This is a genomic window from Pseudalkalibacillus berkeleyi, assembly GCF_021608225.1.
GTDB lineage: Bacteria > Bacillota > Bacilli > Bacillales > Fictibacillaceae > Pseudalkalibacillus > Pseudalkalibacillus berkeleyi.
In genome coordinates, this window is sequence record NZ_JAKIJS010000001.1 from 2,191,517 (window position 1) to 2,422,202 (window position 230,686).

Annotated in this window: 248 protein-coding genes, 1 tRNA gene, 3 pseudogenes, 5 riboswitches and 1 other annotated feature (1 of these 258 only partly in view); of the genes and pseudogenes, 63 read left to right on the top strand and 189 right to left on the bottom strand. The window is 39.2% G+C overall.

What is annotated here, in order from left to right:
- Positions 1-39: 39 nt before the first annotated feature.
- Positions 40-272: a binding site (T-box leader), on the bottom strand.
- Positions 273-373: 101 nt separating this feature from the next.
- Both L2716_RS11495 and L2716_RS11500 read right to left on the bottom strand, forming a co-directional pair.
- Positions 374-925, bottom strand: coding sequence for an HD domain-containing protein (locus tag L2716_RS11495; protein WP_236334735.1), 552 nt, complete (start codon positions 923-925; stop codon positions 374-376).
- The gene (locus tag L2716_RS11500) at positions 925-1,560 is read right to left on the bottom strand and encodes a phosphatase PAP2 family protein (protein WP_236334737.1); all 636 of its coding nucleotides are present in this window, start codon (positions 1,558-1,560) and stop codon (positions 925-927) included. Before L2716_RS11500 ends, L2716_RS11495 begins: the two co-directional genes overlap by 1 nt.
- Before the next feature lie 191 nt (positions 1,561-1,751).
- On the opposite strand from L2716_RS11500, the gene mnmL reads away from it, so the two are divergent.
- Positions 1,752-2,705, top strand: coding sequence for a tRNA modification radical SAM protein MnmL/YtqA (gene mnmL, locus L2716_RS11505; protein ID WP_236334739.1), 954 nt, complete (start codon positions 1,752-1,754; stop codon positions 2,703-2,705).
- Positions 2,702-3,274 carry a tRNA 5-(aminomethyl)-2-thiouridylate-methyltransferase MnmM gene (gene mnmM, locus L2716_RS11510; protein WP_236334741.1) on the top strand — a complete coding sequence of 191 codons (573 nt, stop codon included), beginning with the start codon at positions 2,702-2,704 and terminating at the stop codon, positions 3,272-3,274. The genes mnmL and mnmM overlap by 4 nt, the downstream gene beginning before the upstream one ends.
- A gap of 71 nt (positions 3,275-3,345) precedes the next feature.
- Here the strand turns inward: mnmM and msrA are convergent, their stop codons facing one another.
- The 3 genes from msrA to L2716_RS11525 all read right to left on the bottom strand — a co-directional run bounded on the left by msrA (position 3,346) and on the right by L2716_RS11525 (position 6,102).
- Entirely contained in the window at positions 3,346-3,816 is a 471-nt protein-coding gene (gene msrA / locus L2716_RS11515) for a peptide-methionine (S)-S-oxide reductase MsrA (protein WP_236334743.1), read from the bottom strand.
- Positions 3,817-3,935: 119 nt separating this feature from the next.
- Positions 3,936-4,055: riboswitch (SAM riboswitch) on the bottom strand.
- A gap of 171 nt (positions 4,056-4,226) precedes the next feature.
- A complete protein-coding gene (locus L2716_RS11520; protein WP_236334744.1) occupies positions 4,227-5,294 on the bottom strand; it encodes a tetraprenyl-beta-curcumene synthase family protein in 1,068 nt (355 codons plus the stop codon).
- A gap of 4 nt (positions 5,295-5,298) precedes the next feature.
- Positions 5,299-6,102 (bottom strand): alpha/beta hydrolase, encoded by an 804-nt coding sequence (locus L2716_RS11525; RefSeq protein ID WP_236334745.1) that lies wholly within the window; start codon positions 6,100-6,102, stop codon positions 5,299-5,301.
- 92 nt (positions 6,103-6,194) lie between these two features.
- On the opposite strand from L2716_RS11525, the gene L2716_RS11530 reads away from it, so the two are divergent.
- Complete coding sequence (locus tag L2716_RS11530; protein ID WP_236334747.1) at positions 6,195-6,707, top strand: gamma carbonic anhydrase; 513 nt, start codon at positions 6,195-6,197, stop codon at positions 6,705-6,707.
- On the opposite strand, the gene L2716_RS11535 is transcribed toward L2716_RS11530, so the two are convergent.
- From L2716_RS11535 to metK, 4 genes are all read right to left on the bottom strand, one after another.
- Positions 6,697-7,065: a VOC family protein gene (locus L2716_RS11535; RefSeq protein WP_236334749.1), complete on the bottom strand. Its 369-nt coding sequence runs from the start codon at positions 7,063-7,065 to the stop codon at positions 6,697-6,699. The two genes, L2716_RS11530 and L2716_RS11535, sit on opposite strands and share 11 nt — an antisense overlap.
- A 304-nt stretch (positions 7,066-7,369) precedes the next feature.
- On the bottom strand, positions 7,370-7,990 hold the full coding sequence (locus L2716_RS11540; RefSeq protein ID WP_236334751.1) for a sterol desaturase family protein: 621 nt from the start codon (positions 7,988-7,990) through the stop codon (positions 7,370-7,372).
- Between the two features lie 16 nt (positions 7,991-8,006).
- Positions 8,007-8,678: a GntR family transcriptional regulator gene (locus L2716_RS11545; protein ID WP_236334753.1), complete on the bottom strand. Its 672-nt coding sequence runs from the start codon at positions 8,676-8,678 to the stop codon at positions 8,007-8,009.
- Positions 8,679-8,850: 172 nt separating this feature from the next.
- Entirely contained in the window at positions 8,851-10,044 is a 1,194-nt protein-coding gene (metK, locus tag L2716_RS11550) for a methionine adenosyltransferase (protein WP_236334755.1), read from the bottom strand.
- Positions 10,045-10,255: 211 nt separating this feature from the next.
- Positions 10,256-10,344: riboswitch (SAM riboswitch) on the bottom strand.
- A 325-nt stretch (positions 10,345-10,669) separates the two neighbouring features.
- On the opposite strand from metK, the gene pckA reads away from it, so the two are divergent.
- The gene (pckA, locus tag L2716_RS11555) at positions 10,670-12,253 is read left to right on the top strand and encodes a phosphoenolpyruvate carboxykinase (ATP) (protein ID WP_236334757.1); all 1,584 of its coding nucleotides are present in this window, start codon (positions 10,670-10,672) and stop codon (positions 12,251-12,253) included.
- A 93-nt stretch (positions 12,254-12,346) separates the two neighbouring features.
- Here the strand turns inward: pckA and L2716_RS11560 are convergent, their stop codons facing one another.
- The gene (locus L2716_RS11560; RefSeq protein WP_236334759.1) at positions 12,347-13,138 is read right to left on the bottom strand and encodes an alpha/beta hydrolase family protein; all 792 of its coding nucleotides are present in this window, start codon (positions 13,136-13,138) and stop codon (positions 12,347-12,349) included.
- An 89-nt stretch (positions 13,139-13,227) separates the two neighbouring features.
- Between L2716_RS11560 and L2716_RS11565 the strand changes: the two genes are divergently transcribed.
- Genes L2716_RS11565 through L2716_RS11575 form a run of 3 tightly spaced genes read left to right on the top strand, consistent with a single transcriptional unit; the run spans position 13,228 to position 15,802 of the window.
- The gene (locus L2716_RS11565) at positions 13,228-14,232 is read left to right on the top strand and encodes an ABC transporter substrate-binding protein (RefSeq protein WP_236334762.1); all 1,005 of its coding nucleotides are present in this window, start codon (positions 13,228-13,230) and stop codon (positions 14,230-14,232) included.
- A gap of 15 nt (positions 14,233-14,247) precedes the next feature.
- On the top strand, positions 14,248-15,021 hold the full coding sequence (locus L2716_RS11570; protein WP_236334766.1) for an ABC transporter ATP-binding protein: 774 nt from the start codon (positions 14,248-14,250) through the stop codon (positions 15,019-15,021).
- Positions 14,999-15,802 (top strand): ABC transporter permease, encoded by an 804-nt coding sequence (locus tag L2716_RS11575; RefSeq protein WP_236334769.1) that lies wholly within the window; start codon positions 14,999-15,001, stop codon positions 15,800-15,802. The genes L2716_RS11570 and L2716_RS11575 overlap by 23 nt, the downstream gene beginning before the upstream one ends.
- On the opposite strand, the gene ytkD is transcribed toward L2716_RS11575, so the two are convergent.
- The 5 genes from ytkD to L2716_RS11600 all read right to left on the bottom strand — a co-directional run bounded on the left by ytkD (position 15,799) and on the right by L2716_RS11600 (position 18,446).
- Complete coding sequence (ytkD, locus tag L2716_RS11580; protein ID WP_236334771.1) at positions 15,799-16,284, bottom strand: RNA deprotection pyrophosphohydrolase; 486 nt, start codon at positions 16,282-16,284, stop codon at positions 15,799-15,801. The two genes, L2716_RS11575 and ytkD, sit on opposite strands and share 4 nt — an antisense overlap.
- Before the next feature lie 365 nt (positions 16,285-16,649).
- The gene (locus L2716_RS11585; protein ID WP_236334773.1) at positions 16,650-17,264 is read right to left on the bottom strand and encodes a hypothetical protein; all 615 of its coding nucleotides are present in this window, start codon (positions 17,262-17,264) and stop codon (positions 16,650-16,652) included.
- A 161-nt stretch (positions 17,265-17,425) separates the two neighbouring features.
- Complete coding sequence (locus L2716_RS11590) at positions 17,426-17,590, bottom strand: hypothetical protein (protein ID WP_236334775.1); 165 nt, start codon at positions 17,588-17,590, stop codon at positions 17,426-17,428.
- On the bottom strand, positions 17,583-18,071 hold the full coding sequence (locus L2716_RS11595; protein WP_236334777.1) for a hypothetical protein: 489 nt from the start codon (positions 18,069-18,071) through the stop codon (positions 17,583-17,585). Before L2716_RS11595 ends, L2716_RS11590 begins: the two co-directional genes overlap by 8 nt.
- Before the next feature lie 111 nt (positions 18,072-18,182).
- Positions 18,183-18,446 carry a holin gene (locus L2716_RS11600; RefSeq protein WP_329610116.1) on the bottom strand — a complete coding sequence of 88 codons (264 nt, stop codon included), beginning with the start codon at positions 18,444-18,446 and terminating at the stop codon, positions 18,183-18,185.
- 240 nt (positions 18,447-18,686) lie between these two features.
- Between L2716_RS11600 and L2716_RS11605 the strand changes: the two genes are divergently transcribed.
- Positions 18,687-18,899 (top strand): hypothetical protein, encoded by a 213-nt coding sequence (locus L2716_RS11605; RefSeq protein WP_236334779.1) that lies wholly within the window; start codon positions 18,687-18,689, stop codon positions 18,897-18,899.
- 68 nt (positions 18,900-18,967) lie between these two features.
- Here the strand turns inward: L2716_RS11605 and abbA are convergent, their stop codons facing one another.
- From abbA to L2716_RS11640, 7 genes are all read right to left on the bottom strand, one after another.
- Positions 18,968-19,165, bottom strand: a complete 198-nt coding sequence (gene abbA, locus L2716_RS11610; RefSeq protein WP_408005305.1) for an antirepressor AbbA — start codon at positions 19,163-19,165, stop codon at positions 18,968-18,970.
- Positions 19,166-19,437: 272 nt separating this feature from the next.
- Positions 19,438-20,274, bottom strand: coding sequence for an SDR family NAD(P)-dependent oxidoreductase (locus L2716_RS11615; protein ID WP_236334783.1), 837 nt, complete (start codon positions 20,272-20,274; stop codon positions 19,438-19,440).
- A 10-nt stretch (positions 20,275-20,284) separates the two neighbouring features.
- Positions 20,285-20,644, bottom strand: a complete 360-nt coding sequence (locus L2716_RS11620) for a MaoC family dehydratase (protein ID WP_236334785.1) — start codon at positions 20,642-20,644, stop codon at positions 20,285-20,287.
- Complete coding sequence (locus L2716_RS11625; RefSeq protein ID WP_236334787.1) at positions 20,641-21,078, bottom strand: FAS1-like dehydratase domain-containing protein; 438 nt, start codon at positions 21,076-21,078, stop codon at positions 20,641-20,643. The genes L2716_RS11620 and L2716_RS11625 overlap by 4 nt, the downstream gene beginning before the upstream one ends.
- Before the next feature lie 10 nt (positions 21,079-21,088).
- A complete protein-coding gene (locus L2716_RS11630; RefSeq protein WP_236334789.1) occupies positions 21,089-22,234 on the bottom strand; it encodes a thiolase family protein in 1,146 nt (381 codons plus the stop codon).
- Complete coding sequence (locus L2716_RS11635) at positions 22,227-23,696, bottom strand: AMP-binding protein (protein WP_236334791.1); 1,470 nt, start codon at positions 23,694-23,696, stop codon at positions 22,227-22,229. Before L2716_RS11635 ends, L2716_RS11630 begins: the two co-directional genes overlap by 8 nt.
- A gap of 81 nt (positions 23,697-23,777) precedes the next feature.
- Positions 23,778-24,344, bottom strand: a complete 567-nt coding sequence (locus L2716_RS11640) for a biotin transporter BioY (RefSeq protein WP_236334793.1) — start codon at positions 24,342-24,344, stop codon at positions 23,778-23,780.
- A gap of 117 nt (positions 24,345-24,461) precedes the next feature.
- On the opposite strand from L2716_RS11640, the gene L2716_RS11645 reads away from it, so the two are divergent.
- Complete coding sequence (locus L2716_RS11645) at positions 24,462-25,073, top strand: DNA-3-methyladenine glycosylase (RefSeq protein WP_236334795.1); 612 nt, start codon at positions 24,462-24,464, stop codon at positions 25,071-25,073.
- A gap of 90 nt (positions 25,074-25,163) precedes the next feature.
- Here L2716_RS11645 and L2716_RS11650 read toward each other — a convergent pair whose 3' ends face one another.
- Positions 25,164-25,838: a hypothetical protein gene (locus L2716_RS11650; RefSeq protein ID WP_236334797.1), complete on the bottom strand. Its 675-nt coding sequence runs from the start codon at positions 25,836-25,838 to the stop codon at positions 25,164-25,166.
- A 181-nt stretch (positions 25,839-26,019) separates the two neighbouring features.
- Between L2716_RS11650 and L2716_RS11655 the strand changes: the two genes are divergently transcribed.
- On the top strand, positions 26,020-26,217 hold the full coding sequence (locus L2716_RS11655) for a hypothetical protein (protein WP_236334799.1): 198 nt from the start codon (positions 26,020-26,022) through the stop codon (positions 26,215-26,217).
- A gap of 502 nt (positions 26,218-26,719) precedes the next feature.
- Here L2716_RS11655 and L2716_RS11660 read toward each other — a convergent pair.
- The 3 genes from L2716_RS11660 to L2716_RS11670 form a co-directional block, all read right to left on the bottom strand.
- Positions 26,720-27,442: a GDSL-type esterase/lipase family protein gene (locus L2716_RS11660; RefSeq protein WP_236334801.1), complete on the bottom strand. Its 723-nt coding sequence runs from the start codon at positions 27,440-27,442 to the stop codon at positions 26,720-26,722.
- 57 nt (positions 27,443-27,499) lie between these two features.
- A complete protein-coding gene (locus tag L2716_RS11665) occupies positions 27,500-27,655 on the bottom strand; it encodes a hypothetical protein (protein ID WP_236334803.1) in 156 nt (51 codons plus the stop codon).
- A gap of 84 nt (positions 27,656-27,739) precedes the next feature.
- Entirely contained in the window at positions 27,740-30,676 is a 2,937-nt protein-coding gene (locus tag L2716_RS11670; RefSeq protein ID WP_236334805.1) for an EAL domain-containing protein, read from the bottom strand.
- A 177-nt stretch (positions 30,677-30,853) separates the two neighbouring features.
- Here L2716_RS11670 and L2716_RS11675 point away from each other — a divergent pair, with 177 nt between their 5' ends.
- Positions 30,854-31,435 carry a superoxide dismutase family protein gene (locus tag L2716_RS11675; RefSeq protein ID WP_408005306.1) on the top strand — a complete coding sequence of 194 codons (582 nt, stop codon included), beginning with the start codon at positions 30,854-30,856 and terminating at the stop codon, positions 31,433-31,435.
- Positions 31,436-31,562: 127 nt separating this feature from the next.
- Here L2716_RS11675 and menC read toward each other — a convergent pair whose 3' ends face one another.
- From menC to L2716_RS11705, 6 genes are all read right to left on the bottom strand, one after another.
- Positions 31,563-32,669 (bottom strand): o-succinylbenzoate synthase, encoded by a 1,107-nt coding sequence (menC, locus tag L2716_RS11680; protein ID WP_236334808.1) that lies wholly within the window; start codon positions 32,667-32,669, stop codon positions 31,563-31,565.
- Positions 32,666-34,144 carry an o-succinylbenzoate--CoA ligase gene (locus L2716_RS11685; protein ID WP_236334810.1) on the bottom strand — a complete coding sequence of 493 codons (1,479 nt, stop codon included), beginning with the start codon at positions 34,142-34,144 and terminating at the stop codon, positions 32,666-32,668. Before L2716_RS11685 ends, menC begins: the two co-directional genes overlap by 4 nt.
- 235 nt (positions 34,145-34,379) lie before the next feature.
- The gene (gene menB / locus L2716_RS11690) at positions 34,380-35,201 is read right to left on the bottom strand and encodes a 1,4-dihydroxy-2-naphthoyl-CoA synthase (protein ID WP_236334812.1); all 822 of its coding nucleotides are present in this window, start codon (positions 35,199-35,201) and stop codon (positions 34,380-34,382) included.
- A 1-nt stretch (position 35,202) separates the two neighbouring features.
- Positions 35,203-36,021: a 2-succinyl-6-hydroxy-2,4-cyclohexadiene-1-carboxylate synthase gene (gene menH, locus L2716_RS11695; protein ID WP_236334814.1), complete on the bottom strand. Its 819-nt coding sequence runs from the start codon at positions 36,019-36,021 to the stop codon at positions 35,203-35,205.
- Positions 36,014-37,774, bottom strand: a complete 1,761-nt coding sequence (menD, locus tag L2716_RS11700; protein ID WP_236334816.1) for a 2-succinyl-5-enolpyruvyl-6-hydroxy-3-cyclohexene-1-carboxylic-acid synthase — start codon at positions 37,772-37,774, stop codon at positions 36,014-36,016. The genes menH and menD overlap by 8 nt, the downstream gene beginning before the upstream one ends.
- Positions 37,771-39,174, bottom strand: a complete 1,404-nt coding sequence (locus L2716_RS11705; RefSeq protein WP_236334818.1) for an isochorismate synthase — start codon at positions 39,172-39,174, stop codon at positions 37,771-37,773. The genes menD and L2716_RS11705 overlap by 4 nt, the downstream gene beginning before the upstream one ends.
- Before the next feature lie 374 nt (positions 39,175-39,548).
- On the opposite strand from L2716_RS11705, the gene L2716_RS11710 reads away from it, so the two are divergent.
- Both L2716_RS11710 and L2716_RS11715 read left to right on the top strand, forming a co-directional pair.
- Complete coding sequence (locus L2716_RS11710; protein WP_236334820.1) at positions 39,549-40,499, top strand: 1,4-dihydroxy-2-naphthoate polyprenyltransferase; 951 nt, start codon at positions 39,549-39,551, stop codon at positions 40,497-40,499.
- A 23-nt stretch (positions 40,500-40,522) separates the two neighbouring features.
- Complete coding sequence (locus L2716_RS11715) at positions 40,523-40,921, top strand: hotdog fold thioesterase (protein ID WP_236334822.1); 399 nt, start codon at positions 40,523-40,525, stop codon at positions 40,919-40,921.
- Between the two features lie 44 nt (positions 40,922-40,965).
- Here the strand turns inward: L2716_RS11715 and L2716_RS11720 are convergent, their stop codons facing one another.
- Positions 40,966-42,312: an ABC transporter permease gene (locus L2716_RS11720; RefSeq protein WP_236334825.1), complete on the bottom strand. Its 1,347-nt coding sequence runs from the start codon at positions 42,310-42,312 to the stop codon at positions 40,966-40,968.
- Positions 42,309-43,001 carry an ABC transporter ATP-binding protein gene (locus L2716_RS11725; protein WP_236334827.1) on the bottom strand — a complete coding sequence of 231 codons (693 nt, stop codon included), beginning with the start codon at positions 42,999-43,001 and terminating at the stop codon, positions 42,309-42,311. Before L2716_RS11725 ends, L2716_RS11720 begins: the two co-directional genes overlap by 4 nt.
- A gap of 189 nt (positions 43,002-43,190) precedes the next feature.
- Here L2716_RS11725 and L2716_RS11730 point away from each other — a divergent pair, with 189 nt between their 5' ends.
- Positions 43,191-43,370 carry an H-type small acid-soluble spore protein gene (locus L2716_RS11730; protein ID WP_236334829.1) on the top strand — a complete coding sequence of 60 codons (180 nt, stop codon included), beginning with the start codon at positions 43,191-43,193 and terminating at the stop codon, positions 43,368-43,370.
- 62 nt (positions 43,371-43,432) lie between these two features.
- Here the strand turns inward: L2716_RS11730 and L2716_RS11735 are convergent, their stop codons facing one another.
- The 5 genes from L2716_RS11735 to L2716_RS11755 form a co-directional block, all read right to left on the bottom strand.
- Positions 43,433-44,071 (bottom strand): response regulator transcription factor, encoded by a 639-nt coding sequence (locus tag L2716_RS11735; RefSeq protein WP_329610117.1) that lies wholly within the window; start codon positions 44,069-44,071, stop codon positions 43,433-43,435.
- Positions 44,064-45,116, bottom strand: coding sequence for a sensor histidine kinase (locus L2716_RS11740; RefSeq protein ID WP_236334831.1), 1,053 nt, complete (start codon positions 45,114-45,116; stop codon positions 44,064-44,066). The genes L2716_RS11735 and L2716_RS11740 overlap by 8 nt, the downstream gene beginning before the upstream one ends.
- 13 nt (positions 45,117-45,129) lie before the next feature.
- Positions 45,130-45,867, bottom strand: a complete 738-nt coding sequence (gene liaF, locus L2716_RS11745) for a cell wall-active antibiotics response protein LiaF (protein WP_236334833.1) — start codon at positions 45,865-45,867, stop codon at positions 45,130-45,132.
- 257 nt (positions 45,868-46,124) lie between these two features.
- Positions 46,125-46,574 carry a TraR/DksA family transcriptional regulator gene (locus tag L2716_RS11750; RefSeq protein WP_236334835.1) on the bottom strand — a complete coding sequence of 150 codons (450 nt, stop codon included), beginning with the start codon at positions 46,572-46,574 and terminating at the stop codon, positions 46,125-46,127.
- Between the two features lie 57 nt (positions 46,575-46,631).
- Positions 46,632-46,994 (bottom strand): hypothetical protein, encoded by a 363-nt coding sequence (locus L2716_RS11755; RefSeq protein WP_236334837.1) that lies wholly within the window; start codon positions 46,992-46,994, stop codon positions 46,632-46,634.
- An 89-nt stretch (positions 46,995-47,083) separates the two neighbouring features.
- Between L2716_RS11755 and L2716_RS11760 the strand changes: the two genes are divergently transcribed.
- Together L2716_RS11760 and L2716_RS11765 are read left to right on the top strand one after the other, a co-directional pair.
- A complete protein-coding gene (locus tag L2716_RS11760) occupies positions 47,084-47,269 on the top strand; it encodes a cold-shock protein (protein ID WP_236334839.1) in 186 nt (61 codons plus the stop codon).
- A 169-nt stretch (positions 47,270-47,438) separates the two neighbouring features.
- Positions 47,439-47,714: an HU family DNA-binding protein gene (locus tag L2716_RS11765; RefSeq protein ID WP_236334842.1), complete on the top strand. Its 276-nt coding sequence runs from the start codon at positions 47,439-47,441 to the stop codon at positions 47,712-47,714.
- Between the two features lie 124 nt (positions 47,715-47,838).
- Here L2716_RS11765 and L2716_RS11770 read toward each other — a convergent pair whose 3' ends face one another.
- Together L2716_RS11770 and L2716_RS11775 are read right to left on the bottom strand one after the other, a co-directional pair.
- A complete protein-coding gene (locus tag L2716_RS11770) occupies positions 47,839-48,639 on the bottom strand; it encodes an SDR family NAD(P)-dependent oxidoreductase (protein WP_236334844.1) in 801 nt (266 codons plus the stop codon).
- 202 nt (positions 48,640-48,841) lie between these two features.
- Positions 48,842-49,909: an NAD(P)H-dependent flavin oxidoreductase gene (locus L2716_RS11775; RefSeq protein WP_236334846.1), complete on the bottom strand. Its 1,068-nt coding sequence runs from the start codon at positions 49,907-49,909 to the stop codon at positions 48,842-48,844.
- Positions 49,910-50,513: 604 nt separating this feature from the next.
- Here L2716_RS11775 and fdhD point away from each other — a divergent pair.
- Both fdhD and moaA read left to right on the top strand, forming a co-directional pair.
- Complete coding sequence (gene fdhD, locus L2716_RS11780) at positions 50,514-51,308, top strand: formate dehydrogenase accessory sulfurtransferase FdhD (RefSeq protein ID WP_236334848.1); 795 nt, start codon at positions 50,514-50,516, stop codon at positions 51,306-51,308.
- A 33-nt stretch (positions 51,309-51,341) separates the two neighbouring features.
- The gene (gene moaA, locus L2716_RS11785) at positions 51,342-52,349 is read left to right on the top strand and encodes a GTP 3',8-cyclase MoaA (RefSeq protein ID WP_236334850.1); all 1,008 of its coding nucleotides are present in this window, start codon (positions 51,342-51,344) and stop codon (positions 52,347-52,349) included.
- 88 nt (positions 52,350-52,437) lie between these two features.
- On the opposite strand, the gene L2716_RS11790 is transcribed toward moaA, so the two are convergent.
- Positions 52,438-52,800: a DUF4383 domain-containing protein gene (locus L2716_RS11790; protein WP_236334853.1), complete on the bottom strand. Its 363-nt coding sequence runs from the start codon at positions 52,798-52,800 to the stop codon at positions 52,438-52,440.
- Between the two features lie 222 nt (positions 52,801-53,022).
- Between L2716_RS11790 and L2716_RS11795 the strand changes: the two genes are divergently transcribed.
- Together L2716_RS11795 and L2716_RS11800 are read left to right on the top strand one after the other, a co-directional pair.
- Complete coding sequence (locus L2716_RS11795) at positions 53,023-53,226, top strand: hypothetical protein (protein WP_236334857.1); 204 nt, start codon at positions 53,023-53,025, stop codon at positions 53,224-53,226.
- Between the two features lie 33 nt (positions 53,227-53,259).
- Positions 53,260-53,865, top strand: a complete 606-nt coding sequence (locus L2716_RS11800) for an STAS domain-containing protein (RefSeq protein WP_329610134.1) — start codon at positions 53,260-53,262, stop codon at positions 53,863-53,865.
- A gap of 38 nt (positions 53,866-53,903) precedes the next feature.
- Here the strand turns inward: L2716_RS11800 and L2716_RS11805 are convergent, their stop codons facing one another.
- The 12 genes from L2716_RS11805 to L2716_RS11860 all read right to left on the bottom strand — a co-directional run bounded on the left by L2716_RS11805 (position 53,904) and on the right by L2716_RS11860 (position 65,279).
- On the bottom strand, positions 53,904-55,220 hold the full coding sequence (locus tag L2716_RS11805; RefSeq protein ID WP_236334863.1) for a DUF4179 domain-containing protein: 1,317 nt from the start codon (positions 55,218-55,220) through the stop codon (positions 53,904-53,906).
- Positions 55,210-55,734: a sigma-70 family RNA polymerase sigma factor gene (locus L2716_RS11810; protein WP_236334865.1), complete on the bottom strand. Its 525-nt coding sequence runs from the start codon at positions 55,732-55,734 to the stop codon at positions 55,210-55,212. The genes L2716_RS11805 and L2716_RS11810 overlap by 11 nt, the downstream gene beginning before the upstream one ends.
- 102 nt (positions 55,735-55,836) lie before the next feature.
- Positions 55,837-56,310, bottom strand: a complete 474-nt coding sequence (locus tag L2716_RS11815) for a DUF3830 family protein (RefSeq protein ID WP_236334867.1) — start codon at positions 56,308-56,310, stop codon at positions 55,837-55,839.
- A gap of 13 nt (positions 56,311-56,323) precedes the next feature.
- Positions 56,324-57,463: an NAD(P)/FAD-dependent oxidoreductase gene (locus L2716_RS11820; RefSeq protein WP_236334870.1), complete on the bottom strand. Its 1,140-nt coding sequence runs from the start codon at positions 57,461-57,463 to the stop codon at positions 56,324-56,326.
- Complete coding sequence (locus L2716_RS11825; RefSeq protein ID WP_236334873.1) at positions 57,460-57,930, bottom strand: aminopeptidase P family N-terminal domain-containing protein; 471 nt, start codon at positions 57,928-57,930, stop codon at positions 57,460-57,462. Before L2716_RS11825 ends, L2716_RS11820 begins: the two co-directional genes overlap by 4 nt.
- On the bottom strand, positions 57,927-59,087 hold the full coding sequence (locus L2716_RS11830; protein WP_236334890.1) for a M24 family metallopeptidase: 1,161 nt from the start codon (positions 59,085-59,087) through the stop codon (positions 57,927-57,929). The genes L2716_RS11825 and L2716_RS11830 overlap by 4 nt, the downstream gene beginning before the upstream one ends.
- Before the next feature lie 173 nt (positions 59,088-59,260).
- Positions 59,261-59,602: a VOC family protein gene (locus L2716_RS11835; protein ID WP_236334892.1), complete on the bottom strand. Its 342-nt coding sequence runs from the start codon at positions 59,600-59,602 to the stop codon at positions 59,261-59,263.
- Entirely contained in the window at positions 59,577-60,662 is a 1,086-nt protein-coding gene (locus tag L2716_RS11840) for an S-adenosylmethionine:tRNA ribosyltransferase-isomerase (RefSeq protein WP_236334895.1), read from the bottom strand. The genes L2716_RS11835 and L2716_RS11840 overlap by 26 nt, the downstream gene beginning before the upstream one ends.
- A 5-nt stretch (positions 60,663-60,667) precedes the next feature.
- The gene (locus L2716_RS11845) at positions 60,668-61,390 is read right to left on the bottom strand and encodes an SDR family NAD(P)-dependent oxidoreductase (protein ID WP_236334901.1); all 723 of its coding nucleotides are present in this window, start codon (positions 61,388-61,390) and stop codon (positions 60,668-60,670) included.
- 196 nt (positions 61,391-61,586) lie between these two features.
- Positions 61,587-62,720, bottom strand: a complete 1,134-nt coding sequence (locus tag L2716_RS11850; RefSeq protein ID WP_236334903.1) for an NAD(P)/FAD-dependent oxidoreductase — start codon at positions 62,718-62,720, stop codon at positions 61,587-61,589.
- Positions 62,721-62,925: 205 nt separating this feature from the next.
- A complete protein-coding gene (locus tag L2716_RS11855; RefSeq protein ID WP_236334913.1) occupies positions 62,926-63,888 on the bottom strand; it encodes a bile acid:sodium symporter family protein in 963 nt (320 codons plus the stop codon).
- Positions 63,885-65,279, bottom strand: a complete 1,395-nt coding sequence (locus tag L2716_RS11860) for an FAD-binding oxidoreductase (protein WP_236334922.1) — start codon at positions 65,277-65,279, stop codon at positions 63,885-63,887. Before L2716_RS11860 ends, L2716_RS11855 begins: the two co-directional genes overlap by 4 nt.
- Positions 65,280-65,489: 210 nt before the next feature.
- Here L2716_RS11860 and fni point away from each other — a divergent pair, with 210 nt between their 5' ends.
- On the top strand, positions 65,490-66,533 hold the full coding sequence (fni, locus tag L2716_RS11865) for a type 2 isopentenyl-diphosphate Delta-isomerase (protein WP_236334951.1): 1,044 nt from the start codon (positions 65,490-65,492) through the stop codon (positions 66,531-66,533).
- A gap of 191 nt (positions 66,534-66,724) precedes the next feature.
- Here fni and L2716_RS11870 read toward each other — a convergent pair whose 3' ends face one another.
- The 8 genes from L2716_RS11870 to L2716_RS11900 form a co-directional block, all read right to left on the bottom strand.
- A complete protein-coding gene (locus L2716_RS11870) occupies positions 66,725-67,075 on the bottom strand; it encodes a DUF2200 domain-containing protein (protein WP_236334954.1) in 351 nt (116 codons plus the stop codon).
- A gap of 190 nt (positions 67,076-67,265) precedes the next feature.
- The gene (locus L2716_RS11875) at positions 67,266-68,330 is read right to left on the bottom strand and encodes a sensor histidine kinase (protein WP_236334969.1); all 1,065 of its coding nucleotides are present in this window, start codon (positions 68,328-68,330) and stop codon (positions 67,266-67,268) included.
- Between the two features lie 13 nt (positions 68,331-68,343).
- Positions 68,344-69,027, bottom strand: coding sequence for a response regulator transcription factor (locus L2716_RS11880; protein ID WP_236334978.1), 684 nt, complete (start codon positions 69,025-69,027; stop codon positions 68,344-68,346).
- 37 nt (positions 69,028-69,064) lie between these two features.
- Positions 69,065-69,658 carry a peroxiredoxin family protein gene (locus L2716_RS11885; protein WP_236334981.1) on the bottom strand — a complete coding sequence of 198 codons (594 nt, stop codon included), beginning with the start codon at positions 69,656-69,658 and terminating at the stop codon, positions 69,065-69,067.
- A gap of 15 nt (positions 69,659-69,673) precedes the next feature.
- The gene (locus tag L2716_RS11890; protein ID WP_236334987.1) at positions 69,674-70,432 is read right to left on the bottom strand and encodes a cytochrome c biogenesis CcdA family protein; all 759 of its coding nucleotides are present in this window, start codon (positions 70,430-70,432) and stop codon (positions 69,674-69,676) included.
- Positions 70,419-71,078: a hypothetical protein gene (locus L2716_RS11895; RefSeq protein ID WP_236334989.1), complete on the bottom strand. Its 660-nt coding sequence runs from the start codon at positions 71,076-71,078 to the stop codon at positions 70,419-70,421. The genes L2716_RS11890 and L2716_RS11895 overlap by 14 nt, the downstream gene beginning before the upstream one ends.
- Before the next feature lie 341 nt (positions 71,079-71,419).
- Entirely contained in the window at positions 71,420-71,575 is a 156-nt protein-coding gene (locus tag L2716_RS18445) for a histidine phosphatase family protein (protein WP_408005324.1), read from the bottom strand.
- A 334-nt stretch (positions 71,576-71,909) separates the two neighbouring features.
- Positions 71,910-72,293 (bottom strand): VOC family protein, encoded by a 384-nt coding sequence (locus L2716_RS11900; protein WP_236334991.1) that lies wholly within the window; start codon positions 72,291-72,293, stop codon positions 71,910-71,912.
- A 328-nt stretch (positions 72,294-72,621) separates the two neighbouring features.
- Between L2716_RS11900 and mraY the strand changes: the two genes are divergently transcribed.
- The gene (mraY, locus tag L2716_RS11905; protein ID WP_236334993.1) at positions 72,622-73,578 is read left to right on the top strand and encodes a phospho-N-acetylmuramoyl-pentapeptide-transferase; all 957 of its coding nucleotides are present in this window, start codon (positions 72,622-72,624) and stop codon (positions 73,576-73,578) included.
- A 55-nt stretch (positions 73,579-73,633) separates the two neighbouring features.
- On the opposite strand, the gene L2716_RS11910 is transcribed toward mraY, so the two are convergent.
- The 10 genes from L2716_RS11910 to L2716_RS11955 all read right to left on the bottom strand — a co-directional run bounded on the left by L2716_RS11910 (position 73,634) and on the right by L2716_RS11955 (position 80,208).
- Positions 73,634-74,098 carry a GNAT family N-acetyltransferase gene (locus L2716_RS11910; protein ID WP_236334995.1) on the bottom strand — a complete coding sequence of 155 codons (465 nt, stop codon included), beginning with the start codon at positions 74,096-74,098 and terminating at the stop codon, positions 73,634-73,636.
- 451 nt (positions 74,099-74,549) lie between these two features.
- Positions 74,550-75,008 (bottom strand): GNAT family N-acetyltransferase, encoded by a 459-nt coding sequence (locus L2716_RS11915; RefSeq protein ID WP_236334996.1) that lies wholly within the window; start codon positions 75,006-75,008, stop codon positions 74,550-74,552.
- A 48-nt stretch (positions 75,009-75,056) separates the two neighbouring features.
- Positions 75,057-75,476: a hypothetical protein gene (locus tag L2716_RS11920; protein WP_236334998.1), complete on the bottom strand. Its 420-nt coding sequence runs from the start codon at positions 75,474-75,476 to the stop codon at positions 75,057-75,059.
- A 181-nt stretch (positions 75,477-75,657) separates the two neighbouring features.
- Positions 75,658-76,467 (bottom strand): DUF817 domain-containing protein, encoded by an 810-nt coding sequence (locus tag L2716_RS11925; RefSeq protein WP_236335000.1) that lies wholly within the window; start codon positions 76,465-76,467, stop codon positions 75,658-75,660.
- 28 nt (positions 76,468-76,495) lie between these two features.
- A complete protein-coding gene (locus L2716_RS11930; RefSeq protein ID WP_236335002.1) occupies positions 76,496-76,711 on the bottom strand; it encodes a helix-turn-helix domain-containing protein in 216 nt (71 codons plus the stop codon).
- 10 nt (positions 76,712-76,721) lie between these two features.
- Complete coding sequence (locus tag L2716_RS11935; RefSeq protein WP_236335004.1) at positions 76,722-77,204, bottom strand: DUF2975 domain-containing protein; 483 nt, start codon at positions 77,202-77,204, stop codon at positions 76,722-76,724.
- A 169-nt stretch (positions 77,205-77,373) separates the two neighbouring features.
- Positions 77,374-77,682: a hypothetical protein gene (locus L2716_RS11940; RefSeq protein WP_236335006.1), complete on the bottom strand. Its 309-nt coding sequence runs from the start codon at positions 77,680-77,682 to the stop codon at positions 77,374-77,376.
- 188 nt (positions 77,683-77,870) lie between these two features.
- A complete protein-coding gene (locus tag L2716_RS11945; RefSeq protein WP_236335013.1) occupies positions 77,871-78,338 on the bottom strand; it encodes a thioesterase family protein in 468 nt (155 codons plus the stop codon).
- An 11-nt stretch (positions 78,339-78,349) separates the two neighbouring features.
- Positions 78,350-79,315 carry a 3-hydroxyacyl-CoA dehydrogenase NAD-binding domain-containing protein gene (locus tag L2716_RS11950; RefSeq protein ID WP_236335029.1) on the bottom strand — a complete coding sequence of 322 codons (966 nt, stop codon included), beginning with the start codon at positions 79,313-79,315 and terminating at the stop codon, positions 78,350-78,352.
- Positions 79,315-80,208 carry a beta-keto acid cleavage family enzyme gene (locus L2716_RS11955; RefSeq protein ID WP_236335030.1) on the bottom strand — a complete coding sequence of 298 codons (894 nt, stop codon included), beginning with the start codon at positions 80,206-80,208 and terminating at the stop codon, positions 79,315-79,317. Before L2716_RS11955 ends, L2716_RS11950 begins: the two co-directional genes overlap by 1 nt.
- Positions 80,209-80,404: 196 nt before the next feature.
- Here L2716_RS11955 and L2716_RS11960 point away from each other — a divergent pair, with 196 nt between their 5' ends.
- Positions 80,405-80,953: a TetR/AcrR family transcriptional regulator gene (locus L2716_RS11960; RefSeq protein WP_236335032.1), complete on the top strand. Its 549-nt coding sequence runs from the start codon at positions 80,405-80,407 to the stop codon at positions 80,951-80,953.
- A gap of 241 nt (positions 80,954-81,194) precedes the next feature.
- Here the strand turns inward: L2716_RS11960 and L2716_RS11965 are convergent, their stop codons facing one another.
- Together L2716_RS11965 and L2716_RS11970 are read right to left on the bottom strand one after the other, a co-directional pair.
- A complete protein-coding gene (locus L2716_RS11965; RefSeq protein ID WP_236335035.1) occupies positions 81,195-82,127 on the bottom strand; it encodes a hypothetical protein in 933 nt (310 codons plus the stop codon).
- 236 nt (positions 82,128-82,363) lie between these two features.
- A complete protein-coding gene (locus L2716_RS11970) occupies positions 82,364-84,013 on the bottom strand; it encodes a M14 family metallopeptidase (RefSeq protein ID WP_236335043.1) in 1,650 nt (549 codons plus the stop codon).
- A 190-nt stretch (positions 84,014-84,203) separates the two neighbouring features.
- Here L2716_RS11970 and safA point away from each other — a divergent pair, with 190 nt between their 5' ends.
- On the top strand, positions 84,204-84,824 hold the full coding sequence (safA, locus tag L2716_RS11975; RefSeq protein ID WP_236335064.1) for a SafA/ExsA family spore coat assembly protein: 621 nt from the start codon (positions 84,204-84,206) through the stop codon (positions 84,822-84,824).
- Positions 84,825-85,126: 302 nt separating this feature from the next.
- Here the strand turns inward: safA and L2716_RS11980 are convergent, their stop codons facing one another.
- From L2716_RS11980 to L2716_RS11990, 3 genes are all read right to left on the bottom strand, one after another.
- Positions 85,127-85,471 (bottom strand): hypothetical protein, encoded by a 345-nt coding sequence (locus L2716_RS11980; protein WP_236335067.1) that lies wholly within the window; start codon positions 85,469-85,471, stop codon positions 85,127-85,129.
- A 130-nt stretch (positions 85,472-85,601) separates the two neighbouring features.
- The gene (locus tag L2716_RS11985) at positions 85,602-87,044 is read right to left on the bottom strand and encodes an alanine/glycine:cation symporter family protein (RefSeq protein ID WP_268963982.1); all 1,443 of its coding nucleotides are present in this window, start codon (positions 87,042-87,044) and stop codon (positions 85,602-85,604) included.
- A gap of 194 nt (positions 87,045-87,238) precedes the next feature.
- Positions 87,239-88,396, bottom strand: coding sequence for an MFS transporter (locus L2716_RS11990; RefSeq protein WP_236335078.1), 1,158 nt, complete (start codon positions 88,394-88,396; stop codon positions 87,239-87,241).
- 155 nt (positions 88,397-88,551) lie between these two features.
- A riboswitch (guanidine-I (ykkC/yxkD leader) is annotated at positions 88,552-88,653 on the top strand.
- Positions 88,654-88,717: 64 nt separating this feature from the next.
- On the opposite strand from L2716_RS11990, the gene L2716_RS11995 reads away from it, so the two are divergent.
- Positions 88,718-89,059: a DMT family transporter gene (locus L2716_RS11995; protein ID WP_236335080.1), complete on the top strand. Its 342-nt coding sequence runs from the start codon at positions 88,718-88,720 to the stop codon at positions 89,057-89,059.
- Complete coding sequence (locus L2716_RS12000; RefSeq protein ID WP_236335081.1) at positions 89,059-89,373, top strand: DMT family transporter; 315 nt, start codon at positions 89,059-89,061, stop codon at positions 89,371-89,373. Before L2716_RS11995 ends, L2716_RS12000 begins: the two co-directional genes overlap by 1 nt.
- 40 nt (positions 89,374-89,413) lie before the next feature.
- Here L2716_RS12000 and L2716_RS12005 read toward each other — a convergent pair whose 3' ends face one another.
- The 6 genes from L2716_RS12005 to L2716_RS12030 all read right to left on the bottom strand — a co-directional run bounded on the left by L2716_RS12005 (position 89,414) and on the right by L2716_RS12030 (position 95,712).
- Positions 89,414-89,947, bottom strand: coding sequence for a cupin domain-containing protein (locus tag L2716_RS12005; RefSeq protein ID WP_408005307.1), 534 nt, complete (start codon positions 89,945-89,947; stop codon positions 89,414-89,416).
- A 138-nt stretch (positions 89,948-90,085) separates the two neighbouring features.
- Positions 90,086-90,856 (bottom strand): enoyl-CoA hydratase-related protein, encoded by a 771-nt coding sequence (locus tag L2716_RS12010; protein ID WP_236335085.1) that lies wholly within the window; start codon positions 90,854-90,856, stop codon positions 90,086-90,088.
- Positions 90,857-90,868: 12 nt separating this feature from the next.
- Positions 90,869-92,020 (bottom strand): thiolase family protein, encoded by a 1,152-nt coding sequence (locus tag L2716_RS12015; RefSeq protein ID WP_236335087.1) that lies wholly within the window; start codon positions 92,018-92,020, stop codon positions 90,869-90,871.
- A 26-nt stretch (positions 92,021-92,046) separates the two neighbouring features.
- Positions 92,047-92,892 carry a 3-hydroxyacyl-CoA dehydrogenase family protein gene (locus L2716_RS12020; RefSeq protein WP_236335089.1) on the bottom strand — a complete coding sequence of 282 codons (846 nt, stop codon included), beginning with the start codon at positions 92,890-92,892 and terminating at the stop codon, positions 92,047-92,049.
- A gap of 82 nt (positions 92,893-92,974) precedes the next feature.
- Positions 92,975-94,120, bottom strand: coding sequence for an acyl-CoA dehydrogenase family protein (locus tag L2716_RS12025; RefSeq protein ID WP_236335098.1), 1,146 nt, complete (start codon positions 94,118-94,120; stop codon positions 92,975-92,977).
- A 23-nt stretch (positions 94,121-94,143) separates the two neighbouring features.
- The gene (locus L2716_RS12030; RefSeq protein WP_236335100.1) at positions 94,144-95,712 is read right to left on the bottom strand and encodes a fatty acid--CoA ligase; all 1,569 of its coding nucleotides are present in this window, start codon (positions 95,710-95,712) and stop codon (positions 94,144-94,146) included.
- A gap of 334 nt (positions 95,713-96,046) precedes the next feature.
- Between L2716_RS12030 and L2716_RS12035 the strand changes: the two genes are divergently transcribed.
- Positions 96,047-96,388 carry a hypothetical protein gene (locus tag L2716_RS12035; RefSeq protein ID WP_236335102.1) on the top strand — a complete coding sequence of 114 codons (342 nt, stop codon included), beginning with the start codon at positions 96,047-96,049 and terminating at the stop codon, positions 96,386-96,388.
- Between the two features lie 247 nt (positions 96,389-96,635).
- On the opposite strand, the gene L2716_RS12040 is transcribed toward L2716_RS12035, so the two are convergent.
- Genes L2716_RS12040 through L2716_RS12050 form a run of 3 tightly spaced genes read right to left on the bottom strand, consistent with a single transcriptional unit; the run spans position 96,636 to position 97,833 of the window.
- Positions 96,636-97,178 (bottom strand): small multi-drug export protein, encoded by a 543-nt coding sequence (locus L2716_RS12040; protein WP_236335119.1) that lies wholly within the window; start codon positions 97,176-97,178, stop codon positions 96,636-96,638.
- Between the two features lie 17 nt (positions 97,179-97,195).
- Positions 97,196-97,627: a hypothetical protein gene (locus tag L2716_RS12045; protein WP_236335122.1), complete on the bottom strand. Its 432-nt coding sequence runs from the start codon at positions 97,625-97,627 to the stop codon at positions 97,196-97,198.
- A complete protein-coding gene (locus tag L2716_RS12050; protein WP_236335124.1) occupies positions 97,627-97,833 on the bottom strand; it encodes a helix-turn-helix transcriptional regulator in 207 nt (68 codons plus the stop codon). Before L2716_RS12050 ends, L2716_RS12045 begins: the two co-directional genes overlap by 1 nt.
- Before the next feature lie 100 nt (positions 97,834-97,933).
- On the opposite strand from L2716_RS12050, the pseudogene L2716_RS12055 reads away from it, so the two are divergent.
- Positions 97,934-98,113 (top strand): annotated as a pseudogene (locus L2716_RS12055) (IS3 family transposase); the annotation flags it as partial.
- Positions 98,114-98,315: 202 nt separating this feature from the next.
- Here the strand turns inward: L2716_RS12055 and L2716_RS12060 are convergent.
- The 3 genes from L2716_RS12060 to L2716_RS12070 all read right to left on the bottom strand — a co-directional run bounded on the left by L2716_RS12060 (position 98,316) and on the right by L2716_RS12070 (position 101,321).
- Positions 98,316-100,004: an acyl-CoA dehydrogenase family protein gene (locus tag L2716_RS12060; protein ID WP_236335130.1), complete on the bottom strand. Its 1,689-nt coding sequence runs from the start codon at positions 100,002-100,004 to the stop codon at positions 98,316-98,318.
- A 35-nt stretch (positions 100,005-100,039) separates the two neighbouring features.
- Positions 100,040-100,426, bottom strand: coding sequence for a VOC family protein (locus L2716_RS12065; protein WP_236335132.1), 387 nt, complete (start codon positions 100,424-100,426; stop codon positions 100,040-100,042).
- 124 nt (positions 100,427-100,550) lie between these two features.
- A complete protein-coding gene (locus tag L2716_RS12070) occupies positions 100,551-101,321 on the bottom strand; it encodes a zinc-dependent metalloprotease (protein WP_236337864.1) in 771 nt (256 codons plus the stop codon).
- A 590-nt stretch (positions 101,322-101,911) separates the two neighbouring features.
- On the opposite strand from L2716_RS12070, the gene L2716_RS12075 reads away from it, so the two are divergent.
- Positions 101,912-103,465, top strand: coding sequence for a BCCT family transporter (locus L2716_RS12075; protein WP_236335139.1), 1,554 nt, complete (start codon positions 101,912-101,914; stop codon positions 103,463-103,465).
- Between the two features lie 126 nt (positions 103,466-103,591).
- Positions 103,592-104,164 carry a GNAT family N-acetyltransferase gene (locus tag L2716_RS12080; protein WP_236335142.1) on the top strand — a complete coding sequence of 191 codons (573 nt, stop codon included), beginning with the start codon at positions 103,592-103,594 and terminating at the stop codon, positions 104,162-104,164.
- Here L2716_RS12080 and L2716_RS12085 read toward each other — a convergent pair whose 3' ends face one another.
- Complete coding sequence (locus tag L2716_RS12085; RefSeq protein WP_236335144.1) at positions 104,165-104,407, bottom strand: hypothetical protein; 243 nt, start codon at positions 104,405-104,407, stop codon at positions 104,165-104,167.
- 133 nt (positions 104,408-104,540) lie between these two features.
- Between L2716_RS12085 and L2716_RS12090 the strand changes: the two genes are divergently transcribed.
- The gene (locus tag L2716_RS12090) at positions 104,541-105,338 is read left to right on the top strand and encodes a VLRF1 family aeRF1-type release factor (protein WP_236335149.1); all 798 of its coding nucleotides are present in this window, start codon (positions 104,541-104,543) and stop codon (positions 105,336-105,338) included.
- 106 nt (positions 105,339-105,444) lie between these two features.
- Here L2716_RS12090 and L2716_RS12095 read toward each other — a convergent pair whose 3' ends face one another.
- The 3 genes from L2716_RS12095 to kynU all read right to left on the bottom strand — a co-directional run bounded on the left by L2716_RS12095 (position 105,445) and on the right by kynU (position 108,299).
- Positions 105,445-105,780 carry a L,D-transpeptidase gene (locus tag L2716_RS12095; protein WP_236335151.1) on the bottom strand — a complete coding sequence of 112 codons (336 nt, stop codon included), beginning with the start codon at positions 105,778-105,780 and terminating at the stop codon, positions 105,445-105,447.
- A gap of 356 nt (positions 105,781-106,136) precedes the next feature.
- The gene (gene kynA, locus L2716_RS12100) at positions 106,137-106,991 is read right to left on the bottom strand and encodes a tryptophan 2,3-dioxygenase (protein ID WP_236335178.1); all 855 of its coding nucleotides are present in this window, start codon (positions 106,989-106,991) and stop codon (positions 106,137-106,139) included.
- A gap of 21 nt (positions 106,992-107,012) precedes the next feature.
- On the bottom strand, positions 107,013-108,299 hold the full coding sequence (gene kynU / locus L2716_RS12105) for a kynureninase (RefSeq protein WP_236335182.1): 1,287 nt from the start codon (positions 108,297-108,299) through the stop codon (positions 107,013-107,015).
- Positions 108,300-108,438: 139 nt separating this feature from the next.
- On the opposite strand from kynU, the gene L2716_RS12110 reads away from it, so the two are divergent.
- Positions 108,439-109,056 (top strand): TetR/AcrR family transcriptional regulator, encoded by a 618-nt coding sequence (locus tag L2716_RS12110; protein WP_236335185.1) that lies wholly within the window; start codon positions 108,439-108,441, stop codon positions 109,054-109,056.
- A gap of 140 nt (positions 109,057-109,196) precedes the next feature.
- Positions 109,197-110,564, top strand: coding sequence for a DUF2254 domain-containing protein (locus L2716_RS12115; RefSeq protein ID WP_236335187.1), 1,368 nt, complete (start codon positions 109,197-109,199; stop codon positions 110,562-110,564).
- 186 nt (positions 110,565-110,750) lie between these two features.
- Here the strand turns inward: L2716_RS12115 and L2716_RS12120 are convergent.
- From L2716_RS12120 to L2716_RS12165, 10 genes and pseudogenes are all read right to left on the bottom strand, one after another.
- Positions 110,751-112,109, bottom strand: a pseudogene (locus L2716_RS12120) (aminotransferase).
- A gap of 21 nt (positions 112,110-112,130) precedes the next feature.
- Entirely contained in the window at positions 112,131-113,591 is a 1,461-nt protein-coding gene (locus L2716_RS12125; protein WP_236335189.1) for a CoA-acylating methylmalonate-semialdehyde dehydrogenase, read from the bottom strand.
- A gap of 121 nt (positions 113,592-113,712) precedes the next feature.
- Positions 113,713-115,332 (bottom strand): PucR family transcriptional regulator, encoded by a 1,620-nt coding sequence (locus tag L2716_RS12130; protein ID WP_236335191.1) that lies wholly within the window; start codon positions 115,330-115,332, stop codon positions 113,713-113,715.
- Positions 115,333-115,395: 63 nt separating this feature from the next.
- Positions 115,396-115,632, bottom strand: a complete 237-nt coding sequence (locus L2716_RS12135; protein ID WP_236335194.1) for a hypothetical protein — start codon at positions 115,630-115,632, stop codon at positions 115,396-115,398.
- Positions 115,633-115,703: 71 nt separating this feature from the next.
- Positions 115,704-115,913, bottom strand: a complete 210-nt coding sequence (locus tag L2716_RS12140; RefSeq protein ID WP_236335197.1) for a hypothetical protein — start codon at positions 115,911-115,913, stop codon at positions 115,704-115,706.
- Positions 115,914-115,991: 78 nt separating this feature from the next.
- Entirely contained in the window at positions 115,992-117,452 is a 1,461-nt protein-coding gene (locus L2716_RS12145) for an NCS1 family transporter (RefSeq protein WP_236335200.1), read from the bottom strand.
- A 112-nt stretch (positions 117,453-117,564) separates the two neighbouring features.
- Entirely contained in the window at positions 117,565-118,980 is a 1,416-nt protein-coding gene (hydA, locus tag L2716_RS12150) for a dihydropyrimidinase (RefSeq protein WP_236335202.1), read from the bottom strand.
- A gap of 28 nt (positions 118,981-119,008) precedes the next feature.
- Complete coding sequence (preA, locus tag L2716_RS12155; RefSeq protein ID WP_236335205.1) at positions 119,009-120,292, bottom strand: NAD-dependent dihydropyrimidine dehydrogenase subunit PreA; 1,284 nt, start codon at positions 120,290-120,292, stop codon at positions 119,009-119,011.
- A 30-nt stretch (positions 120,293-120,322) separates the two neighbouring features.
- Positions 120,323-121,690: an NAD(P)-dependent oxidoreductase gene (locus L2716_RS12160; RefSeq protein WP_268963984.1), complete on the bottom strand. Its 1,368-nt coding sequence runs from the start codon at positions 121,688-121,690 to the stop codon at positions 120,323-120,325.
- Positions 121,691-121,910: 220 nt separating this feature from the next.
- Complete coding sequence (locus L2716_RS12165; RefSeq protein ID WP_236335206.1) at positions 121,911-122,801, bottom strand: nitrilase-related carbon-nitrogen hydrolase; 891 nt, start codon at positions 122,799-122,801, stop codon at positions 121,911-121,913.
- Positions 122,802-123,281: 480 nt separating this feature from the next.
- Between L2716_RS12165 and L2716_RS12170 the strand changes: the two genes are divergently transcribed.
- The 6 genes from L2716_RS12170 to L2716_RS12195 all read left to right on the top strand — a co-directional run bounded on the left by L2716_RS12170 (position 123,282) and on the right by L2716_RS12195 (position 128,390).
- Positions 123,282-123,716: a DMT family transporter gene (locus tag L2716_RS12170; RefSeq protein WP_236335209.1), complete on the top strand. Its 435-nt coding sequence runs from the start codon at positions 123,282-123,284 to the stop codon at positions 123,714-123,716.
- Positions 123,717-123,844: 128 nt separating this feature from the next.
- Positions 123,845-125,392, top strand: a complete 1,548-nt coding sequence (locus L2716_RS12175) for a spore germination protein (RefSeq protein WP_236335212.1) — start codon at positions 123,845-123,847, stop codon at positions 125,390-125,392.
- A gap of 12 nt (positions 125,393-125,404) precedes the next feature.
- The gene (locus tag L2716_RS12180; RefSeq protein ID WP_236335215.1) at positions 125,405-126,562 is read left to right on the top strand and encodes a Ger(x)C family spore germination protein; all 1,158 of its coding nucleotides are present in this window, start codon (positions 125,405-125,407) and stop codon (positions 126,560-126,562) included.
- Positions 126,563-126,573: 11 nt separating this feature from the next.
- Positions 126,574-126,810: a hypothetical protein gene (locus L2716_RS12185; RefSeq protein WP_236335217.1), complete on the top strand. Its 237-nt coding sequence runs from the start codon at positions 126,574-126,576 to the stop codon at positions 126,808-126,810.
- 18 nt (positions 126,811-126,828) lie between these two features.
- Entirely contained in the window at positions 126,829-127,923 is a 1,095-nt protein-coding gene (locus L2716_RS12190; protein WP_236335219.1) for a GerAB/ArcD/ProY family transporter, read from the top strand.
- A 68-nt stretch (positions 127,924-127,991) separates the two neighbouring features.
- Positions 127,992-128,390 (top strand): VOC family protein, encoded by a 399-nt coding sequence (locus L2716_RS12195; protein WP_236335222.1) that lies wholly within the window; start codon positions 127,992-127,994, stop codon positions 128,388-128,390.
- Positions 128,391-128,533: 143 nt separating this feature from the next.
- Here the strand turns inward: L2716_RS12195 and L2716_RS12200 are convergent, their stop codons facing one another.
- Positions 128,534-129,664, bottom strand: coding sequence for a mechanosensitive ion channel family protein (locus tag L2716_RS12200; RefSeq protein WP_236335225.1), 1,131 nt, complete (start codon positions 129,662-129,664; stop codon positions 128,534-128,536).
- Between the two features lie 174 nt (positions 129,665-129,838).
- On the opposite strand from L2716_RS12200, the gene L2716_RS12205 reads away from it, so the two are divergent.
- The 3 genes from L2716_RS12205 (at position 129,839) to L2716_RS12215 (ending at position 133,514) form a co-directional block, all read left to right on the top strand.
- Complete coding sequence (locus L2716_RS12205) at positions 129,839-130,372, top strand: RNA polymerase sigma factor (RefSeq protein ID WP_236335229.1); 534 nt, start codon at positions 129,839-129,841, stop codon at positions 130,370-130,372.
- Positions 130,353-131,072, top strand: coding sequence for a hypothetical protein (locus L2716_RS12210; RefSeq protein ID WP_236335230.1), 720 nt, complete (start codon positions 130,353-130,355; stop codon positions 131,070-131,072). Before L2716_RS12205 ends, L2716_RS12210 begins: the two co-directional genes overlap by 20 nt.
- A 291-nt stretch (positions 131,073-131,363) precedes the next feature.
- Complete coding sequence (locus L2716_RS12215; RefSeq protein ID WP_236335234.1) at positions 131,364-133,514, top strand: YhgE/Pip domain-containing protein; 2,151 nt, start codon at positions 131,364-131,366, stop codon at positions 133,512-133,514.
- A gap of 45 nt (positions 133,515-133,559) precedes the next feature.
- Here L2716_RS12215 and L2716_RS12220 read toward each other — a convergent pair whose 3' ends face one another.
- The 7 genes and pseudogenes from L2716_RS12220 to L2716_RS12250 all read right to left on the bottom strand — a co-directional run bounded on the left by L2716_RS12220 (position 133,560) and on the right by L2716_RS12250 (position 137,227).
- A complete protein-coding gene (locus tag L2716_RS12220; RefSeq protein WP_236335236.1) occupies positions 133,560-134,396 on the bottom strand; it encodes an alpha/beta fold hydrolase in 837 nt (278 codons plus the stop codon).
- 11 nt (positions 134,397-134,407) lie between these two features.
- A pseudogene (locus L2716_RS12225) lies at positions 134,408-134,801 on the bottom strand (NUDIX hydrolase).
- A 36-nt stretch (positions 134,802-134,837) separates the two neighbouring features.
- Positions 134,838-135,398, bottom strand: coding sequence for an AAA family ATPase (locus tag L2716_RS12230; protein WP_236335238.1), 561 nt, complete (start codon positions 135,396-135,398; stop codon positions 134,838-134,840).
- Positions 135,399-135,622: 224 nt separating this feature from the next.
- Positions 135,623-135,865: a YfhE family protein gene (locus tag L2716_RS12235; RefSeq protein WP_236335248.1), complete on the bottom strand. Its 243-nt coding sequence runs from the start codon at positions 135,863-135,865 to the stop codon at positions 135,623-135,625.
- Positions 135,866-136,000: 135 nt separating this feature from the next.
- Positions 136,001-136,076: transfer RNA gene (locus tag L2716_RS12240), tRNA-Ala, on the bottom strand.
- Between the two features lie 64 nt (positions 136,077-136,140).
- Positions 136,141-136,869: a chitin disaccharide deacetylase gene (chbG, locus tag L2716_RS12245; RefSeq protein ID WP_236335250.1), complete on the bottom strand. Its 729-nt coding sequence runs from the start codon at positions 136,867-136,869 to the stop codon at positions 136,141-136,143.
- A gap of 46 nt (positions 136,870-136,915) precedes the next feature.
- Positions 136,916-137,227, bottom strand: coding sequence for a YggT family protein (locus L2716_RS12250; RefSeq protein WP_236335251.1), 312 nt, complete (start codon positions 137,225-137,227; stop codon positions 136,916-136,918).
- An 86-nt stretch (positions 137,228-137,313) separates the two neighbouring features.
- Here L2716_RS12250 and L2716_RS12255 point away from each other — a divergent pair, with 86 nt between their 5' ends.
- On the top strand, positions 137,314-138,069 hold the full coding sequence (locus tag L2716_RS12255; RefSeq protein ID WP_236335255.1) for a potassium channel family protein: 756 nt from the start codon (positions 137,314-137,316) through the stop codon (positions 138,067-138,069).
- Here L2716_RS12255 and L2716_RS12260 read toward each other — a convergent pair.
- The 5 genes from L2716_RS12260 to L2716_RS12280 all read right to left on the bottom strand — a co-directional run bounded on the left by L2716_RS12260 (position 138,066) and on the right by L2716_RS12280 (position 144,411).
- Complete coding sequence (locus L2716_RS12260; RefSeq protein WP_236335265.1) at positions 138,066-138,470, bottom strand: YugN-like family protein; 405 nt, start codon at positions 138,468-138,470, stop codon at positions 138,066-138,068. The two genes, L2716_RS12255 and L2716_RS12260, sit on opposite strands and share 4 nt — an antisense overlap.
- A 245-nt stretch (positions 138,471-138,715) precedes the next feature.
- A complete protein-coding gene (locus L2716_RS12265; RefSeq protein ID WP_236335274.1) occupies positions 138,716-140,065 on the bottom strand; it encodes a glucose-6-phosphate isomerase in 1,350 nt (449 codons plus the stop codon).
- A 72-nt stretch (positions 140,066-140,137) separates the two neighbouring features.
- A complete protein-coding gene (locus tag L2716_RS12270) occupies positions 140,138-141,322 on the bottom strand; it encodes an MFS transporter (RefSeq protein WP_236335276.1) in 1,185 nt (394 codons plus the stop codon).
- 64 nt (positions 141,323-141,386) lie between these two features.
- Positions 141,387-143,033 (bottom strand): SLC13 family permease, encoded by a 1,647-nt coding sequence (locus L2716_RS12275; protein ID WP_236335288.1) that lies wholly within the window; start codon positions 143,031-143,033, stop codon positions 141,387-141,389.
- A 214-nt stretch (positions 143,034-143,247) separates the two neighbouring features.
- Positions 143,248-144,411: an iron-containing alcohol dehydrogenase gene (locus L2716_RS12280; protein WP_236335291.1), complete on the bottom strand. Its 1,164-nt coding sequence runs from the start codon at positions 144,409-144,411 to the stop codon at positions 143,248-143,250.
- 379 nt (positions 144,412-144,790) lie between these two features.
- Between L2716_RS12280 and L2716_RS12285 the strand changes: the two genes are divergently transcribed.
- Positions 144,791-145,021 (top strand): DUF378 domain-containing protein, encoded by a 231-nt coding sequence (locus L2716_RS12285; RefSeq protein ID WP_236335293.1) that lies wholly within the window; start codon positions 144,791-144,793, stop codon positions 145,019-145,021.
- Positions 145,022-145,091: 70 nt separating this feature from the next.
- On the opposite strand, the gene yugI is transcribed toward L2716_RS12285, so the two are convergent.
- The 5 genes from yugI to L2716_RS18410 all read right to left on the bottom strand — a co-directional run bounded on the left by yugI (position 145,092) and on the right by L2716_RS18410 (position 150,148).
- The gene (gene yugI, locus L2716_RS12290; RefSeq protein WP_236335298.1) at positions 145,092-145,487 is read right to left on the bottom strand and encodes a S1 domain-containing post-transcriptional regulator GSP13; all 396 of its coding nucleotides are present in this window, start codon (positions 145,485-145,487) and stop codon (positions 145,092-145,094) included.
- 149 nt (positions 145,488-145,636) lie between these two features.
- A complete protein-coding gene (gene asnB / locus L2716_RS12295) occupies positions 145,637-147,559 on the bottom strand; it encodes an asparagine synthase (glutamine-hydrolyzing) (RefSeq protein ID WP_236335308.1) in 1,923 nt (640 codons plus the stop codon).
- Between the two features lie 249 nt (positions 147,560-147,808).
- Complete coding sequence (locus tag L2716_RS12300; protein ID WP_236335310.1) at positions 147,809-149,191, bottom strand: class II fumarate hydratase; 1,383 nt, start codon at positions 149,189-149,191, stop codon at positions 147,809-147,811.
- A gap of 94 nt (positions 149,192-149,285) precedes the next feature.
- Positions 149,286-149,567: a hypothetical protein gene (locus tag L2716_RS12305; RefSeq protein WP_236335312.1), complete on the bottom strand. Its 282-nt coding sequence runs from the start codon at positions 149,565-149,567 to the stop codon at positions 149,286-149,288.
- Between the two features lie 167 nt (positions 149,568-149,734).
- A complete protein-coding gene (locus L2716_RS18410) occupies positions 149,735-150,148 on the bottom strand; it encodes a hypothetical protein (protein ID WP_236337900.1) in 414 nt (137 codons plus the stop codon).
- Between the two features lie 204 nt (positions 150,149-150,352).
- Here L2716_RS18410 and L2716_RS12315 point away from each other — a divergent pair, with 204 nt between their 5' ends.
- The 3 genes from L2716_RS12315 (at position 150,353) to L2716_RS12325 (ending at position 153,098) form a co-directional block, all read left to right on the top strand.
- Positions 150,353-151,204 carry an alpha/beta fold hydrolase gene (locus tag L2716_RS12315; protein WP_236335322.1) on the top strand — a complete coding sequence of 284 codons (852 nt, stop codon included), beginning with the start codon at positions 150,353-150,355 and terminating at the stop codon, positions 151,202-151,204.
- Positions 151,205-151,479: 275 nt separating this feature from the next.
- A complete protein-coding gene (locus tag L2716_RS12320) occupies positions 151,480-151,635 on the top strand; it encodes a hypothetical protein (RefSeq protein ID WP_236335349.1) in 156 nt (51 codons plus the stop codon).
- A gap of 293 nt (positions 151,636-151,928) precedes the next feature.
- A complete protein-coding gene (locus tag L2716_RS12325) occupies positions 151,929-153,098 on the top strand; it encodes a CapA family protein (RefSeq protein ID WP_236335367.1) in 1,170 nt (389 codons plus the stop codon).
- A 64-nt stretch (positions 153,099-153,162) separates the two neighbouring features.
- Here the strand turns inward: L2716_RS12325 and L2716_RS12330 are convergent, their stop codons facing one another.
- The 5 genes from L2716_RS12330 to L2716_RS12350 form a co-directional block, all read right to left on the bottom strand.
- Positions 153,163-153,972 carry an SRPBCC domain-containing protein gene (locus L2716_RS12330; protein WP_236335379.1) on the bottom strand — a complete coding sequence of 270 codons (810 nt, stop codon included), beginning with the start codon at positions 153,970-153,972 and terminating at the stop codon, positions 153,163-153,165.
- 96 nt (positions 153,973-154,068) lie between these two features.
- A complete protein-coding gene (locus tag L2716_RS12335) occupies positions 154,069-154,536 on the bottom strand; it encodes a hypothetical protein (RefSeq protein WP_236335382.1) in 468 nt (155 codons plus the stop codon).
- Between the two features lie 125 nt (positions 154,537-154,661).
- Positions 154,662-155,984, bottom strand: coding sequence for a Na+/H+ antiporter family protein (locus L2716_RS12340; protein ID WP_236335384.1), 1,323 nt, complete (start codon positions 155,982-155,984; stop codon positions 154,662-154,664).
- Positions 155,985-156,218: 234 nt separating this feature from the next.
- Positions 156,219-157,718 (bottom strand): leucyl aminopeptidase, encoded by a 1,500-nt coding sequence (locus tag L2716_RS12345; protein WP_236335387.1) that lies wholly within the window; start codon positions 157,716-157,718, stop codon positions 156,219-156,221.
- A gap of 49 nt (positions 157,719-157,767) precedes the next feature.
- Complete coding sequence (locus L2716_RS12350) at positions 157,768-158,154, bottom strand: DUF309 domain-containing protein (protein ID WP_236335391.1); 387 nt, start codon at positions 158,152-158,154, stop codon at positions 157,768-157,770.
- 118 nt (positions 158,155-158,272) lie between these two features.
- Here L2716_RS12350 and L2716_RS12355 point away from each other — a divergent pair, with 118 nt between their 5' ends.
- Together L2716_RS12355 and L2716_RS12360 are read left to right on the top strand one after the other, a co-directional pair.
- Positions 158,273-158,755: a divergent PAP2 family protein gene (locus tag L2716_RS12355; RefSeq protein ID WP_236335393.1), complete on the top strand. Its 483-nt coding sequence runs from the start codon at positions 158,273-158,275 to the stop codon at positions 158,753-158,755.
- Between the two features lie 12 nt (positions 158,756-158,767).
- A complete protein-coding gene (locus L2716_RS12360) occupies positions 158,768-159,595 on the top strand; it encodes a cobalamin-binding protein (protein WP_236337866.1) in 828 nt (275 codons plus the stop codon).
- Positions 159,596-159,620: 25 nt separating this feature from the next.
- Here L2716_RS12360 and L2716_RS12365 read toward each other — a convergent pair whose 3' ends face one another.
- The 5 genes from L2716_RS12365 to L2716_RS12385 form a co-directional block, all read right to left on the bottom strand.
- The gene (locus tag L2716_RS12365) at positions 159,621-160,319 is read right to left on the bottom strand and encodes a 3D domain-containing protein (RefSeq protein WP_236335395.1); all 699 of its coding nucleotides are present in this window, start codon (positions 160,317-160,319) and stop codon (positions 159,621-159,623) included.
- Positions 160,320-160,638: 319 nt separating this feature from the next.
- Positions 160,639-160,962: a YuiB family protein gene (locus tag L2716_RS12370; protein WP_236335398.1), complete on the bottom strand. Its 324-nt coding sequence runs from the start codon at positions 160,960-160,962 to the stop codon at positions 160,639-160,641.
- 116 nt (positions 160,963-161,078) lie between these two features.
- Positions 161,079-161,216, bottom strand: coding sequence for a YuiA family protein (locus tag L2716_RS12375; RefSeq protein WP_236335407.1), 138 nt, complete (start codon positions 161,214-161,216; stop codon positions 161,079-161,081).
- Positions 161,217-161,366: 150 nt separating this feature from the next.
- Positions 161,367-161,852, bottom strand: coding sequence for an NUDIX domain-containing protein (locus tag L2716_RS12380; RefSeq protein ID WP_236335411.1), 486 nt, complete (start codon positions 161,850-161,852; stop codon positions 161,367-161,369).
- Between the two features lie 271 nt (positions 161,853-162,123).
- Positions 162,124-163,323, bottom strand: a complete 1,200-nt coding sequence (locus L2716_RS12385; protein ID WP_236335413.1) for an NAD(P)/FAD-dependent oxidoreductase — start codon at positions 163,321-163,323, stop codon at positions 162,124-162,126.
- Between the two features lie 282 nt (positions 163,324-163,605).
- On the opposite strand from L2716_RS12385, the gene L2716_RS12390 reads away from it, so the two are divergent.
- Positions 163,606-164,598, top strand: coding sequence for an NAD(P)/FAD-dependent oxidoreductase (locus L2716_RS12390; RefSeq protein ID WP_236335417.1), 993 nt, complete (start codon positions 163,606-163,608; stop codon positions 164,596-164,598).
- 342 nt (positions 164,599-164,940) lie between these two features.
- Here L2716_RS12390 and erpA read toward each other — a convergent pair whose 3' ends face one another.
- The 6 genes from erpA to L2716_RS12420 all read right to left on the bottom strand — a co-directional run bounded on the left by erpA (position 164,941) and on the right by L2716_RS12420 (position 169,230).
- A complete protein-coding gene (erpA, locus tag L2716_RS12395) occupies positions 164,941-165,294 on the bottom strand; it encodes an iron-sulfur cluster insertion protein ErpA (RefSeq protein WP_408005308.1) in 354 nt (117 codons plus the stop codon).
- 86 nt (positions 165,295-165,380) lie between these two features.
- Positions 165,381-165,572, bottom strand: a complete 192-nt coding sequence (locus L2716_RS12400; protein WP_329610118.1) for an aspartyl-phosphate phosphatase Spo0E family protein — start codon at positions 165,570-165,572, stop codon at positions 165,381-165,383.
- A 63-nt stretch (positions 165,573-165,635) separates the two neighbouring features.
- Positions 165,636-166,517: a diaminopimelate epimerase gene (gene dapF, locus L2716_RS12405; protein ID WP_236335440.1), complete on the bottom strand. Its 882-nt coding sequence runs from the start codon at positions 166,515-166,517 to the stop codon at positions 165,636-165,638.
- 13 nt (positions 166,518-166,530) lie between these two features.
- On the bottom strand, positions 166,531-166,761 hold the full coding sequence (locus L2716_RS12410) for a hypothetical protein (RefSeq protein ID WP_236335442.1): 231 nt from the start codon (positions 166,759-166,761) through the stop codon (positions 166,531-166,533).
- A 162-nt stretch (positions 166,762-166,923) separates the two neighbouring features.
- The gene (locus tag L2716_RS12415) at positions 166,924-168,144 is read right to left on the bottom strand and encodes a NupC/NupG family nucleoside CNT transporter (protein WP_236335444.1); all 1,221 of its coding nucleotides are present in this window, start codon (positions 168,142-168,144) and stop codon (positions 166,924-166,926) included.
- Between the two features lie 849 nt (positions 168,145-168,993).
- On the bottom strand, positions 168,994-169,230 hold the full coding sequence (locus L2716_RS12420; protein ID WP_236335447.1) for a YuzB family protein: 237 nt from the start codon (positions 169,228-169,230) through the stop codon (positions 168,994-168,996).
- 152 nt (positions 169,231-169,382) lie between these two features.
- Here L2716_RS12420 and L2716_RS12425 point away from each other — a divergent pair, with 152 nt between their 5' ends.
- Together L2716_RS12425 and L2716_RS12430 are read left to right on the top strand one after the other, a co-directional pair.
- Positions 169,383-171,023 (top strand): FAD-dependent oxidoreductase, encoded by a 1,641-nt coding sequence (locus tag L2716_RS12425; RefSeq protein ID WP_236335450.1) that lies wholly within the window; start codon positions 169,383-169,385, stop codon positions 171,021-171,023.
- A 316-nt stretch (positions 171,024-171,339) separates the two neighbouring features.
- Positions 171,340-171,561 (top strand): NifU family protein, encoded by a 222-nt coding sequence (locus L2716_RS12430; RefSeq protein WP_221566648.1) that lies wholly within the window; start codon positions 171,340-171,342, stop codon positions 171,559-171,561.
- 100 nt (positions 171,562-171,661) lie between these two features.
- On the opposite strand, the gene L2716_RS12435 is transcribed toward L2716_RS12430, so the two are convergent.
- On the bottom strand, positions 171,662-172,633 hold the full coding sequence (locus tag L2716_RS12435) for a 2-hydroxyacid dehydrogenase (protein ID WP_236335456.1): 972 nt from the start codon (positions 172,631-172,633) through the stop codon (positions 171,662-171,664).
- 164 nt (positions 172,634-172,797) lie between these two features.
- A complete protein-coding gene (gene yutH, locus L2716_RS12440) occupies positions 172,798-173,817 on the bottom strand; it encodes a spore coat putative kinase YutH (RefSeq protein ID WP_236335469.1) in 1,020 nt (339 codons plus the stop codon).
- A 183-nt stretch (positions 173,818-174,000) separates the two neighbouring features.
- Between yutH and L2716_RS12445 the strand changes: the two genes are divergently transcribed.
- On the top strand, positions 174,001-174,510 hold the full coding sequence (locus tag L2716_RS12445) for a phosphatidylglycerophosphatase A family protein (protein WP_236335472.1): 510 nt from the start codon (positions 174,001-174,003) through the stop codon (positions 174,508-174,510).
- A 264-nt stretch (positions 174,511-174,774) separates the two neighbouring features.
- Here the strand turns inward: L2716_RS12445 and L2716_RS12450 are convergent, their stop codons facing one another.
- From L2716_RS12450 to L2716_RS12460, 3 genes are all read right to left on the bottom strand, one after another.
- Positions 174,775-175,545, bottom strand: a complete 771-nt coding sequence (locus L2716_RS12450; RefSeq protein WP_236335474.1) for a TIGR01457 family HAD-type hydrolase — start codon at positions 175,543-175,545, stop codon at positions 174,775-174,777.
- 194 nt (positions 175,546-175,739) lie between these two features.
- Positions 175,740-176,186, bottom strand: coding sequence for a DUF86 domain-containing protein (locus tag L2716_RS12455; RefSeq protein WP_236335485.1), 447 nt, complete (start codon positions 176,184-176,186; stop codon positions 175,740-175,742).
- A gap of 22 nt (positions 176,187-176,208) precedes the next feature.
- On the bottom strand, positions 176,209-177,489 hold the full coding sequence (locus L2716_RS12460) for an EAL domain-containing protein (protein ID WP_236335487.1): 1,281 nt from the start codon (positions 177,487-177,489) through the stop codon (positions 176,209-176,211).
- 198 nt (positions 177,490-177,687) lie between these two features.
- On the opposite strand from L2716_RS12460, the gene glpX reads away from it, so the two are divergent.
- The 3 genes from glpX to L2716_RS12475 all read left to right on the top strand — a co-directional run bounded on the left by glpX (position 177,688) and on the right by L2716_RS12475 (position 179,574).
- Positions 177,688-178,656, top strand: a complete 969-nt coding sequence (glpX, locus tag L2716_RS12465; RefSeq protein ID WP_236335505.1) for a class II fructose-bisphosphatase — start codon at positions 177,688-177,690, stop codon at positions 178,654-178,656.
- 11 nt (positions 178,657-178,667) lie between these two features.
- The gene (locus L2716_RS12470) at positions 178,668-178,940 is read left to right on the top strand and encodes a DUF3055 domain-containing protein (RefSeq protein ID WP_236335518.1); all 273 of its coding nucleotides are present in this window, start codon (positions 178,668-178,670) and stop codon (positions 178,938-178,940) included.
- A gap of 412 nt (positions 178,941-179,352) precedes the next feature.
- Positions 179,353-179,574 carry a hypothetical protein gene (locus tag L2716_RS12475; RefSeq protein ID WP_236337868.1) on the top strand — a complete coding sequence of 74 codons (222 nt, stop codon included), beginning with the start codon at positions 179,353-179,355 and terminating at the stop codon, positions 179,572-179,574.
- A 51-nt stretch (positions 179,575-179,625) separates the two neighbouring features.
- Here the strand turns inward: L2716_RS12475 and L2716_RS12480 are convergent, their stop codons facing one another.
- The gene (locus L2716_RS12480) at positions 179,626-179,979 is read right to left on the bottom strand and encodes a YutD family protein (RefSeq protein ID WP_408005309.1); all 354 of its coding nucleotides are present in this window, start codon (positions 179,977-179,979) and stop codon (positions 179,626-179,628) included.
- Between the two features lie 110 nt (positions 179,980-180,089).
- Here L2716_RS12480 and L2716_RS12485 point away from each other — a divergent pair, with 110 nt between their 5' ends.
- Positions 180,090-180,725 (top strand): YhcN/YlaJ family sporulation lipoprotein, encoded by a 636-nt coding sequence (locus L2716_RS12485; RefSeq protein WP_236335523.1) that lies wholly within the window; start codon positions 180,090-180,092, stop codon positions 180,723-180,725.
- Between the two features lie 120 nt (positions 180,726-180,845).
- Here L2716_RS12485 and lipA read toward each other — a convergent pair whose 3' ends face one another.
- Entirely contained in the window at positions 180,846-181,745 is a 900-nt protein-coding gene (gene lipA, locus L2716_RS12490; protein ID WP_236335555.1) for a lipoyl synthase, read from the bottom strand.
- Between the two features lie 219 nt (positions 181,746-181,964).
- Here lipA and L2716_RS12495 point away from each other — a divergent pair, with 219 nt between their 5' ends.
- Entirely contained in the window at positions 181,965-182,945 is a 981-nt protein-coding gene (locus L2716_RS12495; RefSeq protein ID WP_236335557.1) for a M23 family metallopeptidase, read from the top strand.
- An 87-nt stretch (positions 182,946-183,032) separates the two neighbouring features.
- Here L2716_RS12495 and L2716_RS12500 read toward each other — a convergent pair whose 3' ends face one another.
- The 23 genes from L2716_RS12500 to L2716_RS12610 all read right to left on the bottom strand — a co-directional run bounded on the left by L2716_RS12500 (position 183,033) and on the right by L2716_RS12610 (position 208,089).
- A complete protein-coding gene (locus L2716_RS12500) occupies positions 183,033-183,143 on the bottom strand; it encodes a MetS family NSS transporter small subunit (RefSeq protein ID WP_236335559.1) in 111 nt (36 codons plus the stop codon).
- A 1-nt stretch (position 183,144) separates the two neighbouring features.
- A complete protein-coding gene (locus tag L2716_RS12505) occupies positions 183,145-184,653 on the bottom strand; it encodes a sodium-dependent transporter (protein WP_236335562.1) in 1,509 nt (502 codons plus the stop codon).
- A gap of 336 nt (positions 184,654-184,989) precedes the next feature.
- On the bottom strand, positions 184,990-186,552 hold the full coding sequence (locus L2716_RS12510) for a Na+/H+ antiporter NhaC family protein (protein ID WP_236335565.1): 1,563 nt from the start codon (positions 186,550-186,552) through the stop codon (positions 184,990-184,992).
- A 208-nt stretch (positions 186,553-186,760) separates the two neighbouring features.
- A riboswitch (Lysine riboswitch) is annotated at positions 186,761-186,946 on the bottom strand.
- A gap of 88 nt (positions 186,947-187,034) precedes the next feature.
- Positions 187,035-187,826 carry a sporulation protein YunB gene (yunB, locus tag L2716_RS12515; protein WP_236335578.1) on the bottom strand — a complete coding sequence of 264 codons (792 nt, stop codon included), beginning with the start codon at positions 187,824-187,826 and terminating at the stop codon, positions 187,035-187,037.
- Between the two features lie 77 nt (positions 187,827-187,903).
- Positions 187,904-188,209, bottom strand: coding sequence for a YunC family protein (locus L2716_RS12520; protein WP_236335580.1), 306 nt, complete (start codon positions 188,207-188,209; stop codon positions 187,904-187,906).
- A gap of 66 nt (positions 188,210-188,275) precedes the next feature.
- On the bottom strand, positions 188,276-189,673 hold the full coding sequence (locus L2716_RS12525) for a bifunctional metallophosphatase/5'-nucleotidase (protein ID WP_236335582.1): 1,398 nt from the start codon (positions 189,671-189,673) through the stop codon (positions 188,276-188,278).
- Between the two features lie 19 nt (positions 189,674-189,692).
- Entirely contained in the window at positions 189,693-190,538 is an 846-nt protein-coding gene (locus tag L2716_RS12530) for a DUF72 domain-containing protein (RefSeq protein ID WP_236335589.1), read from the bottom strand.
- Between the two features lie 456 nt (positions 190,539-190,994).
- Positions 190,995-192,479, bottom strand: a complete 1,485-nt coding sequence (locus L2716_RS12535; RefSeq protein ID WP_236335590.1) for a tripartite tricarboxylate transporter permease — start codon at positions 192,477-192,479, stop codon at positions 190,995-190,997.
- A 16-nt stretch (positions 192,480-192,495) separates the two neighbouring features.
- A complete protein-coding gene (locus L2716_RS12540) occupies positions 192,496-192,942 on the bottom strand; it encodes a tripartite tricarboxylate transporter TctB family protein (RefSeq protein WP_329610119.1) in 447 nt (148 codons plus the stop codon).
- 79 nt (positions 192,943-193,021) lie between these two features.
- Complete coding sequence (locus L2716_RS12545) at positions 193,022-194,026, bottom strand: tripartite tricarboxylate transporter substrate binding protein (protein WP_236335594.1); 1,005 nt, start codon at positions 194,024-194,026, stop codon at positions 193,022-193,024.
- Between the two features lie 542 nt (positions 194,027-194,568).
- The gene (locus tag L2716_RS12550) at positions 194,569-195,246 is read right to left on the bottom strand and encodes a response regulator (protein WP_236335596.1); all 678 of its coding nucleotides are present in this window, start codon (positions 195,244-195,246) and stop codon (positions 194,569-194,571) included.
- Positions 195,224-196,840: an ATP-binding protein gene (locus tag L2716_RS12555; RefSeq protein WP_236335598.1), complete on the bottom strand. Its 1,617-nt coding sequence runs from the start codon at positions 196,838-196,840 to the stop codon at positions 195,224-195,226. Before L2716_RS12555 ends, L2716_RS12550 begins: the two co-directional genes overlap by 23 nt.
- Before the next feature lie 352 nt (positions 196,841-197,192).
- Positions 197,193-198,428 (bottom strand): SGNH/GDSL hydrolase family protein, encoded by a 1,236-nt coding sequence (locus L2716_RS12560; protein WP_236335600.1) that lies wholly within the window; start codon positions 198,426-198,428, stop codon positions 197,193-197,195.
- A gap of 202 nt (positions 198,429-198,630) precedes the next feature.
- Positions 198,631-200,028 carry a Fe-S cluster assembly protein SufB gene (gene sufB / locus L2716_RS12565; RefSeq protein ID WP_236335602.1) on the bottom strand — a complete coding sequence of 466 codons (1,398 nt, stop codon included), beginning with the start codon at positions 200,026-200,028 and terminating at the stop codon, positions 198,631-198,633.
- 106 nt (positions 200,029-200,134) lie between these two features.
- A complete protein-coding gene (gene sufU, locus L2716_RS12570) occupies positions 200,135-200,578 on the bottom strand; it encodes a Fe-S cluster assembly sulfur transfer protein SufU (protein ID WP_236335604.1) in 444 nt (147 codons plus the stop codon).
- Complete coding sequence (locus L2716_RS12575) at positions 200,568-201,788, bottom strand: cysteine desulfurase (protein ID WP_236335606.1); 1,221 nt, start codon at positions 201,786-201,788, stop codon at positions 200,568-200,570. The genes sufU and L2716_RS12575 overlap by 11 nt, the downstream gene beginning before the upstream one ends.
- The gene (gene sufD, locus L2716_RS12580) at positions 201,788-203,104 is read right to left on the bottom strand and encodes a Fe-S cluster assembly protein SufD (RefSeq protein ID WP_236335615.1); all 1,317 of its coding nucleotides are present in this window, start codon (positions 203,102-203,104) and stop codon (positions 201,788-201,790) included. The genes L2716_RS12575 and sufD overlap by 1 nt, the downstream gene beginning before the upstream one ends.
- A gap of 19 nt (positions 203,105-203,123) precedes the next feature.
- Complete coding sequence (sufC, locus tag L2716_RS12585; RefSeq protein WP_236335617.1) at positions 203,124-203,912, bottom strand: Fe-S cluster assembly ATPase SufC; 789 nt, start codon at positions 203,910-203,912, stop codon at positions 203,124-203,126.
- 412 nt (positions 203,913-204,324) lie between these two features.
- Complete coding sequence (locus L2716_RS12590; protein WP_236335619.1) at positions 204,325-204,480, bottom strand: YuzK family famiily protein; 156 nt, start codon at positions 204,478-204,480, stop codon at positions 204,325-204,327.
- Positions 204,481-204,711: 231 nt separating this feature from the next.
- Positions 204,712-205,092, bottom strand: a complete 381-nt coding sequence (locus L2716_RS12595; protein ID WP_236335621.1) for a carboxymuconolactone decarboxylase family protein — start codon at positions 205,090-205,092, stop codon at positions 204,712-204,714.
- A 479-nt stretch (positions 205,093-205,571) separates the two neighbouring features.
- Positions 205,572-206,387, bottom strand: coding sequence for a MetQ/NlpA family ABC transporter substrate-binding protein (locus L2716_RS12600; RefSeq protein WP_236335639.1), 816 nt, complete (start codon positions 206,385-206,387; stop codon positions 205,572-205,574).
- A gap of 18 nt (positions 206,388-206,405) precedes the next feature.
- Positions 206,406-207,071: a methionine ABC transporter permease gene (locus L2716_RS12605; protein WP_236335648.1), complete on the bottom strand. Its 666-nt coding sequence runs from the start codon at positions 207,069-207,071 to the stop codon at positions 206,406-206,408.
- The gene (locus L2716_RS12610) at positions 207,064-208,089 is read right to left on the bottom strand and encodes a methionine ABC transporter ATP-binding protein (RefSeq protein WP_236335650.1); all 1,026 of its coding nucleotides are present in this window, start codon (positions 208,087-208,089) and stop codon (positions 207,064-207,066) included. The genes L2716_RS12605 and L2716_RS12610 overlap by 8 nt, the downstream gene beginning before the upstream one ends.
- A gap of 101 nt (positions 208,090-208,190) precedes the next feature.
- A riboswitch (SAM riboswitch) is annotated at positions 208,191-208,303 on the bottom strand.
- A 160-nt stretch (positions 208,304-208,463) separates the two neighbouring features.
- Between L2716_RS12610 and L2716_RS12615 the strand changes: the two genes are divergently transcribed.
- On the top strand, positions 208,464-208,889 hold the full coding sequence (locus L2716_RS12615; protein WP_236335652.1) for a TlpA disulfide reductase family protein: 426 nt from the start codon (positions 208,464-208,466) through the stop codon (positions 208,887-208,889).
- On the opposite strand, the gene L2716_RS12620 is transcribed toward L2716_RS12615, so the two are convergent.
- The 9 genes from L2716_RS12620 to L2716_RS12660 form a co-directional block, all read right to left on the bottom strand.
- Positions 208,857-209,204, bottom strand: coding sequence for an SCP2 sterol-binding domain-containing protein (locus L2716_RS12620; RefSeq protein ID WP_236335662.1), 348 nt, complete (start codon positions 209,202-209,204; stop codon positions 208,857-208,859). The genes L2716_RS12615 and L2716_RS12620 overlap by 33 nt on opposite strands.
- Positions 209,205-209,430: 226 nt before the next feature.
- Positions 209,431-210,786, bottom strand: a complete 1,356-nt coding sequence (locus L2716_RS12625; protein ID WP_236335670.1) for an anti-sigma factor domain-containing protein — start codon at positions 210,784-210,786, stop codon at positions 209,431-209,433.
- Between the two features lie 27 nt (positions 210,787-210,813).
- Positions 210,814-211,581, bottom strand: a complete 768-nt coding sequence (gene sigI / locus L2716_RS12630) for an RNA polymerase sigma-I factor (protein ID WP_329610120.1) — start codon at positions 211,579-211,581, stop codon at positions 210,814-210,816.
- Positions 211,582-211,938: 357 nt separating this feature from the next.
- Positions 211,939-212,283: a thioredoxin family protein gene (locus L2716_RS12635; RefSeq protein WP_236335678.1), complete on the bottom strand. Its 345-nt coding sequence runs from the start codon at positions 212,281-212,283 to the stop codon at positions 211,939-211,941.
- 35 nt (positions 212,284-212,318) lie between these two features.
- Positions 212,319-213,374: a PQQ-dependent sugar dehydrogenase gene (locus tag L2716_RS12640; RefSeq protein WP_236335680.1), complete on the bottom strand. Its 1,056-nt coding sequence runs from the start codon at positions 213,372-213,374 to the stop codon at positions 212,319-212,321.
- Between the two features lie 20 nt (positions 213,375-213,394).
- A complete protein-coding gene (locus tag L2716_RS12645; protein ID WP_236335682.1) occupies positions 213,395-213,754 on the bottom strand; it encodes a toprim domain-containing protein in 360 nt (119 codons plus the stop codon).
- A gap of 79 nt (positions 213,755-213,833) precedes the next feature.
- A complete protein-coding gene (locus L2716_RS12650; RefSeq protein ID WP_236335684.1) occupies positions 213,834-214,079 on the bottom strand; it encodes a DUF2553 family protein in 246 nt (81 codons plus the stop codon).
- Between the two features lie 90 nt (positions 214,080-214,169).
- Positions 214,170-214,553 (bottom strand): glycine cleavage system protein GcvH, encoded by a 384-nt coding sequence (gene gcvH / locus L2716_RS12655; protein ID WP_236335694.1) that lies wholly within the window; start codon positions 214,551-214,553, stop codon positions 214,170-214,172.
- 88 nt (positions 214,554-214,641) lie between these two features.
- Positions 214,642-214,995 (bottom strand): arsenate reductase family protein, encoded by a 354-nt coding sequence (locus L2716_RS12660; RefSeq protein WP_236335698.1) that lies wholly within the window; start codon positions 214,993-214,995, stop codon positions 214,642-214,644.
- 182 nt (positions 214,996-215,177) lie between these two features.
- Here L2716_RS12660 and L2716_RS12665 point away from each other — a divergent pair, with 182 nt between their 5' ends.
- Positions 215,178-215,831, top strand: a complete 654-nt coding sequence (locus L2716_RS12665; RefSeq protein WP_236335708.1) for a LysE family translocator — start codon at positions 215,178-215,180, stop codon at positions 215,829-215,831.
- A gap of 143 nt (positions 215,832-215,974) precedes the next feature.
- Here L2716_RS12665 and L2716_RS12670 read toward each other — a convergent pair whose 3' ends face one another.
- From L2716_RS12670 to L2716_RS12695, 6 genes are all read right to left on the bottom strand, one after another.
- Entirely contained in the window at positions 215,975-217,759 is a 1,785-nt protein-coding gene (locus L2716_RS12670) for an acyl-CoA dehydrogenase family protein (protein ID WP_236335715.1), read from the bottom strand.
- A 14-nt stretch (positions 217,760-217,773) separates the two neighbouring features.
- The gene (locus tag L2716_RS12675) at positions 217,774-218,952 is read right to left on the bottom strand and encodes an acetyl-CoA C-acetyltransferase (RefSeq protein WP_236335722.1); all 1,179 of its coding nucleotides are present in this window, start codon (positions 218,950-218,952) and stop codon (positions 217,774-217,776) included.
- Between the two features lie 12 nt (positions 218,953-218,964).
- A complete protein-coding gene (locus tag L2716_RS12680; RefSeq protein WP_236335724.1) occupies positions 218,965-221,361 on the bottom strand; it encodes a 3-hydroxyacyl-CoA dehydrogenase/enoyl-CoA hydratase family protein in 2,397 nt (798 codons plus the stop codon).
- A 184-nt stretch (positions 221,362-221,545) separates the two neighbouring features.
- The gene (locus L2716_RS12685; RefSeq protein WP_236335731.1) at positions 221,546-222,070 is read right to left on the bottom strand and encodes a DinB family protein; all 525 of its coding nucleotides are present in this window, start codon (positions 222,068-222,070) and stop codon (positions 221,546-221,548) included.
- A gap of 165 nt (positions 222,071-222,235) precedes the next feature.
- A complete protein-coding gene (locus L2716_RS12690; protein ID WP_236335732.1) occupies positions 222,236-222,577 on the bottom strand; it encodes a hypothetical protein in 342 nt (113 codons plus the stop codon).
- 207 nt (positions 222,578-222,784) lie between these two features.
- Positions 222,785-223,702 carry a proline dehydrogenase family protein gene (locus L2716_RS12695; RefSeq protein ID WP_236335734.1) on the bottom strand — a complete coding sequence of 306 codons (918 nt, stop codon included), beginning with the start codon at positions 223,700-223,702 and terminating at the stop codon, positions 222,785-222,787.
- A gap of 234 nt (positions 223,703-223,936) precedes the next feature.
- On the opposite strand from L2716_RS12695, the gene L2716_RS12700 reads away from it, so the two are divergent.
- The 3 genes from L2716_RS12700 to L2716_RS12710 all read left to right on the top strand — a co-directional run bounded on the left by L2716_RS12700 (position 223,937) and on the right by L2716_RS12710 (position 225,089).
- Entirely contained in the window at positions 223,937-224,389 is a 453-nt protein-coding gene (locus L2716_RS12700) for a helix-turn-helix transcriptional regulator (RefSeq protein ID WP_236335736.1), read from the top strand.
- A gap of 84 nt (positions 224,390-224,473) precedes the next feature.
- Complete coding sequence (locus L2716_RS12705) at positions 224,474-224,752, top strand: hypothetical protein (RefSeq protein WP_236335738.1); 279 nt, start codon at positions 224,474-224,476, stop codon at positions 224,750-224,752.
- Positions 224,753-224,810: 58 nt separating this feature from the next.
- The gene (locus L2716_RS12710) at positions 224,811-225,089 is read left to right on the top strand and encodes a spore coat protein (RefSeq protein ID WP_236337870.1); all 279 of its coding nucleotides are present in this window, start codon (positions 224,811-224,813) and stop codon (positions 225,087-225,089) included.
- 102 nt (positions 225,090-225,191) lie between these two features.
- On the opposite strand, the gene L2716_RS12715 is transcribed toward L2716_RS12710, so the two are convergent.
- The 7 genes from L2716_RS12715 to L2716_RS12745 all read right to left on the bottom strand — a co-directional run.
- On the bottom strand, positions 225,192-225,440 hold the full coding sequence (locus tag L2716_RS12715) for a YusU family protein (RefSeq protein WP_236335745.1): 249 nt from the start codon (positions 225,438-225,440) through the stop codon (positions 225,192-225,194).
- A 65-nt stretch (positions 225,441-225,505) separates the two neighbouring features.
- A complete protein-coding gene (locus tag L2716_RS12720; protein WP_236335750.1) occupies positions 225,506-226,156 on the bottom strand; it encodes a response regulator in 651 nt (216 codons plus the stop codon).
- Entirely contained in the window at positions 226,146-227,756 is a 1,611-nt protein-coding gene (locus L2716_RS12725; RefSeq protein WP_408005310.1) for a GAF domain-containing sensor histidine kinase, read from the bottom strand. Before L2716_RS12725 ends, L2716_RS12720 begins: the two co-directional genes overlap by 11 nt.
- 82 nt (positions 227,757-227,838) lie before the next feature.
- A complete protein-coding gene (locus L2716_RS12730) occupies positions 227,839-228,393 on the bottom strand; it encodes an NADPH-dependent FMN reductase (RefSeq protein WP_236335762.1) in 555 nt (184 codons plus the stop codon).
- Between the two features lie 106 nt (positions 228,394-228,499).
- Positions 228,500-229,582: a copper resistance D family protein gene (locus L2716_RS12735; protein ID WP_236335765.1), complete on the bottom strand. Its 1,083-nt coding sequence runs from the start codon at positions 229,580-229,582 to the stop codon at positions 228,500-228,502.
- Complete coding sequence (locus tag L2716_RS12740) at positions 229,579-230,151, bottom strand: copper resistance CopC family protein (protein ID WP_236335767.1); 573 nt, start codon at positions 230,149-230,151, stop codon at positions 229,579-229,581. Before L2716_RS12740 ends, L2716_RS12735 begins: the two co-directional genes overlap by 4 nt.
- 217 nt (positions 230,152-230,368) lie before the next feature.
- A protein-coding gene (locus L2716_RS12745; RefSeq protein ID WP_236335769.1) for an alpha/beta fold hydrolase crosses the window boundary here: on the bottom strand, positions 230,369-230,686 show its end. The gene runs 525 nt beyond the window's last position; only the last 318 of its 843 coding nucleotides appear in the window; its start codon lies beyond the right edge, outside the window — the gene reads right to left on this strand; it ends in the stop codon at positions 230,369-230,371.

A 230,686-nucleotide genomic window follows, 5' to 3' on the forward strand; every position in this document is an offset into this window, starting at 1 on the left:
GCCAGAAAATAGTAAAAACCTCCCGCCACTGATCAACATATCAGGGACGAGAGGTTGAATAAACAAAGCCTTCCCGCGGTACCACCCGCATTAGTGCAAAATCTCTTGCACTCACTCTAGCTCCTTATCGCGGAGGGACGATAAACGCTACATGAAACTCGTTCACGTTTATAGCTCGGAGGCGAGTTCAAATAGTGTTCGGGTTGGCTTTCAGCAGCCGCCAACTCTCTAAGACCGTTTACTATTTTACTAATCCTCTTCAATGCATTCATTTTTATGAATAATGTAATTTGTATTGTATGCACGTTCTCAGAAAATGTCAAGGTTTTTTCCAAAAATGGATCCTTATCATGATAGGCTTTTTGGACAATGATTATACCTTCCCGAAAAAGTCATTGGCGAGCTTTTTGTATGTGTGAAAGTACTCCGGGACTGCTACGTCCTCCAATCCGATCAAAGCATTTTCAGCAACACTTCTATAATACCAGCTTTGCTTTTCTTTGTTCCCTTTAAATTGTTCCCATATTTGATCGCCATCGGACTCATAGTATTCGATCAAGCTTTTCAAATTATCCAGTTTATCTGCGACAATGAGTGCCTTCACATCGAAAGTGGCATTCTTTATGTATTCAACCGTATTTTGCTTCCGTTCGTCCCATGACTTTGTTTTATCTTCTGTATTTCCTTTTACAATTCGTACAACTTCTAATCCAAATGCTTGTTCAATATCCTCATACTCAAGTGCTGTATCTTCAACGGTATCATGCAGGAAGCCAGCGATTACTATGTCTTCTGGTAATCCAGCTTCGTGTAAAATTTTTGCTACCGCAATCGGATGAACGACATAAGATTCCCCAGACAACTTACGAAATTGACCTTCATGAGCCTTTATCGCTATCTCCTCTGCAGCTTTCAACTTACTCATCAAATATCTCCTTTGTCGCCATTATTGCTTAGTCCTTTGAACAGAAGAATGGTAAGAATCAACCAAATACCTCCTGCTGTAAATCCTGCAAGTACATCACTTGGGAAGTGGACGCCTAAGTATACTCTGCTTAATCCGATCAATAAAATCAAGCCTCCGGTGACCCATAAAACATAGCCTGCCTCGCGTCCTTTTTTCCGTAAAACAACCCAAATTAAATAACCTAAAAACCCAAAGAACGCTGTCGAGTTCATTGAGTGTCCACTCGGAAAGCTTAACCCACCTACTTCAATTAATGGGTTTTCGTCTGGTCTTGTACGATTAAATCCTGCTTTCAACCATCGATTCATTGTCCTTACACCAATCAGATTAAACATTAATATCAATGCAAGCTTACTATTTTTATTTACTGAAAAATAGATAACTAAGAGGATCATTAAAGGAATGGAGATTTTTGCAGAGCCAATTTCCGTTATGAAAACAAATACAGTTGACAGCCAGTCTGAACGTATGTCCCATATAAGATGCATGATCACCAAATCAAATTGCGTCAACGTATTGTGAAAAACACCAAACAAGACAAATAGGATGACCAATGTCAATCCTATTAATAGTAAAGGATGCTTTCGTATCATTTTGCAACTCCTCCCATTTCTATTCTATTACACAAACCTGTTGAAATTATGCTTATTAAAGACAAATTCTTTCCGCATGATGATCCGGTTTGGCGCGATTACATTCCCATGCTAAAATATGCCTAGAAGTGCGTGTTCAAATTTTGAACATCCTCTAGCAAGAAAATAACCATGAAAAGAAAGGGAAGCTTATGTCTGTACCTTCTCACTTTGGAGATAAACGTTACTATACATGGAACAAGCATTTAAAAGAACACTTTGGCTCAAAAATCATTAAAGTACCGATCGATGGTGGTTTTGATTGTCCGAATCGAGATGGAACCGTTGCATCAGGTGGTTGTACGTTTTGTTCACAAAGTGGTTCGGGCGATTTTGCCGGAGACCGCAAAGATGACCTTGTGAAACAGTTCCATACGATTAAAGACCGCATGCATCGTAAATGGAAGTCGGGTAAGTATATCGGATACTTTCAGGCCTTTTCAAATACACATGCACCGGTAGAAGAACTTCGCGAGAAATTTGAAGTGATTTTAGAACAAGAAGGTGTTGTTGGACTTGCGATCGCGACAAGACCAGACTGCCTTCCAGATGATGTCGTCGAATATCTCTCAGAACTTAATGAGCGAACATACTTATGGATAGAGCTTGGCCTTCAAACCGTTCATGAAGAAACGGCTGATCTCATTAACCGTGCACATGACTACCAATGTTATGTCGATGGCGTCAATAAGCTTAGAAAACATGGCATCCGAGTGTGCGCACATATTATCAATGGTCTCCCACAAGAAACACCTGAAATGATGATGGAAACTGCACGAGAAGTAGCAAAGCTCGATGTGCAAGGGATCAAAATTCACCTTCTCCATTTGTTGAAAAAGACACCTATGGTGAAACAATACGAAAAGGGATTAGTGGAATTCTTGGATTTCGATACGTATATTCAGCTTGTCTGTGATCAGCTAGAAATAATCCCGCCTGACATGATGATTCACCGTTTAACAGGTGACGGTCCTGCTGATCTATTAATTGGTCCGATGTGGAGTTTGAACAAATGGAATGTTCTCAATTCCATTGAGGCAGAGCTAGAGCGACGAGACAGCTATCAAGGAAAGTATTATGAGCCTGTTGGGGTGACTACCAAATGAACTTAAGTCGAGTGCTCCCTTTTGCGAAAGAGTTACTTCAGAAGGTGGTTGAACCTGGTGGCATCGTCGTTGACGCAACGATGGGAAACGGGCATGACACAGTTTACCTCGCTGAACTAGTCGGTGAAACCGGTCAGGTATATGGATTCGATGTCCAAGAAAAAGCCGTTACGAATACGAAAGAACGGTTACAAGAAAGAGGATTAGAAAACAGAGCGCAAATCCTTCTAAAAGGTCATGAAAGTGTTAAAGAAGTAATTCCAAGTGATCAACATGGCCAAGTGCAAGCTGCCATTTTCAACTTAGGTTATTTGCCAGGCAGCGATAAACAGATTATTACTAAGCCTGATTCTACTTTAAAAGCCGTTCAATCTCTACTAGACATTTTGAGACCAGGTGGCTTGATTATCCTCGTAGTCTATTACGGACACGAAGGTGGATCAGAAGAAAAAGAACAACTCATGAGCTACTTGAAAGAACTAGATCAACCAACCGCTCACGTTATGCAATATCAGTTCATTAATCAGAAAAACAACCCACCCTTTTTAATTGCGGTTGAAAAAAGATGAATACTTTAAAATGCTACAAAAGCCGAACTTACTCGAATGAGGGTTCGGCTTTTGTTTTGTTTATTTTAAAATTAAATTCCGCAAGCGACAGATCCGTTCTTTTGTAAATACTTTTGATGATATTCTTCTGCTTCATAAAAGAATGTAGCTGGTTCGATTTCTGTAACGATTGGCAGCTTAAAGGTACCTTTCTCAGTCCATTCCTTTATTTTTCTTTCTGCAACGTTTTGTTGATTCACATCAGAATAAAAAATGACTGAACGATATTGGTGTCCTATATCTAACCCTTGTTTATTTCTTGAAGTAGGATCGTGTACACCAAAGAATATATCTACTAATTCAGAATATGTGATTACGTTGGGGTCATATTGAATCTTTATTGCTTCTGCATGACCAGTTGTTCCTGTTTTCACTTGCTCATACGTCGGATTTTCGACGAAACCACCTGTATAACCGACACGAGTTTCAGTAATGCCTTCCAATTTCTCAAAGAATGCTTCAACTCCCCAGAAGCACCCAGCACCAAAGATCGCTAATTCCATTTCTCATCTTTCCTTTCTGAATAACGAAACTTCTATCGAGAGTTTTTGATCTAATCTAACGAAAAAAAAACCCGTTTCTCATCTAGCAAGAAAAGGGGTTCGTAGTAGTCCGTACGATCCTCTCATCTTCTAGGATAAATCCATCCTACAGGAATTGGCACCGTTCTCGTCAATCAAATAATTGATTCGATGGTTGCCGGGCATCAAAGGGCCAGTCCCTCCGCCTCTCTAGATAAGAAGTTTCTATTATTAAATTAATTATCATCTTACAATGTTTTGGTAATGTTGTAAAGGATTAAATTTGTTTAGATTTCCACTATTATATGACTACCTTATTAAATATGTGTAATTACAAATTAAAAAAGTTACATAACTTTACTACCAAGTCATGTAACTCCTTACTCATCGTATCAAGATGTTTTCACTTTCCGGTAAACGAAGCTGTTCCAATAAAAGTAGTAAGCAGGCAAACCACCGGCTCGCATCAGCTTCTTAAAGACACTCTGTACTTCCGGCTGGTTTTTCACTTTTGTATCGGTAGAGTATATGCCAAGTAATCCACGTGTAATCAATGAGTGAAATCTAGAGTGTGGAAGGGCTCTTGCTGCTTCATCAGCCTTGTTAAAGAAATGCATTAATCTATCCATCATCTGTTCCTTGTTCTCATAATAGAAACAAAAATTCAGATCTCCGCCTTCCTGATCCTCTTCCTGATCAATTAAATAGTCCATCATAATGTGTAACCCTTGAATCCACGGGAAATATCCTTCTTTAATTTTATCGACAAGGTCCGGACTCAAGTCTTTGTTCGTCGCATAAGAAACTAGACAGAAAATCCCGATTGTCGACCCTGCGCATGCCGAAAATTCATACCAACTCATAGCTGGTAGGTCTCGTTCATTTTCGGTAAACCATTGTTGTAAACGAGGAACCCGCTCTTCATGAATGACATGCTTATGTATTTGCAGGTTACTATAATGCCGCTCTAGCTCAATTAGGGATTTTGCGATTTGTTCAAAACTCGGTAATTTTGCTAAAATCGTCTGGCACGTACTGACGAGGTCGTGTAAGTAGCCACCGTCATTTTGGTCTTCACGTAGCGCATAATAATTTTCTAGTTCAGTACCTGGCGATAAGGCATGTTCCATTGATTGATGTAATAGCGCAAAATCCTCAGGATCCAGTGATGTACTTCGGTCACAGAGGTTATCCAAATAATCGCTAATCGTTTGGTAGGCGATGATAAACCGGATGACTTCACTTCGCCACTTATCATCAGCACTCAATAAAGCATAAATCCCTCCACCCTCACAATGAAAGGTTTTTGTATCTATGCTCTCTAGCGCTTGTGTCCTAAGTTCGCTATTCGGAATTTGTTCCGCCCGTTGTTTCCATACCGCTAGTTCTTTATGAACCGAGGGGAGGACTTGTCTATATATTTTGTTCATTAATGACCATGGTTGTGACGGTACATTCATGCCATCACTCCTTATGACTTTTTTCTCTTACAATTAAATTTAATTCAACATACTGGTGTATATATTGGAAGACGAGACCACGTTCTGGATCATTCAATACTTCATGGTAAAGTGCAGGCCATTCTTTATAGGCTTTTTCCGCCATATTCAACTGGTTGAACCATTCCCTTACCTTTTCTTTATCGACAATCAAGTCATCTCCGCCTTGAACAACTAATAAAGGCAGATCCGGAAACCGATGAACAGAGGCAAATGCAGCTTTCATCGCATCCATTAGCTCCCTGTACCAACGGATGGATACTTTTTTGACAAGTAGGAAATCCTCAGAGTCTCGTTTCAAAACCTCTTCTGATCGCGTCCCTCTTGGGCGACCCTTACTCGATCTTAATCGTAAACTCGGATACACTTTATTTAAAACTTTCGATACAGCATCTATCGCTTTTGGAGGTTTCTCGACGATTCCAAGAGCAGGAGATGACAAAAGCACAGCGGCTAATGGGAGATTCTTCTCTGTAACCGTTCGAATTACAGCAAGCCCGCCCATACTATGCCCAAATAAATATATGGGTAGATCAAAATGCTTCGCTTCATCTACCCATGATTCTATCGTTTCGATGTATTCATCAAAGGAATGGATATGACCGCGGTTTCTACGCGTTAATCCTTGCCCAGGTAGGTCGCCCATAACTACATGATAGCCCTTTGACACCCATTTTGAACAGAGCCATTCATATCTGCCATGATGCTCACCTGCGCCATGCACCATTACGATGACTGCCTTTGCTTCAGGTGCTTCCCATATCCACATGATGCTCCCCCTTTTCTTCTCGCCAATAATTTGCTAAACTGCTTATGATTTATACAACTATATGTATTCCCATAGGAAAGAGGATGATACTTTTGATTTATCCTTATCAAGGTTCAGAACCTAAGATTGATTCAAGTGTTTACATTGCTGATGGTGTAATAATCTCAGGCGATGTGACGATTCAAGAGAAATCTTCCATCTGGTTTAATACGGTCATCCGTGGAGATGTAGCCCCTACTTATATTGGTAAGCGGGTAAACATTCAAGACCTCTCCATGCTGCACCAGAGCCCTAATACACCTCTTGTCATTGAAGACGATGTTACAGTCGGTCACCAAGTTACCTTACATAGCTGTACCATACGGAAAAATGCACTTATTGGAATGGGCTCACTCATATTAGACGGTGCTGAAATTGGTGAAGGTGCATTTATCGGAGCAGGTAGTCTCGTTCCACCTGGCAAAAAAATTCCCCCGAACACCTTAGCGTTTGGACGTCCCGCAAAGGTCGTTAGAAACATCAATGAAAATGATCTACAAGAGATGGAACGCGTCCGAACTGAATATGTTGAGCGCGGTCAATATTACAAAACGCTTAAGCGTTAAATTCAATAATATTTCCATCAGGATCTTGTACGAACACTTGATGCCAGCCGGTTTTACTGGCTGGTTTATCTAAATAGGTGCACCCAGCTTTTTCGAGGCGATCGATTAATTCCTGAACGGAATCCACTCGAATCGCAAAATGAGCACTTCTACTATTTAAAGTAGGCATTGCATCTTCATTGAGAGATGAATTTACAATTAAGTGTAGCTGAGTACCCCCAAGGTTGTACCAAATACCCTCAAAGTCAAAGTCAGGTCTTTCTTCACTAACTTCAAACCTCAACACCTTTTCATAAAAAGACCTAGCCCGCTTCAGCTTCTTCACTTCTAATGAAACATGATGGATCTGTTTATACATGACTCATCCCTCCTTATCTACTATTCTTTTATACCCACTTTCACCATTTTATCATCCTATCATTTTTTATGATAATAATTAAGGATAGAGAGAGCCCGTCTGTATATGAGGGATGGACTGATTTTTCCACTTATCGTGCAAAACTCGGAATTTATCGTGCAAAACTCCAATTTTATCGTGCAAAACTCCAATTTTATCGATCAAAACTCCAACTTTATCGATCAAAACTCTATTTTTATCGAACATCCCATCATTTTCTCGCTCTACACAAAAAAACAGCTGACTATACGAGCCAGCCTGTTATTTACATATCAAATGTTCGTTTCTCTAAATCTCTTGCCGTCTTACTCGTCTCGACGGTCTTTTCCTCCTTCATCGTTCCGAATAGGTAATCGCCAACTGGATTTGAGACGCCATACCAATAATTTTCATTTTTATAATGGTGGAGGATGTGAATCTTTTTCATCCAAACTCCGAATTTCGTTCTCGGTTTAATCGGTCTATGCGCAACGTAATGCTTCCATTCGTAAAAGAAAAGCATCACTTTCAAACCGCACATGAAAGCTAATGTGTAAAATAAATTTCCTGAAATGATATAAAAAAGTGCTGACCAAACGATCATGTTCGGGATACTGTACCACAAAGGAAGAAAGAGTAGATGTAAGTCATCTGGATCTGAATGATGATCATAATGTAGTCGTTTCAACATCTTGAGAAGGAATGGATTCTGAGGTGTTTTTAAATGGAAGAGAAATCGATGTGTCATATATTCACTTAAAGAAAACGCGATTAATCCAATTGCGAAAGATATGGCGATCCATCCTCCTTTACCAAATAGGATAATTACAGTCATGTTAGCAGCAATTAGACACGACAAAATGAAAATATCAGGAAAGAGGAAGAAATCTCGATACACTTTGCTCATGTGAACCTCCTATTTTTTAATGATTCCTTTGTTTCCACATCTCGATACTTTGATCCATCATCCGTTCAGCGAGTTGCTTAGCTTGATCTGGATTGTTTGCAACTGCTGCTCCAATTAAGTCTCGGTAATAGCTCATGGAAACTTCTCGGTACGGTTGCTCTTCAAAATATAATGTTGCCATTTTAATATATAACCTTTGGAAGCTGTTTAGGATCAATAAGTATATCGGATTGGAGGAGGCTGCGGCTAATCCTCGTTGGAGCTTCCAATCAAATTCAGCAAAAGCTGACGCTTCATCTGCTAACTGATCCATTTCCGTCAACAGAGAAACCACTTGCATCGAATTTGTTTCTACTGCCCCGTGCACATATGCTGGTAGTAATGCCCTTCTCAATTCTAAAAGATGAACAATAAAAGCATCTGGCATATCTGCCTCTTGCTCTAAATAATGGACAAGTGTCATTAAATTTCCTTGTCTCCAGTAATCATTGACGACCGCCCTTTGTCCTTTACGAATCGTTATCCAACCATCGCGTTCTAGTCGTTGTAGTACTTCTCGGATCACAGGTCTTCCAACTTCAAAATGAGCAGCTAATTCTCGTTCTGAAGGTACTAATGTATTGCAGGCATATCCTCCGTTCATCACTCTTTCGATGATAATTTTTTCAATTCGGTCAGTTGTTCTCATTGTTCACACCTACTTTATGGTAATACCACTTTTTATTCTGGTAATACCAGTCTATTCTATCTAACGTCACAAATGCAACAATTTTCTGATAATTAAATACTCAAACTTTTTCCAACAACAAAAAACCCTAAACGACCACAATCGTTTAGGGTTCATTTCACACATCATGTTACTATGCGTTGTTTTTCAAAATTTCTGCTTTATCTGTTCGCTCCCATGGGAGTTCAATGTCCGTACGTCCGAAGTGACCGTATGCTGCAGTTTGCTTATAAATTGGACGGCGAAGATCAAGCATATTAATAATACCAGCTGGACGAAGATCGAAATTCGCACGAACCAGCTCAACAAGCTTTTCTTCAGAAACTGTTCCCGTCTCAAATGTATCAATTGAGATCGATACAGGTTGCGCTACACCTATTGCATAAGCGAGTTGAACTTCACATTTGTCAGCAAGTCCAGCAGCAACAATGTTCTTCGCAACGTAACGTGCAGCATATGCAGCAGAGCGGTCTACTTTTGTAGGATCCTTACCAGAAAACGCTCCCCCACCATGACGTGCATATCCACCGTAAGTATCTACGATAATCTTACGTCCTGTTAAACCAGCGTCACCTTGTGGTCCACCGATTACAAAGCGACCAGTTGGGTTAATGAAATATTTTGTATCTTCATCAATCAATTCAGTAGGTACAACTGGATTGATGACATGCTCCTTCAAGTCACGCTTGATCTGCTCAAGTGTAACCTCTGGATGATGTTGTGTTGAGATGACAACCGTATCAACTCGAACAGGTTGATTGTTTTCGTCATATTCTACGGTTACTTGCGTTTTTCCATCTGGACGGAGGTAAGGGACGACTTCATTCTTTCTTACATCTGCCAAACGGCGGCTTAACTTATGAGAAAGTGAAATAGGCAATGGCATCAGTTCTGATGTTTCATTACAAGCGTAACCAAACATTAAACCTTGATCTCCTGCCCCAATTGCATCAATTTCCTCATCAGACATCGTGCCTTCTCTAGCTTCAAGAGCTTTGTCGACACCTTGAGCAATGTCTGCCGACTGCTCATCAATAGATGTAAGAACTGCACATGTCTCATAATCAAATCCATATTTTGCTCGTGTATAGCCAATACCTTTAACTGTTTCACGAACAATTTTAGGAATGTCTACATAAGTAGAAGTAGTAATTTCACCTGCAACAAGTACAAGACCAGTATTAACAGATGTTTCACACGCAACCCGAGCGTTCGGATCACTTGATAGAATTTCGTCTAGAATTGCATCTGAGATTTGATCACAAATTTTGTCTGGATGACCTTCTGTGACCGATTCAGAAGTAAAAAGACGTCTGCTAGTTGACATTACGGAACCTCCTCGGCGATAACCAATATCGCTGATAATTGATACGGTACTCATTCCGTACGAAAAAAGTGCCATCAATCAGATGAAAACTTAAAGCAAAATACTTTTTCATTTTCACCTCTGCACTTGTACCTAAGAAAGGATTCATATTATAGACGAAAAAAAACCTTTCCCTTGTAGAGGAAAGGTGGTTCGTTGTAAACCTTTCACCCTCTTATTTTTCAGGTTAGCACCTTCTCACCTATGGTGTCGGTTGCTGGGTTTCATTGGGCCTGTCCCTCCACCTACTCGGAATAAGAGTAGCCGTTCTCGCAATATAATATCGCAGTACGCGGGGGTTGTCAACGAAAGTACACTTATTAAATAGCTCTGTTAATGAATAAAGTTGTTTTTTTGTTTGGAAATTAAAGTTAAGCTTACATGTACTATGTGCAATAAATTGAAATGTAAACTACGAAATGAAGTTAAGGTCAACAACTGCGCCTATTTAATCGTAAACTAAGGTTTGATTCGTCACAAAAACGGAAATATAGTATACATTATTAAAATAAATATGTTATACTAATTCAGACGAATAGGATGTATAATGATTTAAACAATATTATGTTGTAAAGGATGGGTTTACATGAATACGGCACAATTTACTTCACTTACCGATGAACTTATAAGTAAATCTACAACTCAAAAGAATTTAGCAACTCCGACTTTAGTTGAAAAAGCAATCTCACGTGGCGAAGGTGTCCTTTCATCAACAGGTGCATTACAAGTTGAAACAGGAAAATACACAGGTCGTTCACCTAAAGATAAATATATCGTAATGGAACCTTCTGTGAAAGACAAGATTGACTGGGGATCGGTCAACCAGCCAATTGAAGAAGAGAAATTCAATAACTTATATAGAAAAGTACTTAAATACTTAGATGAAAAAGAAGAAACTTTCGTATTTGAAGGTTTCGCTGGTGCGGACAAAGCTTATCAATTACCACTTCAAGTCATTAATGAATATGCTTGGCACAATCTTTTTGCTCGTCAGCTTTTCATCCGCCCAAATGAAAGCGATTTAAATGGCTTTACACCGCAATTTCAAGTTATTTCTGCACCAGGATTTCTTGCAGATCCTGAAGTAGATGGAACGAATTCTGAAACGTTTATTATTATCTCATTTGAAAAACGGATCGTACTCATCGGTGGTACTGAATATGCTGGAGAAATTAAGAAATCCATCTTTTCTGTCATGAACTACATCCTGCCAGAACAAGATATCCTTTCTATGCACTGTTCAGCAAATGTAGGGCAAGAAGGCGATGTTGCTTTGTTTTTCGGACTAAGTGGTACTGGGAAGACGACACTATCCGCTGACCCTAATCGCCGACTTATTGGTGATGATGAACACGGTTGGGCAAATAACGGTGTCTTTAATATTGAAGGTGGATGCTACGCAAAATGTATCAACCTTTCTGCAGAAAAAGAACCACAAATCTGGAATGCTATTAAATTCGGAACTGTTCTTGAGAACGTCGTATCCGATAAAGAAACGCGCGAAGTTGATTATGACAACACGACATTGACTGAAAATACGCGTGCGGCATATCCGATTGATGCCATTCCGAATGTCATCACGCCAAGTGTTGCAGGAAACCCGAACACGATCATCTTCTTGACTGCTGATGCATTCGGCGTATTGCCTCCAATCAGTAAGCTAACTAAAGAACAAGCCATGTATCACTTCCTATCTGGCTACACAAGTAAACTTGCTGGAACAGAGCGTGGCGTAACATCACCACAAGCGACGTTCTCTACTTGCTTCGGTTCTCCATTTTTACCTTTGCATGCTGAACGTTACGCTAAAATGCTTGGTGAGAAAATAGAACAACACGATGTGGACGTTTATCTCGTAAACACTGGCTGGTCTGGTGGAGAGTATGGCGTAGGTAAGCGAATGAACCTTCCATATACACGTGCAATGGTTCAAGCTGCACTTGAAGGAGAATTACGCTCAACTGAGACAGTAAAGGATCCGATCTTCGGACTAAACATACCAACTCAGTGCCCAGGCGTACCTGGTGAAGTTTTACAACCTAAGAAAACTTGGGCAGACCAAGAGGCTTACGATGCAAAAGCGAAGGAACTTGCATTGAAGTTCAAAGAAAACTTCAACAAATTCGAAAATGTAAGCAGTGACATTAAAAACGCAGGACCAACTGTATAACATAAGCAAAAAGGGGTGACCATAATGGTCGCTCCTTTTTTAATTGTATTCCGTACATGAGGGGGCATGTGATTTGTCTAGCTCCTTCGACCTCTACTCCTTCTGATTTTTCATCCAATCGCAAAGATCGTGAGTGACTTGTCGCTTTTTCTCTGGATTGAAGTGATGATCGTCTTGTATGTACCACGTTTCGTATGATCGATCGTTCGACTTCAACTCCTCTTCAAGCAAATACGCATGCTTAATCGATACATTTTCATCGTAAACACCATGAATAATTAAGACTGGCGCCTTAAATTTCGACACTTCTGTTAGTGGTGTACGCCATTCATACCGTTCAGGATATTTATAGACAGATCCTCCAACGACACGCTTCATCATCTTACGTAAGCTATGTCGTTCTTCATACGTAAGCTTCATATCGGTTACCCCTCCCCATACGACAACAGATTGAATCATATGAGGAAATTGAGCTGCCGTAAACAAAGCCATCGGTCCTCCTCTTGAAAAGCCAAAGACATGTAGATCTCCCGAGTCCGTACAAGACAAACTCTCTAGTACTTGGAGGGCTGAAAAGGCATCATTACGATCTTCACCACAGAAGTCCTCAAACCCCTCTCCGCCTTCATTTCCTCGATAGTGCGGAGCAAAGACGACAAAACCTCTTGAAGCAAACTGGATCACTCTAGAAATTCTTACCTTCCCTACTTGTTTAATACCACCTCTCAAATACAACAGTCCTGGTAACTCATCTTCATGATCGGGAACTGCTAACAGTCCTTTTACGAGAAGACCATCACTTCGATAGGAAACCACAAACAGTTTTATGTGAGGATGTGGAGATGGAAAGCGTTGCATATGTTCAATTTGGTTGGATTCATACATAGTTACACCTCTCGTCAAAAATTAGGCGAACACACATTTTTGAGTCCGCTCATACACTATTTCGACTATAGTTTTGTGGAGGGAAATTTATGTTTAATAAGATAAGACGGCATATTGTAGGAGCTGTTACTATATTGCTAGCTGTGACGATCATCGCAGCAGGATGCTCCAATAATTCTTCCAATGATAAAGTAAGAGTTGCAGAGGTTACACGATCCATTTTCTATGCACCTCAATACGTTGCCATTGAAAAAGGTTTTTTTGAAGAAGAAGGGATTGAGATTGACCTTACGACAACTTGGGGCGGAGACAAAACCATGACCACCTTGTTATCAAATGGAGCTGATATTGCACTTGTCGGTTCTGAGACAACAATTTATGTATACGCTCAAGGAACGAACGATCCAGTCATCAACTTTGCTCAATTAACACAAACCGATGGCACCTTCCTTGTCGCACGAGAAAAGCCGGAGACTTTCGCATGGGACCAATTGAAAGGTAGCACTTTCCTAGGTCAGCGAAAAGGCGGAATGCCACAAATGGCAGGTGAATTCGGTCTAAGAAAACATGGTATTGATCCTCATAAAGATCTCAATCTTATTCAAAATATAGAGTTCGCTAATATCGCCAATTCATTCGCTTCAGGCACAGGAGACTATGTACAATTGTTTGAACCAACTGCAAGCTTGTTTGAACAAGAAGGAATCGGACACATCGTTGCTTCATTTGGTAAAGAATCAGGAAAAATTCCTTATACTACTTTCATGACAAAGCAAAGCTATCTGAACGAAAATGAAGATGTCATTGAACGATTCACACGTGGACTATACAAAGCTCAGCAATGGGTCGATAGCCACTCTGCAAAAGAAATAGCTGAAGTAATCGCTCCTTACTTTGATGATACGCCAATCGATTTAATTGAAACAGTAACTCAACGATACAAAGAACAGCACAGTTATGCAACGAATCCGATCCTGGATATAGAAGAATGGAATAACCTTCAAACCATTATGGATGAAGCAGGAGAACTGCCTAAACAAGTTGACCATGACATTCTAGTCAACACTGAAATCGCTGAAAAAGTTGCCCAGTAAGAGGAGGAGATCCAGTTGTCTTTCTTAACAATCGATCGACTCACTCATGCTTACTTCTCCCCAACATCTATCACAAACGCACTTGAAGATATTACACTTGAGGTTGAAGAGGGAGAGTTCGTTTCCCTCCTCGGACCAAGTGGCTGCGGGAAAACTACATTATTATCATTAATAGCAGGTTTACTAAAACCAACAGTAGGTTCTATTAAAGTGAATAATGAATATGTGCAAAACGCTCAACATCAAATAGGATATATGTTTCAGCAAGATTACCTTTTTCCTTGGCGTACGATTGAAGAAAACATTTTGCTTGGGTTGAAGATACAACATAAATTAGATGACATGAGCACGACATTCACGCTCGATTTACTTGATCAGTTAAACCTAAGTCATACGCGTTCTAAATATCCTCGTGAGCTTTCTGGGGGGATGAGACAGCGCATTGCTCTCGTGAGAACACTAGCGACACAACCTGTTCTTCTTTTGCTAGATGAACCTTTCTCAGCATTAGATTATCAGACGAAACTTAAGCTTGAAAATCTAGTATTCAAAACATTGAAAGAACATCACAAAACTGCGGTGCTCGTTACGCATGACATTGGGGAATCTATTGCAATGTCTGACCGTGTAGTCGTCCTATCTGCCAATCCAGGTAAAATAAAATCAATCCACACAGTCCCAGAACATTTACGAAAAATAGAACCCTTACACGTTCGAAATCATCCAGATTTCAAGCACATCTTCCAGACAATCTGGGAGGAGTTGAATGAACTTGATCACGAAAATTGAAGAGGCTTACGAGCGGTATATTTACAAGGAAAAGAAAACACGACGATCCGTTTTCTTTACACAGTTCTTCCTGTTTGTTCTCTTTATCACCATTTGGGAATTGGCTTCAATACAAGCTTGGATCAATCCATTGCTCTTTAGTTCCCCAAGTAAGATATTGACCCTTCTCATCAACAAATTAGAAGACGGTTCACTCCTTATTCACGTTGCAGTTACAACCGGGGAAACACTGGCAAGTTTTATAATTGCTACCCTATTAGGTACAGCAGTTGCCGCCATTCTATGGTGGGTTCCGTTTATCTCTAAAGTTTCTGATCCTTACCTTGTTGTATTAAATGCGATGCCTAAAGTGGCTTTAGGTCCAATTCTCATTGTTGCACTTGGACCGGGTTATGTATCAATCATCGCGATGGGCGTGTTAATTTCCTTTATTATTACTACCTTAGTTGTGTACGCTGCTTTTCATGAAACAGATCAGAATTATATTAAAGTAGTTGAAACATTTGGAGGTAATAAAAGCCAAGTGTTTAGAGAGGTTACATTCCCTGCAGCAATACCGACAATCATTTCAACACTGAAAGTGAATGTCGGTTTGTCTTGGGTAGGTGTGATTGTTGGGGAATTCCTAGTATCTAAAGAAGGTTTAGGGTACTTGATTATCTACGGGTTTCAAGTGTTCAATTTCACACTCGTCCTGCTGAGTCTGTTGGTCATTGCAGTCTTAGCAACCTTCATGTACACAGGAGTTGGGATGCTCGAAAGGAAATTACGGAAACGTTAAAACTGAGTAATTCCCTCTTTCAACATGTACGCTAAACTTCGTTCTAGTACTTGGTCTTTCATCATAAAACTGTATTTATGATCATTCTTAATCGAAGCAGGGAGATTCTTCTTAAGTAAAGGTCCATTAGTTTCAAAGTAATGGGCCTTTAAACTTATCTTTTCAATTGTTGCAAAATATACATTCTTGATGATTGTACCGCCCTTACCATTCACACGATACTGTCCTAGGTAATAAAGTTCGTCCACTGTTGCTCCTGTTTCTTCATAGACTTCCCTAACAGCAGCTATTTCAGCTGTCTCTCCTTCTTCTACTTTCCCTCCAGGAAATTCAATTCCTCTTCTCGGATGCTCAGTAAGCAACCATTGCCCTTTGAACCGACAAATAATCCATACGTGCTTAGGTGAGGAGGAATATGGATGATCAGTAAAAGATAACTCCACTTCATTATGATAATAATCTTCAAAAGTAAAACAACTCATTAGCAAAACTCCAATTTATCTCTGTCCTTTAGAAATACGCAAAAAAACCTTTAAGTCACCTGATATCCTGATGAACGGCAATCGTTGCAGTCTGACATTAACTCTAAAGCGAGTGACTAGGTTGTGGAGCTCTTATTTCTTAGCGATTAGGAAAAAGCTTCTGCCTCTATTTTACATGAACGATATAAAAAATACAGTTGAAAACCATTAGAGGGATTCCATTGAATAAAAAGGAACTAATGATAGCTTATAAAAAGCAAAGGAAGACTTTTCCCATTTAAGCAATAGTCCTACACATCAAGATATGTAGGAGCATAAGTTAAACAGAAAAAGTCAACTCACTCTTCCTATAGTGACATTTCAGGTTACTTCACTTCAGCAGATTGAATTTTCCATCGATCATTGTCCATAGTAAATGACACTTGAATGAAATAATTCCCATATAAATCAGATTGGTTTTCTTGATTTAATTGATAATTCTCTTCATCAAGTTTTACCAATTCAGAAGGTTCTCCCTTCATCACCCATGGAGGTAATTCTGTTGGAATGATGTACAAACCATCTTTCTTTTCTTCATAAAGTCCGTCAACATAATATTTGGAAAGATCTTCAGAAGCATATTGACTAAGGTGATTTATCAAACCATCTTTCGTATCAAATTGATTCACCTTATTATTTTCACCTGTTGGTTGAATCACTTCATTCATGAACGTATCAGTAAGTTTAATGAAATCGCCTTTATCTGGATGATGACTGTCGGTGTTTTTAGTCGTTGTAGTCGTTTTGACTTGTTTTTCTAACGATGTATGTAATGTACTCGCCACCGCAACATTCTCATTAACTTCAATAGGTTCCATTGAGAATGACTTTTTCGAGAGGTCTTCACTTGCATACTGTTTGGAAGTCGTCTGTTCACCATATGAAAAAAGTCCAAAGACAATAAGTATCCCTATTAAAAGTGGTAATAAACTCTTCTTCATGACCCAAACTCCCCTTTATCAAATAATTTTGATCGTCTATTATTATTCTGAACTAGTTTTAATATTGGTATACCTGTTTTGCTTCTCTATAAAACATTACTTCAATTGGACGTTTGCTAATACATTCAATATGCACAAACAATAACCTTCAAACATTATACCTATTTATTCCATTTATCAATGAAATAATTCGCCATTCTTTTTACTTGTTGATTGTATTTTGTAGAAGGAACATCATTTTTAGAAGATAATGTTATGATTTGCCGAAATCGATCCACAAATAAAGAAATCATCACCTCGATTTCAGGTAATGATTTCTTATCCACTATTTAATTCTCTTATGATATTCTCACAGTTTTCAGTAAAGCTCTCAAAACCGGAACGCTCGACTCGAAACACGGGTGATTCCATCTTTGCATGCCTATCTAAAATCTCAAATTGACGATATACCTGAATCAATTGGTCAGCCAATACGGTGTCCATTTTAGCGATCTCATACTTTACTTTATCCCATTCATCAAGTTGAAATAGATAGGTTTCCTTCCATACTCTTTCATCACCCTGTAACTCGATATTACCCAATTCTAAAAACTCCTGAAGGCTACCAGCATTTCTCGTATCTTTACGTAAGTATAGCTTGAAATTCTCCTGTATTTCTTGTGGTAATGCCGTTTTAGCTAGTTCTTTAGCTTTTACTTGATTGTCTCGCGATTCAAATCTGTGTCTAAGCTTCAGCCGAAAATAAACAGCTGCTAAAGTTGTCAAAATACTAACAACCATGGACACGATGAAAAATGTCCACTCCATAATCATAACCTCCAGCTTGTACTCCCTTACCCTATTATATGAAGTTTCACTTAAAGGAACTCTCATTCACACAGATTATGCAGCCTATTTTTCACAAACAAGCCCAATTATTTATTTATGGCGAGGTCCAACTCGATATTTTCCAACTTCATAAAGACCTGTGGCTGCGAGTCCTGCCATTGTACCAGCCCAAGTCCTTAAAGCCCAATCTAAATCGGTCAATGGGAATGCCATCAATCCAACTACTAATCCAATTATTAAACTTACAATATTGATAAACCGTTTTGGAATAAGAAATGTTCGTTTTGCCACTTCTGTCAATCCAGTCACAATAGGAGTCATAACCGATGCAAACATAATGACTTGTTCCATCATTTCAATCCCCCCTCAACAATACAAATTCCATATCTGTATACGTTTCGCCTCTATTATAACGTTAAATAGGTAGATGGATGGAGTTCATTACAAAACGGTTCATTTCTTCTTACTTTATGAATATGAAATAGCAAAAATGCTTTTATACTGAGTTGAAATTCTCTTTGCCATGAATACTTCTTGATCAGAATTGAAAGAATGAGATTAACAGAAGAAACTATTTACTTTAGGAGTGTAAATATGAACAAGGAGTATGACCATTACTTAATCCTTTTAGAAAATCAAAAATTAAATTGGTGGGGTTATGCGAGGAGAGTACCTACTGAATTCAGACCTCCTCATTACACAAATTATTGGTCCTATTTAAGAACGCGAAACACCGCATCTAAACGTTATATTAAAGAAGCAGAGTGGAGAATGGAAGCAAGAAGAAAAGGTTTACTCGATAATTAATTGAAGTCAATAAGAAAAAGCAGATCCTGAAATGTCGAATGAATACCACATTCCGGATCTGCTTTCATTTATACACCAACTTTATGTAAGCGAAGCAATAATGAATTCAAATTACGTACTCGTTGTTCTTCACTATTCTTTAAGCCAGTTTCAATATCTGTTAATTCACAACTCACAACTTCAGATGCATATCTTTGCTCTAAAACGACTTCCAGTAATAACTCTCTCTCTTCTTCTGTCAGTCTTTCTTTGGCTATAACCCCCATAACCATCCCCCTTTAAAAGTTCTTACTAATATTATAACTGTATAGAAATCAACTAGAAAGGGTTTTTGTGAAAATCTTCGGGCCTCTAAATATTGGTAACTGAAAGAACCATTGATATAACTAGATTCTCGCCTGATTTCCGAGAAAAAATTTTCTGAAATTTTAATCAGTCATCAATAAACATTATTTTCCAATAACAATTATTCGACAAATCACGACTTGATTTTTCATTTATTATGCACCTTATTTGACTTCCAGTGATACATTGCCTATTACTTCTTGCTTCTTATTTGTAAAAACGATTCATGAATTGACCGATCCTTAGTATCGTCCGAATCATGTAAAGGTTCATGGACGGGTGGATGCCATTTTCCAATTTTCTCTCCGTTTACTGAATATATCGATCCAGTTTCTGGTTTTTCTTGTAATAAAGCCAGTAACAACATTCCTACATCGTCAGGTGAACCCATTTGCCATTCCTTTGGAAGTGGTATTCCCTTCTCATCTGCTTTTTTTTGGAGCATATGAATAACTGGTCTTGTCATATCGGTTTCGGCCACTGGCGCAATGGCGTAAACAGATATTCCGAACCGGTTCAGTTCTTTAGACAACGTGTACGTCATACCGTTGATCCCAGATTTCGCTGCACTATAGTTTAACTGACCAGGCAGTCCTTCCATTCCCGATTTAGATGTCATATTGACAATTGTACCTTCTATTTCTAATTCTCTCATTGCTAGTACAGCATATTTTGTACAGGCAAATGTACCTCTGAGATGGGTTTCAATCACTTGATCCCACTCTTGCTCCTCCATTTTATAAGAAATTCTATCTTGAACGACCCCTGCATTATTGACGAGCACATCAATACGACCAAACGTTTTGATCGTTTCATCGATGATACGTTTGCATCCTTTTTCATTATCTACAGACTCACATACACCATATATTCGGTTATGAATCGTCTTTAATTCATCTACAGTTGCTGCAACCCGTTCCTTATTTCGACCATTGATGACCACCGACGCGCCTTCTTCAGCTAAGTATTTAGCCATACTGAGCCCTATTCCTTTCGTTGATCCTGTTATGACGACCACCTTATTATTCATTTCCTCACCTCTACTGCTCTGTTAATGTTATTTTCCCTTTCAATACAATCGAGCCATCTAAACTACATAAAGTAAGATGATGGTCCTGTTCTTCTGTTCTCACCATTTTCAACTCGTATTGCCTTTGCACATATACTGGTGTTTGAAAGCGTACTGTAAATGAATTGGTCCAGCATTTCTTTCCTGTTATTTCACTAGCATAACTACCGACTTTGGCCATGACTAACATGCCATGGACAGGACAGGTTTCAAAACCCATTTTCTTCGCTTCATCAGCAGAAGTATGAATAGGATTATCATCACCACTTACATTTACATAATCCAAAATGTCTTCCTCAGAAAATGTGAGCTGTTTCGTTACATGTTTCATCGGCCTTCACCTGTTTTTTCCTTAAACATCGCTTTCGTTGTACACGTAAAAAAAGGCTTCCAACTGTCTTCATCATAGCCATTTAATTCATGCTCCACCCAAATGACAGTACCTAGCTTTCCATCTTTCTCTTCAACCTTTACTAACTGAATATCTCCATAATAAGTCGTCTCAGTTAAAATCGGCTTGTCATACTGAAATGACTGTTCTCCGTGGACGAGCGGACCTACACCATCTAACCAAGGCATTTCAACTTCTTGCCAATATTTAATCGGAAATGTTGGAGGAACGATGAATTGCGTAGTATCGTTATCGATTTGTTGCAACGGCCATTCGCCGACAACTTTTGCGAATTGAAGGGCTTCTTCATTTTTGACATGGATGATAAACTTTTCCGTTTTACGTCCTACTTCTAGCTGTCTCAACAAGTCCATTTCATCACTCCTATAATTGTCGCTCCAAAAGTGTAGCTAACCCTAAACCGCCACCGATTCCTAGAGTAACGAGTCCCGTATTCGCTTGTGAATGTTTCATTTCGTGGAACAAACGTGTCATTAGAATAGCGCCTGATGCGCCGTATGGATGTCCAAGCGCAATAGCCCCGCCCCCTATATTCAGCTTTTCTTCAGGGATTGCTAACGATCGTATAGATGCAAGTACTTGTGACGCGAATGCTTCGTTGAATTCAACTAAATCAATGTCTTTAATACGCAACTGCTGTTTTTCCAAAAGTTTTCTCACTGCAGGGATCGGACCAATTCCTAAAAGATTTGGATCGACACCAGCCGAACAAGCATCAACGAAGCGGATCTGAGGTTTTAACCCGAACTCTAAACACTTTTTCCTTGAAGCAAGAAGAACAACAGATGCCCCGTCATTAATTGGACATGCATTACCTGCCGTAACCGTTCCTCCTTCTACAAACGCAGGGTTTAGACGGTTTAATTTTTCCAAGGAGGTATTTTCTCTTGGACACTCGTCTTGATCGATCCCCTGTATAGGAACGATTTCAGCATCAAAGCGGCCGCTTTTTTGAGATTCAATCGCTTTTTGATGACTTTTTAGCGCAAATCGATCTTGGTCTACTCTACTTATTTGATAAGCTTCAGCTACATTTTCAGCTGCTACGCCCATCTCTGGATCACCTATGTTATCAGGGGAAAAACGTGCTCGACTAAACAGCTTTGGACCAGATAAAGCATGCAAACTGCTAGGCTTCTCCATTTTCCATGGGGCAAGACTTGTACTTTCTACCCCACCAGCTATGATAAGATCTGCTCCACCTGATTGTATCGTCCTTGCACCAATATGAATGGCTTCTAGACCAGAACCGCACTGCCTGTCTACCGTTACACCTGGGACTTCAACCGGAAAACCTGCGATTAAACTAGATAGCCTCGCTAAGTTACCACCTGGACCTACAACGTTTCCGAGTATGACTTCATCCACTTGATCAGCTGGGATTTCTACTCCTTCTATCATCGACTTCATTAATTCTGCTGCTAATTGCTCTGGGGGAATATCTTTAAGTATGCCCCCGATTCTTCCAACCGGGGTTCGTTTAGCCTCTACAATAAACACATCATTCATCTTTCATTCCCCCACTCATATATTGATCAATCAATTTCTTGCGAGCAATTTTTTCGCTGACGGTATACGGAAAATCTTTCACTGTGATGTAAGCTTTTGGCCATTTGTATTTTGCGAGACTTTTCGCACATGAATGTTCTAAAGATCTTACGTCATCTTCATTGCCTTTCCTCCATTTGATAAAAGCAACAACTTTCTCTCCCCAATATGTATCAGGTAGGCCGACTACCGCACACTCTTCAACTGAACGAACGGACTGAATCGTACGTTCAACTTCCTCAGGATAAATATTGAGTCCACCACTAATGATCATTTGGTTTGCTCGTCCTACTAAATAGACGAAACCATCTTCGTCTATTCGAGCAAGGTCACCTACTGTCACCCAACCATCTTTAATGACTTTTTCAGTTTCATTAGGTAGATTCCAATACTCTTTAAACACCATATCGCTTTTCACATAAAGTTTACCGATTTCACCTGGTTCCACTTCTTGAAAGTGCTGATCACGGATCGTTAAGGATACGCCAGCAAAGGGACGCCCTACGGAATCTGCTTTTTCCACAGCATAGGAATGGTGCAGAATCGATACAAAGCTCAATTCCGAAGCACCGTAAAACTCGATGCAATTCGCATTAACAAACATCTTTTCCACCTTCGCACGTCTTGAGTGATTCCACTTAGCCCCTGAAGAAATAATGCAATCAACTGCCTCCCACTGCTTAGCCTTTTCATTTAATAATGATTCAAGCATGGTAGGAACGACATACAAGAAGGTTCTCGCGGTATTCTGGACATTCCGAGCGACTTTTGCTGCAGAAAATTGCTCAATTAATCGGATTGTAGCTCCGCTAGCTAAAGCATGTATTGCACCATACAAAAATAGAGAATGAGCCAAAGAACCAGTGATGATCACTTCATCATCAGGGCGAACTTGATATTCAGCATCGGTGTTTTTAAAACTTTCTGTCCACGACCGTTGTGTTCGAACAAACCCCTTAGGTTTACCTGATGTCCCCGACGTATATCCTAAATAAAAGATTGACGCTGGATGCGGCTGTGGGAGCTGTATCTGATCATTTAAATCTATATCATCGGAGGAAGTGATCTGCTCCCCCTCCCAAATATCTATTAAAGTCTCATGATCAAAATCTGTAATAAGTAAGTCAGTTTCACTATCTGACAGTATTTCTTTTACTGCTGCACTAGGCACCTTCGGATCTATCGGCACCGCTTTCCAACCTATGGAGGAAGCAGCTAGAAAATAAATAATGAAGTCAACACGATTCATTGAAAAATAAAGTGCAATCGTACCCTTTTCAATCGGTACTTTTTGATAGATATGCTGTGCAGCGAGCGCGACCTTACGATTCAGTTGTCCATAGGTCCATGTCTTGTCAGACGTTGTAATGGCGATAGAATCAGGATGATTGTTCGCCTGTTTTTTTATATGGTCAAAAATCATGAACGTTACCTACCTTTTTTATTAAAAAGAAAGAGGCTGTCAACGAAGACGAACCTCTTTCTTTAGGGTATCATATGCAACTTATGCAGCAAGATTTTTCTTATTAGTTGTCAAAACTGGATTTCGTTTCTTCATTTTTACAACGACGAATGCTGCAATAATTGCCTTAACCATATCCCCAGGAATATAAGCAATTGCTGATAATGCTGCTGCTGGAAGGGATAGATCTAGGACAAATGCAGTCACTGGAATTCCAGCTGCGTACACGACAATGATTCCACCCAATATATTAAATAAAAGTACTTTCCAAAACTTAAGGTTCGCCCATGACTTTTCAACGAGATAACCGATGACTAATGCTGCAATCGGCCAGCTCAGTATATAACCTGCACTAGGACCTACCAGCTCATCAATGCCTCCACGCATTCCAGAAAGAACAGGTGCACCAGAAATAATTAATCCGATAAATACGAGTAAACTCAATCCACCGAGACGCGCTCCAAGTAATCCTCCGGCTAGCATTACACCCAATGTTTGTGCTGTAATAGGTACAGGTGATCCTGGCACGGGAATGGGTGGTACTAGACCTAGTGCCGCAACCACTGCCGCAAACATTGCTGCATATACGAGCGTGTATGTTTTCTTCATTTTCCTTCACTTCCTATTCTAGTTGTATACATTGTACATCCAAGACTATTATGAAATATGGAGTGAATTGTGTCAACTTAAAATTAACTAAGGTTAACAGAAGATAGGTGATTATATATGACGATTACAAAGGAATTTTTGGAACAACCAACTTTGGAGCTTGCTCGACAATTAATCGGTAAGGAATTGGTACACGAGACGACGCAAGGCACCTTATCAGGAAAAATCGTTGAGGTTGAAGCGTATAAAGGGCCAGAGGATAAAGCCGCCCACTCATACGGAGGTAGGAGAACCTCTCGCACAGAAATAATGTACAGTGCGCCTGGGCATGTGTATATGTTTTTAATCTATGGAATGCATCATTGCTTTAATATCGTTTCAGGTCCCATTGGAAAGCCTGAGGCCATTTTAATCCGGGCATTAGAACCAATCCAAGGGATTGAACTTATGCTTAAGAATCGATTTGGCATAAAAGAATCCTATCTAAGAAGTCAGTATCGAAATCTCACAAATGGACCTGGCAAGCTATGTAAAGCAATGCAGTTGAATATGGATCTATATGGACAAACACTCATGGATAATCATAGTGTGTCTATCAGGCACTCCCAATCTGTAGATGACTCTGATATCATACGTAGCCCTCGTATTAATATAGACTACGCAGAAGAGCATGCCGCTTTACCATATCGTTTTCATTTGAGAGATCATCCGCATGTTTCGAAAGCTTAAGTTATGATGAATTCAGATCCGATTGTTTAGCAAAAAACGAGCTTGACCTTCCAATATCATCTAAGACGACTTGGATTCGGTCAAACTCGATTAATGAGATGGATTTAGTTGTTTTAACTCTAGTTCTTCTTCTGTTTGAAGAGATTTTTCTTTCTGACTAGTTGAAATCAACCCTAACAATTGTGCAACCTTTTTCTTTCGATTTGAATATCGGAAAAGTGTAATAATGTACCAAAAGGCTATAATTGTCGTTGTTTTCAACACGGTTTCAAAATTAAATGTTAAATTTTCAAAGTCAATAACATTTAGTATGTGAGCTGCTGCAACACCGAGTAGAAAGGCAGCTACCCATACACCAGGGCGCAAATCACGATAACCCCTATGTAAGGTGTGAATGAAGGAAGATAACAATCTTAATTCAGTCTGATTATATTGATGCAGACGATTTTTTGTGAACTTAAGGTCGGGAATAATGCCATTTGACCGCTTATTGTCCGTCAAATGTTTAAACATTAATTCAAAATCTATAAAACTACTAAGGCTATTCTCGATTTTTCGATGCATGTAGTTATGATACATATACCAAAGATAAATTTTTTCTGAAAGACGGATGATTGCATATAAGAGTATTGTAACAAGTGCGAATTGCACCCAAAAATTTTCTAAGAAGAAATCGAAAAAGGCCCAAATTGCCATAACAAGCACTTTCAGCTTAGTGCCGAACAATGTTGCGACAAGTAATATGAGATCAGTTACTTTTTCCACAAGTATAGCCTCCTGTTTGTCTGTTGGTTTCATCATATCATTTTTCACTCCACTACATGACAAACATTTACAAAATCCTCAATTTTTTCTCTTTATTCTCCCCTCACATCACCCCCTATCTCCGCACCATAGCAGCGAATCTTATAGGTAAAATCAAGTTCTATTTGGAGGTTGGACATATATGAAAATCGTGTTTTTTGAGAAGGGCGATCTAATGATTATCGTAGGTTCTTCAAAACTTAAAGGAGAACTCACCATAGAGCAAATCAAAACTGAAAGTGAAAAGAAAGCAAAAGAACTTTCTCAACTACTTGGACGAGAAATTGGCTTCATGCTAGATATGAACGGAAAATTAGAAAACGATATGGCAATGAAGTAGTAGGAACCTGAAAAAGCTGGCTCCCAAAATCCACACAAAATGGATATGGGTCCAGCTTTTTTATTTGGGTTATGTTGACTTATGGGTGCTCCGTAGACCAATTACCTCGCTACCGAGCACTCATTCAACCTCTTTGAGTGCTCCGTAAACCAATTACCCCGCTACCGAGCACCCATTCAACCTCTTTGAGTGCTCCGTAGACCGATTACCTCGCTACCGAGCACTCATTCAACCTCTTTGGGTGCTCCGTAGACCAATTACCTCGCTACCGAGAACCCATTCAACATCTTTGGGTGCTCCGTAGACCAATTACCTCGCTACCGAGCACTCATTCAACCTCTTTGGGTGCTCCGCAAACCAATTACCTCGCTACCGAGCACTCATTCAACCTCTTTGGGTGCTCCGTAGAAATCGGTACCGCCACGTCCTTTGGATACACGGCGTAAAACCCGCATAGTGAAATTCAACTAGCGGGTTGAACCGAGCTATTATAAAACTGAGGTTAGTTCAACAAAGCATTTTTCTTCATTTCGTTGATAACCCGGTCTGAAAGTAAATCATATCCAGCAGGGTTTGGGTGAATAATGTCTTTGAAGTAACGTTGCTTCTCTTTCTTCAAATACAAATCAATTGTGGAAACATAATACGTATTTGGGAACTCCGCCACCATACCTTCTGTAACCTGATTCCAATTGTTTAGTATTTTATGGAGCTGGTCATGATTAACAAGGTCCGTATATGGATCATACATTCCAATCAGAAGTAAAGGTGCAAATTGGTTATCCTTACGAATTTGACCGACTAATTCGCTCAGATTTTCTTGGAAAATTCCCCTCTTCTCTTCCATCTCGGTTGGATTGACAGCATTCATATCCCGTCTAGCTGCTTGAATAAAATCATTCGTCCCAATAAACAGAAAGATATAATTAGCTTGACTAATCTTTTGTTTCGTTTCTATGTTTTGGATATGAACCATAATTTGGTCCGTACGGTAACCTCTAATGCCATAACGATTCAATATGACCTGACTGCCAATTTCATTTGACATTCTTGTTTGGACTCTACCAATATACCCTATCCGCTCTGGGTCACCACTCCCATATGTGAGTGAATCTCCTATCGCGACAACTTGTACAGCATCAGCATCGTTTATTTCTGATTCTGCAAAATGATCGTCAAGTACATTTATGCCAAAGATCATTAAGATGATAAACAATATTCTCATTGTGTATGTTAATATTTTATGCAACACGCGTATTCCTCAATTTCATGTTTTGTCTACTCAGAGGTGATAATCCTCTTTCTTCCTATCGAACTCTTCCCATAAATGATAGACATCATAATCCGTCGTGTCAATTCGGATAAAACGTTGCAGCAAACTACAAACACCAATCGTCATAAATGCAAATGCCATAAAGGTTAACAAAAAATACGCCATTACACTCCACCCTCTCTGATCCATTACTTTCATTTTATTGATCAGATTCAGTTGATAGAACAGCATGACGTATGATTTGACGATTTATAAAGTTGCTAAACGGTTACTTTTCAAGATTTCATCCAACATATCCGCTTCCATAGGACGATAGAAATGATAGCCTTGTACCTCATTACAATTTTGGCTTTCTAAAAATGCCAATTGTTCCCCAGTTTCAACGCCTTCAGCAACAACACGCATTTTCATACTATGACCAAGGTTGATGACTGCTTTTGCGATCGCTTCCTCATCTGGACTTTTCCCAATACCTCTTACAAAGGATTGATCAATTTTTAATGAATGGACATGAAATTTCTTTAAATAACTTAAAGAAGAATAACCTGTTCCAAAATCATCAATTGCGATGCGAATCCCCATTTTCTCGAGATCTTCTAGGCTTTGCACAATGCTTTCCTCATATTTCATTAGTGTGCTTTCCGTAATTTCAATCTCTAACCAACTGCCATCAATCTCTACATCCTGTAGTACTTTTCGGATAGAATTAGCTAGATTCCTTTGCAGAAATTGTCTTGCCGAGAAATTCACTGCCATACGAATCGGTGGATATCCCTTTTCCTGCCACTGTTTATTCTGCTTGCAAGCATTCTCTAGTACCCAATTATCAATTTTTACAATTAGACCCGTTTCTTCTGCCAAAGGAATAAATTGACCAGGTGAGATAATCCCCCATTGTGGATGATTCCATCTCACAAGGGCTTCAACCCCTATAATCTCATTCGCCGCAACATCAATACGTGGTTGATAATGCAGGATAAGCTCTTTATTTTCAATTGCCTTATGCAAATCATTTTCAAGAACCAAGCGTTCATAATTGTTAATGTTCATAGAAGGTCTGTAAAACTCATAAGCATTTCTACCTTTTTCCTTTGCTCTGTACATTGCCATATCGGAGTGAGCAAGTAATGATTCAACATCCTCACCATCATCAGGATACAATGCGACACCGATACTAAAGGAAATATGAAACTCATGGCCATCTATTATGATCGGCTCATCGAAAGATCGTGAAATCTTTTTGGCAATCTTCGTTAAATCAGAAATATGAATAACCTTTGGCACCAATACAGTGAATTCATCACCGCTCATTCGATAAACATGACCATTTTCCTGGATGACGGACTTAAGCTTTGAAGCAACAACAGAGAGTACACTGTCCCCGAATGCATGCCCTAAGGAATCATTAATGACTTTAAACCTGTCCATATCCAAAAATAAGACGCCTGCAATTAAATTTCTATTCTTGCAACGCATAATCAGTTGATCAAGGTCTTCTTGAAACTTCCTACGATTAGGAAGGTCTGTGAGAGAATCATGATAGGCCATATGCTTTATCGTTTCTTCGGTTTTCTTTCTTTTTGTAATATCACGGGCAACGACAACTACTTGTTTTACCTCTTCATTTGCGTCTAATACCGGCATGGCACGTGCTTCAATGACAACGTATTCACCATCAGCATTTCGATATTTACACTCTACGTCCTGTCTTTCCTTAGTGCGCACCAGCGTCTCGAAAGTTTCCAATACATTTTCTCGATCATCGTTATGCAGGTAAGTGCTAAAAGTATTTTCTAACTCTGGAAGTCTTCCAAAAATCTTTTGATATGCGGGAGATACATAGTTTACAATGCCTTTTGAGTCAAAGATCACGATCAAATCTGACATGTTTTCAGTCATGATTTTTAATCTTGTCTCACTTTCCCTCAATGCTTGTTTTGTCTGCTTTTGCTCTATTGCGAGGACCGCAATATCTGTATACATTTTAATTAACCGCTGGTCGGTTTTACTCGGTAAACGCGTTTTCAAACTATAAATTGTAACAATACCGAGAAGTTCATTCTTGGATGAGAGAATTGGCATGACCCAATATGAACCTATTGAATACTCAAAGAAAAAGTTATGGAGATGTAAACTTAAAGGATCATCTTCTATATTTGATACGACAACAGGCTTTTTCAACGCTGCTGCTCTACCACATCCGCTCACATCCTCACCTACATTCATTGTAGAAAGTTGAGGTGAATGGTTTTCACAAATGGACGGAGCCGCCGCAAGTTGTAACTCATTATTCTCTTGTGAGTATAGATGAATCGTACAAAATGTATGCTCAATATGGTCCTCTAAAGTCTTAGCTGTTACTTCTAATATTTCGTCTAACATAATATCAGTTGCAATCAACTCAAAAATGCGCTTCTGTCCCTTAAGCTGAGCCTCTGTTTCCTTCTGCTCCTGAACCTCATGGCTGACACAAACGATTTCTATTTCTTCATTTCTAGTTACCACATTCATCCGCTGTGACACCCAAAAAGATTGTTTATTCTTATGTACTAGCCTTATTTCTATACTTTGATCTGTTCCAGATTCTAACTGGGATATGAATGCTTTAAACTTCGATTGATCTCGAACATCTATCAGTCTGGTAAAAGGTTTCCCTATGAGTTCTTCATTCGTAAATCCTAATCGTGATGACCCAGTCTTATTAAAAGATAATAACGTACCTGCTTTGTTCAAAGTAAAGTACATGGCTGGCGTATTCTCGTATAAATATCTGTATCTTTCTTTACTTGATTGTAATTCACTTTCAATTCTTTTTTTATTTGTAATATTTCGGACCGCCGCAAGGATATGGGTACACTCATCCTTTTCATTCAATATCGGTGTAAGAATAGTCTCTCCGACCATTGACGCGCCCTTCACTTCTGTTTCAATTTCATAATGATGTGGTTCTTTTGTAAAATAAGCTGTTTCATATGCTTGTTGAATCTCGTTGAAGACATTTTCAGTTAAAACCTCCCGCATATTCTTTCCGAAGGCTGAAGCTGTCACCCCAGAATTCTTTAACGCGGAATCATTTGCAGTTACATATCGAAATTCCGGTCCTTGATCCACTTCCATTAAAAAGACCATATCTTTAAATCCATTGAAAATTGAGCGTAGTTGCTCTTCTTGTAATCGATTAAACATGACCCAGGTCCCCTATAAACTGAGATTTTACTCTTTTTATTCATTTTGTCATATATTCTATATCGGTTTAAATTGAAAATTTTCGAGTACATTAGATGGTTTTATGTAGTTAATTTTACATATTTATCCTAGATTTGCAAAAAATAAATCAAGAACTTCGAAAAGGAGATGGATGAATTGAATCATTGGTTCATGTGGAGTATTGCATCGTTTCTGATTCTTTCAGGACTGGCAGCTTGTGCTTATGAAAACCAGAGGAGTGCTAATGAAAACGATACGGTTCCTGTTAATATCAGTGATGCTTCGAATCAGAACTATAAACAAGTGGATCTTTACAATAATAGCAAAGAGAAGATTGGCCAGGCTCGTCTTGCCGAGACACCAAAAGGGGTTATGATTCAGATGAAGGTTTCAAACCTTTCTCCAGGTGTTCACGGTTATCATATTCACGAAACAGGTTCGTGTGAAGCACCTGATTTCAAATCTGCAGGCGAACATTATAATCCGCTTACTAAAGAACATGGATTTAATAACCCAAAAGGCTATCATGCTGGGGATTTACCAAATTTGAAAGTAGATGAGGATGGCATGGTCTCCTTTACCACGTATACGAAACACGTCACATTGGAAAAAGGAAAATCAAACACGCTTCTTGACGAAGATGGCAGTGCGCTTGTCATACACGAGAAAGCAGATGACTACAAATCCAACCCATCTGGTGAATCAGGGAAACGTGTAGCATGTGGTGTAATTCGATAAAGATAAAAAAGGAGGATGGACGAAGGTCCATCCTTTCATTATTGAGAGGGAGTTGAGGTGATATTGTGCTTTTCTAGATAAAAACGTGTTTTTCTAGATAATCCCTCTGTGATTGCAGCTCAGCACCTCAAAATCGCTTAATTTCTTCTGAATATCGCTCTAATGTTGATAAATCGACTTCATATCCGATCCCTGGGGCATCTGAAAGGGCAATTTGTCCATTTTTCACTTCAATTTCAGGTTTAATGATATCCTGATGCCAGTATTTAGAGGAAGAAGCAATATCTCCAGGATAAACAAACCCGTCTAGTGATGCTAAAGCGATATTATGCGCTTTTCCAATACCTGTCTCAATCATGCCACCTGCCCAAACATCTATCCCATTCATTTTACAAAAATCATGTATACGAATTGCCTCCGTATGACCTCCAACACGACTATGTTTTATTGCAATGATTCTAGCACTATTTAAGGCGACTGCCGTTTGAGCGGTTCCGAATGAAGTGATACTTTCATCAAGACAAATTGGCGTTGTGAGAGCCTGCTGTAATTTGGAGTGTTCTACAAAATCTTCTGAACCTAGAGGCTGCTCAATCATCATTAGATTGAACGCATCCATCTCTTTCAATCGCTCCAAATCAGAAAGATGATAACTTGAATTTGCATCCACCATAAGCGGTGCATTCGGGAACCTTGAACGAACTGCTGACAACATGTCCAAATCTTGGTTAGGCTTTACTTTCAGCTTAATCCGCTTATATCCAGTTTCCAATGCCTCTTCAATTCTGTTAAGGAGCGCATCGATATTTGTTTGCATTCCGATTGCTGTGCCGACCTCAATCGATTTTCTCGAACTGCCAAGCACTTCAAATAACGACTTCTGCACGGACTTTGCATATCCGTCCCATACCGCAGTTTCAATACTGGATTTTGCCATATGATGTCCTTTAAACCGTTTCATCGCAGTATGAATTTCGCGAGGATGGTCAAAATCTCCATGCCCGAGCAACTCTGGAATTAAGTAGGTCTCTAATGCATATTGACACGTTTGAGTCGTTTCTTCCGTGTACCAAGGCATATCAAAAGCTGAACACTCCCCCCAGCCAATCCATCCATCTGAAAATTCTACCGCAACGATCAACAGCTTCCGCTCAGAAACTGTATGTATGGCTGTCACAAAAGGCTGCTTTAGAGGGAGCTTAATTTTATAAAGCGTAACGCCCCTCACGTTCATTCTGACTCCCCCTCATTAAGGTACTTGATTAATTCTCTTCGTAAAATCTTATTGGACGCGTTCCTCGGTAGTTCGTCTATGAACTGAAACACTTTCGGAACTTTATAGCGGGCAAGGTGTGTTTCGCAGTAATCGATGAGCGATTTTTTGGTTATGTCTGTATGGTCTCGAAGGACGATGAAAGCTGCAGGTACCTTCCCCCACCTTTCATCGGCTACACCCGTTACACCAACCTCTGCCACAGCATCATGACCTGACAAACAGGCTTCTATTTCAGCTGGATAAACATTCTCACCACCAGATACAAACATGTCTTTCCGACGATCTAGCACATAAAGAAATCCTTCCTCGTCAAAATACCCGATATCTCCAGTAGAAAGCCATCCATCAATGATTTTTTCATCGTTCACTTGATCTTTTTTATAATATCCTTTTGTAACATTGGGTCCTTTGACGAAAATTTCTCCAGCGTCATCATTAGTTCGATCTTCTGTTGGAACAACTTTAACTTGTGATGGAAAGAGCGGTTTCCCTGCTGACCCTAATTTACGAAAGCTGTCCTCAGGAGCCAACGTAACAATTTGAGAAGCAGACTCACTTAAACCATAAGTTTGGAATACGGGTATTCCTTCCGTTTCACATCTTTTCAAAAGTGGATAAGGTGCAGGCCCCCCACCTAAAAGCATGCATCTGAACGAGGACGGAAACGGTTCATATGTGTCAGCATCCAATACCTTTGACAACATTACGCTGACAACAGATGCGATCGTTACTTTATCTTCATGTACAGATCGCACAAATTTTTCAGATTCAAATCCTCTATGTAAAACCATCGTAATGCCATAAATAACGCTTCGTATCAAAATGGATAATCCGCTCACATGAAACAGTGGAACCGCGCATAACCAACGATCATCTTCTCTTAATCCTAAATTAAGTGCTGATCCTGTTGCACTCCACCAGTGGTTTCCATAAGTCAGCATAACGCCTTTCGGATGCCCTGTTGTCCCGGAAGTGTATATGATGGAATGAAGGTCATCAAGGTGGATGGAATCCTCAAGCTCGAGATCTTTTTGTTCTTCACGATGTAAATCGTCTATATTGATGATTTCACCGAATTTCAACTGGTTTGAGATATTTTCATGAGTTTCGTCCACAATTAACAAATGGACATCTGCATCTCTCAACTGAAAATCAATTTCCTTTGGTGTTAACCGTTTGTTGAGCGGAACCATCACTACGTTTAAATAGTGGAGAGCATGAATAAGCATAACCGTATTAGGGTGATTATCCATTAGAAACCCGATATGTTGCCCTTTCTGAAAACCTTGAGCCGCTAATGTCCGAGCTAAAATTCTAACGGCATCATTCAGTTGTTCGTAAGTCCAAGTTTGATTCTCAAAAATGAGCGCTGTCCTCTTCGGGGTCAGGTACGCTCTTTGCTGAAGCCAGTTATTCATTTCGATTCCAGTCATCTATACCACTCCACTAAATCACTTAGTCAGGATTTTACTGCATAATAAATTGAAGCAATCTGAAGGCTATGTATTGTTGGTGAGGTAATAGCCCTTATTCACCAGTTATCTTCCTGATTTGATCAAGATATGCGGCGAATAGCTCTTTTTCAAGGAAAAGAATTATCTCAGATTAGAGAAAAAAGGAGATTTATAAGTAAGTCTCTACTTATAAACCTCCTACATAACTTAAATTTTAAGGGAAACGAGGGAATTGCTTAAAGTCAGGCGTGCGCTTTTCTTTAAATGCGTCTCGACCTTCCTTCGCTTCATCTGTTGTGTAATAAAGTAGTGTCGCGTCTCCACCCATTTGTTGCAAGCCAGCAAGTCCATCTGTATCAGCATTAAGAGATGCCTTCAAGAAACGTAGGGCTGTAGGTGACTTTTCAAGCATTTCATTACACCATTGAACCGTTTCCTCTTCCAACTTCTCAAGAGGAACGACTGTATTGACAAGTCCCATATCCTTAGCTTCATCAGCGTTGTATTGACGGCAAAGGTACCAGATTTCACGAGCTTTCTTATGTCCTACGATACGTGCTAAATATCCTGCACCGTAACCAGCATCAAAGCTTCCAACTTTCGGTCCAGTTTGACCGAAGATCGCATTGTCTGCTGCAATCGTTAAGTCACAAACGACGTGAAGTACGTGTCCTCCACCGATTGCGTATCCTGAAACCATAGCCACAACAGGCTTCGGAATGACACGAATCAAGCGTTGAAGATCAAGTACGTTCAATCGTGGAATTTGATCGTCTCCCACATATCCACCATGTCCGCGTACTTTTTGGTCTCCACCAGCACAGAATGCATCGTCCCCAGCACCTGCTAATACAATCACGCCGATATTAGAGTCATCACGTGCGTATGCGAATGCATCAATTAGTTCATGAACTGTTTTAGGTCGAAAAGCATTCCTTACCTCTGGACGGTTAATCGTAACTTTCGCGATACCGTTATATGTTTCATACAAAATATCGTCGTAATTTCTTTCTGCAACCCATTCAAATGTAGCCATTTCAGTCATCCTTTCTTTTATGTAATACTTGTAAAACCGTATGGGCAAAAGCTTCTGGTTGTTCCAAATGTACAGTATGTCCTGCATTTTCAATCACAACCAGATTACCATAAGGAATTAATTTAAGCATCTCTTCAGCAATGCGGAGAAATTTTTGATCTCGTTCACCAACAATAAGGGTGGTAGGAATTTCAAACTGCTCAAGGTGAGCCCACCAAGAAGGTTGTACACCTGTCCCCATACCTCTCAAGCTGTTTGCCAAACCGACTTCTGAATTACGCAATCGCATTGTACGTAACCGATTTCGATCCTCTTCAGACAAAAGCTCTAGCTGTGTTTTAAACAATGGTATTGACTCCCAGAAGCGAACGAATGACTCAATTCCATCACGTAAAATACGATCGGCTAATTGATCATCTCTTCGCTTTCTTTCAAGGCGTTCCTCCTCAGTTTGTAAACCTGGTGAGCTACTTTCAAGAATCAACTTTTTCACCCGTTTTGGATAGCGCATCGCAAAAGATAATGCAACTCTACCACCTAGAGAATACCCCAAAACGTACGCGCTTTCAATCTTCAACTCAGAAAGAATATGATTGAGTGCTTCTGTCGCTTTATTCATTGCATATTCATCAACATCTTTCGGGTGGTCCGTTTTTCCGTGGCCCATAAGATCAACGAGTATGAGTTGATATCTGTCCTTCCACTTATCTACGAAAGGTAACCAATCTACACAAGAGCCGGTAAAACCATGAAGAAGGAGTAATGGTTCTCCCTCTCCCTCAATGCGGACATGATAATTCGTATCGTTCATATTAATCATCACTCAGTTTTCCTAGTTGACTCTCTATAGCTGTATTAATATTTCCCCAATATTGTTTATGAAGATGAACATTCTCTTCTCGATTGGTTTGCAGTTCGATAACCTTCAGCCCTTTTTCATCTATACATTTCGCAAAAACCTCTGCGAAACCTAGCCATGATTGAACCAAATGGTATTGACCATCATATAAATTCGTTGCTTTCTCAAATGAAATGTCAATCGGTGTACCGAAAAGTTGTTCAAAATGCTCTGGGTGTTTTGCTTGAGGTAAGAAAGAGAAAATCCCGCCCCCACTATTGTTTACAAGGACAATAGTAATATCAAGCTCATACATTTTTGCTGCTAACAATCCGTTCATATCGTGATAAAAGGAAAGATCTCCGATAACCAGGACCGTTTTGCGACCACTAGAAGCGACACCAAGAGCGGAGGAAATGACACCATCAATGCCATTTGCACCTCTATTTGCAATGAATTGTATACTTTTACTCGTTTTTCCGAAAAATGAATCCAAATCGCGAATCGGCATACTGTTTCCTACAAAAAGAGCTGTATCGTTCGGTATTAAATTTTCAATCTGAGAAAATATTTTTCCTTCAAATAAATCATCTATCTCAACAAATTTATCTTTTTCATATTGCGCAATTTCATTTGCCTTCATCCAATTATTTGTCCAAGATGTTTCGGACCCCAACTTGTGTGCGTTGACGGTAAGTCCTTCTGCAAATTTCTTTGTATCAGTAAAGATCATCCGCCCTTGTGAGTGAGTCGGATCACGCCAATCTTCTCCCTCATCAATAATCCAAAATTCGCAATCAGAATGCTTTTGAACATACTGGGTATATGCCTTAGAAACGGGCATTGCACCAAATCGAATGACTAGTTCCGGCTTCCAATCACGAATTACATCAGTCTTTAAAAGCGCATCGTAATGTTCTATAACTAAATCTTTGTTATGCTCGCCCTTTCTTAAGGGAGACAATGGATCTGCAAAGATCGGAAGTTGGTATTTCTCTGCTAAATCAATGATCGGTTCCACTCCATGATTGTAAGTACCTGGTCCGCACACGATCACACCTTTTTCAACAGTTTCAAGCTTGTCCTTTAATTCAGTTATGAGCTGCTCAGAAAGCTCCCTTTTTCCTGAAAAGAAAGAGCGGTACGCACCTTGATTGGTTTTCTTCCCATATGTAAAAGCATCAGGCGCGTTATAGTTTGGAATTAAAGGCTCTCTAAATGGAAAATTTAATTGGACTGGACCTTTTTTAGCATCCATAGATACTGCGTATGCTCGATTTGCATTAGATCTAACATATTGAAGAATACGGTCATCCATTTCTGGTAGTGCCATTTCATGAAACCATTTTACATATTTGCCGTACAATCCAATTTGATCAATGGCTTGTGGTGCCCCCACATCACGTAGTTCGTGTGGACGATCAGCAGTCAGCACGAGTAAAGGGACATGAGAGATAGCGGCCTCAATAATGGCGGGATAGTAGTTGGCGGCAGCTGTACCCGATGTACAAACCAGTGCTACAGGTTTTTCTTTCACTTTTGCAATTCCTAAGGCAAAAAAAGCTGCCGAGCGCTCATCTACGCTCAGCAAGCCTTTTATTTTCGGATGTTGTGTAAACATCAAAGCTAACGGTGTTGACCTTGAACCTGGGCTGATGACTACGTCTTCAACTCCTGATTCACTTAATTCATCTACGAAAGCTCCAACATAAGCTGTCAGTGGATCTAAAGTCATTCAAAGGATCCTCCTAATGCAGAAAGCATCGGTTTTAATTTTATCAGTGTTTCTTCGTACTCACTCTCTGGGTTGGAGTCTGCAACAATTCCGCATCCAGCAAAAAGAGAGACATGGTTCTCGTTAATCAACCCAGAACGGATCGCAACAGCGAATTCACCTTGATCCTTTAAGTCAACCCAGCCTATTGGGGAGGAGTACCAACCTCGATCAAGCTTTTCATTTTCTCTAATCATTTCAACGGATTCCGCTTGAGGGAAACCACCTAATGCAGGAGTAGGGTGTAGACGCTCCACTACATCCATCAATGGTATATTAGATGCTTGTTTGACGATCACAGGTGTAAATAAATGTTGGATGTCTCGTCCTTTGTACAAAGTAGGTCCATCCGGAATATGGACCGTTCCGGCAATCTCTTCAAGTGCATCTCTTATCATTTGAACGACAAAGGCATGTTCCTCAAGGTTTTTCTGATCATTTAGAAGCTGCTCTCCAAGCCGTTCATCTTCCGTATGAAAGTCGCCTCTTTTTATCGAACCTGCGAGACATGTTGAGAGTACCTCACTATTTTGTTTCTGTACAAGACGTTCGGGTGAAGCCCCCAGAAAACATTTATGACCTCTCTCAAATGCGAAAACAAAGCTATTCGGTTGCTGCTCAAGCAAGTTAGAAAGCGTTACAATTGCAGAGATATCATCGTCCGCTTGTGCAATCACTTCTCGTGCCAAAACCACTTTCTCAATTTTACCTTTATTAATCATTGCTGTTGTATCTGCAACTGATTCTTTCCACTGTTCTGGATCAATCTCTGTTAGGGTAAATGATTGATCGAGTCCACTTGGGATTGTGGATTTCTTGAGTATTTGTGCTCTCGCTTTCATCGCTTTCTCAAAAAGTGCATGTATATCTGAATCGGGTTTAACAAACATATTCGTCGTCAAAAATGCTTGATCATTGAAGAAAGAATACAGATGTACTGGCAATACGAAGCTTGCATCAGCATAATTGGTCCATAATGGTGTTTTGAATTTCTTTGTATCGAATGAGAATCCACCCATTATCATAGGTCCTGTCCCATATTTATAAGGTGTTGTGAAATCCTCTAATTGTGTTTGAATGAGTGAACCCCACTGCTCCCTTATCTCTGCAAAACGTTCATCACCATCAACATCAAATTTCCGTGCTTCTCCAATACCAACAAGTGTTAATTCACCTGATGCATCAGACCAAAAAGATCGCTGCCCTTTATATAAATGGTTACTGTTTGCAAAGACGATAAGTGGATCCACATTATCAACTTGCAGTCTGTGACTGACAAGTATTTCTTTTTGCATCAATTGTGCTTTATATTTGGCACTTTCTAAGCGCTCAATTAAATCATGTTGTGTAACTGCTGCCAAAGCATTCCCCTCCAAGATCCTGCGACGTCTATTCTCTATTTATGAGTTACTTCCATTAATGTTTTTTAATAAAGTTTCTAATCGATACTATTATAAAGGAAAAAAGGTTGTTTTTCCATTGTCCACCATTCACATCTATTTCCATCCAAGCAAGTTGACACCACTACACCCATTGAATACACTTAGAAGGGATAAAGTAAACTTAGGTGATGCCTACCTATTTTGATGGTAAAGCTTTCGTTGCACTTATACTTTATACCTGAACGTTCAACTAGGTCATTTGTATATATCCATGTTGAAAAGTTTCATACACTTAAGTGCAAAAATACGACAGAATGATGATAATCATACATTCGTGATAAAGGTGAACGATTATGGCACAAGACTTTTCTAATAGCACTTCTCAACTTAAAGTTCATTCGGACAAAGAGTCGAAAATGAAAATATGGTACCGTCAATTACGACCACACACATTGACAGCGTCTTTTGTTCCGGTTTTTATCGGTACTGTTCTTGCAATGTTTTATACCCCACTTAACTGGCTTTTGGTACTCGCCATGCTTATAGCATCAATGTTAATACAGGCTGCTACCAATTTGTTTAATGAGTATTATGATTTTAAAAGAGGATTAGACACATCTGAATCTATAGGAATTGGAGGCGGTATCGTCCGTGACGGTATTTCACCTCGAACCATTTTAGCTGTTGGAGTCGCCTTCTTTATAGCTGCCATATTGCTTGGTGCCTATATAAGTGCATCAACAACTTGGTGGATTGCCGTAATTGGTACACTTTGCATGGCAGCAGGATACTATTATACAGGTGGTCCTTATCCGATTGCTTACACTCCATTCGGAGAGATTGTAGCTGGTTTCTTTATGGGGTTTGTCATCATATTGATTTCCTTCTATATCCAAACCGGATTGATTACATTAAATAGTATGCTCATCTCTGTCCCAGTTTCTACGTTAATCGGCGCAATTTTGATGGCCAATAACATCAGAGATCTTGAAGGAGATCAAGAGCGAGGCAGAAGAACTTTAGCCATACTTCTAGGACATAAACGAGCTGTACAATTTCTTGGGGCAATGTTTGCCTTTTCCATTGCCTGGATCCTTTCGATGATTGTAGTCGGTAAAGCATCGATTTACCTCCTACTCATCTTGTTGAGTATTCCAAAAGCAATTCAAGCTGTAAAATTATTTCACGGAGAGCGGACACCTGAAAATATGATGCCAGCTATGAAAGCGACAGCTCAAATGCATACAGTGTTCGGATTCGCTTTAGGCGTAGGCCTCATAATTAGTTATCTTATCCAGTTTTAATTCGAATAAGGAGCTGTTCTCATATGGACTTCACGAATACTATGATTGGTGCATTAGGTATGGAAGTTATAGATGCAAACGAATCAGTAGTCAAAATGACAATGCCTGTAGATGAGCGGACCAAACAACCGATGGGTTACTTACATGGTGGAGCGTCCGTTGCACTCGCAGAGTCAGCAGCAAGCATCGGCACCGCTCTAAACGTAGATTTAGATACACACAATGTTTTTGGAATTGAGATCAATGCCAATCATCTAAAAAGTAAGCGAGACGGTGTCGTAACTGCAATCGCTCTTCCACTACATAAAGGGAGAACTACGATGGTATGGGAAATCAAGTTAACCGATGAAGAAGATGAATTAATTTGTATTTCACGCTGTACAACAGGAATGATTGAGAAAAAATTGAGTAAATCTAAATAACAAAAAGAAGCTGATTCATTACAATCAGCTTCTTTTTTTATAAATTAAACCTCTCTCCTCATCGCCTTAAGTACGTCCACTTTCGTTGCTCGACTTGCTGGTCGCAAACCAGAAATAATCGTGACAATCAAACAAATTGAAATGCTGATGAGAGTCAAGCTCAGTGGAATACTCGAGAACATGAAGTCTTCTGGTGGTTGCTCTCCAAATGCTCCACCTAGGATCATCGGTAGGAATAGATTAACGAGATAACTGATTCCATAAGCAACCAAAGTTCCAAAGAGCGCTCCTAACAAGCCAATATAACTGCTTTCAATCAAAAAGATCCGCTTGATTGTATTTGGATTTGCTCCGATTGCTTTCATAATTCCGATGTCTGGCGCACGTTCTGTAACCGCCATAGTCATCGTATTATAAATTCCGATTGAAGCGATGATAATGGCGATTGTTCCGATGAAGATCAAGCCACTTTTTGCAATCAAGAAAATCAAATTCATTTGTTCCATTTCGCTTACAACTGAGTATGAATAATACCCTTTGTCTTTTATCGAATCTGAAATATGCTTCACTGATTCAGCATGATTGGCATAGATCTTCACTTCATCATACGTTTCTTCAGTTGAAGCTTCTGATTCGGGGTTTTCGCTAGGTGGTGCGTTCGGATCTCCTATTTCACCATTTTTCATTCCCGTAAAAGCTTCAACCTTACTTAATACCGCTTGTGAAATATACACTTCTCGATTATGCATCCATTCACGTGTTGGTTTCTTACCAATTCCGACGATTTTAAGATCGAACTGTTTGGTCGTTTCTTTTTTCTCTTGTACCTTCTTTACATCCATACGAATGGTTTTATTCAGGACTTCCCCATTATAACTAAGCTCTTCCTTAACGACACCATCTTCCCCATAAGGTGGTTCCCCTTCACCGTTCCATGCAGCTAAACCTTTTGCGAAATCATATCCTACGACAACTTCATCCTCCGATTGAGGTAAACGTCCTTCAGATAGTTCAAACCCTGCTTTAACTTCGGAGGGATAGTGTACAACGATTGAACCACCAGTATGGCGATACTGATCAAGAAGAAAAACTGCGTCTTGTCGTAAGTAGTTTCTACGCGTAACTGCATCCACATTTTCAAGTGACTCGAAGTATTCAATGTCCTCGATCGTCAACTGGTTCTTTTCTTCTTTTCCGTGAACTTGAATTTCCGTCATCAATTGTCCGGATGTCATTTCCTCTACAAATGATTCTTGAATTCCAAATGCAACGGATGCCAATACGATGAGGAATGCACACCCCATGGCAGTAGCTAAAACGGTCATAAAGATCCGACTTTTGTTCTTCTTCATGTTTGTACGGACGAATTTAAACTGATCACGAAATTTCATGAAGCAAATGCCTCCTTGTTCAACTTTCCGTCCATAATTTCTATGACCCGATTGCCGATACGGGCGACTTTGTCATCATGGGTAATGATCAAGAAAGTAATACCCAATTCTCGGTTCAGTTCTTTGATAAAACTGAGTAATTCCTCTTCTGTTTCACTATCTAAACTTCCAGTCGGTTCATCTGCAAGGATAATTGGGGGGTTCAAGACAAGTGCTCGAGCAATACTTACTCGCTGTTGTTGCCCCCCAGAAAGTTCGCTCGGATAATGCTCCGTAAATTTTTCCAACCCTACTTTCTGAAAAATTGCTTCTGTCTGTTTTCTGCGCTCCACTACCTTTACACCTTTTAACGTGAGTGCAAGTTCTACATTTTCAAACGCAGTCATGCTTGGAATAAGTTGAAAGCTTTGAAAGATGAATCCTAAATTGTTTAAACGGAAATCCGCCCATTTGCTTTCGTTAAAGTCACTTACTTTGTTACTATCGATGAAAATTTCACCTTCTGCCGGACTCATATATCCACTGATCAAATTCAATAATGTAGATTTTCCAGATCCGCTCCTCCCAACGACTGTGACGACTTCTCCTTTATCAACTTTTAAATTTATATTTCGTAACACTGGTATTACCGATTCTTTTCCTTTTTTGCCGATTGTAAATTGATGGCTTAGATTTTTCACTTCAATCATTTAATTGACCTCCCTGTTCATACATACAACTTTAAAGACGTATCTAATTCAGAATAGTTCTGACAATCACAAAAAAAATTCATTCGATTGAATGAAAATCTTACAAAGTCTTTTTTGAGAAACCTTTATGTATAAATCCATTTATTAAATAAAAACTATAAAAATAAAGACAAAAGAAGGAGTTTGATTATGAACGTTGGTAGAGCAAAGCAAATATTAGATTCACCTGAGGAAATAGCTGTTCATTATAAAGGAGATCCTGTTTGGATTCAACGAGTTGATGAAGCTGGAAATACCGCGAGAATTTATCCTCAACGTGAACCCGAAAACGAAATGACGGTTAACGTCACTATGTTAGAAGAAGTATAGATAATATCAAACAAAGGGCGACTGATCAGCATCTAAATCGACACTCTTCAGTCACCCTTGTCTTACATAGTTAATTTATTTCGATTTGCATATATTGCTGCTTGCGTCCGATCGGATACTTGCAACTTACTTAATATATTACTTACGTGCGTCTTTACTGTTTTGATACCGATGAATAATTCTTCACCTATTTCTTGATTGGTTTTACCATCCCCGAGCAAAATAAGCACTTCTAATTCTCTTTTGGTAAGTTCTTGATGTGGTAAGGTTTCATTGCCTCGAAACCGGTTCATCATTTTCTGAGCTACCTTCGACTCGATAACTGATTGACCTACATAAGCTTTTTTTATGGTGTCAGAAATTTCGTCTGCTGATGCTGTTTTTAAAACATAGCTGAATGCTCCAGCTTCGATTGCAGGAAATACTTGCTCATCATCATAGAAGCTCGTTAAAATGATTATTTTACATTCTGGATGTGCCTTGATAATTTCCTTTGTTGCTTCAATCCCATTTCCGTTTTCCATTATTAAATCCATTAAAACAATATCTGGATAGAGCTCCTGCAACAGCTTCACTGCTTCATTTCCGCTTGATGCTTCACCAATAATTTCAAAGTCTGGATCTGTCATTAAATAAGAGCTTAATCCTCTTCTAACCATTTCATGGTCATCAACGAGAAATAACTTTATCTTTTCACTCACTCGATACTCTCCTTTCTTCAATAGGGACTCTTACGTCGATTGCTGTACCTTTCCCTTTAGCTGTTGTAATTGAAAATTTGCCCCCAATTTCGTCACACCTCTCTTGCATTGTTTTCAATCCATATGAAGTTTTTTTCTTATCTTTCAAATCAAATCCAGCCCCATTGTCCCTTATATGGATACGGATATGCTGATCTGTGTGATTGAGTACAATCGTCAAACGGCTTGCATTAGAATGGCGAAGTGCATTTGCGAGCCCTTCTTGTACTAATCTAAACAGATGGTCTTCAATGCCTTTTGATAAATCAGGAATGTCATGAATTTCAGATTCAATATGGATTCCTGATTTAAGCTTCAATTCTTCCACTAGACCTTCAATACCCTTTTGTAGATTTTCACCCGATAGATCTATGGGTCGTAAATGAAGCAATAACGCTCTCATCTCTCCTTGAGCCTTATTTGCCATTTCTACAACTTGCTCTAACTGTGCCTTTGCTCTTTGTGGGTGCGTATCAAATAACTTCATTGCAGCCGATGACATCATATTTAATGCAAATAACTGCTGACTGACCGCATCATGTAGGTCTCTAGCAAGACGTTGACGTTCTTCAATTGTTGCTGCAGTGTGTGCTCTTTCTGCATATTCAGCTTTTTCATTCGCTAACTTCTGCAAAGATTGCATTTGCTTTTTAACCTTAATGGTAAGCCCGTTCAAGTCTGAACATATTGCACCAATTTCATCTTGCTCCGAGTCTTGAATTCTATAATCAAAGTTACTAAAAGATAACTTCGCAATCGCTACCGATATTTCATTAAGTCTGTTAATTACATGTTGGCCTTTTCGATAACTGAAAGTGAACCCTAGCAATAGGGTTAATATAAAAACGGCAGCTGTTATCATAAAGCTCACTACAATCGGATCGGCATTCGGTTTAAAGTAGTAAAGGATTTGAAAGATGAAGAAAATCAGCACTGTCGTATAGACGGAGTTTAAGAGGTGTGAACGGTATAAAATCTTTCGGACACCGTTTGTATTCTCATTCATTCCATACACTCTCCTAAACTCTATCTATTTTTAAATCTAGAATTTTAAAATCAAACTGGAAATTAAGTTTTCGGGTAGCCTCATCGTATCGATCTGATGTATAGTTCGCATTTTTGACCAACCCTTCCTTCTTATAATTACCGATCTTAATATCGCCAATTTTAGAAGAAGTTGTAACTGTAAATTCAACATCCTCTGGAATAAGAATTTTAATGTCACCAACCCATCCGGATAACTTGATGGTTGTTTCTTTGTCTGGAATGAACGCCCGTGTATAATCAAAATCATAATCGGATACCCCATTCCATTCATCTAAATCCTGGACTTGCCAATTGTCCTCTTTCATCGACACATCTGATACTAATCCGCTTTTGTTATGTTTATTTCTGCTTATCGTTACCTTTGGACCGCGTCCCCACAAAATTTTAACCCCTATATAGACGAGGAACAGTGGCCACAGGTTTAAAATATGTCCAATCGTAAATGTTATGAACCCTAGACGGTCGGCAATTAATAGTCCGCCAATGACAGAGAAAGCAAGTCCAAAAAACCAATTTCCATGACGACTTTTCGAAAAGATTGCTTCAAACAACCATTTGATCCCTAGCAAAAATAAGACAAATGGGAACAAAAAGTTAAACGCTTCGTCTATTTCCATGGAAATAAGACCTAAATTGACAAGTAACAATACAGCTCCACCAAAAATAAAGAACAGAGCTACTACAAATTGACCACCTGACCATAGTTTCATATAGACACCCCTAATAATATTTCTTCAATTTCTCGTAATCATAATACTTCTTTTTACTTCTATGTACAGGATACCTTCTTTCATGATGAAAAAGAACGATCTCAGGTTTATAATTCCCTCCGTCTAGAGACTGATTTCTTTAAAAATTGAAATAAAGCTCTGTTAGAGAATACTGTTGAAAAGTTGGTTTAGAGAATTACAACAATACAGTTAACAAGCCACAAGCCTAAATAAAAAAAGATAACCAGGTAAACTGGTTATCTTCCATAAGAATTTTGTTCCTCTTCAATTTGTTCTACTGTGTCAGAAGGATCTTCACGTTTCACTTTGGTTTGATCCTTAGGATAATTCCTTTGTTGATCAAATTTCCGTTGTGCTTCAATTGTTCTTTTAGCATATGGTATTGCCTCTAATCGTTCTTTCGTAATTTCTTCACCTGTATCCACACAAATACCATAAGTGCCTTTTTCAATCCTTTTCAGTGCTTCGTCTATTTCATTTAACAGTTCTTCATCTGTATCTCTAAGGGTCATTTCTTTCTTCTGTTCATATTCAGCTGTTGCTGAATCTCCCATATGATTGGAATGACTTTTCAATTCTTCTATATCGAGGTTTAAGTCATGCTTGCGGTGTCTCTTATAGACGTTTTCTTTCATCGATAATAATTCATTCTTATAAAATTCAAGATCATTTGATTGCAGTGACATATGCTCGCCTCCTTACACCCAAACATACCCCTTGTTATTTCTTAGTAAACACATCACTTATAAGAGGAAAATAATCCAGACTATTAATGAAATACACGATAATGATAGCCATATCCACATCCATACCCATGATGCCTTATTGAAATCAGCATTCACATATAAGAAAATGCCTGGGAAGGCTATCCAGGTTATAAGTAGAATTATGGCTAAGATAAATTGGATGACGGATGTAAAATTAAATGTATCAAATGAGGCTAGAAGTAAGTATGAAGGCACAAACATAATAATCGGAGTAAAGAAGCTCCATATTAACGCCCGAACCCGATAAGCTCGGAAATAACGCTCGTTTTCTTCAATCATTTGAATAAACAAATTTAAATATTTATGTACGGGGATATTGATTCTTCTAGCTAATTCCATATTAGAACACTCCTTGAAATTCTTTATCCCTATAAATTTATACAAAATGGGGTATAATAGAGATACTATGAAAAAGTGGGTGGAAGCATATGGCATTTTTCTCAAAGAATCAGCAAGAGCCAATTCCTGAGGTTGAGACAAAGGTTTGGAGTTGCACAAGTCAGGATTGTTCTGGATGGATGAGAGACGGATTATCATTTGAAGCAAAACCAGCTTGTCCACTCTGTAAATGTGAGATGGAACTGGAAACACGAGTTTTACCTGAACTCTCATAAAAAGAATAAGCAGATTGCTTCGGAGTGTCCATTGGGCACTCCATTTTGTTTTATTATTATTTACTCCTTAAATTCAGAAAAATGACTAATCGATGTATATTTTATTAGAATGCGGTAAGAATGGTAGATACATAATGTTCTCATGAACAAATTCCAAGGAGGAATAAAAATGAATAAACGTGATTTAATCCAACACGTCGCAGAACAAACTGGCTTACCAAAAAAGCATTCAACTACAGCTGTCAACGCAGTGATCGATGCCATTACTAAAAAACTAACCGATGGTGAAAACGTACAATTAATTGGTTTTGGTAGTTTTGAAGTCCGCCAACGTCAAGCAAGAACCGGTAGAAATCCTCAAACAGGAGAAGTCATTCAAATTAAAGCAACTCGAACGCCTGCGTTTAAGCCTGGAAAGCAGCTTAAGGAAGCAGTTAGAGCTTAAACAGAAAACAGAAAAAGGTTGGCCTAAATCAAGGTCAGCCTTTTTTCACATACGTTAAGAAAGTTTTCAGAATCACGCAACTAAGGCTTGTCCTACATCAGGGCTTGGCTTAGTCAGGTTTTCTTTACCTGAGTACAGTACCTCCTGAAATTTTAACAGATTCTCCTATAATATTAGGTGCAGCATCTGTTATGAGATAGACGATCGTATTGGCAACCTCATCAGGCTCAACTAATTTTCTAGAGGGATACTCGTTCTTAATCATTTCTAGTTGTTCTTCAAATGAAATTCCATTTCTTTCTGCTCTCTTTTCGATGGCTCTAATTCCCATCTGTGTATTCACATATCCAGGGCAAACTGAATTTACTCTTACACCATGTTCGATCGCTTCTAGAGCGAATGAATGAGTAAAACCAATCAAAGCAAATTTAGAGCCGGCATAAGCAGTATTTCCATAAGTTCCTCTTAGACCAGATAAAGATGATACGTTTACAACAACACCTCTTTGGTGTTCTTTCATATGTTGGTACACTAGTTTCGTGAGCATGACTGCAGCTGTATAATTCAATTCCATAATATACTCTATTTCTTCTTTTGAAGTATTTTCTAAAATTCCTCCCCCAGCAATGCCGGCACAATTGACTAATCCATAAATCGGACCGAGTTGTGCTTCAGCGTGTTCGACTAATTCACGCTGATTTAGTTCACTAGTTAAGTCAGCAGTATGCAAATAAATATTCTCAGAAGGAGTGAACTCTAACAGTTCTTGTTTAAGCATATCCAGTTTTTTCGTATCTCTCGCAGTAAGTGTTACCTTGCCCCCCATCATCACTATTGCACGGGCAGTTTCACTTCCAATACCACCACTCGCCCCTGTAATAATAATATGACGGTTTTCAAGTGCATCAACTGAAAATACGCTCATCGTTCAGGCTCCTTTACATACAAAGACTCTGCCACTCATCCTTTTGAAAAATGGGACTAACTCAAGGTGGTTTTGTTTGAGTTAATCCCTATTTTCATAAAACGCAGCTGGTATTCATTTCACAATATCTTTTTACCCTAGTCTGCCATTTTGTAAACCAGAAAATTAATATTTTTTTAAAATCTACAAAGCACATCCAAGACTAGAGACTATGTTTAATTTGAGATGCTTCTAATAAAATCTCTGCTAAAATTTGTCCTGCTGATTGACCTTCTTTTATTAAGCGATTTCCTTGTCCTGCCCAAAGAGACATATATTCTGATTTCCCTTGTTGCTTAGCTGCTTTTCTAATTTCTTTAGTTACCAAGTTCTGTATTGGATAACGCAATGGACTAATAAAGTTAGAGTTAGAGTCAAATAAATCAATGAATGCGTTTCGAATTGCACGCGCAGGTCTTCCAGAAAATGCAGTTGTAATCACTGTACTCTCTTCATTTGATTCCAGTAAGGCTTTTTTGTATAGAGGATTTGCTCCACTTTCTATACTATTTAGAAATCGTGTGCCAAGTTGAATGCCTCCTGCACCTAATGCAAGAGCAGCAATTAAACCTCTTCCATCCATAATCCCTCCCGATGCAATGACTGGGATCTTAACACGGTCGACAATCTGAGGTACCAGTGCAAATGTACCGATTGATGCAGCACCTTGCTCAGCTTTAAATGTGCCTCGGTGTCCTCCCGCTTCACCCCCTTGCGCAATAATTGCATCGACTCCAGCTAATTCTGCCTGAATGGCTTCTTCAACTGTGGTCACCATCGTCATGACTTTCAATTTTTTTTGTTGAGCTGCGATAACTTGATTGTGTGTTGGAACGCCGAACGTTGTAGATATAACTGGCACCTCTTCATCAAGGAGAACGTTAAATTGTTCCTCATAATAATCTTCCACAACTGGCTCATCAGCGGTCATATGAATACCTAACTCATTGTAAACGTTTGAAAGCGCCTTTTTGACTTTCACCGTACGGCTATCCCCGTAAGCCTTCTCAACCCGAAATAGGTTCACTGCAAAAGGATGATCGGTTAAGTCACGAACTTCTCTAATCACTTTCCGAGTCTCATTAGGTGTCAAATATCCAGCTCCAATTGTGCCAAGACCACCTGCATTAGATACCGCAGCAACTAGTTGGGGTGTTGTAATTCCTCCAGCCATACCAGCTTGTATAATGGGATGTTTAATCTGTAAAAGTTCACATACTTGTGTGTACATATGATTCTACTCCCTTCATTCGATTCAAAAACAAGTTGTGTAAAGTATAGAACGAAATCGTTAAATGAACAAAAAAAGGTGCAAGCCGGTATGGCTTGCACTTCAATAAAGGTATGGGCGGTGTCAGAGTTTTAAGGGGATTGTCCTCTTCAGTATAGCACGCTAAAAAGCGTTTGGTTATTGGGAAAACTCCTGAAATTTAGTCCGACAGAATCGGCTTTTTCTTTGCACACTTTCCCAATATACATCGCGGCTTGAACCCCCATAAAACAGATATTAAACCACACAGGTTTAGGTGATTTGCCCTAGAGTATTACTTTGAACACCTTACAAAAAAATACGCAAGCCGGGGGAGGCTTGCGCTTCAAAAAGGTATGGGCGGTGTCAGAGTCTTAAGGGGATTGTCTTCTTCAGTATAGCATGCTAAAAAGCGTTTGGTTATTGGGAAAATCATCGATTTTGTCATGTATTATTATGTCGAAATTACAAAACATTTTCCCAACCTTATCCGACCTTTTCCCATTTCCTGCAACAAATCCTTACTTCCAATTGACATGTTATAATACAAATATAATTACATTTCTCACGAGAATTGAGTGATTCTATGGATCAACGCATTACAACTCAAAGAGTAATCTACTCATATACAGATGGTGAGTTAAAGAAAAAAGAAGATACGATTGTTACTGAGTTCCCGTTAACGATCGTACTGAATGGAAATGAATTTGCGACCATGGTTTGTACACCTACTTATCTTAAGGAAATGGTCATGGGATTCTTAGCCTCAGAAGGCGTGATCAGGTTCGTCAAAAGGGATATCCACTCTATAACGATAGATGAAAATAAAGGATTCGCGTACGTAGAGACAACAACTAAGATCACCCCTACCATTCAAGAACATACAAAACGATTCATAGGTTCATGTTGTGGGAAAAGCAGACAATCTTTCTATTTTCAAAATGATGTCAAAACGGCTAAATCATCCATGACGGTGCAAACCGTTTCCTTTTCTCAATGCATAGATTTGATGAAGCAACTGCAGTCCTCAAGTGGCACCTTCCAGGCAACTGGAGGCGTTCATAACGCGGCTATTTGCACCCCTAATAAAATGATCATCTCAAGAACAGATATTGGTCGACATAATGCATTAGATAAACTTTATGGACACTGCTTAATAAATGAGATTAAAGTTCAGGATAAGGTGCTTGTTTTCAGCGGGAGAATTTCTTCTGAAATTTTACTCAAAGCATCAAAAATTGGTGTAGGGATACTCCTATCTAAATCTGCACCGACTGAGCTCGCCTTGCAAGCAGCTGAGGAATTAAATATAACCACAGCAGGATTCATACGTGGTAACAGAGTTAATGTCTATACTCACCCTGAACGTATAACGTTGTAAAAAGTGATTTAACATCAAAAGGAGGTGGACCTCTTGAACGTATTAGACCAACTGCAACGACCTTTACGAGATTTAAGAATATCAGTTACAGATCGGTGTAATTTCAGATGTCATTACTGTATGCCACCAGAGGTTTTCGGACCTGATTATGAGTTTCTAAAGAAAAATATGTTGTTAAGCTTTGAAGAGATTACAAGATTAACAACGTTATTTCAGAAAAGATCAGGAATAAAGAAAGTTCGGATTACAGGTGGAGAACCTTTGATGAGAAGAGATCTTCCCATTTTGATTGCACAGCTTTCGTCTATTGAAGGAATAGAAGATATTGCGATGACAACGAACGGTTCCTTATTACCTAAATACGCTGATCAACTGAAGGAAGCTGGATTAGACCGGGTCACGATTAGCTTAGATACATTAGATGATGAACGATTTAAGAAAATCAATGGCCGAAATGTTTCTGTAGATACTGTTCTTAAAGGGATCGAAGCAGCAAAATCTGCAGGTTTGGGCATTAAGATGAACATGGTTGTTCAAAAAGGAATCAACGATCAAGACATAATTCCAATGGCTGAATACTTTAAAGATCAAGGACATATCTTAAGATTTATTGAATATATGGATGTTGGCAACTCAAATGGCTGGAAGATGGATGATGTATTCTCCAAACAAGAAATCATTAATCGAGTGAACGAGGTTATACCGATAGAGCCTGTGGAACCAAATTATGAAGGGGAAGTTGCCACTCGCTATCGTTATAAAGGCTCTGAGGGTGAAATTGGAATTATCTCTTCGGTTACTGATGCGTTTTGCTCTTCGTGTAATCGTGCTAGACTTTCTGCAGAGGGGAAGCTCTACACATGTCTTTTCTCTTCAAAAGGCCATGACCTCAGAGGACCTTTACGAAACGGGAAAAATGACGAAGAAATGATGCAACTCATACGTGATATATGGACAAAACGTTCAGATCGCTACTCTGAAGAACGCACTTCACAGACGAAACGGGATTCTAAAGTAGAGATGTCACACATCGGCGGGTAAGAGAACTAAATGCCTAGCAAAGACAATAATAAGACCAAGTAGAAGGAATAAACTCTACTTGGTCTTGTTTAATAACGGTCTATAAAAGCTATTGAGAAACATTTGCGGATGCTTTTGCACTTGCAGTTGAAGAAGCAAACCCAACATAGATCGATGCAAATGCAATAATGAAATGCAAAATATTATCAGCCATCAAGAAAATAATACCCGCAAATTCATGTGTAAACAATCCAAGAATAGCTACAAGTAAATAAACGATACCAAATATTTTTGCATATGCTGCACTCTTGGACTCACTACCACTCACCATCAATGCAATTGCTCCAGACAACAGATGCACAATGTTATGCATCGGTGTTAAGTGGAAAATACCTTCAAATGGAATAAAGAATCCAACTACTCCTAATACAAGAAAAATAATACCTAATACTTTAACAAACTTTTTAGCCATTTGATTCATCCTCTCCTAATCAAAGATATTAAGATAACGAATATAGATAGGGAATGGATCACTAAATTTCTAAAAAAATTAAAACAAATGAAATAAATGTAAGTATCGAGTGTTTATGTATTCAAAACAGTTCAAATGAGTTACCATAGTACTATAAAAGACATTTCAAAACCCAAAATACATAAATACATATAACTACTTAAAAATAAAGGTGTGAGTAATGTGCAACTAAAACAGACTCCTTCATATACAACCATTGATGAAGCTTCTAAAGATGTTTTAGAACTGATGAGTAAATTTGTCGATGTGAATACATTTTTTGTCGCAAAAAATGATAAACAGGATGTTGATATCATTCAATCATTCAACCGCAATGAAATTGTACTAGAATCAGGATTCGAAACTTTATATCGTGATTCTTACTGACAATTTATCGTTAAAGGCGGTCGTGAACCGCTTATTATAGAAGATTTAACCGCAAATGAAGAAACGAAAGATATGACGGTTACAAAGAACCTCGGTGGCGGATCGTTAATAGGAGTACCGATTTATTACGGGAATGGAGAGAACTTCGGTACACTATGCGGAATGGATTTACGCCCGCATCACTTTACCGAAGACCATATTGATCTTTTTAAAGCGATGGCGAATCTCCTCGGAAATGTGCTTGATCTAGAAAGTGCAAATAACAAAATTCAGACCCTTTCCGTTCCGTTTGTACCGATCTCTGATGAGGTTGCAATTTTACCGATTATTGGTGACGTTGATGAAGAACGAACTGACCGGATCATGGAAATTACCTTATCTGAAAGCGTCAATCACAACTTGGAATATCTGATCCTAGACTTATCAGGACTAATTAGTATTGATTCAAATAGTACGGTGAATTTATTGAAAATCGGAAACTCTCTTAGTCTGTTAGGTGTCAAATCCATTCTTACTGGTATAAGACCTGAACTTGCATTAAGAGCGATTAGAGAGAACAGTGATTTTGAAAATTTAACGGTAAAAGCCAATTTAAAACAAGCACTCAGTTCAATTGGATACAGTATTGTTAAAAGCTAGTAAAAATCAGGCTCAAAAAGGGCCTGATTTTTTGTGTATTATTTGATTTTAATCTTAAACGGTTCTGTTATCCGATTTGGATAATCAATTAATTTAAGTATGACTTCCTTTTGGTTGGTTGGATTTTGAATTGAATAATGGTGATACCGGACTAAGGAATCATCAGAGGACACCATCTCTTGCCCATTTACCTCCATGTTTACAGGAGTATGTCTAAATAGTTCATAATGTGCATGTTTGTCTATTTGCTCATATTTTACGGAAAAATCAAGTTGGACATTATCCTCTAGTTTTGTGACCCCGTCCAAAGTAATCCGGTTGTCTCTTGGGGCCTTTACAAGTTTTTCATTTCTTACATCTATGACGATTGTACGCTCACCTTTTGGGATTGCACGTACTGAGCTACCTGACAAATACAATTCTGCCGGCTTTCTGAAATAATTGCTTTGAAAATAGAGCACATAATCATTTTCTCCACCGGTTCTCGTGACACCGTTGTCTATGGGTAACCAATGTTCGCCCTTCTCATCTACTAACTTCAAATCATCAAAATGAAATAACTGTTTTGTATTCGATTGATCCAATTTTACGTAGAGTCCGATTCTTGTTGGATGGATCACCATTTTTTCAAATTGAACTTTTTGGCCTTCTATACTGATTTCCTTATGGATCGGAATCGTTTCTTTCGTATTTTTGAACCATTCTTTATCAATAGGGATTTTTAAATTCCAATCCACACCGAGTTGTGTACCAGTTGTTGATGTCGCAGAATCCGTCTCCTCCAAACGAGTGTTCAAGATAAGTGTATTTGGCACTACAGCATTTTCGGTGAGATTGATAACTATTTTACCTTCCATTTTCTCACCCTTAGCAAAATTAACATTTTCGCTAGGATCATTATAGCTATAACTGATGTCATGTAATTCTTCCCCATCTTCATTTAAGAGATCAGGTGAATGCAGTCGCAAAAAGGTGTACTGATTGGATGCTTCAATTGAGTAAAAGAGAATCATTCTTGACTCATCTACAATGATTCGATCTACTGAAACTTTAATCCCTTCATGCGTTTGACTAACATTCACTTCATGTATGAAATCATTCACAACTGCATCTTCTAACCCCTTGTCTCCTTCAATCATTTCTATTATGGACTCGATCCCAGGTATCGACTTTAAAGTGTTCGCAAAAGCAGGTGAAACCTTAATACTCGTTACCAACAAAAAGATTAAGGCAATGCTACTCATTGTGCTTACGATCGCTCGACTTCTTATTTTCTTATGGCGCTTCCCCTTTTGAATGCCACTTTTTATGTACTCGTCTATTCTTTCAGGTGTTTGAATATGTTTATTTTCCATCCGTAACACCTTCTTTCTCCATGTTATGTCTCATCTGTTTGAGTGCTTTGTACAACCACGTTTTTATTGTGCTTTCTGGTTTATCTAATATGTTAGAAACCTCTTTGATTGTATAGCCTTGATAGTATTTCAACAAAATGACTTGTTGTAGATCTCTTTTTAGTTGAAAGATATTTTCTTGTAAGTTGAGCCGATCATTCCAATCAATCGGTACTTCTTCCTCTTGGTCAAGTAACCAGTCTGAATGTACAAGTCGTTTTCTTTTACGAATTTCATTAAGACAATAGTTTGCTAAGATCCTAATTAACCATGGCTTTACTACTGACGTGTCCTTCAGCTTCTTGATGGATTTATATGCTCTATAAGTCGTTTCCTGAATCGCCTCTAATGCATCAATCTCGTTATGGAAATAACGAAAAGCAACCGCATACAAGTCATTTTTGTAATGCATGATCAATTGACCAAATGCCTCATCATCACCCTTTTGCGCCTTTCGTACAATCTCATCGTTCATACGCTTCCCCCTGTTTATTGCTCTCTTACAAATATGACACAACAACCACGCAAAAAGTTTTAAAAAACAAAAAAAGAGTGCTAAATAGATAGCACTCGCTTGTCAGCCTCTCTTAAATACCATCGGTTGTATGCCTTCGTTACTAGCCTTCGTCCCCATTTCAGCAAATTTCTCTAAGTCTTCATCCCATACTTTTGCAAATTTGTTTCCCGGAAGCCATCCCATCGGAAAGAAGGTGCGAGCATCTGGTCCATAGAAACATCCAACATCATAAATTGGCTTTGGCATACCTTCCCAAGCATAAGCTCCTACATATGTAAAAAGTAATTCACCAGGCTGAGGAAAGCATGTTTGATTTTCCGGTCTTACTTCATGTAATGCAGTTGAACCACATCGTTCTTGTGGAAATTGTACGGATATCTCTTTTCCTGTATACATCGCATGTTTTCCAGATGTCTCCAAAGGAACTTCGATGATGTTCCAGAAAGCCTCACAAGTTTGAGGTGCTTTCTCATCTAGTAGATTTGCCCTTACAACTACATTGTCTTTTGGAAACTCAATAATAAAAGTACGCAAATACATATCCTCCTTATACAACGCTCGGTTCTATTATTAACTCGTTCTTCTCAAATCGTCTGAAATGTAAGGGTGAAATATCGATTGTGCTTTCATGTCCAAGTATGAGTTCTGCCATGCCTTTTCCGATAGCGGGAGCCATCATGAAGCCATGTCCACTCATTCCAACAGCTTGAAAGTATCCTAGGAGTCCGTCCACATCCCCTAAAATAGCTTGGTGGTCTGGGGTAGCGTCATAACGGCCATCCACATGGCTTCTAAACTCCAAGTTTGCTAACTTCGGGAAAAGTTCTATCCCAACTTCGGCCGCTCTTAACAGATAAGAATAGGTGTCATAGGGATAGTGTTGATCAGAACCGAGATAGCTTAAACAAATGGTCCCATCAGTCAGTTGTTTGGCTGCAAACCCTCGTTCAAAGGATACGAGCAGTGGTTCAAGTACACGTTCCTCAAGTCTGTTCGTGTATAAGATTCTTCTCGTTTCTTCTACAATGGGAAGTTCAACTCCTACTAAACTTGCAATCTCCTTTGCTCCAAGTCCAGCTGCATTTACGAGTTGATCACAAACGATTCGTCCTCTCTTTTGAGTTTGTACACCTGTTATACGGTCTCCTTGATAATCGATACTTGTCACTTGATCGTTTATAAATCGAACACCTTGTCGCTTAGCAGCATGAGCGAAACTGTTCGTTACGTGATACGCATCGTCTACAAAACCATCTGTTGGACAAAATGATGCACCGAAAACTGATTCTGTATTTAATCCAGGTATGATACCCCTAGCCTCTTTAGCTGTTAACATTTGAGTTGGAATACCACAGTTTATTTGTAAATTTCGTTGAACTTCATACTTTTTTAAAGCCTCTTCACTGTGAAAAGTATATAAGTATCCTACTTCACGAAATTTGATCTCGTATTCTGGCTCAAGCATTTCATTAATGTTTTTAAAGAATCCAACTGAAGCTTTCGCCATATCACAATTGATTCTTGTTCCCCATTGCTGTCTAACGCCACCTGGGCATATGCCGGTAACACCAGAAGCAACTCCACCTTTGTCAATTACAATAACGTCTTGCAGTCCTCCCTTTGCTAGATGATAGGCAATTGAACAACCAATTATTCCAGCACCTATAATGATGACATCTGCTTTCATAAAGCTGTTTCCTGCTCGGAAAGTTGCAATCGTAATAAAACATTTTCAGAGGAAACAAACTCCCCCTTGTATATGGGTATTAGCATTTCCTGAAGCCACCGAAAACGTCCGACTGTTAGACCGTCAGCAATCGGATGTTCTTCAGAATAATTAACTGCAATTTTTGTTGGGTTCAATTCCGCAATCGTTCCCTTCAGTACCTCTTCCAAGTCCCCTTGATAGGTTCTTACATCATCAAATAAGTTACACTCCCGAATATCTTGAGCATCTATCGTACTACAAATTACTAGTTTTTCACCTTTTCTTGTGATAAGAAAGGCACCAGGACCAACCGTTTCAACCCCAGTAACATAGGTTAAGCTTGGATCACTTCCTTCACTGGTGAAAATTAGCCATAAATCAATATGTTCCTTCTTTAACAGTTCAACTGCTTTGCTTAGATTTTTCTTTTGAAGTTCATACATCATCTTTGATTCACCACCGGATAAGGAATTTTCACCAATTCAAGTTGCCGTTTACTTAACACGACAGGTTCGTTATTTGTTACAAGGACATTTTCCTCAATTAACATACAAGGTAATCCGTCATCCTGAATAACAGTCGGTTCAATGGCGTAAATTTCGCCTGGTTGTATGACACCTTCTACTTGAGGACGAGGCGGCATCTTTCTTGGACCAAGAATTGTCCCTCCATCGTGTGTGGCTCGTCCGACTTGATGACCGACGGAATGCCGAATGGTCGGGTACCCTTTTGATTCAATGACAGTCCTTCCAACAGCATCGACTTCATATCCTTTTTTTCCAGCGGTTAAAGTATTAATGGAAGCTGTGATTGCTTCTATGGCCGCATTGAAAGCTCTTTCAACATCTGGCGGTGGTGTCGTTTCATCTTCTTTCATAAAATAACAAGTCCGCGCAATATCTGAGACGTAACCCTCTTGAGACCGTAAACTAAAATCAATGATTACAATATCTCCTGGTTCAACGATATGATCTCCTGGCTTTCTATGGGCAAGACCGCATCGTACAATACAAACAAGTGGTAAATCATGGGGTGCTCCTAAGCCATTGGTCACACCTCTCTTTTCCATTCCTTCGACAAACAGTTGACCAATCTCTTTCTCAGACATACCCACGCTCATTTGTCTAAAGGCTTCATCAAATATATCAGTTGTATGTTTAATTGCTGTTTTCACAGCTTGAATTTCTGTAGATGATTTAACGCTACGTAATTGGTGAAGGATCGGTTCACTTGATACTTCAATTTCACTTAAACGAGTAGGATGAATCACTTTTTCCAGCCATTTATACAACCCTAATGACATCCCATCATAGAGATGATCGTACTTGGAAACATTAAGCGCCAATACCTTTGGATTCAATAAGTTGAAGACGTCGAGAAAAGCCTCCTCCAAATGGTTAGAATACGTAACAATCTTAGAGTATGGTAGACTCGTTTCCAAACTTCCGACGTCCTTTTCAGATATGAGTGCAATATGCTCCCCACTCTTATGTATGAATAAAGCGGTTGTATGAGTAGTTTCCATATCTAAAACGAATGGAAGACTAGGATCATAACCATCTCTCGTCAGAACAAGCCAAGTATCAATTTGATTACTGTCCATCAACTTAACTGCTGCTGCTAATTTTTCTTTGACAATCTTTGTTTGTATTGAATCGATATAAACCGCCCCCTTAAACTTAGATACTTATACCATTATATCTAATTTTCAGAAAACTTAATAATTGAAACACTTAACCGTCAAAAAAGAACGCCAACTTTGGCGTTCTCTTCCATCTATAATTGAATTAATTCAATGATCTCTCTATTGGGTCCTGCTATAAACACCGTTTTCCAGCCATTTTCAAACGTATAAGGTCCTTCTGAAATTTCTAAATCGTGATGCTCCCGCAAAAATTCGTCTAAATTTTTTATTTCAAAGGCGATATGCTTATTTGAAGTGAGCTTTAAGCTCTCTTCCACTAACGCGAGCTCTACTCGAAATGACTGCAATTTCAAAAACACGAGACGCTCTCCAAGTAGCTCCATTTCTGACTCAACATTAAACCCTAGCTTTTTATAAAATTGAATGGATTGTTCAAGCTGATTCGTTTCAATTCCGAAATGATGAACGTTCATGTTGATCCCTCGCTATAATCAGGTTTATATCCCCAAATTCATGCCAGAGATACTTTGTTCTAATCGCTTCTGAGTATGCTTGTCGGATCAATTCTGGAGATACAAAAGCGGATAACATATCTAGATGACTCGCTTTCGGTTCATGGAATCCTGTTAACAAACCATCTACTACCTTTAATGAGTAATTTTCATCAATATGAAGATTTGTCCAACCTCTTTTGGCTACTGAAATACCTTCAGAATCGACTGCTGATTCTAATGCTCGAACAACGGTCGTTCCGATGGCAATAATTTTTCCGCCAGCTTGCTTGGTTTGCCGTATTTTTTCAATTGTGTCTGAAGGAACCTCATATTCTTCCAAACTATCACTTGGACCAACCTGCCACTGATCACTTCCGTAGTAACTTAAACCAGTATGGAGCGTAATGTTTGCAAGCTGGACGCCAGCTTTTTTCAAGCGAATTAACAACTCCCAAGTAAATGCTCTCCCAGCTGATACCATCTCAACAGAACCAGGTACGGTTCCATATACCGTTTGATACTGCTCGAGTCCCCACTTTTCATCAATATACTCATATCGAATCGGCTCCCCTAACTTATAGAGCTCGTTGTATAATGCGTTACCTTTAAGTGAAAACCAGATGGTGGTGAGCGGTTGATCTTTCTTACTAGAACGTATGAAAGCCTTTAAATTGGGAGAGAAGATCATTTCATCTCCTTGTTGAACATTCACATCAATTAATAGAACTCTCCAAACGGAGTTACTTTTTCTTTGTCCGAGACGAACTTCAACATCCTCTGCAACCAGCTTCCCACACCTTTTCAACTTTACTTTAAAAGAAGCTGGCAACGTCCTACTCACATTCATGACGAGTAAATCACCAGGGTGCACATATTGCCCAAGTCGCGGGAATTGATCATGTGTAGTGTCTCCACTCTTTGAATCTAGTATCATCAATTTTACGTCGTCTCTCCGTAACCCTTTTGTTTCAGGTGGTCCTGTAGCATTTAAATCAATGGGTAAATCAAAATCGATTGGATGTTTAGCAGCTAATGCCATGCCCGTCACCTCTTCTCTAGGACAAAGCCTTGTGCTTCAATCCGTTGTCCATTTTCTTTTGTATCATCGGACGCTAAATATAAGAAGACATCCGTTAAATCTTCAGGCTCTGCTAATTCATAATCACAATCTGGAACAGCGAGCTCATGCATTTCAGTATTCATTTCTCCAGGATCAACCATATTCATTCGTACCCCTGTATCAGAAAGTTCATCTGCCCAAATACCTGTTACACCCTCAAGCGCAAATTTTGAAACCCCGTACGCTCCCCATCCAGCGTACCCAACATTCCCTGCCTCTGATGTCACATTGATAATCGAGCCTTTATCTCGTTGCAACATACCGGGTAATACTCGCTTCGTCATTTGGAATGGACCGCTAGCATTCACTCGTAATACGTCTGAAAAAGCTTCGCTCGGATAGTCTACCAAGTGTGGCATCGGGCTTGGCCCTAGTTTTGAAGCGTTATTGACTAACACATCAATTTTTCCAAAATAGGATTCTGCTAGAGAAACAAATCTTTCAATATCACTTTGATCAGATGCATCAGCAGTTACTGCAAGTACATCTGCTCCCAGAGCTTCCAGTTCTTTTGCAACCTCTTGTAGTTTCACTTCGCCTCGAGCACATATGGCAAGGTTAGCACCTTTTTTCGCAAAAGCTCGTGCCACCGATCTCCCTAATCCTTTTGATGCGCCTGTTATCATCACAACTTGCTTTTCGTTCATATGAAACAACTCCTTTAATTTTCTCTTTTGTATACTCTTATTTTATTTAAAACAGAGTCATTTCTCGTCAGAACGGAGGTTGAACTTTACATACGAAATAGGAAGTACAACCGCTCTAAGACCGTCCTAAGACTATAGGAGTAGTAGTTTATGTTAAATGAATGCTAGACAAAAAAATGAAGGAGGTCCGCTGTCGTCAGCGGCCTCCTTCATTCTTTTCCAATGCACCTGTTACATGATAGTCATTGAGATCCAGCTCAATAGCTTGGCCAAGTGCCAGTTTGGCTAACTGCTCACCTAAATATGGTCCACTCGTTAGCCCTGATGCTCCTAACCCATTTGCGATGAGTAACCCTTCTACTTCAGGGACTGTACCGATAATTGGCAAGAATCCTGGCGTGAAAGGTCTGAATCCGACTTTCGTTTCTAGCAATGTGCTTTCGGACAAACCAGGAGCAACTCCAATTGCTTTATGTAAGATTTCATGAATCCCACCAGCCGTCACCCGGTAATCAAAACCGACGTCATCATCATGGGTCGCACCGACGACAACTCTCCCCCCATCAAAACCGAGCAGATACTGGTTGTTCGGAGGCATGACGACCGGCCAATTACTCGTATCCTCATCAGGAATTTCTAGATGGATGATTTGAGCCCGTTGTGAAGAAAGATGATAGGTATACCCTAATGGCTCAAGGAGCTCTTTGGACCAGGCACCTGTCGTCAGCATGACTTGATCTGCATTGTAACGCTCACCGTTCATCTCAATACCTGTTATGCGTTGTCCTTCATACACTAGAACCGCGTCACCCTTACACACTTTCGCTCCATTTTTTTCAGCCGCATTCATAAGTGCATTTCGTAACGCACGACCGTTTACTCTCGCAGCTCCACTAATATGAACAGAAGAAAACGCCTCTGATAATGGAGGAAACAACGCTTTCGTCTCAGATGGAGATAAACGAGTAATTTCACCGATTTCTGGAGCATCCTCCCTACGTTTCAAGGCACGATCGATCATCTTTTCTAACTTCTTTTCATCTGTATGGAGGCTAATCGCACCTACTTTACGGTATCCTGTATTCACTTCCCCATCCTCTTCAAGCTGGTCGATGAGAGTAGGATAGTATTTAGCTCCACCTTTCACAAGACGGTACCAAGCTTTATTCCGCCGCTGAGAAATCCATGGACAGACAATACCAGCAGCAGCTTCTGTCGCTTGCCCTTGATCAAACCGATCAACAAGCATGACGTCTGCTCCTGCTTTCGCTAAATGATAAGCAGTGGAAGCACCAAGAATACCTGCACCAACTACGATATATTTCTTCACGTAAAACACCTTTTCCTAATTGATCTTATCTAATAAGCCATTCTACCTCACAGATCTCCCAAACACAATTTGTCACGGTACGAAAAAATCCGTCACTGCTTTATTAATACATCAGAGTTTTTAAATGAGAGTGCCATAATCCAATAAGATTTTGGCACTCTTTTTAATATGATCAACGGATTTATAGAACCAGCAATCACTGAGTTCAACTCGTTTCCTTCAACTGATAATATTGTTCTTGGTATATCTTTTTCTTTGACCAAAAGGTAGCGAGTATTGGTCCGGAGATGTTATGCCACACTGCTGCAATGACGTTTGGTAGCGCAGCTAATGGACCAAAGTGTGCAGCTGCAAGTGCTACACCTAGACCTGAGTTTTGCATACCTACTTCGATAGAAATCGCTCTCCGCTTACTTTCTTCTAAGTTCATGAGTAGTGCTACAAAATAGCCAAGACCTAAGCCAATCAAATTATGAAGCATGACGGCCGAGAAAATAAGTACACCTGAGGTTGTGATGCTTTCGACGTTAGCTGAAACAACAGCGGCTACAATCACCATAATCGCAACGACAGAAATTAACGGTACGACCGAAGTACTTCTTTCAACAGTAGTTGGGAAGATCTTTCTAATGAACACACCGAGCATAATCGGTATGATAATAATTTGAATAATTGAGATGAACATTGCCACTGGGTCAATTGGAAGCCATTGCCCAGCAAGTCCCAATAAAATGAGCGGCGTTAAAATAGGCGCAAGCATCGTTGAGAGTGAAGTCATTGCAACAGATAATGCGAGATTCCCTTTTGCTAGATAGACCATCACATTCGAGGCTGTTCCTCCTGGTACAGATCCAAGTAAAACCAATCCGGCTGCTAATTCTGTGGGTAAGCCTAGCAAATAAGCTATGCTTAAAGCCACTAAAGGCATGATGACGTATTGAGTCGTTACACCTATGATGACAGGCACTGGCTTCTTCGCAATGAGTTTGAAATCCACTGGTGTCAACGTAAGTCCCATCCCAAACATGACAACACCTAGTAATATCGCAATATAGCTACCTAGACCTATGAAAGGATCTGGTATGAAAAAAGCAACCGCTGCAACACCTATCACCCAAACTGCAAAATATTTTCCAGCTATTATACTGATATTTTCAAGTAATTTCATTGTCCCCTCCTTTTTGAATGGATTAATTTATGCGGGTTCATGATTTCATTAGGGTCAAGGGCAAGCTTAATCTTTTCCATGACCTGAAGTGCCTTACCATGTTCTCTTTGCTGATATTTCATCTTTCCTACACCTACACCATGCTCACCAGTACATGTCCCTCCACGCTCCAATGCATATTCAACAATGGCTTGATTCAGTTGTTCAGATTTCTCGACCTCGATTGGGTCATTCAAATCAATCATGACAATCGCATGATAGTTTCCATCTCCTACGTGACCGAGCAGTCCTCCATACAATCCTAATGAATCGATTGTTTGTCTCGCATGCTTGATTGCCCCAGCTAATTCTGTAATCGGAACACAAACGTCTGTGACCATCTGTTTTTTAGTTTTGTGACTATGAATAAAGGCATACGCCAAATGATGACGAGAGTCCCATAGCTTATTTCTTGCCGCATTGTCTTCTTCAAATTGAATCTCTTGGCAACCGTGGTCAGCTACAATTTCTTTTGTGAAGGCAACATCATGATTCAAACCTGCTTCGTTACCATGAAACTCTAGGAATAAAGTCGGTTGTTCGAGATAGTCTGTTTCACTATAAGTATTCGTTTGTTTAATCGACAGCTCATCAACAAGCTCCACTCTCGCAATCGGAATACCTGCCTGCAAAATAGACACGACCGCTTCAACAGCGTCCTCCACTGTGGGGAAGGAGGCTCTACCGGCTACGATATGTTCAGGGATACCATATACTCTTAATGTTAGTTCCGTAATACATCCGAGTGTCCCTTCAGAACCGACGAATAAGCTGTTTAAGTTGTATCCAGAGGAAGATTTTTGCGCTAAGTTTCCGGTATGTATGCATTCACCATCTGGTAAAATGATTTCCAAATCCCTGACTTGATCACGCATGACACCATATCTGACAGAGGTTGTCCCACTTGCATTGGTAGCCGCCATTCCACCAAGTGTAGCGTCTGCACCTGGATCAACTGAAAAGAAGAGCCCATACTTCTTTAACTCTTTGTTTAATTGTAAGCGAGTAACACCTGGCTGGACTTTTACTAGGAAATCCCTTTCTCTCACTTCAATAATTTTGTTCATTAATGTAAAGTCGATTGTAATGCCTTTGTCATATGGAATGACATGACCTTCTAAACTAGACCCCACGCCGAACGGGATGATCGGTATTTGATGCGCGTTTGCAATTTTTACAATGGAAATGACTTGCTCATTCGATTCAGGATAGACGACCATGTCAGGTGTTTGTGGTGAATGATAGGATTCGTCCTTACTGTGCTGCTGCAGAATGGTTTCGTTCATTGTTACCTGCTCGTCTTTCAAAAAGCTTTTCAATTCTTCGTACACCATATGAATGGTCTTTTCCATTTCCAAGTCCCCCTAGTCAGTGAAAGTTCACAAATTTACAAGTTGAACCGAATTATACATAATTATCAGAATTTTTTAAACCATTTTACAGCACAAATTCACTACTATTCTCGATTAAAACTTATATTTTTTAGAGATCACCGTGCATGAGAACCCCTTTCTTCGGTACAATAGGGAATAGGTTTTACTTTTACAGAAAGGAGCGCGGAGATGAGTGACTATAACCAAACATCTAAAAGAAAAACGGAACATATCGAGATTGTAATGAATGAACAGGTAAATGCTCTTTATAAAACAACTGGCTTCGAAAACTATCAATTTAAACATCTAGCGCTTCCTGAGATTGATTTTTCAAGTATTGATTTGTCTACAGCTATTTTTGACAAAAAGGTTGATACACCTTTCTTAATCAGTTCGATGACGGGTGGAACAGAGGATGCTTGGCAAATAAACCAAAAGCTCGCTACAGTTGCTCAGGCAAGAGGATGGGCGATGTCTACTGGATCCGTCCGTTCTGCTATTGAGAATCCTCAAACCGCTTATACCTTTAACATCAGAAAATATGCACCAGACATTCCAATCATTGCGAATTTAGGTGCTGTCCAGTTTAACTATGGATATGGTGTAGACGAGTGTAAGAAAGCCGTTGAGATTACAGAAGCTGATGCACTTGTTATGCACTTGAACACCCTTCAAGAAGTTTTCCAGCCAGAAGGTGATACGAACTTCAATGGGTTGCTCTCCAAAATATCAAAGGTTTGTAGCGAGCTAAATGTCCCAGTAGGAATTAAAGAAGTGGGATGGGGTATCGATGGCGATTTAGCAAATCAATTATACGAAAAAGGAGTTTCATTTATAGATGTGGCTGGTGCCGGCGGGACATCTTGGAGTGAGGTGGAAAAGCACCGGAACATAACAAATTCTATCAAACAACGAGCTGCTGATACTTTTCGTGAATGGGGAATCCCTACATCCAGGTGCATTCAAGAAATCCATTCAGTTGCCCCAAAATGCATTTTAATTGGAAGCGGCGGAATGAGAAACGGACTTGATGCTGCAAAAGCCTTCGCGCTAGGTGCTGATCTCGTTGGGTTCGGGGGATCGATTCTTTCCTCAGCGGTGGAATCCGAAGAACATTTATCCGAACGCCTCGAACAGATTGAGTTAGAATGTAAAATTGCGATGTTCGGGATAGGCGTAAAAACCATCCAAGAACTGCAAAATACGGATCGATTAGAGTATGATAAGCGCTAAACAACCGAGCGCAAATGACAATAATGGGTTTATTTGTTAAGTGCAAAACACAAAAATACGGACTAAATCACATAGTATTTAAAGGCTTAGAAGAAAATCTATTCTAAGCCCATTTCTTTTCAATAAATAATTACATTAAATGCTCCTTAAAATTATTTAAAATGAAAGCAGTGTGTCTTTGTTTTTAATTATTATGTCCGCAAAATCTTTTCCATCGCTTTTCCTTTTGCTAACTCATCGACTAGTTTATCCAAATAGCGAATTTCCCGCATCGTTGGTTCTTCAATATTTTCCACTCGAACGCCGCAGACTACACCTTTGATCAATGCCCGTGAAGGATTTAATTGAGGAGATTGCGCAAAGAATGTCTCAAAGTCTGTCTGTTTTTCCAGTTGTACTTCTAACTCTTCCTGGTTATATCCTGTCAACCAAAGGATAATTTCATCGACTTCTGATTTTGTACGCCCTTTCTTCTCAGCTTTTGAAATATAATGAGGATAAACTTTTGCGAAACTCATTGAATAAATCTTATGTTTGGTCATAATATTTCCTCCCTTAATTCTCCACTATTCCGTCTTTTCCTTAAAACCAATTATTTCAAAACATTAGAATTAACTCAATTATTAATTCAATGGTAAAAAGACATTTCCTTTATCGGAAATGCCCCCTTTCATTAAGCTATTAAAACTTTGTCTCTTAGATACCTCAGTCTTCTAAAATTTCGTGATTATTTTATTTGCAAACTGGTAATGAAAACATGAAAGTGTGGCAATTCTTTTCTGACTTAACGCTAATCTTACCTTTATGGTGTTCAATGATTTCTTTTGATATAGCGAGTCCAAGTCCTGTTCCCCCTGAATTATCTCTTCCACGTGAAGAGTCTACACGATATAATCTCTCAAAGATTTTTTCTTTTGCTTCTATTGGTATTACTTGCCCGGGACCAGTGATAGACAGCATATACCTTCCTTTTATTATTTCACCCTTTATCCTTATTGGTCCTGTTCCCTCATAGTACCTAATAGCATTGTCAAGCAAGTTATTAATAACTTGTAGGATACCCTCATTATAAACATTAACTATTCCTATTTCGGCTTGGATTTCTACTTTAATTCCTGCATTTAATAATGACCAACGAAACATCCTAACAGATTCTTCTACTAGAAATTGCATATCCATAGGTTCTTTCTCATGGTATGTTTGTTTAGTCAAATAATCCCATTCCCTTAATTGTTCAAGCTGTTCAACCATATGAATAAGTCGTTCTGATTCATTATGAAGAGATTCATACATTTTTTGATCCGCTTCAATCACACCATCTTTCAAAGCACCCAGGTAGCCCTTTAGATTGGATAATGGTGTACGAAAATCATGAGATAAATCTAAAATCAATTCTTTCCTATGTTGTTGTGTATCTTTTAACTGTTTTACCAGATCATTAAAATGACCGATCAATTGTCCCGTCTCATCCTTAGAGTTCACTTGAATTGGTCTTGGATATTGGCCTTCTTTCATTCTTTTAGTAGATTCAATCAATTCTTTTAATGGACGTATTGTTTTTTTTACTAAGTAATAATGAATGAGGCTGCCAATAATGATTGCGGCGATACTAAATATCCATAAATATTGAAAAAGGGTTGAATTAAACAGGTTTTGTTTCTGCTCATTCCACGAACCTAATCCATCAGCCAAAAAACAAGCAGTATTATAAATCGCCCAACTACTTAATACAATAAAAGTGCCAACAACAATTATATTAATAAAGGTCAAGCGCCATAATAATCGGTTTGGAAGCATTGACTTTGTAAGTTTATTCCACAACAAATTTATACCCCATTCCTCGAACTGTTTGAATACGTTCAGGAATACCAGGATTAGATTCAATTTTTGCTCGTAATTTCTTAATATGGGCATCAATCGTTCGATCCATAACCGTTTTATCTACATAAGGATATAATTGTAAAATCAGATTTTCTCTTGATATAACCACATTTGGATTTTCCATAAAATGATATAAAAGATTGAATTCATGTTTTGTTAAAGTTAAATTTTTGTCGTAGAGTAAGACTTCACCTTTTCGAGGTTTGATACATAACCCGTTGTAAGTGATTTTTTGACAAAATTGCCCTGTACGTCGTAAAACGGCCTCAACGTGAGCGATAAGTTCTTCTGGATTAAACGGCTTTGTTAAATAATCGTCTGCCCCTATCTTTAACCCATTGATTTTATCATCTGTTCGGGCTTTTGCTGATAGCATAATGATAGAAACCTCATTACGTTCTTGTTCCCGAACCCACTTACAGAATTCCTCTCCAGATAATTTAGGAAGCATTAAATCAAGAACGACCAGACAGGGATGATGTTCTAAAAAAACAGCTTTCGCTATTTCCCCATCAGCAGCTTCTACCACCTCATAACCGGCACCTTTTAAATAGATAGTGATAAGTTTGCGAATCATTTGATCATCTTCTACCACTAGTATTATCTGCTTCACCTAATTCACCTCTTGACTATTGTACTATATGCAATGATTATTTCATCTTTTCATATTCCTGTACCATGAGATCATAATTCAAAGCACCCATTGCTACGAACTGTATACGACCATTTGAATCAATCATATATGAAGTTGGATATGCCCTTACTTGATAGGTGTCAGAAACATTAGAACTCTCGTCGATAACTACTGGAAATGTCATTCCGAACTCTTTTATAAACTCTTTGACTTTATCAATACTTTCCTCTGTTTCTGTGAGATTTACTGCTAATATTTCTACATCTTTGTTCTCATAAAGTTTTTGAAAATCAGGAATCTCTGCCCTACATGGAGGACACCAAGTGGCCCAAAAATTTACTATTACTCGTTTCCCTCTATAATCTGATAATTGTACTGTTTCTCCATCTATTGTCTGCAATTCAAAGTCAGGAGCAATTTGGCCCTCACTTAGCCCAACACTATTAGATTCATTTACTTCCCCATCATTACCATATTCAGTTGACGATTGTGAATTTAGTGTAGTACTGCTACTTTTGTCTTCGTTAGTGTCATCAGTTGAAATGGTAAAATCATAAATAGCCCAACCGAGCATACCTACCGCAGCGATAATAAGAATTGTTTTTTTCATTATTTATTGCCCTCCTTATCCTAATTCTGATAACCATGTATCTTGTACTATATCAAGCAGAAATCCCGTTATTCGAGGCATTAAGCCAAAAAACAAGACTAGTCCCATAATAATCATAATTACAGCACCGATTTTCATAATTACCCTACTATGACGAACGATCCACTTAGTAGAACCAAGAAAGAAAATTAAGACAAGATATGGTAATGAAAATCCAATTACATACATGATGGTATAAAAAATCCCATGCCCCGGATTACTCGCAGCCAATAATAGAATTGATCCAAAAATAGGACCAATACAAGGAGTCCAACCAGCAGCAAAACCAAGTCCTACAAAAAATGTCCCAAGGTATCCTGCAGGTTTCTTAGAATAACGAAAACGCTTTTCTTTCATTAATGCAGGTATTGTAATCCATCCTGCAACAAACATACCCATAATGATAATAAAAACTCCTGCAATACGCTGAATAAATAAACCAGAATCACCTAACAGTAGGTTTTGAGCCCATTTCCCCAAGAATGATGCACTCGCACCTAAACTAATAAAGACAAGTGATACTGCTAATAAGAAAAATAGGGAATGACTCAATAACTGACTACGAATTTTTGCATTCTTTTTACCTTGCAACTCCTTAACACTAATTCCAGTTATATATGACATATACACAGGGAAAATTGGTAACACACAGGGAGACAAAAAAGATAAAGCTCCAGCTCCGATTGCAAGGAACAATCCTACAATTAGTGCTGTATCTGATTCAATTCCAACCATCACTACCCCTCTTTCTATTATTTATTATGGTTATTGAAATACTAATTAAAAAGAACAAACAGACAAACCACGGAACCATTATATAATCAAATACAGTTACAAACGGCTGAGTAAAAGTTAGTAGTATCATTCCTCCAGACCATACCGTTACAATCATGACTATCAGAGCAGGCGCTTTGATCCGTCCATGACTACTAATGAATAAGACTAGGAGAATACAAGATAAAACCAAGTATCCAAAAGCATAAGAATTATTATTCCAAACAAGCTGAATAAATTCATACACAAATGATGCAACTAAAAAAACCAGCAATAAAGATTCAATAAAGAGGGGCACATCATTATGTCGCGAATTAGTATTTGAAATATTGACAAAAATGCTCATTAACACAGCTATATAAAGTGCATGTGAGCTACTCGGATAAGCCAATATCGCCAACGGATCCTCGATAAAAACAAAAAAGTTCACAATAATTTTTCCAATCCAAATAAAAATAATCAAGTTTATAAGTTGTGAAACTATCCCTTCTACATGCTCTTTTCTTTTTTGCTTTGATTGATCACTGATAATATAAAAGGTAGTAAGTCCAATAACTATACTGATACCAATGAAGCCACTTGGTATTAATTTGCTGGCACTCACCATTTGACATTTCCTCCATTTCACTCTCTTAAGGCATGATCTTACAAGGCTAATATGAAAATTTGATGAAAATAATAAGCAATAGATTAATCGAGTAATTTTTTCAAACAAATTCTTATGCTTAAGGAATTTATTGCTTCTTCATTTGTTGAGCTAACATATCCAGGGAGTTGTACTCCTAGCAGAGGGAGGTTTAATGAGAAGGCGACTATTAACTTGCTTACCAACCAGTAGTCAGCAAAAGCTTCGTAACCTTTCAACAATAGTAATGAAAATAGAGCGTAATCTTTTATAGTTTTATAGATTAACGCTCGCCGATTGTTTAATAACATTAAAGATTCATTCTACACATCAACAGGATTATAAAGATGTGGTGTATTCCAGAAAGCATCAACCTCTAAGGGATACATTTCTTTAATGGATGATAGTGTTTCACCTTCCCATTCTCCCTTATTGATTTCCTTAAGATAAGAGGAATATCTCTCACGCCCTGTATCAATTCAGTAGTCCACTTAATCCTATTACTGGTACTTGAAATGATTGCTGTTAATTCTACTTGCATTTCTTTCTCGAATTTCGGTAAGTTCCAAATCCAACCATCCTTCTATAACTTGAGTTCTCCTAACTAAAAAAAGAGCGATTACAATATAGTAATCGCTCCTCTTTTCCTAAACAATCAGTAAAATTCAATAACCTCAAATGGCGCTATTGTTCAGGAATAAAAATAATATATTTCTTTCTCTAACTATTTAACAGGATCATCATTAAAAAGGAATCTCAATTGAAGTTACTTACTTCTGCTTAATACAGCAAGTTCAATTCAAAAAAAGATACTCATTCACTCTTTTCCATGACTGCAAAGTAATTTTCTTCACTATCTGAAAAGTTAAATACTCTACCGGAAGGCATATTAACAATCTCTCCGACTTTGACATTTTTATTTGATAAATCCTTATATAATTTATCGAAATTGTCTGTAAAAAACATTAAAGAAGGGGTGCCAAGGTTTAATCCAGGCGACATTTTTGCAACAAACTCCTTATTATGAATAATGATACTCGTTTCAGCATCCTTTGTTGGGGAGATTTCAATCCACCTCATTCCTTGATCATTGTTTTCTTCAGACATTACACTAAATCCTACTTTTTCTGTCCAAAAACTCACTGCCTCATCTTGATTATTTACATACAACATTATTTGACCGACTTTATTAATCAATAATTTCCCTCCTAAATGTTTTGGTGTTCTTAGTTAATTCTACATTCCTATCAGTTAACCTTTTTAACCTAAACTTCTCCAAACTCTATACTAATTCCATTAATTATTGCTTATATTAAAGTGGTAACTAAATATAGGAACCTGTTATTCCAAATTTCTCCCCACTACCTAAATAGAGCGCTTACCTTTATTAAAGCAAGCCCTCACTTTACTTAAATAAAAAAGTTGGTCTCTATTAAACTTCCTTCTTATATTTTGTATGGATTAGAGGAAATCAATAGTCTTCTTAGAACTAATAGATAATAAATAGAAAAGGAGAGGATAAGAAGTGAGTCAACAAATAATACCAGCTATAATTGCTTTTGTATTAGTCTCGGTTTTATCCCCGCTATTCATTGCTTTATTAAGAAAATTAAAGCTCCTTCAGCCGATAAGGAAAGAACTTCCTTCTAATCATCAATTAAAGAAAGGTACTCCGTTAATGTTTGGGATCATTCTTTTTGTAGGGATTATCGTATCCATACTCTTTTCACCTACTCCATTAATGTTATTTTTGGCCGTTACGTACATTCTATTTAGTTTTATTGGTTTTTTGGATGACTTTTGGAAAGCTTCACGCCAAGATCCTTTAGGGGTATCGGGTAAGACCAAGCTTGTTTTGCAATTTATTTTTACAAGTGCTTTGCTTTTCTACGTGATAAACATATTTGGTGTAGACACCGAGATTAGTATTCATAAAAAATTCTCCTTTGACCTTCCAATGGTGGTATATATCATTGTGATCACCTTATTTGTTGTTGGTTCTGCAAATGCCATTAACTTTACTGATGGCTTGGATGGTCTTTTAGGAGTTGTTTCAATCCCTACATATTTTTTCTTTTTTGTGATATCAGACAATTCAGAGGTGCAGCTTTTTTGTTTAATTATGATTGGATCCTTATTGGGTTTCCTCATTTATAATTTATATCCTGCCAAGGCTTTTATGGGGGATACGGGATCATTAGCGATAGGAGGATCACTTTCATTCCTTGCCATTCTTGAGAAAGTGGAGATTCTAATTCCCGTTTTATTCTTTATCTATTTTGCTGAAAAGCTTTCGGTTATCTTACAAGTTACTTCATTTAAACTTACACGTAAACGGATCTTCAGAATGACACCAATCCACTTTCACTATGGCTTAAAATATGGGTGGTCTGAAAATACAATTGTCACCGGTTTCGGGTTTGTTTCTTGGTTTTGTACTCTTATCTGTTTAGCTTATTGGAAATTTATTCTCCATCCATAAATTAAGTAAAGGCGAAATCCTTCTTAGATTAACGCACCCTTATCTTGAATAAAGACTATATATCCTTTTCTAAACAGTAGTGTGGTTTTCCATCAAAAACTACTTCCTTAAACTTATTAAAACCTAGTTTAGTCCAAAATAATAAGCCATTCTCATTCTCCTTATGTACTGCCAAACGTAATTTCTTCTTATCTTCTTGTCTAATCAGATCTTCTAAATATCTAAAGGCTTCAAGAGAGTTTCTCGAACCTTGATACTGCTTATGAATTACAAACAAACTTATCCAAGGAGTATGATCGGAGGGATTTTCTATGCAGTAATCCACTAAACCAATGTACTTTCCGGACTTCTTAATTAATGTTCGAGTGGTATTTAGTTTCTTAGATTCTTCAAACTCAGACTTTATGTCTTCAAAACTAATAGTTCGTTTATTCTTAGACAAAAGGTTGTAAGACGAATTTGAATTCATAATTTCTAACTCTATCTTCCACTTATTTATTTCATTCTTTTCAAAAATCATCACTATAGCACCTTTCAACTTACAATGTTATATAGCTCTACTGACAAAACCTAGATTAAAACAATACTTTTTCTTAAACGAGCGCACCCGATCAAACGCCTAATCCACTCCCAAGACGAATGCAAAAAACCCACCTCCGTGGGATACATTTTCCTTTTTATCATCCATCCACCCAACTCGAATAATAATATACTCCTTGTTTTTTAGGTGAAGTAAATTGACCATCTTTTAGGGGTATTTCCTTTTTGTTTTTCCACAATTTGTACTAGATGGCGTTCATTCGGCTCGGGCTTATAATCCATATTTAATGAAATTGTTTCACCAGATTTAACGCTAATAGGTGTCTTGCCTTTTAATAATTCAACTGGACCAAGTGCGTTTTGCTTTGATATATACTTGTTTGCACCTCTGAAGTAAACTCGTTAAATGATTTAAGCTCGGTATTTTCATTTCAAAGTTTTAATTTCATACCTTCATGTGAAGCGGTGAATCCAAGTTGTTCATAGAAACGAAGCGCATCCTCTCGTTTCTTGTCGGTTGTCAATTGAACGAGGTGACATCCTCGATCCTTTGCTCTTTGGATCCCCCATTCGATTAACTTCGTTCCAATACCTTGACCACGGGTTGTGGATGAGGTTCGGACACCTTCAATGGTCGCTCTCCAACCCCCTTGGTATGTAAGATAAGGTGTAAAGGTGAGTTGTATCACACCAACAACTTCTCCCCTTACACAAGCTACAACTAATTCATTATTGGGATCAGTATGAATCGCTTGAAACGCTTCTCTATAACAATCAGGTAGTGGAGTTTCGTATCGCTCTCTTTGCTGACCTAAAACATCATCCGCAAGCATTCGGATGACCGTATCCAAGTCTTGTTCACTTGCTTTTCTAAAAGTTAAACGATCCATTAATCTTCAGCTCCAATTGCACATCTAAATTGTAGAATGGTGAATTGATCAGCTTCTAATCAATTGCTTATCCAATTCTCTCACTCGATCATATGACTGCAAAAGACTTTCTGGTACCACTGTTCTCCCAAGTTCCCAAGAGTTCGTGTCAATTTTAGAACGAAGCTCTTCTTTTTCTTTATCGTCACCATACATAAGGATCCTTAAATCTCGAAAGTGTTTTCTAGAATCTAAGTAATATCCGACCATATGGTAGACAAGGATTTTTACAAAGTTCTCCTCTGTCTCTTTTACTTTTATTTTACTTTTATAACCATTTACTTTAAGGTAATTAAATTTGATCGTGTTTGTTGATACGTTATAGCTCATCGGCACAGTTAACGTATTATCAAATTCAATATTGATATCTATTTTAAGTTCAAGTAACGTCTCATTTATGATCTTTTCAATATTCCAAATATAGAGCATATCATGCCTCACACCTTTTCCTATTAGATAAAATTGTTCAAATCGTACGCTTTCTATGTATATTGACATATGAAATATAGTAAAGATTGTTTAAACATTCAAGTCTACATACTAAATGTCCTCTTTTTCTACTAGAAATAAGTACAACTCAACCGTTTTTTATCAAAAAAAGAGGCTCATCCTATTTCGGATAAGCACCATCATAAGCTTTACTCGTATATATACTGGGGTAACTTTTAGCTTTAACCAGCTTTAATGTCGCTACAATTAAAAAACTAACAATGACTAATAACAGCCATGAGCTCACTTTTCCTAAATGTACTAGACTCCATGCTTCTCGTTGATTTGGATATTCCCAAGCGCTAAAAAATGTTGCTATATTTTCTGCAATCCAAATAAAAAATCCAATGAGTACAAAGGAAAGTGCTAGCGGCATTCTGTATCGAGTTCCACCAACCTCATATATGACCCATGATTTCCAAAAGACGATCATAACAAGCGCCGATAGCCACCACCTAACGTCAATCCAATAATGATGGGTAAAGAAATTCAAGTAAATTGCAGCTGCAAGAGGAACGACTTGCAAAAGTGATGGCCAATTCACTAGTTCAACCTTAAGTCTTCTCCACGCCTGACAAAGATAACTCGCTACACTTGCATACATGAATCCGCTATATAAAGGTACCCCAAAAATTTTACTGTATCCTTCTTCCGGATAAGACCAGGAACCCATATGTACCTTGTAAAGTTCTAGAGCAAGCCCAATCATGTGAAACAATGAGATGACCTTTAATTCATCACGTGTTTCAAGCCCAGAACGCAGCATTAACCATTGCATCAATAAGCAGATGATCAGTAACCAATCATACCGCGGTAGATAGGGTAGTGTTGTGATTTGCGTCAATGCCAAGGAGGCAAAGATCACGACAGGAAACAGACACGAAAGCGCCTGCTCCCTGCCAAATCGAATGAGTTGTGTTAGCGCCCTCATATGCTCTGCCTCCTACAATCTTTTATTCTCAACTGTCACTCTCACTTTTATATTCTAAAAGATCACCTGGCTGACACTCTAATGCTTTGCAAATTGCCTCTAAGGTTGAAAATCGAACAGCTTTTGCCTTCCCATTTTTCAAAATTGAAAGGTTAGCCATCGTTATTCCAACCCTTTCCGAAAGTTCTGTCACACTCATTTTTCTTTTAGCGAGCATTACATCAATGTTAATTACTATAGCCATGTGATTCACCTCAGACCGTTAAATCATTTTCAGATTTAATATCTATAGCACTTTTTAAAAGCTTTTGAAGAACACCTGCAAAGACGGCAATTACCATTGAAGCAAAAATGATAATCAGCCCAATCATTATGACACCCGGCGCGTCGTCTATCTCTCCTACTAAATAGAAGAATGGCATAACTATCAAATACACGACACTAATTGAGACTGCACAAAATTTTATATTCCTTAGTGCTCTTACCGAGGATTCCGAAAATGCATGGTCCTTATCGATTAATTTCAAGAGTCTTAAAGCCTGGTACAAAGCAATAAAAAATGGAATTGCTGCTACGTACATACCCATTAACACAGGATAGATATAGGAAGCAATCACTGATTCAACTTCTGAAGCTTGCTTTGCAAACCAAGGCAGTGCAAATATGCACAACAGAAGTACCCCAATTCCAATAAGAAAGACAACGACTCTTAAAAAATTAGTTGATCCTCGATTCATGAAAAGCACCTCACTTAAATAATCTTAATTAGAAGTTACCATATTATTTATTGATAAACAATAAATAATTATCATTTTGTAGTATATAGTTATTGTTATTAAACAAATTAAAAAGCATTCCTCATTTTTGAAAATGCTTTCTGATATTCTATGTTGAACTCACTATCGATCATTTTGATAATATGAATCCGTCTTTGAAAGTAATGATGATCATACTCGTTCCGTTCTTTTCGAGAGTAATTGCAGAACCTATCTGGTCTACTTCTTTCCAACCTCTTAGCTTTAATTGCATCAAATATAACTGATTAAACCCTTTATATTTGTAAGATACATGACCTGCTTTATGTTTTTCTATTTGTGCTGTTAATGGTACTGGGAATTTTTCAATCGGTGAAGACTTATGAAAGCCTATCGTAAAGCTAATGACAAGTATACTCATAACAGATATGAGTACCCAAGTGAATCTACTTTTGTTCATTTTATGCTCCCCTTTACAGGTTGTAATTTTTCCTTATTTTACCACCAAACTCAACCTAGTGGGGATATAAAAAAGCGTCTCATAAGTAGGTGCCAGTGACTGATTTCTCCAAAAAAACAAGACCAAGTAAAACGAAAAAAAACGGCTACTTGATCTTGTAATTATTTTTTGAGACTTCTTAAATTGTATTACCCTTTTCTAATTCCAATCTTTCGGCCTGCTTGTTTTGGGGTTTCTTTCTCATGATCATTCGCATAAATATCTGCTAGAACCGATGATACTTGTTCAGGAAAGGGGGCAGGACGACCATCAGTCGTTCCGATTCCCATAAGCATTTGTTCACTCGTAGCAATAAGTTCATCTAGATCATTCAACATATTGAAAAAGATGTGAATCCTTTTCTTATCAAGGTCTAAGATCTGACATGTTATTGTCAATTGTTGTCCTTCATGAGCCTCTTTCAAATAGCAAATATGAGATTCGAGCGTGAAGATTGTATACGCAAGCGTTTGACGCCCTTCATAATCCAAGCCAATTTGATCCATGAATTCGTCAACCGCAAGACTGAACACACGTGAATATTCAGCATCATTCATATGCCCATTATAATCCACCCAATCAGGACTTACACACCTTTGAAGTTTGAATTCGCTCATAAGCTCCCCTCCTAAACTTTCGACTGTTGGTCTTTCGTCGCTTCTGGCCAGTAGTCCTTCACGAGATCGAGTAATTTAACGAGAAACTCATTACGATTCTGATCGAGATCTGACAAACTACACTCTCCGGACTGTTCTTCACAACCTGCAACCACACGGTCATGGAGTTCATCTGTCAGTTCAGGCGCTTCAAGCTTCGTCCATGGTTTTTTCAATGCTGGACCGAATTGTTTAAGCATATGGCGCATACCGCCTTCTCCACCAGCAAGATGGAACGTTAGAAATGGACCATATTGTGCATAGCGTAAGCCCGCACCATAAATAAAAGCTTGGTCAACTTCTTCTGTTGTGGCAATACCTTCGTTAACAATATGCAGGGACTCACGCCAAATCGCTTCAATAAGGCGATCGGCGATATGCCCTTCGATTTCATTTCTAACGAGAAGTGCCTTCATGTTCATCCCCTCAAAAAAGGCGGTTGCTCTATCAGTAAAAGCTTTCGAAGTTGCTTGTCCAGGTACAACTTCTACTAACGGTAAAATATATACGGGATGGAATGGATGAGCGACAACAAAACGCTCTGGATATTCAAGTCCTCGTTGCAAGTAAGACGGCTTGATCCCAGATGTACTAGAAGCGATTATCGCATCCTTTTTCGCGTATCGATCGATCTCAGCCAATACGGATTCCTTCAAATCTTCTATTTCTGGTACATTTTCTTGAATAAAATCAGCATCCGCTACAGCTTTTGCTACATCTTGTTCAAAATGGAGACGATCTTTCGATGCTCCGTCAGCAAGACCGAGTTCATCCACATACGGCCAAGCTTGTTCAACCGCTTTTCTCATACGTTCTTCTGCACCGTCAGCCGGATCTGTCGCTACTACGTCATAACCGTGTGCCAGATAACGAGTGATCCAACCATTTCCTATTACACCTGTTCCAACTACTGCAATTGTTTGGATGTCTGCTGGCATTACTGATCCCCTCCGTATGGATTTCTAAGTTGATAGTGTGCTCTTGCTTCTGCTGGCGTCATAGGCTCTAGACCGTGCCCATGTAGCATTGTGACTGCTTTATCTACGAGCTGCTCATTCTTTGCAGGGACACCTTTTGATAGATAAATGTTGTCTTCAAGTCCAACTCGAACATTCCCTCCTAGCAGTGCAGATTGTCCTGCAATAGGCATTTGCATTCTTCCAATTCCAAAAGCTGACCAATGCGCATTTTCTGGCAGCCTATTCTTCATATATAGAATGGTTTCTGCATCTGCTTCAGCACCCCAAGGAATACCTAGGCAAAACTGGAACATTGGATCCCCATCGATTAATCCCTCTTGAATCAATTGTTTCGCAAATCTTATATGTCCTGTGTCGAAGCATTCTAGTTCGGGTTTCACACCACTATCTTGAATCCGTTTTGCTTGGTCCCGTAACCAGTCAGTCGGGCTCATATAAATCATGTTGCCGAAGTTGGTGCTTCCACAATCAAGTGTGCACATTTCTGGAAGTAGTTCCCCAACAGGCTCATGGCGTTCAGCAGGTGTTTGCATATCCGTACCATCGCCTCCAGCAGCAGGTGTTGCAAGACTTGGGATAAAATCGCCTCCTCCACCAGACGTGATGTTAATGATGACGTCTGTTTCAGATTCACGAATGCGGTCAACGATTTCTCGATAATGGTTTAGATCATGACTAATTCCACCCGTTTCAGGATTACGCGCGTGGACATGAGCAACTGTCGCTCCAGCTTTAGCTGATTCTATTGCTGAGTTCGCAATCTCCTTAGGTGTTACTGGTACGTTAGGGTTTTTCTCAGTCGTTTCACCCGCTCCAGTTACCGCGGCTGTTAGTAATACTTTACCTTTCATTTCAATTCCTCCTTACTAAAAATAAACACTATCCGATCGGTTATGATTGAAATCAATTGAAACTATACCATCCAGACTGTTTATAATCAACCTCGAATATAATACTTTAACTTCTAATTAAGTTGTGAAATTGAATACTAAAGGGGCTAATGGTAAAATAGAACGTAATTAAAACTAGACTGTGAGGTATATATTCATGCCAAGAGAATCGAAACGGCATAAAATCGTAGAAGCCGCGGCATTAATTGTGCATAATCGTGGCATTGACGCACTAACACTTGATGCTGTGGCTGAAGAAGCGAAAGTGAGTAAAGGTGGTCTCTTGTATCACTTTAGAAGTAAAGAAGCGCTCGTTGAAGGGTTAGTTCTACATATGAACAACGTTTATCGGACGAACGTTGAGGATGCAGTTTATGATGACATTAATCGTAACGGAAAATGGACAAGAGCCATTATTAAAGCAACATATGATCAAAGTCTTAAGAATACAGAAACAAGTGCAGGAATGTTAGCAGCCCAAGGGATTAACCCCGACCTGCTTAAACCTCTTCAACAGACGTATGCCAATTGGCAAGAAAACATTTCAACTGACGGAATTGATCCCGTTCAAGCGACCATACTTAGATTAGCAGCTGATGGATTATGGTTTTCTGAGATTTTCGGATTAGCACCACTAGATGAGAAGCTAAGGAAACAAGTGTTAGACCGCTTGATGCAGCAGACATATGATAAAGAAAACGAATAATAAAAGTGAGATTTGAGTATTGAAATATCAGGACTATTTTACTGAAATGTCGAGATTATTCCGGGAAATGTCGAGATTATCTCCCGAATTGGCGAGAATGTCTGCTAAGAGTCAAGACCTATCCGATTTCTGGATTAATTATTAACGATTTTAGTTATAAGAGTGCTGCAAATGGTTAAATCTCAAAGAAAAAGAGACCCGAAAATGATTTCGAGTCTCTTTTCTTATCAACTTCGTCAATTTATTCTTTCAATGCCTTATAGTTCTGGTAATCATGAATCGCTTGACCTCCATACCCAGATTCTGTTGAGTACAATTGATCGATCGATTGTAATTGTTCTTCCATATAAGCTTCACCCTCTTCAAAGAATGAAACCTTCTCATAAGGTTCTAAATGCTGAGTCTCTACCCCAATAACTACCTTCAAATTATGTTTACTAGCATATTTTATTTCATGATCACTATGAAAACTAATCGAATCCCGTCCACCTGCTGTGTCTCGATAAGCCATAATCACGACGTTACCTACTGTATCCATAACATGATCGGATAATGGTTTTGTTACATCTCGATACATCGTTTCATATTTCTCTTTATCAAACCAAAAAGGAATCGCTGCCATGAATTCGAACGCATCTGATGATCCATATGTATCTGCCATATTTGCTAGATTTTCTAAGCCTAGTAAGTATTCTTGAATTAATTGTTCTCGTTCTTCTGTTTTCCACTCTGCTAATAAATAGGGTTCGATATCGAATTGCATACCGTCAAACCGTTCGTCCTGCTGAGAATTATTATTATACATAAATACTGAATGCATTCTTTCAGTCGGCTTCATGTGATTCATTTGCAAAGCCCATTTCGCTGAGCCGTCTAGAGCGTATACGGAAATGTTATTTAAATGCGCCAATTTAATAAAAGCTCTATATGATTCATAGTTCTCTTCTAAATATCTTCCCGTATTTAAATAAATAATGTTAATATTCTTCTCTTTTGAGAAAGTAATCAAATTTTCACGGCCATCTTCTGTAAAGATTTCATCACTGGAATGCCATACCCACACTGCTTTATCACTGATCATTTTCGCAGGTAAACTTCCTGGTAAAGCAATAAATAACATCGTTACAAGAAGGATCGGTGTAATCCAATGTATTAAAGTTTTTCTTTTATTCATACTTCCTCTCATTTCATAATTGATTTGTAATATATTACAGTAATGGAAGACTAGTCCTTAATAGTTTACTATGAAAAGTATTTTAGCGTAATACCTTTTGACAAAGATTCTGGAAAAACCCTACTCGATACCTATGTCTCAAACGTCCTAAAGTAGTTTTGAGGCAAAAGTATGGGATGCAATAATTAAAGGCGCAGTCCCACCTTCGGGACTGCGCCTTCATCTACTTAAAGTGATTACTTCCCATTTTTCATAATCGACTTAATTTGCTGTCTGGAATCAATTCCTTTTACAAAACGATATATTGGAAGCTCTTCCCCAATTTCTGATTGAATGAAATTGAATGTTACATAGCTATCATCTGACTCTGGCTCTAATGCAACAGATGCTAGATTCGCGTTATGCTGTGCGGTCATGACAACATATGTACCTTTTTCGAATGGCACATTTTTGTCGGTTACTTCCGTCTTCACGTCAGTTAACGGATGACTTTCATACGTTCCTCCGTCCTCTTTCTCTGTGACCGTATAGGATTCAACAGGTAGCCGAATATCTCGAGGTAACCTGAATATCTCCAACCCACTGTTTTTCAATTTATGAACAACCTGCTTTTGATCCGGTTTAATTAAATAAGCAGTCGGTCGATCTCGTGTTAACGTTGGCTCTGCTTTACTCGAACTAAAATATTTTACTGGAATATCCTTTGTACGTCCTTCTTGCACATCAACGACTTCTAAAGTCTGATTAGACAATCCCACTCTCGTATCTTCAATAACAATTTGATCTTGATCGTTTGCACGTAAGCCTTTTCGAACTAGCTTTGCACGTTCAGTCCATACAAGCTTCTTAATTTCCTTCGCTTTGTCAGCAGTTGTCTGAATTAACTCTTTATGTGTTTCTACTTGAGCTGCCACTCGGCGTTTGTAGTTCTCTCGACCAATCCCGATTCCCCGAGACTCAACCAAGAATGAAAATGAGGGTGTTAACCCGTATCCATTTCGACCAATTCTTGATGCTGTTCCGCCTTCTTTTATGACGACATGTTCCTCTTCTCGACCGGTTACATAATAGTGGCTATTTGAAAATCCTGCCTCAGACAGTTGATTTTGTGCATTTTCTACGAACAATTCATTGGATTTATTTCGAATCTTCTCTGGTATGTTCAAATTCTTCCCGGATAGAATCAAAAGATCATGATATTTTAAGTATCCTTCTTCACCCAAATCACTAAATACCTCATTACCAACGCTGTATTCGTGTGCATCAATCGTTACTTCAGGATCATACTGATTATATAATGTATGGATCGCTTGAATTTCAGGTAAATCGTACTTGATATGATCACGGTTACCATCTAAACCGTTCGCCATCCTTCGTTCAAAGGCATAGGCACCATCAGGATTAACTCTAGGAATAATAATCACATTCACCTTATCTAGAACCTTGTCACCAAATGGTTCTGTCAACATTTTCGCCATCACAAGTGCACTCTCACCACCGGCAGGTTCATTGCCGTGAATTTGCCCTTGTAACCATACAGTCGGCTTACGATGTTGTTTGCGATCCTTTTTAAAATAAAACAACGCTGGAATGTTCCGGCCTTCTATAGATTGCCCGATGTTTTTAACTTTTAATCTATCACTCTCATCATCCAGCTTCTGAATAAAAGATTCCATTTCTTCTTGTGTAGTAAAAGATTTGTCTTCTTTTAAAAATGCTGGTGTTTCAAAGTTAACATTTGGTTCTGGATATAGGTCCATGACTTGATCTGGTTGTGCATACTCTTTACCAAAATAGGGCATTTCTTCTGCAGAACCGGAATCACCTAGGAATGGTGTTACAATTAATAAAGCAACTAGAATTAGAATCAACTTTTTGTTTTGCATGACTTTACTCCTTTCTATTATTCATGAAATCTACCGCATTATATCACTTTAATCAGAAATTTCAGTATATTTAGGTGAGATTTCAAAATAATTGATACAATTGTTCGATACATTAGGAATGTCGTCATGTGTAGAAGTAAGGAATAATTTACCGGTTTAATAGTCTACTAGAATTTGTAATACTTTTAGTATGAAAACACTTACAAAACTACTCACACTACTGTTGTCTGTCACTTTAGTCACGGGTATTTCTAATGAAGCATTCGCCGCTTCAACACATACTGTAAAATCTGGTGACACGATGTGGAAAATCGCTACGTATTATCAAATAGGAACATCAGAAATTATTAACGTGAATCCACAAGTAGAAGACCCAGATCGCATTTATCCAGGGCAAAGGTTGAACATCCCAGACAATAGCGGAGTCAGGTCCATCGAATATCAAGTCGTGCAACTTGTAAACGATGAACGAGCCAAGTATGGGCTCCAGCCGCTACAGGAAAATTGGGAGCTTTCAAGAGTTGCCCGGTATAAATCCAAGGATATGATTGAAAACAATTACTTCAGTCATACTTCACCAACTTACGGTAGTCCTTTTAAAATGATCGAGGATTTTGGTATTACTTATCGTTCAGCAGGTGAAAACATTGCAGCTGGTCAACAAACTGCTGAAGAAGTGGTTAACGCTTGGATGAATAGTGAAGGTCACCGGAAAAATATTCTTTCAAGTAATTACACTGAGATCGGCGTTGGATATGCAAAAGGAGGGAACTACGGACACTACTGGACGCAAATGTTTATTAGTCAATAATTGAATGAGGAGGCTGGCTCGTAGGATTATTAGTTGTCCTACGAGCTAGCTTTTTTTGTGCAGAATTTCGAGAATAATCACTGGAATGTCGAGATTTTATGTTGAAATGTCTTAATAATCCTGGGAAATGTCTTAATAAACTTGGGAAATGTCGAAATTATTTGCTCAATTGTCGAGATTCGCACTATGAAGACTAACAACTTCAGCGATTTGTTAAAACACCTGACAATAACGTGCAGAAAATAAAAAAGAGTGTTCCAAAAGCTCTATTTGGCTATTGGGCACCCTTTTTCATAATCAATCTATTCTTTTTTCCTTAATTGAATTGGCGAAATCGACTCTTCAGGATGTGTGGTCATTTCTTCATCTAGAAGCTGTAGTTGCAACCTTAAATCTTCTTCCTCAAATGGGAAGTCGTTTATTTCCTCAAGTTGTTCTAGAAATTTTTTATGGAGCTTTTTGTAACCTGTGCATTTTTTCTTAACGGCTTGTTCCATTACCGCTGATAAGGTAGCCAAGCTTCTAGCTAGTCTCTCATTCTCACCTTTTTGTAGCAGTTCTCGACTAATATGATGGCATTGTATGTAATCCTTCTCGATGTTAAATAGGTGCATATATGTATCTATTCTCTCTTGTTGATAATTCATGTGCTCCGCCTCCAATGAGTGAGTAAAATCCTTATAATCTAATTACCCTGTTAACGATTATAAAAAACGTTAGCATACAATAATATAAAATGAAAGCTGACCAATTTGGTCAGCTCTCCTATAAAAGATGTTACTGTTCATGTGTGGCTTTGTTGTAATGTGCTCGTTCTTCGTCCCACACTTCAGTGTTGTGCAATCCAACTTTTCTTGGGTCAAATACTGGGTTTTTCCCTTCACGTTTTTGCTCAATGTAATCTTTCAATGTAGCGAACGCAATTTTTCCGAGCATCGTAATAGCAATCAAGTTGACGAGAGCCATTAAGGCCATAAACAAGTCAGCTAGACTCCATACAATTGCAATCTTCGCTATTGATCCAAACAACACCATACCTACTACTGCTAAACGGTAAACAAACAACCAGCTTTTCTTACCAGCGCCCATAAATTCGATGTTTGATTCACCATAATAGTAGTTACCTACAACCGAACTAAATGCAAATAAGAAAATGAAAATTGCAATTAGAATACCTGCCCACTCACCTAAGTGAGATGTTAAGGCTTGTTGTGTCAATTGGATACCATCATCAGATCCTGTGTAAACGCCGGAAAGAATGATCATAAATGCAGTCGCAGAACAAATCAGAATTGTATCTGTAAATACACTCAACGTTTGAATGAGACCTTGTTTCGCTGGGTGTGAAACACTCGCTGTTGCAGCGGCGTTTGGCGCACTACCCATACCAGCTTCATTGGAGAACAATCCACGTTTGATTCCATTCATTAAAGCGGCACCCATACCGCCACCTACTGCTTCTTCCAAACCAAATGCACTGTTAACAATCAACGCAATAACGGATGGAATTTCAGTAACGTTCGTGACAATGACATAAAGTGCAATTAACAAGTAAAGAATCGCCATAAATGGGACAATTAATTCCGCTACTCTTGCAATACGTTTGATTCCACCAAATATAATAATCGCTACAATTGTAGTAAGTACAACCCCAAAAATAACACGATCTAATCCAAATGAATTTTCAAATGCAAGTGAAATCGTATTCGCTTGTACAGAGTTGAATACAAGTCCAAAGGTGAATGTAATAAGGATTGAGAATAGAATCCCAAGCCATCTTTTATTCAAGCCTTTTTCCATGTAATAGGCTGGTCCACCTCTGAAGCCGAAATCATCTTTAACTTTATAGATCTGAGCAAGTGTACTCTCTACAAATGCTGTGGCTGCACCAATAAGCGCAATGATCCACATCCAGAAGACTGCTCCAGGTCCACCTAAAGAAATAGCAAGGGCTACCCCAGCTAAGTTACCGGTACCAACACGTGAGGCAGTACTGATGCTGAACGCCTGAAATGATGATACACCACGTTTCTTCTTATCTTTAGAAACAGTTGCTCCTTCTCCAAGAAGCATAACCATCTCTCTTATCATTCTAAACTGAACGAATTTTGTACGAATAGAGAAATAGACACCTAAGATTAATAAAAGGGCAATTAAGACATAAGTCCATAAAATGTCATTTCCCCATCCTACGATGGTTTCTAACCAAGACACAATCATTCACCTCAAATTACAGATTTTTTGCATACTGTCCTTTATTGTATTACAACATTAAACCACTGTCATTGGATATACTTGGAATGATGCTGATTATGTATGCTTAGTACTCAAGTTCCACTTTATCTTTTGTGATAAACTTCCATTTTTTACAGTGTGATCATTTTTACTCAAAGTTTCATTAAAATGTAAAATTTCTACATATTTGTAGCCTGTCTAGTAACAGGTAATACAAACACTTTTAGGCAACCAATCAATCCTGCAACTAGAAAGATCGTTTCGTATTTTACATGGGATAATATCACTCCGAATAATGCTGGACCAATAATGGCTCCAATATTTAAAAGGATGATACTAATACTGAACCCTATCGCAGGGATATTAGGAAAGACTTGTGCGCTCCAAATAGGCAAAAACGCTGCATATAGCATGAATGAACTTCCGAATAAGAATCCTGAAACACACACGAGTAACCAATTTTGTGAGATAAACAAAATTGAAATACTGAATGAATAAAGAAGTATTGTAATGATGAAACAGACCTTAAATCCTAGTTTATTAATAAAATCACCGGCCCATAAGCCAACCAATCCTCCAATTCCTGTGACAAGGAAGAAAATAGCATTTGCATGACTAATAAAGAGATTTTCTTGAACAAAATCTGCCGAGTAAGTCCAATAGGTCGCTTCAGTAATCCCGAATAATATTGACGATATATAAAGTGGCTTGGATCTTTTTGTTAAAAGAGGCCTTACATTCACCTTCAGAACTTCCTTTTGAAAGCTTTCATCCTGTTTGGGGAAAGGGATAGATTTAAAAGCCCAAATAAAGATGATAAAACCAATGATTCCACCGCTGACCCAAATCAGCCTCCAATCTCCATTTACCAATAAATATAAAGAAGATATCATAATTAACCCAAGAGTGGATCCGGTACTAATAATGGCCAAAGCTCTATTCTGAATCCCATTTCTCACATTCTGGTTCACACTCTCTGAAAATGAAGACCATGTTAAACCTGGGCTTAACCCGGCAATCGTACACCCTAAGGCAAAAATAAGACTGTTATTAGTAAGTCCAGATAATAACAACCCTGCTGATGCAGCAAAAATACCTCCTAAAATAACGGGGCGCGCTCCCAATCGTGATACTACCAATATCACAGTAAGTGCTCCAATTAAAAATGAAAGGAACGTTAAACTAGAAATAACCCCTAATATGGAGGCTGATAAATTGAAATCCTCTTTGAACTTTGGCAACAATAAGCCATAACCATATCTGAACCATCCGAAAATGATCGATAATGCTAGTAGACCAATAATGGATATTGTCGGTATTTCTACCTTTTTTATCACAAAGACATCTCCTTCGCTTTAAAAAATATTTTAACTAGCTCTACCCATTGTAAAATCCAATAAAACTTATGAGGACTCTATTAATCCTGATTGATTGATCATCTTGTATTTGTTATATTCTCTTGAATAATTTTCAAATTTGAGTATAATATGATTTAATTGTTTTCTAGGGTTCCGCAAGACTTTAATTGGACTGGTCCGAGAGAAAACTCACAGCATGAACCGCTGTGCCACGGAAGGATAAAAGCCTGGGAGATACTGTACTACAGTTATCTTTCAGGCTTTTTGCTTTTAAAGATTATATTGTGAGGGGTTTCGATCATGAATACGAATTGGATTAAAGTATTTATTGCAGCATTGTTTGAAGTATTTTGGGTTATTGGATTAAAGCACGCAAATGACTTTTGGACGTGGGGCGGAACAGTTATTGCGATCATCATTAGCTTCTATTTAATGATTATGGCAGGAAAGAATCTTCCTGTAGGTACTGTTTATGCCGTTTTTGTTGGGTTAGGTACAGCTGGAACCGTCTCTTCTGAAATCTTACTCTTTGGAGAACCTTTTCAAGCGGAAAAGGTATTACTCATTTTGTTGTTAATCTCAGGAGTAATCGGATTGAAGATAGTTACAAATGATTATGCGAAAGAAAGTGAGGGAGCATAATGGCTTGGATTTCTTTGGTCTTAGCAGGCCTTTGTGAAATGTTCGGGGTCACTATGATAAATAAATTACATAAGGACCGCAATTGGCAATCTTTACTTTTATTAATTCTCGGATTTGGTGCTAGTTTTTTATTTCTAGCCTATGCAATGAAATCACTACCTATGGGCACTTCCTATGCAATTTGGACAGGAATTGGTGCATCTGGCGGAGCAATTCTAGGCATGCTTTTGTATGATGAATCAAGGGATCCGAAAAGATTGTTATTTATAGCCTTGATTCTTTGTGCTGCAATCGGACTAAAGCTTATCTCGTAAACAAAAAAAGCTCACCACGTGTGGTAAGCTAAATTTAAAGTTAGTATGGGTTCTGCTCCTCATAATCTTCAGCATCCGCTTTCGTTTCATGGACCGTGCCAAATGGATGCTCAGGCGGAGCGTAAATGGCGTATACTTTCATCGGCCTTCTCCCCGTATTGATTACATTATGCCATTTTCCAGCTGGAATCATAATCGCATAGTCATCATAGACTCTTTGTTGGAAGCTTAAGTTATCTTTGCTTTCCCCCATCTGTACTACACCTTGACCTTCTTCAATACGTATGAATTGATCTGTTGTAGGATGAACTTCTAAACCGATATCATCACCTACATCAATACTCATAAGGGTTACTTGTAAGTTTTCACCCGTCCATAAAGCCGTTCTGTAATTCCTGTTTTGCTTAGTCGCTTGATCAATGTTAACGACAAATGGGTTTGATCCATAATCTTTTAGTTTCATTTGACCATAATGAGGCGTCCATTGATGTTTCCAATGTCGATTTTGCCATTGATGAGGATGCCAATGCACGGGTTGTTGCCATTGGTTATATTGGTATGGTTTACGGTACACATTCATTCTCCCCTCTCGAATGATTCATTCACCTCATATACTATGCAGTTGCCTAAAATCTTGAGAGTAAAATGTTTATAATGGGCAAAAAAAAAGCCCGTAATTATTTACGAGCCTCCTTATCTTCTTATAAAGAGTTTATCCTTTTTTTGATTTTTTCAAGAATGCTTGAATTCGGTGAATATGCTCATCTGACTTTCGCATACGACATTGGGCATCACATTCTAAGTCTAATACTTTTGTTAATTCGAGCACTTCTGTTGCATTCAAAATTAATTTTGATTCGATTTGAGCTTCAAACGACATTTGTAAAGTACTTGAAACAAGCTCTGTTGCTTGATCGTATGGATGGTCATCGACCAAAAAGTCTATGATTCCTAAATCATATGCTTCTTTGGCATGAAACGTTTTACCTTTCCATATCGCATGTTTTGTATTTTGATAGCCAATCCGATTTTTCAGAAGGAAATGGCATCCCCCATCTGCTACTAGGCCTATATGTATGAAATTCAGCCCAAATTTTGCATCGTTCGAGGCAACGATATAATCTGAGGCAAGCGCTAGGCTAAATCCTAGACCAGCAGCTGGTCCATGAACTGCAGAAATGACGATTTTCGGTAATGTGTAAACCTTTAGAATCATCTCTTTCACTTTTCCCATAATTTCTTGAAAGAGGACATCTGAAATGCTACTACTCATCGCTTGAATATCACCACCGGATGAGAAAGCCGTTCCAACGCCTGATAAAATGATAACTTTTTGTTTCATATGAATGACTTCTTCAAGCCTCTCAACAAAACAATCAATCATTTCTACATTCAAGGCGTTCAATCTGTCAGGTCGATTAAATTCAAGATGAATAACTTCGTCTTTTACTTCCATTTTAATAAGTTCTATTGTCCTATTCATATTCTCCTCCACTCATAATCGCTCAATTATAGCTGCTGTTGCCATCCCATGACCAATACAAATCGTGAGTAGACCGTATCGCCCATTCGTGCGTTCTAATTCATGAAGTAAAGTCGTCATTAATTTTGCACCTGTTGCGCCTAAAGGATGTCCTAGCGCAATGGCACCTCCGTTTACATTGACTAGATCAAGTGAATACCCTAGTTCTTTATGCCAGGCTAGTACCACTGGTGCGAACGCTTCATTAATCTCAACCAAATCCATGTCTTGAATGGATAATCCGGCTTTGTCCAATACCTTTCTTGTTGCAGGTATAACGCCATCAAGCATCATCGTTGGATCCGATGCAACAACAACCCTTTGGACAATTCGTGCACGTGGCTTCATCCCTAGAGATTCCGCTTTACCACGTGACATCAATAATATCGCTGCAGCTCCGTCACTCATTTGACTCGCATTTCCTGCGGTTACAACTCCATCTGGCTTAAATACTGGCTTTAAATTACTTAAAGCCTCAAGTGATGTATTCCTTCTAGGTCCCTCATCAGTCGTTACGTTTATATCATTACCATCTATATCTACACCCGACATTGCAACGATTTCTTGATTGAATTTCCCCTCGTCCTGTGCCTTTATTGCTCTTTGGTGACTGTTGAAGGCATATTCGTCCAACTGCTTCCTGCTTAGTCCATAATGATCAGCTATAAGTTCAGCCGAGACGCCTTGATGAACAAAGCTATATTTTTCTTTCAAGGAGTTGGGTATCGTTCGTTCATTTCCATCACTTAATAAAGGGACCATTGTCATATTCTCTACGCCAGCAGCAATTGTGATATCCATATCACCTGCTAAAATTTCTTGGGCAGCAAAATGGAGGGCTTGTTGACCTGAACCACACATCCGGTTAATTTGCACGGAAGGTACCTCAACTGGAAATCCTGAATCTAACGCAGCTAGTCTGCCAATATTAAATCCTTGTTCGGAGTGAGGTGTCACACACCCCATTACGATATCCTCAATTAATGATTTATCGATGTTTGCCCTCTTCGTCACTTCATCTAACACTCTACCAGCTAAGTGAACAGGGTGTGTATTTCGAAAAACGCCTTTTCTTTTACCAATCGCTGTCCTTACCGCTTCTACTATGACTACTTCACGGTTCATGTCAGTCTCCTCTCGGTCCAACGGATTCATTCATAAGAATAGAATCCACGACCTGTCTTTACTCCGAAATGCCCTGCCTCAACAAGCTTACGTAAAATTTGAGGTGGACGAAAACGATCCCCATAGGCTTCAACTAAGCCCTCACTTGCATATAGCATCGTATCAAGTCCTACGTAATCGGCAAGCTGTAGGGGTCCCATCGGATAATTTAAACCTAGACGGATTGCCTTATCAACATCTTCTAGAGAGGCAACGCCCTCTTCATAAATGCGCATACACTCGAGCATATGAGCGGACAGTGCACGGGTAGTGACAAAACCTTGTGTATCTTTGACCAAAACCGTCTCTTTACCAACTTCTTCTGAGATGGACTCAATCATTTTTACTGTCTCATTTGACGTATCGATGCCCTTTACGATTTCAATAAGCTTCATAACCGGGGCTGGGTTGAACCAATGCATGCCAATCACTTGATCTGCTCGGTTCGTTACAGCTGCAATTGATGTCACGCTTAATTCAGATGTATTTGTTGCGAGAATAGCATGAGTTGGTGCATATCTATCCAATTGTTCAAAGATCGTTCTTTTTAACTGTAAATTTTCGGGAACAGCTTCGATTATTAAATCACTTTCCTTACACGCTTGCTCAATTTCTAAGGTAGTCGTTATTTTACTTAATGTATTTGTTACCCTTTCTTGATTAATATGACCTGCCTTTTCGAGTCTTCCTAAACTCTTTTCAATTTTGTTGCGAGCCTTTAATAAAGCCTCTTCTGTAATATCTTGAAGAATCACATATTTACCACTCATCGCCATAGTTTGAGCAATACCATTCCCCATCAAGCCTGCCCCGATGACTCCGATTTTTTTCATATTAAATAGTCTCCTTTAAAATATGTAGACAATCAAAAAGCAAAAGGGTGTTCTGCTAAAGACATAACACCCTCCTACAATTTTATAAGCCTAATTCCTTTGCAATAATTGACTTCATGATTTCATTCGTGCCTGCATAAATCGATGCTACAGGAATATCACGATATCGTCTTGCAATCTCATATTCTTCCATATACCCATATCCACCATGGAGCTGCATACATTCAGTAGCGATTTTCCTAGCCATTTCTGTTGTCCAGTACTTTGCCATCGAAACTTGTTTGACTATATGCTTGTGCTCCATGTGTTCCATAATTAAATCATCTAAAAATGTTCTACCAAGCTCTACTTCTGTCGCCATTTCGGCTATACGAAATTGTACAGTTTGGAAATCACTTATTTTCTTTCCAAATGCGTTTCGATTTTTTACGTATTCAATAGTCTGATTCAACATCTCTTCAGCCGCAGTTATCGCTTCAATTGCAACTATTAATCTTTCCTGTTGAAGTTGTTGCATTAAATAGTAGAAACCTTTTCCTTCTTCACCAAGTAAATTGGATGCTGGTACTCTAGCATCTTCAAATATAAGTTCTGCAGTATCCTGGCTATGGAGCCCGATCTTGTTTAGTTTCTTCCCTCTTGTAAATCCAGACGTATCTCGTTCGACTACGATCAAGCTTATTCCTTTGTGTGCTGGAATGGCTTTCGGATCTGTCTTACAAACGACGACGATTATGTCTGCATGGATGCCATTTGTGATAAACGTTTTTTCACCATTTAATATATAGTCATTACCATCTCGTACCGCTGTCATCTTAATACCTGCAAGATCAGATCCTGCGCTAGGCTCTGTCATCGCAATGGCAGTGATCGAATCACCAGAAATACAACCAGGTAACCATCGATTCTTCTGCTCCTCATTGCCATATTCAGCAAGGTAGGGTGTGACAATATCATTATGCAAACCGACTCCAACTAAACTAGAACCAACACGTTCAAGTTCTTCTAGCAGTACGACGGAATATCCAAAGTCTGCATTTAGTCCACCGAATTGTTCATCCACCCAAGGGCATAAGAAGCCACTATTCCCCATCTTAGTCCAGAACGAACGAGGGATGATTCTGTCCTCTTCCCATTGATCATAAAAAGGATACGCTTCTTTTTTCAGAAATTTGCGTAACGCGCTTCGAAAAATGTGGTGCTCCTCTTGCAAGTATCTAGCTGACATCCACAATCCCTCTTCTCCTACGTTTATGGCGTTTGGATTTCCCGGTCACGTTTAAACTGTTTTTTCAATAAGAATTTTTGGATCTTACCACTCGCATTTCGTGGCAACTCCGTCTCGAAAATATATTTTCTTGGTCTCTTGTAATCTGCTAATGCTGTACTTGATTTACAGAATTCTTCTAACATATCTTCTGTCAGCTTTTCATCCTTCTTTACGATGATGGCTGTAACCATTTCGCCCCACTTCTCATCAGGTGTGCCTAAGACTGCCACATCAAGAACACCTTCGTGTTCATATAGAAGGTCTTCCACTTCCCTCGGATACACATTTTCTCCCCCGGATATGATCATGTCATCCACACGATCCGCTACATACAGATAACCATCCTTATCCATATAGCCTAGATCCCCTGTATGATACCAATCCTTATACATCGCTACCTTGGATGCATCTTCACGATTGTAATACCCGACCATCATACTCGGCCCTTGAACGATGATTTCACCAATTTCTCCTGGAGGTAAGACATCCTCTGGTTCTGAAGGTCCATGTTCATTTGGTCTAACAACGCGTACTTCATGGTTCAAGAACGGTTTTCCGGCTGATCCTGCTTTCGTCAATTGTTCATCCTCAGATAGGAACGTAATGGCAGGTCCCATTTCCGTCATACCATATGCTTGTATGAGATTGACTCCTAATTTCTCTTTACATGCTCGTACTAATGCTGGCGCCATTGGTGCTGCACCATACAGTCCATACTTCAAACTACTAATGTCATACGAGGCATGATCCTGCTGTAGCATCATATTCCACATCGTAGGTGCACCGAAGAATACTGAAACGTTCTCTCTGTCAATGACCTCTAAAACTTGCTTCGGATCGAAATGATGGATAATGACATTCGTCGCACCAACATGTACACGTGGAAGGAAACAACAATGTAATTCAGCACAATGGAACATAGGGGCTCCAACCAAGCCAATATCATTCTCTGAAATATTGATCATAGCAATACAAGCAAGGCTTTGTTCTACCATATCCCGGTGTCTATGCAATACACCTTTTGGTCTACCTGTCGTTCCACTCGTGTACATAATCGCGTATAAATCATTCTCATCCACTTCAATATTGGGCTCATTTATCGAAGTATCTTTCATTCGTTCGTGGTAATTGACTGCATAATTAGGACAATTTTTACTTATACACCAGAAAGACGTATCTTCTGCTTTCGCTTGTATAGCAGCCACATGTGGCTCAAGCATTTCTTCAAACAAAAAGATACTCGGTCTCGCATCTTCTAAAATATAAGCGACTTCTTGTGCTTTTAATCTGAAATTAATTGGGTTAATGACTGCCCCGATCTTGGCACATGCGAAATATGTCGTTGCGAATTCCATATTGTTGAATAAGTATGTTGAAACGCGGTCCCCTTTACGCACACCGGATTCAACAAACGCATTTGCTAGTTGATTAACCTTCTCGTTCCATTCTTGATAAGACCAACGTTGATTCGTACTTGCATCTACTAGTGCCTCTTTTGTCGGAAACTTTTGTACCGTTTGATTAAATAATTTACCAATCGTCACATACATACTTGTTCCTCCTTATTATGAATAAATATGGTTAACATTGAACATTTATCCTCGAGCACTGATGCAGAATGTACTCCTCCTTGTATCATTTTCTATATAGGTAATTCTTGATGTATAGGGTTAAATCCTACTGATTTTTGAATTTTCGTTCAATTTAAGTGAAAATGATGTAAAATCTGAATAAATTTAATATGTTTAGGATTAATTGTCGAAAAAAAGGGGTAATAAACTAGTAAGCAATCACGAAGTAACTAATAAGATCTGCACTCTACTCAAACTTTTGATCAAAGCAAAAATGACCATACACATATAAAATGGATAGGAGGAATTCGCGATGAGTAGCCTAAAGCTACCTATTTTCTACAACGGCGATTGGGTGACTGGAAAAACAATTAATGATGAGATTATCCAAGGATTTATTCATTCGATTCATCCTGCAAATGGGACTGTCAAAATTCGTATTACGAAATCGGATAACAAGAAAATTGTCGGTAAGACAATCGAAACGTTCATCCATCGGATTAGTCCACTGACAGAATCGATTGATGACCAGGAAGTTTTCCTCGAAAATCTCATTGACGTTGCCTTACTGACGAAAGACAAAGATTGGTTCTTAGAAGTCTGGGATCGTTTAGCAGAACTTCGAAAGCAAAAAGAAACAACAATGCCATGCTAAACAGAAAATAGACAGACCTTAATGACATAACGGGTTCACTTGTGAGATGAAAATGAAAAAACGCAGACCAAATTACAAGGGAAATCACAAAGTGTTTGCGTTATAACTCACATCTAAAAGGCTTAGAGATCTCCCCCTCTAAGCCTTTTTCTTTGTTTATTAATTATTATATTAAGCAAGCGCTCCTCGATTACTGAGTAAATTATTATCAAGATGTTATCATAAAAATTAAGTATCTAATGGAACACTAGTTGTTGAACAGACGCATTACGAAACCATCTTCTTCAACATCAGGGATAAAAAAGGTGACTCCATAACTTGAAGCTACAGCCATAATCATTGTCCAAAGAATTAAACTAGTCATCATCCAGCTGGTTACTACCTTCCTATTAGAACCGAAGCTCATACCCATAAACGCTGAAATATGAGAGCCGACAAAAAAAGGGCCAATAATTGTTAATCCAGGTAAACCATACTTATCAAAAAGCGCTCTGGCACGTTTACCTTTTTTCGACTCTTCCATTCCTTCGGCGTTAGCTTCTGTCGTAATATATTCCTCTTGCTTAACATGTTGCATGCGATTTTGTTTATGTTTTCGCTTTCTCATCCATTCCTTTACATGATCTACAAAAATAATTAACAGAACCACTGTCAGTGCATTTCCTAAAAAGGCAAGTATCGCTGTCATTAATGGAGACATGCCCCCGATGACAGCTAATGGAATCACAATAACAAGTTCAAATAACGGAATCGCTGCCAAGATAAACACAAACAGATAAGATAAAAACATAGTCCCAATTCCCCTCTTTATTCATATAGTTTTTTAATTTCTGACCAGAAAATAAAATACTGCCCTATCCCGAGTACAGTCAAAATTATGACAGGAAACAACTCGATCCCTTTAAACAGAGCAACAAAAACTATGGCTGTCGGAATAGCAAAATAATAATATATATACACTTTTCGACAAGCCCGATACGTAATGTATTGATGCCCTTCATCTTCTTCTTTTAGCTCATAGGGAATAAAGGTGAAAATACGAATCTTGCGGTCGGGAAATTTTCGGTTGTAATAGACCATCATCCCAAAATAAATTGTGACAAAGATAACGTAAAAAATGGAAAAAATCACAAAAAAGTCATCCCGCTGCTCCAATACTATGCTCTTAGAATATATCACCGCAATACCCATCAGGAATATACTCATTGTAAATGGTGAACGTAAAAACCGTTCAATCATTATTCATCCTCCCCCTCTATCCAAAACACTTCCTCTAGATCGACACGTAGCGCTTTAGCAATTTTCAACGCTAATAGAACGGAAGGGGCATAGTCACCTTTTTCAATCATGCCAATGGTTTGGCGTGAGGCTTTAACTAATTCACCTAAATCAGATTGAGTATAACTATGTCTTGCTCTTAATTCCTTAACTCGATTAATCAGCATATGATAAACAACCCCCATTACCGTTTATTCCCATCTAATTGTAAGGTTTTCTTAACATTAAGTCAATATAATTTGTCATTTTGTTAAGTATTTATACCATAACTTCTTTGGTATTTTGAAACAAGAAATGTATTATTGGGAAACATTAGTAAGCTATGAGGAATTAGAAAGCCGAATTGAAGAATATATCCACTGGTACAACCATGAACGTTCAAAAGAAAAATTGGATGGACTGAGTCCAGTCAAATACCGAACTCAATCCATCCAATCAGTTGCATAATAAAACTCTAATTTTTAAGGGTAACCCCATTTCAATGGGAAATACAGTGCGTTTTACTTTGATATTTATTTGTTTACACCCCTGAAGTAAACCCATAATTATTGACAAGGCTGTCTATTTGAGACTATGTTTTCCACTTTTTTGCCTCATGGACCCTCCGTGAGCATGTGATTTCCACTAGTTTCGCTATCTCACGAGCGCTTCACTTTGATTTTTGACTTTCAGATGACCTTGTAGCTGGATTCATGAATACATCAAAAAACTGTACAGGTAATACATCTTTATCTACTTTTTCATGATTCCAAATCAACTTAGAAAACTGTCGGGCAATCAATATTTTCCGCTCTCCACCTAATTTAGCCTCTAATAGAGCTGAAACACATAAATAGATATCTGCCATAAGGTTTGCAATCGGCTTCGCGTAATACGTCTGCATTTCTGGACTATACTTCTTCAAGAGATGGATGTATTCATCAAGTTTTTCTAACCCATTCATAACAGGTTGTACGTAAGGTTCAACATGATTTGGAAGAGTTCCTATCAATTCATCCATATGGGACCTGAAGATGAGCTCTCCATTGTATTTGTTTAACAAGCGCAGCACTTCTAGCCCTAGAATATTCGCAGTACCTTCCCAAACAGTGAGGACTTGCGCATCCCTTAGTAGACGAGGTGTGACAAAGTCCTCAATGTATCCGTTCCCTCCATGCATTTCAATTGCTTCATGGGAAAATTGTACAGCTTCTTCTGCCGTCCTCATTTTTACTAATGCAATTAAGAGACGATGGAGAATTTTCTCTTCATCTGTTACCTTTGCGCCATTCTTTCCCATAACTTGATCAAATAGGGCAATTAAACGAAATAGACCACCAAGTTGTACTTCTTGTCTAACTGTCATGTTTACAAGTGTTTCTTTAATCATCGGATAATTAGCTAACTTCTTTCCAAATGCATCGCGTTGAAAAGCATATTTCTTCGACTCATGTGTCGCCCTTCTCATGATTCCGACAGAAGCAACTGCATTACAGACACGAGAAAGGTTTAATGCTTCCATCATGTAATGAAAACCTTGATCTGCCTTTCCGATCAAGTACGCTTTCGCTCCTTCAAACTCAACCTCTGCAGAAGGAACTGCCCTAACCCCAAGCTTATCCTTCAACCGTCTTATTTTAATATGATTAAGTACACCGTCTTCCTGTTTCCAAGGGACCAAGAACAAACTCAAACCCTTCGTTCCAGATGGGGCTCCTTCTATTCGGGCAAGGACAGTCGCAACTCCACAGGCACCAGCATTACTGGCAAAATATTTTTCACCTGTCAAACGATAGTGATCGCCTTCTTTAACTGCAATCGTTTCATTCGCTCCTACATCTGATCCACCTTGACGTTCTGTTAAAAATGTCGCCCCTTCATAAAGTTCAGTTTCTCCTGTTGAAAGCACGTGAGGTAGAAACTTCTTCTTCAATTCTTCATCCGCATAGTGGTCGATCAAGTAGGAAGTTGCCATCGTCAATGTCACTGGACAGTAGAACCCAGCCTCAGTTTGCGAGAGCAGATACCCTTGTGCGTAAGAATAAATATAGTTCCCTTTCTGATTCAGTTCGGGAATTTCTTTATGGATATAACCAACGATTCCTTTGTTATAAACTTGTTCAACCGTCTTTTTATACCCTTCATTCAACCAAATGTGTGAAATATCATTCCCGTGACGATCGAATTTAATCAGTTTAGGTTGTCCTTCACGGTCTGTGTGGACCGCACGTTCATCAATTTCAGAACCGCAATGTCCACCAAACTGTTCTAGCTCTTTATATGCCCAGTCTTTCAATGTATCGTCCAAATAATAATCTAAAACAAAACGAAAATTCGGATCTTCAAGAAAAAAATTCAAACGAACACCCCCATGCTTATATTTATTTCAGATCATTACTTAGCTACTTCACTCATCAATGCGAGGGTATTGTCATCTAAGTCTTTGAAGAATGCCATCCAAACTTCGTGACTCCCCATGTCAGCAATCATATGTGGTTGATCAACGAAAGAAACGCCGTTACTTTTGAATTGTTTATAAGCTTGCATGATATCTTCTGTGTTGAAGTATATAACAGATCCAGGGTGGTCAAACTGATCGTTCTCTGGTAGTGACAACATCAATTTCACACCATCACAATTGAAAAATGCCATGTTTTCCATTGCAAACAATAGCTTCATTCCAAGCGTATCCTTGTAAAAAGCAACTGCCTTGTCCATATCTCTTACATTCAGGTTAATTTGTCCAATTTGACTTAATGTGACGTGACTCGTTTTCTCCATTATTTCACCCTCATTTTCTAATTGTTAAATACATTATAACTGAATATTCTATCTTTTTAACAGTTTTTTACAACGCAAAAAGAGCCAGCCATTTTGGCTAGCTCTTCCTCATTTGAATTACTGATTAGTTTCCATACCAGTATTCATTTTGTTCAATTTGATTGTCATGATCTTGATCCCAGTAATCTACGCTATAAGAGTAGTCATAATTCATGATGCATCGAATTCCACTACCTTGTGGATCATGTCCAAGACCAAAGTTATGTGAGAATTCGTGTTGTGCAGCATGCCAAGTGTTTGTTGTACCTTGATCCAAGTTTACACTAAAAGCACTTCCGCTTGGAGCTGATGAATAAACGTAAGCAATTCCTCCAGCATCGAAATTAGCATCTCTTGTAAATCCGACTACAAAGTCATAAGAATAGCCAGACCAATCATTACTGAGGTCAGATAAGATAGCTGAAGCATTGCTACCTTGAGAAGACCAGTTTCCTAATGCTTTTACTTGGAAATCAATGTTGTGATCACGATAGAACGCATTGTCAGCACTTTCAACAGCATTTTGGATACGTGTTTGCCAATCGCTATATTGTGCTCTATATTCTTCATCAGCAACTGCCAATACCGTCACGACTCTAGTTGCAGCTGCCGCTTGCATCATCGTGTCTTTTGAACGAGTATTGCTTTTGAATGACCGCTTTCCAACTTCTTTTCCTTTTTCGTCCAAGATTGTTGCATTTGAATCTGATTCTACCTTCGCAGGCTTCATGCTTCTGTCATTCATGTTCTCTTTTGCTTTAGGTAGGACTTCGATCTTTGGCTGGCTTACATCTTTACCTGCATCTTTTGCTTCAGTAATTCCTGGAACAAGTGCAACAGACAGTGCGAGTGACATAGATAGAAATGATTTTGCTAACTTCAAAAAAAAACCTCCCCAAAATTTTTACAATATGCGCGCGCTATAATATAGGAATTAGCTCAATCTATGTCAGATTCCTTCATTTTGATGTTGGGAAAAAGCTGTTATAAAAGCACTTAGAAAAGGGCTCTTAAAAGATGATATTTCCCATTATTGCTAATGTAATAGTTTTATCATTAAGATAAGCTCCACTTTTTTACTAGGCATTAACTTAGTAATAGTAAATAGTACATACATAAGAATTCATTTCTATTAATAGAATCCATATCTAGGTATGAAGGAGGCTAATAATTGATTGTTTTGCATTGTTGACAATCCGAAGGTCTCATATGTTACTTTTTTACCTTCTGAAAATAGTGAATATATACCTATTAAATTAGAAAAGTTTAGTTATTAAATGAAATCTCATGTTCATTCATGGTATTTTAGGCTTATTATCCACCCATATGAAAGCGCTTTCTGTTTTCGCGCTTATCAAAAAAATACACCCCGAATTTTACATTCGACATGATTCGTGTAAAATAATAAATCGTTAGAAAAATGTATTTTTTGAAAGGAGAGATTTGGTGGATAAGAAAAACGGGATTATAGATTGGCCAACATTTATTGGCGCATTCGTCTTATTACTATCAGTTACCGTTCCATTAATTTTGTTCCCAAAACAGGGTGAAGCGGTTCTAAGTATGATGAACACCTTCGTCACTGGCAATTTCGGTGTACTTTACCTTGTATTTGGTTTAGGTACACTCATTTTTCTCATATATGTTGCATTTAGTAAATATGGAAAAATTCAAATGGGAAAAGATATCAAGCCTGAATTCTCAAATTTTTCATGGGCAGCGATGCTTTTCTGTGCAGGAATTGGATCTAGTGTTTTATATTGGGGGACGATTGAGTGGGCATACTATTACACTTCTCCACCATTAGGAGTAGAGCCGAATTCCACTGAAGCGATTCAATGGGCATCTTCTTATGGAATCTTTCATTGGGGTCCGGTTGCGTGGGCAATTTACTGCCTACCTGCCTTACCAATAGCCTATTTCTATTATGTACGTAAAAAGCCAGTTTTGAAAATCAGTGAAGCTTGCCGACCATTAATTGGTAAACGCGCTGATGGTCCTTTAGGGAAAGTCATTGATATTCTATTTATCTTTGGTTTATTAGGAGGAGCAGGAACGACGCTTGCCCTCGGTACACCACTCATTGCAGCAGGATTGAACAACATGTTTGGTTGGGAAGAAACGCTTTCTTTGAAAACGTATATCCTAGTCATTTGTACAGTTATCTTTGCAATTAGTGCCTATTCTGGTCTTAAGAAAGGAATACGAGTACTGAGTGACGTGAACCTATGGTTGACATTCCTATTACTTGGATTCGTATTAATCGTTGGTCCGACTGTATTCTTAACAGAAACGACGATTAATAGTATTGGTTTAATAGCAGATAACTTTTTCCATATGGCTACATGGACAGAGCCATTCAATAATATGGGACCGTTTGAGAAAACCAGCTTCCCAGAATATTGGACAGTCTTTTATTGGGCTTGGTGGCTTGTATATGCTCCGTTCATCGGGTTGTTCATCGCAAAAATTTCTCGTGGCCGTACGGTAAAACAAATGATTTTAGGTACAATTTTGTATGGTACACTCGGTTGTGTATTGTACTTTGGACTACTAGGAAACTACGGACTATATTTAGAGCTAAGTGGACAATTCTCTGTTGTTGATGTCTTGAACAACGAAGGTGCACCAGCAGCAATCATGGGAACATTAGAGCAGCTTCCATTGGATTGGATTGTCATTCCGGTCTTTATCGTTCTAGCCATTATTTTCTTAGCAACGACATTTGATTCTGGTTCTTACATTCTAGCAGCTGTCGTTCAAAATTATGTAGAGGATGAGCCAGTGAAATGGAACCGTTTATTCTGGGCATTCGCACTATCCTTCCTACCACTCATTTTGATGTATATCGGAGGACTTTCGAGTCTTCAGACAGCAAGTATTATTGGAGGATTTCCACTCTTGATCATCATGACGATGCTTGCGATCTCCTTCATTAAAGCTGCAGACCACGATATGCTCATGGCGAAAAAGAAGAAAGAACAAAAGAAAGCTAGCTAACTACAAGCTGCCCCATAGTCGGGCAGCTTTTTTACATAGTTCCCGCGTTCATCCTCCTATTAAACATCCATTTTCAAGAAAATGAACCCTTTCTAATGCTATACTTTTATTAATTGGAGGGATTATATGTCAGATATACATATGCAAGGTGAAAAAGTTATTTTAAGAGATTTAAGGTTGGAGGATCTTGATGACCTTTTTTATTGGGAATATGAAGCGACTGATCGTGAACATTTAAGATGGAACGGACCATATTATAAGCGACCAATAATGACGAGAGAAGAATACAAACAGCTTTTCAAATCCAAATTTGATACGATATTGGCTGGTGAAACGAGACAGATTCTTGTTATTGAAGTACATGGGCGATTGATTGGAACCGTCAACTGGTACTGGGAAGATGAAGTGACGAACTGGTTAAGCAACGGCATTGTCATTTTCGATTCAAGATATTGGTCCGGTGGTTATGGAACTGAAGCATTTACATTATGGACAGATTATATTTTTAAAAATATTGATGTTATAAGAGTTGGGATTTCTACTTGGTCAGGAAACGAAAGAATGATGAAGCTTGCCACAAAGGTTGGCATGATTGAAGAAGCTCGCATTCGAAAAGCACGTATAGTTGAAGGAGAATATTATGATGCAATAAAAATGGGCGTCTTAAGAGAAGAGTGGGAAGAAAGATATACAAATTAATTAGATCGTATTCTTTCTGTCTATCTTCAGAAAAAGGATAGCGAATAGGACGAGTATAAATATCAATAATAATAGAGGTATACCTATATGTATCGCAAAATAACCTTGTAACTTGATGGATTCAGATGTTTTCTCTAAATAAACACTATAGTCAAACAAATCGTTTAAATGCTTTCCAGAACTTACTATAATTAAAACGATCAAACTAGAAATACATATCATCATTCCATATAAAAACTTCATACTCAAATGCCTCCCTTCTAGTAATTTTACGTCATTCGTTTCATAAGGTTTCAATTTTCTATGTTTAAAATGAATTTGAATCGGAAACAGAATGAGTAGATTCAATTTATTTAAAACAAGGAGGCAATATTCAATGAGATTCTCCGAAAAACTTAAGGAATTAAAAAGCAAAAAAGCTGAAGGTTCACAAAAAATTTTATCACTATACTTAAATACAGACCGAAGTAGCCCTGATCAACAAGGTGGCGAATGGAAAATCAAATTAAAGAATGGGCTCAATAAATTTGAAGAATATATTGAAGAAATGGGTGACCATGATGAGCTGAAGGGTTACCGTGACTTGAAAGACAAAGTTTACAACAAAATTACTGGTAGAGAGCGCGAATTGAAACGCAGTGTAGTCTTGTTCGCTACCCCTGATGAAAGTGTTTGGATCATGGAAGACTTACAAGTACCGATTGAAACGTCCTTCCATTGGGAAAATACCCCTGTACTTGATCAATTAGAAGAACTGCAATCTCATTATCCATATAGTGGGATCATCGTCATTCAGAAAGAAGACGCTACTGTACTTGAAACAGAAATGGGTGTCCTCGTTGATGAATACCACTATTCCTTCGATCCAGACATAGACGATTGGAGAGAACATCAAGGACCAATGGCTGCATCAATAACAGGTTCAGATACCAATAAGAAGGATGAATTTCAAGAAAGATTTGAAGCCAATCAGCAAAGATGGCTGAAGAATTTAGGTTCAAAAATTACGAAAAAGGCAAAGAAGAACAATTGGAATGAAACCTACCTAATGGGAGAAAAAGGATATCTGAATGAATTTGATAAACACTTCCCAATTAAGGAAACGAAAAAGACTGGGAAAAACCCAAGTAAAATAGAAGCTTCTAAAATTATTGACCAAGTTTTAGCAGGTTAAAGCTTTATAATTGACCTCCCCAGTTAATATAGAGCTGAATATAATAAAAGCCGATTCAAACGGATCGGCTTTTCCTATGGATTTGGATAGATACTCTGTTTCTGAATTAATCATGAATCCAGACATTCGTTCCAAGCGGGACGAGGGCGGCTAACTCATTTACATCTTTATTGTACATTCGAATACAACCTTTAGATACATTCTTACCGATAGAAGATGGATTGTTGGTCCCATGGATTCCATAATGTGGTCTAGATAATCCCATCCACATCGTTCCGAATGGACCTCCTGGATTTGGTTGTTTATTAATAATTGAGTATTCACCCGTCGGAGTTGGTGTAAGCATCTTTCCTATAGCAATTGGATAACTCTTTAAAAGTTTAGTATGATCGAACAACTTTAATCGGTGTTTTTGAAGTGCTACATCAATCCAGAGAACCATCTCGCCCATCCCTCCTGCTATTCTTATCTATATGAAGTGAACGAAGGATTATTTCCAGAGCTCTCCGAAAGTTCGTTAATAGCTTTTCTTGACTGATATGACATACGTGCACATTTGGAAGAGTGGAAGCAAAAAGATGACGAGTAAATGATGGTTTTTGGTGGAATCATGGGACAGTTTTTTCGTTTTGGAGTTGATTAGATGTAAGTATCGAGCAAAGCTTGGGTTTTATCGTGCAAAATCGAGAATTTATCGTGCAAACATACAAGTTTATCGTGCCATACTCATATTTTATCGATCATCCGACTTTTCAAAAAGAAAAAGCATATGCCTCTGCACATGCTTTCTCAACCCTTTTATAGTTCTGTTCGAATATCCCAAAGCTCTGGGAAGAAACGGTGGTCCAAGACTCGCTTTAAATATGAAACGCCTGATGATCCGCCTGTTCCCATCTTATGTCCGATAATCCGTTCAACTGTCTTCATGTGACGGAATCGCCATTGCTGAAGCCAGTCTTCAATGTCGACTAATTTTTCAGCTAATTGATACAGGTTCCAATAATCATCCACATTGCGGTATACCTCTACCCATGCTTCTTTAACCGTTGAATCACCCTCATATGTTTCAGAGAAATCGCGATTTAACAGCGCTGGATTAATCTTAAATCCGGCATTGGACAACTCTTGAATGGCCACATCATAAATACTAGGTGCTTCAAAAGCCTCTTTCAACTTTTCATGCAGCTCTGGATCTTTTTTATAAATTTCAAGCACATGCGGTGTCTTATAGCCTAATGCAAATTCTATCATTCTGTATTGATACGACTGGAACCCTGAAGCTTGTCCAAGACTATCACGAAATTCAAGGTATTCAGACGGTGTTAATGTAGAAAGTACATCCCAAGCTTGGATGATTTGTGATTGAACCTTCGAGACACGAGCGAGCATTTTAAAAGCTGGTTGTAACTCACTTTTCTTAATGGAGTCGATTGCAGCATTCAACTCATGTAAGATCATCTTCATCCAAAGCTCACTCACTTGATGGATGACGATAAAGAGCATCTCATCGTGGTGTCCAGATAATCTCGTTTGACTAGATAGAAGTTGATCGAGTTGAAGGTATTCTCCGTATGTCATGTTCTTCGTAAAATCTGTATGGATCCCTTTTTCCGATACATATTTCTCTTTGCCTTCTTCGTTATTGTTTCCCATCATCCCACTCCCTTTCTATTGTTAAGCGACCACTCCGCGTTTATTTTCAAACTGCTTATATTGTTCATCATCCATGATCTTTTTCAGAATTTGAATCGCATTCCATACATCTTCAAACGAATTGTATAATGCCGTTGGCGTCAATCGAATGCCATTTGGATTCCTAAAATCAGGAATGACTTTATTCATCTTTAATGCTTTACATATACGAGCCGCTTCTGGATGTTCTAAATATACATGACCACCTCGACGATGATCTTCTATCGGATTTCCGATATTAAAACCATAGTCTTTCAAATCGTGCTCAACGAGGTCCATCATATATTGTGTGAGCTGAAGTGACTTTTTGCGAATTCGCTCAATACCTGCTTCTGCAAAGATTTCTAAAGAACCTTTCAATGGAGCCAGGCTTAGCATGTGAGGCGTCCCGATTTGGTATGCGCCTGCAGTATCAGCCGGTGTGAGCTGATGGTCCATATCAAATTGTTTACTTTTGTCTGAACTGAACCAACCTGCAAGTCCAGGTGCTTTTCCAAGATGCTTCTCATTTACGTAAATACCTGCAACTGAACCAGGTCCTGCATTTACATATTTATAATTGCACCAAAAAGCAAAGTCCGCTCCCCATTCACTCAAAGAATGCGGCAATGCTCCAATAGAATGACATAGATCGAAGCCAATCGTAATTCCCCTGTTATGAGCTTCTTCAGTCAACCTTTCCATATCTAACACTTGACCACTTCTATACATAACACTCGGTAGCATAATCAGTGCAATCTCTTCACTCATTGAATCGATAATATCCTGTTCATCTACTATTCTTCCATCTCGGCTTTTCACTTGTACGAGATGTTCATCTGGGTCATAGCCTTTCAATTTCAATTGACTTTGCAGTGCGAAAATGTCTGATGGAAACGTTAGTTCATCCGCTAAGATTTTCGTCTTCTTCCCTTCTGGATGGTAGAAAGTCGAAACAAGCTGGTGTAAATTAACCGTCGTTGATCCGGTTGCGATGACTTCTTCAGCTTTAGCACCAACAAGCGGTGCTAGCATACCACCAAGTTGTTCAGATAAGTAAAACCAAGGTGTGTCTCCTTCCGTCCAACCATCAATACCTAGTTCTTTCCAAGACTCTAACAGATCCGTAAGCGCACCTTCTGCACGTTTAGATAACAAGCCAAGTGAATTCCCAATTAAATAGATTGAATCTTCCTTTACATGGAATTCGTTCTTAAAGGAAGCTAATTCATCTTGTTGATCGAGTTTTAACGCATACGCTTTGGAATGATCAAAAGACTGAGTACCCATTGGATTAAATCCCCCTCCGATTATGTATTAATTAAACTATACAGTTGAAGCTGACATAGTGTCAATGACATCATGTCATTGACAAGTTACCCATCCCCTATATAAAATAAAACCACCTCTGTAAAAGGATTGAATACATATGACAAATCATATTAATACGTTATCACAAAGACAGTTAAAGTCCGTCCAAACACGGAATAAACTGCTTGGGGCAGCAAGAAAAGTATTTATAGACCAGGGCTTCCAAAAAACAACCATAACGCAAATCATTAAAGACGCTGAGCTTGGATATGGTACCGCTTATGTGCACTTTAAAAATAAAGACGACATATTGATTGCACTTATTGAAGATGTGATGAATCAATTTTATAAAATTGCTGATCTACCTTTCAGACCAACAACGAAAGACGAAGCTGAAAGAACGATTCGAAAGCAAGTAGGATCTTTTCTTGAACTGGCAAAACAAGAACAAAGAATTCTAGCTGTTGTAGAAGAAGCAATCGGCCAATCTCCTATCGTTCAAGCAAAATGGAATGATATTAGGGAAAGGTTCGTGGAAGGAATTGCAAAGGATATTACTTATTCTCAAGAAAATAACCTAGCTTATCCAGATGTTGATCCACTTCTGGCAGGTAAAGGTTGGTTCTATTCTAATGAAATGTTTTTATGGGAAATTACTAAAAGAGATGGGAAGATGAATCTAGAGGACATCGTGCACAATCTGACAACGATGTATGTAAGAGGGCTTTACAAATAGATTCCATTCAAGCTAACCAAAATTGAATTGGTTAGTTTTTTTATTGAATCATCTATTTTCTTGCATACCTCAACTATAACTAGGGTAGATAATAAAGAAGTTCATACTTCTATTTCAACAAGGCAGGTGTCCAAAATCTAATGGCGTTACCAAGATCAATGAAAAAATATTTAAAGATGTCAAAAAGACAGAGATGGGAAGAAATTCGCGCAACTCTTTGGTTTACTCCAAGCTATTACATTCTCCTCTCCATCATATTAGCAACGATTACTTTATTATTAGATATTCAATTAGAGCTCGCCGACTATGTGGATGGAAAATTCATTTCAGAGGTAGATTTAACAAGAGTCCTCGTCAGTACACTGATTGGCGGTATACTGACATTAAGCGCATTTACGTTCAACTCATTACTTGTCGTGTTAACTACATTTAGTGGACAATTCTCTCCAAGAATGATGCTGAACTTCATATCTGATAAGAAAACACAGCATGTCCTCGGTATTTTCAACGGAAGTTTTATTTACGTATTAACCGTGTTTCTTTTCGTCAGTAAGTCCAACACAAATCAATATGTTGCAATTCCTATTACAACGGTGTTTCTAGCCTTTTTCGCAGCGATCACATTCATTTACTTTATCAATCATTCTACTACGTGGATGCAAGTCCATAATATAACCGATAACATGAAAGAAGTATCTAAACGGATCATTAATTTCTCGATATTAAAAGAAATTGAACCCTATCGAACAAAAGATGATACGAAACTTGACGACAAAGAATATACGAAAGATGGACATATGATCAACGCAAAAGAATCTGGCTATATCCAAGTTGTTGATTACATAAGTCTGATCAAGAGCGCAACAAGAGATCAATTGGTCGTCCGATTTGAATATGGCGTTGGAGAATATGTCTTAGAGGGTTCTCCAATTCTAACCTATTGGAAAGAATCAGAGAATGCGATTAATGAACTTGAATACTTAAAATGCATAGCACTCGGTCACAAACAAACTGAGATTCAAGATTTAGAATTTGGTGTAAATAAGTTGGCGGAAATAGCCATTAAAGCACTCGGTAACAATGACCCGAAGACTGCAATAAACACGATCCATCAAATGTCTGATTTGTTAACCATCATTGCGCGCTATACACACTTTTCTCCACTGTTAGTGGATGAAGAGAAGAATATTAGGGTGATTTTGAAGGAAGAAGATTTCGAGTATTATTTATATCGTGGATTTGCACATATCCGTCATTACACCGATCAAAATTGGGTGATCATTACAGAGATTTTATCTTCATTAGGATCGATGGCAAAGGCGATGGATAAGATGTTCTATGATGATCTGTGGAATTTTGCTGTTCAAACAGTCAACGGAATTGAAAAGCGTGAAATCTATCATTTAGACAGAAAATATTTGTTACAAGAATTAGCCTCCCTCGCAACAACAACGAAAAGGGAAAACGAATATCGAGAAATTGAAAATGAATTTCAAAGAGAAGCGTAAGGGAAACAAACTTTTAAGGTCCGCCATATCACCATCGAACGATTACCGCGGATAGAAACACCCCACCCTTTTGCTGTCCGCCATATCACGATAGAGCGATTACCGCGGATGGTAAACAATAAAAAATTCGAGTATGAGCCTATTCCGGTCTCATACTCGAATTCATTTTTGCATCCTATTCTTTCATTACTTGATTTTATTCAATGCATCCGTCAGCGTATTGATGATGTAATCTAAGTCACTATCCTCAAGGTTCAATGGCGGTGAGACCGTCAACACATTGTTGTAGCCATCCACTGTGACACCATTTTTTCCGATGATCAGTTTATTCTTTTTACATGTAGCAATGACTTCATTCAATTTACTGACTTCGAGTGGTTCTTTTGTTGATTTATCTTTTACTAACTCGATACCAACGAGCAACCCTTTTCCTCGAACATCTCCTACATATGGGTGATTCTGAAGACGAGTGGATAATTCACTCTTCAAACGGTCTCCCTTTTCCATCGATCGATCAAACAACTTTTCATTTTCCATAATCTCAATGTTCTTTAACGCTAGAGCACACGCTGCTGGATTCCCACCGAACGTATTGATGTGTCTGAAATAATCGTATTCCTCAGAACCTTTAAATTGCTCATAAATTTCCTTCTTCACCGCCGTCGCCGACAATGGTAAATAGGCAGATGTAATTCCTTTTGCCATTGTGATAATATCGGGCTGGACATCATAGTTCATAAACCCGAAAGGCTTACCAGTACGTCCAAATCAACAAATAACTTCGTCGACAATCATGAGTGCGCCATGCTTTTCACAAATCTCTTTTACAGCTTTCATATATCCATCAGGTGGTACAAGGATTCCCCCACCCGTGATAATAGGCTCCATAATCATAGCTGCAACAGTTTCACTGAGTTCCCACGTCATTGTCCGATCCACTTCTTGAACACAAGCCATTTCAGATGCATTATCCAAGTCCCCATCTGGCATACGATACAGATCTGGGGGAGAGACGTGAAGAAATCCTGGTGCTAATGGTTCATACTTATACTTTCGCTGCGCTTGACCCGTTGCAGCCAGTGAGCCCATGGTATTCCCATGATAAGCACGATATCTCGAAACTACCTTATATCGACTATGTTCACCACGTTGCTGATGATATTGGCGGGCAATTTTAAATGCCGTTTCATTCGCTTCCGAACCACTGTTAGAGAAGAAAATAACGTAATCGCCACCAAGCATTTTATTTAATTTCTCAGCGAGCTTTACTGCTGGTGCATGGCTATGGGTTAGAGGGAAGTAAGCCATTTCTTTTAATTGTTCATAAGCCGCGTCAGCTAGCTCTGTTCTTCCATATCCTACATTTACACACCACAATCCTGCCATAGCATCTAAGTAACGATCACCATTAATATCTGTCACCCAAGCTCCTTTTGAACTTGAAACGACCATCGTCGCATTAGGATTATAAGGTTTCATAGAATGCCAAACATACTGCTCATCTTTCTTTAGAACGTCTTGAGATTGATCGACCTGATGGACCATCATACACCCTCCTTTATCATCTTAGTAACGAGATGTAATCATTTTCTTTCGGGTATAAAAGTTAATGCCATCTTTACCATTTACGTGAAGGTCACCGTAGAAGGAATCTTTCCATCCGGAGAACGGGAAGAATGCCATAGTTGCGGGTACTCCGATATTAATACCGAGCATTCCTGCATCTGCTTCTTCTCGGAACTTGCGGACGGAAGCTGCGTCTTGAGAATAAAGTGTTGCGCCATTTCCGAATCGTGATTTGCGGATGTATTCAAGACCACCATCTAAATCGTCTGCACGTAGCAAACTTAATACAGGAGCAAAGATTTCTTCCTTTGCAATTGTCATTTCAGGCGTAACATGATCAAAAATCGTTGGTCCTAGGAAGTTGCCTTCTTTCATTACGCTCATTTCTCTTCGTCCATCGCGGATCAAGTCTGCTCCTTCTTCAATGCCTTTTTCGATATAACCGAGCACTTTTTGACGATGCGATTCTCGTATAACAGGTGTTAATAAGACTTCTTCATCCAAACCATTTCCAATGGTCAGTTCATCTGCCTTTTTGCGGAGCTCTTCTACAAACTTGTCATTATCTCCCACAACTACAACAGCACTACAAGCCATACATCTCTGCCCTGCACTACCAAATGTAGAACTGATTATATTTTGGACTGCCTTTTCCATATCTGCGTCTGGCATGACGATGTGATGATTTTTCGCGCCTGAGAGAGCTTGAACTCTCTTTCCATTTGTCGCAGCCTGTTCATACACATATTTAGCTACTGGCTGAGATCCAACAAAAGAAATCGCTTTAATATCCGGATGCTCGAGTAATCCATTAACAACATCATGCGCACCATGTACGATATTGAAAACGCCATCGGGAATACCTGCTTCTGTAAGTAATTCACCAATGCGATTGGCTAGGATTGGCGTCCGTTCGGAAGGCTTCAATACAAACGTATTGCCACAAACAATCGCAAGCGGGAACATCCATAATGGAACCATCATCGGGAAGTTAAATGGCGTTATACCTCCAACAACACCTAAAGGATAACGGAACATTTCAGAATCAATATCCTCTGCAATGTTAGATAATGTCTCTCCCATCAAATGAGTAGGTGCACCTGCCGCAAACTCTACACATTCGATACCACGCTGGATTTCTCCATATGCTTCTTTAAATGCCTTGCCATTTTCTTGTACGATTAATTTGGCAAGCTCCTCGTGATGTTCATTTAGTAAATAATGAAATTTGTACATCACTCGTGCACGCTTCGGAACAGGTACGTTTTTCCATGTTTGAAAGGCTTCATTCGCTACTTTTACAGCATCGTCGAGATCTTTCTTATTTGAGATTGGTACACGGGCTAATCGTTCACCAGTCGCAGGATTTGGGACCTCCATCATTTCAGATCCTGAAGATGCTACCCATTTTCCGTTAATATAGTTCTTTAAGTCCTTCATATCGCTTTTGGTTACTGTCATAGTGCTCGTGCCTCCTTAGTAATCTATCGACTTTCTACCATTATCTAAAATTTAACATTCTGATACATTAGACATTGTGTAAAAGAGTTGAGTCTGTCTGCATCACATTCTGCCTAGCTTGTTAACTCATCATTTCATCTTCGGCTTTTAAAGCTTGCCCATGGTTTCCTCCATTTAAGTGTTCATGTGCAAACAGCATCAATTCAATGGCTAACCTCTTTTCAGCATTAGACATAAAGTCTTCTCCTAATAGTTTTTCAAGTTTCTCAATCCGGTAATATAATGTCTGCCGTACGACATAAAGCTGTTTTGCCGTTTCTTTTTTGGAGCCATTACATGAAAGATACGTTCTTAATGTTTGGAGCAGCTTTCCATTATACTTCTCGTCATAATCAATGACAGGTTGCAAATACTCTGTAATCATCTCTTGAAATTCATTCTGCGTCTTAAAAAGACTGATGACTCGATACATATGTAAATCCTCATAATACGTGCACAATCGTTCGGATTGTTTTTTCTTCTGAAGCTTCAACGCTTCAGAAGCGGTTTGATAACTCAATCCAATTTTACTTAAAGCTTCTGTATATTGACCGACTGCGATGCGATCAATTTGGCTGGCATGCTTCTTAAGGAACTCTGTATTTAATACTTTTTCCATTCCTGTACTTAATCGGTGTTTCCACGCACCGTCCCCACGAAGGTTCAATAAAATGTATACGGTATACCCGTGACGTTCTGTCGTGATGAGATGAAATCCTTGTTGTTCAAAAATGGATCGGATGAATAAATTTAAATACGTACGATCCGAACTACTAATCTCTAAAGGCAGTTTACAAATCGCAACTGTTCCACCATATACCCTCATCTTTCCTTCATAGTAGGCTAAATTTACAAGGGCTTCTTGTTCTCCGTACTCACCATCTACCCATCTTGTGATCCATTCGTGCTTTTCTGTCCTTCTCTTTTCTTCAACATAAAGCTCTCTTAAAAATAGTTGTGCAAGTGCTGTCGTCGTTCTGTCCAGAATTAACAAATCGAACTCATTGATTTCTCTTTCAGTAGAAAGAATAAACAATTCACCAAAGTGTTTTTCCATCACGATAACGGGACGCTTTGCAACAAAGGGTGAATCATTAGGAAAAAGTTTGTAAGGATCACTACGTTTCGTATCACTATTCATCTCAGGAACGAAGAGATCCTTTTCGTCATTCGTTTTCATAATAATTTGTAACCCAGTGTAATCATGCATCAGCTTCAACATTTCATTGCTGTTTTCAATGGTTAGTAACTTTTGATTTAACTTTAAAGAATATTGTTCCAAGTCCTGAATCGTTTGATAATGTTGATTTATGAGCACGGCATGTATATCCTGAGTAATGTTTACGAACTGTACTTCTTGCATAAACAAGATGATTGGAAAACGGTTGTGATTAGCTAGTTGGATCACGCTGTCGGGAATGTTCGATGTGTACGTCCCAATTTCAATACACAAACCAGCCGCTCCACAATCAATCAATTGTTGCAAAAAATCTTCTAGAAGTTTATGATTCTCTTTCCAAACAACACCAGTAGAAAGAATGAGTTCATTTCCATTCAATAGTTTCTTTATATTAGGAACCTCAACGACATGAACCCACTTTACCTGTCGGGTTAGTCCTTCTAGTCCTGCGATCACCTTCGTCTTCTCGAAATGGTCTCGATTTAATATATCCTTAACTGATAAACTCGATTGGTGCTGCACAATTGGACACTCCGATCTTTATGCCAAGATTTGAAAGAGACCGATTCATATCGATCAGTTCGTTTAAGAGCTATTCAATGGCAAATACTTTTCCAATTTATTCAGCATACTTTGGAAGGAATCCTGCTCGTGAAAGTCATCCGAGTGCCAATTTCTGAAAATCCATGTCGCTAATTCTTGAGGTGTATTGAAAAATTCACCACTTGAATCTGCTTTTCTTAACATATATCGGCCATTATCTTCATCAACAACGACTTCACAAGGAAAAACACTTTCTTTGCACTTCAAGGAAAACTCCATTGAAGCTCCTCCCTTTCGTTTTCAATCTTTTGGCTGAGTTCTTAAGTTGGGCAAAGTCTTTCTACTAAACATTATGATGAATGTTTATGGAAAAGTAGGTTAGAGAAATATTTTCTGCCGTCCGCAGTTTTAATATGAAGGATGTCTGTGTCACCTTTATCTCGTTCAAATGTCACAAAAGCACCACTTAAGTTCTCATTCACATGTTTGATGGTGTATCCTTTTTCAATTAACAGATCAATTTGTTCTCGTTCCAAAACATACTCGGCATACTCTGTCATGTGCACCCCTCCTAAGTCATTTGTAACTTTCGCCCGAGCCATTCAATATTGACCCGAGCAAAAAGCTACCGCTGCTACTTATTTAGCATCTCTTAATGGCGTAACTTCTTTTTCATCTTCTAAATTCCAATTACGTCCAACTGTAATACCAAGAAAGCGCTCATCATCCGGATTTTCGATTTCCGCTTGCTTGTATTTATTGAAATACCAATATTTACAAAGCACATAATAAGATGCTCCACCTAATACAAAACCAATTAAGAATGAATAATTCGGGAAGAAGTAAGAGACGGAAGCCCCGATAATCCATGAAATGAACCCAGCTACGTTTACTCCACCTGCATATCGGAATTGACCCTGAGACTTGTATAGATCATAAACGTTCACTCTTCGTTTCCTTAGAAGGTAATAATCCGCAAATAGAATTCCTACTATAGCAGATAGTATGCCCCCTACTATCAGAAGAACAGGTATGATGATCCCGAACAAACTCCACGGTTGAACGATCGTCCCAACTACTCCAGCGGCAAATACGCCTGCCCAGAATGGGAATTTCGGTCCACCAACGTTAGAGAAGATTGTTGCGGCAGGTACTATGTTTGCCGAAATATTCGTCGACCACTGCGCAAGTACGATCATGAGTAATAATACGCCCAATACGACACCAGTCGCTGTCTCTTGGAGTGCAATGACTGGATCATAATTTTGTACAGCGATATACGCAACTGCACCAATGATGATCATAAATGTCTGCGTTAACGGTAAAGCTACTAAACTTCCAATGAGTGCACCTTTATTGCGCTTGAACCAGTTACGTTCGTAGCTAGGTGCTTTAATAAAACGAGAAATGGACGGGATATCTGCGGATAGTGTCGCCCAAAATCCCATATTGCTAAAGATGACAACTAAGAATGCCGTGAATGCTTCAGCACCTGTTACAGGGTTTTCAGTCCATGTCCAAACATTTCGTCCTTCTGACGCCGCTGTTCCGGATAACTCTAAGAACATCCAAATTGAAATTAGTATAATCGTTGGAGCCGCCATGTCCGCAAATCGTTCAACAGCTTTGATGCCAAGTGCTGTATTCAATAATTGTAGGACAGCGAATATAAAGAAACAGACGAGCCAACTATCAAATCCAAACAACATTCCTAAAATACCATTCATTGCTGTTGCCCCGAAATAAGTGTTAATTCCAAACCACATCGAGGCTGCAACTCCACGGACAATGGATGGAATATGCGTCCCCATTGTGCCAAAAGGTGCTCTCATATATACAGGAAACGATAATCCATGCTCAATACCGATATCAGAAATAAGTGAAATGAACAACCCAATCGCAACCGATCCAATGATCGTACCTAAGATCACGTATGGTAGAGGTAGCGAAATGACGCCCGATCCACCAATTGCAAATGTTGCAAGTACGACAACCATACCAACCCACATGAAGGAGAATCCCAGTGTTGTAATCTTCCTCCCATCCTGCCCAATCGGCAATAGATCAGGAGATTTCAAATAACTTTCCTTCTTTTCCATTACAATCACTCCTTATACCCTTTCTCAAAAGCAACTGGTGCATACGGACTCGAGTGTGGATTTAAACTGCTATCACACCCTGATTTCACAACCTCCTTTCTTTTTGCACAAATTAAATGGTTAACTTTTCGTCGACTGAATCCAATAGCTGATTGTATCGTGCACGCTTCAAATAGTTTCCTGTACCAGGTTTACCTACAAATTTCTTATCACGAATAACAAATTCTCCTCTAGATAGAACGGATACAGGTTCACCCGTCACTTTCATGCCTTCAAATGCGTTATAATCAACCGCCATATGATGAGATTTCACCGATATTGTTCGTTCTACATTTGGATCAAATATCACGATATCTGCATCTGCACCAACTGTAATCGTCCCTTTTTTAGGAAATAGCCCAAAAAGCTTAGCGATTCGAGTAGAGGTAATATCAACGAATTGATTTAACGAAATACGTCCCTTTTTAACACCTTCAGAGAATAATATAGAAACTCGATCTTCAATCATCGGACCACCATTCGGAATTTTTGAGAAATCACCTTTCCCAAGATCTTTTTGACCTTTAAAATCAAATGAACATTGATCTGATCCGAGCGTTTGCAACTGTCCATTCTTGAGTGCATTCCAAAGGACATCCTGATTCCATTTTTCTCGAAGAGGTGGAGACCAAACATATTTGGCACCTTCAAAATCAGGTTTTTCTAAGTAACTTTGATCTAACATTAAGTATTGAGGACACGTTTCACCCCAAACCTCGTAACCTTTATTTCTAGCTTCAGCAATTTTGTATACTGCTTCCGCACAGGATACATGAACGACATATAACTGAGAGTTCGAGAGTCCTGTTAATTGCGCCGCTCTACCTGTTGCTTCACCTTCGACTTCAGGCGGACGAGTAAGAGCATGGTAGATTGGATCCGTTTGCCCTTTTTCGAGCGCTTCTTTTACAAGGTAATCAATTACATCTCCATTTTCAGCATGTACCATGACTAATCCACCTTGTTCCTTTGCCATGACGAGCGTTCGGAATAATGTTTCATCATCAGCTTGGAACACGTTTTTATACGCCATAAACACTTTAAAAGAAGTGATTCCTTCCTTATCCATAATCGTCGGTAATTGGTTCAGTACGTCCTCATTCAACTCCGAAATCATTAGGTGGAAGCTGTAATCTATAACCGCTTTGTCCTTTGATTTCTTATGCCAAACATCAATTGCATTTTGGAGTGGCTCCCCTTTATTGGTTAGACAGAAATCGATGACAGTTGTCGTTCCACCAAATGCTGCAGCAATCGTACCTGTCTCAAAATCATCTTTCGATACGGTACCACCAAATGGCATCTCCAAATGCGTATGTGGGTCAATTCCTCCAGGGAATACATAACAACCTTTGGCATCGATCTTTTCAGCACCTTGTGCATCTAAATTTTCACCAATTGCAATGATTCGTTCATTTTCAATGAGAATATCCGCACTATACGTATCCGCAGCTGTTACAATTGTTCCGTTCTGAATGATTTTCTTCAAGAATAGATCTCCCTTCTAAAATATTTGATTATTTTACAATATTGGTCTTTTCTTGCACGCCATTTAGTACAGCTTGTCGGTCATTCCATGTCATTGGAGGATGTTCGCTATCTACCTCCACCATATCGATTGCGCCGTCAACAGGGCATACGATAGAACAAAGGTTACATCCTACACAGTCCTCTTCTCGTACTTCTAAGTAAGAATTTCCGTGACCGTCTTTCAACATATCAATACATTGATGCGATGTATCTTCGCATGCAATATGACACTTATTGCAATTGATACAAACATCATTGTTTATTCGCGCAACAATCTTGTAATTAAGGTCAAGGTTCCCCCAATCCGAATATTTAGGTACGGACTGACCTACGATATCCCGAACGGATTGAATGCCTTTTTCATCTAAGTAATTATTCATGCCATCAATCATATCTTCTACAATCCGAAATCCATGGTGCATCGCGGCTGTACAAACTTGAACATTTGAAGCGCCCATCAGCATGAATTCAACTGCATTTTGCCAATTGGAAACCCCGCCCATTCCAGAAATGGGAACATTGATTTTCGGACTACGCGCACATTCTCCAACCATGTTTAAGGCAATTGGCTTTACAGCAGGACCACAGTAACCACCGTGTGCACCTTTTCCGCCTACGTGAGGAATCGTGTTCCAAGAATCAAGATCAACACCAGCAAGACTATTGATTGTATTAATCATACTGACAGCATCTGCTCCACCACGAACGGCTGCTTCGGCTGTAGCCGTGATGTCTGTGATGTTCGGAGTTAGTTTTACGATAACAGGTGTTTGCGCAGCTTCTTTCGCCCAGTACGTTTGCTTTTCTACTAGCTCTGGCACCTGTCCTGAAGCAGATCCCATACCACGTTCAGCCATCCCATGTGGACATCCGAAGTTCAACTCCAAGCCATCAACGCCAACTTCTTCCACTTTCTTTACAATTTCATGCCACTTCTCTTGATTCGGTTCAACCATTAGTGAAGCAACAATGGCATGGTTAGGGAACTTTTTCTTCGTTTCATAGATTTCCTTTAAGTTCACTTCAAGCGGTCGATCTGTAATGAGCTCGATATTATTGAATCCGGCGACTCTTTGTCCATTGAAGCTGACCGCCGCAAAACGGGAAGATACGTTTAAAATCGGATCTCCAAGCGTCTTCCAGACTGCTCCTCCCCAACCAGCTTCAAAAGCTCTCTGAACTTGATACCCTGAATTGGTTGGTGGTGCTGATGCAAGCCAAAATGGATTCGGTGATTCAATTCCAGCTAAACTCGTTCTTAAATCTGCCATTTTATGAACGCCCCTTTCTGCTATATCCAGTCATACGGTCATGGATTCTTCTTTTAATTGTTCATGGATGGCATAAGCGGCTTTCTTCCCTTGTTGTGCAGCCGTTACAACCATCGCTTCTCCTTTTCCTTTTCCGAAGACAATATCCCCACAAGCAAACACCTTTGGATTGGATGTCTGATAATCATTAGACACTTGAACGACGCCACCTTCGTGATCGAGATCAAACTGTTCAATTAAACTCACGTGACGAGTTTGTCCTATTGCTTTGATTACTGCATCAACTGGGATTTTATAATTTGAGCCTTCAACAGGCTTCGGTCGCCTTCTTCCATCTACCCCAGGTTCTCCGAGCTCCATTTCCATGCATTCAATTGCATTCACTGCACCGTTTTCGTCCCCGTGGATCTTGACAGGCTGCGTAAGCCATTTGAACTCTACCCCGTCCTGTTTGGCAAATTCATATTCAAAATCATAAGCTGACATTTCTTCTTGCGTACGACGATATAGAATTTTGACATTTTCAGCTCCTAAACGGACAGAACATGTTGCTCCATCAATTGCTGTATTCCCCGCGCCTATGACAGCTACTTTCTTGCCGAGGAACTTGTTGCTTAGTGGCTTTGTTTTCGTATCTTTCACAAATTCGATTGCGTCATAAACGCCATCTAACTCTTCTCCCTCGACACCAAGATTAGGAACGTTAGCCATACCTGCAGCTAGTACAACACGATCGTAAGAGGCCAACAACTCATCAGCCGTTATATCCTTCCCTACTGCTGTATTGGTACGTACTTTCACATCTAGACTCTTAACTTGATCGACTTCCCAATAAGAGATTTCTTGAGGTAATCGGAATGAAACGATTCCATAAGTATTTAATCCCCCAGCTTTAGACGATGCTTCAAAAATCGTCACATCATAGCCAAGTCGGGCAAGCTCACGTGCGGTTGATAGCCCTGCAGGTCCACCGCCAATTACCGCAACGGTCTTCCCATTGCTCTCGCCTTTCTCAAAAAGGACTTGATCATTTCTAATCGCCCAGTCTGTTGCATGCCTTTGAAGATTACCAATCATGATTGGTTTGGTGGAATGGTTCAGAACACAAGCACCTTCACAAAGCTCTTCAGTTGGACATACCCGCGCGCAGCTTGCACCTACAGGGTTTGAGTCCATAATTGTCGTTGCGGATCCTTTCAAGTTTCCTGAAGATATCTTTTTTATAAAAGATGGAATGTCAATGCCGGTAGGACAAGCTGTAATGCACGGGGCATCATAGCAATAGAGGCATCGATTTGCTTCTTCAACCGCTTCACGATCTGTAAGTGCTGGTTCTACTTCATTAAAATTACTTCTAAGGTCTGTTAATGAAATGTGATATTTATTCTTTTTTGCCAATTCAAAAGCCCCCTTCAGGCGTTGATTAGTCAAAATGTAAGAAAAAGTTCTAATTTGGACAGGACGAGCACTAGTCGTGCATACACTTAACACGTATTAAATAGAAAAAGAGCTGACTAACCCCTGCACTTCAATGTCTCCTATGACCTTTTGCATTGTGCGTTTGTCATGGTGTGACAAGGAAGGGCTGGTTCATTTACAAGTCAGCTCATCTCTTTGTCTACGGAAGTAGTGCGGTCATTTCACCATACGTTTCTGGACGACGGTCACGGTAGAATTGCCATAAGTCTCGTACTTCACGAATCATTTTCTTATTCATTTCTCCAATAATGACTTCATCTTCATCTCGGCTTCCCATCGCAACAAAGCTGCCACGAGGATCGACGAGATACGATTGACCATAAAATTCACCCATATTCCAAGGTCCCTCTGTGCCTACACGATTAATTGCACCAAGATAATATCCGTTTGCAACAGCATGCGCAGGTTGCTCAAGCTTCCATAAGTATTCGGATAAGCCTGCTACCGTTGCAGATGGATTGAAGACAACCTCTGCTCCTTTTAGCCCTAAAAGTCTAGCACCTTCTGGGAAGTGACGATCGTAACAAATATAGACTCCTACTTTTGCATAAGCGGTTTCAAAAACAGGGTAGCCCATGTTTCCTGGCTTGAAATAGTACTTTTCCCAGAATCCACAACCCTCGTCACCAACTTTGACATGAGGAATATGTTGCTTTCGGTATTTACCTAAGTAAGAACCATCTGCATCAATAACTGCAGCTGTATTATAGTAGGTAGCAATTCCTTCACGTTCATAAATAGGAAGAACGATTACAACTTCTAATTCTCGAGCAAGTGCTTGGAATTTCGTTGTTGTCGGTCCATTTGGAATCTCTTCAGCTGAGTCGTACCATTTAGAATTTTGTTCTGCACAGAAATAAGGTCCATAGAAAATTTCTTGAAGGCAAATGATTTGCGCTCCCTTTTTTGCAGCATCTCTTACTAGCTTAATGTGCTTCTCAATCGATTTTTCTTTATGGACCGCCACTGGTTCATTCCCGTCCACATCATGTTTCGCTTGAATCAACCCAATTTTCACTAAATCTGGCATTTTATATTCCTCCTTTTGGCTTTTCAATTATTTATGTAGTGCTTCTTTAAACACATTTTACTGAATTATTTGAATCTTAAGTTTATTTTACGGTGTCGAATGGCGGTTTACATTTGACATAATGTAAAATATTATTTGTTGATTATTGTTCATTTTGTAAAAGGGGATTGATTAATTAGCATCATAATAGGTTACAAAATCGTTTTTCGAAGTGGAATCGGAAGTGAGAAATTGAATGGTTGGGATAGGTGGCGCGCGATCAATTGAAAGCTTTCATGCCTCCTTTTTTTACAAAGTGGATGAAACACTATACGTACAAAAGATATCATATGTAAAATGAAAAAATTGTAGAAACATTACGGAAAGAATCTGTTTTTTTGTCGGATATATTGTTTTTTACGTTCTATCACTATGGAATTTTACTTTGTGTTAAAGTAAGAAGAAATTGCAAAGGTATCATATGGGGTAGGAGATGCGATTATGAACTGGATTATTCTCATTACAGTATTCTTAGGCGGGGTTGCTGTAGCCGTTCAAGCAAGTATAAATGGAGGACTCGGAAGGCACATCGGCGTCATTGAAGGTGCGTTCCTTTCATTTTTAATAGGAACGATTACATTGTTCGTCATCATGCTTTTTTTTGGTAAGGGAAATGTTTTTCTAGCGACCGAAGTGCCCCGTTGGGAACTAGTCGGTGGCATACTAGGTGCGTTCTATGTGTACACGATGGTGCTCTCCGTTCCACGAATTGGTGTCGCAGCAGCATTAGTGGCAGTCATTGCGGCGCAAATCATTACGAGTTCACTCATTGACCATTTCGGATGGCTTGGTATGAAGCAGATTCCAATTGATGGTCAAAGGATCCTCGGGTTCGTCTTTCTCCTCGCAGCCCTTTATCTAATCACCAAAAAATAAAGATGTTTTTTATGTTCCCCCCCTTTTTCTTTCTCCCATTACTTTTCAATAATTTCCTTCCTACGTATATGTGTAACAATTTTTGGAAACCTAACCTTTAAAGCAAGATTTTAAAGGAGTTTTTCCAGATGAAGTTAAAGAGACATCGGCGAAAACAACCACAAAACAAATCTAATCAGACTCCTGAAGAACAAAGTACAAATCTGTCCAATGATTTGGAGAAAAATAAATCATCAATAAAAGAGGTTTTCACAGATTGTCAGGATATCGTTTATCACACATACCATTTTAGCAAGGAATATCGTGAGCAAGCGCTCGTTGTATTTTGTGAAACGATCATCCAAAATGAGAAAGCAAATTTACTTAAGGAAGTTATGCAAGACCTTGTTACTTATGAAGTTGGTCCTGCTACTGAAGTTGATCTTTTTGACGTGAAACGGTTTTTCATCAAACATGGTGTAACATCGAGGGCTGTTGAACTAGTAGAAACTGAAGAACAAGTTCGGGATAAAATTCTAGAAGGTCATATCGTCATCCTTTTTCAGCACTGGAATAAAGCGTTAACATATGATGCGTTTTCCGTTGAGAAAAGATCCGTTGGCGAACCTCAAAATGAAGTGTCTGTAATTGGGCCACGCGAAGGCACCATCGAAAACCTCACAAAGAATATCGGACTGATCCGATCAAGATTAAAGTCCGAAAAGTTGAAGTTCAAAATTAAAAATGTCGGTAACAACACAAAGTCTAAAGTGGCATATGCCTATTTGGAAGGTACTGTGCCAGAGGATACATTAAAAATGTTCAAGGAACGTTTTGATGGCATTCAAGAAGAAGAAATTCTTGAGACTTCCTACTTTGCTGAGTTGTTTGAGGAATCTACGTATTCACCTTTTCCGCAATATCGAACAACTGAACGACCTGATGTGGCCGTATCAGGACTTCTCGGTGGAAAGATTATTGTACTTGTCGATGGCACACCGACCATATTAGTTTGTCCGGGTTTGTTTACAGAGTTCTTCCAATCTCCTTCGGACTATTATCAAAGAACGATGTTTTCGTCCTTCATTAGGATATTAAGAATTATCGGATTCATAATCAGCTTAACGTTACCCAGCATATATATTGCCTTGTCTACCTTTCATTCTGAGTTAATACCAACCGTTCTCCTCATGGCGATTCTCGACACCCGGGAGGGCATGCCTTTTCCTGCTTTAATTGAAGCGTTAATCATGATCTTTTTCTTTGAAATGCTTCAGGAAGCGAGCTTACGTTTACCAAGACCTATTGGTTCTGCCGTAAGTATCGTCGGAGCGTTAGTAATTGGAGAAGCCGCAATTAATGCAGGAATTGCTTCTCCGATGATGGTTGTAGTCGTTGCCTTAACTGGTATTGCCTCCTTCTCTATCCCGCAATACGATTTTGGGACTGCTTCTAGAATATTAAGGTTACCTTTAATGTTTGCAGCGGCAGTATTAGGCGGCTTTGGACTCATGATTGGTTTTCTGCTGATCTATCTTCATTTAGCTAGCTTACGATCACTCGGACAACCCTATTTTGCTCCATTAGGGCCCATCCGACCAGGTGCATTTTATGAATTTATTTTCCGTTCCCCTTTGGTGACTCAATTACGACGACATCAAAAAGACAATTTGAGTCCCAATAAAAGCTCAAAATAGGAGTTGATTCTCGTGTCCAGGAAGTCTCAATTCTCAATATGTCTACTTCTCAGCTCTTCGCTTTTATTAAGTGGTTGCTGGGATCATAATGAGTTACCGATTTATGCGTATGTACAGGCAATCGCGCTAGACATTTCTGAAGATAACGAGAACATGCTTGAGCTTACGACACAATTTATTAAACCTGCACCAAAGATCGGTAGTGCTGGTGGATCAGGTGATCAGGCTTTCGTTAATATCGGCACAGAAGGTGATACCGTATTTGAAGCTGTCCGAGATATCACCAATCACCTTGGAAGAAAAGCCCAGTGGAGTCACACTAGGATTATATTAATAAGTGAGAAGTTAGCTGAGTCTCGTAATATTGGAGAAATGCTTGAGTTTTTTTACCGAGATCATGAGCCAAGAATGTTGATTAACGTAGGCGTGACAGAAGGAAACGCGAAAGACTATTTAAAAGCAAAACCGTTTATTGAAAACACAATTAGTCAACAATTGAAAGAAGTGGGTAAAGCCGCTCACCAATACAGCTCCAAAACAATGGAGGTTAACCTTCTATCTCTTGGCAGACAGTTAAATAGTGAATCTCAGACATCGAAGATTCCTTATTACAAAAATGCCAAATCTGGAGAAGCAATCGTTTCGGGTTTGGTCACCGTCAACAAAGGTAAGGTATCAGGACATATCACCCCCCTACAATCAGAAGCACTTCTTATGTTGTTAAATGAGTTCGGTTCAGGAATTGTAGAAATACCTTGTAGTGACAATCCAAATCTTAAAGAAGCTGTGGAAGTGAGTAGCGCAAAGACCGATCTTAAAACAAAATTGGAAAATAACGATGTAAAGGTTCACGTTAATGTTAATCTCGTGGGTAGTACTGGAGAGCTTAAATGTACTTCAGTTATCAAGAGCGAAAGAGTTGCTACCTACAACAAAAAGGTTGAAAAAGTGGTTTTAAAAAATATTAAAAGTACAATTAGTCAATTACAAGAGGACAAAATTGATTTACTGGGGCTTGGCAATGAAATTTATCGGCGTCATCCCAAACAGTGGCCTAAAATGAAAAAACAGTGGCCTGAAATTTTCAGTAATGCGAAATTTGAAGTACATGTGAAAATGAATATTAAAAATACAGGCGCTGATATTGGAAAACCATTTTTCAAGAAATAGAGGGATTTAGAATGACAGATAAGATCATTATGATCGTCCTCGTATACTTATTGCTACTGTTCACAAGAATGTTGGATCATACCAAAAATGACCCAAAGGAATCGAGAATTTATTATGGAATTGTACTTTTTTCAGGTTACTTGAGTTATTTGTTCATCACAGGAACAGACGGTTTCAATATAAACGATTTGTTAGACTGGCCCTTCGAAATGCCAGCCCGAGCTGTACTGAATTTCTTCACCTCTTAAAAATAAGGGTGGTTTCATATGAATAAGGTTGAATCAATCGGAAATTGGCAGATGATTATTTTATTTCAAGCTTTTATTACAGGGTCCTCTATTCTCAATATACAAGGACCTATGATTGGTACTGCCCAAAATGGGGCTTGGATTTCTATTCTCCTGATCAATGCTGTTGCTTTTATCATATTAGGCCTAGTACTTTATTTATATGAAAAATACCCAAACCGATCCTTTATTCAATACTCAAATGACTTAATTGGCAAGCCTTTGACCTTGATTTTTGGAATCCCGCTCGCCCTATTGCTTTTTCACTTTACTGCTAATATGACATATGGAATGGGGCAATTTTTCACAACTTCTATGATGAGATCAACACCTCTCTATGTCTTTCACTTTCTCATTTTAATGGTGGCTGGCTTAACGGTTCGGGCTGGAATTGAAGTGATGGCTCGGATGTTTAACGGTCTCCTTTATTTCGTAATCTTCATTATTCTATTGATTTTTCTCTTGAATATCACCCACTACCATCCAGAGTTTCTATTACCTGTCCTCCCTACCGGCTGGAAACCTGTGTTGCATGGTGCTTATATTGGTTTCGGTTTTCCCTATATGGACATTATGTATTTTGCAATGATTCTTCCATTTATGAAGAAAGAAAAAGATAAACCCTTTAAGAGATGGATGTATGTTGGACTACTATTCAACGGTTTAGTGCTCGCATTTACGATCATCGCTTCAATCATGATTTTAGGTCCAATCGCTTTGAATGAAAAATTTCCAATCTATCAAGCCGCACGAATCATTGAGATTGGGGAAATTATCCAGCGGGTGGAGTCTATCTTCGGAATGGCTCTAATTATTGGATCTTATATGAAAATTACGATGATGTTGTTTATCATTAACGAAGTCGTCACTCAACTTTTCAAATTATCCGATAAACGTGCATTCGTCTTTCCGAATACACTTCTTGTCTATTTATTTTCATTAACGATGTACAATAACGAGGTTGAACTAGGTGAAAGTGGTGCAATTATGGAAACGATTCTTGCGTTTTTCTTAGCATTCGTCCCCCTCTTAATTGTTACATTAAGAAGTCTTTTCAAGAAAAAACCTTCATAAATTCGTAATCTGTAAATTATGAATTGTTTGATATAATTATATGTATTATCAATGAGGAGTGTGGTAGTATGGCCAACCTATACCCTTACATATTTAGTGAGGATGCAAGAAACCAAGCTGACTTCTATGCGAATGCCTTAAATGGAGAAGTTGTAAGTGTACAAACATTCGAACAAGCACCCAATGTTGACGACGCAATTAAAGATAAGGTCATGCATTTAACTTTAAGTGCAGCTGATCAAATCTTCTTTATGGCAGATTCCGTAAATGAATCTGTTAAACAAGGAACACAAATTAACCTCGTTTTAGAATACAAGACTGAGGATGAAGCACGATCGGTTTTTGAGAATCTGTCCGAAGGTGGTAGCGTATTAATGCCTTTTGACAAAATGTTCTGGGGTGCCATGTTTGGAAGAGTCGAAGACAAATACGGCTTAATATGGCAAATTACGACTGAACACGAATAATTTTATGAGAAAAAGGACCCTTTGCGTGCTCTATGGGTCCTTTTTTGTTTATGGTTTGGCATATTAGCTTGGCATGAAGGCCGAAACGAGGATTATCTAGAAAAATCGAGAATTATCTAAAAAACCGTGCACGCAACGAAATTCTACTCACTCACATCATCCCGGTAGCTCGCAATCACCCTCTGATCCACACTCCTTACGTGTAAATCTCTCTGCGGAAACGGAATTTCGATGTTGTTTTCATTCAACAAATGATAAATACGGAAATTTAAATTACTTTTGATCTGAATGACAAACTCCGGATTGGAAATCCATACGAATAACTCAAAATCCAATGACGAATCTCCAAAACCTGTGAAGTTCACGTAGGATGGCGGATTATTCAACACAACATCAGATGCTTCATACTCCTCGTGTGCGGCTTGATGCAAGACTTCCCTCACTTGTTCAACGTCAGACCCATACGCGACACCAATAGGAATGACCAACCTTAAACGGGGATCCCCATAAGAACGATTGACCACTTCCTCTTCAAGAAAGTAGGAATTAGGCATGATGATCCGCTCATTATCTAACGTCTTAATAATCGTCGCTCGCATATTAATCTTTTCAATATCCCCGATTACATCGTTAATGATGACGCGATCTCCAACTTTTATCGGACGCTCGAACAGAATAATAAGACCTGAAATGAAGTTCGATGCAATGTTCTGCATCCCGAAACCAATCCCTACTCCTAAAACACCAGCAAACACTGTCAGAGCGCTCATATCGATTCCGACTGTCGTAAAACTAATCAAAATCGCAAATACCATAATGACATAATGGAAAATACGGTTGAATGTAAAACGTAATCCTCGATCCAGCTGATAGCGATCATATACATTCGGAAGCAGAAACTGCGTCATCACTTTAGATGTACGGTTCGCAAACGAGATGATCAACACCGCTAATAATATTAAGAAGAACGATACGTCTACCTTTCCAATTGAGAAAATACTTCCAAACATCCAGCTTGCTTCTGAAAAATAAACGAGTAAAAATACGATAATTCCATATGTGGTAATCCAATTTGTAATAGACTTAAGAGCAGGACCTAAGCGATTTTGAAACCGCTCACTCTTCCCCTCCATTTTATGTAGTAGAATAAATGCAACTGTTCGAATGAAGAACATCAGTAATACAAAACCAAAGAAGATCACAGAATCCACCCAGTTAAACTGGGCTACAAATCCATCCCAATCTTCAATAATATTCACTCCATAATCCAGCATTCCATCACCTCACCTACATTTAAATTGTCAGATTATTAACAGTCTAACATAATTGGGTGACAGACACTGTTTTGAGCCCATTTCACATAAGTTTTATTAAAATGATGGACTTCTACAACTTTTTGCTATTTTGTAAGGTATTACATATGAGAAGAAAAAAAGGGGCGATCCCATTTGGATAAAAAAACGATCAAAAAGATAAAAAAAGGTGATAAGAAGGCTTTTAGAGCTTTATACGATGCGTACTATCCTTCTGCGATGAGGGCTTCTATATCCATGTTGAAAAGCGAATCTGATGCATCGGATGCCGTTCAAGAAACGTTCATCCGTGTGTTTAAAGGAATGCATACGTATGACGACTCCAAACCTTTCAAGCCTTGGTTTTTTCGTATACTGACAAACGAAGTTAGACGATTGATTCAAAAAAGAAAGCAAGAGCAAGATATTGATCAAGTTGCTCGAAATGAGCTTGAACAAACTCATAATCCACCATCCACTGACCAAGAGATCCTTTATGAAGCGATGGAGCAGTTAAAGGAATCACATCGTGAAGCGTTGGTTTTGAAATATGTGGAAGGGTTTTCTGAAAAAGAAATGTCATCCATCCTTGATATAAGTATCAGTGCGGTTAAATCAAGACTTTTTCAAGCTCGAAAACTGCTCAAAGAAGAATTGAGAGGTGATCTATATGGACAACAACAAATTTGATGAATATATGAAACAAACCCTTAAGGAAGATCATAAAGTGGACGATTTGCAGAAAGAAAATATGTGGCATGCTATTGAAAAAGAAATAGAGATGACACCACAGAAATTAACAAAAACAAAATGGAAACCACTCATGATAACCGTCGCAGCATCAATCCTTCTCATAATGGGTTTTCTAAATACCCCTCCAGGTCATGCGCTTGTTGACAATGTAAAGCAAATGTTCGCACCAGAGAAACAAGTGAAAATACCAATGGAAGGATCTGAAGAAGAAGAAACTGCTACGTTAAACGACCAATCCGAAAAAGGGTATGTCATTTATGTAGATGAAGAGCATTATAAAATGGAAGAAAAAAAAGGTTACGATATCATCACACCAAAAGAACCGCTACCAGAACACTTTCCAGAAGTATTTATGAAAATTATTCATGTAGAAAATCAAAATGTAGAAGAAACAATTAGCAAGTTAGAAGCAGAGCACGGCATCACGTTTGAACAAACTGACTATCCAATCGCATCGCAAACAGCTCGTACACTAGAAGGTCATGAATGGAATAGTGAGCTCAACAAATACTTTGTCATAGCAGACGAAAGTGGTGGCTCCTACATCTTCCATCAACGATACTTTCTAGAAGCTGCAGAAGGTCACGGTGTACGCCTGAGTGAAATGCTGAAAGACTTCCATATTGTTGCGGAATAATGACTCACTAACTAGCTTGTGAATACGAGCTAGTTTTTTTATTTTACTTGAAGCATCCTCACCGCCTAATCTACTTTCCCCATAATAATTAGTTGTGATGCATAGTAAATCTATACCGCATTATCTTTCACGGCCTACTACCAATGTTGTAACATGCCTAGTTCATAATATGTGAATTCTATCAATCTACTAGAAAGTATTATTTTATTAGAATATTATGAGTATTAGGAAAAATGAATGGTTCTTCATTCATTTTAAGGGGGCGTCTACTACTTTTTTGGAGGTAATGAGATGCAATTATTTAAATTGATTTCAACTGAATTTTCAAAGCTTGCTGCGAATAAAGGAATACTCTTTTCCGTGATTGCAGCACTACTCGTTCCGGTTTTATATGGTGGGATCCTTCTATCTGCTACATGGGGCCCTTATGACAACTTATCAAATTTACCGGTCGCTGTCGTTAATGAAGACCAAGGCGCGGTATCGGAAAATGAATCGATCAATGTGGGTAGTGAATTGGTCATGAATTTGAAGGAAGGTAAGAATTTGGGATGGAAGTTCGTCAACTCGGCAGATGCCATGAGAGGGCTAGAACAAAATGAGTATTACATGGCAATCATCATTCCAAAAGACTTTTCTCAACGTGTAACAACAGTTATGGAGCCTGATCCTCAAAAGCTTGAACTAGAGTACATACAAAATGAGGGTCTTAACTTTCTCGCTTCTAAAGTAACAGAAACCGCATCTCAAAGAATTCGCGAACAACTCGCAAATACAATCACCGAAAATTATACGTCCAAGGTATTCTCAAGTCTAGGGGATGTTTCAGAAGGATTTGAAAAAGCGGCCGACGGATCAGCACGTTTATCTGACGGTACCGGCCAACTGAATGAAGGAACAGAAAAGCTCTTAAATTCTGTTACAACCAAGCAATCTGATATTACAAGGCTAGCGGATGGATCACAACAGTTGAAAGATGGCACCTCCCTTTTACTAGAAAAATTGCAAGGAAAATCTAGTGATATCTCTAAGCTTGCAGACGGATCAGAAAGACTGCACGATGGAACCGTCACACTAAAAGATGGAACAGGAAAGTTATTAAATGGATTACAAAAAGCTGAAACAGGTAGTGAGGAACTAAAGAATGGTGTTGCGACGAACCTTGCACCTGGAGCACGAAAGGTTGCCGACGGAACGATTCGATTAAAAGGTGGATCTGCTGAACTTGCGGCTGGTGCAGAAAAGTTAGTTGCTGGTTTAGAAGAGTTTGGAGCAAAAAACCCTTCTACTCAAGTCCCACCATATGACGAATCTTATCAAAAAATTATAGATGGAGCGAAAAAAATCTCCAATGGATTGAACAGCTTATCATCAAAATCAGTCAAACTAAGTGATGGCGCGGTTACCGTTGCAGATGGCATCGACAATAAGGTAGTACCAGGCACCGCTAAACTTCATGATGGCCTCAATCAACTTGTAGAGGGGCAACAAAAAATCGATAACGGTGCTGCTAAATTAGAGGACGGCGCACAAAAGGTAGCAGACGGAAATGGAAAGGTAGAAACAGGTTGGAATGAGCTCATTACTGGAGTCTCAAAACTGGATACGGGTGCAGGAAAAATTGCAGATGGAAATGAAGCTGTAGATGAAGGTTGGAAAAAGCTATCTACCGGTGCTGAAAAATTAAATAATGGCGCAGGGAAAGTAAACGATGGAAGTGAAAAGTTAGCCTCTGGATTAAAAGAAGGTGCTGAAAAAACGAGCGGAATTGAAACAGGCGACGACAATGCTGGGATGTTCTCTTCTCCTGTAAAGCTGAAGAGTAAATCCGTAAACGAATATGAGCATTATAGAGACTCAACCGCACCATACGTACTAACCCTAGGGCTGTTTGTAGGCATTCTAATCATGTCCTTGTTCATCAAATTCAAACGTCCTGCACATACTTCAAGTATCGATTGGTTTATTACGAAATTCTTAAAGCTATCGTCCTTAGCAGTCGTTCAAGCGATTTTACTTATGTTGGTCGTTTTATTCGTACTCGGGGTTAACGTGACGAATCCAATTGGACTGGTGTTCTTTGCAATCGTAGTGAGCATTGTATTTTCAGCAATTGTCCTTTTCCTTGCATCACTCGGCGGAAACATCGGGCGATTCCTAGCGATCGGCTTTGTGATTTTACAACTATCGATAACAGGCGCAAACCTACCAATCGAAATGTTACCTAATTTCCATAGGTCCCTGAGCGAGTTTTTACCATTCACCTATTCCATTGCTGGATTCAAGTCCGTAATCACATTAAATGACTTAGGTGGAATGATCACGAACATGTCAATTCTACTCACATACTTAATCATCTTTGCCGGACTATCCTACGTCGTGTTTCTATTCAAAAAACAAAAAGCCCACAAAAGCAAGGATGCCGATGTAGTGTCCATGTAATAATTATCTGGACATCCCCATTCAAATGGTGGATGTCCTTTTTGTTTATTTCCATAACAAAATCTCACTAGCCACTTTTTCAGGTCGATCCCAGTGAATGTTGTGTTTCGTATTTTTTACACCAACGACTTTAATATTTTCAATACTCTTTTGGATACGTTCAATTCCACTCGTTCTCGATTGATCAAATGTAGGCACAGTCGCATGAAATAATAAGACAGGACACTTTATACATTCGAATGTAGTGGAGCACGGCTCTAGAAAGAACGCTTTAATCGTAGCTAAAAGACTGTTACGATCAGCCTTCAATATGTAACGATTCTCAATCTTTTTGAAGTTAGAAGAAATGGTTTCTTCGAGCACTCTATCCCATTCCTTTGTTGTGTATGTGCGGTAAAGTTGAATCACTTCATCCCACGATTCGTAACGGCTCGAATCTATAAAATCCTGCCACCCTTCTAGTGCCGTTTTTTCTGTCATTCCTCCAACATGTTCAGGAAATACATAACCCCCGTCTATTAAGATAACCCCAATGATTGTATGCTGAAATTTCTTGGTGATGTGTAAAGCAAGGTCTGCTCCCCATGAATGACCTAATATGTAAAAGGGCTTGTCTGTTAGATTGTGAATGACAGAAAATAATTTATCAGATAATGAAGAGAATCTATAATCCTCTGCCGTTAGCAAAGGGGCAGTTCCGCCATGACCTGGACTGTCTATTAAAATAAGATGAAAATCATTAATGAGATGATCGATCAGTCCTAAGAAACTATTCGAATCTCCAGTCATACCGTGAAGACAAACGAGTGAAGGAAGGCTGCTATCACCAAATTCAAACCCGTGGAAACGACATTGTTCTATGGTTATATTAAACTCCCTCATATGTCCCCCTTTCATTTATAGTAAGAATTGATATAGCTTCGGTATTCATCTGTTAAGCCTTCTGGGAGATGGTCTAAGTGAAAATATTTTATTTCTAATGATTCACTTTTATCGATGCTCATCTCACCTCTAACATCACTCGTTTTATATACTGCTGTTACAGAGTACAATTCATCACCATTTGATACTTTAAAGTAATAATCTGCTCCCGAAAAAACACCTAATAGATCCAGATGGCCAATCTCAAGTCCCGTTTCTTCTTTTACTTCTCTTCTAGCAGTGTCTTCTAAGCTCTCTCCTAACTCCATTAAGCCACCAAGTATCATTTAGGATTAATACAACTGAGCCAGTTAATATTAATGGCCTAGTCCCAACTAATTGTCTTAAGTCTTTTACATAATTCATTCTAAAACCTCACAATCATCTATGTAAAAAGGTTACTCATACTTGATTCGCGATATCAAGGATACTTTTTGTAACGGAAGGTATGTCATCTGTGGTTTTTATGACAAACAAATGGTTCGCTTCTCCTTCAATTGGTGAAGTAATCTCTTTTTTACTCGTTTCTTTCTGTTGTTTGATCAGTACTTCCTCAAATGTTGAAGCACTCCTAAAGATTGCTGTACTTCTTTCACTGTTTGCAATTCTCTCTTGAAGGACATGATCTGGAATATCGAAATCAACGAGTATGCTAGTAAATCCGTTCTTATGAAAATGGTCCAGCAAATTCAGACGCGTTGTGCGACCACGATTAGAGTTACAAAGAATAAGATGAACATTCGTTTGATCAACTGCATAATCAATAATGGTTTGAGTGAGCGCATACTTAATTGTATTTGGACCTTGCTTGGGTAGTAAGTGTTTGTAAAAAGTATTGATGAATTCCGCATGATTATCTTGATCAACCACTAGTGCGTTCTGTAATTGTTGTTCTAACGCTTTCGCAAATGTCGATTTCCCGCTATGGGTTTTACCAACTGTTATGATCACTAAACGCCTCATAAATGTAACTCCTTTAGTTGAACTTAAAATTTACTCATCTCTACTTTCGACTATTTTCCTTATCATTCCTTCTCTTCAGACAAACGTAAAAAAGCCGCCTCCCGAAGGAAACGACTTTTGAGGCTGTTGGGACGGTTCTTTGTTACAAGTACAGAAGAACTATCCACTCGGTAACCAAAAAGACCATCCTTAAATTTTTTGAGGATGGCCTTCAAATGATTACATTATTTTAATTTAGGATTTTCACTTTTCGCTTCTCTTACTTTTGGTTTACGATAACCACCAGCGATATCTGCTTGTTTAAATTCCTTCGCATAATGGACTTCTTGAGCGTCAGATAATTCTTCCCCTTTTATTGGTTGATACTGAGTGTTTTTTGCCATTGTGCTCATCCTTTCTTCTGGAATCTGGTTATATTCATTTTCTACCCTTAAGAAAAATGTGATAAACATAAGTAAATGTATCATTTAAAAAGACCCCTACCTAAAATGCAGTCAATTTCATAAAGATTGCTTCCCTATATTTTCTCTTCAGACAAACGCAAAAAGCCGCCTCCGGAAGAAAGCGACTTTTATATAAGGTGGTCATTTAAGGTTTATACTTGGTGGAGCATAGCGGGATCGAACCGCTGACCTCTTGGCTGCCAGCCAAGCGCTCTCCCAGCTGAGCTAATGCCCCATTTTGGGATTTTTGCAACAAGATGAGTATAGCACACCTTTTTTGAAATGAGCAATATCTTCCATTAGAGAAGCTGTATTTTTTCTTTATTGAGCTTTGTGTTCATCAAAATCGTTAATTCATCTGCTCTTTTTACATGATAGGATGAGCCATTCAATAATGCTTCATCTACATAGGCGGGGTGACACATGACTTCTACTGATGTCCCGCCCTTTACTCTATTTTGTAACTCATCAAAATATCCTTCATGGACACCATCCTTATAAAAGTCTGCTAAGAAAATATCCGTCAATAGCCGCAAGTCTGTCTTCTTGTCTCCAAATACATTCCTCACAGGTAATCCATATTTTTCAGATAACCGTTTTACAACTGATAATAACTTGCTCTGTCCGTGAATATGGTGGTGGCTATCCATGTGTGTTGGGACTAATCCCGTTTGCAAAAACGCCTCAATTTGAGCGGACCACTCCATTTCAACGTCCTCAACTCTTACCTCTTCAATTCTTTCAAATTTCCTCGTCATTCGAAATGTTCCATCATCACTCGTTAAGGAAGGTACCTTTGGAGCGAGCGCTTTTCCACATGTCAACGTCAAATGAACCCCGACCTTTAGATCCGGATTTTCTTTGGCCAATTCAATTGCTTGATCGGTGCCTTGCATGTTCATGAGCATCGTTGTGGAATTAACAATCCCATGCTTATGTGCATCCATTATTCCGTAGTTCACACCTCTAGAGTAGCCGAAATCATCAGCATTCACGAGTAACTGTATCAATGAAATCGCACCATCCATTCTTAGTGTCTTATCTTTATTATACGCCGAATGGATCGGTTATCCTTTATCGTCTCCGATTGTCGCCACCTGAATTGAGCATTAGTATAAACTGCACAAGGAAGTAAGAGAGAAAACCATACACAATTAATGCAAAGATACTCGTTAATTCTAGTTCATATTGTCCTTGTATCATTGGAGATGGGAAAATATTTCTGAATGGTGATAGCAAGGGCATCGTCAAATTATAAATCCATTGGACAAATGGCGTATACGGATTTGCCCCGAAAAGCTTCAATACGATTCTGAGTAAAATAAGTGCTTCAATGATTCCCATGAATAGATTCACTAAATACACTAGAAAAGGTCTTTTCCTCATGATTCACACCTCCTTTATTGCGTTTCTAACGGACAGGTTATGGTTATACTTTTTGTAATGACATTTTTTGAAACCTAGGTGACTTTATGAAGACGATCACAGCGCATTATCTTCGACTACCCGCTATATTAAGATTAATTATCATAGTGTTAACGGTACTTTTTCTATTTGGGACAATGATGCATTATATTGAGCCTGGTAACTATCGTACAGTTTTTGACGGTATTTATTGGGCTGTCGTCACTGCTGCAACTGTCGGTTATGGCGACCTTGTTCCGAAAACATTGATCGGAAAAGTAATGACTATATTATTGATATTTTCTGGTACGACGTTTATCACTTATTTTTTCTCACAAATGGCTACTTATACGGTGAAGCGTCAAAATGCACTCATGAAGGGTGATATGGATTACCAGAAAAGTGGTCATATTGTCGTCGTTGGCTGGAATGAACGGACGAAAACATTGATAGAAAAAATTAACGAAGATACACCTGATCAACATGTAGTATTAATCGATCGAACGATTAACAAGAATCCTTTTCAGAATAGTAATGTGCACTATATTCACGGAAAGTCCTATGAGGATCAAACGCTTGAAAAGGCAAATGTGCAATTTGCGAAAATAGTCTTCATTACTGCAAACAATCAAGTAAGTGAAGAACAATCAGATATGGATTCAATCCTTACATTAATAGCAGTGATCGGCATGAGTCCCGTCGCGAAAACGATTGTTGAGATTTTAACATCCGCTCAAGTCGAGAATGCGAAGCGGGCAGGTGCCACAGAAATCATTCACACTTCAACCATTGTGAGTTCTGCACTCTTTAAGAGGATGGATTAATCGAGAAGCTGTTCCTCTAAGTGACGAACCATTTTTTCACCGATTCCCACCCATTTCTCATCTATTGATCCATCTGGATCTTGAGGTTCGGAAAATTGATTTATTGATGCGGATGCATTTCCTACCGATACATTGTCATCCAAACCGCGTTGGTACACATGATGAAGCAAGTACGGTGTACCCATTTGAACGATGCAATCATTTTTATCTAGCATGCCTTTCACAGAACTAAACGGAATGCGGAGGTACATGTAGCCCTCTTCGTCATCCAGTTTGTAGTCAAACGCACCATGGTCGTATTCCCAGCCACCGCCAATATCATAGCCTAATGGTTTTAGCGTGTATTCCAGTTCATTCAGTTCATATTGCTCGCCTTCTAGCTTGGAGCGAATTTCCTTCATACGTCGTTTCTCCCTTCATATAAATCATTACTTTTATCGTGTCCATTCCATTTTCATTTCATGAATCAATGTTGGATTTGTCCGATAAATTTGCTTGTTGCACGATAAACCCTAATGTTCACACGATAAAACCTGAGTTTTGCACGATAAAACTTGAGTTTTGCACGATAAATCATTGATCTTGATCGATAAAACATTAAAAAAACCGAACTGATGGTTCAGTTCGGCTCTTCATTATTCATGGTTTATTTAAGTCGTCGTTCTAATTCTTGTTTTAAGTCTTCAAATCCTGGTTTACCTAGTAGTGCGAACATATTCTTCTTATAAGCTTCTACTCCAGGCTGGTTGAATGGGTTTACGCCGAGCAAATATCCACCGATTGCACACGCTTTTTCAAAGAAATACACGAGGTAACCGAAATGATATGCATTCAATTCAGGAATGTTCACCACAAGATTCGGCACGCCGCCATCTGTATGGGCGAGTAATGTTCCTTCATATGCTTTCTCGTTAACGAAGTCCATCGTTTTCCCGGATAAAAAGTTTAAGTTATCGAGGTTCCCTTCGTCTTCTTCAATCGTCATTTCCTTACGCGGCTTTTCAACGTTCAAAATCGTTTCGAACAAGTCGCGACGTCCTTCTTGTACGTATTGTCCAAGTGAATGAAGATCCGTTGAAAAATCTGCTGCTGCAGGGAAAATCCCTTTATTGTCTTTTCCATCACTTTCACCGTAAAGCTGCTTCCACCATTCTGCTACGTAATGTAGTGCGGGCTCGTAGTTGACCATAAGCTCAACTGTTTTGCCTTTGTTATAGAGCACATTACGAACAGCTGCATATTGGTATGCTTCGTTATCAGCTAAGCTCGGATTGCTATATGCGGTTCGTGCATCTGCTGCCCCTTTCATCATTTCCTCGATATTGATACCAGTTGCTGCAATCGGTAGCAAGCCGACAGCCGTCAGAACAGAATAGCGACCACCGACATCGTCAGGTATGACGAACGTTTCATAGCCTTCTTTATCGGCTAGCGTTTTTAACGCACCTTTTTCACGGTCTGTTGTTGCGTAGATCCGTTTGCGTGCCTCATCTTTACCATATTTCTCTTCCAAAAATGTTCTAAAAATACGGAATGCAATGGCTGGCTCTGTTGTTGTCCCTGACTTTGAGATCACATTAATGGATACGTCCTTATCCTTCAATACGTCAAAAAGATCTTGCGTGTACGTTGAACTGATCTGATGTCCGACGAATATGACTTGAGGTGTATCGCGTTTTTCTTTCCCTAGCATGTTGTAGAAGGAGTGATGGAGCATTTCGATGGCAGCTCGAGCACCTAGGTACGAACCCCCAATACCGATGACGAGCAATACCTCTGTATCCTTCTTGATTTTCTCCGCTGCTTTTTGAATCCGATTAAATTCTTCGCGATCGTAGTTTTCTGGAAGGTCGACCCATCCTAGAAAGTCATTACCGGCTCCTGTTTTGTTATGTAGTGCCTCATGTGCTGTTTTCACTTGGTCTGCGTACTGATCAATTTCATGCTGACCGAGAAATGCCAAGGCTTTTGTATAATCAAATTGAATTGTAGACATATTACCCCTCCAACTTCTTTCATTATTCATAATCACTTTATCCGAATAAAAAATCAAACGCAAGTTGTACAGCTATGATTGATGCTTCAACTTAGGCAGAAACATAAAGATAAACAGTAAGAGCATGCTTGTACTTAAGATCCCTGTCCATGCAAAATGATCCCACAGTGTTCCAACCGCAGAACTACCAATCGTAACACCTAAATAATAATTGATTAGATAGAAGCTAGATGCGCCGCTTTTGTGATGTGTAGCCGTTCGATTAACGAGTGCTGCAGCCATTGAGTGTGATATGAAGAAACCTGTACATAAGACTGTCAGACCGAAAATAATCACAGAACTATTATGGATTGCAGTTAACCAAGTACCGATTGCGAGGAGCATCAGTCCGCTCAGCATTACATTGAACAGTCCGAACCGATTAGAGAAACGACTCGCTAGTGGTGGCGCTAACACACCGAGCACATATGCAAAATACGTATAAGAAATCCATTTAAGCGACCAATTGAACGGCTCTCCTTTTAGATAGAAAGGTAAGTACGTCCACACAGCGGTGAACATGATTTGTAATAGGAGGCCCATTACAAACAGAGGAATGAGTTTTCGGTCCGTTAAATGAATAAGCATGCCTTTTAGGTCGGATTTTAGAGATGAGCGCGATTCTGCTGAAGGACGTTCTGATGGCAGTAGCACAATAAATAAAAGGAGTGCGACGACGCCAAATCCACTTAAACTAAGTAACGAAGTCTCCCAACCCCACTTATCTGCACTATACCCTCCCCAAACACGACCAGACATACCACCGAGTGCATTACTCGCGATGTATAGCGTCATTGCAATACCAATATACCTTCGATCGATTTCATTGCCGAGATAGCCCATGGCTGATGCTGGTACACCTGCTAAGAAAAAACCTTGCAACAGTCTAAGTCCGACTATGAAAGAAAAGTTTGTTGAAAATGCCATTGCTGCTAATGTCAAAATCGTCACCGTAAGGGAAACAATCATAATGTTCTTTTTACCATATCGATCAGCAAGAAATCCTAGGATAAATAGACCAAACATCATCGTAAAAACTGAAGCTGACATTAGAAAGCTCGATAAGGTTGTGCTAACATCGTACGTCTCAACAAAAACCGGTAGCAACGGTTGAAAAATATACAGCGTAGAAAATGTGAGCAGCGACGAAATCGTCAGGCTGATGATGGCTTGCCAAAACTGATGTTGTTGTTTCGTATAAGGAATGTGTGCGTCCATAACCTTCAACCCTTATCTTTTTATAATGAAAGAAGAGGGTGATAGCACCCTCTTCGCATTTACTTTATTTATTAAATGCATCAGGAAATGTCGTCAAATCGATTCCCCAAACGATTGGTAAGTAAAAATAAATCGCAATCGTTACAATGACAATTGAGGCGATATTCAGCCAAAATCCTGCGCGCATCATATCTGGTATTCTCAAGTATCCTGAACCGAATACGACTGCGTTCGGAGGTGTTGCAACTGGCAGCATAAATGCACAGCTAGCTGCTAGTCCTGCTCCAATCATCAATGCATAAGGGTGAACAGAAATCGCAGATGCGAGCGATGCCATAATTGGAAACATCATTGTTGCAGTTGCTGTATTGGACGTAATTTCCGTTAAGAAAATAACGAGCGCAACTACGATCGCTAAGATTAAGAACAAATTAATGCCTTCTAGAATGGTAAGCTGACTACCGATCCATTTGGCAAGTCCTGATTGTTTAAAGCCTGCGGCAATCGCTAGTCCTGCACCGAACAGAAGTAGAATGCCCCACGGTAATCCTTTTGCTGTATTCCAGTCTAGTAAGAAGTCCCCTTTTTTACTCACAGACGGGATGAGGAACAGTAAGATTGCTGCTGTCATTGCGATAATCGTATCGTTGATATTTGGAATCCAATTTGCAAGTAAGAATGAGCGTGAAATCCAAGCGAAAGCTGTTAATGTAAAAACAGTGAGAATGATTTTTTCTTCCGTTCCCATCTTTCCGAGCGATTTCTTCTCATTTCTTATCACTTCCTTCCCACCAGGAAGTTCACGAATTTTCATAGGGAACGCAAACTTAACAAGATAATACCAAGTACCAAATAGCATGACAATCACGATCGGCACACCAAACATCATCCATCTCGCAAATGAGATTTCAATTCCATATGTTTGTTCAACAACAGCCGCAAAGATTGTGTTCGGAGGTGTGCCGATTAAGGTTGCTAACCCACCGATTGAGGCACCATAAGCAATTCCGAGCATGATCGCTTTTCCGAAATTGAACTTTTTAACGTCAACTTCTTCTTTACCGTCTTTATTCAGTTGTTCAGAAACTTGATAAATCACGGCCATACCAATCGGAACCATCATCATGGATGTGGCTGTGTTCGAAATCCACATGGAGAGAAACCCAGTGGAAACCATGAATCCTAAAATAATTCGTTCTGTACTCGTACCGATTGCTGAAATAATCGCTAACGCAATCCGCTTGTGTAGGTTCCATTTTTGCATGGCGAGCGCTATCAAAAAGCCGCCCATGAATAAGAAGATCGTATTATCGCCATAAGACGATGCGGTTGTATCTCCATCTAAACCGCCAGTGATCGGAAATAAAATTAAAGGCAGTAAAGAAGTAGCTGGAATTGGAATGGCTTCTGTAATCCACCACGTTGCAATCCAGATCGTACTTGCAAGAATCGCTAAGCCTTGTTGAGATAAACCTTCAGGATTGAAAAATAAGAGCGTTGCTGCAAAAAGAATTGGACCAAGTACAAGGCCGATTCCTTTCTGCTTCCCATACGAAGGTCCTGGATCCGTGTTGTTTGGCGCATTCTGCTTCGTTTTCTCTGTTTCGTCGGTAGAGCCTGATTGTGATGAGGATAGCATCATTAAGTCCTTTGCTTGATGATGCCACTTCCACAAAGCTGTCCACATTGACTGTATGAATGTATGTTGCATCTTCTTCCCTCCGTTTCAATAGGTTCGTTCGTTTTTAACTTTCCTGTTATAACGCCTTAGTAAACGCTTTCGTAAAATGTGAGGCATCGCTGGGAGTATGAAAGAAAAGAAAGCCACTGTCGGTAGCGAGGTTCACTTCTTCGGTGTTGTATCCTCTACAAAAATAAAAACTGCACTCCGCCAGTTGGCGTTGTGCAGTATCCTTTTGTAAATTTTATAGAGACATTTGCAAGATTTTCGCTACATCTTCGTTTTGTTGTGTTTGGAAGTTACCAAATGGTCCTCTTTTCATTGCGCGATCTGCCATTAAATCGAGCTTAGAATCGTCGATGTCATAATCAGCTAGACGTGTTGGTGCTCCAAGTGACGTCCAAAATTCAGAGATCTTATCGATAGCGGTAAGCGCTAGATCGCGATCAGACTTCCCTGTTGGATCAACACCAAACACGCGAACTGCCAGTTGCTTTAACTTCGTTTCAGTTGCATCAATATTGTGTTTCATCCAATTCGGGAATAAGATAGCGAGCCCACCAGCATGCGGGATATCATGTACGGCAGATACCGCGTGCTCGATGTTGTGCGTCGCCCAGTCTCCCCGTGCACCCATTTGAAGGATACCATTTAATGCCATCGTTCCACTGTAAAGAATGGTTTCACGATGCTCGTAGCTTTCAAGGTTTTCTAATAACTTAGGTGCAGTATCCATAACAGTTAACAAAATCGCTTCGGCCATACGTTCTTGTAGCTTCGTATTGGTAGCCGCATGGAAATAAGATTCAAGTACATGAGACATCATGTCTACGATTCCATAAACCGTTTGATCTCTCGGTACAGTCATTGTGTTAACTGGATCTAATATTGAGAATTTAGGGAAGTTTAGCGGACTACCCCAGCCATATTTCTCATTCGTCTCCCAGTTTGTAATAACCGATCCAGAGTTCATCTCTGAGCCAGTAGCCGCTAATGTGAGAATTGTACCAAATGGTAACGTGTCCTTCACGTCAGCTTTTTTCGTTATGAGGTCCCAAACATCCCCTTCGTATTTTGCGCCGGCTGCGATGGCTTTTGTACAATCAATTACACTTCCTCCGCCGACAGCTAGTAAGAAGTCAACGTTATTTTCTCGGACTAACTCAACGCCTTTGCGCACTGTTGTCAGTCTAGGATTAGGTTCAACACCTGCTAATTCAGAGACATTCGCTTCTATTGCAGATAACTTCTCCATAACTTGATCATACAGTCCGTTTTTCTTAATGCTTCCGCCACCATAAACAACGAGTACATTCTTGCCGTATTGAGGAATTTCCTTTTCAAGTGCTTCTATTTGTCCTTTACCGAAAATCAATTTCGTTGGATTTCTAAATTCAAAATTATCCATAAGTTCCTCCTTATTGAATCATTCATACGTTATTATCTCGAAATATCCCATTCTGAGTAAAGTAATCTGTTTATGTATTAGAAATTGAAAGTATTGAGTCTTAGTTGCACTTATACTGTTATCTTAAACTTTTCAACTACGTCGTTATTCCATCAATTAGAAAAGTTATCGGCAAAACATGTATAAAGCAAACTTGGCGAAGACAAGCCTTAGCGCTGGGTGAGCCTTAGTTGCACTTATACTGATTCCCTAAACTTTTCATCATCGTCGTTATTCCATCAATTAGAAAAGTTATCAAAGATCATGTATAAAAATATATCAATTATTCCAAAATAAAGAAGAAGTAAAATCTTCCACTTCAATTAAAGGAGGGAACATCATGAGTGCTATTCAACGTACAGCTTTAGTGTTAGTGATTATCGGTGCCATTAACTGGGGTCTTATCGGCTTTTTTCAATTCGATCTAGTAGCAGCAATCTTTGGTGGTCAAAATGCTGCATTAGCACGAATCGTATACGGATTAGTTGGGCTAAGTGGTTTATACTGTCTAACACTAGTGTTCAGACCGTCTGAAGAGTTCAATACAGAAGACCGTAGTGAATTAACTTAACTTACTTATTTGACTCATAAACAAAAAAACAGCCGACAGAATTTCTGTCGGCTGTTTTCTGTTTCAATTATTATTTCTTAAGACGCTTGTTTAATTGAGCTTGGCGATCGTTCGATTCTTTCAACCAGCCCTTCAACTTGTCTTCAAGTGTGTTGAATCCTTGTGTGCTCTCGTTTTGCACTGGGCGCTTACGACGAGGACGTTGTGGCTGCGGCTTAGGCTCAGGTGCAGCTTGTGTTTTGCGGATAGAAAGGGAAATCTTACCACTGTTTTCTTCAACGTTCATTACTTTAACTTCAACTTTATCTCCAACAGAAAGGTGATCATTTATATCTTTCACGTAATCGTGAGAAACCTCGGAAATATGAACTAGACCTTGATGTTGGTCATCCAGGGCAACAAACGCACCGAACGGTTTGATTCCCGTGACTTTCCCCTCAACTGTACTTCCAACTTCGTATTTCATACAAGTAACAACTCCTACATATTTTTTAACTTTAACAGTATAACATAGAAAGTTTTTTTATACAAAAGCCTATCCATCAGATAAATGAAGAAAAACCACCGTCATGACAGTGGTTTTTCAAGAGCTTCATTTCTACAATATCAAGTACCTTAACTCGTTGCAATTTTGTAGGGCTCAATTGCTTCTTCATATTGTCGGAGATTTTGAAACTCATGAAAGTGATAAAGATTCTCTATATAAATTTGATGCCATATCATAAATGTAATAACTGTCCATATTTTGCGACTGTAATCTAGTTTACCTGCTCGATGAACTTCTAACATTCCTAAAATCATATTTTTATCCAAATATTGCTCTGTAGGACTTTTGGTAATGAGATCTTTCGCCCATTCGTACAATTCATTCTTTAACCAGTGTCTGATTGGAACTGGAAAACCGAGTTTCCTACGGTAAAGAACAGAGTCTGGAACGATCCCCTTCATTGCTTCACGTAACGCATACTTCGTCGTGCCGTTTGTTACCGAATCAGACGACGAAATTTGAGAGGCAACTTTAAACACTTCTTTATCTAAGAACGGAACCCTAAGTTCTAGAGAGTTTGCCATCGTCATTCGATCAGCTTTTACAAGGATATCTCCTCTTAACCACGTATGCATATCCACATACTGCATTTTATGAATATCCTCGTATGAACGAGCATAGTCGTACAATGGCTGGGTTACCCTTTGATAATGCCAATCTTGATTATATTTGTTAAGCAGCTGTTCTTTTTCTTTCTCAGTAAACATTTTAGCATTACCGATGTAACGCTCTTCCATCGTCATGCTACCACGCTCAAGAAAGCTTTTCCCTTTTGTACCTTCAGGAAGTATATTTGACAGCTTTCTTAGCCATGTACGAATGCCTTGAGGGAGAGATTGATAACCTCTTAAAGAATTCGGTTCGTTGTAGATTGTGTATCCCCCGAACAACTCATCTGCTCCTTCACCTGAGAGGACAACCTTCACATGCTTTCTAGCTTCACGTGCAACAAAATAAAGAGGGATCGCAGCTGGGTCTGCTACGGGATCATCCATGTACCATATAATTTTTGGTAACTCGTTAACAAATTCTTCAGGTTGAACAATATAATGAATATTCTCGACATTTAAGGATGCAGCTGTAGAGACAGCAACATCAATTTCACTATAGCCTTCCCGTTCAAATCCAACTGTAAAGGTTTTGATATTAGGATTTACTTCTCTTGCGAGGGCTACAATCGCACTTGAGTCGATTCCACCTGATAAGAAACTCCCTACTGGAACATCGCTACGCATATGTACTCTTACGGAGTCCCTCATGACTTGTTGGATATCTTCTATTATACGATTGAGTGGTGCCGCCTTTGAACGAAATGTAGGCAACCAATAAGATTTGATGGACATAGGCTCATCAGGTTTTTTCGTAAAATAATGTCCTGGAGATAATTTTTTAATACCTACGGACATGGTAGAAGGTTCTGGGACGAATTGATAAGTAAGGTAGTGATGTAGAGATTCTGGGTCTACATCATTCTCTTTTCTTAAAGTAAGAATCGATTTCTTTTCTGATGCACAGTAAAGTAAGCCTTCTTCTTCAAGGTAGAAAAAAGGCTTAATTCCAAAGGGGTCACGTGCACCGGTAAGTGTATGCGTTTCTTTATCCCATATGAGGAAACCAAACATCCCTCGTAAATCTTTAAAAGATTCGACACCTTTTCGGACAAAGTTTGCTAAAATGACTTCTGTATCAGAATTCGTTTTAAACACATATCCTTCTTCTAAGAGTTCATTCCGTAACTCGACATAGTTATATATTTCACCATTAAAGATGATCCAATAACGGTCATCTTCATAAGACAGTGGTTGATGTCCGCTTTCTAGGTCAATAATACTTAATCGGCGGAAGCCAAATCGAACATATTCATCATAGAAATGACCTTCATCATCTGGTCCTCTATGGTTAATGATATCTGTCATCTGTTGTAGTTGATTGATTTCAACTTCATCAGGTAAAAGACTTATATCTGAGACATAACCGACAAATCCACACATCTGAACTGCCTCCTTCTACCGAAGTTTTTCTTCATCCTGAAATACCTACGACTATTATAGCCCTTAAACATATTATAACGCCCTACATAAGGATTAGACGAGTGACTTTTGACATTGTTTCAAATAAACTGCATTTTTATCATGCCAAATATTCCCTTGGTTTATTAGTTACGCAAAACTGACAAGTTGAACAGAATCTAGGAATATGTAAAAAAGAAAGGGCAGAAACAATGTTCTGCCCTTGGATGACTACACTAAATTTTCTGGTTTGAGTAATACATCTGCTTCTTCTTCAGACAAAATCCCTCGATCAAGAATGATTTCTCGCACGGTCTTACCGGTCTTAAAACTTTCTTTAGCGACATCTGCTGCCTTTTCATATCCGATTTTGGGATTCAATGCAGTCGCTAGTGCAAGACTCTTTTCCATTAATTCACTCATTCTACCTTCATTCGGTTCAATCCCATTAATACACCTTTTTGTGAATGTCTCCATACCTGTTGACAAGATTGTGATGGATTGAAGGACATTATATCCGATAATCGGCATCATAGGATTTATTTCTAATTGGCTACCAATACCTGCTGTAGATACTGCGGTATCGTTCCCGATGACTTGTGAACAAATCATATACAGATTTTCTGGAATGACTGGATTCACTTTACCTGGCATGATAGAAGAACCTGGTTGAACTGCTGGTAATGTCAATTCCGCTATACCGGTTCTAGGTCCTGAACTCAGCAACCTGAAATCACTAGACACTTTAATTAGATGGATCGCCACTTCTTTCAAAGCGTGACTTACCCGAATTGCTGCTCCTGTATTTTGCATGAAGCTAAATCGACTTTTCGGTTGCTGAAATGCTAATCCCGTTGTTTCAGCAACAGCTTGAATGGCACGATCGCTATACTCCGGATGCGAGTTAATACCAGTTCCTACGGCATTTCCTCCTAATCCAATTTCATAAAGAAATGGTTCGGCCATCTTCACCGCGTCATACGCGTTACGTAAACTTTGTGCATAACCCTCAAAGGATTGGCCTAAGCGCATTGGGACTGCATCTTGTAAATGTGTTCTACCTGATTTGATATACGGCTGAAATTCATCAGCTTTCTTTTCGAGCGCCTCAATCGTTCGTTCAATGGACGGATAGAATTGCCGGTTTAATTGTTCTGCCACTGCTATGTTGATCGCAACATGAATCGTGTCATTTGTGGATTGTGCCATATTCACATCATCATTCGGATGAACCTTCGTCCAATCACCACGTTCTCCACCTAATAGTTCGCTCGCTCTGGAAGCAATGACTTCATTTGCATTCATGTTCTGCGAGGTTCCTGCTCCTGCTTGATAGGCATCCACGACAAATTGGTCATCCAACTTCCCATTCATCACTTCTTCAGCTGCTTCGATGATTGCATTTGCTTTCTTTTCTTCAAGCTCACCTGTATCTCTGTTCGCGACAGCTGCTGACCTTTTGATGATGGCTTGGGCTCTTATAAATGCTTTTGGCAATCTTTGTCCACTAATCGGAAAATTTTCAACCGCTCTTTGGGTTTGTGCACCATAATAAGCATCACGAGGAACTTTCACTTCGCCTAAAGTATCTTTTGCTATACGATAATTTTCCATCTCTATATTCCTCCGATCCCAACAATTTCTCTACTACGTTATGTTCCACTAATTACATAATTAAAAACCCTTATTTTTTCCAAAATAAGGGCTACTATCTCCATCTCATGTTCGGATAATACGGAAAACACCTGTGCTCAGGAGGAGGAAATGGATACACCTTCGCTTGAGGTTTATTAATTTTCCTATATTCCGTTCGATATCCTGCTCTTGCTCTCTCCATGAATGTTTTCTCAGAGATCGGTCTAGGCGCAGACCATTCAAGCGATTGTGGGTTCATCCATGAATCATGTGTAATCAGTTCTTTTTTATAGTAATACCGGTTACCACTCGGGTATTCTTCACAAATATATAAAACCGTTTGACGAGAGTGCATAATTTACCTCCAGTTTGATACGAATTATGTAACAGTTTACCCATTTATTGTCATTTTATTTCCACACGTTCGTCCTATAAGGCATTTGCCCGCTTGTACGAATTATATTTTGACTTAAAGAAAAGAGCTTGAATAGATGCCAAGCCCTTTCTTTTTTGTCAAAGTTTCTAACGGAAACCGCCGTACCCTGACCACCACCAGAATCCAGCGATGATTAACAATATGACAACGATGACGACTACAGCCCATACCCAGGCATAACCGTAACCAAATCCTCCGTAAATAGGATACGGTGGATAACCGCCACCTGGATATCCTCCATAAGGTGAAGCATTATATGGACTTTGTGCACCTGCAACGAGTGATGGTGACTGTGCACCAGCAACTTGACCTACAGGCATACAATACAGCAAATTCGCTTGTGGAGCTTGCTGTGTCTGAGCACCAGCCACTTGAGCAGGCGCTTGTTGGGCAGGTGGACAAGGTGGGTATGGTTTTGGATAGCAACCTGGACGGTCGGTATCGGAATAGTCAGCATTCGCTTCGAAATCATACTCTTCGTTATCGTAGTATTGAGGCATTCCCCTAAACCTCCTTATCATTCTTCATAATAAAATATGTACCTACCTTAAAAAACGGAAGAGGCTTTTAGCGGAAAAGCGCCCTTTTTTGTCAGGAATTAACTACATGACCGTTCAACAGTTGGAAATCCTAATGATGAAGGCTATGTATCCAAGCCTATTCATTAAAAATTGGGCATTTCAAGTTGAAGGAGGTTAGAATCGATGGTAGCCATGACTATGGTTCCAGAAGTGAATACATCCAAGGAGTTATTGCTACAAAACACTAAGCTTTACTACGAGCACCACCCACATTCAGATACAGAAGCTCCGACGATCATTATGATTCATGGATTTCTAAGCTCTTGTTTCAGTTTCAGGAAACTCATACCTGAGTTGAAGAAACAATTCCACATTTACGCAATAGACTTACCAGGATTCGGTCGTAGCGAAAAATCACGGACCTTCTTTTACTCCCTTAAAAATTATGGTCAATTAGTCGTTGATTTTATTGATCATTTACAGCTTAAAAATCCTTATATCATCGGTCACTCTATGGGAGGGCAAGTTGCAATGCACGCCTCTCGAATTGCACCTGAAAAAATCAAAAAATTAATTCTGATTGGCTGTTCTGGATATTTGAAAAGACCGAGTCCTTTTGTGGTTCGATGTTCCTATCTTCCTTTTTTCGTATATGTCATTAAACATTGGGTAAGCAGAAAAGGTGTGAAGGACAATTTAATGACAGTCGTTCACAATCCCGCTTTAATTAATGAAGAGTTAATAAATGGATATGCTCAGCCCTTCTCAGATGCGGAGACGTTTCATGCTCTAATTAGAGTTTTGCGACACCGAGAAGGGGATATGTCACCTGAAGAATTAAAAGAGGTTAAAGTTCCTGTACTATTGCTATGGGGCAGATATGACCGAATCATTCCACTTCCTGTCGGACAAAGACTAGTGAATGATTTACCTGATGCAAAGCTTAAAGTATATGATAATGCTGGTCATTTATTGCCTGAAGAAATACCGATGGAAATAAGTGAAGAAATCTGTTCGTTCCTTAATTTCATTTAAAACAGTGTTTGTCCACCTGTGGAAAGGTAACAAACACTTTTTTACATAAAAGACAGCTGTTCAAATTCATTTTGAATTTCGCACATACTCTTCACTTAGGCCTGATACTGGGACTTTGGGTGCTCCGCAGCTGGGAAAAGGATCTACCGAGCACTCATTCGGGGGCTTTGGGTGCTCCGTAGCTGAGAAAATGGTCTACCGAGCACTCATTCGGGGGCTTTGAGTGCTCCGTAGCTGGGAAAATGGTCTACCGAGCACTCATACTGGTACTTTGAGTGCTCCGCAGCTGGGAAAACGATCTACCGAGCATTCATACAGGTGCTTTGGGTGCTCCACAGCTAGGAAAACGGTCCACCGAGCACTCATTCGGGCGCGTTGAGTGCTCCGTAGCTGAGAAAATGGTCTACCGAGCACTCATTCGGGTGCTTTGAGTGCTCCGTAGCTTGGAAAACGATCTACCGAGCACTCATTCGGGGGCTTTGAGTGCTCCGCAGCTGGGAAAACGGTCTACCGAGCACTCATACTGCCCCCCTAATAGGTGCTTTAAGTCTTTGAAGTAAATAAAGACACCTAGTGTGATTATTCTCCTAATCCGTATTGAATCATAAAGATACCCTTTATTTCATGGTTTCGACAAGTAGTTCTAACGTATGACTTATTTCAACAAAATTAGTTGTGGATATTGCGAAAAAAAGGACTAAAATAAGAGTAAGGGGGATTTATTATGAAAAAAGTCTCAATTATCTCTTTCTTTGTCGTGATTACCAGTCTTATTTTTGTGCTTTTTATAAATGATCAAATGTTACCTAATAGTGAATTTACTAACGAAACCCAGCCTAGTCCAAAGGCTGAAAACAATCAAACAGAGAAAACAGAACCACCACCCATTAAAGAGCCTAAAGAAGTGACTACTTACGCATCATTAATGGCAGTTGGCGATATTTTAATTCATGCTCGCGTTTATAATGTCGCTGCAATTGGTTCTCAGCAGTATGATTTTAAACCAATGCTTGAAAATGTAAAACCTTTTCTAGAAAAGGGTGACATCACGATTGCGAATCAAGAAACGATGATTGGCGGGAGTGCTTTAGGTGTTTCTACATACCCAAGATTCAATAGTCCTTATGAGGTAGGAAATGCGCTTAAGGATGCAGGTGTTGATCTCGTTACAATTGCCAACAACCATACACTTGATCGAGGAGAAAAAGCGATTATGAATGCACTTGATCACTGGGACTCAATCGGCATGGCATATACAGGGTCATACCGTTCTGAGGAGGATCGTTCAGATTTAAGGTTGCTAGAGAAAAACGGCATTGAGTTCTCATTCTTAAGCTACACGTATGGGACGAATGGCATCCCCGTTCCTGAATCCAAGCCTTATCTCGTCAATCTAATTGATGCCGATCAGATCAAAACGGAAGTCGAGAAAGCAAAAAAGCTTTCTGATGTCGTTGTTCTAAGCCTACATTTCGGTAATGAATATGAACGATTACCAAATGAACAACAAAAGTTTCTGGCTAATGAAGCAGCGTCGGCAGGTGCAGACATCATTATCGGCCACCATCCACACGTCTTACAACCACCTGAATGGATTACATGGCCTGATGGAAAGAAAACATTCGTCATTTATTCGCTCGGAAACTTCTTGTCCGGACAAAGAGGCAATTACAAGGATATCGGCGGTATTGTAAAAATAGGCGTACAGAAAGTTGTAAAAGGTGAGCAAGAGACGATAACTGTTCAAGATCCTGCCTTTTTACCAACTTGGGTCGATCGTAGTTACCTCATACACCCAATGTACCAATTGAAAGATAAACAAAACCATTACAATGAAATTAAACAACATATGTCACAGTGGATGCCAGAGATTGAATTCATTGAATCACCATAAGAATTGACTGAACAAACAGCAAAAAGGAGATGCCAAATGTAATGGCGTCTCCTTTTTATCAGTCTTATTCAGGTCTTTTGCCTGTTTCAACGTATTCTTTAAGAAACTTTCCGAGTAGTTCTTGCCACCCTTGATCGTGGCCAGCTCGCCACTCGGGGTCAATTAAACCGTATGCATGGTGGGATAGCTTCAATACAGTATCATCACCTTTTTCTTCTAGTTGATAAGTGTAAGCACTATTTACTGCTCCCCTCATACCAAGCAGTCCGTTCATACGAATTTCCTCAGGTGCCTTCACATAAGAAACGACTCCCCAAAGCGCACCTTCTCCATTTCCCCAAGTTTCAATAAACCGTCCGCCTACCTTAGGTTCGAAACTTAGAGTTGATTTCTTGTCACCACTTAAACGATAAGCCCACCATTGATCGATATCACTGGTTAGTGCTTCATATACTTTTTCACGTGGCGCGTGAATGGTAATTTCTTGTTCAATTTGAAAAGAATCTTGCTTCAATCCGTTTTCCATTTGATCCTTCCTCCCAATTGATTGTTCGACTTTTTCTTTTAACGTTAAGAGAGAGTTTGCGTCTTGGTCCTCGTACTTATTCACCCAACGGTTGTAGATCTCCCTTAAGGGTACAGCGTTCAAGTAATTCAAACGAACTCTGCCTTCTCTTCGAATCGTTATTAAATTGGCACTCTCGAGCATACCAAGGTGCTTCATAACCGCGTATCTTGTGACCTCAGGAAATTTCTCATTTAAATCACCTGTGGACTTTGGCCCGTGAATTAAGGTATCCAATATTTGTCTTCTAATCGGATGACTTAAAGCTTTGAAGGTGGTTGAAAGTTCATCGACCATTTCTGCGATCATCAACACCTCCCTTTCATGATTTAATGTGACTAAATAGTAACATTTCAGAGCGTTTAACGTCAAATATTACGTAAAAAGAAAAACCACACGAATTCATCATGTGGTTAACTGCTCCCTTAAGTCTTCAATTTCCTGTAAAAAGACTTTTCGATCTCCGTCCTTTTGGATAGTTTCAGAAGCTTCTACTGCTTTTTCTAAGTGAGATTGGAATTGAGCTCTTTGATTGGTAAGCGAATAAGCGCGCGCGAGGGATTCATAAGCAAAGGCTAGGTCAAAGTCACCAATGTCATTTTCTCGACAGTAATCCATCGATTTTTGCGCATGATACAAAGCGCGTTCAGGACTATTCAAAATGGCATATACTCTGGAGATTTGCCATTCTCCCCTTGCGAAGTTGAGTTCATTTCCTACAATCCCCCAATGATACCTTGATGCATGTGCAGAATGAAGCATGTCCAGCTCCTCTTTTGAAGTACGGTCTGTTTTTTCCATTAGATCCCACACTTTATTGAAGAGATCCACTGCTATCTTGCGATGAACCTTCTTTAATTCTTGCTCCACCATCTAATTCCTCCATTTCACTTTACGTATAGTCACTACATCATTCGCGATATAAATGGATGTTTCCTTGTTTTAAGCGAATTGTTTGTAAAAAAATAGCCCCTTCAAATTGAAGAGACCATCATCATTTAAAAAATGACTGTTGTGATCCACCCGAACAGAATGAGTGGAATGTTGTAGTGTAAGAATGTTGGTACACATGTATCCCAAATGTGATTATGTTGTCCATCGGCATTCAGCCCTGCAGTAGGTCCCAGCGTACTGTCAGACGCCGGTGATCCTGCGTCTCCTAAAGCGCCAGCAGTTCCAACGAGCGCGACGATTGCTAGCGGACTGAATCCAAGCTCTTGTGCTAGCGGGACAAAAATCGTTGCAATAATTGGGATTGTCGCAAAGGACGAACCAATCCCCATTGTTACGAGTAAACCGACAAGTAACATAGATAATGCAGCGAGAACTTGGTTGCCAGCGAATAGATCGGCAGTTTGATTCACTAGGCTTTCAATATCACCCGTTTTTCGCATAACTTCTGCAAACCCAGCTGCTGTAATCATGACAAAGCCGATGAACGCCATCATCTTCATTCCATCCGTAAAGATGACATCTGATTCTTTAATTGAGAATGCTCCTGAGAAAAAGAGGACGATGATACCCGTTAACGCGCCCAAGATCATTGACTCAGTCAGAACTTGAACGACAACAGTTGCTATAATTGCAACAACTGCAAATCCAATTGTACGTTTTGTATAAGTGGATGTAATGCCTTCACTCTCACTTGCGATGTCTTTGTTTTCATATGTTCGAGGTTTACGATAAGAAATGAATAAGGCAATTAACAACCCAATCACCATACCGATTACGGGTAGAGCCATCGCTTTTGGAATCATAGACATTTCAATCGACAAACCGCTTTTCTCCATTTCCTTTTGGAGTATTTGGTGAAAAATTAACCCAAATCCAACAGGAAGTAAAATGTATGGAGCTGTCAGTCCGAATGTGATCGATGACGCTAATGCTCTTCGATCCATCTTCAGCTCATTGAAAATGAGTAACAATGGTGGAATTAATATCGGAATAAATGCGATATGGATCGGAATTAAATTTTGCGAAAAAATTGAGATTGTTATGATTACGAATAAAAGTAGCGCTTTTGATAAGGCTTTTCTTTTCGAATCGCCTTTTTGTTTCGTAATTTTCAATGCACCTGAAACGAGAAGCTCTGGTAGCCCTGTCTTCGATAAGCCTAATGCAAATGCACCAAGCAACGCGTAACTTAGCGCGATTGTAGCATTGTTTCCTAATCCTTCAGTAAAAACAGTAATGGTCTCATTTAATCCTAAGCCGCCCACTAATCCCCCTGTCAGCGCACCTATTGCAAGTGCTAGGACAACCTGGACGCGCAATAAGCTCAACACGAGCATAATAAGCACGGCAATAACAACAGCATTCATGAAAATGACCTCCGAATCCTTTATCTTGTTAAATCACTAATATACTAAAACACGGAAATCAATTTAACATGCTTTCAGGAATGTGTCAATTCTGTTTAATGAGGTTTCCATTGATTGCTAATGATAGGTGTTTTCAATCCTCCCATAAGCTTAATACCACTGGTCATTGTGTCTAGCATTTAAATGTAAACAAAAAACCCCTCCGATCAATCGAAGGGGTTTCATAAACGCTATTTATTTCGTTTCAAATTTCTCTACGAGCTTGACGATTGAACGTGTAAGGACTCCTGTAGCGCCTTTCGGTCCTAAGTCACTCGCTTTATTGCTATAAGCTGTACCTGCAATATCTAAGTGAAGCCATGGCGTATCGCCAACAAATTCTGAGAGGAAGACGCCTCCTTGAATTGGATGTGCATTACGACCCGCTGAATTAACGAAGTCCGCTACGTTACTCGTTCGTAAAATTTTCTTATAAGGTCCGAACATTGGTAAGCGCCAAACATATTCCCCAGCTTCTTCAGCTGATTGCTCAAACATGTCGAAGAATGCTTCATCATTACTCATAACACCTGAAGCAATATCTCCAAATGCAACGACTACACCGCCTGTTAGTGTAGCTAGATCCACTAAATGGGATGCACCTTGCTCTTTTGCGTAAGTGATGGCATCTGCTAAAATCAAGCGCCCTTCAGCATCAGTATTCGTTATTTCTATTGTTTTCCCGCTCATTGAAGTGAGTACGTCACCTGGCTTCATGGCAGAACCGTTGATTAAGTTCTCACTTGAAGGAATAACGAACATGATGTTCACGTCTGGCTTTAGTCTGCCAATAGACTCCATCGCACCAAGGACAGCTGCACTACCACCCATGTCAGACTTCATTTCATGCATATTAAGTGCAGGTTTCAATGAATATCCACCCGCGTCGAATGTAAGACCTTTACCTACGAAGGTAAGAACGTTATCCCAGTCTGCCTTCGCTTTGTATTTAACGACGATTAATTTCGCATCTTGTTCTGATCCAGCACTAACACCTAACAATGCACCCATGCCAAGTTCTTTCATGTCCGATTCTTCTAATACGTCATATTCGAAACCATACTTTTTGGCGATACCGACTGCTTGCTCGGCTAGATCTGTCGGTGTCAACATATTCCCAGGTGTGTTAACGAGGTCTCGTGCAACATTTGTTCCAGCTGCGTATGCTTCACCCTTTTTCAATGCTTCGTTTACTATTGAACTTTCTTGTTCTGAATAAATGTTGATGCTCTTCAGTACGTAGCGCTTATCATTTTTCTTTTCCTTGTAATCTTCGAATTGATAAGTTGCTAAAATAAACGCTTCAGAAAGTGCGTGAACCGTTTGTTGTAACCCTACTTCTTCTGTTAGGAATGAATCTAATGCAATAACAACATCTGCTTGGTTATGTTGCTTTAATTCTTTTGCCGTTTTTCCGAGCGCATCTCTCACATTACGAAAAGTCGTATTCTTTCGTTGTCCTAAGCCAACGAAATAAATATTCTTAACCCCAAGTGCTCCTAATGTGTGTATACGGCTTACCTTCTTATGCTTGGCTGATAGGTCATCCGTTTTGAAAAGTTCAGTAATATGACCGTTTAATGCACGATCAATTTCCTCTACTATACCTACTGGCTTCTTATCATCAGCATATATACCAACGACTAGCGTATGTATATCTTGTTTTAAGTTCAAACTTTTTTTTACGGTAAACATCGAACTCCCCCTAGATTTTTCTTTTATTATATCGAAATATTTCGATTATCTAAACTTCTTCGCTCAAATACAGATAAATATGTGGTAAGGCAGGTAATGTTTCAACTTGTGAAAATGGAACTTGATCCAATTCAGCTGGTATAATAGACAAGCATTCACCCACATAAGAGGTCAATTCTTTTTTATTTAATCCCCAAAAATACTTTGGATACGGTTGAAAACATTCAAGTGAACGCTTGAACATGAGTCTTGCACCTTTTACATTACCATATTCATAGTGATAAATCGCGACTGACATCTGTAGCAGTCCTTTTAAGAAAAGATTTTGCTTATCCGTCATCCAAATTTCTTCTAATAAATCATGACAAGTATAGTAATCACCTTCATTGAAATGTATGAAGAACTCATAATATTCCATAGGATATTCAGACTTCATCAAAATCTCCTCCTACTCTTATCATATCATTTGCATATGTCATTCTAAATCCGGGTAATGATTAGTGAAGCGATATGGTAAACTAATATAAATGTTTTAAGGAAAGGAAGTTGCTTTCTTGGATGCACTATTAACGAATTTTCCATTATGGGTCTCAATCTTTGCAATCTTATTTGCTCAAGCGATCAAAATACCGATTATGTATATTTCATCGAGAAAGCTTGAGTGGAGTTTGTTCTTCAGTACAGGAGGTATGCCAAGTTCTCATTCAAGTGGGGTTACCTCACTAACGACTTCTATTGGTTTAATTGAGGGCGTTGGTTCACCATTATTTGCGATTACAGCAGTTTTCAGTATTATTGTTATGTATGATGCCAAAGGAGTCCGTTGGCAAGCCGGCGAACAAGCGGTTGTGTTGAACCAATTGGTTCGGGATTTTCAACATTTAACAACTGAAATTAAAAATTGGCCCAAAAAAAATGAGGAAGAAAAAAGAAGAGAGTTAAAAGAACTATTAGGGCATCGACCAAGTGAAGTGTTCTTCGGTGCGATACTTGGAATCGGTCTTAGCTTCGCGCTTTTTTATGTTTTTGTTCAGTAGGAGGAGATTGCTATTCGAATTATCTCAATATGCCCAAGTAATACAGAGCTAGTTGAATACCTAGGTTTGACACATTGTCTTGTTGGGGTCGATGACTTTTCAGACTGGCCAAAGGAAATTGAAAGTCTTCCAAAGCTTGGTCCAGACCTTGATATCGATATGGATCGATTAGAATCGTTACAACCAGACTTGGTCCTCGCTTCACTCAGTGTACCTGGGATGGAAAAGAATATAGAACGGTTAGAAGAACGGGGTATTCCTTATCATATTTTCAACCCAAATTCTCTCAAGGAAATCGGCGACGATTTATTGACACTTGGTGAACTTACAAATCAAACAGAACGAGCGGAAAGGCTTGTTACCCACTACCGAAGTGTAATTGAACAATATCGCACCATTTCCAACACGGTGGTTGAAAAGCCGTCCCTATATTGGGAATGGTGGCCTAAGCCTGTTTTCACACCAGGTGGCGTTAACTGGTTAACCGAAATTAGTGAACTTGCAGGTGCGAGGAACGCATTTGCTGATGAAAATGTTGCAAGTGTTCAGTCAGATTGGGAAACCGTTTGTAAAAGAGAACCAGATCACATTTGCCTCGTATGGGTAGGTGTTCAGACGAAAAAGGTTAACCCTAAAATCCTTCAAAAGCGCCCGAATTGGGATCGAATGAAGGCGATGCAATTAAACCAGGTTCACGTTTTAGATGAGCCCTACTTTTGTAGACCTTCACCAAGACTGATCGTCGGTCTTCAGAAAATTGCTGCCATCATTCATCCAGACAAGTATCCAGCCTATAATGAGCAAGAAGACGACCCATTATTACAAAAGGACCGGCTATAAGCCAGTCCTTTTTTTCGTTATGCAATTAAGTACCTTCTGGTTTGAACATTTGATCTCGAAACACTTGCATAGACTCTTGTTCATTCAGTACTTTGAGATCGTTCTCAGAGAGTTTTCCATTCCCTTTTGATATGATATATACTTCTAACTTCTTCTTGCCCCATTTTTCATAAACATCTTCTACTGTTTCATAGTAGAGATCGATTTTCTTCTTCTTAATAGCCGATCCTGTATCAGCCACAACACCGAATCCATAACCAGGAATCCAAAGAACACTACCGATCGGAAATACCTTCGGATCCGCTGCAATCGTAGAGTATAGGTCCCGCTTGACCTTGACACCTGACTTTGTAATTCCGTAAGCTGGGTGACTCTTTGTTTTACCCGTTGACTCAACACCAGCCGTGTATCCTGTAGCTATAACTTCCACCTTCTTATATTGACTCTTATCTATGGTGTCTGCGAGTGTTTTTTCTTTTGCCATAACATTGGATGACAACTCTAATGGTCTGTTTTTTACACTTAAGAGCTGTTTAAACATCAAACTGCTTTTCTTCTTCACTTGGTCGAAAGCCCTCGTATCAATCGTAATTTCCTTCGAATTTGCAAACCCGACGATTCCAGATGCCTCGACTCCTGATAGTTTCCCAACTGTTGTGAAGAGGGCTAGAACAAACAAGCAAGTCATAACAGAGCGCTTCAAGATCGTTCTGATTAACTGCATTTTTTCACTCCTCTCACGCCTAATCCTTTCCAAAACCACTGGAAAGTATTCCTTCAATCCTTTCGAATTCGAAAAATACCGATATTTTGAATTTTCTTCCAATAGACAAATACTTTAAAAAGCTCTTATGTATGAGCAAGTCCAAAATAGTGTCACACATCACTGAGATTCAAGGATAATAATCTTTTTCCAAAAGTATCTGTCATTAAAAGAGTCAACAGTTATGGTATGTACCACGTTTAATATAAAAGTAAACATAAAAAAGGTTGTCGAGTAATCTCGACAACCTTTGCGGTTATTGATTTAATGCGGTTTTCAGTTAGAACATCTGGTATCCTCGGACTCTTAGCATCTTAATCGTGATACCAGAAAGTATAGCTCCGAGTAATCCAAAAATAAGAACTAAAATATCGGAAAAGTGCAATCGAATCATATTATTTAATAAATCTTGGAAGGTTGCTCCTGGTGCTGTGAAATAATCAAGAAAATCAACTTTATCTATGATCATGACGACAACAACTGGATAAATAACAGCCATAACCCAAGTCATTCTTAACAACATATTGAGTAGAAAGCCGATTCCAAAGAACAAAACCATGAACAAAAGCATGGAGATGATTAGCGTAGGAATGGTTAACGGCATAGTGGTCACCCCTTTATATCCATTGACTAGTTTACTGCATTTATGATGACTGAGTCAATGCTATTGGAGGAGGATCCACCAGTTCAATTATTGATGTTCAAAAACCTGTCATAACTTTAGCTGTGTTTTCTGCCACTTCCACCACAATGATCACAAGTTTCAGAACCGCCTAAAAGTAGTTGAAAATATCCTACTCCTTTACAATACTGACACTTTACTGTTTGAGGATTGCGATGCTTTTGTTCATTTTTCATGTTAAGACCACCTCTTTGGTTTATTGTTTTAATTTTCTGATAATATACCAACGATTATGTTTTTTGAAAAATCTGAAATTAGGTCATATAGCTCCATGTAAACGTATACACGAGCTGTTTTCTTTTAAAATAGAGGTTTTTTGAACGTTTTTAAGGTAACTTGAATATTTTATAATTTGTGTATCCAAATTGGGTTCCTGGGTTCAAATCGTGTGTCGAAAAGCCACTGTTGTGGGAGTCTTGACCAAGAAAAAAGTGAATCATGAGTGAAGATGCCGGGTCTGTTAATAATTTTGTCTTAGAAAAAAATCCAACCTCAGAAATTTCGCTCTCTTGTGCCATTAATTCGCCACCAATTGCATCCATTGTGAAGATTACCATATTATCACTGATCTCTTCTTCTATAACCCCAGAGCGGATCCCTATGACACCTGTAATTTCTGCGATAATCCCTGTTTCTTCAAATACTTCTCTTTTCACGGCTTGATCAATCGTTTCACCTTCATCCACAAATCCTGCAGGAAAGGACCACTTTCCTTTTAAACCACCGTATTTCTTTTTTACGACCAGCCACTCCCCATTATGTTCAATGACACCTGCAACAGATAGCCAAACCTTCTCTCTCTTTCTTCCCATGACGATTCCTCCAATAACATGCTTATGTAAAAACAAGACAAACTAAGGTGATTACGCTTTATTCTCAGCTTATTTTCCAGTTTTGCTGATTATGGTGATTACACCTTATTCCCAACTTATTTCAACGCTTTGCTGATTATATGTGGTGATTACACCTTATTCCCAACTTATTTCAAGGCTTTGCTGATTATATGTGGTGATTACGCTCGTTCTGAAATAAAAAAAGAGCGAAGTCATGTTAAGACTTCACTCTTCATTGTATCAAATGTAATTAGAATAATTTAAGCTTACCTTTTTTGACAACGAGTGGAATACCACCTAGTAAATATAGGTAACGGTTATCGATGATCTTCTTCATAGCAGATGCAGTTGCGCCATAAAGCTTCTTGTTACCGACTTTACCGATTGCTTCACCTTTACCAAGAGAAGCGACAGTTCCTTTAATTTCAGGTACGAATGCTTCCAATTTCCCGTTATTAATTAACGTTTTCAAGTTACGAGCAACTGTGAACGATTGCTGAATCGCAATTTGAGCTGTTGGTGGGTATGGACGGTTGATTTCCTCATTAATAATCAATGCACAGTCACCTACGATAAAGACATGGTCTTTACCAGGGGCACGAAGGTCACTTTCAACCTTGATTCTTCCACGCATTGTTTCAAATCCAGAGTTTTCAACTATTGAGTTCCCACGGATCCCAGTGGTCCAAACAATTGTGTCAGCTTTGATTTCTTCTTCTTCAAGAATGACACTATCTTCTGTAACTTCTTTAATTGGCGTGCCTAGCATAAACTCGACACCTTTACGCTCCAGAAGGTTAACAGCATATTCAACAAGTTCTTCATCAAATCCTGGAAGAACAGTTGGTGCAGCTTCAGCACAGATGAGACGTACTTTTTCACGTGGTACATCAAAATCTGCACAAAGTTCAGGAATACGATCTGCCATTTCACCTATGAACTCAATACCAGTAAATCCAGCTCCAGCAACAACAATATTCAACATACCCTCTGAAGGGTTGTCCTCATTATTATAGCTAGCGAATTGGTACTCGATGTGTTCTTTAATTTTACGTACAGTATCTACACTGCGAATGTTGAATGCATAGTCTTTAACACCCGGAATCCCAAATGTTTCAGACTCAAATCCAAGTCCAATGACTAAGTAATCGTATGTTAATTCACCATTTTCAAGCTTAACTGTCTTGTTTGCATCATCAATAGATACAACTGTGTCTTGTACAAAATTAATGCGATTCGTATCAATAACATCCTTAATCGACATGCGAGTACGATCATGGTGTAACGTACCAGCAGCTGGTTCGTGTAACCAAGTTGTTTGATAGTGATAGTTATGTTTGTTGACAAGCGTAATTTCCGCTTCGTTCATCCCAAGTTCTTTTGTGAGACGAGTTGCGGTCATAATGCCGCCATAACCAGCACCGAGAATGGCGATTTTTGGTCTACTCATTTCTCATACACCCTTTTCTTTGTATTTATACTTTTGTCGGACAAATTGCACCATATAAAATGAATCATATAAGTTTGTTACGTATTTCACGTACTAAGTCGTAATTTGTCATAAATTATCCGTAATTGTCCCATTGTCAATATTAGTGCTTTTCCTTTTATTTTTCAACCCATTAAAGGAACTTTTTTGGGTAGGATACTATTACACAGTTTTTCCCTTTTCTTAACGCTTTATTAAGCTTATAATAATTACAACAACAGATAATCGGGGGTGTAGAATGATATGACCGAACAAGACAATGTCTATGACGTAACAATCATAGGTGGAGGACCGACAGGACTGTTCACTGCATTTTACGGGGGCATGCGACAGCTCAAGGTAAAAATTATCGAAAGTATGCCTCAACTAGGTGGACAACTTGCCGCACTTTATCCTGAAAAGTACATATATGATGTAGCAGGATTTCCGAAAGTACTTGCTCAAGATCTCGTGAACAATTTGAAAGAGCAAGCTTTTCAGTTCAACCCATCAGTAGCATTAGAACAATCTGTCCAAGAGGTTGAACAAATGGAAGACAAAACGTTCAAACTGACCACGGACAAGGAAACGCACTATTCGAAAACAGTAATTATTACTGCTGGAGTAGGAGCTTTCCAACCTAGACGATTAGAGCACGAAAATGCCAAAGAATACGAAGGTAAAAATCTACATTATTTCGTAGATGATCTCAATGCATTTGCAGGTCAAAAAGTCGTCGTATGTGGTGGTGGAGATTCTGCCGTGGACTGGGCGAATATGCTAGAACCGCTTGCAAAGGAAGTGACTTTGACACATCGTCGCGATAAATTCCGAGCGCACGAGCATAGCGTAGAACAGCTCATGAACTCAAAAGTGCAGATTAAAACACCATTCCAAGTAAAAGATATCATTGGTGATGACAAAGGCGTCAAGAAAGTCATATTGAAGGAATCGAAAGGCGAAAATGAGGAAACGATTGAATGTGATTCCTTAATCGTCAACTATGGTTTCATTTCATCACTAGGACCGATTAAGGAATGGGGTCTCGATATTCAGAAGAACTCCATTGTCGTAAATTCTCGCATGGAAACAAATATCCCAGGCATTTATGCAGCTGGAGACGTTTGTACGTATGATGGAAAGGTCAAATTGATTGCAACTGGATTTGGAGAAGCACCAACAGCAATCAACAACGCGAAAGCATATATTGATCCGAAAGCAAAAGTACAACCGATGCATAGTACAAGCTTATTCTAAAATGATCAAAAGGTTCCGACGTAAAGTCGGAGCTTTTTTATGCTTACTATTGAAAAAATATTGATTTCTACAAAAATCAATTGAAAAAGCCTTTATTCCTTCTAGGAGTAAAGGCTTCACTTCTTCTTACAGGTTGTAATACAACAAAAAGGCGAGTAATCCGAGAAAGGGAATGCCTAAGATAATTCCGTAAACGAGATAATTCGCATTCATGAGTTTTCGATCACGGGCAGACTTATCGTCCATGAAACACTCATCTCCTTTTTGTTGTTAGTATGACCAGTTTCACTGAAATTAAAAAAGAGTTGAACCCCTAATTTGGGTCAACTCCCTCTAACTGTTTTAGCACTCTTCCGGCGTACCAGCGTTTGTCGCTGTTTTGAAAGATGAGCCACAACCACATGATGCAATTGCGTTCGGATTGTCGATTGTAAATCCTCCGCCCATCATGTTTTGTTTATAGTCAATCGTTACACCTTGCAGTATTTTTGCACTATCAGGGTCTACGATGACGCCAATACCGTGTTGGTCAAATGATGTATCATTATCTTTTTTTTCGCTATCAAAGCCCATGCCATATGAAAGACCACTGCAGCCTCCACCTTGTACTCCGACACGAAGGTAAAGATTTTCTTCTTCCTCAGCAGCCATCATTTCTTTAATCTGACTAGCAGCAGATTCTGTGATTGTAACCAATGGAATCACTCCTTTCATACCTCTATTTACATTATACAGGCGCATCGAACTTGAATTCAACCTCAGCGTTTTAAGAAGGCGTATATTTAGACCTCTTGCTTTAATCGCAGTAAGTCATTATGACACCGATCGATTTCTTGACTATAATATAAAACCTTTGGATGGTTAAGTCCTAGTACCCGGGCTGTTCTAACCATTTCAGATCTTAGACACTCAATTTGTTCATTATACTTTTGGAAAAGGGTTTTTTTAGATGTTTTGATCACGTGGGTCACCACTCCTATAATTACACCCCATTAACATCAGAGAAGTGCACTTTTTCATAATATCGTAATGTTTTACTAATTTTTGAAGTCTTTACCATTATAATAGTAAATACCTTCACAAATGGTGACGGCTGGCCCAGTCATCATGACTTCTCCCTCCATCGACCAAGTGATGTACAAATCACCACCAGATAGGTGAACGACAACTTCTTCATTACGTTTCGCTTTCCCATTTTGAACCGCTGCTACGACTGCGGCACATGCGCCTGTTCCACATGCTTGTGTGATGCCTGAACCTCGCTCCCATACACGAAAGTGCATTTCGTTTTCATTCACCACTTCGACAAACTCGACATTGACACCTTCTGGAAAAATTTCGGATTTTTCTAATGTGGGACCAACCGTTAATAAAGGGGCTTTTTCAATGTCATCAACAAAAAATATCGCGTGAGGATTTCCCATGGATACGCCAGTCAATTTTAGCTGGTGACCTTCGACCTCTAATAATTCATCTAAAACAAAATCATTATCAGAGCCTGATCCGATCATCGGAAGGTCAGAACGCTTCAACCGTGGTTCTCCCATGTTAATAGTTACTTGAGTAACCTGGCCCGCCTCTGGGTGAACTTGAGCTTGTACGACTCCTCCAAGGGTTTCAATTGAAAAAATCTCCTTAGCTACGATTTCATGCTCATACACATACTTCGCAACACATCTAAGTCCATTCCCGCAATTCTTCGCTTCTGATCCATCATTGTTAAAAATTCGCATCATCACGTCAGCATTGTCAGACTTACCGATTAAGATCAGGCCGTCAGAACCAATTCCGGTATGAGGATTCGATACTTCCTTTGCAATAGCGGGAAGTTCTCTCTCAGGCAAGTTCTCCTTAAATGTATCCACATAAATGTAGTTGTTCCCTAGTCCGTGCATTTTAGTGAAATTAAATTGATTCATATTGGTCCTCCAATTAGCGCAATTGCTCATTCGTCCATAAGTAATCTTCATCCGCCTTAAGTATCGTCATTTTCGAGTGACAACAAGGCATGATGAGATATGTACGAAATCCTTCCTTCGCATGTTCTAAATCTTGTTCTTTCAAATTTGTTAAGACATTACCTTTGCTACAATATGGACATTCATGAAAGTAAATATCCTTCATCATCCGATCATATGGCCATGTATTCCGTAAAGACGACATTCATGTTCCTCCTGCAACTTTTCTTTATCTGTTTAGTATAATCAGCTTTACGAAATCTGACAATCGATAGAACAACATGTAATAAAAACGTCACTTAATTCTCAACACAAACACAAAAAAACTCCCCGTCTTTGAACGGAGAGTTTTTCACATGAAATAATATTAGATAAGCATCCCTGCGATTGCTGCACTTAATAGGTTTGCAAGTGAACCAGCGATAATCGCTTTCACACCTAGCTTTGCAATGTCAGAACGACGACTCGGTGCAATTCCACCAAGCCCACCAAGTAAAATGGCAAGTGATGATAAGTTTGCAAATCCACAAAGTGCGAAGCTGACTACTGCAACTGTCTTATCTTTTAATTCTGGAATTTCCGGCGCAAATGAAGAATACGCAACAAATTCGTTTAGTACGAGCTTTTGCCCGATAAAGTTACCTGCACGTACTGCTTCATCCCAAGGTACACCAATAATGAACGCAAATGGTGCGAATACATATCCAAGGATTAATTCAAGAGAGAGTTCTTCAAATCCGAACCAGCCGCCAGTCCAACCGAGTAGACTGTTAACCATTGCAATCAACGCGATGAATGCAAGTAGCATTGCTCCTACGTTCAATGCAAGCTTCAAACCGTCTGAAGCACCGCGAGCAGCTGCATCGATTACGTTTACTGTATCTTTATCTTTTTCCATCTTAATTTCGTCTGTTGTTTCAGATACTTCTGTTTCAGGCAAAATAATTTTCGCCATAACTAAACCTGCTGGTGCAGCCATGAAACTTGCCGCTAATAGATATTCTAATGGAACACCTAGTAAGCTATAACCAATCAATACTGAACCGGCAACTGAAGCTAGTCCACCGACCATTACTGCGAAAAGCTCTGATTGAGTCATTTTAGCAAGGTAAGGACGAACAACTAGAGGTGCTTCTGTTTGACCAACGAAAATATTCGCTGTAGCTGAAAGTGATTCCGCTTTACTCGTTCCAAGAAGTTTAGAAATCACTCCACCGATTAAACGGATCACCCATTGCATGATTCCTAAGTAATAAAGAACTGCGATTAAAGAAGAGAAGAAGATGATAATCGTCAATACTTGGAATGCAAAGATAAACCCTATACCGCTATCTTCTGCAACAAGACCACCAAATAGGAATTGAATTCCTTCGTTCGCATTGTTTACAATGTTCTGTACGACCATTGAAGCTTTTTGTAATGCCGCTTTACCAGCACTCCACTTAAGTACGATCAATGCGAATCCGATTTGGATAGCAAGACCACCTAAAACTGTTCTCAAGTTAATACGCTTTTTGTTGTTTGACACCAAAAATGCAATCAGCAAGATCGAAAGTATACCACCGATCCCCCAGATATATTGTTGCATAAATGTTCACTCCCCTAGTATATTGTCAAAAACCGTAAACGCTTTCTTTTTGCGTCGAGGTATGTTGTCTGACATCTAACATTCAACATAAATAATGTAACAGAATTCGACAAAAAAACAAGTGATTTTTTCATTTTCAGAATTGTTTCAATTAGTCCAAAATCTTCCTCCACAACAGTAATCGTAAAAGATTTACGGTTAGATTCCCCTTCTTTCCTATAGATATCCATACAAATTCGTTCTATAGAAAGAGTTCGTATGCCTGACAACGATCTTTACCATAACAACTAACTGTTTTCCCTATTTTCGGAGAGGATAGGGTGCACGACTCCCCCACCATCGAGCACTCATTCTACCTCTTTAGGTGCTCCGTAGATTATTCTTGTGGGAATGGGTGCTTGGGTTGAATTCTAGATAAATTGGCTTTTTTCTAGATAATTTTGCAGAATTCTAGATAATTTCGTTTTTTTCTAGATAAAATCGTGTATTTCTAGATAATGTTTCATTTTTCTAGATAAATGCAAAATAGTAGTCATTTTAGTAGTAATTCTATTGCTTGAAGAGTTTATTAGATGAAAAAAATCACGCTTCAATACGGAAAAAACACCGCGATTGCGGTGTTCTCATTTGGAAAAGATCGATTTCTTCGCATTTTTTTGATTTGAATCACCTTATTTGCAACGATTTCAACAATCTCCCCGCTACTGAGCAACCGTACTACCTCTTTAGGTGCTCCATTGTCCAACTCCCACGCTACCGAGCACTTATAGCACCCCAATCTATTTTCCAACGACAAAAAATCCTTACCACTATTTGGTAAGGATTCACCAATCGTTTATATGCACCCGATTAAAACATCGGATTCTCTTCTAAATATTCATAAATGTTGTCGACGAGTTCACTCGGTGTTTCACCAGGAACATACTCACCATTAACGAGTGCATAAGGTGAGCGGAAGCATTGACCACAATTTCCAAGACATCCGTATTCTATTACATCTAAATTCGGATCCCGTTCTAGAACTTCACGTGCTCTTTGAGATCCACTTGCCAAATTACTAACGCAAAACTCGATGATTGGCTTCATCTTCAACCACCTTCTTTCCATACTTATCCTACAATCTACATATAATACAAGTCAACTTACATGTTTTCATGTTGATTTAGAATGATTGTTGTAGAATTGTCACATATTCGATATACTAAAAATGACCACGGTCATAAAGGAGATGCGGCATTTTGAACCGCAACAATAAACGTATAAATACGCAAGAAACTATCGTAAAAGCAGCACTTGAACTTTTTTATGAAAAAGGGTATGCCAATACGAGTATTAAAGAAATTACTGATAAAGCGAAAATTGCAAAAGGGACATTTTTTAATTATTTCCCTACAAAAGAAGATCTCATGCAACATTACGCCAGTGAAAGGTTACATACGTTGAGTATTTTTCTCGAAAAAGGGTATATACTTTCCCAACCTTTCCAAAAGCAGATGGAAGTGTTGGTTGGTCACCTGTTAACGTATTACGATCTTGATTCTGAGTTCACGAAGGATCTTTGGGCGACCGTATTTCGAGACAACAGTCCATTAATTGAGTGTTGGATGCTGATTTTAAATAGAGCAAGCCTACGTGGCGAAATAAGTGCATCAATTGATTTAGTATCGTGTGCACATGTTTGTAATAGCCACTTCCATTATGTCTTATCCACTTCTTCTAAGGACGACACCAAGAAATCTCTTATTCAACGTGTTATGACATTAATGGATTTAAGCATAGAAGGATTTCATGAGAAAAGGGGAAATGATGGAATGAAGAAGCTTGTCATATTAGGTGCAGGATACGGTGGAATGAAGATTGTACAAGGGTTACTTGATTCTTCGGATCTTCCAAAAGACATTCAAATAACGCTCGTAGATCGATTGCCATACCACTGTTTAAAAACGGAGTATTACGCACTTGCTGCTGGAACGGTTTCAGACCACCACATTCGTGTCGCCTTCCCAGAAGATTCACGCGTAATCGTCAAGTATGGTGAAGTAAGTGAAATTGACTTGAAAAACAAGTCCATTCATTTTGAAAAAGAAGACATAATTGAATACGATGATCTGATTATCGGACTCGGTTGTGAAGATAAGTATCACGGTGTTCCTGGTGCACCTGAAAATACATTGAGTATACAAACCATTGATAAATCACGAGAAACTTATCAGCATTTAAACAATTTACCTCCCAAAGCTGTAGTCGGCGTTGTAGGTGGCGGATTAAGTGGTGTTGAGCTCGCAAGTGAGCTGCACGAAAGTAGACCAGACCTACAAATTAAACTATTCGACCGTGGAGAGACAATTCTTTCAACATTCCCAAAACGGTTAAGTAATTATGTGCAGAAATGGTTCGTCGATCATGGCGTTGAAGTTGTAAACGAGTCCAATATTACAAAAGTGGATCCTAAAATCTTATATAACAAAGGTGAACCTGTCCCATGTGACGCAATCGTATGGACAGCAGGTATTCAACCAAACAGAATCGTTCGAAACTTAGATGTGGAAAAAGACAACTCTGGGCGCATCGTGCTTTCTCCTCATCACCACTTGCCTGATGATCCTCATGTATTTGTTGTAGGGGATTGTGCTAGTCTTCCTCATGCACCAAGTGCACAGCTTGCTGAAGGCCAAGGTGATCAAATCGTTGAAGTCTTACTCAAGCTTTGGAAAGACGAACCGGTTGGAGACTTACCAAAGATCAAACTTAAAGGTGTTCTTGGTTCCCTTGGAAAGAAACACGGATTCGGTATGATGAAAGGTACAGCCTTAACCGGTCGCGTACCACGACTTTTAAAATCCGGAATCCTATGGATGTATAAATACCATTCAAACTAAACAACTTTTAGTAAGAGAGAGTTCGCCTAATGTCGGCTACTCTCTTTTTTTAGCCTTTTCAACTATCTACCACAAGAGCAACAATATTCGAGAACAATAAGTCCTTTCATTTTCCCATCTCATTTTAATGATTATTATTTAGATTCCCTAATTGAGAATGAGTGTATATCCTTATTTTCTATGGTCGCGCTTGTTAAAAAGGCTCTTTCGTAGGATTTGGTAATATGCTACGATATAGACAAAGAAATATCAGCGTTTAACGATAGCAATTTTTAATAAAAATGATTATAATAAAGATAGAAAGGGGTAGATATAAATGCGTGAACAAGTCGAAGAGGTTTTAGATAAGTTACGCCCGTTCCTACTTCGTGATGGTGGAGACGTTGAACTTGTAGATATCGAAGACGGAATCGTTAAAGTTCGATTAATGGGAGCATGCGGAAGCTGCCCTAGTTCCACAATTACGCTTAAAGCAGGAATTGAACGTGCGCTACTTGAAGAAGTTCCTGGCGTAACAGAATTAGAACAAGTATTCTAAATCGAAAATATAAATGAATAAGTTAAAAAGAGCAGACCATTGGTCCGCTCTTTTTTTATATACTTGAAACTTTCCGGCTAAATCCTAATTGTTGATCCTTCTATTTCCTGTTCACTGCCGCTTCAGGCTCATCGCCATTTAAAACATTCCGTATGTTACGTGCAGTTAAACGACACATTTCCATTCTCGTTTCTACGCTTGAGCTACCGATATGGGGCAGGCAAACGACATTCGGAAACTGCAGTAAGGGGTGATCTTCTGGAATTGGTTCTTTTTCATATACATCCAGTCCCGCTCCTGCAATTTGATTATTTTCAATTGCTTGTACTAAATCCATTTCTACGACAGATCCACCACGACCTGCATTGACGAAAATCGCTGTTTTCTTCATTTTTCGAAATACGTCTTTATTGAACATTCCTTTTGTTTCGTCTGTTAACGGCGTCAAGTTAACAACAAAATCAGATGTTTCAATTAATTCATCAAACGATACATAGCTTGCTCCTAGTTCTTGTTCCGCCTTTTCACTTCGGGTACGGTTGTGGTATTGAATGTTCATATCAAAGCCAGTTGCACGCTTAGCGACCGTCTCACCAATCCTACCCATTCCTACAATTCCAATAGTCTTATGATGAACATCTTGTCCAGCCATCAATAAAGGGCTCCAATTCACCCATTTACCTTCTTCAATGTAACGTTCCGCTTCCGTTATTCGTCTTGCTGCAGCCATCAATAACGCAAAGGTCAAATCAGCCGTTGTATCCGTTAGTACGTCTGGTGTGTTACATATGGTAACTCCACGTTCAGTAGCAGCTTCAACATTGATGTTATCGTATCCAACTGCTAGATTACCAACAACCTTTAAGTGTGGAGCTCGGTCTAATAGTTCCTGATCGATCTGATCCGTGAGCATTGTAAATAAACCTGTGGCATAAGAGGCTTCCTCTAATAAAACCTCTCTTGGTACAGGTTGATCTTCATGATCCCACATTTTCACATCTGCAACTTCTCTAATTGCCTTTATGGTTTCTGCTGGTACTTTTCGGGTTATAAATACATAAGGGTTGTCCAACTGTGCCACTCTCCTTTTTAATAAGCTCTGATATAAAATACTGTTGATTAATGCCAGCAACATTCCAAATATGGAACTTCTCACCACATAATACGATCTATGTACAGCAGGGGCGACCAGAATTGTCTATTTAGACAACGATTTCCAGGTCTACCCTACTCTGTTTATGACTTGGTCAGCCATCCTACTGGTTCTATATTCACAACGTTTCTTGGCAGTGAACTAATATTGAAGAAGTTTTTCATAAAGGATTCATGATTCTCCTCAACAGAAAGTACATACTTCAAATTGCTCAGTAGAGTGCTTTGCTCACTTGAGCGTGAAGTGTTGTAATGCGTTTCCACTACATCAAAGTACGTAGCTGGATAGAGTAAACGTCCATAAAGTAATCGCCAACCACCACGAGTGATCGGTTTTTCTTGTGTATAGTCATTCAAAAACGTTGAAATATCTTCTGCTTTCGCTTTCTCTGTGACAAGATAGCGTATATATTCAGCCACATCTCGAATCGGATGGTCGATGACTAAATTTAGAGGCAGCTTCAAAAATAAATTGTGTTCCTTTTTCACAGGAACCCATGAGCCTGCATGAAATCGTTCATGTGTAATTGTATAGCTACCCTCTTCTTTTCCATTTCGATCAAATTCGTAATCGACGATATATTGAATGGCATTTTCCGTCAGACCTTCATAATAAGGGAAACTATCATAGAAAAGATAATCAAATTCACCACTTGGGCCTTGTTCACTAATCCGATTATACGTTTCCTTTAAGGTATCCAGCCGCGATGTCCATAGCGGTACCCACTCGTTATACCTAAACAAATCCTCTGTCATGTATGGAATTTGTTCACCCGCCTTATGAAATTGACCTAGTTGCTTTCCAATGGAACCACGTTCTCCTCGTTCAAACTGAGGCAATTCAAACAACAGTACATCTTGCCCTTCAATCCTTGATACCCATTTTCCCCTTTGATTTGCAGCCCAAAGTGGAAGATCTTTAACGCCCTTTTCCATCAAGTATCTTATGATCGTCTGCATATCATGTATTCTTTGTTGATTTCCATCTATGATCGGAACAAGGACATAGTTTCGTCCTTGAGCACGGAAACCTTCGTATCCCCCAATACGCACTTGCTGTTCAACATAAAGATTAAAATGATGATAGATTTCACGTTCTAACAATGGTATCACTCCCTCCCATTCAACATTAGTTTATGAAGAAAATGGGTGGAGTGTTTATGAATTACTTACAATTTTTGATTTTGTTCATAACATAACCTAAACACCATATACTAAGAAAAGCGCACAGACCCATTTCGTAACCCGCTTACTCTCAGGATAATTTTAAAGATTGGGGACTCAACCATGACAGAACAAAACACACCAGAGCCACAAAGTGAAGTTGAACAAAAGGCTCGAAAATTACTATACGACCGTGGCGTAACTGAGGATGACATAGCTGAGCTAGTCTATTACTTACAAAATCAATATCATGATGACCTTGACCTTGAAAACTGTAAGTATAATGTCAATCGGGTCTTAGCAAAACGAGAGGTCCAGAACGCCATACTTACTGGCATTCAACTTGATATACTAGCTGAACAAAATAAACTCGAAGAACCGTTACTCAGTATCTTGAAAAAAGACGAAGGCCTTTACGGTGTAGATGAAGTTATTGCTTTATCAATCGTCAACATTTATGGATCAATCGGATTCACCAATTATGGATTCATTGATAAACAAAAGCCTGGTATTTTAAAAATGTTAAATGACAAGTCCACAGGTCAATGTCATACATTTCTTGATGACATCGTCGGTGCGGTTGCCGCTGCTGCCTCAAGCCGCTTAGCTCACCGTGCCTCGAATGCAGAGTAGGGTCGAATTCGACTCTGCTTTTTTTATGCGTTAGGCTCAATTATAAAGAATGTTGTTTTTTGATCAACTTCAGGCGGACGTTTCCGCGGGCAACGCTTCAGCCTGTTGCTTTTCCCGCTGGAGTCGCCGCCTTATGCTTCTATTTTCTTCTAACAGAGCTATACGTTAAAAAATATTTTACCCGACGTAGTTGAAAATTTGTAAGTAAGTATGTGTACAGCTAGCGCTTATCCTGTGCTAAGGCTTGTCTGAGCCAAGTTTTCTTTATTCATTCAATTCCCATAAATCTAAAGAATCAATCGTGTAAGTTGGTTGCTTGTCAGTAGGAATTTGATCTAAACTTGTTGTAACCCCCGTATAAACGAGTAAAGTATCAAGACCAGCATTCATTCCCGCAAGGATGTCAGTATCATAATTGTCACCAATCATTAATACATCCTCTTTTGGAAGGTTTAATTGTTGCATCGCTAGCTCCATGATGATGGCCTCTGGTTTACCAATAAAAATCGGATCTACCCCAGTTGATACAGACACGACAGACGTTAAAGCACCATTGCCAGGAACAAATCCACGATCAGTCGGAAATGCGACATCCTTATTTGTTGATAACAAGGTGGCTCCTTTACGGACTGCTAAGCACGCTGTTTCTAACTTTTGATAGGTTAGTCCACGATCAATTCCCATGACTACATAATCTACGTTCTCATCATCTACAATATCAAAACCACACTGTTCAATTGCATGTTGAAGCCCTCTTTCTCCAATCATGAATACACGAGCAGTCTTGTTATCCCGTTTAATATATTCGGCTGTAGCCATGGACGACGTGAAGACGTGTTCAGGAGTTGCAGGCACTCCAAATTTTTGCAATCGTTCTGTAACTTGATCTCTCGTATTTGCAGAATTATTCGTTACGAATAAATAAGGAATGTCCCTCTTCTTTAACTCGTTAACGAAATCTACAGCTTCTTGAATTTTCTCTTTTCCTCTATACATTGTTCCATCTAAATCAATCAAATAACCTTTATATTTCATAACGATGATTTCCTCCTATTGCTTCATCCTGTAACAACTATAAGGAAACCACGATAAGAAATGCAACTTTTATAAGCTTGAAATAGCTGCAGACTAAAACTAGAAATTGAGATTGGAGACTTAAAGGCTCTGCGTGGGTGTAATAAAATCAATCAAAAAAGCTACCTTGTGAGGCAGCTTTAACATTGATTTATTTACTTATCTTCAGGTAGAAAAGCGGAAACGGGTCCCAGCTCTTCCGTCAAATAACTACGGATTTGGTCTGGAAAGTGTTTAAGCGAATGGATATTGACTTGTAAAACTTCCGCTAATCTCGCATGATCAATACTTGTATAGTCTTGTACAAGCTGTTTTCTCAAAGCGATAATGGTCTTCAAGCGACTCGCGTCATCCTTCGTGACGACCTTTTCATCATCTAAAATTTCAATGATATCTTCGTAACTTCCAGGATCCCGCATAATAAAACCATCAATCATCTTATTTCCAACATCAAGTACGGATTCAATGATGGTATGTGCGATACGCTCTAAGGCAAATTGGTCTTTACGGTTATCTTCAAACGTATGAGTTTCAAATGTTTCAATACCGCGATTAATAAATGTTAATAATTCCTCTATCTTCTTACGATCGACAAAATACACAATTCTTCACCCAACTTTAATTTTATAGAGAAGGCGTCGGAATCAGTCTAGGACGAGCATAAAAAAAGCCTTGCACCATATGTACACCATTTCGTTTCATGACAGATGCTTCTTCAGCTGTTTCAATTCCTTCTGCAACAACAAGAGCATTCGCTTCTTTCGCAATATGGAGGAGCCCTTGTAGCATTGATTCCTTCAGCTTATTCCCATTAATATTTTCAATTAATGAGCGATCTACTTTAATAATATCAGGACGAAGGAAAGAAATCGAGTTTAGACTCGCATAACCAGCACCTGTATCATCTAAAGCAATCCGAATGTTCTGTTGTCGTAGACCTTCTACAGTTTTACTAATGTGAGGATACCGGTCAATCGATTCCCTTTCAGTAATTTCAAATACAATTTTAGAAGGATCAATGTGAGGGTGTTGTAACAAAATCGAACGAATATCTTCAGTAAAATGTTGGTGTGCGATCGTCATAGGCGTTACATTGATAAAGATCGTCTCTTGGCCATGCATTTGGTGCAGGGCTTTCTTCACAACAAGAAGTTCAAGTGGATATAGCATATTCGTCTGTCTTGCCATCGTGAAGAGTTGTAGCGGATTTTCATAAACTGTATCCTTTGGACCTCTTGTCAACACTTCCCATGCCGTTACATCTAACTGCTCAATGTCTATAATCGGCTGTGAATAAAGTTGTATATTTTCGTGTTCTATTATCTCCTTAATCTCATGGACCATCAGGTTATACTTCCCGCCTAAACCTTTTTTGGCCATTACTAGCGCTTTCTGGTAGGCAGTGAGAAAAGACTGGAATGGATGATTTGATTGAGCCTCCATCACCATATACCCCGTTAAAAAGCTATCGGTATCCTCTTCGTTATAAGCAAAGAAATGGGTATTGATATTTTTCTTGATTTCCTCTATGTACGACTCAATTTGGCTAATTGCATTATGCTCTTGATCAAATGATAAACAAAGAACGATGTCATCGCCCCAATATTGTTGTAGAAATAAAATTTGTTCATCATCAACAATTTCACAAACGGACTGCTTAAATTGCTTTCGTACGTCTTTTTCAAATTGCTCAACGTACATGCTTCCGAACTGCTCAATTTGATGTTTGTATGTTTGAACGTCAAAAACGACAACAGCCGTTGTGCGTTTTCGTTGATATGCACTTTTTAAAATTGGAGTAACTGGATTTCTCAACCAAAAATGCGGCGGAAAAAACCTGAGGCTTTGATTTGTCGAAAATAGGTGCTTACAAAACAGAAGCCAGTCACTTAGCTGATTATTCACTCATTCATCACCTCATATGATGCACCTTTGTCATACAATTGTACCATAAGTATTAGAAAATTCTAACTTTCGATGAAATATTTTTCTATTCGACAAATCCTTGTTATCATAATAGAAGCATTATGTCATACGAATATTTATTTTAGCTGATATAAGATACAATATATTCGGTTTTTTGATTTGATAAGGAGGAGAAGAATGGATCGTGAATTAGCTTTAGAAATTGTTAGGGTGACAGAATCTGCTGCACTTGCCTCTGCTCAGTGGATGGGACGTGGATTAAAAAACGAAGCTGACCATGCCGCTACAACCGCAATGAGAGCAATGTTTGATTCCGTTAATATGAAAGGTACAGTCGTCATCGGTGAAGGCGAACTTGATGAAGCACCTATGCTTTACATCGGTGAAGAGCTAGGAACAGGTAATGGACCAGATGTAGATATCGCTGTCGATCCATTAGAAGGCACAAATATCGTCGCAAAAGGACATCCAAATGCGATGGCGGTCATTGCAATTGCAGATCGCGGCAGTTTATTACATGCACCTGACATGTATATGGAAAAGCTCGTGGTCGGTAAAGCTGCCGCTGGTAAGGTAAGCTTGTTGGATCCCATAGAAAAAATAATGGATATTGTCGCAGAGGCGAATAATAAGCGTATGCAAGATTTGACTGTTATTATTCAAGAGCGCCCTAGACATGAAGAACTTGTTCAACGTGTACGTGAGAAAGGTGCACGTGTTAAATTGTTTGGAGATGGCGATGTTGGGGCCGCAATCGCTGCAGCAACTCCACATACAGGTATCGACTTATTTGTTGGAACAGGCGGCGCGCCAGAAGGCGTCATTTCGGCTGCTGCAATCAAATGCCTCGATGGTGACATGCAAGCGAGACTCGTACCAGACAATGAAGCCGAACGTAATCGTTGTGTAAGTATGGGACTCGAAGATCCGATGCAACTTTTACACTTAGACGATCTCGTTCGAGGTGATGATGCGATCTTTGCAGCAACAGGTGTTAGTTCTGGTGAGCTGCTAGAAGGTGTACGGTTCCTTTCTGGTGATCAAGTCGAGACCGATTCACTCGTAATGAGAGCGAAGACGAAAACGATTCGATCCATTAAAGCACAACATCATTTAGATCATAAACCAAATTTAGTAATGGAATAGGAGTGTCAATTATGTCTGAGCGTTTTTATTTATATGATGATTCTGAAGAAACGAAAACTCGCTTTGTCAGCTTTATGGGAGAAAACCAACGATTTGACTTAGCCATTACGAAAACGGATCGTCACTACGGTAAGCCTCTAGTGTTGGACATTCAAGGCGGACGTTTCGCGATCATTGGACGAGATGATATAGACGAACCTGGGTACATTGAACACGTCTTCAGTTTGAACGAAGAAGATGCACAAGAATTGCGTGAATTCTTAGCTGAAGAAGTACTGTCTTAAGGATGGATTGAGGGGTTCACATCGTTTTTCTAGATAATTTGCTGTTTTTCTAGATAAATTTATTTTTTTCTAGATAAAACCTCATTTTTCTAGATAATTTCCGATTTTTCTAGATAATTCCTTGTTTTTCTAGATAAATGCCTAATTGAAGAGAAAACCTCTAAACTTTTGAGATGATCTTAAGGTTTTGCAGTGATTCATCACGATTTTGATGACTTCTACATGTTTATCTCAAGTTTTTGGAAAGGTTTTGCTACTTTAAGCACCACTCGATCGGGGTATGCTAAAAATGGATAGGAACATCACCTATTCAAATGCCGACAAGGAGTGGTGTCCTTTGGCAAGAGGTTCTAAAGCAGGGTATCAGAAGGAAGTCGACGTACAGTACACGGACTTTTCAAATGTCGAAACGATGCATAGGTATGTTTTACCAGAGGATTTACCTGAAGGACCCTACGGTTCTCCAGTAAATCAGGCTCTCGGTAAATCAACACCTTTTGATGAGGACCAGCGCTATTATAGTGCATTCAACTATGAGAATAAGAACCTCCATCAAGACATCCCTAGACAATTTCCTGGTGCTCATCCAACTCATGATGATCCAGATCGAGACACAGAAACCCCATACGGGTGACCGGTTAAGGCTAATCCGGGCCCACTACGAAAAAAGGGACTGACTTCAATGTCAGCTCCCTTTTTCTGATTTATGTTTTTCTTTTTGTTTTCTTGGCTTGTTTTCCGAGTTTTTGTTCTGAGACTTGCTTTTCACTTTTTTTACAATGAAATAGGCACATCCGAAATTACAGAACTCGAGAAGATACTCAGGCACTGTGCTATACTTCGTTTCATAGTTCGCTTTATCATGTTGATCTTCAAAAAAGCCACGAAGACGCAGCTGATTGTATCCCCAGTCACCGACAATGTAATCGTATTTATGTAAAATTTCACTGTAACGAGATGTAAATTCTTCCTCATTCCAACCATCCCGATAATCTTCAATGACTTCATAATGGTTCCCATTTACGCAAACCAATCTCATCACTCCATTTCACATTTTCTATTTTATCATGTTTTCCGTGCAAATGGCTACGTTCTCTCTGTATAACGATAAATGTTCCAGCAAAATCTATATACAGGAGGTGAATGTAAATGAAAAAATTCATAATTGCTGGATTAACTTGTTCCCTGCTTATACTACCCGCTTGCGGAATGGATAAAGGAGATTATGACGGTGCGAATGGTAATGGGTTAAACCGTACGATGGATGCGCGTGATCGTGCTGGTACTCCTGGAAAAACACCTGAAGATGCAATCAATGACTTTGGCTATACACGCATACAAAGTCCTTCTGATGAGAGAGGTCCAATGTCCAAAATACCACAGCTGGATCGGAAGCAACTATCTAATATCATCTCAAGGATGGTTATGCAGTTCAGAGATGTTAAAGATTCAGCAACACTCGTCACAAGTGATAAAGTACTTATTGTGTATGAAGCAAAGACTGATGACCGGAACAAAACTGCAGATATGGTCAAAAAGACAGCATTATCAGTCGTACCCCGTTGGTTCAAAGTCTATGTCTCAGATGATACCACCCTTTTCGAAGATATAGAACGATACAAAAATTTAGATGAAACCACCGCGCATGTAAAAAATAGTGTCGACGGTCTTGTAAAAGAGATGAAAAAATCGCCACAAGGAGAAAGAATGAGCGGATATGAAGGCGAAGAAGGAAAAATGGACACAGATATGGGGATACGAAATCAATCAGGAAAAATGAAATGAGAAAAGCGCAAGCACGTGAAATAGTTGTTGACTAAAATTTAATTCTTTTATGGAACAAGAAAAGGCTGACCCAGCATACGATGAACATCATCGGTATGTGGTCAGCCCTTTTCACTTAAATTATTGTGCGCCTTGTTGACGTTGTTTTGAAGCTGCATTAACCTGCTCATCAGCATGGTAAGAAGAACGTACCATAGGACCTGACTCACAGTGGCTGAAGCCTTTAGTCATTGCAATTTCTTTTAACTCAGCAAACTCATCTGGGTGGTAGTACTTTTGTACTTTCAAGTGTTTCTTAGACGGTTGTAGATACTGTCCAATTGTCATGATATCTACATCATTTGCACGAAGATCATCCATCGTTTGAATGATTTCTTCTTTCGTTTCGCCAAGTCCAACCATGAGACTTGACTTAGTTGGAATATCTGGCTGCATTTCTTTAGCTCTGCGAAGGAATTCTAAAGAACGCTCATATTTTGCACGGGCACGAACGCGTGGAGTCAGACGTTCAACGGTCTCGATATTATGATTAAGAATATCTGGACGAGCATCCATTAACGTCTTCAAGTTATCATAGTTCCCCATCATGTCTGAAGGCAGAACTTCAACTGTACAGAAAGGATTCGCACGACGAACCGCTCGGACTGTTTCTGCATAAACGCCAGATCCACCGTCTTTCAAGTCGTCACGTGCTACAGCTGTAATAACCGCATGCTTAAGTCCCATTAATTTCACAGACTCCGCTACACGTTCAGGTTCTTGAAGATCTAATTCATTTGGCAATCCTGTTTTAACTGCGCAAAAACGACAAGCACGTGTACAAACATCACCAAGAATCATAAATGTTGCTGTCTTACGCTCCGCCCAGCACTCGTGTATATTCGGACAACGCGCTTCCTCACAAACCGTATGTAGGTTATTCTCACGCATCATCTTCTTAAGGCCTGTATAATTTTCGTTCGTATTTAATTTGATTTTAAGCCACTCGGGCTTACGAATATGTTCTTCTTTTTTCGCCATCTAACTCACTCCATCGTAGGATTAGATTTAAGATTCCGGCTTTGAGCTTGCTTACTCTGATCCGATCATCCAATACTTTATTACTGTATCATATTGTTCGACGAAGTTCCATAACCGACGCCGCTCAACTACTTTTCCAACATTTGAGAATCATCATTTGCGTTATTCAATACAAACTAACATTATGGAAAAGATACAGGAAAGGAATGAGTTCCCTGTATGAAAAAAATTGTACTGTTCATTATCTTCATATTCAGCTTAAGTGTATATTCGAATGATACGCATGCAAAAACAGAATATCAAAAGGAAGATGTACAACGATATGGCTTGTATCACAAGATGGAAGCTTTAACATCTGTCCCTTGGTACTACCTTGCCGCAATCGATCAATATGAACGATCTCTTCGTAATGCGCAAAATGACCTTCCAGAAGAAAAAGGTTTAATCGGGATTTATTATTCGCCCGAACAGTGGGCTGGTCCATTAAATCCAAATGTAGACGATCAAAATGCCACAACGATTTCCCTTTTTGGTGGCATCGGGTTAGATGGTAACAATGATGGTAAGGCAGATCGGGACAATGATGAGGACCTTTTGTTTACATTCTCAAACTATTTACAGTCGTACGGTTTTGATGATGAAAACATACGTATAGGGTTATGGGATTATTATCAACGGGATAAAACAGTTGATATTATTACCGGTATTGCAAAAGTATATAAAGAATTTCAAACCATTAGTTTACATGATAAAGCCTTTCCCGTTCCTATTCGCTCCAATTATAGCTACCGGAACACTTGGGGAGATCGAAGAGGTTTTGGTGGTTTACGTATTCATGAAGGAACTGATATTTTTGCCAATTACGGGGTTCCCGTTCGTGCTACAACATACGGCATCGTTGAAATGAAAGGTTGGAATCGCTTTGGTGGTTGGCGAATCGGCATTCGAGATTTGAACAATGTGTACCATTATTACGCTCATTTAAACGGTTTTGAAAAAGGGATAGACAAAGGGTCTGTCGTTAAACCGGGGCAAACAGTCGGTTATGTAGGAAGTTCAGGGTATGGACCTCCCGGAACACAAGGAAAGTTCCCACCTCATCTTCATTACGGAATGTACCGAGATAATGGATACAACGAATGGTCATTTGATCCCTACCCTTATTTAAAAGCATGGGAAAGACAAGACCGGAGGAAATAGCGAGCCAATAGAATTCAGGAATATCAAGTAACTTTTTTATGAATAAAAATAAGGATGAGTCGGCTTGTGACCAACTCATCCTTTAAATTATTCTTTATTTTGTTTAGCTACCTTAATGGCATTTCCAATACTTAAAGCTAGACCGCCCCAAATGATGACGGCGCCTACAACAAACATCGCAATTGCAGATCCTGTCATATTAGCTTACCTCCTTATTTTCGCCATCAATGTCTTTGCTCCAGCGACGTGATGCGAATAAGAATCCAGCAACAAGTGTTAGACCAAGTGCTACCCAACCGTATGTGATTAGGAAGGATACTTCGTATCCCTCGTATGGCTCAACAATATCCGTATACACATTCTTGATCATCATGAAACCAAGAAGTAGTGGTGTAATAACCGTTAGACAAATGACCCACCAGCTACCAAGACGTATGTCAGAAAATTCATTCGCATACCCTTGTAGCGACTTGACCTTTCTAAACACCCATGCAATTAAGATGACTTCGACGAGTCCTGATAATCCTACACCCATAGATAATACGAAGTGATCGACTACGTCCAAGATATATAGTCCACCTTTTGTAGCATAAAGGACGGAAATCAATGCTGAAAGTCCTCCACCGATTGCTACTGCTTTCGTACGAGAAATATTGAACTTGTCTTGGAAACCTGCAATGTACGTTTCACTAATTGAAACTAACGAAGATAGACCCGCCAGAACAAGTGATGTAAAGAATAAGAATCCGAATAACTCTCTAAAGGCTGGCATTTCATTAATAATAGCCGGGAATACCGCAAATGCAAGACCTATACCTGCTGTTGCGACTTCACTAATATCAACACCAGATGCTTTTGCCATAAATCCAAGAGCACTAAATACCCCAATACCTGCTAACAACTCAAAGCTCGAGTTACTGAATCCAGTGATGAATGCGTTGTTCGTAATATCCGATTTCTTTGGAAGATAACTTGAATACGTAATCATAATTGCAAATGCAATGGATAAACTGAAGAAAATTTGCCCGTATGCATCAATCCAGACTTTCGAATCACCAATTCGGCTCCAATCTGGTTTGAATAGTGCCTCTAATCCGATGTTAGCTCCGTCTAAAGTTAGTGCGCGGATGACGATGATCATAAATAGTACGAGTAGTGCCGGGATGAAAATTTTATTGGCAACTTCAATCCCTTTCTTAACACCTTTAAATAAAATACCTAGGGTAATAACCCATACGATTAATAATGGAATGAATACATTTGGAACGATTCCACCTAGTGTTCCAATTTCAGTATCAGCAGCTCCTAAATAGTCACCCATCAAGAATCCGCCTGTATCGTCTCCCCAAGAGAGTTTAAATGAGAAGAAGGCATATGCTAAGGCCCAACCGATAATGACTGCGTAATACGTTGAAATAACGAAAGATATAAGGACTTGCCACCAACCTAGCCATTCCGCTTTTTTGTTGATGCGTGCAAATGTCAATGGTGATGAACCACGATACTTATGACCCATTGTAAATTCTAAAATTAATATAGGAATACCTGCTGTGAGCAATGCGATTAAATATGGTAGGAAAAACGCACCACCGCCATCAGCATAAGCAATATACGGGAAACGCCATATGTTTCCGAGGCCTATTGCAGAACCAACCGCTGCAAGGATAAAGCCTGCTCTTGTCCCCCATTGTGCTCTGTTGTTATCCATGAAAGCTCCCCCATTCTCTGTACAATTTGAAACGAAAGTCTCCTTTTGTAAAAACCTTTCGTTTTTTCTGACTATTTCGTCTATAAGTATAGCGATTTGCCAAAAGCATGTCAAAGAATTTTCAAAAAAATTAGTGATATCTATCTATATTTGTTGTCGTAAAGATTAGTATGAAAATACTACATTTTTTGACATTTACATTATACGAACATAACATTTTGTCTTTGAATAGCGAATTATTAGAATGCTCGGTGATTCCCAAGAATATATTTCCAGTTTTGCACATCAAAAAACCTAAGTGATGAATTGAATCACCACTTAGGCTTTTACAGTGAATTAATTTACTTTTACAGATTTCCAATTTCGTAATACCAATACAACGACAACCATTAGTGCAATAGAAGTCAATAGTGATAGGAGTATACTTTGCGTAAATCCAAGAATGAGGAATCCAACCGAACTGATCACGGCTGCCAATACCGCATAAGGCAATTGTGTCATGACGTGGTCAATATGATTACTCCCCGCTCCTGTTGACGACAGGATTGTTGTATCTGAAATCGGTGAGCAGTGGTCTCCAAATACAGATCCAGCAAGGACAGCTGCAAGGACTGGTAAGAGATAGTTAATATCTGTGGCTGCTGCAATTTCCCCTGCAATCGGTAGCATAACACCAAATGTACCCCATGACGTACCTGTTGCAAATGCCATCACACCAGCAATTAAGAATAAGATAACAGGTAAGAATGCAAGGTTAATGTTGCCATCAACAATACCCGCAAGATATTTACCGGTGCCAATCTCATCAATAATAGCTACGATTACCCAAGCAAAGATCAAAATATAAATTGCTGGAAGCATGGATTGAATCCCTTTCCATACACCAAGTCCGAAATGCTTTCCTGGCAGTCTTTTACCTAAGAATAAGACAATCGTTACCGCTAATCCAAACAATCCTCCATAAACGAGAGATTTTGCAACGTCAGTGTTTTCAAACATTTTAAGTAATGTTACTTCACCATCGGTTGCCTGTGCACCGGTATAGAGCATAGCCGCGACCGTACCAATAATCAATGCAATAATCGGCAAAATGAGGTCTCTTACCTTCCCTCGATCACTTTCAGGAAGGTCGCTTTGCTCTCCTGGAACAGCCTTTTTATCAGGATCAAGAACTTGTCCTTCATTGATTGCCCGCTCTTCATGGGTTTTCATAGAAAATAGATTAATATTGAAAAGTGCTGTTGCAAATACGAGCAGTAATGCTGATAATGCATAGATATTCATCGGAATCATCGTGATGAAGGCTTCTAGTGCACCATAATCCGTAACACTATGTGTAGCCAGAATAGAGCCAATTAGTCCAATGATATAAGCTCCCCAGCTTGATACAGGTGAAATTACACAAACTGGCGCTGCAGTAGAATCAATAAAGTAAGCTAGCTTGGCGCGTGAAATACGATGACGATCTGTAAGTGGACGACTTACGTTACCGACAGCTAAAGAATTGAAATAATCATCAATAAAAATGATAATTCCGAGCACGATTGTGAGCATTTGCGCTCCAACTCGCGTTTTTACTTTTTTTATCGCCCATTCACCGAATGCTCGACTTCCACCTGCAATGGCGATCAGAGAGGTCATCATTCCGAGAAGTAATAAGAACAAAAGGATAAAGACATTCCATGTGTTGACTTCCCATGACCCTGCATCATTTTCGGTGATGAAGAGCCCACGGATGATTTCAAAGATCTTCATACCACTTGCGGCAATGTCAAAGTTTTGCAACATAAGAGCACCAACAATGATGCCTGTCCCAAGTGATAGGAGTACGCGTCGCGTAAACGCGACCATCAGCAATGCCAATAATGGCGGTATTAAAGAATATATTGTATTTTCCATTGGTACAGTGTTCCTCCTTATAATGTTTAGATCATTAATCGATGAAACAACCGGTTATCATTATTAAGTAAGCTTTGTAAATTTCGTTAATACTCTAAGGAAGTATTAACCTCGAAATATTAATAATCCTACTTTTAGGTAAATAAAAAAAAGGTAACGATAGATAGAAAATAACCTATCGTTACCTTTTGTAACGGTTATCCCCCATCGATCACGTAGTTCTCCACTATTCAATATTCCCCGAATAGTGACAGTGCTACACCTGTTCGGTGCAACCCCAACCATATTCGAATGGACATTCAAATATGGTTTCGGCAATGAACCCTTTCGCTTGTGATCATTGATGTCATACTCCCACAAAGCTACTCTTGTTCTATGCTCCACTACCTCATCCGATGATAAGGTTTATAATATTGTTTTCGCGCCACGTTATATTATAATAAAAGTTTTATAAAAATACAAGGTATATGGATTTTACCACATTACTGTGATCCATTCTCTTTGTCATCCTCAGATTTATTGCTTTCCGTAATAGGTATAGTTGGTTGTACGCCTCCTCCTGGACCATAGTAATCTGGTACTTTTCCTGGCATGAATACAGATACGAGCATAATGTTCGTCTCTATTTCCTTTTCATCTGTTTGGAACGGAACGACTACTTGAACTTTAACGACAACATTAATCCAACCTCGAAGCTTTGTATTATTAATACCAGACACTTCAGTTGTTTCAATCCAATCTGATTGAACACTTCCGATTACACGAAGCTTAACCGGTATACTTGGACCTAAGTTAGCAAGTAAAGAGTTGTTTGTCGCTCGCCCTAATGGTATTTCCGTAATATATCCAGCTTGCTCTTCATTTTCCCGCGTCACTTCTACGTCTGCGAAATTGTAGAAATCAGGTTTTTTCCCTTGTTCAATTTGCTCGAGGAGAGACTGTACATTTGCTGTTGCAAGTGACTGTACTTCATTAATTACTTTAGGATTCGTACTTACACTTACGACATTTCCATCCTTATCTTCTTTATACACAAGCAATTCACCAATTTTACCAGAGTCAACGATTCTACTCTTTACCGCACTACGAATTGCAAGTTGAGCAATATCCTCTGTCTCTGTTTCAGCGATTTTCATTAGTGCAGGTTGTATACCTTGATCGACTAACCAAAGTGCCTGGGCAGTCAACAAAATAAATATAATGAATGAAATTATAAAAACGTATTGAAAAGGTAGCGGACCTTTCATTCGGGCACGCCTCCGTATTCGCCACATAAGAAAACCCCCTATCTATTGCTATATGTATGCAATGAATGGGGGTTGTATCGCTATTATTTTGTGTGTATGCATCCTCATTGAGCCATTTTTACCAAAGCTTCTCGTCCAGTCGTTCCAACCGTGATGCCCATGGCTTCAGCTTCCAATGTTACGGATTCTAAAGGTGCATCGAGCAGTTGGTCAAGTGTCCGTACACCTACTGCACGCCCAGCAATGATTTTTCGCTCTGCAAGTTTTTCATTTAACAAAGCGACATCCAATGCTCCACACATAATATATCCTTTGTCATTACTGATTGACATGAAATTGGTTTTCGGTAATGCAACGGTTACACCTGTAAATAAATGCCCATTGATCTCAATAGGGGTGACCGAAATCATCTTCCTCACGCTCCTTTTCTTTACTATGAATATGTCATAGCTGTACAAAGCGTGTTGGCGGTTTACCTATCTTTCTAGGGTTTTTAATTTCCAAGCAAGCACGTCCCTGAGCATCTCCGGCAGGTAATATTTTTTTTCTTCCGAATAGGCTACGGATGGGAGTAGTCTACCAAATGTGAACATGTCTACGGTCCCTACTGAATACACCCTATCTTGCTCGATTGGCTCACCATTGATTAGTATTCTTCTAACGTGGTACTCCCCATCATCCATCAATCGACCTTCCGTTTCTACACCATCAAAAATCATTCGTCCGATGACTTCCCCGCGAAAACCAAGTCCTTTGATCCGAAGGTTAGCAAGTTCATTTGTCAGCGCATGGTGAATCATTTCCTTTAAATATTCACCTTTTAAAAGGAGCTTACACGGGTTGATGGGATGGGGACAGACTTTGTGTAAGTCTCCCTTCGTGACGGGTCCTTCTTTCAATGGCTCGAGAAGGAGCCCGGCATTAATCATACCAATTTCACTGTCACACCATTCTCGGATCGCCTCAGCCAAAAGAGTTGTAAATGGTGACTTGCTAAACCATTCAAGTTCAAGGGGCTGGTTCAGTACAGTAACTACTTCTTGTAAATTTTCATGTGCTTTTTCCGTCAATTGCTTAAGAAGCATTTCACTCTCTTCATCTGGTTGTTGGTTGCGCACATCCATCACTTCTGCTTTTACATGGGTGATTTTACGATGATCAGCGTTCCAGTCAATCTCCATATGCCCAACGTGAAAACCAAACTTTCCTGCTTGACCAATGGTAACTTCATTGGAATGAATGCCATCTGGTAAGACGTGATGTGTATGCGATCCAAGGATGATATCAATCCCGGTAGATTCAGTTGCTAATTGCTTATCCGCTTCTAATCCTAGATGAGACAGTAGAATAAGAATATCAACCTGATCTCGTATTTCGTTTGCAAACTCGACTATGGATTCATAAGGGTCCAACACATCCCAGTTCAACAGTTCATAATACGCTCTAAAGGGTGCCGTTGCCGCAATAACTCCTATTTTCATGCCATTCGGGAGCTCATGGATATCATACGGCTTCGCCCAGTGCGGCCGATTGCCCTCATCATCTTTCAAGTTGCCAAGGATCACTTGGAAATTCGCATCTTGATAAAGTGTATCGAGCTGTTCCTTTGAAAATGTAATCCCTTCGTTATTTCCAATGGTTGCATTAAGAAAGCCCGCCTCATTCATCAGTTCAACATTCCCACGACCTTCTGTCCCTTCCGTTAACGGATGAACTCTGTCCGCATGATCTCCTATGTCAAAACGAACGACACATTCTTTGGCCTCATCGTGCTTTTGTTGTTGTTGCTTAAGGAAACCCATTATTTTAGGCCATTGATCTAAATGGCTATGTAAATCATTTGTATGATACAGATGCAGTTTTACGTTGCTCAATGTATCATCTCCTTTAAAGTTAAAATAAGTCCAGCTGTCTTGGTGCAAGTCCACCATATTCAATCCCGAGGAGATCAATCACTTCTTTCGCGTTATCTGCAGCATCCCCACCTGAGTTGTTATTGAATAATACCGTCAAATCATGACCAGGGGTATGCAGTTCGACTAGCCGTTCTTTCCATTCTATGAGCTCTTCCTTATTATAACGATAAAGATATCGGACATCCCGCCAATTTGGGTTGCCTTTCTTTTGCCAGCCGTGTTCGTTTCGGCCATGAAAGCGAATGAGCGTTTGTTGAGGATGTGTTTTCTCAAGGACTCTAGGTACTGAGCCTGAACCGGCTTGAGGCTCATCGCAAATACTGTGAATCCACTCTTCCTCTCTCATAAAATCAAGCGTTCGCTCAATGTAAGAAGGGTGGAACCAAGATTGGTGCCTGAACTCCAAAGCTACGGGTATGTCCCCCATTTTTTCTTTCGCTAACCTAAGCTGCTCCACATTGTCACGATTACAATCAAACCATGGTGGATATTGAAACAGCACCATTTTCAGTTTGTTTGCCTCTTGGAGTGGTTGGATCGATTCTTTAAATAGGTTGAACATTTCATCTGCGGTCGAAAATGGGATTTCTCCCCTCGTATGCCCTGTCATCCCTTGATAAGCCTTAACCACGAATGAGAAACGATCTGGCGTGTCCCTCACCCACTTTTGGTAGTTCTTAATCGGTTGAATGGCATAAAAGGATGAATCGACTTCAACAGTTGGAAAAAAGCTACTGTACGTTTTCAGTTTGTCAGTCGGTCTAATATCTGGGGCATAAAGAGAATCATGGTCCCCCCAGCCCGTAACTCCAATCTCAATCATACATTCGTATCCTCTCACAACTTTTATTAGGTACTTATATTTTGATTTGTTCTCGATAAAAGTGCAAGTATTTGAACACTCTTTTTAATCACCACTTATCTTGTGAAATTGTGAAAGATAAGTGATGAATAGGGGCTAATTCCCACTTATTTTCGATAAATAGGTTATATATGTTGGGAATCGAGAGCTATTTCATATGTATGTGAATTCATATCAAAAAAACTCTTCTATTTTAGAAGAGCTTTTCCGATCATTATAAGTCCCAGGCTGCCATGCTTAGAGAGACCAAGATGACGATTCCTGTAGCAAGAATAAAGTATTTAATACGTGTCATAAAAATTCTAACCCTTCGTCTTAGTGTTGAATTTGGTCCTTAGAAGACTATTCGGCAATGAACAATTCCTTTCTGGGGTCATAACCAGCAGGCAAAGGGTTAGCACTATTATTACATCTACATCATTGCGTTTTTTTCCGCCCGCGAATAAACGGTACTACAAATGACAATATACTAACAATCAATAGCGAAACGGATATCGGATCATTAATGAATACCATCAAGCTCCCTCCTGAAGCTGTTAGGGCTTGTCGGAATGCTTGCTCCATCATCCCACCTAAGATAAAGGCTAGTATAAATGGCGCAGCTGGGAATGATAACAATCTCATTAAGTATCCTACTACCCCGAATAAGAGTAGTAAATACAAATCAAAAGTACTGAAGCTAATCGAGTAAACGCCAATTAAACTAAATACGATTACAAGTGAAATCAGCAACGGGCGTGAGATATTCAGTATTTTTGCAATGTAAGGAATCAGCGGTAAGTTAAGAATTAATAAAAACACGTTACCAATATACATACTTGCGATGATCCCCCAAAAAACATCGGGATGATCTTGTACGAGTAACGGACCTGGTTGGATGCCGAGGACCAAAAACGCTCCTAACATAACCGCTGTCGTACCAGACCCAGGTATACCTAAGCTCAATAATGGAACAAAAGCACCGCTCGTTGCCGCATTGTTGGCTGTTTCGGGAGCTGCTAATCCTTTCACAGATCCTTTTCCGAATTCTTCAGGCTTTTTAGCTATTCTTTTTTCCGTAATATACCCGATAAAAGAAGCGATTGTCGCGCCTGCCCCAGGCAACACACCTAACAAAAAGCCAAGGAAGGATTGTCTCGTCATCGGTCCACGCATTTCTTTGAAGTCTTGCTTACTAATTTTTAGGTTACCGATGTTAGCTTGATTGCTTAACGATTGATCCTTTCGTTTTAAAACTAAAAAACATACTTCAGCAATCGCAAATAAACCGAGTGCTATGACAAGGAAATCGATCCCTTCCATTAAATTCGGATTTCCGAATGTAAATCGGTTTGTTCCGGTTTGGCCATCTATCCCTATTGTCGCAACGATAAACCCTAATGTAGCTGAGATCAAAGCTTTGATTGTTGAGCCATCTGATAGGCTTGAAATCGCTGTTAATCCAAGAAGCATTAAGGCGAAGTACTGGGGAGGTCCGAAGGATACAGCCACCTGTGCTAATGCCGGAGCAAAGAGCATAAGCAAAACAACTGATACCGTTCCACCTGTAAATGAGGAGATTGCTGCAATCGCTAACGCTTTACCGGCCTCCCCTCGCTGTGCCATCGGGTAACCGTCGAATGAGGTAGCGACAGTTCCTGAAATACCAGGCGCATTTAATAATATAGAAGATGTCGACCCACCAAAGACAGCTCCATAATAAACGCCAGCCATCATAACGAGAGCAGTTGATGGGTTCATCCCATATGTAACAGGAATCATAATCGCAATCGCACTAATCGGACCTAGACCAGGCATCATTCCGATTAATGTCCCGGTCACTACTCCGATTAGAACAAACAACAATCCTTCTAAACTGAAGGCAATTTGAAACCCTTGCATTAGTCCATCTAATGCACCCATAATTCACCAACACCTTTTAAAATGGTAATAATCCTTGTGGTAAACGTATTTGAAGTAAATAGTTAAATAGATAATATAAAACAGATGGAAAAATAATTGAAACCAATGCATTACTCAACCATTTCTTGTAGCCAAGAAACCACGAACAGAAAAATACAAATAATGCTGTAGTCAGAAGAAATCCAAGTCCTTCAAATAAAAAGATATAAAGAAAAATCATACCTCCAACTGAAACGAGGACCAAGATTTCTTTTTTTGGTACTACCCGCTTCTTCCTTTCCTCATCTGATTCCGAGGATTTATCAAAAAATAATAGAACGGCAAGTCCAATTAATAGGATCCCGAGCGCTTTAGGGACTAAATCCGAATCAACTGGTACATATGGATACTCTTTCAACTGAAAGCTTAAATATAAGTAGCCAGTGCTGAACAATATGAGAAAAACGCTGATTTTTTGATTCATTGTTTTAAGCAATTCCATCACCTACTCTTATGATTTGGAGAAGGGACTGCTCTTTTAAAGACAGCCCCTCTCTCAAAAGTTATTTCTTTCCTAGCCCCAGTTCATCTAATAAACTACCAAGTTCTTCGGTTTGTTTTTTAAGGAAAGTTTGATATTCTTCGCTGTTCATGTACATTTCGTCCCAACCGTACTTTTTACGAATATCGGCAAAAGCTTCAGAATCGCTAACCGCTTTAAATTTCTCTTCATAGTATTTGACTGCAGCTGGGTCCATGTCTTTCGGACCGAAAAATCCTCTCCAGTTAACGAACGTTGCATCGATACCTTGTTCTTTAGCTGTTTTGTATTTTGATAGGACTTCACCCTCAAGTCGTTCCTCAGATGTAATACCTAGCACTTTAATTTTCCCTGCTCTCACTTGTTCGACTGTTTCTGCAACACCGGTAGAAAAGACATCCGCGCTTCCGTTGAGGATTTGCGTAAGTGCACCGCCGTCCTGTGAAGATACATATTTGATTTTCTTAATATCGACGCCTGCCTCTTTTGCAAGTTTTACGAATTGCATATGGTCCATTGAACCAGGTGATGAGGTTCCGACAACCGTCACACTGGAAGGGTCCTTTTTCATATCATCAAATAGTTCATTCAGGTTGTCCCATTTCGCATCCTCTGCTACTGCAAATGCACCATAGTCTGCGATCATATTAGATAGTGGTGTGAAATCTTCATAAGATAGATCTGATTGACCATTCAACGGTACAAATACTAATGGTGGCGAAGAAACGAAAATGTTATGTGGATTGTTCGTACTATTTATATAGGACCAACCTACAGCTCCACCGCCGCCTGGCTTATTGACAACCCCCATATCTTTTTCAACGACTCCCTCATCTTCCATCACTTTAGCAACGCTTCTTGCTGTTGTGTCCCAACCGCCACCAGCGCCACTTGGTGCTACGATTTCAATGTTTTTATTCGGCTTCCATTCTCCATCATCCGTGTTTTCAGAATTTGCTCCTTCATTTCCACAAGCTGTTGCAAATACGAGTAAAGATAAGATTGCAATCATCCAAATGTTCTTCATTTTCCCTCTCCCTTTCACAATTTATTTTTAATGTATAACTATCGTAAAAGGAATCGCTTAAAATGTAACCGTTTTCAAAATAATCAGTATTAAAAAAATAAACGTAATTAACCAAATAAAATTTATGTTGAAAAGCACTCATTCATCGCATAAAAAAATGGGACTGTCTGATAAATCCCTAAAATTAAACAAGAGCAAGAAGGCTCGCGGTTCTGTCTAACTACATCGCCTAAGTGCTCGAGGTCGCTTCAATTCCTCTTACAACACCAACACCGTGTTGATTCGAGGAACCTCCAGCGCTCTTACTACCAGCATAAGTGCAACTAAGGCAGAAGCTTCCACTAGAGGATATGCATTGCCAAGTTTTCTTTATCGCACCTGAACAAGGCGATTCCGCTTTTCGATACCCGCGGAAAGGGAGTGGATTTCTAAGAAATCAATATCTATATTTAACAAGGGGCTGCCAGAAGGTCAGTGTTCACTGACTTTCTGGCAGCCCCTCGCTATTTTCGTTCCATTATATGTATTTCATGATCACAATGCTATTTCTCCATAAAGTATTTGCGTTCAGGTCTTCCTACTTTGCCGTAACGCATCTCAGCTGTTCCTTCATTAACAGATATCAAATATTCTAAATACCGTCTTGCTGTCGTTTTTGAGGAACCCAAAATCTCACTTACTTGTTCAGCAGTGATGCCTTGTTGTGAATCGCCTAAAATGTTCTTTACCTTATCTAATGTAATTGGATCAATCCCTTTAGGGACATTACTTGTCATTGTATTTTTCGATTGGTCTCTCCTTACTAATTGATCTACCATTGCCTGGTCGAGAGCTTGAGACGTTTGCATGATTTTACGTTTTTGTTTGTAATCATGAATCGTTTCGTTAAATCGATCTATAGAAATCGGCTTAATAATATAGTCATGCACTCCATATTTCAATGCTTCATCAATTATAGCCTTTTCGTTTGCTGCAGTAATCATAATAATATCTAGCTGATTAAACACTTCCCTAATATCCCTTAGTATCTCAGACCCCAGTCGATCTGGCATGTATACATCTAAGAGTAATAAATCAGGCTTCTTTTCATAAAGCAATTCCATCGTCTCTTTGGCATTTAATGCTTTACCAACTACTTTTACACCTTCTATAGTAGAAAGAAATCTTTCATGGAGATGAGCCACTCTAAAGTCATCTTCAGCAATTACAATGGAAATCATGGTTATCCTCCTTCTGCTTAGGAATGAAAACAGAAAATACAGTTCCTGTTCCCGCCGTTCCACTTACTTCTAGCGTCCCATCGAGCTCTTGGACAATTTCACGTACATTGGAAAGACCATAACCCCGTTGTTCACCCTGCTTTGTTGAAAATCCTCTCATAAATAAATAAGGCATGATCCCCTCTCTTATTCCTGGACCATAATCAGTGACTTCGAATACGATTTCATTTCCAAGATCCGTAGCGAAAAACAAAACCTGTTTAGGTTCTTCATTTATGACCGCTTCAAAGGCATTATCAATTAGGTTTCCTAAAATCGTTACAAGCTTGGATCGGTTAATATGTGGAGGAATCACTTCTAGAGAAGATTCCTCATCAACTCTAAATTCAATTTTCTGCTCAGATGCCTTGCTAATCTTTCCTAATAAAATCGCTTGAACGGTGTCATCCTTTATTTGATCAAAAATAATCCGATTTTGATATTCAGATGTTTGAAATTCATTCTGGATAATCTGAACTGCTTCTTCTACATTTCCTAATTGAAGCATTCCTAGTAAAACATACATTTTGTTTGTGTATTCATGCGTTTGTGCACGTAGATCCTCCGAGTAACGCTTCACTTCGGATAAAGCATTTACCATTTCCCTTACTTCCGTTTTATCCCGGAAGCTTGCAACGACACCCACCACTCGGTTATCATCTAAAATCGGCTTTCGATTCACAATAACAACCCGGTCCTTCAGCGTCATTTCCTGGTCACTTTCAGCCTGTCCTGTATCTAAAACACGAAGCATATGGGTATTTGGAAAGACTTCTTCTATTGGTTTATTTTTCGTATCAAAATCAATGTTTAACAGCATCTTCGCAGACTGATTCATTACCGCAACATTTCCTTGATCATCAATTGAAATAATTCCTTCCTTTACGGAAGAGAGGATGGCTTCGCGATCACGGAACAATGTTGCAATTTGAAAGGGTTCGAGACCCATGGTGTCCTTTCGGATGCTTCTAGCAAGCATATAACTCCCAAATGCGCCAAGTAAAAGTACGATGAGAGAAATTCCAGCAATATCTATTAATTTTGTAACAATAGCAGAATTAATTTCTTCAATTAAGAATCCAACAGATACAATCCCAATAATTTCTCCATTATCATTTAAAATCGGTGCTTTACCTCTTAAGGAAGGTCCGAGAGTACCTTCTGCTTTTGATATGTAATATTCGCCATTCAGTAATGCTCGCGCATTGTCACCACCGACCATCTGTTTTCCGATTTTCCAAGGATCCGGATGGGCATACCGAATGCTATTCTTATTCCCCACAACGACGAACTCTGCGTCAACCTCCTGTTGTATGCTTAAAGCTATAGGCTGGATGATTTCAGATGGGGTGGGTTGGTCAAATGCTTCTTTAATAGTCGGCATAAAGGACAGGGTAGTTGCAGCCTGAAGGGCTAGTTGACCCATTTTTTCTTCCGTCTCTTGCTTTTCCCAGTACGCAAATACGCCTGCTAAAAGAATAATGACACAAACGATAATTGAGATGACTAAGCCAAGAATTTTAGATTGTAAGGATATTCGAATACGTGAGGACATACGAAAAGCTCCCTTTGTATACGCTTTATTTGTAATAGCATAACATAAATATTTTCACCATTAGACTGATTAATTGTAAGTTGAAAATTTACGCACAAATATACCGTGGCATAGTTTCACCATATACCACGGTGTAAATTAATTTATTTAATCGTTAATAACACATATTACCAATTATTCTGAATCTCCAAACTTTACACAATCATTTTCATAAAAAAATACATATCCAATTTTGAATATGTCCCCGCTAATTAAATAGCAACGATGTAACCTATTAGGATGACTACAATCACCTAAAAAAGAGCTCTCAGATTGAGAGCTCTTCACACAATAAACCATTTTATTCGGGAGCTTATTTGAACATGGAAAGGTCAACAGACTCAGCCATTTTCTTATATCCCGCATCATTTGGATGGAGATGATCCCCAGCATCATAATCTGGATGGAAGCTTTCTGGATCATCAGGATCCCTCAGTGACTTATCAAAATCAATCGTGCCATCGAACGCTCCACTTGTTCTGATCCACTCGTTTACTTCCTTACGCGTTTTTTCCTTTTCCCGAGTGTACATTCCAGATCCTTTAAACGGCGTCAATGTCCCACCATAGATTTTCAGACCTTGTTTATGAGAGATAGCGATAATTTCCTTCATTTTCTCAATGATTTTATCCGCATCATATTCTGGATAATGTCTAATATCGTTTAGTCCTTGATGGAGGATTACTGCTTTGACTCCTGATTGGAGAAAAACATCTTGTTCCATTCTCGCTAAAGCATTCTCCCCCTTTTCAGGGCTACTATTAATCAAAAGATTGGCAGAAAGTCCTGCATTTAACACAGACATATTAGCTTTTGAATCCTTATTGAACCTTTCTGCTAAATAATCTGGCCAGCGATGATCTTCATTTGTCTTCGAATGATTCCCGTTAGCAATAGAACTTCCCAATACAACTACGGCCCCCTCCACATCAGAATCGGGTATGACGTCCACACCATCTAGCCAAAACCATGCCTCTTCTTTTGTCTTATAAGCTGAATCATCAGATGTAGATACATGATTTCCAGAATCCGAAATATATGTTGTCTGCATCGAATGCGGATGCCACGAAGTAGGTCCAGTTTCATCCTTAATATAAAGGCTTATAGCTAACTTTTTATTATTTGGAACTTCAAAGTATACAGGATCACTAAAAACTCTTTTTCCTTGGGGGATGGTTACTTTCTTTGAACCTCCAAATGTAACTTTACGATCAGTATTTGGAACTGTTTCTGCGCCTTGTTTTGATTCCGCAACATTCACTTCTTCGAAAGATATTGGTTCGGAACCGAATGTATTGGAAAGACGAATCCTCATCTTATTTCCTTTTAGATGGGGCTTAACAATCATTCGGATTGTTTGATTTTCAAATTTCCCTTTAGATACTTCTTCTTCACTTTGAGCCTGCATACTAGTAGACCAACTGCCTATCCAATTTTCTTCAGCAGTCGTTTTTTTGTTTATAGTTTCAAGATCTCCGAAAGCAGCTATACATACAGAAATCAAAATGATAATACCACTTGAGAGAACAAAATATTGAAAACGTAGCATGAGTGTCTAACCTTTCATGTTATATCTGTTTCTATTTCTATCAACATCTATTCGACATTTGCGAGTGCTATCTTGGGGTAAACCTGGGAATGTATAGGATATGTAGATTGTACCATTCGTATAACACAACAAAGTATTTTATTATTGGTACAAAAAACCCTTGGCATAATCACTGTTATGCCAAGGGTTTCTTCTTGTAATTTTATCCGATTGAACCTTCCATTTCGAACTTGATCAGGCGGTTCATTTCAACTGCGTATTCCATTGGTAGTTCTTTCGTAAATGGCTCGATGAAGCCCATTACGATCATTTCAGTTGCTTCTTCTTCAGAGATTCCACGGCTCATGAGGTAGAAGAGTTGTTCTTCTGATACCTTGGAAACTTTCGCCTCGTGCTCGAGGGAAATGTTTTCGTTCATGATTTCGTTGTAAGGAATCGTGTCTGAAGTTGACTCGTTATCCATGATGAGTGTGTCACACTCTACATTTGAACGAGCACCTGAAGCTTTACGTCCGAAGTGTACGATACCACGGTATGTTACTTTACCGCCACCTTTAGAGATGGACTTCGAAACGATTGTAGATGACGTATTAGGTGCTAAGTGAATCATTTTCGCACCAGCATCTTGGTGCTGTCCTTTACCAGCAAGTGCAATCGAAAGTGTCATACCCCGAGCGCCTTCACCTTTCAAGATGACAGCTGGATACTTCATCGTAAGCTTAGAACCGATGTTACCATCAATCCATTCCATTGTTGCATTCTCTTCAGCTACAGCACGCTTCGTAACTAAGTTAAATACGTTGTTTGCCCAGTTTTGAATCGTTGTATAACGGCAGTATGCGTTCTTCTTAACGATAATCTCAACGACTGCACTGTGAAGTGAGTTCGTTGTGTAAACTGGTGCTGTACAACCTTCAACGTAGTGTACAGAAGAATCTTCGTCTGCGATGATCAACGTACGCTCAAATTGACCCATATTTTCAGAGTTAATTCGGAAATACGCTTGTAAAGGCGTTTCACACTTGATTCCTTTTGGAATGTAAATGAATGAGCCACCAGACCAAACAGCAGAGTTTAGTGCTGCGAACTTGTTATCTGTTGGAGGAATCGTCTTACCAAAGTGTTCTCTGAAAAGATCTTCATTTTCTTTAAGAGCAGTATCTGTATCTTTGAAGACAATACCCATGTTTTCAAGATCTTCTTGCATATTGTGATAGACAACTTCAGATTCATACTGAGCTGATACACCTGCAAGATATTTCTGTTCCGCTTCAGGAATTCCTAGCTTATCAAACGTACGCTTGATTTCTTCAGGAACTTCATCCCAAGAGCGCTCAGATTTTTCAGATGGTTTTACGTAATACGTAATGTCATCGAAATTCAATTCTTTCAAGTTTCCGCCCCACTGAGGCATAGGCATGTTGTAGAAAAGGTCAAGTGATTTCAAACGGAAGTCAAGCATCCACTTCGGTTCATCTTTCATACGTGAAATTTCTTCAACGATATCTTTTGTTAATCCGCGCTTCGATCTAAAGATTGAGACGTCTTTATCTTTAAAACCATATTTATATTCGCCGATCTCTGGCATTTTCTTAGCCATCGTTCAATCCCTCCTTAAAGGATACATACATCCAGAGCGAGTTGTGTATTGTGTCTATACTTCCATTGTAAGGGGCATAGAGATAAATAACAACCAGCCTTACTACTTACTCTTCATCTTCTTTCTGTTGAACACTCTTTTCTAGTGCTTTCCATGCGAGTGTTGCACATTTGATACGTGCTGGGAATTTCGATACGCCTTGAAGTGCTTCAAGATCTCCTAGATCCAAATCACCCTCATCGTAATCATTTCCTAGCATCATTTCAGAAAAGATATTAGAAATCTGAAGAGCCTCATCTACAGGAAGACCTTTGATGGTTTCAGTCATCATAGAAGCTGAAGCGAGACTGATTGAACAGCCTTCACCTTCAAACTTCGCATCCTTGATTTTCTCATCTTCTACTTGCATAGATACTTGGATACGGTCTCCACATGTCGGGTTATTTAAGTTGAATGTCAGTGCACCATCTTCCAGTTCTCCTCGATTTCGAGGATTTTTGTAATGGTCCATGATGACTTGACGGTATAACTGATCTAAATTAGAAGACATGACCAAAATACTCCTTTGTTGTCTTTAGTCCATCGACGAGAGCATCTACATCTTCTTTCGTATTGTATAGATAAAAGCTAGCTCTAGCCGTTGCTGTTACATCTAACCACTTCATCAATGGCTGGGCACAATGATGTCCTGCCCGTACAGCGATTCCTTCAGCATCTAGTACTGTTGCAACGTCATGCGGATGAACATCATCAATATTGAATGTAACGAGCCCTGCACGATTTTTCGGTCCGTATATCTTTAAGCCTTCAACATCTGACATACGCTCCATTGCATAAGTAACGAGCTCATGCTCTATCTTCTCAATTTCGTTACGACCAACCTGTTCTAAGAAATCGATGGCTGCACCCATACCAATTGCACCTGCAATGATCGGGGTTCCACCTTCAAACTTCCAAGGTAGGTCCTTCCAAGTCGAGTCATATAGTCCAACGAAATCAATCATTTCGCCGCCAAATTCGACGGGCTCCATTTTTTCGAGAAGCTTCTTCTTACCATAAAGTGCACCGATACCAGTTGGTCCGCACATTTTATGAGCAGAAAAGATATAGAAATCACAATCAAGATCACGAACATCTACAGTCATATGTGGCGCAGCCTGTGCTCCATCTACAACCATAACAGCACCATTACGGTGAGCAATTTCTGTGATTTCTTTAATCGGATTAATCGTTCCTAGAACATTTGACACATGCATGATCGATACAATTTTAGTATGTTCTGTAATCGTATTTTCAACATCTTTTAAATCAAGTGTTCCATCCTCTTGAAGAGGAATGTATTTAAGCGTCGCTCCCTTTTCTTTGGCAAGCTGTTGCCAGGGGATGATGTTACTATGGTGCTCCATCGGTGTGATGACAATTTCGTCACCTTCACCGACATTTGCACGTCCATAACTTCCTGCGACTGTATTGATCCCTGTAGTCGTTCCTCTTACGAAAATCACTTCTTCTGTAGAGGAAGCGTTGATGAAACGACGAACCTTTTCACGAGCACCTTCATAGCTGTCAGTCGCACGTGTTCCTAACGTATGCACACCTCGGTGAACGTTAGAGTTGTCATTTTTATAGTAGTGCTCGAGGGTTTCAATGACCGAAATCGGCTTTTGAGATGTTGCTGCACTGTCTAAGTAGACGAGTGGTTTCCCATTCACTTCTTGATGCAGGATAGGGAATTGATTACGAATATCGTTTGCAATCATTAATTGACTTTCCCTTCGATTACTTCCGTCAACATCTTTCTAACACCCTCGATTGGTAATTCATTTACAACTGGTGCAAGGAATCCATGAATGACAAGACGCTCTGCCTCATGCTTGGAAATCCCTCTACTCATCAAATAGAACATTTGAAGCGGGTCCATACGACCAACTGATGCCGCGTGACCTGCTGTAACATCGTCTTCATCAATCAGAAGAATTGGATTCGCATCGCCACGTGCTTTTTCACTAAGCATAAGAACACGTTCTGTTTGCTCACTGTTTGCTTTTGTCGCACCATGTTCAATTTTTGCAATCCCGTTGAAGATTGCGCTCGAGTTATCCTTCATAACAGCATGTGCAAGTAATTGTGCATCCGATTGTTTACCCCATTGGTTGACTCGGATGACAAAGTTTTGCTTCTGATCACCACGACCAATGGATACCGTCTTCGTATCTGCATACGAACCATCACCAACAAGGTTTGTCGTGTTGTCGGAAATTGTGTTGCCGTCGTTCATCTGACCGAGCGACCATTCAATTTTTCCATCACGTTCAACATGTCCTCGACGGTTTACGTAAGTCGTAACACCTTTAGCGAAGTTATCTACCGCACCGAATTGTACACGTGCATTCGGGCCAGCATAAACTTCTGCAACGATGTTCGCTACGGATTGTTGATCATCACTATGAGATAGATAGTTCTCTACATAAGTGACAGAGCTGTTATCTTCAGCAACGACTAGTACGTGATTGAAAAGTGCAGCTTCCGCATCTTCTTGTACGAATACAGATTGTAACGGAACTTCGATTTCAACGTTTTTCGGTACGTATACGAATACTCCACCGTTTAGAAGTGCAGCATGAAGAGCTGTTAAACGATGCTCATCAACACTCACAGCTTGGTTCATGAAATATTTTTCAACTAACTCACTATGCTCTTGAACAGCAGTAGCGATATCAGTAAAAATGACACCTTTGTCTTGAAGCTCTTGAGATACTTGGCGGAACGCCGGCGTTGAGTTCCGCTGTATAATAAAGTTTTCAGTACGATCTTCTTTACCGATAAGGTTCAAAATGTATTCTGGTAAATCGTCCGCAGAATTCACTTCTGAAGCTTTAACGATATGTTGGAATTGTGTGAAATTCCATTTATCAATCTTTGTTTTCTCCGGCTTCGGCATCGGTAGGCTTTCAGCCAGTTCCAACCCGCGAAGACGAAGGTCCGTTAGCCATTTGGGTTCGTTTCTTTGATTGGAAAAATCACTTACATATGATTGATCGAAGGCAATCTTCGTTTCGTTCGTTTCCACTGACATATAAATCCTCCTTCAAAGCCTATGCTTGTTCTGTTTGAACAACTTCGTCTTTAATTCCTAGTTCATCTTTAATCCAGTCATATCCTTCTTCCTCAAGTCGTTGAGCAAGTTCAGGTCCACCAGATTTCACAATACGTCCTTGCATCATTACATGGACTTTATCAGGTGTGATGTAGTTAAGTAGACGTTGATAGTGAGTAATGATTAAGCAACCGAAATCTGGGTTACGCATATCATTAACGCCTTTAGATACAACTTTCAATGCGTCGATGTCTAGTCCAGAGTCAATCTCATCAAGAATTGCGATCTTAGGTTCAAGCATCAACAGTTGAAGAATTTCATTACGCTTCTTCTCACCGCCAGAGAATCCTTCATTCAGGTAACGTTGAGAGAATGATTCGTCCATATCAAGAAGCTCCATTTTGCTGTCCATCTTACGGATGAACTTCATTAATGAAATTTCTTTTCCTTCTTCACGACGAGCGTTAATAGAAGAACGTAGGAAGTCAGCGTTTGTTACACCGCTAATCTCACTTGGATATTGCATAGCTAGGAATAGACCAGCTTTTGCACGCTCATCTACTTCCATTTCAAGAAGGTCTTCCCCGTCAAAAGTTACGGTACCTTCTGTGATTTCATATTTAGGGTGGCCCATCAATGCAGAAGCAAGTGTGGATTTACCCGTTCCGTTCGGCCCCATTACTGCATGGATCTCTCCACCGTTTATTTCAAGGTCAAGACCTTTAATGATTTGTTTTCCTTCAATGGAAACATGTAGGTTTTCAATCTTAATGTTTGGTGCAGTCATGACTATAACCCTCCAATTTCGTATTTCAAATTAATTACTCCATTTAACATTGTAACGAAAAACAAGCGAAAAATGAAATAATCACGATTTATTTCTTTATTATCATTCTAATTTTAAATCAAATTAAAATAATTCTCAACAGGAGTCTTAAAAAATGCGATATTTCCGTTTTCTAATTGAGAATGAATGCTACTTATTGAAAGCGGAAGATCTCTTTTATACGCTGTATATACTCCATCATCACATACCAAATGTTATTATTCTCTATCCATTCGTTATTATTGATTCATCTTGGTCTAGAAAATTTAGGTTGGGTTGGTCAATGGAACCATTCATCTAAATGAAAAGGACCTTATCTTTGTGTGATAAGGTCCAAAATATTTAATGTTCTATTGTGTTCAGTTCTTTGTAGTTACGACTTAGTGACTTTACCCGTAAATTCATTTAGAATTTGTTGACTTCTCTTATACTCACGCTCTCGTCTACGCTCGATTTCCATACGCGTTTCTAGACTTTGTTCATATTGAGCATACCCTATTCCATGTGATTGGTGCATGGCCTTTTCCATTTCACCTGTATGGTGTTGGTGTGTGTCAATTTGATGGATAATAAATCAATCCTTTCGGGTTTTCAATCTTTATTTTCACTACATGTAATACCCTATCAGTTAATCGATTAAACCCCAACTCCCAAATTTCTTGATAATATCCTCTGTGCAAGGCTTACAGACGGTGGGTTCACTTTAATAGGTGTGTTGATACATATCCCTCGAATACATCCCTTTTTCACATAATTCTGATTAATGTTTCATTTGACTTAAGTCAGAAATAGCCTCTTGAACAAGTGTCACAGACTGACTCATGGCCGCTCCTCCTCCAAAGGCAGCACAAACACCAACAGATTCTAGTATCTCTTCTTCAGTACAACCTTGGTCTAGACACCCTTTAGTATGATATATGATGCAATACTCATCTTGAGAATAGATACTAATGCCTAATGCAATCAGTTGTTTTTCTTTTTTCGATAATTTCCCAGCTTTAAAGCATGATTCAGTAAACGCATTATACTTGCGTGCTACATCAGGCATTTTTTCAGTAAAAATCCCTAATCCGTGCTTATAGTCCATTAACGCTTCTTCTGTCGGAGAACCTGGCTGTTCATTCATCTCATTTTGTTTCATTTCATTCACTCCTTACAACATAAAATTCTTCCTACTTAGTATGATGATTCTCAAGAATAGTATCCGTTATGGAAAATGTGAATTTTCACCAAAATATTGTGAAAAAAAAGTTGAGTTCTCGCTCTATCCGTCGTATCCTCATTTCGCCTCTACCGCGGACAGTAAACGCCTCTTTCTATCCGCCATATCCTCATTTCGCCACTACCGTGGACAGTAAACGCCTCTTTCTATCCGCCATATCCTCATTTCTGCTCCACCGCGGACAGTAAACGCCTCTTTCTATCCGCCATATCCTCATTTCTGTTCCACCGCGGACAGTAAACACCTCTTTCTATCCGCCGTATCCTCATTTCAGCTCCACCGCGGACAGTAAGCACCTGATCGCCGGCACCACATAGACTAATCCTCTACAAAAACAAAAAAAGACCAGGTATCGCAATATTTGCTCTACCCAGTCTTGTCTTCCATTAAGGATGTTGTTATTCACTTACTGGAACAACGGCACCTTTGTATTCTTTTTTGATAAAGTCTTGCATTTCTTTAGAACGAAGTACTTCAACTAACTTTTTGATTCTTTCATCATCTTCATTTCCTTTATTCACAGCAATAATGTTTACATAAGGAGAATCTGTGCCTTCTAATGCAATTGCGTCTTTCTTCGGATCAAGTCCAGCATCAATCGCGTAGTTCGTGTTAATCAGAACTGCGTCCCCTTCACCATTATTGTAGATTTTAGGAAGTAGGCCTGCATCAACCTTTGGTTCGAAATTAAGGTTTTTTGGATTTTCATCGATATCCTTAACAGTCGCTTCCGATTTCTTAACGCCTTCTTTTAAAGTAATCAAGCCTTCGCTCTCAAACATACTTAGAATTCGGCCGTGATCGGCAACTGCATTACTCATAATGATTTCTGCGCCCTTAGGTAGCTCTTCGAGGCTTTTGTATTCTTTAGAATAAACACCCATAGGCTCTATGTGAATACCACCTGCGTTAACGAAGTCGTACTTTTCATTTTCTTTCATTTGTTGCTCCATGTAAGGAACATGTTGAAAGTAGTTCGCATCCAGCTCTTTATTGGCAAGCGCTTTGTTCGGAACAACATAATCTTGGAACGTTTCAATCTCAAGTTGAACACCTTTTTCTTCTAACAACGGCTGTGCTTCTTCAAGAATTTCAGCATGAGGAACATTGGAAGCTCCTACAACTAGCTCTTCTTTGTCTCCACTTTTTCCACCACAAGCAGCTAATACAGAAATCACTAATACGGTACCCAAAATCGAAATAAATTTTTTCATTTTTGTTTTCCCTCCAGTTTATCTTTTATCCGTTCTTTGTGTTAAGAAGTCACCCGTCCATTGGATGATAAACACGATGATTAATATAATGACGGTTGCAACAAGTGTGACATCGTTTTGAGATCTCTGGAATCCGTCTAAGAACGCTAAAGTACCTAGTCCACCTGATCCTACAACCCCAGCCATTGCTGTGTAAGATATTAATGCAATTGCAGTGACCGTGATACCAGAAATCAGTGCAGGTAGTGATTCAGGCAATAGTACTTTGTAAATGATTTGCATATCTGTTGCACCCATTGATTTAGCTGCTTCAATTACTCCTTTATCTATTTCACGTAAGGCGATTTCAACCATTCGTGCATAGAAAGGAGCAGCACCGATAATCAATGCAGGGAGTGCAGCATTCGCACCTAACATAGATCCAACCATCCATGTTGTAAACGGTACGAGTAAAATAATCAATATAATAAATGGAATTGACCTGAAAATATTGACGAATGTAGCTACGACCGATTGTACTGGCTTGTTTTGCCATAGATTATTCTTGTCAGTAAGGAATAAGAGTAATCCCAATATGATACCTAATACAAATGTCGCACTGACAGAAATGACAGTCATATATATGGTTTCAAGAGTAGCTTCCCACATATCTTCCCAATCAACATTAGGAAATAAATTAGTCATGGACGATCACCTCCACTTCCACTTCTTGCTGTCGGACATGGCTAACCGCTTTTTCAATCTCATTGGCTTCACCCTCGACTTGGATGAACAAAGTGCCATATGCCCCGTCTCTCGTCTGAGAAATCTTCCCCTGTAAAATATTTACGTTCACCTGGAATTTCCGGATCAAATCACTAATGAGCGGCCGTTCAGCAGTACCACCAACAAAAGTAAGCTTCACTACCTTATGTTGATCCCCTTTTTCTATCAGGTGTTGAATCGTTTCCTCTGTTTCTTCTGGTTCTGTTACTTGCTTCACAAAATTCTGCGTGATTTCTTTTTCAGGAGATTTAAATACTTCTAATACTGGACCTTGTTCAACGACTTTTCCATCTTCCATGACCGCTACCCGATTGCAAATTTTCCTAATTACATGCATTTCGTGTGTGATCAGAACAATAGTCAAACCTAATTTTTGATTAATATCAACGAGAAGATTTAAGATCGAATCTGTCGTTTTCGGATCTAATGCAGAAGTAGCTTCATCACATAAAAGAACATCCGGATTATTTGCAAGCGATCTTGCAATGCCAACACGTTGCTTTTGACCGCCACTTAATTGCGAAGGATATGACTCGCCACGACCTGTTAGTCCGACAAGTTCAATCAATTCATTTACACGCTTGTCCCGTTCTTCTTTACCAACGCCAGCGATTTCTAAAGGAAATGCGATATTTTCTTTGACTGTTCTACTCCATAATAGGTTGAAGTGTTGAAAAATCATTCCGATTCGTTGCCGAGCTGTGCGAAGATCCTTGCTGTTTAGATTCGTTAAGGCTTGTCCATTTATATCGACTGAGCCGTCAGTCGGTCTTTCTAGCATGTTCAACATCCGAATGAGTGTACTCTTCCCTGCGCCACTATATCCAATGACACCGAAGATCTCGCCTTTCTCAATTTCAAGGTCAACGTGATTGACTGCATTAACCGGACCGTCTTTCGTGTAAAAGACTTTCTTTATATTTTTTAAAGTGATCAAGTCACTCAACTCCTCCCTGTCCTATTTAAGTATTTTAAAATCCAACGAAAAAAAACCTCTCGGCTCTGTAAATGAGCAGAAAGGTTTGGGTTAAACTCTCTATCTCATCGTCCAAAGCATTACACTTTGCAGGATTTGGCACCTTCTCAAATCAAACTGATTTGATGGTTGCCGGGCTTCACAGGGCCAGTCCCTCCGCCACTCTTGATAAGATTTTATTTAAATGATTTTAAACTTTATCACTTTAGCTTATTTAAGCATGAGAGCATTGTAGCATGCGTTATTTTTACATGTCAATCATTTTCTCTGCGAATATTAAATGAAATATGATACCCTTCATACTATAATTCAAATAAAGGAGGACACTTGTTCAAATGTCTGAGAAAGTAAATTTTTCATTGAGGAATATTGCTAATCATCAACTTGTTTCTTTATCTGACTTTACCGGAAAGCCTGTTATCCTACAGTTCTGGGTTTCTTGGTGTCCGGATTGCATGAGGGAAGTTCCTTTATTAAATCAGTTTTATGAATCGATGAGAAGTGAACAAATAGTGGTCATTTCAATAAATGTATCAGGAAGAGAAGGCTCAAGTGAACAAAGGGACGAATTTATTAGCAGAAATCATATATCTATCCCTGTTTTAAAAGACAAAGGAACTGAAGTGTATGATCAATTTGGATGTAAAGGCGTACCTACGACGGTTTTATTGAGTGCGGATCATACAGTACAAGAGGTTTACGGAGATAAAGATACTTTTCCAAATATGCTACATGGCATTTCTGGATTGTTGACCAGATAAAAAGAAGATCGACTCTAACTTTAGGACGACTCGATACGAAGCATTTACGGTTACTTTGTTTTGCTTGATTAAGGTTGATAGCTTCTCATTACCTTGAATGAGTTGTAATAACGTATCCGAACTACCAATAATTTCGATGACATTCTCACTCTGAATGTCATCCATAATCACTTGACATGATCGTTTTTTCATATGAATGGATACCTGTTCTTTATTAGAGGACAAGGTTATGACAAAGTCTTGCAACTTGAAAAAGGGTGATAAATACGACTGTCTTTCTAATCGTTTCGTAAACACCTCTATAACCTGTTTCATACCCCATCTCCTCTCCGTTATGTAGATATTCTTCGATAGGTGAATTGAAATGTCCTTGTATAAACGTTCGACAGTTTCTTTATCAATATTCGTGAAAAATAGCTAAGGCTCACTTCTAAAATAATGTTGCATGGATAATGTATATAAAAAAAACCACAGTCCATGCTGACTGTGGTTGACTGTTAAATTTGTGTACGACAAATGATCATGAACGAATGCCATGATTTTAAAAACCGGTTGAAAAAAGGTTCTGGAACGTGCCCGTCTGTACAAATTGTACCTTTAATAGGTCGCGATCTTGATTATGATCCGAAGAAGGAAGCTGTTTCTTCCACTCTCCTAAATGAATTTTAATTTTAACCTGACGATTATGGTTCTTGTGGTCCTTCTTGTGTTTGTCCTTCTTTGAGAAAGACTTTTTATGTGAGTGCTTTTTACTTATATCTTTGCCCTCATTCTCTTCCTCTTTGTTTTTTCGCTCTTCATCATCTTCTTCACTTTCGGCATCCTGATCGTTTTCAGACTCTTTCGCATCCTTATTTTCCTCATTACCTGTAATGGTCTGCTGCTTAGAATCCTCTGTTTTAGCTGGAACTGAAGGTGCAGTTACTTTATCTTCTTTTAAGTCCTTAATTGCTGTATCTAGTTCTGCTTGATCTGGTTCATTTAAAACGTTTTCAACAGATTTAGTTTGTGTATTTTTCTGCGAATCTTGCTTTTTATGAAGCGGTTTAGTTTCTTTACTATCAAAATTCGTATGTTTAACTTGATCCGACTGAGGTGTCGATCCTTCAGGTAAAACGGCTTCAACAACGTCTGTATTATTTTTATCGACATTTAATTTTCGTAGTTCTGAGAAAGACAGAGTTCTAACATGCTCTACCTTAAGGGATTGGTCTTGTTGTAGGGCATCTTGATAAACCATGAATTTCCCCATGGATAAACCAAGCTTATTAGCTTCCTTCCGCTGTTCTGGAGTGGTTTCCATTATGGAAAGAACAATACTCGTATTCTTAACTTGTTTATTAGATTTAAGCTGATTGATTGCATCTTTAATTCGCTTCTGAACATCAGAAGATTCAAGGGATTGGTCGTATGATGAAGTAATTAATAGATCATTATACGTGTCGAAATAACCAAACTCTTTCAACTTCTTAAATAAAGATTGAGAGAAGTGCTTAAGCGACTTATTCTCTAATCCTTCGGTGTTATCAAGCAAACTTTTTGCATCCTCATTTAATGCTCGGACCTTGAGGACGTTTAAATCCTTATCAACAGCTACTTCAATACTAGGATTAATATCGAAACTGACATAAGCTGCTGCAGATGCTTTTTGATGTCCGAATGGAAAACCTCCTGCCACTAGAACAAATACGATAATTGCAACTAAAGATAGTGAGAATGAAGGTAATAACATACGGTCAGTACGATAGGTTGGATGAACATTTTCATTTGGACATATATATTCTTGTCCAATTTCTGGTTGTTCACCCTTCTTCAATCGTACGTTCTCAAAGCTGCCATCTTTCGTTAAGATCACTGCTTTACGCTTTGAAACTTTCATGATAAGGCCGCGTTTCACTCACTGGTCCCTCCCTTCAAACTGATATCAAGAGGGCTCAATGTAAGATCTAAGCGATGTATACCCTCCAATATAAATCAATGCAATTGCTATTATATATTTTCGATTACGTTCAATCGTTTTACGACTGCAAGAAACCATATTTAATAAATCTTTTATCGGCAATTGCTTTTTCTCTGCAAGATAAGCAGCTAATTTCTCATCTTCTGCTAGTAATTGAGCGATTTTCTTTGCATTTTCTCTTGCATCAATATGTTTAGGACAGTTTTTACTCAAAACCTTAAAGGTTATGCCATAGTCTTTGAGCAATTCTTGAAATTCTTCAATTTCATAGACACGGTTTTCGACTTGAAGTTGTTGATCATAATGGTGAATTGCTGCCTTTTGCTCTGCGTAGCTGTCCTCTAATCGACCTTCTTCATCGGTCTCTTCAGGCTCTAAAAAGACATACCTGTTCTGACGTGCTTCCTTACGGATAAAATCAATGACACGTCTTCGGATGACCATATCAGCAAAGGTCAGGAATCGACTTCCTTGTCCCTCCTGATACTGGTTAATGGCCTCGTTAAATGCGGTTAGTCCGATACTATATTCATCTCTTGATTGATCGATATATTGGTTACAAACTTTTGATGTTACTTTCTTAATGAATGGCTGATAATCCTCTAGTAATTGATTTCTGAGGACTTCGTCTCCTTTAGTAACCTTTTTAACTTTATCTTCTATCGTAACGTTTTTCTTAACAGTTTTATTGAAGTTTGGTTTGACTAATAAGTTCATATTCATTGATGTCATGTTTGTATCCACCTCGCTACGGACATTTATTAAACTCTATTTATGAGTCCAAATGCTTTTTTATAGTGATATAAAACGTTTAATCGAATTAGGAATATAAAAAATCCATAATTCATTTATATCATTTATTTAGCCCGATGGAGGATACAATTTGATAACAATGTTACAGCCGCTTTAACAATTGTAACATACTTTTATTTAGACTGATTTGCATGAATTTTGTAAATACAGACCTTATACTTTTTAGAAATCGTTATATTACTTATACGAAAACGCTTTCTTGTGAAAACAAAAAAAACAACCGACTATACAATAATTTGTATTTATAGGCTGTTTTTTGACATATATGAGGAAAATTTATCCACTGTTTTTTTGAGTATTTATGTTGAATTTCCACAGTTTATTATAAATATTGTCGACAGATTGGAAGGAGTATACCTTTTCTGTCACCTTTCCATCCTTCAGAAAGGCAAGACATGGAACGCTCGTCAGTTCCCATTCTCTAGCAATTGCAGGCATATGATTCAAATTACATGCCATAATTGTCGGCAATTTATCATTAGGTAGCGTTACAATAGCTATCTCTAGCATCTGTTTTGCTAATTTACACGTACCGCATAATGGTGTGTAGAAGTATACAACTGTATTTTGTCGAGTGAATCGTTGTCTGATCACCTTTTCATAGTTCACTTCTTCAATCATAGATGGCTTACTTCCTCCTAAGCACTAGCAGGGCATTAATTCACTTTGAACCGTAAGAGTCGATCATCGTTTTTCTTCGGTTTTCCTCTGCCATCAGTATTATTGGTAACGGTATATAGGTATTCGTCTACTATTTTAACATCCCGCATCCTACCATATCCATCTTTCCATACCGAATGTGTCCCCTTTTTGAGGTCGAACACTCTAATTTGCTCCCCAGCCAATGCTGCAACATAAATTTTGGACCCTGATATGTCTAATCCAGACGGTGCCCAGGTTTCATTACCTGAGTGAAATACAGGACGAATCATTCCTTCTTGTTCTTCATCACCTTGGATATTTGGCCAGCCATAATTTCCTCCAGGAACGATCTTATTAATTTCATCATGACCTCTTGATCCATGTTCTGAGCTATACATCGTACCATCTGAATCCCAACCTAACCCTTGAGGATTACGATGTCCAATTGAATAGATAGGTGATTCAGCAATCGGGTTATCAGCTGGAATCTTACCATCTAATTGAATTCTTAATATTTTCCCTGCAAGACTTTTCGAATCCTGAGATAACGCTTTGTTCCCAGCATCACCTGTTGTAATATACAAGAATCCATCAGGGCCTAATGCGATTCTTCCTCCATTATGGATTGGACCACCAGGTATATTTTCAAGTAACACTGAAGTTTCGAGCCAAACACTCTCTTCCTTTTGTACTCTTACAACTCGATTAAGTAATTTACCGTCCTTTTGATATGTATGATACACAATGGCTTCTAAAGGTTCGCTTTGCTGTTCAAGAATGAGGAATCCTAGCAATCCACCTTCCGTTCTTGCAACAACCTTTTCCGACAAATTAATCTTCTGTTTTTGTTTAGAATCCCCTTTAATGCTATAAACTTCTCCCGTTCTCCCGGAAAGGTAGAAAACAGTATCATTAATCACATTGATTTGCCATGGAACTTTAAGCTTTGTGGCGAGGATTTCAGCATCTTGTCTGTTTTCCTCATAAGCAGGTTTAGAGGTACCTTTGTATTCACTTGTATCATGATTGTCCTCCTGGTTGGAGGAACATCCCATTAAGCCCAAAGCCATCAATACAAACAGAAAAATTCTCATGAAGCACCTCCGTTTAATAAATACCTTTGATCAATACGAAAATTTGCGTTCATCAAGATTTTTGCAAGATACATTAAAGGTGTTTCAGCAACTTCTTTATAAATGCTTTGTGTATAAAGGTGATTTGCATTAGGGAGTTCTCGCTTTAAAATTTTCCTGAGCTTATGTCCCGCATCATCTTCATCAACGAGAATATAAATGTCTCGATCTTCAATTAACTCTATGAGCTCTTCTAATTTTGTAAAGCTGAGTGTTCCATGTGTGCAAATGATTTCGACAGGCTCCTGGATTAACTTTTTCACTTTATCTCGATCTGTTTTGCCTTCAACGATCAACACTTTCGTCTCAAGTTCCATATTTGTACCCACCAAGTCGTTTTTGTTTTGTCGTCAGTTTTTATGGATGCAAAAAAACAGCGATCGCTTGGACCGCTGTTTAACACCAACCGAATTCACAGTCATCGACGAGTTGTTGTTGTTTTTGATCAGAGGCGTTTGATTCTTGTCGGTAAAACTTGTCCTCTTCGAATTCAAATCCTTCACCCATCTCGTACAAATTCCCTTGGTTGGTAAATTTAATTTTGCCTATTTGAGCTTTGTTCAAATACAGAGACATAGAACCTTGATCCATCTTCCCATAGACCTTTTCCGTAATATCGGTACGACGAACGTCCTGGCCCATACTGTTACACCTCTTTCACTAGTATAATGTTCATTATTACCAGCAATGATGTAAATGAATCCTCTTTATGTTCTGCTTTTGATGCTTATATTATTCTTCGCTAACCATCTTCTGATATCCTTCTGATGTCATCAATTTTTCAAGTTCAGATTCATCAGAAAGTTCTACAACGATCATCCAAGCTTTTTCATATGGAGATTCGTTAACGAATTCTGGGCTATCTTCTAATTCTTCATTAATTTCTACGACTTTACCACTAACTGGCGCGTACAATTCAGACACTGTCTTAACAGATTCAACGCTACCGAATGGTTCGTCAATTTCGATTTCGTCCCCTACTTCAGGTAATTCAACGAATACGATATCGCCAAGCTCATCTTGGGCGAAAGCAGTAATCCCGATGTGTGCTTTGTTACCTTCAACTTTTACCCATTCGTGTTCTTCTGAATAACGCAGTTCCTTTGGAAATTCCATTACTATCCCTCCATTAGTTTCATTCTTCATTTAAATAAGTGTGTCTAAAGTAATACTATTATAAAACAGTGCGCTTTCGCAATCTGTTCTATTTCCAAGTTTGATTGAACGTTTCTTCTTTAAACCCAACAGTGACATGCTTACCGTCCGTTACAATCGGGCGTTTAATCAGCATGCCTTCGGAAGCTAGCAACTCTAGAAGCTCGTCCTCTGAGGCTGTCTTCATACGTTCCTTCATTTCAAGCTCACGATACATTTTTCCACTCGTATTAAAGAATTTCTTAAGTTCTAATCCACTCTTTTCGTGTAAAGAAGCAAGTTCTTCTTTGGAAGGCGTACTTTCTACAATATGTACAGCTTCAAAGTTTTTTCCTTGATCGTTTAACCATTTCTTCGTTTTCTTACACGTTGAGCAATTTGGATATTCATATACGGTTAGCAACTGCGACACCCCTTACACATATCATCTGTATTTTCTATAAGAGCTTAAATCCATTCTATCATAAGTGATTGCAGGAAAAAGGGATTTAGCTCAACTGATTTTGTTTTTGTTGGACATGTGTTCTATTCGATCTGTCTTTATCATTAATTAGTAAAAGACAAGCTTCGTAAAGGAGAATGCCCATGCTCGCAACCGTATCTGGTTATATCCTTTTAGGACTTTCCATTGCTGCTCCAATTGGACCGATTAATATCGAAATCATTAAACGTGGACTTGTATATGGATTTTGGGCAGCACTACTCGTGGGTGCTGGAGGCATTTCTTCAGATCTTGCGCTCATGGCACTTATGTTTTTTGGGCTTTCTCAAGTGATGACGTTAGTTTGGGTGAAAATCTCACTCACTATGCTAGGCTGCTTCATCCTCATCCACTCAGGCGTAAACAATTTACGTGTAACACAAGATATGAATAGAGCTGAAGAAGGTGGAGATCGACACGGGCGCGTTAAAATTCGATCTTATTTATCTGGGGTGACGATTGCAGCATCAAACCCAATGAACCTACTCTTCTGGCTTGGTATATACGGTTCCGTTTTGAGTGGCGTGCTACAACAAAGTAACCACCTTCAGTCCTTTTTCATCAGCAGTCTCGTATTTATTGGGATTGCACTTTGGAATTTAAACCTCGCATTCACCGTACACTTTGGTCGTTTGTTAATGAATGCATCTATTATGAAGGGCGTCAATATTATTGCGAGCTTTGTATTGATCGGATTCGGAGTTAAATTCGGATGGATGGGAGTAAAGGAGTTGGTTGAGGTAGTTGGGAGGAATTGATAAAGATAGAAATCACTTTTTTTCGCGACCGATGAACCATCCTTTCCACTACCACTAAAAAAGGCCCTCATCACGAGGACCCTTCTAGAGAGTGTTTGTTTTCAAAAGGAAATAGAGCGTTTTAATTTTTGAAATTCACTTGATTAAACGACGTACTTTTCTTCTTCTAACAGTTCCGCTGCAATTTCTCGCTTCTTATTTATCACGTTCATCGGTGTATAACGAGTCAATTTCTTTAGTGCGGATAGCATCATTCGTAGCTGATCGCCGTCTTCAATTGCAACAATCGATTCCTTCGCGTGTGCTTCAATACGTTCAAAGGCTTCTTGGCAATAAACCTCTGTTAGCAAAATCTTTTGCTTCGCTTTTTCAGCACCTACTTTTTGGATCGCTTTTTCCGTTCTCAACACGACAGATTCTATTGCATATGCCTCACTTACGATATCTGCAACGTTTGAAAGCACTTCTTGTTCGTGCTCAAGTTTCTCCCCATACTTCTGAACACCGAGACCAGCAATCATCAAGAAAATTTTCTTCGCATTTTTTACGAATTGTTTTTCCTGTGCAAGTGGCGCGTTATCCAGTTCTTCAGGCATAAGCATCATCAGTTCTTTTTGTAGCTCTGTTGCTTTTTGAAGGAGTGGAAGCTCTCCTTTCATTGCTTTACGAAGCAGTGTTCCAGGTACTAATAGACGGTTAATCTCATTTGTACCTTCGAAAATACGATTGATTCGAGAGTCACGATACATATTTTCAACTTCATATTCAGACATGAAACCATAACCACCATGGATTTGTACAGCTTCATCAACAACATAGTCAAGCACTTCTGAAGCGAAAACTTTGTTCAATGAACATTCTATCGCGTATTCTGAAATTCCCTTTGCTAAGAGTGAACCATCCTTTTGTTCCTCTGGCGAAAGAACACCGAGACGTTCCTCATACATGCCGACTGTACGATAAACGGAGCTTTCTGCTGCATAAGCTTTAGCCGCCATTGTAGCTAGTTTTTCCTGAATAAGAGTAAAGCGGGAAATCGGTTGTTTGAACTGTTGACGTTCATTTGCATATTTAATCGATACTTCGAGTGCACGTTTAGCTGCCCCTACACAACCAACCGCAAGCTTGTAACGACCAATATTCAAAATGTTGAACGCAATGACATGACCACGTCCTGCCTCACCTAATAAATTATCTTTCGGCACATAAGCATCCTCAAGAATCAAAGTACGTGTAGAAGACCCTTTAATACCCATTTTCTTTTCTTCTGGACCTGTTGATACGCCTTCAAAGTCACGTTCAACGATAAATGCTGAGAATTTGTCACCATCGATTTTCGCATAGACAACGAACACATCAGCAAAAGCCGAGTTTGTGATCCATTGCTTTTCACCATTTAAAATGTAATGTGTGCCCGCATCGTTCAGCTTTGCTACTGTTTTCGCACCTAATGCGTCAGACCCTGACCCTGGCTCAGTCAATGCGTAAGCCGCAATCCTATTTCCTGAAGATAGATCAGGCAAATACTTTTGCTTTTGCTCTTCGTTACCAAATAATACGATCGGTAGTGATCCGATCCCAACGTGTGCGCCGTAACTTAAAGAGAAAGAGCGCGCACGGGAAAACTTTTCTGTAATTAGTGAAGAACTGATCTTATCAACCGCGATTCCACCGTATTCTTCAGGTACATCTGCACCTAATAATCCCAGGTCTCCCGCTTTAGAAAGTAGATTTCTCGAAATATCGAATTGATGCTCTTCGATTTTTTCTAGTTGAGGAACGACTTCCTTAACAACGAAATCCTCCGTTGTTTTCCCCATCATAATCTGTTCATCTGAAAAGTCTTCTGGCGTGAATACACTATTCGCATCCACTTCTTCTATTAGAAAACTACCACCTTGAGCCGCTTTTTCTACACTTTTAGACATCTTACTACCTCCCTTTACTGAATAAGTTCAAATACGCCTGCTGCTCCCATACCACCACCGATGCACATGGTTACAACTCCAAACTGTTCATTTCTTCGATTCATTTCATGCATAAGCGTTAGCGTCAGCTTTGCACCACTACATCCTAATGGATGACCGAGTGCAATCGCTCCACCATTTACATTAACTTTGTCTTGATCTAAACCTAACTGGCGCATAACCTGAATGGATTGCGAAGCGAAGGCTTCATTCAGTTCAAACAATCCGATATCTGATTGCTCCAATCCTGCAAGCTTCAATGCTTTTGGTATCGCTTCAACAGGTCCAACTCCCATGATTTCAGGCGCTACACCTGATACTGCAAAGGATCTAAATTTGAGAATCGGCTTCAACCCTTCCGCTTCCGCTTTTTCACGACTCATTACGAGTACAGACGCTGCTCCGTCACTCATTTGAGAAGAGTTTCCTGCCGTAACGCTCCCTTTAGGAGAAAAAGCAGGTCTTAGCTTACCAAGAACTTCTAGCGTTGTATCTGCTCGAACACCTTCGTCTTTTGAAAAAGTAATCATTTTCTCTTGAAGCTTATTGTTTTCATCTACCCAGCGTTTCGCGACTTCAACTGGGACTACTTCATCATCAAACTTACCCTCAGCAATCGCCTTAGCAGCCCTTTGATGACTTTGGAGTGCAAATTCGTCTTGATCTTGACGTGAAACCTCAAATCGGTTTGCTACTTCTTCCGCTGTATATCCCATTCCCATATAATACTCAGGTCTTGAGTCAAGCAGTTTCACATTCGGCTTTACGACGTGACCTGGAACAGGGACTAAGCTCATTGACTCAGCCCCACCTGCAATGATCGCATCTGCGTGACCAATCATAATCCGTTCAGCACCGTAAGCGATACTTTGTAATCCGGAAGAGCAATAACGGTTGATCGTAATGGCGGGTACATTGTCAGGAAGTCCCGAGAGTCCTCCAATAAGACGTGCCATATTCATACCTTGCTCTGCTTCAGGAATTGAACAGCCCATGATCAAATCATCAATTGGGCCATCATATCCTCCAGCTCTTTTTAATGTTTCTTTTACAGTAAGCGCTCCTAAATCATCGGGTCGCACATTGGCGAGTGTCCCTTTCTTCGCTTTACCGACAGGTGTTCTTGCACCTGCAACAATAACTGCTTCTTGCATCTTCACCCCTCCTTAGTTGCGTAATGGCTTTCCTTTGACGAGCATATGCTGCATCCGTTGTTGGGTAAGTGGCTCACCTGCAAGGCTTAAGAACGCTTCACGCTCAAGGTCTAACAAGTATTGCTCATCTACGAGTGTTCCTTCTGCTACTTTCCCACCTGCAATGACATACGCTAGTTTCTTAGCAATTTTCAAATCATGATCGGAAATCATATTGCCGAATTTCATTGTTTGTGCCCCTAGATACATCGTTGCAAATCCAGCCTCACCCGCTACCGGGATTTTTTTACGTTGAGGTGGTCGATATCCGCGATTGTAAAGTGAAAGCACCTGTTGCTTCGCGTCGTATATCAGATGATCACTATTCGCGCTAATTCCATCTTGTGCTCTTAGGAAACCAGCCTCTTTCGCTTCATGAGCTGAAGTTGAAACCTTCGCCATTGCGATCGATTCGAATGTTTGTATCGCGAGCTTTTGTAAGTCAGGCTTCACATCTTTCGGCACTTGTTCCAATAGGCGTGTGTAAAGTTCTTTGTTACCACCGCCTCCAGGAATGATTCCTACACCCACTTCAACGAGACCCATGTATGTTTCAAATGACGCCTGAAGTCCCGCAGCTGGTAACGAGATTTCTGTACCTCCACCAAGTGTCATGTTGAATGGTGCGACAACGACTGGTTTCTGGCTGTAACGCACCATCGCCATCGTTTGTTGGAACTGTCTCACCATGAAGTCAAGTTCAAAGAAATTATCATCTTGTGCTTCCATCATGATCAGCATCAGGTTAGCTCCGACACAGAAGTTCTTACCTTGGTTACCGATGACAAGTCCTTTATAATTTTTCTCTACTTCTTCAATTGCGTAATGGATCATTTGAATAATATCTGGTCCAATCGCATTACTTTGGGAGTGGAATTCAAGTAGTGCTACTCCGTCACCAATGTCTATTAAACTAGCGCCCGTGTTTTTCTTAATAACACGTTCTTCATTTTTCAATCGGTGTAAATGAATGACTTTCTCGTTTTCCTTCGCTTCTGTAAATCCTTCTTTTGTGTAAAATTCAATATTTGTTCCTGATTCCTTGTAAAACGATTTTTCTCCTGAAGCAAGCATATCCGTAATCCATTGCGGGATGGTTTCGCCTTCTTCTTTCATTTTTGCTACGGATTTTTCGACCCCAATTGCATCCCATGTTTCAAATGGACCGAGTTCCCAGCCAAAGCCCCATTTCATTGCGTCATCAATTGCTTTTATATCATCCGCAATTTCATATGCTTTCTCAGCTGAATAAAGCAGGACTGGTTTCATGATCGACCAAACGAGTTGCCCCGCTCGATCATTAGCGTATATAAGCGCTTTCAATTTTTCCGGCATTGTGTTCGCTTGTTTACTCATTTCCATCGAAGCTGTTTTCAGCTTTTTCCTTGGTCCATATTCGAGCGTATCTGGATCAAGTTCAAGAATTTCACTTTTACCATTACTCTTCTGTTTCAGATAGAAGCCTTGACCGTTCTTACTTCCGATCCAGCCTTTGTCATTCATCGTCTTCATAAATGCTGGAACATCGAATACCTCTTTTTCCTCACCATCCACTTGATCGTATACGTTTCTTGCAACGTGGATGAATGTATCGAGACCAACGACATCCAGTGTTCTGAAGGTTGCACTTTTCGGTCGCCCGATTGCAGGACCTGTTACAGAATCAACTTCACCAACTGAATATCCGTTTTTCAACATTTGCTGGACCGTTACGAGTAATCCGTATGTCCCTATACGGTTAGCGATGAAATTCGGTGTATCCTTCGCTTCAACGACCCCTTTACCGAGTACATCTTCACCGAAGCGATTAATAAATTGAAGAACTTCCGGCTTCGTATCACTCGTCGGAATGACTTCAAGTAATTTTAAATAACGTGGCGGATTGAAAAAGTGTGTCCCTAAGAAATGCGATTTGAAATCCTCACTTCTTCCTTCTGCCATTGCATGAATTGAAATTCCAGAAGTATTTGAACTGACTATCGAACCCGGCTTTCGGTATTGTTCAACTTGAGCAAATACTTTCTTTTTTATATCCAAGTTCTCAACGACTACTTCAATGATCCAGTCCACTTCTCCAAGCTTCTCCAAATCATCTTCTAAATTCCCGGTTTCGATCATCTCTAAGTGATCTTTGGAACTTAAAGGTGCTGGTTTTTGCTTTAACAATTTCTGTTTAGCAGTATCAGCTAACCTGTTTCTCACCACTTGATCTTCAAGGGTTAGTCCTTTTGCTTTTTCCTGATCGGATAGTTCCCTTGGGACAATATCCAATAAGACACTCGGAATTCCTACATTAGCTAAATGTGCCGCAATCCCAGATCCCATAACGCCAGATCCTAGAACTGCTACCTTACGAATCTGATATGACATGATGAACCTCCTTCGTATGAATGAACACTCATTCATTTTTTCTGCAAAAAATAGAACTTACTACAATTTGTTTTGTTCAAATAGTCGCATGTGAAAAAAGTCGACTAGAACGTCCTCTATCTCTACTATAAAAAATTCGAACCAATTTCGCAATATAAATTTCAGAAAATTATCATGATTTCGTCTACTTATTTTCAGATACCTTGCTGTCACTACGTTTTTGCGATGAAATTTCCAAAATTTCTTTTATTTGTTCCAAGTGTCTCCGCTCATGGTATCCAATGAAATCCAACCATTGAATCAATTGCATATGTCCAAAGTACGGATGTTTGAAGGCTCGCTTCTTCAGTATTTCTCGATCTTCCACCTGCTCTAACACTTGTAAAAGATTCTGGCGAGATTGGTCTAGCGCTCCTTTTGCATCTATTAAGGTTTGGAATGCTCCAGTCGGCTGCACATAATCTGGTGCCTCAACTGCAGGATATCGTTTAGCAGAACGATGGACTGGATGTTCATGTGTTTCGCGATCCACTCCATCTCGCAGTAAATTTTCGAATTGATTTTTGATCACTTTTTCAATTAAAACGAGATGTTCTAATACTTCTAGTACTGTCCACGAATCATCTGAAATTCGCGCATGCCAATACGCTTCGGGAATTTCATTAATTTTTGTTAAGAGTTCCTGTCGCCCTAATTCAAGTACTGACAAACTCAATTCCTCCCTTGGTGAGATATCTCAAATGCCTAACTCACTCTCACTATTCGACAGTACCCGTTCCAATCTCCTTTAAAATATTCAGAATATCTTATGCACAAATTGATGAAGTGATGATAGACAGGAATGTATTGAGTGCTCCATTTTCTGTTTTCCTCTCTACCGAGCACTTATTAACCCTGTATGAGTGCTCCGTATTCTGTTTTCCTCGCTACCGAGCACCCATTGCTCCTGTATGGGTGCTCCATATTCTGTTTTCCTCGCTACCGAGCACCCATTGCTCCTGTATGGGTGCTCCATATTCTGTTTTCTTCGCTGCCGAGCACTCATTGCTCCTGTATGGGTGCTCCGTATTCTGTTTTCCTCGCTACCGAGCACCCATTGCTCCTGTATGAGTGCTCCATATTCTGCTTTCCTCTCTACCGAGCACTCATTGCAACGCATTGGAGGATTTTCACCTTCTCGAGTTGTTGGAGTGGCTTCCCCCTTTCCATCCGCCATTTCTGCTTTTCTCCATTTCCGCGGTACGAATCCGCCTCTTCCCATCCGCCATTTCAGCTTTTCTCAATTTTCGCGGTTCGTATCCGCCTCTTTCGATCCGTCACATTCGAATTTTGACGTTTTTACGGATAAAGAATTAAATCTTGAACTTCTTCTAAATGAAAAAAAAGAGCCCCGACACAGTTTGGTAGTCGGCGCTCTCCATATTTATTTCCCTAAAATCCCTTTCAACACAAATGCTACGTTTGCCGGGCGTTCTGCCAAACGGCGCATGAAGTATCCGTACCAATCTTTCCCGTAAGGTACATAGACACGCATTGTGTATCCTTCATCTCGTAGTTCGCGTTGGCGATCAATTCGAATTCCATAAAGCATTTGAAACTCAAATTGGTCGCGAGAGATATTGTGTTTTTCAACTAGTTCCTTCGTATACTCAATCATTTTATCGTCATGAGTAGCAATTGCTGTATAATTACCATTTAACAGATGCATTTTAATGATTTTCTTGAAATTCTCATCCACGTCTTTTTTCTCTGGAAAAGCGACAGAAGGAGATTCTTTATATGCACCTTTTACTAATCGTAAATTAGGATTATATGAGTCTAGTTCCTGAATATCCTCTACCGTTCGATATAGGTAAGACTGAAGTACGGTTCCAATATTCTCATATTGCGACTTCAATTCTTTGAAAATATCGAGTGTCGCCTGACAACGGGATTCATCCTCCATATCGATTGTAACGAATACATCATATTCGTCGGCAACCTCTAGGATCCTCTTCATATTACGTAATACCATTTCCCGACTAATATCTAGTCCCATAGATGTTAACTTCAGCGACAGCTGTGAAGTTAAGTTTTGGTTTGAGATAGCCTTAATCGCCTCGATACAGTGATTAGTCATCTCATTCGCTTCTTCTTCATTGTCTACGAATTCACCGAGATGATCGATCGTAACCGGAAGATTTTCAGCATTTAATTTTTTTATTGCTTCTAACGAACTTTCTAGTGAGGCACCAGCTACAAATCTGCCTGCACCAAATCGGAGACCATACTTTTTCGCCATTTTTGTAGCGACCTTATTTTGGCCCATAAACAGAAAGAAATTTTTAAGAATCTGTTCCATAACGAATCCCCCTATACTGAAAACGGATACAATAAATTGTTACACTATATATGAACTTTTTTGAACTTAGTTAAACTTCCTAACTAAACTTCTTAGAGTATTCTACCATTTTTTTCGACAACTTTTTTACTTTTTTAAAAAATATTTTTTTCCACTTTTTCCTTAGTATATGAGTTGTGTTCAAGTTGTGTAAGGTGTAAAATTACACAAAATATCATTGTGAGGTAACTAGCTATGAATATTGACCAATTGATCGACATTGTCTCTTCAAAAATGAAATTAATACGTATTGAACGCGGGTATACACAAGATCGGATGGCTGCAACACTTGGACTATCAAAAAAAACGCTCGTCCAAATTGAGAAACAGCGTTCAAAAGCGAATTGGACGACCGTTGCTGCAGTTGCTGCTTTGTTTAGAGAGAGTGAAATTTTACGCTCAGCACTAGGTGGCGATCCTGTCGAAATCGTCGAGATCCTTGCACATCATGGCATTGAACGACCTAGAGAACATACTCTCGGTGGTAGAGTTTGGTGGAAAGATATTGATAACGCAAACGGTTATCGATTACAGCAGAACCTCATTAGTCAGCACTTCCGTATTCTTGATGATGAGAATCATCGTTGGTACAGTTCTTTTGATGAAAAAGAAGCCCACGAACGATTAGCAGAGCTCGCTACTCAATAACGAGAGAAATACATCGAATAACATTGATTGGATGTGGCAACATAACCCCGACACCGATTAAAACTGTGAAGGAGGAATGAGCGAATGCCACAACAACAAACACCTGAAGGTCAACAAGGATTCATGCCGGAACCACCAAGGTTAATGACATCAAAGGATCAACTCTACATAACAGACATGATGAGTTGGAACTTGTTGGCGTCTAAGAAATGCAACTTCTATGCAAAACAATGTCAAGATCCAGAAGTGAAAGCAGCCATTGAAAAAGCAGCATCGATGCACACAAGACACTATGATCAATTACTTCAACATCTTCAAAGCCACCTAGGTGATCAACCTCAAAATCAAAACATGACTCAGTGAAGGAGGACTACTGTTGAACATCCAAAATCCGCAAAACAATATACCTCAAACGCCAGATATGAATGACCGTGACTTCATCAACGATATTTTAACAACAGAAAAACATATGACAGATGCATACTCTACAGCCTTAAATGAAGCAAGCCACCAGGATTTGTACCAAGACCTTTCAGCAATTGCTAAAGAAACTCAGGACTGTCAGCGTGACCTCTTTAACGTCATGTTCCAAAAAGGTTGGTATTCGTTTGATCAGGCCCAACCTCAAGCACTTCAACAAGCCTATCAAAAGTTCTCGGGTTATAAACAACAGCTTCCTAATGGAGGAAACGTTCAATAAGTAACCCTAACGTCTCAAATCAGTTTATACATTTATTACAGTACCTACAAAAACAAAATCGGGCAGACTTAGCAGAATCGCTTGAGTCGCCCAATTTTTGCGTTAATTCTGTTCTTTTCTATATTGTTCATTCAACTCTCGGACTTCTTGAATCAATTCCTTCATGCCTTCTTTCGCATCTGGATATTTTTCATTCCAGTGTTTAACGAGCGGGGGCATGGATTTTGACATATGCGTATATACAGCCCACATCATTACTTTTTCCTTGAGATCTTCATCTGTTTCTCCAGTTAGTAATTCTGTATATTTGGTCATCAGTCCATCGAACTGTTCTTTAAGCTTTTCGTCCATATACGACACCAACTTTCATCGTTTCATTACAGTCTATCATAGCTCAATTACCTCGTAAAAAAAGCTCACACATCAAACCATTTATTTCTCATCGCTAAAATTGCAGCTTGCGTTCGATCTTGTAATCCTAGCTTTCCGAGGATATTGCTGACATGAGTTTTGACCGTTTTTTCCGTGATGAATAACTCTGATGAGATTTCTTTATTGTTTCTACCGAGCGTGATTTGTTTGAGAACATCCTTCTCTCTAGCTGTCAGTTGGTTAAAACTTTGCTCAGCTTCATTCGTTTTGGATCCTGTGTTCACATGATTTAACAACTGAGAAGTGGCAGATGGGTGTAAGTGTGTTTCTCCAGCCTGTACTGCTTTAATCGATTTCACGAGTTCATCTGGTTCGATATCTTTCATCTGATAGCCGTCAGCTCCAGCTTGGAGAGCGGGCACGACATGATCCTGATCGGAGAAACTCGTCAGCACGATAATTTTCACCGTATCATGATTTTCTTTAATCTGTTTCGTCGCTTCAATTCCGTCCATGACAGGCATGGTTAAATCCATTAAAATGACATCGGGTTGTAGCTGTCCGACGAGTTCAACTGCTTCTTTCCCGTTAGAGGCTTCACCGACCAGTTCAATGTCAGGCTGCGTGCCAAGAAAGAACCTTAACCCTTTTAAAACCATGAGATGATCATCTACTAGTAAGACTTTAATCCCCATAATGACGGCCACCTTCCTTATTATTCGTGAATTTCACTTCAATCGTTGTGCCTTGATCGGGTTGGCTGATCACGTTCATTTCCCCACCCATGATTTCAGTGCGTTCCATCATACTTGCAAGACCGAATGACCAGGTGTGTTGTGAACCTGTAGATGTTCGGAAACCACATCCATCATCTTCAATTCGTAGGATATGTTCATTCTTCTTTCGTTTCAAAATGATTCGTACTTCGTCTGTACGGGCATGCTTATGAACATTGTTCAACGCTTCTTGACCCACCCGCCACATCGTTTCTTCCACAAGTCTAGGTATGTTTCCGACTCCTTCAAGACGTTCTTGAACGGTTAAACCTAGCGATTCGCCATATTTTTTCAAGGATACGACAACACCTTCTTCTAATCCGGCTGGTTTCAACTGCCAAATCATCGTGCGCATTTCACCTACAACTTCTTGGGATAGCGATTGCATTTCATTCAGAGATTCTAAAATGGTCTCCTGATTAGGTAGCTTCTTCACATATTCCTTGAGACCACGAGCGGTTAGACTAAGTGAAAATAATTTTTGGTTCACGGAATCGTGTAGGTCTCTTGCCAGTCGATTTCTCTCTTCAATGAGTGCAAGCTCCCTAGATCGTTCAAACAAGCGCGCTTTTTCTAGCACGAGTGAGACGTGATCTCCAAGTGCTTTCAGGACATCTTGCTCCAAAGCATGATCATTTGTTTGATGACCAACTAAACAGCCGATCCACTCTTCCCCAATGAGAAGTGGGACGACAAATGCGTTTTCTAAATTCATTTCATAGAGAGACAACTCTTCCTTCAAATCCAATTGGTTAAGACTTTTCTGAAGATCATCTCCTTTAAGAATCTGAAAACGTTTATGTAATTTCTTAGATTCACCTTGTCGATAAATCGATCGCAACGCAAGCGCGTGCTCCTCTTTAATAAAAAATGCGAGAGCTTTTAGTTGAAAAAGTCTACCAATTACGTCAACTGTATTTTGTGGAAGATGATGAATATCGTTCATTTTCCAAATCGTCCGGCTCACTTCATCAAGCTTCGTATACTGTTCTGCTCTATTTTGCTGCGCTTCAAATAATTTTGTACGTTTGATCGCCGTCCCAATTTGAAAGGACACAGATTGTAATAAATCCAGTTCATCTTCTGTAAATTCATTTTTTCCGGGCTCTGCAACGTTCAAAAGCCCGAATTTTTCTCCACCAGCAATGAGTGGGACTGTAGCATGATGGGTAATGCCTTTCGTGTCTCCCCACTCGTAATCAATCGCATCTTCAATTCGTTTGCAGTTAATAATGTTAACAGCCTTTTGCAAGCGCCCATCCCAAATTTTATCGAGACACCAGCAACTGCCTTGGCACATCGGTTTTTTGTCACCCCACGAAAGCGCTGGAGGTAGATTCACATCTGCAACAAATGCATAAATCGGTTCCTCATCGGTCAAAAAGATCCAACCAGTCGATAGCCCTGTAACTTCTAGCAACTTTTCCATTACCGATTGCAGCATACCGCGTAAATCGTTTGATTGATTGAGCGTTTCTGCAATCACTTTCAATGTATGTACGCTCGACAAAGTCCTCACTCCTTCCTAGCTAAAATAGTAAAAATCCGCCAAATTTATGATGTAAATAAAGAATATCATAAAAATGACGGATGGAATGCTATTATTGGGTTTGTTCGCTCTGTATTCCTATACGTGTCTCTGTCATCTCCACTAATAGGTGGGTCAGGTCTTCAAGCCGCTCAACAGCTTCTCGATCATTTAATTGGTATGCTTCATCATAACAATAGGGGTCAGATACAAACTGATCAGGAAGGACTAGGGCATATAATCCTCTCAAAACGGTTCTCATGTTATTCAGCGCATTAATACCGCCCTTACTACCTCCTGACGCTGCAGCAATCGCAACAGGCTTATGCTTGAAATGAGAGCCACCTAGAAAATCTAGTGCATTTTTCAACGCTCCGCTCATTCCATTATGATATTCAGGGGAAGCGATAAAGAATGCGTCTGCCGCTTCTGCCTCACGTTTTAGCTTCTGTAGTGTTATATTATTTTCGTCCGTTCCCTCACCAGGGAATAAAGGTAACTTTTCTATACCTAAGTCAATCGTGCTAATTGTAACGTTCTTTTCCTGTAACAATTCTTTTACAAGATTCGTAATTCCACGCGTTCTGGATTTCTCCATTGGACTTCCGTTCAATACTAGAATTTTCATGATCTAATCACGCCTTTATTACAAGTTATACTGCTAGTATATTCAAACGAACGATCAAGCACATCCGATATAGGATTGAACTTTTCTACGACTATAGTTGTAGACGTTACATAATTCCTGCCATCAAAGCAAAATAGGCGAGCCCTGAAGAAATTAGTCCTGCAATAACGCTCACCATGGTTGGCATTTTCTTAGCAATACTGATGAAGGTCACACCAGCGATAGCGATTGATCCAACGCCCCACGCAAGAGTTGCTTTCGTCCATTGAAATGTTAGAACGGTATTCGGATCAATCGAGCCTTTATACAAGGCTTTAAATAAAGGCGATGGATCTTCTTGTAAAATTGTTCTCCAAACCTCATGGGGCGGTACTTGTTGCGATAGAAATGCGGTTACACCGAACACGAACAAGATCAACACTGTTTCTCCTTGTAGTGATCGTTTTACGTGTTGGGTCCCTTTTTTTATAATCGATTTTTTCAAATAGACGCCATGTACGATTGCAAACAAGAATAACGGGATTAACAACAAGTGTTTAATCAGAAGGGCTTGTCCGTAATTCAACACCCATGAATCGATATATTGTGGTGCAACGATTTCATTGATGACGAGCCCCCCTCCAGTGAGGATGAGAACTGCACCTATTGAAAAAGGTGTATACCAATTTAGAAATGGAATCCATTCTGATTCTTCTTTAGCTCCCCATGCCACATACAGCAGAACACCGATCCATCCTGTAATGGCAACTACATGCAGGAAATGTGCAACATATCCAATAAACGGATAAAGCGATGCTGAGTGACTGGCAAATGAATAAGAGCCTATTAAAACAATCGTCAGAAATACACCGATTCTTGCGTAAAACGTCGTTCTTGTAAGGTCGTTTTTATAAACGAGTAAAAATAAAACAGTAGAAATTAAGACACTTGATAACCACGCTTTGCCAACATTAAATTCAAATAATACGGCAGTAAACGTAGCCCAATAGCCAACGCTCTCCGATAAAAACTGTATAATCTGGAGGAGTGAAATGAACATGACAATTGGGATGATACCTATTAACCAAAGTAAAAGTTCCTTTGAAATGTGTACGCGAGGTTTCTTGTGCTCAGGAATCGACGCTAGTAGTAGTCCACCAACTAACAATGAGAAAACAATGTAAAGGATACCTTTAAAGAAGATGATCATACATTCCCCTTCTTTCTAAACATCCAGAAGAGTAAACCTACTCCAGCTACAACCAATACTCCCGAAAAACCTAAGACAAGAGGTGAGAGTCCATCTTCCACTTTTCTCTCACTCGTTGCATTTGAAGTTTGTTCCTTTTCATTTGTTGCCTCGTCTGATTGATCAGATGTTTCTTTTTGTTCAGAAGTATCCTTTGAATCATCCACGTCAGCTGTCTCTACTTTAAATTGATAGCTTCCTTCTACGGGATGACTGTCTCCAGAAATAATTTCATACGTAACGGTATATGTTCCAGTTGATAAAGGCTCATTTAATTGGCCTAACATGACAGTTTCGTCAATATCAATTCTAGTTACACCCATTTGATTTCCGTTTTGATCTTCCACAGTAAACTTACTACCGCTTTCAATCTTTGAACTAAATTGGAAGGTAACGACATCTATACCGTATTTCACAACTTCTCCTTCACTCGGAGTGGTACCTTCTAAACTTGCATGTGCAAAGGATTGTGTTGGATGAATAATCAAGGTAAGTAGGATCGTAAATCCAAGGAGTAATATTTTTTGCATAAGCGGATAAATTCCTTTCTACAAAACTTTCGAATCCATCTTACCACCTAGCGTCACTCAATTCTACTTCGTTCACACATTGTTCTAAATAAAGCGAAATCAGCACCCTGCCTAGTCACCGTAAGTCCGATCTGAGGACTTATGTGACCCAAGTAGCTTGGGTGCTGATTCAAGAAATTACTTTTATGTGGTCAAAAAACTTTACTTGCTTTCTAAATTAAGACATAAATGATCGAACTGCCATTTGGAATCGTTCCTTTTCTTCAAGGAACGGATAATGATTACTAAATTGAAATCTAATAAAAGTGGATTGTTCCATCAACTGATGCATTTCTTCTGAGTATCGAATAGGGCATTGCACGTCATTTTCTCCACAAATTATTAGAGTAGGCGTTTGTACACTTGGTAAGTCCTTTCGAAAATCAAAGCTTGAAAACTCGTGCTCACTAAAAAAGCTGAGTCTCTCAGGGGCGATTTTTTTAAATAGATCCGCTGAAAAGTAGCTTTCATACTTTTCAGGATCACTTAATGAAAG

Excerpts from the sequence above, each read along its gene's own strand:
- L2716_RS11665 (WP_236334803.1), bottom strand. The coding sequence starts at position 27,655 with ATGGCGTATTTTTTGTTAACCTTTATGGCATTTGCATTTATGACGATT.
- L2716_RS11970 (WP_236335043.1), bottom strand. The coding sequence starts at position 84,013 with ATGCAAAACAAAAAGTTGATTCTAATTCTAGTTGCTTTATTAATTGTA.
- L2716_RS12595 (WP_236335621.1), bottom strand. The coding sequence starts at position 205,092 with ATGAAACAAAATGAGATGAATGAACAGCCAGGTTCTCCGACAGAAGAA.
- L2716_RS12140 (WP_236335197.1), bottom strand. The coding sequence starts at position 115,913 with ATGACAGAGTATGCCGAGTATGTTTTGGAACGAGAACAAATTGATCTG.
- L2716_RS12620 (WP_236335662.1), bottom strand. The coding sequence starts at position 209,204 with ATGAAACAGGTTATAGAGGTGTTTACGAAACGATTAGAAAGACAGTCG.
- L2716_RS11520 (WP_236334744.1), bottom strand. The coding sequence starts at position 5,294 with ATGAATGTACCGTCACAACCATGGTCATTAATGAACAAAATATATAGA.
- L2716_RS12235 (WP_236335248.1), bottom strand. The coding sequence starts at position 135,865 with ATGATACATTTACTTATGTTTATCACATTTTTCTTAAGGGTAGAAAAT.
- L2716_RS12470 (WP_236335518.1), top strand. The coding sequence starts at position 178,668 with ATGTCTGAGCGTTTTTATTTATATGATGATTCTGAAGAAACGAAAACT.
- L2716_RS12300 (WP_236335310.1), bottom strand. The coding sequence starts at position 149,191 with ATGGAAAATTATCGTATAGCAAAAGATACTTTAGGCGAAGTGAAAGTT.
- L2716_RS12085 (WP_236335144.1), bottom strand. The coding sequence starts at position 104,407 with ATGAAGTTTTTATATGGAATGATGATATGTATTTCTAGTTTGATCGTT.
- L2716_RS11835 (WP_236334892.1), bottom strand. The coding sequence starts at position 59,602 with ATGAACGTTCATCATTTCGGAATTGAAACGAATCAGCTTGAACAATCC.
- L2716_RS12700 (WP_236335736.1), top strand. The coding sequence starts at position 223,937 with ATGAATATTGACCAATTGATCGACATTGTCTCTTCAAAAATGAAATTA.
- L2716_RS11730 (WP_236334829.1), top strand. The coding sequence starts at position 43,191 with ATGAACGTTGGTAGAGCAAAGCAAATATTAGATTCACCTGAGGAAATA.
- L2716_RS11845 (WP_236334901.1), bottom strand. The coding sequence starts at position 61,390 with ATGAACGAAAAGCAAGTTGTGATGATAACAGGCGCATCAAAAGGATTA.
- sufC (WP_236335617.1), bottom strand. The coding sequence starts at position 203,912 with ATGACTGCACCAAACATTAAGATTGAAAACCTACATGTTTCCATTGAA.
- L2716_RS11920 (WP_236334998.1), bottom strand. The coding sequence starts at position 75,476 with ATGCTCTATATTTGGAATATTGAAAAGATCATAAATGAGACGTTACTT.
- L2716_RS11560 (WP_236334759.1), bottom strand. The coding sequence starts at position 13,138 with ATGTATGAATCCAACCAAATTGAACATATGCAACGCTTTCCATCTCCA.
- L2716_RS11600 (WP_329610116.1), bottom strand. The coding sequence starts at position 18,446 with ATGATGGAACAAGTCATTATGTTTGCATCGGTTATGACTCCTATTGTG.
- L2716_RS12480 (WP_408005309.1), bottom strand. The coding sequence starts at position 179,979 with ATGAGATTGGTTTGCGTAAATGGGAACCATTATGAAGTCATTGAAGAT.
- L2716_RS11775 (WP_236334846.1), bottom strand. The coding sequence starts at position 49,909 with ATGTACACACAAGTATGTGAACTTTTACAGATTAAACATCCCATTATA.
- sufU (WP_236335604.1), bottom strand. The coding sequence starts at position 200,578 with ATGTCTTCTAATTTAGATCAGTTATACCGTCAAGTCATCATGGACCAT.
- L2716_RS11685 (WP_236334810.1), bottom strand. The coding sequence starts at position 34,144 with ATGACTGGAATCGAAATGAATAACTGGCTTCAGCAAAGAGCGTACCTG.
- L2716_RS12635 (WP_236335678.1), bottom strand. The coding sequence starts at position 212,283 with ATGATTGAAGAAGTGAACTATGAAAAGGTGATCAGACAACGATTCACT.
- L2716_RS11630 (WP_236334789.1), bottom strand. The coding sequence starts at position 22,234 with ATGAATGATGTGTTTATTGTAGAGGCTAAACGAACCCCGGTTGGAAGA.
- L2716_RS12260 (WP_236335265.1), bottom strand. The coding sequence starts at position 138,470 with ATGAAGGAAATTCGCTCCAAGCTAGAAGGCGAGCAATATGAACTGAAT.
- L2716_RS11625 (WP_236334787.1), bottom strand. The coding sequence starts at position 21,078 with ATGGACTTGTTGAGACAGCTAGAAGTAGGACGTAAAACGGAAAAGTTT.
- L2716_RS12280 (WP_236335291.1), bottom strand. The coding sequence starts at position 144,411 with ATGGATAATTTTGAATTTAGAAATCCAACGAAATTGATTTTCGGTAAA.
- chbG (WP_236335250.1), bottom strand. The coding sequence starts at position 136,869 with ATGGATGGTGCGATTTCATTGATACAGTTACTCGTGAATGCTGATGAT.
- mnmL (WP_236334739.1), top strand. The coding sequence starts at position 1,752 with ATGTCTGTACCTTCTCACTTTGGAGATAAACGTTACTATACATGGAAC.
- ytkD (WP_236334771.1), bottom strand. The coding sequence starts at position 16,284 with ATGAGTTGTTTTACTTTTGAAGATTATTATCATAATGAAGTGGAGTTA.
- L2716_RS12450 (WP_236335474.1), bottom strand. The coding sequence starts at position 175,545 with ATGAAATATAAAGGTTATTTGATTGATTTAGATGGAACAATGTATAGA.
- L2716_RS11820 (WP_236334870.1), bottom strand. The coding sequence starts at position 57,463 with ATGAAAGCAGATGTCATCATTATAGGTGCTGGAATAATTGGTTGTTCA.
- L2716_RS11955 (WP_236335030.1), bottom strand. The coding sequence starts at position 80,208 with ATGAAAGGTAAAGTATTACTAACAGCCGCGGTAACTGGAGCGGGTGAA.
- L2716_RS12305 (WP_236335312.1), bottom strand. The coding sequence starts at position 149,567 with ATGCACTCTCGTCAAACGGTTTTATATATTTGTGAAGAATACCCGAGT.
- L2716_RS12505 (WP_236335562.1), bottom strand. The coding sequence starts at position 184,653 with ATGGATAACAACAGAGCACAATGGGGGACAAGAGCAGGCTTTATCCTT.
- L2716_RS11935 (WP_236335004.1), bottom strand. The coding sequence starts at position 77,204 with ATGAATCGAGGATCAACTAATTTTTTAAGAGTCGTTGTCTTTCTTATT.
- L2716_RS12265 (WP_236335274.1), bottom strand. The coding sequence starts at position 140,065 with ATGTCTACAATTCAATTTGATTATACAAAAGCCTTGGCATTTCTCGGT.
- L2716_RS12445 (WP_236335472.1), top strand. The coding sequence starts at position 174,001 with ATGACAGAACAAAACACACCAGAGCCACAAAGTGAAGTTGAACAAAAG.
- L2716_RS12605 (WP_236335648.1), bottom strand. The coding sequence starts at position 207,071 with ATGACTAATTTATTTCCTAATGTTGATTGGGAAGATATGTGGGAAGCT.
- L2716_RS11545 (WP_236334753.1), bottom strand. The coding sequence starts at position 8,678 with ATGAGAACAACTGACCGAATTGAAAAAATTATCATCGAAAGAGTGATG.
- safA (WP_236335064.1), top strand. The coding sequence starts at position 84,204 with ATGAAAACACTTACAAAACTACTCACACTACTGTTGTCTGTCACTTTA.
- L2716_RS11765 (WP_236334842.1), top strand. The coding sequence starts at position 47,439 with ATGAATAAACGTGATTTAATCCAACACGTCGCAGAACAAACTGGCTTA.
- L2716_RS11585 (WP_236334773.1), bottom strand. The coding sequence starts at position 17,264 with ATGAAGAAGAGTTTATTACCACTTTTAATAGGGATACTTATTGTCTTT.
- L2716_RS12115 (WP_236335187.1), top strand. The coding sequence starts at position 109,197 with ATGGCGTTACCAAGATCAATGAAAAAATATTTAAAGATGTCAAAAAGA.
- L2716_RS12040 (WP_236335119.1), bottom strand. The coding sequence starts at position 97,178 with ATGTTTTTATCTTATCTGTTTGTGTTTATCTTGGCAGCGATTCCGTTA.
- L2716_RS12325 (WP_236335367.1), top strand. The coding sequence starts at position 151,929 with ATGAAAAAAGTCTCAATTATCTCTTTCTTTGTCGTGATTACCAGTCTT.
- L2716_RS11710 (WP_236334820.1), top strand. The coding sequence starts at position 39,549 with ATGGCACAAGACTTTTCTAATAGCACTTCTCAACTTAAAGTTCATTCG.
- L2716_RS12615 (WP_236335652.1), top strand. The coding sequence starts at position 208,464 with ATGTCTGAGAAAGTAAATTTTTCATTGAGGAATATTGCTAATCATCAA.
- L2716_RS12500 (WP_236335559.1), bottom strand. The coding sequence starts at position 183,143 with ATGACAGGATCTGCAATTGCGATGTTTGTTGTAGGCGCCGTCATCATT.
- L2716_RS12335 (WP_236335382.1), bottom strand. The coding sequence starts at position 154,536 with ATGGTGGAGCAAGAATTAAAGAAGGTTCATCGCAAGATAGCAGTGGAT.
- L2716_RS11635 (WP_236334791.1), bottom strand. The coding sequence starts at position 23,696 with ATGATTTTTGACCATATAAAAAAACAGGCGAACAATCATCCTGATTCT.
- L2716_RS11645 (WP_236334795.1), top strand. The coding sequence starts at position 24,462 with ATGACGATTACAAAGGAATTTTTGGAACAACCAACTTTGGAGCTTGCT.
- L2716_RS11750 (WP_236334835.1), bottom strand. The coding sequence starts at position 46,574 with ATGTCACTGCAATCAAATGATCTTGAATTTTATAAGAATGAATTATTA.
- yugI (WP_236335298.1), bottom strand. The coding sequence starts at position 145,487 with ATGAAATACGAAGTTGGAAGTACAGTTGAGGGGAAAGTCACGGGAATC.
- gcvH (WP_236335694.1), bottom strand. The coding sequence starts at position 214,553 with ATGGAATTTCCAAAGGAACTGCGTTATTCAGAAGAACACGAATGGGTA.
- L2716_RS12275 (WP_236335288.1), bottom strand. The coding sequence starts at position 143,033 with ATGCAACATACATTCATACAGTCAATGTGGACAGCTTTGTGGAAGTGG.
- L2716_RS11980 (WP_236335067.1), bottom strand. The coding sequence starts at position 85,471 with ATGAATTATCAACAAGAGAGAATAGATACATATATGCACCTATTTAAC.
- abbA (WP_408005305.1), bottom strand. The coding sequence starts at position 19,165 with ATGGGGGTTATAGCCAAAGAAAGACTGACAGAAGAAGAGAGAGAGTTA.
- L2716_RS12065 (WP_236335132.1), bottom strand. The coding sequence starts at position 100,426 with ATGGAGAAAACGAGTCACGTCACATTAAGTCAAATTGGACAAATTAAC.
- msrA (WP_236334743.1), bottom strand. The coding sequence starts at position 3,816 with ATGGAATTAGCGATCTTTGGTGCTGGGTGCTTCTGGGGAGTTGAAGCA.
- menB (WP_236334812.1), bottom strand. The coding sequence starts at position 35,201 with ATGGCTACATTTGAATGGGTTGCAGAAAGAAATTACGACGATATTTTG.
- L2716_RS12200 (WP_236335225.1), bottom strand. The coding sequence starts at position 129,664 with ATGCTGGATTATGGAGTGAATATTATTGAAGATTGGGATGGATTTGTA.
- L2716_RS11840 (WP_236334895.1), bottom strand. The coding sequence starts at position 60,662 with ATGGCATTAGCTGCTAAACATCCAATCGATTTTGATTTACCCATTGAT.
- fdhD (WP_236334848.1), top strand. The coding sequence starts at position 50,514 with ATGGATCAACGCATTACAACTCAAAGAGTAATCTACTCATATACAGAT.
- L2716_RS11810 (WP_236334865.1), bottom strand. The coding sequence starts at position 55,734 with ATGAACGATGAGATTGTACGAAAGGCGCAAAAGGGTGATGATGAGGCA.
- L2716_RS11790 (WP_236334853.1), bottom strand. The coding sequence starts at position 52,800 with ATGGCTAAAAAGTTTGTTAAAGTATTAGGTATTATTTTTCTTGTATTA.
- L2716_RS12485 (WP_236335523.1), top strand. The coding sequence starts at position 180,090 with ATGAAAAAATTCATAATTGCTGGATTAACTTGTTCCCTGCTTATACTA.
- L2716_RS11965 (WP_236335035.1), bottom strand. The coding sequence starts at position 82,127 with ATGAATAAAAGAAAAACTTTAATACATTGGATTACACCGATCCTTCTT.
- glpX (WP_236335505.1), top strand. The coding sequence starts at position 177,688 with ATGGATCGTGAATTAGCTTTAGAAATTGTTAGGGTGACAGAATCTGCT.
- L2716_RS12695 (WP_236335734.1), bottom strand. The coding sequence starts at position 223,702 with ATGGAACAGATTCTTAAAAATTTCTTTCTGTTTATGGGCCAAAATAAG.
- L2716_RS12690 (WP_236335732.1), bottom strand. The coding sequence starts at position 222,577 with ATGGCGGATGGAAAGGGGGAAGCCACTCCAACAACTCGAGAAGGTGAA.
- L2716_RS11910 (WP_236334995.1), bottom strand. The coding sequence starts at position 74,098 with ATGATTTTTGAAAAGAATGAAATAAATAAGTGGAAGATAGAGTTAGAA.
- L2716_RS12640 (WP_236335680.1), bottom strand. The coding sequence starts at position 213,374 with ATGGCTTTGGGCTTAATGGGATGTTCCTCCAACCAGGAGGACAATCAT.
- L2716_RS12415 (WP_236335444.1), bottom strand. The coding sequence starts at position 168,144 with ATGCAACAATATATCTGGGGGATCGGTGGTATACTTTCGATCTTGCTG.
- L2716_RS12070 (WP_236337864.1), bottom strand. The coding sequence starts at position 101,321 with ATGTCACTCGCACTGTCTGTTGCACTTGTTCCAGGAATTACTGAAGCA.
- L2716_RS12670 (WP_236335715.1), bottom strand. The coding sequence starts at position 217,759 with ATGTCTAAAAGTGTAGAAAAAGCGGCTCAAGGTGGTAGTTTTCTAATA.
- L2716_RS12705 (WP_236335738.1), top strand. The coding sequence starts at position 224,474 with ATGCCACAACAACAAACACCTGAAGGTCAACAAGGATTCATGCCGGAA.
- L2716_RS11575 (WP_236334769.1), top strand. The coding sequence starts at position 14,999 with ATGAACTTGATCACGAAAATTGAAGAGGCTTACGAGCGGTATATTTAC.
- L2716_RS12035 (WP_236335102.1), top strand. The coding sequence starts at position 96,047 with ATGAGTAGCCTAAAGCTACCTATTTTCTACAACGGCGATTGGGTGACT.
- L2716_RS11855 (WP_236334913.1), bottom strand. The coding sequence starts at position 63,888 with ATGAAATTACTTGAAAATATCAGTATAATAGCTGGAAAATATTTTGCA.
- menC (WP_236334808.1), bottom strand. The coding sequence starts at position 32,669 with ATGAACGTGAGGGGCGTTACGCTTTATAAAATTAAGCTCCCTCTAAAG.
- menD (WP_236334816.1), bottom strand. The coding sequence starts at position 37,774 with ATGACTTTAGATCCACTGACAGCTTATGTTGGAGCTTTCGTAGATGAA.
- L2716_RS12735 (WP_236335765.1), bottom strand. The coding sequence starts at position 229,582 with ATGATCATCTTCTTTAAAGGTATCCTTTACATTGTTTTCTCATTGTTA.
- L2716_RS12025 (WP_236335098.1), bottom strand. The coding sequence starts at position 94,120 with ATGTCAGCTAGATACTTGCAAGAGGAGCACCACATTTTTCGAAGCGCG.
- L2716_RS12135 (WP_236335194.1), bottom strand. The coding sequence starts at position 115,632 with ATGGAGTTTTCCTTGAAGTGCAAAGAAAGTGTTTTTCCTTGTGAAGTC.
- L2716_RS12350 (WP_236335391.1), bottom strand. The coding sequence starts at position 158,154 with ATGAAGTCTGAATATCCTATGGAATATTATGAGTTCTTCATACATTTC.
- L2716_RS12520 (WP_236335580.1), bottom strand. The coding sequence starts at position 188,209 with ATGATTTCGGTCACCCCTATTGAGATCAATGGGCATTTATTTACAGGT.
- pckA (WP_236334757.1), top strand. The coding sequence starts at position 10,670 with ATGAATACGGCACAATTTACTTCACTTACCGATGAACTTATAAGTAAA.
- L2716_RS12535 (WP_236335590.1), bottom strand. The coding sequence starts at position 192,479 with ATGGGTGCATTAGATGGACTAATGCAAGGGTTTCAAATTGCCTTCAGT.
- L2716_RS11525 (WP_236334745.1), bottom strand. The coding sequence starts at position 6,102 with ATGTGGATATGGGAAGCACCTGAAGCAAAGGCAGTCATCGTAATGGTG.
- metK (WP_236334755.1), bottom strand. The coding sequence starts at position 10,044 with ATGTCAACTAGCAGACGTCTTTTTACTTCTGAATCGGTCACAGAAGGT.
- L2716_RS12665 (WP_236335708.1), top strand. The coding sequence starts at position 215,178 with ATGCTCGCAACCGTATCTGGTTATATCCTTTTAGGACTTTCCATTGCT.
- L2716_RS12315 (WP_236335322.1), top strand. The coding sequence starts at position 150,353 with ATGGTAGCCATGACTATGGTTCCAGAAGTGAATACATCCAAGGAGTTA.
- L2716_RS12560 (WP_236335600.1), bottom strand. The coding sequence starts at position 198,428 with ATGCTACGTTTTCAATATTTTGTTCTCTCAAGTGGTATTATCATTTTG.
- L2716_RS12270 (WP_236335276.1), bottom strand. The coding sequence starts at position 141,322 with ATGGACGCACACATTCCTTATACGAAACAACAACATCAGTTTTGGCAA.
- L2716_RS11875 (WP_236334969.1), bottom strand. The coding sequence starts at position 68,330 with ATGCTTCCAAACCGATTATTATGGCGCTTGACCTTTATTAATATAATT.
- L2716_RS12330 (WP_236335379.1), bottom strand. The coding sequence starts at position 153,972 with ATGATCGCAGAAATGGTCGATGAACTTTCAACCACCTTCAAAGCTTTA.
- L2716_RS12015 (WP_236335087.1), bottom strand. The coding sequence starts at position 92,020 with ATGAACCGTGAAGTAGTCATAGTAGAAGCGGTAAGGACAGCGATTGGT.
- L2716_RS12590 (WP_236335619.1), bottom strand. The coding sequence starts at position 204,480 with ATGGAAAAGGCCATGCACCAATCACATGGAATAGGGTATGCTCAATAT.
- L2716_RS12600 (WP_236335639.1), bottom strand. The coding sequence starts at position 206,387 with ATGAAAAAATTTATTTCGATTTTGGGTACCGTATTAGTGATTTCTGTA.
- L2716_RS11755 (WP_236334837.1), bottom strand. The coding sequence starts at position 46,994 with ATGGAATTAGCTAGAAGAATCAATATCCCCGTACATAAATATTTAAAT.
- L2716_RS12345 (WP_236335387.1), bottom strand. The coding sequence starts at position 157,718 with ATGTTTACCGTAAAAAAAAGTTTGAACTTAAAACAAGATATACATACG.
- L2716_RS12510 (WP_236335565.1), bottom strand. The coding sequence starts at position 186,552 with ATGGAAAATACAATATATTCTTTAATACCGCCATTATTGGCATTGCTG.
- L2716_RS11655 (WP_236334799.1), top strand. The coding sequence starts at position 26,020 with ATGAAAATCGTGTTTTTTGAGAAGGGCGATCTAATGATTATCGTAGGT.
- L2716_RS12365 (WP_236335395.1), bottom strand. The coding sequence starts at position 160,319 with ATGCAGTTAATCAGAACGATCTTGAAGCGCTCTGTTATGACTTGCTTG.
- L2716_RS11860 (WP_236334922.1), bottom strand. The coding sequence starts at position 65,279 with ATGGAAAAGACCATTCATATGGTGTACGAAGAATTGAAAAGCTTTTTG.
- lipA (WP_236335555.1), bottom strand. The coding sequence starts at position 181,745 with ATGGCGAAAAAAGAAGAACATATTCGTAAGCCCGAGTGGCTTAAAATC.
- L2716_RS12475 (WP_236337868.1), top strand. The coding sequence starts at position 179,353 with ATGCATAGGTATGTTTTACCAGAGGATTTACCTGAAGGACCCTACGGT.
- L2716_RS11660 (WP_236334801.1), bottom strand. The coding sequence starts at position 27,442 with ATGAGAATATTGTTTATCATCTTAATGATCTTTGGCATAAATGTACTT.
- L2716_RS12195 (WP_236335222.1), top strand. The coding sequence starts at position 127,992 with ATGGCCAACCTATACCCTTACATATTTAGTGAGGATGCAAGAAACCAA.
- L2716_RS11740 (WP_236334831.1), bottom strand. The coding sequence starts at position 45,116 with ATGAATGAGAATACAAACGGTGTCCGAAAGATTTTATACCGTTCACAC.
- sigI (WP_329610120.1), bottom strand. The coding sequence starts at position 211,581 with ATGACATCAATGAATATGAACTTATTAGTCAAACCAAACTTCAATAAA.
- L2716_RS12000 (WP_236335081.1), top strand. The coding sequence starts at position 89,059 with ATGGCTTGGATTTCTTTGGTCTTAGCAGGCCTTTGTGAAATGTTCGGG.
- L2716_RS11805 (WP_236334863.1), bottom strand. The coding sequence starts at position 55,220 with ATGGAAAATAAACATATTCAAACACCTGAAAGAATAGACGAGTACATA.
- L2716_RS12170 (WP_236335209.1), top strand. The coding sequence starts at position 123,282 with ATGAACTGGATTATTCTCATTACAGTATTCTTAGGCGGGGTTGCTGTA.
- L2716_RS11615 (WP_236334783.1), bottom strand. The coding sequence starts at position 20,274 with ATGAATAATAAGGTGGTCGTCATAACAGGATCAACGAAAGGAATAGGG.
- sufD (WP_236335615.1), bottom strand. The coding sequence starts at position 203,104 with ATGTCAGTGGAAACGAACGAAACGAAGATTGCCTTCGATCAATCATAT.
- L2716_RS11565 (WP_236334762.1), top strand. The coding sequence starts at position 13,228 with ATGTTTAATAAGATAAGACGGCATATTGTAGGAGCTGTTACTATATTG.
- L2716_RS12145 (WP_236335200.1), bottom strand. The coding sequence starts at position 117,452 with ATGGAAAAGAAGGAAAGTTATTTGAAATCTCCTGATCTATTGCCGATT.
- L2716_RS11620 (WP_236334785.1), bottom strand. The coding sequence starts at position 20,644 with ATGAAACATGTAACGAAACAGCTCACATTTTCTGAGGAAGACATTTTG.
- L2716_RS12090 (WP_236335149.1), top strand. The coding sequence starts at position 104,541 with ATGAGATTCTCCGAAAAACTTAAGGAATTAAAAAGCAAAAAAGCTGAA.
- L2716_RS12740 (WP_236335767.1), bottom strand. The coding sequence starts at position 230,151 with ATGCAAAAAATATTACTCCTTGGATTTACGATCCTACTTACCTTGATT.
- L2716_RS12175 (WP_236335212.1), top strand. The coding sequence starts at position 123,845 with ATGAAGTTAAAGAGACATCGGCGAAAACAACCACAAAACAAATCTAAT.
- L2716_RS12020 (WP_236335089.1), bottom strand. The coding sequence starts at position 92,892 with ATGAAAAAAATCGGAGTCATCGGGGCAGGCTTGATGGGGAATGGTATT.
- L2716_RS12125 (WP_236335189.1), bottom strand. The coding sequence starts at position 113,591 with ATGACAGTAACCAAAAGCGATATGAAGGACTTAAAGAACTATATTAAC.
- L2716_RS12420 (WP_236335447.1), bottom strand. The coding sequence starts at position 169,230 with ATGAAGCCAATCATCGAGTTTTGCGTTAGTAATTTGGCAAGTGGATCT.
- L2716_RS12380 (WP_236335411.1), bottom strand. The coding sequence starts at position 161,852 with ATGGGAAGAAAGAGAGAGAAGGTTTGGCTATCTGTTGCAGGTGTCATT.
- L2716_RS11640 (WP_236334793.1), bottom strand. The coding sequence starts at position 24,344 with ATGAAGAAAACATACACGCTCGTATATGCAGCAATGTTTGCGGCAGTG.
- L2716_RS12080 (WP_236335142.1), top strand. The coding sequence starts at position 103,592 with ATGTCAGATATACATATGCAAGGTGAAAAAGTTATTTTAAGAGATTTA.
- L2716_RS11725 (WP_236334827.1), bottom strand. The coding sequence starts at position 43,001 with ATGATTGAAGTGAAAAATCTAAGCCATCAATTTACAATCGGCAAAAAA.
- L2716_RS12675 (WP_236335722.1), bottom strand. The coding sequence starts at position 218,952 with ATGCAAGAAGCAGTTATTGTTGCAGGTGCAAGAACACCTGTCGGTAAA.
- L2716_RS18410 (WP_236337900.1), bottom strand. The coding sequence starts at position 150,148 with ATGCCTCAATACTACGATAACGAAGAGTATGATTTCGAAGCGAATGCT.
- L2716_RS11960 (WP_236335032.1), top strand. The coding sequence starts at position 80,405 with ATGCCAAGAGAATCGAAACGGCATAAAATCGTAGAAGCCGCGGCATTA.
- L2716_RS12110 (WP_236335185.1), top strand. The coding sequence starts at position 108,439 with ATGACAAATCATATTAATACGTTATCACAAAGACAGTTAAAGTCCGTC.
- L2716_RS12495 (WP_236335557.1), top strand. The coding sequence starts at position 181,965 with ATGAAAAAAATTGTACTGTTCATTATCTTCATATTCAGCTTAAGTGTA.
- L2716_RS11830 (WP_236334890.1), bottom strand. The coding sequence starts at position 59,087 with ATGGACAGTAATCAAATTGATACTTGGCTTGTTCTGACGAGAGATGGT.
- L2716_RS11890 (WP_236334987.1), bottom strand. The coding sequence starts at position 70,432 with ATGGTTGGAATTGAATCAGATACAGCACTAATTGTAGGATTGTTCCTT.
- L2716_RS11940 (WP_236335006.1), bottom strand. The coding sequence starts at position 77,682 with ATGAACAAAAGTAGATTCACTTGGGTACTCATATCTGTTATGAGTATA.
- L2716_RS12540 (WP_329610119.1), bottom strand. The coding sequence starts at position 192,942 with ATGAATCAAAAAATCAGCGTTTTTCTCATATTGTTCAGCACTGGCTAC.
- L2716_RS11825 (WP_236334873.1), bottom strand. The coding sequence starts at position 57,930 with ATGATGTATGAACTTCAAAAGAAAAATCTAAGCAAAGCAGTTGAACTG.
- L2716_RS12210 (WP_236335230.1), top strand. The coding sequence starts at position 130,353 with ATGGACAACAACAAATTTGATGAATATATGAAACAAACCCTTAAGGAA.
- kynA (WP_236335178.1), bottom strand. The coding sequence starts at position 106,991 with ATGGGAAACAATAACGAAGAAGGCAAAGAGAAATATGTATCGGAAAAA.
- L2716_RS11500 (WP_236334737.1), bottom strand. The coding sequence starts at position 1,560 with ATGATACGAAAGCATCCTTTACTATTAATAGGATTGACATTGGTCATC.
- L2716_RS12550 (WP_236335596.1), bottom strand. The coding sequence starts at position 195,246 with ATGATTTCCATTGTAATTGCTGAAGATGACTTTAGAGTGGCTCATCTC.
- L2716_RS12555 (WP_236335598.1), bottom strand. The coding sequence starts at position 196,840 with ATGTCCTCACGTATTCGAATATCCTTACAATCTAAAATTCTTGGCTTA.
- kynU (WP_236335182.1), bottom strand. The coding sequence starts at position 108,299 with ATGGGTACTCAGTCTTTTGATCATTCCAAAGCGTATGCGTTAAAACTC.
- L2716_RS11760 (WP_236334839.1), top strand. The coding sequence starts at position 47,084 with ATGGCATTTTTCTCAAAGAATCAGCAAGAGCCAATTCCTGAGGTTGAG.
- preA (WP_236335205.1), bottom strand. The coding sequence starts at position 120,292 with ATGGCAGATTTAAGAACGAGTTTAGCTGGAATTGAATCACCGAATCCA.
- asnB (WP_236335308.1), bottom strand. The coding sequence starts at position 147,559 with ATGTGTGGATTTGTCGGTTATGTCTCAGATATAAGTCTTTTACCTGAT.
- fni (WP_236334951.1), top strand. The coding sequence starts at position 65,490 with ATGAGTGACTATAACCAAACATCTAAAAGAAAAACGGAACATATCGAG.
- dapF (WP_236335440.1), bottom strand. The coding sequence starts at position 166,517 with ATGAATCAATTTAATTTCACTAAAATGCACGGACTAGGGAACAACTAC.
- L2716_RS11945 (WP_236335013.1), bottom strand. The coding sequence starts at position 78,338 with ATGAGCGAATTCAAACTTCAAAGGTGTGTAAGTCCTGATTGGGTGGAT.
- L2716_RS11770 (WP_236334844.1), bottom strand. The coding sequence starts at position 48,639 with ATGAGCGTATTTTCAGTTGATGCACTTGAAAACCGTCATATTATTATT.
- liaF (WP_236334833.1), bottom strand. The coding sequence starts at position 45,867 with ATGAAACTATGGTCAGGTGGTCAATTTGTAGTAGCTCTGTTCTTTATT.
- L2716_RS11915 (WP_236334996.1), bottom strand. The coding sequence starts at position 75,008 with ATGGATCGTTTAACTTTTAGAAAAGCAAGTGAACAAGACTTGGATACG.
- L2716_RS12650 (WP_236335684.1), bottom strand. The coding sequence starts at position 214,079 with ATGGGCCAGGACGTTCGTCGTACCGATATTACGGAAAAGGTCTATGGG.
- L2716_RS12010 (WP_236335085.1), bottom strand. The coding sequence starts at position 90,856 with ATGAATAGGACAATAGAACTTATTAAAATGGAAGTAAAAGACGAAGTT.
- L2716_RS12030 (WP_236335100.1), bottom strand. The coding sequence starts at position 95,712 with ATGTATGTGACGATTGGTAAATTATTTAATCAAACGGTACAAAAGTTT.
- L2716_RS12430 (WP_221566648.1), top strand. The coding sequence starts at position 171,340 with ATGCGTGAACAAGTCGAAGAGGTTTTAGATAAGTTACGCCCGTTCCTA.
- L2716_RS12190 (WP_236335219.1), top strand. The coding sequence starts at position 126,829 with ATGAATAAGGTTGAATCAATCGGAAATTGGCAGATGATTATTTTATTT.
- L2716_RS12715 (WP_236335745.1), bottom strand. The coding sequence starts at position 225,440 with ATGGACGAAAAGCTTAAAGAACAGTTCGATGGACTGATGACCAAATAT.
- L2716_RS12575 (WP_236335606.1), bottom strand. The coding sequence starts at position 201,788 with ATGATTGCAAACGATATTCGTAATCAATTCCCTATCCTGCATCAAGAA.
- yunB (WP_236335578.1), bottom strand. The coding sequence starts at position 187,826 with ATGTGGCGAATACGGAGGCGTGCCCGAATGAAAGGTCCGCTACCTTTT.
- L2716_RS11925 (WP_236335000.1), bottom strand. The coding sequence starts at position 76,467 with ATGAGGGCGCTAACACAACTCATTCGATTTGGCAGGGAGCAGGCGCTT.
- L2716_RS11885 (WP_236334981.1), bottom strand. The coding sequence starts at position 69,658 with ATGAAAAAAACAATTCTTATTATCGCTGCGGTAGGTATGCTCGGTTGG.
- L2716_RS12530 (WP_236335589.1), bottom strand. The coding sequence starts at position 190,538 with ATGATTGAGATTGGAGTTACGGGCTGGGGGGACCATGATTCTCTTTAT.
- L2716_RS11715 (WP_236334822.1), top strand. The coding sequence starts at position 40,523 with ATGGACTTCACGAATACTATGATTGGTGCATTAGGTATGGAAGTTATA.
- L2716_RS11595 (WP_236334777.1), bottom strand. The coding sequence starts at position 18,071 with ATGGAGTGGACATTTTTCATCGTGTCCATGGTTGTTAGTATTTTGACA.
- L2716_RS12220 (WP_236335236.1), bottom strand. The coding sequence starts at position 134,396 with ATGAGGGAGTTTAATATAACCATAGAACAATGTCGTTTCCACGGGTTT.
- L2716_RS12255 (WP_236335255.1), top strand. The coding sequence starts at position 137,314 with ATGAAGACGATCACAGCGCATTATCTTCGACTACCCGCTATATTAAGA.
- L2716_RS12730 (WP_236335762.1), bottom strand. The coding sequence starts at position 228,393 with ATGAAAATTCTAGTATTGAACGGAAGTCCAATGGAGAAATCCAGAACG.
- L2716_RS12385 (WP_236335413.1), bottom strand. The coding sequence starts at position 163,323 with ATGAGTAGACCAAAAATCGCCATTCTCGGTGCTGGTTATGGCGGCATT.
- L2716_RS11995 (WP_236335080.1), top strand. The coding sequence starts at position 88,718 with ATGAATACGAATTGGATTAAAGTATTTATTGCAGCATTGTTTGAAGTA.
- L2716_RS11720 (WP_236334825.1), bottom strand. The coding sequence starts at position 42,312 with ATGAAATTTCGTGATCAGTTTAAATTCGTCCGTACAAACATGAAGAAG.
- L2716_RS12390 (WP_236335417.1), top strand. The coding sequence starts at position 163,606 with ATGACCGAACAAGACAATGTCTATGACGTAACAATCATAGGTGGAGGA.
- L2716_RS12645 (WP_236335682.1), bottom strand. The coding sequence starts at position 213,754 with ATGGAACTTGAGACGAAAGTGTTGATCGTTGAAGGCAAAACAGATCGA.
- sufB (WP_236335602.1), bottom strand. The coding sequence starts at position 200,028 with ATGGCTAAGAAAATGCCAGAGATCGGCGAATATAAATATGGTTTTAAA.
- mnmM (WP_236334741.1), top strand. The coding sequence starts at position 2,702 with ATGAACTTAAGTCGAGTGCTCCCTTTTGCGAAAGAGTTACTTCAGAAG.
- L2716_RS12050 (WP_236335124.1), bottom strand. The coding sequence starts at position 97,833 with ATGCTGATTAATCGAGTTAAGGAATTAAGAGCAAGACATAGTTATACT.
- L2716_RS12165 (WP_236335206.1), bottom strand. The coding sequence starts at position 122,801 with ATGCCAGATTTAGTGAAAATTGGGTTGATTCAAGCGAAACATGATGTG.
- L2716_RS12370 (WP_236335398.1), bottom strand. The coding sequence starts at position 160,962 with ATGCCGTTAACCATTCCTACGCTAATCATCTCCATGCTTTTGTTCATG.
- L2716_RS12720 (WP_236335750.1), bottom strand. The coding sequence starts at position 226,156 with ATGGGGATTAAAGTCTTACTAGTAGATGATCATCTCATGGTTTTAAAA.
- L2716_RS11950 (WP_236335029.1), bottom strand. The coding sequence starts at position 79,315 with ATGCCAGCAGACATCCAAACAATTGCAGTAGTTGGAACAGGTGTAATA.
- L2716_RS11535 (WP_236334749.1), bottom strand. The coding sequence starts at position 7,065 with ATGTATAAACAGATCCATCATGTTTCATTAGAAGTGAAGAAGCTGAAG.
- L2716_RS12680 (WP_236335724.1), bottom strand. The coding sequence starts at position 221,361 with ATGTCATATCAGATTCGTAAGGTAGCAGTTCTAGGATCTGGCGTTATG.
- L2716_RS12545 (WP_236335594.1), bottom strand. The coding sequence starts at position 194,026 with ATGAAGAACATTTGGATGATTGCAATCTTATCTTTACTCGTATTTGCA.
- L2716_RS11495 (WP_236334735.1), bottom strand. The coding sequence starts at position 925 with ATGAGTAAGTTGAAAGCTGCAGAGGAGATAGCGATAAAGGCTCATGAA.
- L2716_RS12215 (WP_236335234.1), top strand. The coding sequence starts at position 131,364 with ATGCAATTATTTAAATTGATTTCAACTGAATTTTCAAAGCTTGCTGCG.
- L2716_RS11540 (WP_236334751.1), bottom strand. The coding sequence starts at position 7,990 with ATGAGCAAAGTGTATCGAGATTTCTTCCTCTTTCCTGATATTTTCATT.
- menH (WP_236334814.1), bottom strand. The coding sequence starts at position 36,021 with ATGATTAATATGAACGATACGAATTATCATGTCCGCATTGAGGGAGAG.
- L2716_RS12095 (WP_236335151.1), bottom strand. The coding sequence starts at position 105,780 with ATGGTTCTCTGGATTGATGTAGCACTTCAAAAACACCGATTAAAGTTG.
- L2716_RS12340 (WP_236335384.1), bottom strand. The coding sequence starts at position 155,984 with ATGAATGCTGTTGTTATTGCCGTGCTTATTATGCTCGTGTTGAGCTTA.
- L2716_RS12230 (WP_236335238.1), bottom strand. The coding sequence starts at position 135,398 with ATGAGGCGTTTAGTGATCATAACAGTTGGTAAAACCCATAGCGGGAAA.
- L2716_RS11930 (WP_236335002.1), bottom strand. The coding sequence starts at position 76,711 with ATGGCTATAGTAATTAACATTGATGTAATGCTCGCTAAAAGAAAAATG.
- L2716_RS12710 (WP_236337870.1), top strand. The coding sequence starts at position 224,811 with ATGAATGACCGTGACTTCATCAACGATATTTTAACAACAGAAAAACAT.
- L2716_RS12250 (WP_236335251.1), bottom strand. The coding sequence starts at position 137,227 with ATGAGGAAAAGACCTTTTCTAGTGTATTTAGTGAATCTATTCATGGGA.
- L2716_RS12185 (WP_236335217.1), top strand. The coding sequence starts at position 126,574 with ATGACAGATAAGATCATTATGATCGTCCTCGTATACTTATTGCTACTG.
- L2716_RS12375 (WP_236335407.1), bottom strand. The coding sequence starts at position 161,216 with ATGAAAAATGAACAAAAGCATCGCAATCCTCAAACAGTAAAGTGTCAG.
- L2716_RS11985 (WP_268963982.1), bottom strand. The coding sequence starts at position 87,044 with ATGATTGTGTCTTGGTTAGAAACCATCGTAGGATGGGGAAATGACATT.
- L2716_RS11605 (WP_236334779.1), top strand. The coding sequence starts at position 18,687 with ATGAACAAGGAGTATGACCATTACTTAATCCTTTTAGAAAATCAAAAA.
- L2716_RS12045 (WP_236335122.1), bottom strand. The coding sequence starts at position 97,627 with ATGATTGAACGGTTTTTACGTTCACCATTTACAATGAGTATATTCCTG.
- L2716_RS11895 (WP_236334989.1), bottom strand. The coding sequence starts at position 71,078 with ATGGTGAGTGCCAGCAAATTAATACCAAGTGGCTTCATTGGTATCAGT.
- L2716_RS12285 (WP_236335293.1), top strand. The coding sequence starts at position 144,791 with ATGAGTGCTATTCAACGTACAGCTTTAGTGTTAGTGATTATCGGTGCC.
- L2716_RS11670 (WP_236334805.1), bottom strand. The coding sequence starts at position 30,676 with ATGTTTAATCGATTACAAGAAGAGCAACTACGCTCAATTTTCAATGGA.
- L2716_RS12410 (WP_236335442.1), bottom strand. The coding sequence starts at position 166,761 with ATGTCGTCTTTACGGAATACATGGCCATATGATCGGATGATGAAGGAT.
- L2716_RS11870 (WP_236334954.1), bottom strand. The coding sequence starts at position 67,075 with ATGACCAAACATAAGATTTATTCAATGAGTTTCGCAAAAGTTTATCCT.